We start from the raw sequence: 230,686 nt of genomic DNA, 5'->3' as shown, positions 1-230,686 counted from the left end.
ACGCCCGGCCCTTCCGGGCCGACGGGCGGCGGGGGGACGGGCTCGCCGGGCGGGGCGTACGGGTTGGCGTAGCCGTACGGCGGCTGCGGCGCGGGCGCGCTCCAGGGGCCGCGGCCGTACGGGTCGTGCTCGGTCATCCGCACATGCTAGGTCCTGTCGGCGGCCACGGAAGGGGCCGGTTCCGGCCCGCATACGATGGCCGGGACCCCGATCAGCCGATCAGTGAAGTTCCTGGGGAGGAACCCGTGAGCCAGACCATGCAGACCTTCATCGCCGGACTGCCCAAAGCCGAACTCCATGTGCACCACGTGGGCTCCGCCTCCCCCAGGATCGTCTCGACGCTGGCCGCCCGGCACCCCGACTCCAAGGTGCCGACGGACCCCGAGGCGCTCGCGGACTTCTTCACGTTCACGGACTTCGCGCACTTCATCGACGTGTACCTGTCCGTCGTCGACCTGATCCGTACGCCGGAGGACGTCCGCCTCCTCACGTACGAGGTGGCCCGCGACCTGGCCCGGCAGAACGTCCGGTACGCCGAGCTGACCCTCACCCCGTTCTCGTCGACCCGCCGCGGTATCGACGCCCGCGCGTTCATGGACGCGATCGAGGACGCCCGCAAGGCGGCCGAGTCGGAGTTCGGCACGGTCCTGCGCTGGTGCTTCGACATCCCCGGCGAGGCGGGTCTGGAGGCCGCGGAGGAGACGACCCGGCTCGCCACGGACGACGCGCTGCGCCCGGAGGGGCTGGTGTCGTTCGGGCTCGGCGGACCCGAGATCGGCGTCCCGCGCCCGCAGTTCAAGCCGTACTTCGACCGCGCGATCGCCGCGGGCCTGCGCTCGGTGCCGCACGCGGGTGAGACGACGGGCCCGGAGACGGTGTGGGACGCGCTGACGTACCTGCGCGCCGAGCGCATCGGGCACGGCACGTCGTCGGCCCAGGACCCGAAGCTCCTCGCGCACCTGGCCGAGCACGGCATCCCGCTGGAGGTGTGCCCGACGTCGAACATCGCGACGCGCGCCGTGCGCACCCTGGAGGAGCACCCGCTGAAGCAGTTCGTCGACGCGGGCGTGACGGTCACGATCAACTCGGACGACCCGCCGATGTTCTCCACCGACCTCAACATCGAGTACGGCGTCGCGGCCCGCCTCCTCGGCCTCGACGAGCGGGGTCTCGCCGAGCTGGCGAAGAACGCGGTGCGCGCCTCGTTCCTCGACAAGGCCGGACAGGAGCGGATCGCCGCCGAGATCGACACGTACACGGACACCTGGCTGACCGCCTGACCCGGCCGGGGCGAGCGCGCCCCGCACAATGGTGGCCATGCGCACCGTGACTGCCGTGGCCCACCGAGGCGACCCCTACCGCGTCCGCGAGAACACCCTCCCGTCCCTGCGCTCCGCGCTCGAACGGGGCGCGGACGCGGTGGAGATCGACGTACGACTGACGCGCGACGGCGTGCCCGTGCTGCTGCACGACGCGACGCTGGAGCGGCTGTGGAAGCACGACCGCCCGCTGTCCGCGCTCTCGGCCGACGAGGTGCGCGGCCTGACGGCGGGCGGTGTGCCCACGCTCGTCGACGCGCTGGCCGCGGCCGGGGAGGCCCGGCTCATGGTCGACCTGCCCGGCGCGAGCGCGAAGGCGGTGCGCACGGTCGTCGGAGTGATCCGGGACTGCGGCGCCGAGGAGCGGGTCTACTACTGCGCGGGCGCGGAGACGATGCTCCGGGTCCGCGCCGCCGACCCGGCCGCCGAGATCGCCCTGACCTGGACGACGCTGGCCCCGGCACGACCGGCGCTGCTCGACGCGGTCCGCCCTCGCTGGCTCAACTACCGCTTCCCGCTGGTGAGTCGGGACCTGGCGGCCCGCGTGCACCGCGACGGGTACCTCGTCTCGGCGTGGACGCCGGACACGAAGAGCGCGATGCGCCGGCTGCTCGACGTGGGCGTGGACTCCATCACGACGAACCGCATCGACGCCCTGACGTCACTGCGTGGAGCCTGACGGCCGGTCCCGGGGGCGGCGATCAGGAACGCGCCCCGACGACGCGCCGCGCGACCCCGTGCGCGAGAACCGTCGCCGCCCCCGCCCCGACGACCCCAGTGACGATGTCCCTGCCCCACGCCGGGCGCGGCACCCCGGCGCTCGCGAGCCGGTACCGCGCCCACGGGGTGAACGGCACGACGAGGGTCGGGGAGGTCGCGACGCCGGGGTGCGGCCGCGGCAGGCGACGGCCTGGCCCAGGTGGACGCGCCCGTGCGGCCCGAAGGCGTTCAGCATCGCCTGGCACACCGCGCCCCGCCCGCCGCTCGCCCGGCCGGAGGCCGCTCCCGCACCGACGATGCCCGCCATCACCGCGACGGCGGCCCGCAACTCCCGCTCGTCGATGCCCTTCCTCACCCGCCGTACGCGCTCGGGCAGTTCGGGCCACCGCTCCCGCAACTGCGGTACGTGGTCGCGGATCCAGCGCGGAGCGGTGAGCGGCTCTTCGGTGTCGTGCAGCGCCCAGGCGGCGAAGAGGCCGAGCGTGACGGCCGCCGACAGCTTCTCGTCCCCCGATGAACTCCCCGCGCCCGCACGCCGCTTCACGCCCCCCCCGGTCAGGAAGCGCCGACGCCGTCGAGGATCAGGTCGAGGCCGGCGAGGAACTGCTCGCGGTCGTCGTGCTCGCGCACCTGCCGCCCGATGGCCTCGACGAGCCGCGGCGCCACCGGGCCCCAAGGGTCATGGGCGAGCTGCGCGACGAGTTGCGGGGCGAGCCACGGGTGCTCCTCCATCGCGCCGAACAGCCCGAGCGCGACCCCGTGGACCCGGTCGCGCGGCGATCCGCCGGACTCGGCGGCCAGCACCGGCCCCACGACGGCCTCGGTGGCGGCGCCGAGCAACTCGCCCTTGTTCGCCACGTGCCAGTAGATCGCCCCGGACCCGGTGGCGAGCCGCTCGGTCAGCGCCCGGAACGTCAGCCCGCTCTCCCCGGCCGCGTCCAGCAGCTCGACGGCGGCCCCGACGATCCGCTCCCGGGACAGCGCCTCCGAGCGCGGCCTGGCCGTACGCGACGTCGCCGTACGCGACTTGGCCGTACGGGACGACGGTGTCCGGGACGACGGTGTCCGGGACGACGGTGTCCGGGACGGCGACGCAGGCGACGGCTACGCAGGCGACGGCGACGCGGCGGGCCGCTGGTCACGGGGCTGCGGCTCGGGGGTCTGCGGTGGCATGGCTTCATCGTGACACGACGGGATCACCGTTCCCATCCGAGCGGGGACGCCACTCCCCCCGGTGGACGCCCGCCCTAAAGCCCGGCGATCGCGTTCCACCGCTTCGCGAACTCCGTGCGCTCCGACGACCTGATGTCCCGGGCGATCGCGAGCCGCGAGCGCATCGCGTCGTCGGGGAAGATCAACGGGTCCTCGGCGAGGGCGGCCGTCTCCTTGTCCTTCGCGGAGGCGAGGACGTCCCGGGCGGCCGGGACCGGGCAGACGTAGTTGACCCACGCGGCCAGTTCGGCGGCGATCTCCGGCTGGTAGTAGTGGTCGATCAACAGCTCGGCGTTGGCCTTGTGGTCGGCGAGGTTGGGGATCATGAGGGACTCCGCCCAGAGCTCGGCGCCCTCCTCCGGGACGACGAACTCGATGTCCGGGTCGTCGGCCTGGAGCTGGATGATGTCGCCGCTGTAGGCCTGGCAGGCGAGGACGTCGCCGCTGGAGAGGTCCTTGATGTAGTCGTTGCCGGTGAAGCGGCGGATGTGCTGGGACTTCACGAGCTTCTCGACCTGGTCGCAGACCCGGTGGAAGTCGTCGGCCTTCCACCGCGTGATGTCGACGCCGTTGCCCTGCATGAGGAGCGCGAAGGACTCGTCGAGTCCGGAGAGCAGCGTGACCCGCCCCTTCAGGTCGGCGGCCCACAGATCGGAGACATGGCGTATCTCGCGACCCAGCTTCCGCTTGTTGTACGCGATGCCGGTGATGCCGGACTGCCACGGCACGGTGTACTTGCGGCCCGGGTCGAAGGACGGGGAGCGCAGCAGCGGGTCCAGGTGCGCGGTGACGTTCGGCTGGCGGGCGCGGTCCATCTCCTGCACCCAGCCGAGCCGCACGAAGCGCGAGCACATCCAGTCGGAGATGACGATCAGGTCGCGCCCGGTCCGCTGGTGGTTCATCAGGGACGGGCTGATCTTCCCGAAGAACTCGTCGTTGTCGTTGATCTCCTCGGTGTACTTGACCCGGATCCCGGTCCGCTTCTCGAACGCGTCGAGGGTCGGCCTGCTGGCCGGATCGTCGTCGTCGACGTCGATGTAGAGCGGCCAGTTCGCCCAGGTCAGCCGCTTGTCGCCGGGGGACAGATCCGGGGCCGCGCGGTCGCCGGGCGCGACGTACGCGGCGGGCACCCCGCACCCGGTGGCGAGTGCGCCGACCGCCGCGGCCGTGGCACCACCGCCCAGGGCGCGCAGCAGGGAACGACGGGTGACCTGGGGGGTGGTGATCTTCGCTCGCACCAGCGCAGGATGCCGCCGGGCAGCTCCGCCCGGCAATGGACGCCTCGTCGAGCACGCCGCCCCGCGGGCGACACCCTGTCGATCGGGGTGCGCGGTCAGCCCGTCCAGCTGGCGAGCAGCCCGAGGTTCTCGGCGGTGTCCGTGTCCGGCGCCGGCAGATAGCTGACCAGGACCTGTCCGGCGTCGGGGAGGTGCAGGATCTCGAAGTCGAGTTCGAGCGGGCCGACGACCGGATGCCGGAGTGCGTACCGGCCCGCCTCCTTGCCGCGGACGTCCTGGCGGGCCCACATCTCGCCGAACTCCTCGCTCTTCATGGCGAGCGTGCCGATGAGGGAGGCGAGGGCGGGGTCGTCGGGGTGCCGACCGACTCCGACCCGCAGGAAGGCGACCGTCGACTCGGCCTTCGCCCGCCAGCTGTCGGCGAACAGTGCGCGGTAGTCCGTGTCGAGGAAGACCAGGTGCGCGAACGTCCGCTGTTCCCGCGGGAGTCGGCCGAAGTCGCCGAAGACCGCCGCGGCCTGCCCGTTCCAGGCGACGACCTCGGTGAGCGGGCCGGTCAGATAGGCCGGTCCCGGCTGCGCGTCGATCAGGCGCCGCAGCGCGGGGCGTACCGGCTCGGGGCGCGGAAGCGTGCGGTCGCGGGCCGCGGGCCTGGCGCGGTCGGGCCGGGCGAGATTGCGCAGGTGCTCCTGCTCGGCGGGGTCCAGGCGCAGGGCGCGGCCGACGGAGTCGAGGACGCCGTCCGACACATGCGGGTTGCGGCCCTGCTCCAGGCGTACGTAGTACTCGACGCTGACCCCGGCGAGCTGCGCCAGCTCCTCGCGGCGCAGGCCCGGCACGCGTCGCGGCCCGTACGGGACGAGGCCGACGTCGGCGGGCTTGAGGCGGGCCCGGCGCGAGCGGAGGAACTGGCTGAGTTCGGCGCGGCGTTCCACGGTGGCGTCCATGCCCCGAGTATCGCCCGCGTCGCGCGTCCCTGGGGGGTCAAGTCTTTCCCCCCTCTCGGCTGTGCCTGTCGGGGGGTGGTGCCCAGGGCGCACAGTCGTCCCGTCAGCACGACAACGACCATCGAGAGCAAGGACGTACGACGATGACGACTGTCAACAACAGCGGACTGCCCCGTCGCGAGCTCGGCACCACCGGCATGGAGCTGTCCACGATCGGCCTCGGCAGCTGGGCCTTCGGCGGCGAGGGGTGGCGCTTCTCGTGGGGCGGCCAGGACGACGCCCGCTCGATCGCGGTGGTGCACGCCGCCGTGGAGGCCGGCGTCAACTGGATCGACACGGCCGCCGTGTACGGACTCGGCCACTCGGAGGAGGTCGTCGGCAAGGCGATCGCCCAACTCCCGCAGGAACAGCGGCCGTTCGTGTTCACCAAGGTGGGCCTGGTGTGGGACCCGCGGGACCCGGAGCAGGCGCCGCGCCGCATCATGCGGCCGGACAGCGTCCGCCGCGAGCTGGAGGACTCGCTGCGCCGGCTGGGCGTCGAGGCCATCGACCTCTACCAGGTGCACTGGCCGGACACGGGCGCCGCGCTGAACTGGGACGAGAACGGCGCGGACGCGGCAACTCCCGCCCATGTCACGCCCCTTGAGGAGTACTGGCAGACGATGGCCGACCTGAAGAAGGAGGGCAAGGTCCGCGCCATCGGCCTGTCGAACCACGACCCGGCGCAGCTCGCCGCGGCCGCCGCGGTCGCGCCGGTCGACGCGATCCAGCCGCCGCTGTCGCTGGTCAACCGCGCGGCGGTGCCGGAGATCAACTGGGCGGCGGACCACGGCACGGGCGTGATCGCGTACCAGCCGCTGCACTCCGGTCTGCTGTCCGGCACGTTCACCCGGGAGCGGGCCGCGCAGCTCGACGCCGGTGACTGGCGGCGCACCCACCCGGACTTCACCCGGGACCTGGACCGCAACCTGGAGATCGTGGAGCGGCTGCGCACGGTCGCCGGGCGGCACGGGGTCACGGTCGGCTCCGTCGCCCTGGCGTGGGCGCTCGCGCAGCGCGGGGTGACGGGGGTGATCGCGGGGGCGCGCGGCCCGGAGCAACTGGCCGACTGGGCGCGGGCCGCTCACCTCGAACTGACCGCGGAGGACCTGGCCCACCTGGGGTGAGCCGCGATCAGGCGCGCGCAAGGGCGGCCTCGACGAGGAGGCCGCCCACATCCCCACCCGGCCAGGCCCGCACGCGCCCGCCGTGCGCGGCGGCCAGGGCGACGACGGCCGTACTAGACCTCGATGGCCTTCAAGTACCGCCGCGTCACCCACAGTTGAACACCCCGGGCGACCGGCCCGCCCAGGCGCGCGTACCAGCGCCCCGGCCGCGAGAACGCCCGGATCCGGAAGAACACCGAACCGTCGGCGTCCCGCTCGACGAGGAACGCCTCCTCGCCGCACTCCGGGTGCCCGCGCAGGGTCCCGTACGCGAATCCGATCCGTTCCTCGGAGCGCACCACCCGCACCACGCGGCAGGGGATCCGCAGCCACAGGAACCGCAGTTCCACGTCCGCGCCCTCGCGGACGTCGTCGCCCGGCGTCACGCGCAGTCCGGCGCCGCGCTGGGCACCCCATGAGAGAACCGCCGCGCCCGCCCGCTCGAAGCACTCGTGCCCCGAGCCGAGACGGACGCGACGGTCCAGGTGGGCGTACCCCGCGGGCAGCCGGCCGTCGGCCGGGCCCGTCAGGGTCGCGCCCACCTCCTCGTAGGTGAGACTCACGCGTCCAGCGACGTCATGACGTGCTTGATGCGGGTGTAGTCGTCGAAGCCGTAGCCCGACAGGTCCTTGCCGTAGCCCGACTTCTTGAAGCCGCCGTGCGGCATCTCGGCCACCAACGGGATGTGGGTGTTGATCCACACACAGCCGAAGTCGAGGACCTTGGACATGCGCATCGCGCGCGAGTGGTCCTTGGTCCACACCGACGACGCGAGCGCGTAGTCGACGCCGTTGGCCCACTCGACGGCCTGCGCCTCGTCCGTGAAGGACTGGACGGTGATGACGGGGCCGAAGACCTCGTTCTGGATGATCTCGTCGTCCTGCTTGAGGCCCGAGACGACGGTCGGGGCGTAGAAGTAGCCCTTCTCGCCGACGCGGTGGCCACCGGCCTCGACCTTGGCGTGGGCGGGCAGGCGCTCGATGAACCCGGTGACCTGCTTCAGCTGGTTCGGGTTGTTGAGCGGGCCGTAGAGCACGTCCTCGTCGTCCGGCTGCCCGGTCTTCGTGTCCGCGGCGGCCTTGGCGAGCGCGGCCACGAACTCGTCGTGGATCGACTCCTGGACGAGGACGCGCGTGGCGGCCGTGCAGTCCTGTCCGGCGTTGAAGAAGCCCGCGAGCGAGATGTCCTCGACGGCCTTGGCGATGTCGGTGTCCTCGAAGACGACGACCGGCGCCTTGCCGCCCAGCTCCAGGTGGACCCGCTTGAGGTCCTTCGACGCCGACTCGGCGACGGACATGCCGGCGCGCACGGAGCCGGTGATGGAGGCCATCGCCGGGGTCGGGTGCTCGACCATCATGCGGCCCGTGTCGCGGTCGCCGCACACGACGTTGAAGACGCCCTTGGGCACGATCGAGCCGATGATCTCGGCGATCAGGACCGTGGACGCGGGGGTCGTGTCCGAGGGCTTCAGGACGACCGTGTTGCCCGCGGCGAGGGCCGGGGCGAACTTCCACACGGCCATCATCATCGGGTAGTTCCACGGCGCGACCTGCGCGCAGACGCCGATCGGCTCGCGGCGGATGATGGAGGTCAGGCCCTCCATGTACTCGCCCGCGGAGCGCCCTTCGAGCATCCGGGCCGCACCGGCGAAGAACCGGATCTGGTCGACCATCGGCGGGATCTCTTCGCTCCGCGTCAGGCCGATCGGCTTGCCCGTGTTCTCGACCTCGGCGGCGATGAGCTCCTCGGCCCGCTCCTCGAACGCGTCCGCGATCTTGAGGAGGGCCTTCTGGCGCTCGGCCGGCGTCAGGTCGCGCCAGGCCGGGAACGCGGCCTCGGCGGCGGCCATGGCCGCGTCGATGTCGGCCTGCCCGGACAGCGGCGCGGTCGCGTAGGCCTCGCCCGTGGCGGGGTTGACCACCTCCGTGGTCCGTCCGTCGGCGGCGTCCCGGAACTCACCGGCAACGTAGTTCCGTAGCGTACGCAGCCGTCCCAGCTCACTGGTGCTCACTGCCGGCCCTCCTGTTCGACTGTCCAAAGCTTGAGACACCCACCCTAGTCCGTACACCGACGTTTTCGACACCCCCCACCCCCCACGAACTACGGAATCCGTGAGTATCGAGCCCGTAAACAACGAATTTCATCGATCCAGGGTTGCGGAACAGACGAGTCCTCGTGCACAGTGAGGTCGTGGCCAGTCGCAGCGCAGACCCCAAGGGACCCAGTTCGAGGAACGGCGGGGGCACCCCGTCGCTCGACGCCGTCTCCCTCGCCATCATCGAGCAGCTCCAGGAGGACGGCAGGCGCCCGTACGCCGCCATCGGAAAGGCCGTCGGCCTGTCCGAGGCAGCCGTGCGCCAGCGCGTCCAGAAACTGCTCGACCAGGGCGTCATGCAGATCGTCGCCGTCACGGACCCGCTCACCGTGGGCTTCCGCAGGCAGGCGATGGTCGGCATCAACGTCGAAGGCGACCTGGATCCCGTGGCGGATGCGCTGACGGCCATGCCGGAGTGCGAGTACGTCGTGATGACGGCGGGCTCGTTCGACCTGATGGTGGAGGTCGTCTGCGAGGACGACGACCACCTTCTGGACGTCATCAACAAACGCATCCGGGCCCTTCCCGGAGTGCGCTCCACCGAGAGCTTCGTCTACCTCAAGCTCAAGAAGCAGACCTACATGTGGGGAACCCGATAGCCGTGAGCAAGGACCTCAGCCGAACCGCGTACGACCACCTGTGGATGCACTTCACCCGCATGTCGTCGTACGAGAACGCGCCCGTTCCCACCATCGTGCGTGGCGAGGGCACCTACATCTACGACGACAAGGGCCAGAAGTACCTCGACGGCCTCTCCGGCCTGTTCGTGGTCCAGGCCGGACACGGCCGCCAGGAGCTCGCCGAGGTCGCCGCCAAGCAGGCCGCCGAGCTGGCCTTCTTCCCCGTGTGGTCGTACGCCCACCCCAAGGCCGTGGAGCTGGCCGAGCGCCTGGCCCACTACGCCCCGGGCGACCTCAACAAGGTCTTCTTCACCACCGGTGGCGGCGAGGCCGTCGAGACCGCGTGGAAGCTGGCGAAGCAGTACCACAAGCTCACCGGCAACCACACGAAGTACAAGGTCATCTCCCGCGCGGTCGCCTACCACGGCACCCCGCAGGGCGCCCTGTCCATCACCGGCCTGCCGGCCCTCAAGGCCCCCTTCGAGCCGCTCGTCCCGGGCGCGCACAAGGTGCCGAACACGAACATCTACCGCGCCCCGATCCACGGCGACGACCCGGAGGCCTTCGGCCGCTGGGCCGCCGACCAGATCGAGCAGGAGATCCTCTTCGAGGGCCCCGAGACGGTCGCGGCCGTCTTCCTCGAGCCGGTGCAGAACGCCGGCGGCTGCTTCCCGCCGCCGCCCGGCTACTTCCAGCGCGTGCGCGAGATCTGCGACAAGTACGACGTGCTGCTCGTCTCCGACGAGGTCATCTGCGCCTTCGGCCGCCTCGGCACCATGTTCGCCTGTGACAAGTTCGGCTACATCCCGGACATCATCACCTGCGCCAAGGGCATGACGTCCGGCTACTCCCCGATCGGCGCGGCCATCGTGTCCGACCGCATCGCGGAGCCGTTCTACAAGGGCGACAACACCTTCCTGCACGGCTACACCTTCGGTGGCCACCCGGTGTCGGCCGCCGTCGGTATCGCCAACCTCGACCTGTTCGAGCGCGAGGGCCTCAACCAGCACGTCCTCGACAACGAGGCCAACTTCCTCCAGACGCTCCAGAAGCTGCACGACCTGCCGATCGTCGGTGACGTCCGCGGCAACGGCTTCTTCTACGGCATCGAGCTCGTCAAGGACAAGGCCACCAAGGAGTCCTTCACGGACGAGGAGTCGGAGCGCGTGCTCTACGGCTTCGTCTCCAAGAAGCTCTTCGAGTACGGCCTGTACTGCCGTGCCGACGACCGTGGCGACCCGGTGATCCAGCTCTCCCCGCCGCTGATCTCGGACCAGTCCACGTTCGACGAGATCGAGGGGATCATCCGCCAGGTCCTCACGGAGGCCTGGACCAAGATCTGAGCCCCACCGCGGTGAACGACGGCCCGGTTACGCCCATCCGAGTGAGATGGGCGTAACCGGGCCGCGTCTTTTCTCCGGCCCCCGCCCGCGCGTACCTACCGTGCCCAGTGACCGATCGGCCCCGCCTTCGTTCCCCCGATAGGGGGAAAGGCAACTGATCTGAACCGAGGTGTACGCCATGGTGGCCCCGCCGGACAACGACGTGCTCTGGGCACGCGCCCTGCACTTCTCCCACAGCGGCTCGCCCGCGCTCACCGGCATCTCGCTCGGTGTCCGCGAGGGCGAGATCCTCGCCGTCACGGGCCCGCGCGGCGCCGGCAAGACGACGCTCCTGAAATGCCTGTCGGGTCAACTCCTGCCTCACCAGGGCGAGGTGTGGTTCAACAGCACGCCCGTGCACACCATGGGCCCGATCGTGCGCGAGCGTCTGCGCCGCGACCGGTTCGGCTGGATCGACCCCGAACCCGCCCTCGTCCCCGAACTGAACGTGTGGGAGAACGCGGCCCTTCCGCTGATGCTGCGCGGCACCGGGCGCCGCCCCGCCAAGACCGCCGCCCACGAGTGGCTCGACCGGCTCGACGTCGGCCACCTCGCCCGCAAGCGCCCGCACGCCCTCGTCATGGCCGAGCGGCAGCGCGTCGCCATCGCCCGCGCCCTCGTGCACGCCCCCGACGTGGTGTTCGCCGACGAACCGACCGCGACCCTGCACCGCGCCGACCGCGCGCACGTGCTGCGCACCCTGACCGCCGCGGCCCGCTCGCACGCCATCACCGTGGTGCTGGCCACGCACGACGCCGAGGTCAGCGCGCTCGCGGACCGCTCGGTGTCGCTCCTGGACGGCCGCCGGGTCAATACGGTGCACCTGCCGGCGGGGCTCCCGGATCCGGCCGGCGCTGCCGGATCCGCTGCCTCCCCCGCCTCTTCTGGCTCCTCAGGTTCCGCTCCCTCATCGGGCTCTTCTGGCTCCTCCGGCTCCTCCGATTCCTCGGGTGCCACTGGTCACTCAGGTCAGTCCGGCCTGTCGGGTCACTCGGGCCAGTCGGGTCACTCTGGACAGCCGGGTCACTCTGGCCCCACCGGCCCCACCGGCCCCACCGGAGCCACCGGCACGGAAGGCCGGGCCGCGTGCTCGCTCTCCGTCTAGCCCGCGGCGCCCACCCGCTCGTCCAGGTCCGCAGACTCCTGGTGGCCGCCGCCTCGGCCGGCACCGGATTCCTGCTGCTGTGCACGCTCGGCTACGCGATGGGCCACCCCGAAGCCGCCGCCGACGCCGTGCTCCGGCTCGCCTGGTGCGTCGCGCCGCTCGCCGCCACCGTGTACTTCGCGGTCGCCGTCGCCCGCTCCGACCCGGGGACCAAGCCGCGCGCGGGCCTGTCCGCCGTGGGTCTCGGCCCCGCCCGCCTCACGCTCCTCGCCGCGATCTCCACGGCCATCGCCTGCACGCTCGGCTCGATGCTGGCGCTGCTCTTCTTCCTGCACCTGCGGGGCGATCTGTCGGGGCTCCCGTTCGACGGCGCGGCCCGCGGACTTCTCGCCGCCGACGAACCGCTGCCGCTGGCCGCCGCGCTCACTCTGCTGACCTTCGTGCCGGTCACGGCGTCCGCCGCCAGCGCCCTCACCCTGCGCCCGCGGACCGCCAGGCCGGGCAAGCCCGACGAAGCGCGGGCACCCGCGCAGGAGGGAGAGCCGGCCGCCCCGCCGACCGGACTGCCGTGGGGCGTCGCCCTGCTCGCCGTCGGACTCGCCGTGGAGACCTACGCCTCGCACGCGCCCGGCACCGCGGGACCGCCCATGCCGGGCGGCCTCGGCGGCAGTCCCAGCGGGGTGCTCGCCGGGTGGGCGCTGACCGCGTTCGGCCTGGCGCTCGCCGGACCCGGACTCACGTACCAGTGCGGGCGTGCTCTCCAGGCCATCCGTCCGGGAGCCGTACGACTGCTCGCGGGGCGCGTCCTCCAGGAGGAGGCGCGGCGCATCGGACGCCCGCTCGGCGTGGTCTGCGCCGTGGCGTCGGGGGCGTACGCGGCCAGCGTCCTGTACGAGCGCGGCGGCAAATCGGCGCCCGACCTCGGCCCGCTCTCCACGCTCGGCGCGATCCTCGTGGTCGGCTGTGCCGTCGCCACGCTGATCACCGCCGTCGTGGAGGCCCGCCAGGCCCGCAGGCACACGACGGCCGCGCTGCTGCGACTCGGTGCCCCCGCCTCCATGCTGCGCGGCTCCGCGGCCCTGCGCGCGGGCGCCCTGCTCGCCGTGTTTGGGCCGCTGACCTGGGCCGTAGCAGAACTTTCGGCGATTCCGCTGACCGGCCGATGAGTTTTGCCGCCGCCCCCCGTCTAACTCTGCGTACGGCACGACAGCGACTCATCGCGACCCATCCAAGCTGACGTCAGCAGCAGAAGAAGAAGGCGACGGACTCCATGTACCAGCAGATGATCTTCCCGAACCTGGCCGTGAACGACCTGGCCGCCGCCACCAAGTTCTTCACCGAGCTGGGGTACGAGCGCAACGCCCAGTTCTCGGACGACACCTGCACCTCCGTCGTGATCAGCGAGCAGATCGTGATCATGCTGCTCACGAAGGAGAAGTACGCGGGGTTCACGAAGAAGGCGATCGTCGACTCGACGACGAGCAGCGAGGTGCTGCTGTGTCTGAGCGCCGAGAGCCGCGAGAAGGTCGACGAGCTCGTCGACCGGGCGATCGCCGCCGGTGGCACCGAGACCGGCGAGAAGCAGGACCACGGATTCATGTACGGCCGCGCCTTCGACGACCTGGACGGCCACACCTTCGAGGTCATGTGGATGGACCCGTCGGTCGTCGAGGGCTGAGCGACATCCGTCCGCGGGGCGGTGCTTAGCATGGGGCGGGTGCACCCGAATCCTTCGCAGTCATCCGCCCCGCAGCCGTCCGCCGAGTCCGCCCCGACCGCTCTTCCCGGCGCCGCCGCCGACCGTGAGATCGAGACGCTCGACGAGTTCGACGCCGTCCTCGCCGAGGACGGCACCCTCGCCGGACACCGTGTCCAGGCCGTCGACCTGACGGACCGTACGCACCGGCTGCTCGCCGCCGAGGTCACGGGCGCCATATTCCTCGGCTGTCCCATGGAAGAGGAGGCGGCCGCGCAGGTCAGGGCCCGCGGCGCGCTCGTCTTCCCGCCGGTCCCCGGCCTCCCCTTCGACCCGTACCGGGGGCAGCTGTACACCCCGGACGAGCTCTTCGAGGGCCTGTCCACGCCGGACGGCTACGCGGCGACGCCGGACTCCCGCGCGTACGCCTGGTTCCAGCGGACCAAGGCCGACGGAGACGTGTTCGCGTCGATGCTGCGCGCCGTCCACGACGACTCGATCTCCGACGCGCTCGACGAACTCCTCGCCGGGGCGCGGGTGGTGGGCGTCATGGGCGGTCACGCGATGGCGCGCGGCACGGACGCGTACGCCGGTGCCGCACGGCTCGGCCGGACGCTCGCGCGCTCCGGTTTCACCGTCGCGACGGGCGGCGGTCCGGGCGCGATGGAGGCCGCGAACCTGGGCGCGTACGCGGCACCGCACGACGACACGATGCTGACCGAGGCGCTCCAACTCCTCGCGAAGGCACCGTCGTTCACGCCGTCGATCGGCGACTGGGCGGGCGCCGCCTTCGAGGTGCGCGGCCGGTGGCCGGGCGGTGGCGGCTCGGTCGGCATCCCGACCTGGTTCTACGGGCACGAGCCGCCGAACGCGTTCGCGGCGCACCTCGCCAAGTACTTCGCGAACGCCACCCGCGAGGACGGCCTGCTGGCCCGCTCCAACGCCGGCGTGATCTTCCTGCCGGGCGCCGCGGGCACCGTTCAGGAGATCTTCGACAACGCCACGCCCAACTACTACGAGTCGCGCGGCGAACCGACCCCGATGGTCCTCGTCGACCGCGCGCACTGGACCGAACGGCTGCCCACCTGGCCGCTGTTGAAGGCGCTGGCCCGCGATCGCGCGATGGAGTCGCGGATCGCGCTCGTCGACACGGTGGAGGAGGCGGCGGACGCTCTCGCGCACATCGGGTCAAGCAACAGTCAAGACTGAACCCTTTGCCCCGTCCGCGTATTGACGCTGCGTCACGGGCGCTTGTAAACGTGAGGGGACCGTGAGGGTGCTGAGGCAGGAGCCCGTGTGCTCCCTCACCGCACCCCCCATCATCTGCACTTGATCCCGTGAAGGACAACCGTGTCCGTAACCCCCCGTATATCCGCACGCGCCACCCGTTTCGCCGGTGTGGCGGCCGCCGCGACGGCGCTCACCCTGGGTGTCGCCGGTTCCGCGTCGGCGTGCAACATCAGCGAGTTCACCGCCGCCGCCACCTGCACCGGTGAGCAGGGCGTCATCACCGTCACCGACAAGGACCCCTCGGGCGCCAAGGCGACCGTCGAGGTCTACCTCCAGTCCGGCGGCTCGGAGAAGCTCGTCGGCACGAAGGACGTGGAGGGCACCCGCGAGGGCGTCACTGTCACGTTCCAGGAGAACTGGCAGCCGAAGGCCACGTACCGCGTGCACGTGAAGGCCAACGGCGGCCAGGTCGACGACGACATCAAGCCGAACCTGACGACGCCCGACAAGGGCTGCGCCACGACGACCGCGACCCCGTCGCCGTCGTCCCCGGCGCCGAGCACCTCGGCCCCGTCCGCGAAGCCGACCCCGTCGGCCTCCGCGTCCACGTCCGCGGCCGCCCCGGCCCCGGCGCCCTCCAACTCGGCCTCCCCGGCCGGTGGTTCGGACCTCGCCGAGACGGGTGCGAACTCCAACACCGGTCTCTTCGCCGGCATCGCGGCGGCGCTCGTCGTCGCGGGCGGCGGCGTGGTGTTCGCGCTCCGCAAGCGCGGCGGGACGGCCAAGGGCTAGTCGGCCGGATCACCCGTGAGGGCGGGCCGCACCGTACGGTGCGGCCCGCCCTTTCCAGGACCACGATCTCCGCCGCGTCGAAGGCGACGCCGACCTCGGCGCCCGGCTCCGGCGCGTCCCGCAGCGCGCACGCCGCTTCGAGGCGGGGCGCGTCACGCGGCTGCAACTGGAGCGCCACGTGCGTCCCGCGGAACGTGCGGGCGGCGACCGTGCAGGTCACCTGGGCGTCGGCGGCATCGACGAGCCGTACGCCCGCGGGCCGTACGAGGATCTCGCCCGGCCCCTGCGGCGACCCGGCCGGCACCGGCACCTTGCCCCAGGGCGTGGAGGCGACAGCCCCGGTGACCGTCGCCTCCACGACGTTGTCGAACCCGAGGAACCGGGCCACGAACGCGTCCGCAGGGTGCTGCCAGACCTCAAGAGGGGTGCCGGACTGGGCGATGCGGCCGTCACGCATGACGACGACCCGGTCGGCGAGCGCGAAAGCCTCGCCCTGATCGTGCGTGACGGCGAGGACGGTCGTGCCCAACTCGCCGAAGAGCTCCCGCAGTTCCACGACGAGACGCTCACGCAGCGACCGGTCGAGCTGCCCGAGCGGCTCGTCCAGCATCAGCAGCCGGGGCCGCGGCGCGAGCGCGCGGGCGAGCGCGACGCGCTGCTGCTCCCCGCCGGAGAGCGCGGCGACAGCCCGCCGCTCGGCGCCGGGAAGCCCGACGAGGCTGAGCAACTCCCCTACGCGCACCGCCTGTTCGGCCCGTGAGGCGCCGTGCATGCGCAGCCCGAACGCGACGTTCCCGCCCACGTCCCGCTGCGGGAACAGCTGATGGTCCTGGAACATCAGGCCCACGCCCCGCTTGTGCGCGGGCACCCGCGCCTGGTCGCGGCCGTCGAGGACCACCCGCCCGCCGTCCAGCCCCTGGAGTCCGGCGACGGCCCGCAGCAGGGTGGACTTGCCGCTGCCGCTGGGGCCGAGGACGCACACGATCTCGTGCTCGGCGACCTCCAGGTCCACGGCGTCGAGCACGGCGCGGCCACCGAACCGTACGGTCGCGTCGTCGAGTGCGAGCATGGGCGTCGCCATCAGAACTCCCCGGTCGTGGCCCGCGCGGGCCGAATCCGTTCCAGTACCAGCAGCGACGCCGCGCACACGACCATGAGGACGGTCGAGAGGGCCATCGCCTGCCCGTAGTTGAGGTCACCGGCCCGTCCGAGCAGCCGCGCCACGGCGACCGGAAGGGTCGGGTTGTCGGGCCGCGCGATGAACACGGTCGCCCCGAACTCGCCGAGCGACACGGCGAAGGCGAACCCGGCCGCGACCAGCAGTGCCCGGCGCACCAGCGGCAGATCGACCTCCCGCCAGGCCCGCGGCGGAGACGCCCCGAGCACGGCGGCGGCCTCGCGCAGGCGTCCGTCGACGGCGCGCAGGACGGGCAGCATGGTCCGTACGACGAAGGACACGCCCACCAGCGCCTGCGCGAGCGGCACCAGGATCCACGAGGCCCGCAGATCGAGCGGCGGCTCGTCGAGGGTGATCAGGAACCCGAACCCGACGGTCACCGCGGACACCCCGAGCGGCAGCATCAGCAGCGCGTCGAAACCGCGCACGAGCCGCCCCGCCCGCCGGGTGAGGGCGGCGGCGGCGAGGCCGCCGATCAGCAGCGCGAGGGCGGTGGCGGCGAGCGCGTACTCCAGGGAGTTCCCGACCGCGTCGATCGGCGGTACGAGGAAGGTGCCGCCGTCGGCCGAGGTCAGCGCCCGGTAGTAGGCGAACCCGTACCCGCCCGGGGCGTCGAGCGAGCGCTCCACGAGCACGCCGAGGGGCAGCACGATCAGCAGCGCGACGCTCGCCAGCACCCCGCCGAGCAGGGCCCATTGACCGGCTCCGCGCGGGCGTCGGGCGGTGTGCGCGGCGTCGACCAGCCGCAGCGCGCTCTCCCTGCGCCGCACGGTCCAGGCGTGCACGGCGAGGATCAGGCCCACGGCGAGGAACTGCACGATGGTCAGCACAGCGGCGGTCGACAGATCGAAGATCTGCGCGGTCTGCCGGTAGATCTCGACCTCCAGGGTCGAGAAGCCGGGCCCGCCGAGGATCTGCACGACGCCGAACGACGTGAACGTGAAGAGGAACACCATGAGCGCGGCGGCGGCGACGGCCGGGCCGAGCGCGGGCAGCGTCACCGTCCGCCAGGCGGCGAAGCGGGAAGCGCCGAGCATCCGCGCGGCCTCCTCCTGCCGGGGGTCGAGCTGCGACCACAGCCCGCCCACGGTCCGTACGACGACCGCGTAGTTGAAGAAGACGTGCGCGAGCAGGATCGCCCAGACCGTGGTGTCCAGGCGCACGCCCCACAGTTCGTCGAGCAGGCCGCCGTTCCCGAGCATGGCCAGGAACGCCGTGCCGACCACGACGGTCGGCAGCACGAACGGCACGGTCACGACGGCCCGCAGCACCTGCTTGCCCGGAAAGTCGAACCGGGCGAAGACGTACGCCCCCGGCAGCGCGATCAGCAGCGTGAGCGCGGTCGACGCGAGCGCCTGCCACACCGTGAACCACAGCACGTGCCGGATGTCCGACTGCCCGAGGACGTCCAGGATCCGCCCGAACTCCCAGGCGCCGTCGACGTGCAGCCCGCGCTCGACGATCGCGGCGACGGGGTACGCGAAGAAGACACCGAAGAACGCGACGGGCAGGACCATCAGGCCGAGCCGGGCCGCGCTCCCCGTACGCGCCTTGGTGACTACTTGAGAACGAGCGAGGTCCACGACTTCACCCAGTCGTCACGGTGGTCCGCGATCGTGCGCGGGCTCATGGTCTCGGGGTCGTCGACCTTGACGGCGTACTTGGTGTAGTCGGCGGGCGCGGTGGCGTTCTGCGTCACCGGGTCGACGAACATGTTGAGCGGCATGTCCTCCTGGAACTCCTTGGAGATCAGGAAGTCGAGGAGTGCCTGGCCGCCCTCGGTGTTCTTCGCCCCGTCGAGCAGGCCCGCGAACTCGATCTGCCGGAAGCACGTGCCGGTCGCGACGCCGACGGGCGACGTCTTGGGCTGCGGGTCGGAGTAGATGGCCTCGGCGGGCGGCGAGGAGGCGTACGAGACGACGAGCGGCCGCTCGCCACCCGCCTTCTTGCCGCCGGCGCTGCCGCTGAACTCCTCGTTGTAGGCCTGGTCCCAGCCGTCGACGACCTTCACGCCGTTGGCCTTGAGCTTCTTCCAGTAGCCCTGCCACCCGTCGTCGCCGTACTTCGCGACGCTGCCGAGCAGGAAGCCGAGGCCGGGCGAGGACGTGGACGCGTTCTCGGTGACGAGCAGGTTCTTGTACGCCGGCTCGGCCAGATCGGCGAAGGAGGCGGGCGGCGTCAGGTCGTGCTCGGCGAAGTACTTCTTGTCGTAGTTGACGCAGAGGGAACCGGTGTCGATGGGCGTGACCCGGTTCTTCGCGGCATCGAGCTGGTACTCGCTCTTCACCCGGTCGAGGCCCTTGGCCTTGTACGAGGTGAAGATCCCGTTGTCGAGCGCCCGCGAGAGCAGGGTGTTGTCGACGCCGAAGAAGACGTCGCCCTGCGGGTTGCCCTTGGACAGCACGGCCTTGTTGACGGCCTCGCCGGCGTCGCCGTCCTTGAGCACCTTGACCTGGTACCCGGACCGCTTCTCGAAGTCCTTCAGGACGTTCTTCGAGACCGCCCACGAGTCATGGCTGACGAGGGTGACGGTCCGGGAGTCCGCGGCCGCGTTCCCCGAGTCGTCGGACGACCCGCACGCGGACAGTGCGACGAGTCCGAGACCAGCGGCCACGGCGACGTACGCCTTACGGCTCACGTTCTTGCTCACTTGAATTCCTCCTGGGCATGACCAGGAAGAGACGCGGCCCTGCCCGAAGTCCGCGAACGGTCTTCGGGCAGGGCGCAACAGCTTGAGTGGTGTCCGAACTTCCTACCCAGAATGACCTGGGCAAGGTTCAGAGGGTCTGCGGTCGCTACCGCACTCTCAGCGCTGTGGCGCTCCCCTGTCGGAATATGCAGATGTGATGACGATGGCCAGGCTACCGCTCGGTGGCGGCGAGCTGTCCACAGGCCCCGTCGATCTCCTGCCCACGGGTGTCCCGGACGGTCACCGGCACGCCGTGCGCGGCGATGGCCTCGACGAACGCCTTCTCGTCCTCGGGCCGCGAGGCGGTCCACTTCGACCCGGGGGTCGGGTTCAACGGGATCAGGTTCACGTGCACGGGCTTGCCGCGGAGCAACCGCCCGAGCCGGTCACCGCGCCAGGCCTGGTCGTTGATGTCGCGGATGAGCGCGTACTCGATGGACAGCCGGCGCCCGGACTTGGCGGCGTACTCCCACCCGGCGTCGAGCACCTCCCGCACCTTCCACCGCGTGTTGACCGGTACGAGGGTGTCGCGCAGCTCGTCGTCGGGGGCGTGCAGCGAGATGGCGAGGCGGCACTTGAAGCCCTCGTCGGCGAACCGGTTGATGGCGGGCACCAGCCCGACCGTCGACACGGTGATACCGCGCTGGCTGAGCCCGAGCCCGTCCGGCTCGGGGTCGGTGAGCGCGCGGATGGACTGCACGACCCGCTTGTAGTTGGCGAGCGGCTCGCCCATCCCCATGAACACGATGTTGCTGAGCCGCGCGGGCCCGCCGGGGATCTCGCCGTCCCGCAGGGCGCGCATCCCGTCCACGATCTGGTGCACGATCTCACCGGTCGACAGGTTCCGGTCGAGACCGGCCTGCCCGGTGGCACAGAACGGACAGTTCATCCCGCACCCGGCCTGCGACGAGATGCACATCGTCACCCGGTCCGGGTACCGCATGAGCACCGACTCGACGAGCGTCCCGTCGAACAGACGCCACAGGGTCTTCCGGGTGGTGTCCTGGTCGGTCGACAGATGCCGCACGACGGTCATCAGCTCGGGAAGCAGCGCCTCCCGCAGCTTCTCGCGCGACCCGGCGGGAATGTCGGTCCACTCCGCGGGGTCGTGCGCGTACCGCGCGAAGTAGTGCTGCGACAGCTGCTTGGCGCGAAACGGCTTCTCACCGATCGCGGCAACGGCTTCCTTCCGCTCAGCAGGCGAAAGATCAGCAAGGTGCCGCGGCGGCTTCTTGGCTCCGCGGGGGGCAACGAAAGTAAGTTCTCCGGGCTTAGGCATGGCTGTACCAGTGTCGCAGACGAACGGGCGTGACCTGGGGTCGTCGCGCAGGACCCCTGTCACTGGCGGTCGCCGTTGGTCGCTGTTGAGCGGCCTTGGACGGCCCAGGGACGGCCCAGCTAGCTGCCGCTGCATCGACTCACAGAAACCCCGTCCCAAGGCTGTCTCTGTTTCTGTGCCACCAAAATGATTGCTCCCAACTATCTTGATGCGATGCAAATGTCGAAGTCGGCGGTGCAGAAGCTGGGGAAGCGGCTTGAGGTGCCAGGCCAGGCCTCAGAGGAGGCGCTCACGCTCCTAGAGGACTGGCTCGTCGACTACGACGAGCTGCTGTCTGCTGCTCGTGGCGTAGTGGACGAACTCTGCGACACCCTTGAGTGGCCTCTAGGCGTCACGCACCGGCTCAAGACGACGGACACTCTCGTCCAGAAGTTGCAGCGCGCCAAGGAGAAGGGCGCGAGTACAAATCTGGCGCGCATCCAGGACATCGCCGGCATTCGAGTGTCTGGAGCGGTCACACTCGAAGAACAAGATCAACTTCGAGACTGGATCATCGACCGCTTCGAGAGGCAAGGACACAGCTGCTCAACGAAGGACCGACGCATTGAACCGGTGGTCGGGTATCGAGCCGTCCATGTGATCGTCTCGCTCGACGGCCGTTATGTTGAGGTGCAGTTGCGCACGATGGGGCAGGACCTTTGGGCCAACGTCTTCGAGCGCATCGCCGACATCTTCGGCCGCGGCATCCGTTACGGCGAACCACCGGAGTCTGGCGGACAGGCTGTGGCAGATGTCATCGAATCGATGGAAGCCATCTCAGCTAGACTGTACGAGCTGGAGTGTATGGCGTACGCGGAAGAGGGCTCCAAGAGCGATCGAGACGCTACGATGAACGCCCAGCAACCACTACTCGCCAAGTTGCACGAGGTCCTGGGGTACACGGAAGAGATCAAGGGAAGGCTCTCAACATGACGGCACTGAAGCACTTCCTCCTCGTGTACAACCGCCACACCGGCGAAACGGATGTGCGGCGAGAGTTTGCTTCTTCCGAGGGTCGCGACGCACTTCGGGCGCGCTTCCAGCTTGAGCGAGAGCTTCGCGGCCACGACGACACAGAGATCGTCGTCCTAACGGGCATCTCATTGGCCAGCCTCCGCAAAACGCACTCGCGATACTTCGGTGACGCGACCCGTCGCAGGCTCGCAGCCGCCTGACCTGGCCACTCTTAGCCGGACTCTGAATTTTTCACGGAGCGTAACAGCGCCTGGTTCACGCGATGGCCGGGCGGGCTACGCTCCGTCGCTATGCTGACCTTCGGTCACGGAGCGTAGCCCGCCCGGCCATCGCGTGAAGGCGTCCTGGTGAATTCATTACTAGGGCATTGCCAAGTTTTTACACAATGCGGCGACGCGCGCCCATCCGCCTTAGCCACACTCCTCACCTCAGAGGCTCCCATCCCGTCCGCCGTCGACCCACACGTCTGTGGAGCGGGCGTGGTTCATGGCGTCCAGGTGGAGCGCGCCACTGTACGAACGACCTGGACGCCATGGGCCGCGTCTGCTCGGCTCCGCCTGGGTCGACGGTGGACGGGATGGGAGCCCACCACGCTCGCCACGATGTGCCCGCGGCCGAGAACGGCGCCCCCTCCCACCCGGTGCCGGCCGATCCCCCGCCGGAGGCATCGTCTGTGACCATGGGCCGCGAGCGTGTCGGGTGCTCGACTCATGTCCTCCGGGCCTATCCACTGTGGGCGGGCGTCGGCGCAGCCGGGGCGGAGCGGGCCGAAGGCAGGAGCGGCGCCCCGAGCGGAGCCGGGAAGCCCGCCCGGCGGAGCGGAGCGCAGCCGGGTGCTTGATGAGGTAGAGAAACTTGTAACAGCTCTCCGGCTCCGGGCAGTTGGACTAGTTGCCTGACTGGTCGGTGAGGTTGCGTCCGTCATGGGTTCGGATGTGGGGAGCCGTGTCGTCGGTGAGAGCATCTGCGATGCGGACGCTGTAGGCCTCGCTCATCGCGGCCATGGCTTCGTCCGGGGCAAGCCAGGTCACTGCGGTCGATTCGTCAGAGAGCTGTTCGTGCCCACCGTCCGGACGGCACCGGAAGACCATGGCGACGACCCCGATCGTCATGTTCTTGTACACGCCCGTGAGCCGATCGACGCGCACCTTGATCCCGGTCTCTTCGTAGACCTCGCGGCACACCCCATCCTCGATGGCCTCGTCCCGCTCCAACACCCCACCCGGCGGCTCCCACCGCCCGTTGTCGGCACGACGGATCACCAGCACGCGCCCGTCCTCGCGCACAACAACCCCCGCCACGGATACAGAGTGGAGAGGCGTTGACGGCTTCTGGCGGTCGCTGTTACTCATGTACAGGAGAATAGGAGAGACTGTAGGACTATGGCGAGTGACAGCGTGGCGTCTTCAGCGAAGGCGAAGTACCTACAGATTGCGGACGACCTGGCCGCTCAGATCCAAGCGGGCACGCTTGAACCTGGGTCTCCTGTGCCTAGCGAATCGGACTTGATGGCTCGATACGGAGTCGCGTCCGGCACCGTGCGCAAGGCCGTGGCCGAGCTCCGCGCTACTCAGTTGATCGAGACCCACCACGGGCGCGGTTCCTTCGTGCGCTCGCGCCCGCCAGTGCAGCGGAAGTCTTCCGATCGCTTCCGTAGGGCCCACCGGAAGGCCGGGAAGGCTGCTTATCTCGCCGAGGCGGAGCGGTCGGGCGGAGTGCCGTCGGTGAACGTGTTGTTCGTCGGGCCGGTTGATGCACCGGCGGAAATCGCTGAGCGGCTCGAAGTGCCGGCGGGCTCGAAGGTCCTCGCCCGCAAGCGTCGTTACTTCCGGGATGGCGTTCCTACCGAAGAAGCGACCTCCTACCTGCCGTGGGACGTGGTGAAGGACATCCCCGAGATGTTCGCCGACAACCCCGGAGGCGGCGGCATCTACGCCCGGCTGGAGGAGCACGGCCACCTGCTTGCCGAGTTCGTCGAGACCGTCAGCGCTCGCCTCGCGACGAAGGCCGAGGGCTCCGCCTTGGCTCTGAGCCCGGGAGCACCCGTGATTCACCTTGTCCGGAACGCGATCACGGACGGAGATCGGGTAGTGGAGGTCTGCGACACGATCATGGCCGCTGACCAGTTCGTTTTGGACTATCGCTTCGCCGCGCGGGACTGACAGCCGAACCATATTTCGGCCAACTCCAAGCGCGGCAACCCTGCTTGCTTGACTCATGTACATGAGTTGGGCACTCTTCTACTCATAACTCCTGTACATGAGTGCAGGAGAAAAGCTCGTATAGAGGAGACGCAATGCCGTCCTTCAAGATCGACCTTCAGACCGCTGTTGTGTTCGTGGCGACCGCGCCGGAGCCGAAGCTCATCAACAAGAAGACCGGTGAGCGGGCCATGGACCGGGACAACCCGAGCGTGGCGCTGTCGACGGTGGGCCTGCTGGTCTCGGACGAGGGAGAGGGCAACCTCTACCAGGTGACCGTGCCGGAGACGGGCATCCCCGAGGGCCTCGCGCCGGGCACGCCGGTCCGGGTTACCGGGCTCAAGGCCCGCGACTGGGAGAACACCTTCAACGGCGAGAAGCGGCACGGCATCTCGTTCCGCGCGATCGCGATCACGTCGGGGGTCTGAGCCGTGGCTGACCTGGCCGTGTGGTTCGAGGCGTCGGGCGCCATAGCGGGCGCCGGAGGCGTCACCTACGCCAAGTACAAGGCTCCGCGCCTCTACTGGGCGGCCGTGGGCCTTCCGATGACCTGGGGCCGGTTCGCTTTCTCCTACCGGAACACGATGGATGTGTGCGGGCTGACCGTGCAGCCGTCGGGACTGCGGGCGTTCATGTCCCGCCGGGTCGCCCGCCACGAGGTTCGGCCGGTGGCTCCCAAGATCCGCCGCGTGCGGGGCACGTCGACTGGGCTTCGGGTCACGCTGCGGCTTCCCGCCGGTCTGGAGCCCGCCGACCTGGCCGCCGCCTCCGAGCGACTGCGGCACGCCTGGGGCGTCCACTCGGTCCACGTGATCGCCAAGAAGCCGGGCTATGTCGAACTGCGGATGACCGGGCACGACCTGCTGCACCGGGTACAGATGCCGAAGAAGACGGCCCCGCTCGATCTGGTGGTGCCAGTCGCGCTCCGGGACGACGGTACGGCGTATGTGCGGGACTACCGCGAGATCCCGCACGCGCTGACCCTCGGCGCGAACCAGTCGGGGAAGTCCATGTACCAGCGCAACCTGATCAAGGGCCTCGCTCAACTGCCCGTCGCCCTGGTCGGGATGGACTGCAAGCGCGGGGTCGAGCAGTCCCGCTACGCCCCCCGCCTGTCCGCGCTGGCGACCAACCCCGACGACGCCGCTTCGCTGGTCGACGTGCTGGTGGCGGAGATGGAAGACCGCTTCGACCTGCTGGCCAAGCACGGCGTCTCAGACCTGTGGGAACTGCCCGAGGAACTGCGCCCGGCGCCGGTCGTGGTCCTGGTCGACGAGATCGCGGAACTCTTCCTGACATCCTCCAAGAAGGACGAGGAACGCCGCGAGCGCATCGTCACCGGCCTGATCCGCCTTGCCCAGCTCTCCCGCGCGGTCGGCATCTACCTGGAGATCTGCGGGCAGCGCTTCGGCTCCGAACTCGGCAAGGGTGCCACCATGCTCCGGGCCCAGCTCACCGGCCGCGTGGTGCACCGCGTCAACGACAAGCAGACGGCAGAGATGGGTCTGAACGACGTGGCCCCGGAGTCCGTCCCGGCCGCGTGCACGATCCCCGCCGACCGGCCCGGGCAGGCCGTTGCCGCCGACGCCTCCGGCGGCTGGGGTCGCATCCGAACCCCGTACACCTCGGTCGACGAAACCGTGGCCGCTTGCCGCGAGTTCGCCCACCTGATCCCGGACCTTCCGGCCCTGGCGCCCTTCCGGCCGGCCGTTTCGGTCCCGGCGCCGACGATCCCGCCCATGCCGACGACGGCACCCGCGTTCCCCTGACACTCCCCGCTCTCCGGTCGGCGCGACCGCCTCGCGCCAGGTCCCTACCCCACCCATGCCTGAATCCGCCGAAGCCGGGCGGCCGGAGCACTGCTCCCCGCCCCGCTCGGCCCCACCCCTGCTAGGAGGTGATGACGGTGAACCGCTCGATCCGCCTGGACGCCGTACTCATCCAAGCCGTGATCGCCGGAGCCCTGTCCTTCTCCCACCTGCACGACCTGGCCGACGCCGCCGGACAGTCCGGCTGGAAGGCCTGGGCCTACCCGATCAGCGTCGACCTGCTCCTCGTCGCGGCCTGGCGCCGCCTGCGCACAAGCCGCCGCGACCGCGCCGCCTGGGCCTGGTTCGTGATCGCCCTGTTCGCCTCACTCGGCGCGAACATCGCCACCGCCGGACTCCTCGACCTGGCCAACGTCCCGGCCTGGCTGCGGATCGTCGTCGCCGGATGGCCCGCGCTCGCCTTCCTCGGCGGCACGCTCCTGGTCCACACCCCGACCGAGACCACCCCGGCCCCAGTGCCTGCCGCGCCGGAGCCGACCGAAGAGGTGCCCGCGGTCGACCTGCACCGCACCGACAGCACACCCGAACTCCCCGAACCGGCCGCCCAGGAACTCCCGGCTGCCGAACCGGCCCAGGAGCCCGCGCCCCTCCCGGCGAGCGTTCCGCCGGCACTCCTGGACCACGCCCGCAAGCTCGCCGACCACCACCGCGCGACCACCGGCAGTCCGCTCCCGGTCGCCAACCTGCGAGCCCAGCTCGGGCTTCCCGCGCCGGTCGTCGAATCGATCGCCGCCCACCTCCAACTTGCCTGACCAGAAAGGACGTCCCGATATGACCGCATACCGGCGCTTCCGCAACGTACAGAAGATCGGCCCCGTCCAGGTCGCCACCTTCTTCGACGGGCGCGGCCGCGAGCGCCACGCCGCCGCCTGCACCGCGCCCCGCTGTGACTTCTCCACGGAGTACGACAACCGCTCCGCCGCCGAACTCGCCGCCCGTACCCACCGCTGCACCGCCTAGGAGACCGCCGTGGACGTCCCGCTCTGGCTCGCTCTGATCGTCGTCGGATGGCTCGGGATCAAGCTCACCCGCCCGCCGATCTGGCTTGTGGTCCTGCTCCTGCTCGGCGGCTACCTGATCGCCGACAGCTTCCTCGGCCCCGCCGTCGGCTCCCTCATCAACTGACCTGCCCCGGAAGGGAGTACCGCCCGTGTTCACCCCGAAGATCCCGGTCAACGACCAGCCCACCGGCCAGATCATCCCGCTCGGCACCACGGCCGTGGACGGTCACCAGCACGCCCCGGCCGCCTGCTCCTGCCAGCACCCTGCCCCGGCCGCGACCAACCGGCCCACCGTGCAACTCACCCCCGGCTCGATCGCGCTGCTCGTCGGCGGCGGCACTGCGGCCGTGCTCGTTGTCGGCACCGTGCTGGTCTCCATGCTCCTCGCGGTCGCCATCACCGCCGGGTCGCTCGCGCTCGTCGCGCTCGTCGTCCGCTCGCTCATCAACAGCGAGATCAAGAACCGCTGACCGGCCCCGGAGCGGCCTCTACCGCCAAGTTTCGTCCGCTCCGGAGCCGTGACTCCTGCCCGAACCAACAGATCCGGAAGGAACATCCATCATGGCCCAGCCCACCCCTGCCCGCGCACGCATCTGCGCCGACTGCGACGGCTTCCCCGCCGTCGCGATCACCACCGGCCTCCGCAACCGCGACGGCTCCCGCCAGATCCTCACCGCCACCTGCCGCACCTGCAACGGCCACGGCCACACCACCCGCGCCGCCCTCGCACGCGCGGGCCGGTGACCTGCCGATGACCGACTCCGCCGCCATGGCGGGCCTGGACCCGGCCACCCTCGCCGACGTGCTGAGGGTCGCCGGGTCCCCGGGCTTCGACCGCATCCAAGACCAGATCCGCCGGACCGGCGGCTGCACCGACCCCATCCACCTCCAGGGCGCCACCGTCACCCGCGACCGCACCACCGGCCAGGTCCTCTACAGCTACTCGACCGACACCGAGCCCGGCGGACGGCTCCGGGTCGCCTGCGGCAACCGCCGTGCCTCGCGCTGCCCGTCCTGCGCCTGGACCTACGCGGGCGACACCTACCACCTGATCCGCGCCGGACTCGTCGGCGACCCCGACAAGGGCACCCCACGCACCCTGCGCGAGCACCCCCGCGTCTTCGCCACGCTCACCGCCCCGAGCTTCGGCCCCGTGCACAACCGGCCCGGCACCCGCCCGTGCCGCTGCGGCATCCGGCACCTGGAAGACGCAGCCGAGTTGGGCACGCCCCTCGACCCGGACACCTACGACTACGCGGGCTCGGTGCTCTGGAACAACCACGCCTCCGACCTGTGGCGCTACTTCACGATCTACCTCCGCCGCGAGATCGCCGCCCGCGCCGGACTCACCCAGAAGGCGGCAAAGGAACAGTCCCGGCTCTCCTTCGGCAAGGTCGCCGAGTACCAGAAGCGTGGCGCGATCCACTTTCACGCCGTGATCCGCTTCGACGGCCCGGACGGTCCCGACTCCCCTCCCCCGCACTGGGCCACGCTCTCGCTCCTGACCGACGCGATCCGCGCTGCAGCTGCTCGCGTCCGCGTCGACTTGGACGCCTCCGGCGACCACCCCGCCCGCGTCTTCGGCTGGGGCGACCGGCTCGACGTCCAGCCCATCAAAGCCTTCGGCGACGGCTCCGAAATCACCGAACAGGCCGTCGCCTCCTACGTGGCCAAGTACGCCACTAAAGCCGCCGAGACCACCGGCACCGTCGACCGCCGCATCGGCAACAAGGAGGCCTTGGTCCTCCTCGACGTGCCCGACCACCCACGCCGCCTGATCGAGGCCTGTCTCGACCTGCACGCCTCCTACCCGGACCGCAAGCTCCGCGACTGGGCCCACATGCTCGGCTTCCGCGGCCACTTCTCCACCAAGTCCCGCCGCTTCTCCACCACCCTCGGCGCCCTCCGCCAAGTCCGCGCCGACTACCGCGCCGCCCAGCACCGCGCAGCCCTCGGCTTGCCCGACCCGGACGAGATCCCCGAGGAGACCACGCTCACGCTCGCCCACTGGGCCTACGCCGGACATGGCCACACCCCGGGTGAGTCCTGGCTCGCCTCCAACATCCGGCGTGACCTCCAACTGAACCGCGAGACAGCACGCGAGGCACTTGCAGACCTGGCAGACGAGAAGGAGTGGTGACGATGCAGCACGCCTTGCCCGACCGCTACATGACCCCTGTTGACGTCGCCGAACTCCTGGGCGTCTCGGTCGAGACCGTCTACCAGTGGCGGCGCAAGCGCACGGGTCCGAAGGGATTCCGCGTCGGCCGGCACCTTCGTTTCGACCCCGCCGACGTCCGCGCCTGGGTCGGTTCCCTCATGGAAGGAGCCGCCGCCTGATGGCCGGACACATCCAAGACCGCTGGTTCAAGGTCGAGCCCGGCCCGGACGGCAAGCCCGTCAAGGTCAAGAGCGACCGCTACGGCGTCGGTCTCCGCTATCGCGCCCGCTACATCGGGCCGGACGGATCCGAGAAGTCCAAGAGCTTTCCGGACCGGCAGAAGCGGCTCGCGGAGCAATGGCTGATCGACATTGCTTCGGACATGTCGCGTGGCAACTACGTCGATCCTCGCGCCGCTCGGATCACCTTCAAGAAGTACGCCGAGAAGTGGCTCACGGCGCATACCGCTGACGTGTCGAGCCAGATCGTCACGGAGCAGCGGCTTCGACTGCACGCGTTCCCGGTGATCGGGACACGCCCGCTGGACTCGTTCCGCCCCGAGCACATCCGCCAGCTCACCAGCGCCCTGGAGGCCAACCCGGCAGTGAGCGGCGCCTACGCGCGCAACATCTACGGCGACGTTCGTGCCGTGCTGAGCGCAGCCGTGGACGACGGTCTCCTCTCCCGGAACCCGTGCTCTGCGAAGTCCGTCCGCCCGCCGACTGCTGAGCGACGGCGCGTCGTTCCATGGCTGCCCACGCAGGTGCAGGCCGTTCGCGCAGCGCTCCCCCAGCGCTACCGGACCATGGTGGACACGGGCGCCGGGTGCGGCCTCCGCCAGGGCGAGATCGTCGGGCTTGCTGAAGAAGCGATCGACTTCGAGGGCGGCACCCTTCGCGTGGTCCGTCAGGTGAAGCTCATCCGGGGCAAGGCCGTGTTCGCCCCGCCGAAGTGCGGCAAGGAGCGAGACGTCCCGCTGCCTTCGTACGTCGCTGAGGCGCTGCGCATCCACATGGACACCTTCAAGCCGGTTGAGATCACGCTTCCGTGGCGGAAGCCGGACGGCCCGAAAGTGACGGCCCGTCTCCTGTTCACGAACTCCGCGGGCGGGATCGTGTGGCGCAGCAACTTCAACGTGCAGGACTGGAAGCCCGCTCTCGCGCTCGCTGGCCTCATCCCGCACGCCGGGCCCGACGGCAAGTACGAGTCGGCACGCGAGCACGGCATGCACGCGTTGAGGCACTTCTACGCGTCCGTCCTCCTGGACGCCGGGGAGAGCATCAAGGCCGTAAGCCAGTACCTCGGACACACCGACCCGGCGCTGACGCTGCGGGTGTACGCCCACCTGATGCCGTCGAGCCAGGAGCGGACCAGGAACGCCGTGGACCGGGTGTTCCTGCCACCGCCTCCCGAGCCTGACGGCCCAGAGACGGCCCCATAAGCCAAAACAGGCCCCTGATCCGCGCCAAACGCGCAGGCCGGGGGCCTTTTTGGTGCCGGATCACTGCCAGTTCTCCGGGCTTAGGCATGGCTGTACCAGTGTCGCAGACGAACGGGCATGCCCTGGAGTCGTCCCCGTTGCCCCCTGTCACTGGCGGCCTCAGCGGCGGCGCCAGTGACGCGTCAGTTCGCAGCGGTGTCGTCCCCCCGCCTGCCCAGTGGCCTCGCCTGCGCCCGTCTCAGCCACGCCCGTCTTCTCGCGCGTCTTGGGCAGCAGCTCCGCCTTCTTGTCGGCCGCGAGCTGGCGGTCGAGGTTGCGGTGCGTCGTTCTGTCACTCGGCGCGCGACTGCTTCCTACGCTGCCCGCCGCCCTGGCCCACGGGGGGTGATGTTCTTGCTGTCGGTCACGGGTTTTCCCGGCGGCGATGTGAAGTGATCCACGGACGTGACCGGTCCCCGAGGAAACCTGCCGCCACAATGGTCGGGTGACAGAAGACCCGCCGACGCGAGCGCCCGTCATCCTCGGCATAGACGACCTCCGACCGCTGCCCTGGACCACACGAATCGCGCGCAGCAGCGGGGAAGGAATCAAGCTCCTGCAAGAGCATCGCGACAGCTTCATCGACGAACTCTGGCTCGACCACGACCTCGGCGGCGACGACAGCATCCTGCCCGTGGTGACCCTTATGGAAGAAGCCGCGTTCAACGAGCGGCCCTTCCGGATCGGCACAGTCTTCGTGCACAGCGCCAACCCCATCGGCTCCGAGACCGTAGTCCGGTCGCTCACGCACTGGGGCTACTCGGTTCGGCGGGCGACGGCCCAGGAGGCCCGCCGCTGACCCTCAGCTGAGGATGCCGGCGACCACGGCCACCACGTTCGCCCCGTACTGCTTCCAACGGTGCGTGCCGCGACAGTACCGCCGCACCCGGCGCCGCCCGCCCTGGTCGATGAGTACCTGGCACCACTTGCACGGCAGGTCACCGGTGTACGTGCCGTCCTTCTCGATCCGAGCTCGCTCCCCCATGACAGGGACCCTAAGCGAACGGGCCCCCGCCCAAAGGACGAAGGCCCGTAAAGCTCGGCAAGGCTACGGAGAAGGCCGCCGCGGTTCAGCCGGCCCCGACGAACAACACCAGCAGCAACCACACCACCGGCGCCGTCGGCAGCAGCGAGTCGAGGCGGTCCATGATGCCGCCGTGACCCGGCAGCAGCGTGCCCATGTCCTTGATGCCGAGGTCCCGCTTGATCATGGACTCACCGAGGTCGCCGAGGGTCGCGCTCGCGGCGACGCAGGCGCCGATGATCAGGCCCTGCCACCAGGTCCCGTCATCGATCAGGAACTGCATGCACAGCACGCCCGCCACCATCGCGAACGACACCGCGCCGAACAGTCCCTCGCGGGTCTTTCCGGGGCTGATGCGCGGCGCCAGCTTGTGCTTGCCGAAGCGCCAGCCGATGGCGTACGCCCCGGTGTCGCTGACCACGGTCAGGATCAGGAACGTCAGGACGCGCCAGGCACCGTCGTCCGCCGTGAGCATCAACGCCACGAACGTCGCGAGGAACGGGACGTAGAAGGCCGCGAAGACACCCGCCGTGACGTCCTTGAGGTAACCCTCGGGCGGTTCCGTCATGCGCCACACCAGGACGGCGAGCGCGGTCAGCGCCATCGCCACCCAGGCACCCTCGGCGCCCCGGACGTATCCGGCGACGACCATCGCGGCGCCACCCACGGCCAGCGGCACGAGCGGCGCCTTGATGCCCTTGCGCTCCTCGAGCCGCGAAGTCAGCTCCCACAGACCCACCACGACGGCGACAGCTATCACGCCGATGAACACGGCCTTGACGATGAAGAGCGACGCGATGATCACCGCACCGAGCCCGACACCGACCCCTATGGCCGCCCCCAGGTCCCGGCCCGCGCTCTTCTTCTGCTTCGGAGCCGGCTCCGCCTGAGGCTGCGACGGCGGCTGCGGTGCTGCGGTGGGCATGGGCTCCTGCGGAGTCTGCGGCGCCCGTGCGGGCGTCTCGTCGCGGAACAAGGGGCCGCTCAGCCGAGCGGCCCCCTGGTCGCCATCCTGGTCTGCGTCACCGCCACCGGCGGGCACGTCGGGCATATCGGGCACGATGGGCATGGGCCGAGTCTCCTCAACCGCGTGCCGTTCGTACGCGGGACCCGCCGGGGCGCGCCCCTGGTCGTACGAGGGCCCTTGCCCGTAGGCGGGTCCCTGACCGTACGAAGGCGCCTGACCGTAGGCCGGACCCTGCCCGTAGGCCGGGTCCTGGCCTTGAGCGGGCCCCTGACCGTATGCGGGCCCTTGGTCGGCGGGCCCCCAGTGTCCGGGCCCGGTCGGCGCCCCCCAGGAAGAGTCGTTCACGGATTCCTCGAACCTCGATCTTCCGCGCTCGCTCAGACTTCGAGCAGCTCGGCTTCCTTGTGCTTGAGCAGCTCGTCCACCTGGGCCACGTACTTGGAGGTGGTGTCGTCCAGTTCCTTCTCGCCGCGACGACCCTCGTCCTCGCCGATGTCGCCGTCCTTGATCGCCTTGTCGATGGCTTCCTTGGCCTTGCGACGGACGGAACGGATGGACACCTTGCTGTCCTCCGCCTTGCTCTTGGCGACCTTGATGTAGTCGCGGCGGCGCTCCTCCGTGAGCTCGGGGAACGTCACACGAATGATGTTGCCGTCGTTGCTCGGGTTGACGCCCAGGTCGGAGTCCCGGATCGCCTGCTCGATGTTGCGCAGCGCGCTCTTGTCGAACGGGGTCACCACGGCCATCCGCGGCTCGGGCACCGAGAACGAGGCCAGCTGGTTGATCGGCGTCAGTGCGCCGTAGTAGTCGGCCACGATCTTGTTGAACATCGCCGGGTGCGCACGACCGGTGCGAATCGCGGCGAAGTCCTCCTTGGCGACCACGACGGCCTTCTCCATCTTTTCCTCGGCCTCGAGGAGGGTCTCTTCGATCACCACTTGCTCCTGCTGTCTTGAGTGAGGCCCGGCGTGCACGGGGGCGGCCGGCTGCGTCGCGTGTCTTTCCTGCACGGTGTCCGACCGGCAGGACATTGTCCATCCCTCGCGGGGTGTTACGGACGGGAGGGTCAGGCGCGGGTGCCCTGCTCGCCCACGAGCGTCCCGATCTTCTCACCCTTGACGGCACGCGCGATATTGCCCGTCGTGAGGAGCTCGAAGACGAGAATCGGGAGGTCGTTGTCGCGGCACAGGGTGATCGCGGTCATGTCGGCGACCTTGAGGTCACGGGTGATGACCTCGCCGTAGCTGAGGGCGTCGAACTTCACGGCCTCAGGGTTGGTCTTCGGGTCCGAGTCGTAGACGCCGTCGACACCGTTCTTGCCCATGAGCAGCGCCTCGGCGTCGATCTCCAGGGCGCGCTGCGCGGCGGTCGTGTCGGTGGAGAAGTACGGCATGCCCATACCGGCGCCGAAGATGACGACGCGGCCCTTCTCCAGGTGGCGCACGGCGCGCAGCGGGATGTAGGGCTCGGCGACCTGGCCCATCGTGATGGCGGTCTGCACGCGGCTGTCGATGCCCTCCTTCTCCAGGAAGTCCTGGAGCGCGAGGCAGTTCATCACGGTGCCGAGCATGCCCATGTAGTCGGAGCGGGCCCGGTCCATGCCGCGCTGCTGGAGCTCGGCGCCGCGGAAGAAGTTGCCGCCGCCGATGACGACGGCGATCTGCGCGCCGCCGCGGACGACAGCCGCGATCTCACGGGCGATGGCGTGCACCACGTCGGGGTCGACTCCGAGACCCCCGCCCCCGGCGAAAGCCTCGCCGGAGAGCTTCAGCATGAAGCGCCCCGCGCCTTTGCCGTCGTCGCTGTTGTCGCTCTTGTCGGCCTGGGTGCTGGTCATGGAATCTCCTCGTGGTGCACATACGAAGAAGGCCACTGCCGGTGGGGTGTTTCGCATCCCATGCGCGGCAATGGCCTCCTCGTCACATCTGCGGTCGTCCGGCACATACCCGGACGACTGCTGTCGACCCTAGCGGGGTCTCGCGTCGGGCGCGGTACGGACTCAGATGCCGACCTTGATGCGCGCGAAGCGCTTCAGGGTGACACCGGCCTCCTGGAGGACCTTCTCGACGGACTTCTTGTTGTCGAGGGCGTACGGCTGACCGAGCAGCGTGGCCTCCTTGAAGAAGCCGTTGACGCGACCCTCGACGATCTTCGGGAGGGCGGCCTCGGGCTTGCCCTCGGCGCGCGTGGTCTCCTCGGCGACGCGACGCTCCGACTCGACGACCTCGGCCGGGACGTCCTCGCGGGAGAGGTACTTCGGCGCGAAGGCGGCGATGTGCTGCGCGACACCCTTGGCGAGCGCGGCGTCGGCCTTGTCCAGCTCGACCAGAACACCGATCTGCGGGGGCAGGTCGGGCATGGTGCGGTGCATGTAGGCGGTGACGAAGGCGCCGGAGAACTGCGCGAAGCGGTCCAGGACGATCTTCTCGCCGAGGTTGGCGTTGGCCTCGTCGACGAAGGCCTGGACGGTCTTGCCGGCCTCGATCTCGGAGGCGAGCAGGGCCTGGATGTCCGCGGGGTTCGTCTTGGCGACGTGCGCGGCCAGCTCGTTCGCGACGGCCTGGAACTTCTCGCCCTTGGCGACGAAGTCCGTCTCGCACTTCAGCTCGACGATGACACCGGAGGTGTTGTCGTCGGCGATGAGGGAGACGACGGCACCGTTCTCGGCGGAGCGGCCCTCGCGCTTGGCGACGCCCTTCTGGCCCTTGATGCGCAGAGCCTCGACGGCCTTGTCGACGTTGCCGTCGGCCTCGTCGAGCGCCTTCTTGCAGTCCATCATGCCGGCGCCCGTGAGCTCACGGAGCTTCTTGACGTCAGCGGCGGTGTAGTTCGCCATGATCCTGGTTTTCTCTCTACGAAGTCTGGAGTCTGACTCGAAGTCTGAAGAAGAGGTTCACAGGTGACGGCGGGGACCTGAAATGGCCCCCGCCGTCACCTCATGAAACCCGGTACCCGTGAGGGTCAGGCCTGCTCGGCGTCGGCGGCCGGAGCCTCGGCGGCGGGCGCCTCGGCAGCGGGGGCCTCGGCGTCGGCGGCGGGGGCCTCGGCGGCGGCCGGGGCGGCCTCGGCGGGCTTCTCGTCGGCCTTCTTCTCACCCTCGAGCAGGTCGCGCTCCCACTCGGCGAGCGGCTCGCCGGCGGCCTTCTCGCCCGGCTTCTGGTCGCCGGTGGCGACGCCGGAACGGGCGATGAGGCCCTCGGCGACGGCGTCGGCGATCACGCGGGTGAGCAGGGTGACGGAGCGGATCGCGTCGTCGTTGCCCGGGATCTTGTAGTCGACCTCGTCGGGGTCACAGTTCGTGTCGAGGATCGCGACGACCGGAATGTTGAGCTTCCGGGCCTCGCCGACAGCGATGTGCTCCTTCTTGGTGTCCACGATCCAGACAGCGCTGGGAACCTTGGACATCTCGCGGATACCGCCGAGGGTCTTCTCCAGCTTGGCCTTCTCGCGCGAGAGCACGAGAAGCTCCTTCTTGGTGAGACCGGACGCGGCGACGTCCTCGAAGTCGATCTGCTCGAGCTCCTTGAGGCGCTGCAGACGCTTGTAGACGGTCGAGAAGTTGGTGAGCATGCCGCCCAGCCAGCGCTGGTTCACGTAGGGCATGCCGACGCGGGTCGCCTGCTCGGCGATCGCTTCCTGCGCCTGCTTCTTCGTGCCGACGAACATGACCGTGCCGCCGTGGGCGACGGTCTCCTTGACGAACTCGTAGGCGCGGTCGATGTACGACAGCGACTGGAGCAGGTCGATGATGTAGATGCCGTTGCGCTCCGTGAAGATGAAGCGCTTCATCTTCGGGTTCCAACGACGGGTCTGGTGACCGAAGTGGACGCCGCTCTCCAGCAGCTCCCGCATCGTGACGACGGCCATGGCCGTACTCCTCTGGTGTTCTCGGTTGTTTCCTGACGCCCCGATGCGCGCCTGCCGCGTACGTCGCTTTCGCTGGTACGGGACCGATGGGCGCTGCACCCACTGGACTCGCGTCCTGGTGTCGGGGCGTGCGAAGTCGATCCGGTGGCCCGGATCGCCACATGAAGTGTACGGGACCCTGGAGGTACCGGGTGACGCCGCTGTCCACAACCGCCCGGTAGTCCACGTTTCCCGGCCATGATCCCCCGGATTCCCTCCGGTCCGGAATCCTCCGAGCCATGCGAAAACTACTCTGCGTGACGCTGACCCTGCTCTTCTTCTACGTCACTGCCGTTCATCCCGCGTCCGCCGGCGAAGCCCGGCTCTGGCCGACCGGCGACCGCCCGGCGGTGGTGCGCCCCTGGGCGCCACCGACCACGCCCTACGGCCCCGGCCACCGAGGCGTCGACCTCGCGGCCCCGATCGGCGCCCCGGTCCGCACGGTGGCGGACGGCCGCGTCTCCTTCGCGGGGGAGGTGGCGGGCAGGGGCGTGGTGACGGTGGAGCTGTCCGGCACCGGTGAGCCACCCCTGCGCACGTCCTACGAACCGGTGGCGGCGACGGTGGCCCGGGGAGACGAGGTCGGCGCCGGCGACGTCCTGGGCGTGGTGGAGTTGCCGACGGGCCACTGCCCACCCGCGGCCCCGTCCTGCCTGCACTGGGGCCTGCGCCGCGCGGACACCTACCTGGACCCGCTGTCCTTGCTGGACCCGTCCCTGCTCAGGTCGGGCCCGGCCCGACTGCTCCCGGTCTGGGGGCTGCCCCTGTGAGGACAGCCGACGACATGCGGGGGGGGGCGGGCGAGACCTCAGCCCCGAACGCCCCGCAGCGCCATCCCCACCGCCGCGTCCACGATCACTCCGGGATCCTCCGCGGCCCCCAGCTCGATCCGCCGCACCGCCGCGTCCACCACACCCTGCAACAACATCGCCGCGAGCCGGGGCTGCTCGTGCCCCATGTCCCCCAGCGCCTCCACGATCATCGCGACGAGCCCACCGTGCGCGGCCCGGATCTTCTCCCGCGCCCCGGCGTCCAGCTCGCTGGCCGAGATGGCGACGACGGCCCGGTGCCGGCGGTCCCCCACCAGCGCCAGCTGCTCCCGCACATAGGCCTCGACCTTGCCCTCGGGCGTCGCGGCGCGGGCCATCCCGGCCTCGACCTCCGCGGCCCACACCGGAAAGTCGACCGCGCACAGCTCCTCGACGACGGCCGCCCGGGACTTGAAGTACTCGTACACGGACGACCGCGCGAGCCCCGTCCGCTCCGCCAGCGCGGGGAAGGTCAGCGCCTCCGTCCCGCCCTCGGACAGCAGGGAACGCGCCGCGTCCAGAAGGGCGCCGCGCTGCATCGACCGGTGCTCGGCCACTGAGGCCGCTCGAATCCTTGGCACGTCTCCACTTTACGGACGCGCCGCCCCTGACGGGAGTCGCACCGACAGGCCCGGATGGGCAGGGACGATTCGTCACCACGGGAAACAGCCACGCGTCACCGCCCGAAACTGGCCAGCTTCGCCCGCAGCTGCAAGACCGACTTCGTGTGGATCTGACTGACCCGGCTCTCGGTGACCCCCAGCACGTTCCCGATCTCGGCGAGCGTGAGTCCCTCGTAGTAGTAGAGCGTGACCACGGTCTTCTCGCGGTCCGGCAGGGTGTTGATCGCCCGCGCCAGGAACCGCCGCAGCTCGCGGTCCTCGGCGACCTCCACCGGGTTGTCCGCGGCGTGGTCCTCCAGCGTGTCCATCAGGCTCGGCCGGTCACCGCCCTCACCGCCGACGTGCAGCAACTCCTCCAGCGCCACCACGTTCGCCAGCGACAACTGACTGAAAACAGCGTGCAGTTCCTCCAGCGCCACCCCCATCTCGGCCGCCACCTCGCTCTCCGACGGGGTGCGCCGCAGCTTGGCCTCGAGGGTGGCGTAGGCGCGCTCGACGTTGCGCGCCTTCTGCCGTACGGAACGGGGAATCCAGTCCAGGGCCCGCAGTTCGTCGATCATCGCGCCACGGATCCGGGTGATCGCGTACGTCTCGAACTTGATCTCGCGCTCGATGTCGAACTTCTCGATGGCGTCGATCAGCCCGAAGACCCCGGACGAGACGAAGTCCGCCTGCTCGACGTTGGGCGGCAGCCCCACACTGACCCGCCCCGCGACGTACTTCACCAGTGGCGAGTAGTGCAGGATCAGCTGCTCGCGAAGTCGCTCGTCGCCCGTCGCCTTGTACGACCTCCACAGCTCCTCGACGGAGGAGGGAGCCGGAGGCCGCACGCTGGAGCCGCGGGCGGCGGGGGGTACCGGCGCCCGGTCGGACCCGGAGGTGTGCTGTGGCATGCGCCGCCTTGTGCCGTTCTGCTGCGTACCGAGGGACTGGGAAAGAGGAGTGATCGCTTTACTGGTGAAAATGCCGTGTTGCCCGTCTGGTCATGACTGCTGCCGAGCTGCCTGCCTGATTCCGGATTTGAGGGGACGAACCCGAATCCTGGTGAGCGTAGCGTGACTGGAGTGTCGCAGTGTGCGAAGGGTAGGGGATCGTACGCGCGCAGATACGTTCCGTTGAGCGACTTGCGCGGACGCTTCCGTCTCCGTACGTGACCGGGCCGACGCGCCAACTGCCGGAATTGCCAAGGTCATCGGGGGTCATCCGGACGGCGGAACACCCTGCGTCAGGGAACACCCCCTTCCGGAAAGACCGAACCGAACTCCTGGCGTGTCAACTGCCAGCCATCGCCGTGTCGTTCGACGAACCCCAACGAGCGCAGTTCGTACAACCTCCCGATCGCCTCGTCCTCGGTCGCCCCGGCGCCCCGCGCGAGTTCCCCCACGGTGCGTGTGCCGCGCGCCGGCAGCGCCGCGAGCACCCGCGCAGCGTCCGGCGCCAGAAGGTCACGGGAGAGCACGGGCCCGCGCCGCTCCGGCGCCAGCTCCCCCATCTCCCCGACCAGCTCGACGACTTCCGCCGCGTCGGTCACCAGCACGCCCTCCTTGCGCAGCAGTTCATGCACCCCGGCGGAGACGCTGCTGGTCACCGGCCCCGGAATGCCCATCGCATGCCTGCCGAGCCGCTGCGCCCAGCGAGCCGTGCCCAGCGCCCCGCTCCGGTACGCCGCCTCGACCACGACGGTGCCGCGCGTGAGGGCGGCGATCACCCGGTTCCTGAGGATGAAGCGGCTGGGCGTCGGATGATCACCCGGTGGCAACTCCCCCACCACGAGCCCCTGTTCCGCGACCCTGTCGATCAACTGGGCGTGCCCGCGGGGATAGGCGCGGTCGACCCCGCAGGCGAGGACCGCCACCGTGGCACCGGTCGCCCCGAGCGCCCCTCGGTGGGCTGCCGCGTCGACCCCGTACGCCCCGCCCGAGACGACGACCCAGCCGCGCTCGGCGAGCCCGGCGCCGAGGCTCGCGCCCATGCGCACCCCGTAGTCCGTGCAGGCCCGCGCGCCGACCACCGCGACGGAGCGCAGGGCCCACATGCGCAGGCTGGGCCCGCCCCGCACCCACAGCCCGAGGGGCCGCACGTCCCCCAGGTCGTCCAACTGCCCCGGCCACTCGGCGTCCCCCGGGCACACGAACCGCACCCCGCACCCCTCGGCCCGCGTCAGATCCCGCTCGGGCGGCGGCGCTTCACGGGCCCGCCCGACGAGCCCCGCCCAGCGCTCGGCCCGTACCCCGGGCAGCGGCTCGTCGTCCCCCTCGGCGGCGGCGTCGATCCGTCGCGCCGTCTCCACCGCCCCGAACTCCCGCAGCCACCGCCCGGCCGGCTCCCACCCCGGCTCGACGATCCGCGTCAGCCGTGCCCGCGCGAGACGCACCTGCTCCGGGACTCCGCCCGCCCCGGTCACCCCCCGGCCCCGATCGTCATGGGCGCCCCGCGCGAGATCCCGGTCCGCAGTTGCAGTGCGAGGGCCACGTCCTGGGCGAAGGGCCGCTCGTGCCCGGCGAGGTCCGCCACGGTCCAGGCCACCCGTAGCACCCGGTCGAGCCCGCGGGCCGTCAAGAAGCCGCGCTCCAGATCCAGTTCGGCCTCGTCCAGGGCGCCGGGCGCGGTGGGCCAGCGGGTGCGCAGCGCATGTCCGGGCACCTCGCTGTTGGTCCGCCAGGGCGTGTCCGCGAGCCGCGCGAGCGCCCGCGCCCTGGCTTCGCGCACCCGGTCCGCGACGACCTGGGTGGACTCGCCGCGCGGCCCGTATCCGGCCAGTTCGCTGCGCGTGACGGCGTCCACCTCGACCCGCAGATCGACCCGGTCGAGCAGCGGCCCCGACAACCGCGCCTGGTAGCGGCGCACGGTCGCCGGCGGACAGTCGCACTCCCCGCCGAGTGCCCGGTACTGGCCGCAGGGACAAGGATTGGCGGCCAGCGCCATCAGGAACCGCGCGGGCAGCCGCACCACCCCGGCACTGCGGGCGATCACCACGTGCCCCGATTCGAGCGGCTGCCGCAGAGCGTCGAGCGCCCGCCCGCTGAACTCCGGCGCCTCGTCCAGGAAGAGCACCCCGCGGTGCGACAGCGAGACCGCCCCCGGCCGCGCCACCCCCGGCCCGCCCCCGACGAGGGACTGCATGGTCGCCGAGTGGTGCGGCGCGCAGTACGGCGCGGTGTCGATCATGGACTTGCCCGGGGGCAGCATGCCCGCCACCGAGTGGATCGCCGTGACCTCCAGGGACTCCTCGCGGGTGAGCGGCGGCAGGATGGCCGGCAGCCGCTCGGCGAGCATCGTCTTGCCCGCGCCCGGTGGCCCCGACAGCATCACGTGGTGGCCCCCCGCTGCCGAGACCTCGATCGCGGTGCGGGCCGACATCTGCCCGACGACATCGGCGAGATCGTGCGCCTCGTTCAGCGGCCCGCCCAGTCCGGTGCCCGCGCCGGTGCCCGGCATGCTGAGCCCGGCGAGCGTCGAATCGGGACGGCCCCGCTCCGTCGGCTCCTCCTGCGGCACGGGCTCGTCCGTGAGCACGGCGATGAGCTGGCGCAGGCTGCGCACCCCGAGCACGGAGACCCCCGGCACCAGGGACGCCTCGCCTGCCGTGCACTCGGGGACCACGACCTGCTCGTACCCCGCGTCGGCGGCGGCGAGGACAGCCGGCAGGACGCCCCGCACCGGCCGCACCCGCCCGTCCAGCCCCAGCTCCCCGATCATCACGATGTCGGCGAGGACCCGCGGATCGATCCGCTCGGCCGCACCGAGGACCGCACACGCGACGGCCAGGTCGAATCCCGAGCCGGCCTTGGGCACGGACGCCGGGCTGAGCCCCACCGTGAGCTTCTTCTGCGGCCAGTCCGCTCCGGAGTTGACCACGGCGGCCCTGACCCGGTCCCGGCTCTCGACCAGGCTCTTGTCGGGCAGCCCCACGAGTGTGAACGCGGCGATGCCCGGTTCCAGATCCGCCTGCACCTCGACGACGACGCCCTCGACACCGACCAGGGCCACGGAACACGTACGCGCGAATCCCATCAGGAGACCCCCCGCACATGCTCGACCCGCGGTGCTCCGCGCTCCGGGAGCAGCACGCCCACCAGGTCGATCCGGACGCCGCCCGGTGGCGCTCCCCCGTGTTCCTGCACCCAGCGCTCGGCGAGATCCCTCAGTCGCCGAGCCTTGACCGGGGTGATCGCGGCCATCGGATGCTCGAAGGCCCCGTCGGCCGCGCCCTGTCCCCTGCGCGTCTTGACCTCGCAGACGACGATCGCGTCGCCGTCCCGCGCCACGATGTCGATCTCGCCGCGTCGGCCCGCCCGCCAGTTCCTGGCGAGCACCGTCATACCGGCGTCGGCCAGCCGCCTGGCGGCCAGGTCCTCGCCGTACTTCCCCATCGCGCCCCGTGCGTTCACGTCGGCACCACCTCCGACGCCCACGTTGAGGCACGGGCGACACAGAAGTGGATCTTGGTGAACTACCTACGGGTTGTGGAAAACTCCGTCACCGTCACGGGGCGATCCGGCGGGCATCACGGGGTCAGGACAACGGCTCAGCTGCCGGGAAGCTCAAGATCGCTCTTGTTGAGCTCCTCGATATTCACGTCCTTGAACGTGAGAACGCGTACCTGCTTGACGAAACGAGCGGGCCGGTACATGTCCCAGACCCAGGCATCCGCCATCGACACCTCGAAGAACACCTCCCCCTGGACCGAGTGCACCTGCATCTCATAGTCATTGGTGAGGTAGAAACGACGTTCGGTCTCGATCACATATTTGAACAGCCCGACGACGTCGCGGTACTCCCGGTAGAGCTTCAGCTCCATCTCGGTCTCGTACTTCTCGAGGTCCTCGGCGCTCATGGCATGTTCCCCTTCAGCCGTGCGTCCCCCTATTGTGCGCCAGCCTCTGGAGCCTCTAGACGATTTCCGTGTCGAGAACCAGCGGCCGGCTCGGGGGACCCTCGACGAGCAGCCGGTTCAGCAGCTCGGCGAGTCTGGTCGGATACACCGTCTCATGCGCCTCGGCCAGTTCCCGGTACGTCCACCAACGTGCTCCCGCGACGCTGCGTCGTTCCAGGTCGGTCAGGCCCTTCTCGTTGATCACCGCATGCGCCGCGGTCGACGTCGTACGCGCCAGGAAGTACCACTCGTCCTGATCCCAGCGCCGTCCGTCGAACGGGAACGAGCAGATCCGCCGCCACAGCACAGGCCCCAGCTCCACGTCCGTGATGCCGGTCTCCTCGGCGAGTTCCCGCAGCGCCGCCTGATCACGCGTCTCGTCGCCCTCCAGGCCGCCGCCCGGCGTGAACCACCAGTCGTCCGCGCTGTCGTCGGGCTCGTGCCCGTGCAGCAACAGGACGCGGTTCTCGGGATCGAGCAGGACGACCCGGGCCACCTTGCGCAGTTCGCCGCCGAGCTCAGGCACGCACCGGCTCCGGAGTCCGGGTCCGCGAGCGCCGGGTCCGCTTCGCGATCGGCCCGTACGCCGCCCCACCGAGCACGAGCACCGCGCCCACGACGACAGCGGTCAGCATCAGCTTGAGCGGCCCCGGCTGCGAGATCCCGCCGGGCAGCTCCTCGAACCCGGTGGGCTTGGGCAGCATGCCGTCCATGGGCCAGGCCACGGCGTCCACCCGGGCCTGCACGGCACCGCGCTCCACCGAGCCGTGCACGCCGTCGTCGAGGTGGACGGTGGAGTCCAGGGAGCCGCTGCGCTCGTCACCGAGCAGGAAGAGCCGGCCCTTGGGGACGGTCGTGGACTCGATACCGATGAGCGAGGCGTTCTTGCCGGCCTGAAGATACGGTTCGTCGATCTTCTTGCCGTTGACGGTCAGCTTGCCGTCCGTGCAGCAGGCGATCGTGTCCCCGCCGATGCCGACGACCCGCTTGACCATCGGCAGCTCGCCCCAGGTCGCCTCCTGGAAGACGACGACGTCACCGCGCTTGATCTCGCTGCCGTCGATCCGCTGCGCGAGCACCCGGTCACCCGCGCCGATCGTCGGTGACATGGAGTCGGTCGGCACCGTGTACGGCTGGTACACGAAGGCGCCCCACACGAACCCGCCGAGGAACAGCACACAGCCGAGGGCCACGGCTATGCCCGACAGCGCGCTGCCGACCTTGCCGCGGCCCTCGGCCGTACGACGTGTCGTGCTCATCCCAGTTGCTCCCCCGCGTCGGAGAAATCGATCTTCCGGCCCGGCCTCGACGGATGTCGGGCCACGGAAGATCGGCGATCTGGGACGGCACCCTACCCGGCGGTACCGGTCGCAGAAACCCTGGTGTTCCCGTCGGTAAGGCTCTTGTTGATCTTGCGCCTGCGCCACAGCACCAGCGGTGCGGCACCGGCGAGGCCGAGGGCCCCCGGGGCCACGCTCGCCGCGGCGTTGATACCGGACTGGTCGAAGGTGTCCGGCACCGGCAGCGTCGACCAGTGGGTGGGCGGCCAGGCGACGACGATGGCGCGGCCCACGACGTTGTCGACCGGGACGAAGCCCTCGTTCTTGTCGTTCTGGTGGTAGCGGGAGTCCATCGAGTCCTGGCGGTGATCGCCCATGACCCAAACTTTGCCCTCAGGAACCTTCACCTTGAAGGTTCCGCCCATGTTGTCGGCGGTGCACGGGGTGTTGTCGGCGTAGACGTACGGCTCGTTCAGCGCCTTGCCGTTCACCTTGAGCGGGCCCGTGCCCTTGCACTCGACGGTGTCGCCGCCGACGCCGATCACGCGCTTGATGAGGTCCTTCTCGTCGGCGGACGGCATCAGGCCGACCCAGCTCAGGACCTGCTGCACCGCGTTCGGCTCGGCCGTGGGCTCGCCGTTCAGCCAGCCGTCCGGGTCATGGAAGACGATGACCTCGCCGCGCTCCGGCTCCGAGCCGAACCACGGGGTGAGCTTGTCGACGAGTACGCGGTCGCCGATCTGAAGCGTGTTCTCCATCGAGGCCGACGGGATCGAGAACGCCTGGACCAGGAACGTCTTGATGACCAGGGCCAGGACCAGCGCGATGACGATGAGGAGCGGCAGCTCCTTCCAGAATGAGCGAGGCTTCTTCTCCTTGCCCTTGGACTCGCCGTCACCGGCTTCCGAGGCACTCGCGGGGGACGCGTCCACTCCGTCACCGCCCTCGGGAACCGGGCCCGTCACGGCGGGACTCGCCGCGTCGTCGGATCGCCCGGGCTGCTCTTCGGGCCCATGCCCTGACCGTGCGCCGACCGCCAAGTCCCCCACATCCACTCCTCAGTCCGTGCCGCTGCCTGATCCCTACGCGATGCAGGCCCACCACTCCCATAACGAGCGGGAGTTCCGCAGGGCTCGGGAGGGGGATCAATCCGTCCGAATTCGATGTGTTCGCATTCGACGCGGTGCTGTTCGCGGAGGCCACCCTATGCGACGTACCGGACGCCGCGGTCGATCCGGAGCCTTGCGCGTCGGCCACGGCGGCGAACGTCTCCGGCTCGCCGAGCGTGGTCCAGTGGCCGATCGGCCAGACGATCGCGCGGGCGCGTCCCACGACCGACGCCTCGGAGACGGTTCCGTTGAACCCCTCGGTGAGGTGGTACCGCGAGTCCGCCGAGTTGGCGCGGTGATCGCCCATCACGAAGAGCCGGCCCGGAGGAACCTTCACCGAAAAGTCGAACTTGGAGGGGGCGTTGCCGGGGTGGATGTACGCGGTCTCGTTCAGCGGCGTCCCGTTGACCGTGACACGGCCCTGCTTGTCGCAGCACTTCACGGTGTCGCCACCGACTCCGACGACCCGCTTGATCAGATCGCGCTCGTCGGCGGAGGGCAGCAGCCCGATCCAGGTCAGACCTGCCTTGACCTGCTTGACGCCGACGGGGTCGTCCTTCGTCTGCCCGGTCTCCTGCTCCAGCCACTTGCCGGGGTCCTTGAAGACGACGACATCGCCGCGCTGCACCTCGGCGCCGAACCAGGGGGTGAGTTTGTCGACCACGACCCGGTCGCCGATCTTGATCGTCTGCTCCATGGAGCCCGACGGGATCACGAACGCCTGGAGGAGGAACGTCTTCAGGACGAGGGCTATGAGCAGGGCCACGCCTATGAGGAGAGGTATCTCCTTGATCGCGGAGCGCCTTCTGCGGCGCTTCACCTTGCGTGCGAGCTTGCGGCGCTCGGCGCGGCCGGGCAGGACGGGCCCGCTGGTGGGCCGGCTCCCGGTGGGCAGCCGGGTGTCGCCGCGGTGACCGGACCGCTTCCCCCGGCTACCCATGGCCGCCGCCGGTCGCGGGCACGCGCGCGTAGACGTCTTCGCGTGACAAGGAGTGCCAGTGTCCGGTCGGCCACGCGATCCACAGGGCCTTGCCGATCACATGGTCGACGGGAACGAACCCGCCGCCCGGGGCGCCCAGGTAGTCGCGGGAGTCACGGGAGTCGCTGCGGTGGTCTCCGAGCAGAAAGAGGGTGCCCTGCGGAACCTCGATGTCGAACGGCACCTCTGAAGCCGCGTCTCCCGCGTGCAACAAGGAGCGCTCGTCCACGGACTGCCCGTTCACCTCGATCCTCCCCTTGCTGTCGCAGCAGACCACATGGTCGCCCCCCACACCCACGACGCGCTTGATGTAGTCCGCCTCACCGAAGTACCCGCTGCCGTCGAAAACGACCACGTCCCCGCGCTCCGGTTCGGCACCGAAACGGTACGCCAACTTATTTACGAGAACGCGGTCCCCGACCCTCAATGTGGTCTCCATGGAGCCGCTGGGGATCTGGAACGGCTGCATCACGAAAACGGTGAAGGCCAGGAGGAACGCCATGCACAGGAGCAGGGAGAGCGTGATCCGGCCACCCGGCAGCCAGGCGGCGACCGCCTCGATGCCGCGGGAAAGCAAAGAGGAGCGCGACCGGTCCTCCTCGCCCTCTGAGGTGATCTCGAGGGGCTCGGAGGAGCGGTCGCGCTCCACATGCTGTGCTTCGGTGTCCATCGAGGCCAGATGCTATCCGGCTCTCCTGAGGACTCCGTACGCGAGATGCGCTGACGCCCCCAGGGGGCGTCGGGCGACTCAGTTCTCGCGCTTCTCCTTGATCTTCGCAGCCTTGCCGCGCAGGTCGCGCAGGTAGTACAGCTTGGCGCGACGCACGTCACCCTTGGTGACGAGCTCGATCTTCTCGACGATCGGGGTGTGCACCGGGAAGGTGCGCTCGACGCCCACGGAGAAGGAGACCTTGCGGACCGTGAAGGTCTCGCGGACACCGGCGCCCTGGCGGCGGATGACTACGCCCTTGAACTGCTGCACACGGGAGCGGTTGCCCTCGATGACGCGGACGTGGACGTTGACGGTGTCACCCGGGCGGAAGGCCGGGATGTCGCTGCGCAGCGACGCGGAGTCGACGGAGTCGAGCAGGTGAGACATGATCGTCTGCTTTCTTCGCCCATGCCACAGGTCATAGGCGGGAGGTATGCGATGAGTTTCGGTAGCTGTTCGCGTCGGGCCTTGCGTCTGGGCCATCCCCGTGTGAGCGGGGAGCAAGCTTCGACCGTTCCCCCTGTGGCAGGGGCGCAAGCTGGACGTACAGCAGCGGCTTATTCTTCCACGGCTCCGGGCGTTGGCCCAAATCGGCCGTCGGAGCCGGGGCCCCAGCCCAGGATCGAGAGCATTTCCCGGTCCTTCTTGTCGAAGGCCTTCGGGTCGGTGCGCACGATCAGATCGGGCCGGTTGCGCACGGTTCGGCGCAGTGCCTCGTCCCGCCGCCAGCGCGCGATCTTGCCGTGGTGGCCGCTGAGCAGCACATCCGGGATGTCCCGGCCGCGCCACTCGGGCGGCTTGGTGAAGACGGGGCCTTCGAGGAGGTTGGCCATGGCGCCCGGCGCGAAGGAGTCGTCCTGGTGCGAGGCCGCGTTGCCGAGGACACCCGGCAGCAGGCGCGCCACGGCCTCCGTGACGACGAGCACGGCCGCTTCCCCGCCCGCGAGGACGTAGTCACCGATGGAGACCTCGTAGACCGGCATACGGGTCGCGTACTCGTCGATGACGCGGCGGTCGATGCCTTCGTAGCGCGCCGGCGTGAACACCAGCCAGGGGCGCTCGGAGAGCTCCACGGCGAGTTCCTGGGTGAAGGGGCGCCCGCTGGGCGTGGGGACGACCAGGACGGGCCCGTGCGCCCCGCTCTCGTACCCCTCGGCGAGCACGTCGTCGAGGCACTCGCCCCACGGCTCGGTCTTCATGACCATGCCGGGGCCGCCGCCGTACGGAGTGTCGTCGACCGTGTTGTGCCGGTCGTGCGTCCAGTCCCGCAAGTCGTGCACGTGGACGTCGAGTTGCCCGCGCGCGCGGGCCTTGCCGACCAGCGAGACGTTCAGCGGTTCCAGGTACTCGGGGAAGATCGTGACGACGTCGAGGCGCATTACGAGTCCTCGCGCGGTGAAGCGATCTCGGCGCGGTCGTCGATCAGGCCGGGCGGCGGGTCGATGATCGCCTTCTGCTCCTCGAGGTCGATCTCGGTGACGATCTCCTCGACGAACGGGATCATGACCTCGCTGCCGTCGGGCCGCTCCACGATGAACAGGTCCTGCGAGGGCAGGTGGGAGATCTCCGTGATGCGACCGACCTCGATGCCGTCGACCGTGACGACGTCCAGGTCCATGAGCTGGTGGTCGTAGAACTCGTCCTCGTCCTCCGGCAGCTCCTCCGGATCGACCTCGGCGATGAGGAGGGTGTTGCGCAGCGCCTCCGCGCCGGTCCGGTCGCGTACGCCCTCGAAGCGCAGCAGGAGGCGGCCGGAGTGGACCCGGCCGGACTCGATGGTGAGGGGACCTGTGGCGGCCGGGTCCGTGGCGAGCACGGCGCCGGGACCGAGCCGCAGCTCGGGCTCGTCGGTGCGCACCTCGACGGTGACCTCACCCTTGATGCCGTGGGCGCGGCCGATGCGCCCGACTACCAACTGCACGTCGGAAACTCTCCTGTCATACGACTAGGGCCGGGGACGGCTCGAAAGCCCTCCCCGGCCCGAGCCGGTGTTCAACTTGTCAGCGAACCTGGTCGACGTCGACGAGGTCGACGCGGACTCCGCGGCCGCCGATGGCGCCCACGACAGTACGCAGAGCGCGCGCGGTGCGGCCGTTGCGACCGATCACCTTGCCGAGGTCGTCGGGGTGGACCCGAACCTCGAGAACGCGCCCACGGCGCAGGTTGCGCGAGGCGACCTGCACATCGTCGGGGTTGTCGACAATGCCCTTCACGAGGTGCTCAAGAGCCTCCTCGAGCATGCTCAGGCCTCGGTCGACTCGGACGCAGCCTCAGCGGCCTCGTCCTTCTTCTCAGCCTTCTTCTTCTGGGTGATGGCCTCACCCTTGGGCTCGTCGGCCGTGGCCAGCGCCTCGAACGAGGGGCGGGCCTTCTTCGGCTCGGCGACCTTCAGCGGCTCCGGGGCGGGCAGACCCTTGTGCTTCTGCCAGTCACCGGTGAGCTTCAGGATGGCCATGACCGGCTCGGTCGGCTGCGCGCCGACACCCAGCCAGTACTGCGCGCGCTCCGAGTCGACCTCGATGCGCGACGGGTTCTGCACCGGGTGGTACAGGCCGATCTCCTCGATGGCCCGGCCGTCACGGCGGGTACGGGAGTCGGCGACGACGATGCGGTAGTGAGGCGAACGGATCTTGCCCAGACGCTTCAGCTTGATCTTGACTGCCACGGGAGTGGTGTCTCCTGGTGTTGACGTGGGTGGGCACGGCGAGATTGCCGCGTGGGGTTGCGGTACCCGAGTGCCCGATGGACGCGTCAGCCGGAGGAGAGAGGGGTCCTGTGCGACTGTCGAGTACAGCTAGCCATTGTGCCACACCTCGCCGGGGCGGCCGAACCCGGATGCGGCCGCCCCACCAGGGCCGGGGCCGTCACCCCACGGCGGCGCCGACGACCTCCGGGATACGGAACGGCTTGCCGCAGCCGCCGCACACGATGGGGGCCTGAGCGAGGACCGAGGGCACGACGCGGACATTGCGGCCGCAGTCGCAGACGGCCTTCACGCGGACGCCGCCTCCCGAGGAGCCGTGCCGCGCGGCCGGACCGCGGAAGCTGCGCTTGGTGTCCGCGGCGGTCGCCACCGTGTGCGCCTTCAGCGCCCGCTGAAGGCGCTCGATGGTCTGCCGGTAGCGCTGCTTCGCCTCGGAGTTGAGCGTGACCAGCGAGAAGCCGCTGCTCGGGTGCGGCTCCTCGGGGTGGTCGAGGCCCAGCTCCTCGGCGATGGCCAGGAATCTGCGGTTGTGGTATCGGCCGGCGCGCGAGGTGTCGCGGATTCCGCGCGCTGCGGCGATGCCGTGGACTGCCTCATGGAGGAGTCGCTCGAAGGAGAGCTCGTGTCCGCAGGCGGACGACGACTCCCCGATCAGGGATTCGGGCGCGGCGAGATCCGGCAGTTCGGGGTGGTGCCGCTGAATGTCGGCCCACGCCCCTGCCAGCTCTGCGGCGAGAACAGGTGGTGTCGTGCTCACGTCGTGACAACGAGCCGGGGTGCCTCTGTGTTCCTATTCCGGGGCATCCCAAATAATTTGCACGTACCAGTCAGTTGCCGCTGATGCGTCCTGACGAGGGCGGGTGCGCTGATCTGGGGAGAAGGCTCACAGCTCGCACCAAGGTGGTGCGTAGTCCCACGTACGCCCCGGCGCGTAGACAGGGGTCGCGCGCCGAGGCGTCCGATGCACAAGTGCTGTTTCGGCCTCAGTAGGCGCGTGCCACGACCGCGACGTTACCGGGTGCGTCGTCGGAGTCCGGCACCGACCCGTCGGCGGCGAGCAGGCAACGTACCGAGACGCCGTGCTCGGCGAGTGCGTTCTCGCCCGTCTCGCCCAGGTCGGACCACGGGATGCGCGCCCAGCCGCCCGCCGCGGTCGCCTCGACGGCGTCGTCGACCGTCGTCACGTCGCTCGTGCGGAGTTCGCGCCGCTCCCGCGCCTGCGCGAGGAGCAGCGCCTGGTCCTCCTCGAGGATCTTGGGGAGCACTTCGGTGAGTGCGCCGATCGCCACGGACGTCTTGCCGCCGGGGATGCGGCGGGCGAGCATCGCGGTGTCGTTCTCCAGGTCGCGCGGGCCGACCTCGACGCGTACGGGGACGCCCTTCAGCTCCCAGTCCACGGCGCGGCGCCCGAAGGGGGTGTCGGTGCGGTCGTCGACCCGGACGCGGATTCCGGCCGCCTTCAGAGCGTCACCGATCTCGCGCACCTTGGCGAGGACCGCTTCGTCGCCCTTGATGGCGAGGACGACGACCTGGACGGGCGCGAGCCGGGGCGGCACGCGCAGGCCGTGGTCGTCGCCGTGCATCATCACGAGGGCGCCGATCATGCGGGTGGTCGATCCCCAGGACGTCTGCCAGACCAGCTCCTGCTTGCCGTCCTTCGACAGGTACTGCGTGTGGAAGGCCTTGGCGAAGTTCTGGCCGAGCTCGTGGCTGGTCCCCATCTGGAGGGCCTTGCCGTCGCCCATCATTCCTTCCAGGGTGAGGGTGTTGATGGCTCCCGCGAAGCGCTCCTTGGGCGTCTTGCGCCCCAGGACGACGTCCATGGCGAGCACGTTCTCCATGAAGTCCGCGTAGACGTGCCGGTGGATGCGCGCCGCGAAGTCGCGCGCCTCTTCGTACGTCGCGTGCGCCGTGTGGCCCTCCTGCCACAGGAACTCCGTCGTGCGCAGGAACAGGCGCGGCCGCAGCTCCCAACGGACCACGTTCGCCCACTGGTTGATGAGCAGCGGCAGGTCGCGGTAGCTCTGCACCCACTTGGCGAAGGAGGCGTTGACGATCATCTCCGAGGTGGGACGGACGACCGCCGGCTCCTCCAGCTCCTTGCCGCCGCCGTGCGTCACCACGGCCAGTTCGGGCGCGAAGCCCTCGACGTGGTCGGCCTCCTTGGTGAGGTACGACTGCGGGATCAGGAGCGGGAAGTACGCGTTCTGCGTGCCCGTCTCCTTGATGCGCGCATCCATGTCCTGCTGCATCCGCTCCCACAGCCCGTAGCCGTACGGTCGGATGACCATCGTGCCGCGCACCGGTCCGTTGTCGGCCAGTTCGGCCTTGGAGATCAGGTCCTGGTACCAGCGCGGGAAGTCTTCCGCCTGGGGCGTGAGCACGGGGGTCTTGGCCATGGCGCGCATGCTACGGCGCGGGCTGCGGAGCACGGGAATCCTTTTCGCCCGACTACCCGTATGCCCCTGGCAAGCCCCCCTTAAGAGGTGCACGACAGTGCCTGCACGCATTGTGGGCTCGTGTGCCCAACACCCCCTAGACGTGACGGACGATGCGGAGTTTTCTGGCATACGGGGGGGAGTGCGAGCAGCGCGCGAACACGGCCGGTACGCCACGGCGACAACTCTCGGCATCTCTCGGCGGATTGGGGCACTTCGATGACACCTACGCTCGTGCAGCGGCACCTTCCCCACGCGGCTCCTGTGCCGCGCGTGGACCTGTGCGCACGCGCGCGTGACTGGGCGGAGATCCAGGAGCGGATGCTGGTTCCTGTCTACGAAGCGGTGTACGAACGGCTGGAGGTGGGCCCCGGTACTCGGCTCCTCGGGCTCGGCTGCGGTTCGGGGCTCGCTCTCCTCATGGCGGCGTCGCGCGGCGCGTCCGTGACGGGTGTGGAGGCCGCGGAACCGGAGCGGCTCGCCCTGGCCAGGCAGCGGTTGCTGCCCGAGGCGTGGGAGGGGCGCGGACACGGCGACACGCGCCTGACGGACGGCAGCGAGCACGACATCGACCTCATGGAGTCGGGTGACGCGCCGTACAACCTGATCACCGCCTTCCAGCCGATCGGCTGCACGGCCGGGGACTCTGAAGGGCTCTCCGCCCTTCTGGAGAGCGCGGCCCCGATGGCGCGGCGCGGCGCTCCGGTGGTGCTCGTCGGCTGGGGTCCCCCCGAGCGCTGCACCACGTCGTCGGTGCTCCGGGTGGCCACCAAGCTCGCCGACCCGCTGCGCAGTACGCGGAGTTGGCGGCCTGCGCAGCGTGACGACCTGGAGGAGGTGGCCCAGCGTGCGGGGCTGCGGCCCGACGGGTCCGGCCGTGTGGCGTGCCCCTTCGGGTACGCCGACGCGGAGAGCGCGGTCCGCGGCCTGCTGTCGACCGGGTTGTTCGACGCGGCGGTGGGAGCGACGGACCTCCCTCAGGTGGACAAGGAGGTCACGGAGGCGCTCCAGCCCTACGTACGGGCCGACGGAACCGTGTGGATGCCCAATGTCTTCCGGTACTTGATAGCCCGTACCGCGTGAGCTCCTGTAAGTGACGCGGCGGACGGCTCACTCCTTGGTGAGTCGTGCGACACCGGCGATGCGGTACGCGTCGGCCTCCTCCAGCGTCTCGTTCTCCAGGAGTGCCGTGGCCAGCGCGTCCAGCTTGTGGCGGTTGTCGCGCAGCTTCTGGCACGCCTCCTCGTAGCACTCGTCCACGATGCGCCGCATTTCGCCGTCGATCGTGTCGAGTGTCTCGGGGGCCGCGGAGAGGCCGTAGGCCTGCTGGGCATCGTTCGGGAGGGCGGACAGACGGCCGACCTTCTCGCTCATGCCCCAGCGGGCGACCATGCCGCGGGCCAGGTTCGTCACCTGCTCCAGGTCGTTCTCGGCTCCTGTGGTGATGACTCCGTAGACGACCTGTTCGGCCGCCATGCCTCCCAGTGCGCCGATGATGCGCCCTCGCAGGTACTCCTCCGTGTACGCGTACTTGTCGGCGTCCGGCGTGGACAGGGTCACGCCGAGGGCCCGGCCGCGCGGCACGATGGTGATCTTGCGGACGGGGTCGGCGCCGGGCTGGAGCATGCCCAACAGGGCGTGGCCGCTCTCGTGGTACGCGGTGCGGCGGCGCTCCTCCTCGGGCATCACCAAAGGCCGTTCGGCGCCCAGCTGGACCTTTTCCAGCGCTTCGGAGAGGTCGGCCTGCGTGACCTCCTTCTGCTTGCGCTTGACCGCGAGGAGCGCGGCCTCGTTGGTGAGGTTGGCGAGTTCGGCGCCGGTCATGCCCGGTGTCGTACGGGCGACCTGGGCGAGGTCGACACCGGTCGCCATCGGGATGTCCCGGGTGTGGATCTTGAGGATCGACTCGCGGCCGCCGCGGTCGGGCGGCGAGACGTTGACGATGCGGTCGAAGCGGCCCGGTCGGGTCAGAGCGGGATCGAGGACGTCGGCCCGGTTGGTGGCGGCGATGACGATGACGCCCTCGGAGCCGGTGAAGCCGTCCATCTCGGTGAGGATCTGGTTCAGGGTCTGCTCGCGCTCGTCGTGGCCGCCCATGCCGCTGCCGCCGCCGCGCGCGCGGCCGATCGTGTCGATCTCGTCGATGAAGATGATCGACGGGGCGACCTTGCGCGCCTCGGCGAAGAGCTCACGGACGCGGGAGGCGCCGACGCCGACGATCATCTCGATGAACTCCGAGGCGGACGCCGAGAAGAACGGCACGCCGGCCTCGCCGGCCACCGCGCGCGCGAGCAGCGTCTTGCCGGTTCCGGGCGGTCCCGCGAGCAGCACGCCGCGCGGCATCTTGGCGCCCATGGCGCGGTACGCGTCGGGGTTCTTGAGGAAGTCGACGACGTCGTTGAGTTCGCCCTCGACCTCGTCGATGCCGGCGACGTCCTCGAAGGTGGTGCGCTTCTTGCCCGGTTCCAGCTCGACCGGTTTGGGTGGCTGCTTGCGGCCCAGCATGCCGCCCGCGCCGCCGCCCATGCCCTGGCTCATACGCCGCGCGATGAAGATCCACAGAACGACGAGGAGCAGCATCGGGGCGAGCGAGATGAGGAGGTTGGACAGGAAGCTGCGCTCCTGGACGACCGGCTCGGCCGTCACGGTGACGTCGTGCTTCTCCAGGTTGGCCCACAGGTCGTCGTCGGCGAACGACGGCCGCTGGGTCGTGAACTTCGTGTAGTTCTTCTTGCCGCTGTCACTGCCGTCCGGCGTGGGCTGCTCCTTCTTGAGCTGCCCCTGGATCGCGTCACCCTTGGAGTAGATCTTGGTGACGTTGTCGTTCGCGACCTGCTTGCTGAATTCGGTGTACGAGATCGTCGCCTCGTCGCCCTCGTTGAAGAACGAGAGCACCAGGTTCGCGATCAGGTAGACGATCAGGGCCGTCAGGATGAGGCTGCCCCAGCCGCCGGGCATCTTGCGCTTGGGCGACTGTGGGGGCGGTGGGGGCGGCGCGCCTTCGGATCGCCAGGGCTGATCCGTGCGGTCACGCGGGGGTACGGGGTTCGCCACGCCTGTCTCTCCTCCTGCCGCCTACCGCCTCAGCCGCCGTCTCCAGGGCCTGAGCCTTGGGCCCCATAACCGCACAGATCCACATCTCTTGCCAGTATCCAGAATCCTGGTTACTGTCGTTTTTGTGGACGGTTCCGACGGTCGTTTCCTGACGCGCAACGGCCTGGCGGCCCGCCGGCTCGCGGTCCTTCTGATGGGGCACGAGCCGCAGACGCGGCTGCCCCGCGTGAAGGACTTCGCCCAGGACCTGGGCTGCGGGAACGGAACCGTGCAGGCCGCTCTGCGCCTCCTGGAGGAGTCGGGCGCCATCGAGACCGCCGCCCGGGGCCACCTCGGCACCTTCCTGGTCGCCTCCGACCGCGCCCTGCTCTGGCGCCTCTCCGGGCTGGGCACCTTGCTGGCCGCGATGCCGCTCCCCCACTCACGCCGCTACGAAGGCCTCGCCACCGGCCTGCGCGCCGCCTTCGTAGAGGCCGGTACGCCGTTCGCCCTCACCTTCATGCGTGGTGCGGGCGCGCGGACCACGGCTCTCCTCGAAGGCACGGTCGATCTGGTGGTGCTGTCGCGGTTCGCGGCCGACGACCTGGTCGACCAGCACAGGGGCCGGCTGACCCTCGTCGCCGACCTCGGACCGGCCACCTATGTAGGCGCGCACGGCTTCCTCGTGCGTAAAGGCGTCTCGCTCGACGCTCCTGGGCTGCGCGTCGCCGTCGACCGCGCGTCGCTGGACCAGCGCATGCTGGCGGAGCGCGCCTTCGCGGGCCGCGGCGACATCCAGTGGGTCGACTCGCCGTCCGTACGGCTGCGCGACCTGTTCGCGCAGAAGCGGATCGACGCCACTGTCTGGAACCTGGACGAGACGCGGGGAAGGCTCGACATGGAGGTGGACGTCCTCCCGCTCGGCGACGAGGTCACGCGCGATCCGGCGCTGCGCCACTCACATGCGGCGATCATCGGCCGACCCGGGGGCGCGACCACCCTCGCCGCGGTACGGGAGGCCCTCGACCTCTCCCAGGTCCTCCGGTCGCAGTCCGAGGTGCTGCGAGGCGCGCGCACTCCTTCCTACTGATGCTCACTGGCCTGTCGACCGGCACCCCGGCGAGGGCTCTGCACGGCAGAGTGACTCACCGTCCCGGCGAGCGGGGAGTGGAACCGCCCGTACGACCGGACGGAAAAGGGGCGCCCGCACGCAGCGAGCGCCCCTCCCCCTCCGCGTACGGAAAGGCCATCGGCCCCTGAAGTCAGGCCGGTCGGTGTCAGCCCATGAACTTCTTGAACTCGTCGGGGAGTTCGAAGTCCTTGGCGCCTTCCTGGCCGGGCAGACCGAGCGCGCCGCCCGCCTCGGCGGCGGCCGCACGACGGGCGGCCTCCTCCTGCTCCTGCTGCTTGCGCTTCATCGGGTTGCCGGAGCGCTGCTTGCCCTTGGCCTTCTTCGGCTGCTTCTTCGTCCGGCCGGCGCCGCCGCCCATGCCCGGCATCCCGGGCATCCCCGGCATGCCGCCGCCCTGAGCCATGCGGGACATCATCTTGCGGGCCTCGAAGAACCGCTCGACCAGGTTCTTGACCGCGCTGACCTCGACGCCGGAGCCCTTGGCGATACGGGCACGGCGGGAGCCGTTGATGATCGTGGCGTCGGCGCGCTCGGCCGGGGTCATCGACTTGATGATGGCGGCCGTGCGGTCGACATCGCGCTCGTCGAGGTTGTTGATCTGGTCCTTGATCTGGTTCATGCCCGGGAGCATCCCGAGCAGCTTCGAGATCGACCCCATCTTCCTGACCTGCTCCATCTGAGCCAGGAAGTCGTCGAGCGTGAAGTCCTGGCCCTTCTTGGAGGCCAGCTTGGAGGCCATCTTCTCGGCCTCTTGCTGCGAGAAGGTCTGCTCGGCCTTCTCGATCAGCGTGAGCATGTCGCCCATGCCGAGAATGCGGGACGCCATGCGGTCCGGGTGGAACGCGTCGAAGTCGTCCAGCTTCTCGCCGTTCGAGGCGAACATGATCTGGCGGCCGGTGACGTGCGCGATCGACAGGGCGGCACCACCACGGGCGTCGCCGTCGAGCTTGGAGAGCACCACGCCGTCGAAGCCGACACCGTCACGGAAGGCCTCGGCCGTGTTGACCGCGTCCTGACCGATCATGGCGTCGACGACGAAGAGGACCTCGTCGGGGCTGACGGCGTCGCGGATGTCCGCGGCCTGCTGCATCAGCTCCTGGTCGATACCGAGGCGGCCCGCGGTGTCGACGATGACGACGTCGTAGACCTTGGACTTCGCGTACTCGATGGAGTCCTTGGCGACCTGGACCGGGTCGCCCACGCCGTTGCCAGGCTGCGGGGCGTAGATGCCGACGCCGGCGCGCTCGGCGACGACGGACAGCTGGTTCACGGCGTTCGGGCGCTGGAGGTCACAGGCCACGAGCAGCGGCGAGTGCCCCTGGCCCTTGAGCCAGCTGCCGAGCTTTCCGGCGAGGGTCGTCTTACCGGCACCCTGGAGACCCGCGAGCATGATCACGGTCGGGCCGGTCTTGGCGAAGCGCAGACGGCGGGTCTCGCCACCGAGGATGCCGACGAGCTCCTCGTTGACGATCTTGATGACCTGCTGGGCGGGGTTCAGCGCCTGGGAGACCTCGGCACCGGCCGCGCGCTCCTTGACCTGCTTGATGAACGCCCGGACGACGGGCAGGGCCACGTCGGCTTCAAGGAGCGCGATCCGGATCTCGCGCGCCGTGGCGTCGATGTCCGCCTCGCTGAGGCGCCCCTTGCCGCGGAGGTTCTTGAATGTCGCTGCAAGGCGATCGGAAAGAGTATCGAACACGGCGGTCGCGAATCCTCGGGTCGGGTGGCTTAACGGACAGGTCGCCCTCCAGGGTATCGGGCGCGACGGATTGGGTCAGCGGCCCGGTCCCGCCGACCTGCCCGGAGGTACGTCGGCATGGTCGGGGGCGGTGTTCCGGCACGGCCCCCGACCTGCCCGGAGGTACGTCGGCATGGTCGGGGGCGGTGTTCCGGCACGGCCCCCGACGTCGGACGGCCCGCGCCTCCGTCAGGCTCTGCCGGACTTCGCGCGGCCGTCGCCGGGAGCCGGCTGGAGCGCCTTCTCCAGCGACCGGGCCACCGACGTGGCCTCCGCCGCGGGCAGGGGCGCGCCCTGGGGCCCGGTGACGTAGAACGCGTCGACGGCGTTGGATCCCAGCGTCGAGACGTGCGCCGACCGCACGCGTACGTCGGCGGTCTCCAGGGCCCTGCCGATCCGGTGCAGCAGTCCGGGCGCGTCCTGGGCCCTGACCTCGATGACGGTCGCGAGCCGGGACCCGGCCGACGCGAGCGTCACCCGGGGCGGCGGCGCGACGACACCACGCCGGCGCGGGTAGGCGGCGTCGCGCTCGGCGAGCCGGGCGGCGATGTCGAGGCTCCCGTCGAGGGCGCGTACGAGATCGGCGCGCAGCCGGGCGGCCTGCGGCAGCGATCCGTACTCGGCGGCGACCCGCCAGTTCAGGAGCAGGACGGAGCCGCCCTCCCGGCGCTCGCCACCGCTCCCGGCAGGAGGCTGTTCCTTTCCCTGGCCCCATTCCTCCGGCAGGGTCAGCGACCGCAGTTCCGCGGCGCGGACCGCCAGCCGGTGCATGGCGAGGACCCCGGCGACGGCGGGCAGCACCCCGGCCTGGTCGGGCACGGCGATCAACAGCTCGACGCCCAGCGGCTCCGGCTCGACGGCACCCGAGGCATCGTCCGAAGTCGAAGCCGAAGCCGAGGTCGCGGCAGAACCGGACGTCGACGCCGCGGTCACCACCCCTTCCGTCTGGGCCCGCAGCGCGAGCACGGGCCCACCGGTGCGGAACGCCTCGACGGCGAGCCGCTCCTGCTCGGCGGTGGGTTCGGCGGCGTCCGGGTCGACGGGTTCGTCCCCCGCGAGCACCGCCGCGACCCGCTTGACCAGGTCGGCGACGAGCGAACCCCGCCAGGTCGACCAGGCGGCGGGCCCGGTGGCCAGCGCGTCCGCCTCGGTCAGGGCGTGCAGCAGTTCCAGCGTCCCGGTCGAACCGACGGCGTCCGCGACGGCGCGTACCGTCGCCGGATCCTCCAGATCGCGGCGCGTGGCGGTCTCGATGAGCAGCAGGTGGTGGCGGACGAGCGAGGCGAGGACGGCGACGTCCGAGCGGTCGAAGCCGATCCGCGCCGCGACGTCACGCGCGATGATCTCGCCGGCGACCGAGTGGTCCCCGGGCCAGCCCTTGCCGATGTCGTGCAACAGCGCGGCCACGAGCAGCAGGTCGGGGCGGCCGACGCGCCGGGTGAGCTCCGACGCGCACACCGCCGTCTCGACGAGGTGCCGGTCGACGGTCCAGGTGTGCACGGCGTTGCGCTGCGGCCGGCATCGCACCCGCTCCCAGTCCGGCAGCAACCGCGTGATCAGCCCCTCGGCCTCCAGTGCCTCCCACACCTCGACGGTGGGGCGGCCCGCGCCGAGCAGCGTGACCAGCTGTTCGCGCGCCTCGGCGGGCCACGGCGTGGGCAGCGGCCGCGCTGCGGCGGCCATCCGCCGCACCGCGTGCAGCGACAGCGGGAGTCCCGCCTGGGCGGCAGCGGCGGCGGCGCGCAGCGGGAGCACCGGGTCCCGGTCGGGCTTCGCGGCGCGCGCGAGCACGACCTCGCCGTCCATCTCGACAACGCCCTCGGCCAGCGGCGAGCGCTCCACCGCGGCGGACTTCCCGCCGCCCAGCATGGAGCGCAACCGCGGCCGTACCGCACGGGACTTGAGGACCCGGCCCACCTCGCGCCAGGTCACGTCGCTCGCGTACGACACCGTGCGCGCGGCCTCGTACACCTGACGCAGCAGGGTGTCGGCGTCCAACAGGCCGAGTTCCGCGGCGACCTGGTCCTGCTCCTGGAGGGCGAGGCGGTCGGTGGCGCGGCCGGTCGTCAGGTGGAGGGCGTCCCGGACGTCGAGCAGGCGCCGGCGCGCGTCGTCCAGACCTTCGCGCGGCGCGTCCGCGAGCCAGGACGCGGCGACGGCCCGCAGCGCGGTCGCGTCCCGCAGCCCGCCCCGGGCCTCCTTCAGATCGGGCTCCAGCAGATACTGCAGCTCGCCCTGGCGCTCGGCGCGCTCCTCGCACAGCTCGCGCAGCTCCGGCAGCCGCTTGGGCGCCTGGTTGCGCCAGTCCGCGAGGACGGCGGTGCGCAGTCCGGCCGTGAGGCCCAGGTCGCCGGCGAGATGCCGGGCGTCGAGGAGTCCCAGCTGCACCTTGAGGTCGTCGCCCGCCGTCTTGCGCGCCTCGGCCGGCGTACGGACGGAGTGATCGAGGGCGAGGCCGAGGTCCCAGACCGGGTACCAGATGCGGTCGGCGAGAGCGGCGATCGTGCCCGGCTCCGCCGAGCCGTCGTGCAGCAGGAGCAGGTCGAGGTCGCTGCGCGGGGAGAGTTCACCGCGCCCGTACCCGCCGACCGCCACGAGCGAGACCCCCGGCGCGCCGCTGCCGAACAGTTCGGTGAGCCAGTCGTCGGTCAGCTCCGCGAGGGCCGCACGGCGCGGCGGCCCGGACCGCGCCTCCCCTGGAGGAGGCGCAGCCGGGCCGCCGCGTAGCCGCTGGGTGCAGCGTTGTCGTCGTCCGCTTGGTCGGTCCGTACGTCGTTCACACTCGTCACCCAGCGACTCCCGTTCCGTTCGTCGATTCGGTTACAGCGCGTCCGGACCGCGTTCGCCGGTCCGGACCCGCACGGCCGTCTCGACGGGGACCGCCCAGACCTTGCCGTCACCGATCTTGCCGGTCCGCGCGGCCTTCACGACGACATCGACGAGCTGTTCGGCGTCGTCGTCCTCGACCAGGACCTCGATACGGATCTTGGGCACCAGGTCGACGGTGTACTCGGCCCCACGGTAGACCTCGGTGTGGCCGCGCTGACGGCCGTAGCCGCTGGCCTCGGTCACGGTCAGACCTTGGACTCCGAAGGCCTGGAGGGCTTCCTTGATCTCGTCGAGCCGGTGCGGCTTGACGACCGCGGTGATCAGCTTCATGCGTCTACCTTCTTGGACTGAGCGGGCGTGGCGGGGACGGTCGCGGACACGGAGGACCCGCTGGAGGCCACACCACTGAAGTCGTAACCGGTCTCGGCGTGCTGCGCCTGGTCGATGCCGCCGACCTCGTCGTCCTCCGTCGCGCGGAAGCCGATGGTCTTCTGGATCGCGAAGGCGAGGATCAGGGTCACCACGAAGGTGTAGCCGATCACCGCTCCGGCACCGGTCAGCTGGGAGATGAACTGGTCGAGGCCGCCCGTGCCGTTGATCGCGAGGAAGCCGACCATCAGCGTGCCCAGGATGCCGCCGACGAGGTGGACGCCGACGACGTCGAGGGAGTCGTCGAAGCCGAGCTTGAACTTGAGGCTGACCGCCCAGGAGCAGACCGCACCGGCCACGACACCGATGAGCATGGCGCCGAAGACGTTGACGTTGCCGCCGGAGGGGGTGATCGCGACGAGACCGGCGACGGCGCCGGAGCAGGCACCGAGCGTCGTGAACGCGCCGTGGCGGATGCGCTCGTAGATGAGCCAGCCGAGCATGGCGGCACCGGTGGCGACCTGCGTGTTCAGGGCCATGGTGGCCGTCGTGCCGTCGACTCCCAGCTCCGAGCCGGCGTTGAAGCCGAACCAGCCGAACCACAGGAGGGCGGTGCCGAGCAGGACGAGCGGCATGTTGTGCGGCCGCATCGGGTCCTTCTTGAACCCGACCCGCTTGCCGACGACCAGGACGGCGGCGAGGGCGCCGACACCGGCGTTGATGTGGACCGCGGTACCACCGGCGAAGTCGATCACGGCCGGGTCGAGCTTGGCGAGCCAGCCGCCGCCCCAGACCCAGTGCGCGACGGGGAAGTAGACGACCGTCACCCAGAGCGCGATGAAGACCATCCACGAGCTGAACTTGACGCGGTCGGCGAGGGCGCCGCTCATGAGGGCCGCGGTGATGACCGCGAACAGCATCTGGAAGAGGGAGAAGGCGAGTACGGGGATCTTCTCACCGGCGAAGTTCTCCATCAGGGAGTCGGGGTTCACCCCCTTCATGCCGATCATGTCGAAGTTGCCCATGAAGCCGCCGAGGTCTCCGCTGAAGGCGATCGAGTGGCCGTAGAGCACCCACAGCACCGTCACGATGCCCAGCGAGATGAACGACATCATCAGCATGTTGAGGACGCTCTTGGTCCGCACCATGCCGCCGTAAAAGAGTGCCAGGCCGGGCGTCATCAGCATGACGAGCGCGGCACTGATCAAAACGAATCCGGTATCTGCGCCATTCAAAGCTGGCTCACCTCAGTGGAGTCGGGGACGGCCCGTGCGGATGCCACGAATGACGTGGGCCTCACTGTGCTGAGGAGATTGGCGCAAAACCGTTTCGCGCGGCGCGCAGGCATGTTTCGCGGCAGTGACGAAGGTGCCCGCGGCGTTACGGCGGCGTGAAACGCCGTGTCGTCCGCGCCCCCTGCCCCTGTGGTCGGGCCGTCCAGGGGAAGCCTTGTCGGCGATGTGCGCGTTGCCCCGACGGGCGACCGTCCGCCGGGGGCTCCCGCCGCGGACCGCATACAGCCGCACAAGGCACCGGCCACGACCGCCGTCCGCGGTGACCTGGCATGGGGGAGCCGAGTCGGGCTGTTTCGGGACGGTCGGCCGCGGCCGGCGTTCGGGGTGGAGCCGGGGAACCCAGGAGGACTCCCGGTTCAGACCGCCGCTTCGGCGGTCTCGGGCAGTTGGACAGCGAGCTGGTCGGTCAGCTGGATGACCTCGGCCACGTCCCCGAAGTCCCGGACGGCGGTGTCGACGGTCTTGCGGATACGGGTGTTGACCCGCTCCGAGCGCACCTTCCTGGCGATGTGCAGGGCCTGCTTCGCGAGGACCGTGGACTGCTCCGGCTCCTTCTGGAGGAGGTGCACCGTGGCCATGCCGATCAGGTTTAGCGCATAGGAACGCTGGTGCTCGGAGTCCTTGGAGAACAGCTCGACGGCCCGCTGCATCACCGGCTCGGCCATCGACGCGTAGGTGGGGCTGCGGCCCGCCACATAGGCGAGGTCGCGGAACGAGTGGCTGTTCTCGCCGTGCAGTTCGGCCTCGGAGAAGAAGCGGATCCAGTCGGGATCCGGGTCGTCCCAGTCGTCGGCGTCGGTGAAGGTGTCCTCGGCCATCCGCACGGCCCGCTTGCACTTGCCGGGCTGCCCCATGTTGGCGTACGCGCGGGCCTCCATCGCGTACAGCATCGACTGGGTGCGGGGGCTGGCGCAGTCGCGGCTGCCGTACTGGGCGAGGTGGATGAGCTCGAGGGCGTCCTCGGGGCGGCCGAGGTGGATCATCTGCCGGCTCATGCTCGACAGGACGTACGAGCCGAGCGGCTTGTCGCCGGCTTCCTTCGCGGCGTGCAGGGCGAGGACGAAGTACTTCTGGGCGGTGGGCTGGAGGCCCACGTCGTAGCTCATCCACCCGGCCAGCTCGGCGAGTTCGGCCGCGACCTTGAACAGGCGCCTGGTGGTCTCCTCGGGCTGCGGTTCCTGAAGGAGGTCGGTGACCTCGTGCAGCTGGCCGACGACCGCCTTGCGGCGCAGGCCGCCACCGCACTGCGCGTCCCACTGGCGGAACATGACCGTGGTGGACTCCAGGAGGTCCAGCTCCGGCTTCGACAGCCGGTTCCCGCGGCGCTGCGCGGCGGTCTCCGCCTCGGACCTCGCCGCCGCTGCGGCGCCGGGCGTCGGGACCAGCCAGCGCTGCATCGGCTCGATGAGGGAGGGGCCCGCGGCGAGTGCCAGGGAGCTGCCGAGGAAGCCGCGGCGCGCGAGCATCAGGTCGCTGCGCGAGAACTCGCCGATGAGCGCCACGGTCTGCGGACCGGTCCACGGGAGGTCGACGCCCGACACCGAGGGGGCCTGGTGCGCGGCGCGCAGCCCGAGGTCCTCGACGGCGACGACACAGCCGAACCGCTCGGAGAACAGCTCGCTGAGGATTCTGGGGATCGGCTCGCGCGGGTTCTCCCCGTCGAGCCAGCGCCGCACCCGTGAGGTGTCGGTGGAGATGTGGTTCGCACCCAACTGCCGGGCCCGCCGGTTCACTTGGCGCGCCAGCTCGCCCTTCGACCAGCCGCTGCGCACGAACCACGAGCCGAGCAGTTCGTTCGGGCGCTTCTCAGCGTTCGTCACGCTTCCGCCGCTGCCGCCCACTGGAACGCCCCCATCCCTGAAGCCATCTAAGACGCTCAACGCCAAGTCCTGTCGGCCACTCTTGCCCGCTAAGCCCTACCAGGATGCCGTCAACTACGCGTTCCCGTCCGGTAGTTGTCACTCCTCGAACAGGAAACCGACTTGCCTGCGGCATACCCACGGGTGCACGCACCCTCAGGGTTCGTGCACCGAAAGTAATCCTACGATCACCCCTCCGGCGAGGGAGAACCGGGAAACGCCACCATTCGCCACCCCTTCGAATGAACTCAGGAACGGTCACACACGATTCACTTGACATAGGACAGCCGGAAATGGGCGCAGCGGTGCGCACCGGGGCGCGCGGTCCGGGGCGCACCACCCCGAACAGTGGGTCACGATCCGCTTCCGCCTCGTAACCACCGGCGCGCAGGACCCGTTGGAGGGGGCATGGGCTTCACGATCGGCGGCATCCGCGACATGCGCTCCGGCTCACGTCGCCGCGGCCGCACGTCCGGCCGCGCTTCGGACTGCACCACGGTGGCGGAGTTCACCGGCCTGTGGGGCTGGGACGTGGTCCCCGGCGCGCGCGCCGCGGGTCCGGACTGCTCCTGCGGGAAGGCGGACTGCGCGGCGCCCGGCGCCCACCCGCTCGACCCGGACGCGCTCGTCCCGGCCGGCGCCACGCTCGACGAAGTGACCGAGGCCTGGGGCCGGTTCCCCGGCGCCGCGGTGCTGCTCCCGGTCGGCCGCGCCTTCGACGTCATCGACGTCCCGGAGGCCGCGGGCCGCCGCGCGCTGATCCGGCTGGAGCGCATGGGCCTGCCCCTCGGCCCGGTGATCGCCACCCCCGACGGCCGCGCCCACTTCTTCGTCGCGCCCGGAGCCGCCGTCGAACTCCCCACGCTGCTGTACCGCATGGGCTGGGACGACGCGACGCTCGACCTGCACGCGCTCGGCGCCGGCTCGTACATCACCGCACCGCCGTCGGACCGCGGGGACCTCGGCCCGGCGATCTGGCTGCGCGCCCCGAGCCTGGACACGGCGACACAGCCGCCGCAGGCCCGCCTCCTGCTGGGCACCCTGGCCTACGTGGCCCACAGGTCGCCCTGCGCGTAGCCCGCCCCCGCGGCGGCCCATGAACCACCCGTGAAACGCGGCGCGGGGAGCCGGAGGCCACAGGCCCTCAGCTCCCCGCACGGTTCAGCCCTGCCGGAGAATCGATTACTCCCCACGGCTGCGCACCGATCGGCTACTCCCCGATCAGCGCGTCCACGAAGGCCTCGGCCTCGAACGGCGCCAGGTCGTCGGGGCCCTCGCCGAGTCCGACGAGCTTGACCGGCACGCCCAGCTCCCGCTGCACGGCCACGACGATGCCGCCCTTGGCCGTGCCGTCCAGCTTGGTCAGCACGATGCCGGTGATGTCGACGACCTCGGCGAACACCCGGGCCTGGACCAGGCCGTTCTGTCCGGTCGTCGCGTCGAGCACGAGGAGCACCTCGTCGAGCGGCGCGTGCTTCTCGACGACGCGCTTGACCTTGCCGAGCTCGTCCATCAGGCCGGTCTTGGTGTGCAGCCGGCCGGCGGTGTCGATGAGGACGACGTCGGCGCCCGCCTCGATGCCCTCCTTCACGGCGTCGAAGGCGATGGACGCCGGGTCGCCGCCCTCGGGCCCGCGCACCGTCCGCGCGCCGACCCGGTCGCCCCAGGTCTGGAGCTGGTCGGCGGCGGCGGCACGGAACGTGTCGGCCGCGCCCAGCACGACGTTCTTGCCGTCGGCCACGAGGACGCGGGCCAGCTTGCCGGTGGTGGTGGTCTTGCCGGTGCCGTTGACGCCGACGACCATCACGATGCCCGGGGTGTCCAGGTTCGAGTCCGTCTTCACGGAGCGGTCGAACTCGGGGACCAGCAGCTTGAGAAGCTCCTCGCGCAGCAGGGCGCGCAGCTCGTCCGGCGTGCGGGTGCCGAGCACCTTCACGCGCTCGCGCAGGTTCTCGACCAGCTCCTGGGTGGGCTGCACGCCGACATCCGCGGTGAGCAGCGTGTCCTCGATCTCCTCCCAGGTGTCCTCGTCGAGGTGCTCGCGCGACAGGAGCGTGAGGAGCCCCTTGCCGAGCGCGTTCTGCGACCGGGACAGCCGGGTGCGCAGCCGCACCAGGCGGCCCGCGGTCGGCTCCGGCACCTCGACCTCGGGAGCGGCCGGGACGGGCTCCTCGACGACGACCGGGGCCGAGGCCGACGGTTCGGCGAGGGGGAGATCCACCTCCTCGATGGTGCGCCGCGCTTCGTCGCGCGGGGTCTCGGCCTCGTCGCCGACGTGCGGCTCGGCCGGCGGAGCGGCGGTGATGTCGGGCGCGGAGGGCGGCGGCGCGGGCAGCTGCTTCTTCTTGCGGCTGCCGACCACGAGCCCGCCGAGCGCGCCGATCACGACCACGGCGATGACTACAGCAAGGATGACGATTTCCATAACCCGTCCAGTATCAGTCATGGGGCCCCGGCGAGGCGGTTCTCGTACCTTCCTCCAAAGGACAAACGTCTCCAGAAGGCAGGACTCGGACTAAAGTACGATGGAAGTGGCTCCATCAACGCGCGTAGAGTCCCACGCGATCCTCCGCCCCACCCCACAGAGGCACGGAACCCCACCGCATGAGCAAGACCGCCGAATCCGAAGGCGCCCTGGAGACCCGCGGCCTCGAGCCCGTCCCGGACGCCGAGCGCACCGCCAGGACCCGCGAGCTCTTCCCCACCTGGGTCGCGGCCAACATCAGCGTGCTGCTCCTCACGATGGGCGCGAGCCTCGTCGTGGCCTACGGGCTCAACTTCTGGCAGGCCATCGTCGTCGCCGTCGCGGCGCCCATCGTGTCGTACGGCCTCGTCGGCCTGATCGGCATCGCGGGCAAGCGCGGCGGCGCCCCCGGCATGGCCCTGTCCCGCGCGGTCTTCGGCCAGCGCGGCAACCTCCTGCCCGGCTCGCTGATCTGGGTCGCGCGCTGGGGCTGGGAGACGATCAACGCGGTGACGGGCGCGTACGCCGTGCTCACCGTCCTGGACATCCTGTTCGGCATCAAGCAGAACAACTTCCTGGTGATCGTCACGCTGCTGCTCTTCGTCTGCACCACGTTCGCGATCTCGGGCCTCGGCATCAACGCCGTGCAGAAGTGCAACAAGTACGCGACGTACCTCTTCGGCCTCTTCTCGGTCCTGGTGCTGATCTACCTGATCATCAACACCGACTGGTCCGAGGTCTTCGGCCAGGACGCGGGCTCGACGTCCCTGATGGTCGCGGGCATCGGCATGATCGCCGCGGGTGGCGTCAGCTGGATCCCCTCCTCCCCCGACTTCACGCGCTACCTGCCGCGCACCGCCTCCTCCAAGGCGATCGTCGGGAACTCGATCGGGGGCGCCGGCATCGTCGTCCTCCCGATGGTCCTGATGGGTGCCGTCATGGCGGTGTCGACCCCGGACCTGGCGTCGGCCGCCGACCCGGTCTCCTTCCTGGGCGAGATCCTGCCGATGTGGATCGCGGTGCCGTACCTGCTGATCGCCCTGGTCGGCATGCTGCTGATCAACGCCATGTCGATGTACTCCGCCGGCTTCACCGCGCAGACCCTCGGCTTCAAGGTGCCGCGCCACTGGGCCGTCTCCATCAACGCCGTGATCTCGCTGGTCTTCGGCGCCATCCTGATGCTCGTCGCGACCAGCTTCATGAGCTCGTTCATCGCATTCCTGTCGCTGCTCGCGGTCGCGTTCTCCGCGTGGGTCGGCGTCTTCGGCGCGGACATGCTCAAGCGCAAGCACTACGACGGTGCCGCCCTGCTCGACACCACGCGCACCAGCGCTTACTGGTACAAGGGCGGCTTCTCCCCCGCGGCCTGCATCGCCTGGGCGGTCGGCCTCGGCGCCGGCCTGCTGTTCACGTCGTCCGACTGGTTCACCGGCCCGCTCGCGACGAACAACTTCATCGGCGAGTACGGCCTCGGCTGGGTCGTCACGATCGTCGTCTCGGGACTGCTGTACCTGGCCCTGCCGAAGCCCGTGGACACCACCACGGCCCCGGAGGAGCCCACCAAGGAGACCGCGCCTCTGGCTGCCTGACGCTCCGTCAGCTACCGTCCCCCTGCACACGAGCCGAGCCGCGTGAAGGGGGACTTCTGTATGCCCGTGTCCGTCGTACGGTTCAATCTGGTCGACCCCGTCGGTACCCCGCGATCGCTGAGCGACCGCTACAAGGCGGCCGTGGAGATGGCGACGTACGCCGACGACCGCGGCATCGACACGATCCAGACCGAGGAGCACCACGGCGTCGCCAACAACTGGCTGCCCTCCCCGTTCGCTTTCGCGGGCGCGGTCTTCGGCGCCACCCGCCGGATCGCGGTCACGGTCTCCGCGATCATCGGACCGCTGCACGATCCACTCCGTCTCGCCGAGGACATCGCCGTACTGGACCTGGTGAGCGGCGGGCGCCTGGTGACGGTCGCCGGGATCGGCTACCGGCCGCAGGAGTACGCCCAGTTCGACGTGGAGTGGAAGCGCCGCGGAAAGCTCCAGGACGAACTTCTGGAGACGCTCCTCAAGGCCTGGACCGGTGAGGAGTTCACCTTCCGGGGGCGTCCCGTACGCGTCACCCCACGCCCGTTCACCCAGCCGCATCCGCTGCTGCTGGTCGGCGGCTCCTCGCAGGCGGCCGCGCGCCGGGCGGCCCGGCTCGGACTGCCCTTCTTCCCGAGCGCGCATCTGCCCGAACTGGAGGCGTACTACAAGGAGCGCCTGAAGGAGTACGGCACCGAGGGCTGGACCATGATGCCCGCGAAGACCACCCCGCTCCTGCACCTGTCCGAGGACCCGGACCGCACCTGGGCCGAGCACGGCGCCCACTTCCTGCACGAGGCGCGTACGTACGCCTCCTGGCAGTCGGGCGACATCAAGTCGGCGGTGAAGTCCGGCGCGACGACGGTCGAGGAACTGCGTGCCGAGGGCGTGTACCGGATCGTCACCCCGGACGAGTGCCTGGCCCAGGGACTCGACAACTTCGTCCTGCACCCGCTGTCCGGCGGCATGCCGCTCGACGAAGGGTGGCGCAGCCTCCACCTGTTCTGCGAGAACGTGGTGCCGCGGCTCGCGGTCTGAACCCGGGCGATATCCGGTGGCCGCGGCGCGCCAGCCGGTGGTCCACTGCGGTCATGAGTCTTCTGGTCGACGTCTTCGTCCGCGACCCGGACGGCACGCTGCGCATCCCCGACGCCGACGCCTACGAGTCCGGCGGCTTCGAGTCGTGGCGTACGACGGTGTGGGGCTCGGCCTGTGTGCGCGCCCTGGGTGCCCGGCTGCTCCCGGTGCTCGCCGACGGGGATCTCTACGCCGAGGCCGACCAGGTGCCCGAGCTGCTCGCCGAAGTGGCCCTGCTGCGTGACCATCTGGACGAGATCGCGCACGGCACCCGGCGTCCGCGCGGCGTCGAGGAGCACCGGGACGGCATCGAGGACCGGCTGCGCATCATTGAGGAGAACTGCCACAAGGCGCTGGCCATCGGCGGCGGCGTCCTGATCTGGTGACCCTCACCGAGGGAAAGCACCCTCTGACCGAGGAAGGCAGCCCTCAGCAAGTGAAGTGATCCGCACCAAGGAAGCGATCCGCGCCAGGAGAAGCGCCTTCAGAAGACGCGATCCCCGAAAATGTGACACCCGCGCGCCACCCGGAAATGCGACACCGCCCCCGCCCCGGAAGTGATCCGGGGCGGGGGCGGCGCGTCAACGGGGAGATGGCAGCGGGGTCGTGAATCCATCCCCCCGAACCTGCGGGGAGGACGCGGGCGGTCAGCCCATCTCCTCCAGGGACTTGCCCTTGGTCTCCTTCACGAACTTCATCACGAACGGGATGGAGAGCGCGGCGAAGGCGCCGTAGATGATGTACGAGCCGCTCAGGCTCCACTCCGACATGTTCGGGAAGGTCTTGGTGATGGCGAAGTTGGCCAGCCACTGGGCGGCCGCCGCCACACCGAGCGCCGCGGCGCGGATCCGGCCCGGGAAGATCTCGCCGAGCAGCACCCAGACCACCACGCCCCACGAGAGGGCGAAGAAGAGGACGAAGGCGTTGGCGGCGATGATCGCGGTCAGACCCTGTCCGTAGGGCAGCGAGGCCGTGTCACCGGAGCCGGTCTTGTACGAGAAGGCCCAGGCACAGGTGAACAGGGCGATCGCCATACCGGTGGAGCCGATGATCGCGAGCGGCTTGCGGCCGATGCGGTCGACGAAGATCATCGCGATGACCGTACCGATGATGTTCACGATCGACGTCTCGAACGAGTACAGGAACGAGCTGGACGGGTCCTTGCCGATCGACTGCCACAGCTGGTTCGAGTAGTAGAAGATCACGTTGATGCCGACGAGCTGCTGGAAGACCGAGAGTCCGATACCGATCCAGACGATCGGCAGGAAGCCGAACTTACCGCCGAGCAGATCCTTGAAGGTCGACTTGTGCTCGCTGCGCATGCCGGCCTCGATCTCCGCGACCCGCAGGTTCACGTCGATGCCGTTGCCCTCGACCTCGGTCAGGACCTTCTTGGCCTCCGTCTGACGTCCCGCGGAGATCAGGAAGCGCGGCGACTCGGGGATGGCGAAGGAGAGCAGCCCGTACAGGACCGCCGGGATGACCATGACGCCGAGCATCCACTGCCAGGCCTCGAGACCGCCGAGCTTCCCGCGCTGGTCGCTGTCGGCCATGTTGAGGATGCCCCAGTTGACGAGCTGGGAGACGGCGATGCCGATGACGATGGCGGCCTGCTGGAACGACGCGAGCCGGCCGCGGTACGCGGGCGGGGCCACCTCGGCGATGTAGGCCGGGCCGATCACCGAGGCCATGCCGATGCCGATGCCGCCGATGAAGCGCCAGATCATCAGGTCCCAGACCGCGAACGGCAGGGCGGAACCCACGGCGCTGACCGTGAAGAGGACGGCCGCGATCTGCATCACGCGGATACGGCCGATGCGGTCGGCCATCCGGCCGGCCGTGGCCGCGCCGACCGCACAGCCGAGCAGTGCGATGGCGGTGACCCAGCCGAGCACGTTCGCGCTGAGATCGAACCTGTCCTGGATGGCGACGGTCGCTCCGTTGATCACGGAACTGTCGTAGCCGAAGAGGAAGCCGCCCATCGCGGCAGCCGCCGTGATGAAGATGACGTGCCCGAGATGGTCGGGTACGGCTTCCCGGGCTCCTGATTTGGGTGCCTCAGTGCTGGTCACGTGTACTCCTCGGGCCACCGGCTTCACTGCCGGGGGTGGGGGCGAGCCCTTCAGTAGTGATTCCTAGTGGCGCACAACTTCGCGCCACTCACCACCTGAAGGTAAAAGCAACGTTGCAGAGACTATGCCTTCAAGTTTCGAAGTCAATACTTCAACTGCTGTGAGTTTTTAGGCATAGGTATGGCGCCTTGTGTTCAATACTTGAACACTGATAGAGGGGGCCGACGGGCTACTTGAGCCGCTGGCTGATCACCTTCGACACCCCGTCACCCTGCATGGAGACGCCGTACAGCGCGTCGGCGACCTCCATCGTGCGCTTCTGATGCGTGATCACGATGAGCTGCGAGGCCTCCTGCAACTCCTGCATGATGCGGATCAACCGTTGCAGGTTGGTGTCGTCCAGAGCGGCCTCGACCTCGTCCATCACGTAGAACGGGCTCGGTCGCGCCTTGAAGATGGAGACCAGCAACGCCACGGCGGTCAGCGACCGCTCCCCGCCGGAGAGCAGGCTCAGGCGCTTGACCTTCTTGCCCGGCGGCCGCGCCTCGACGTCCACGCCCGTGGTGAGCATGTTGTCGGGGTCGGTCAGGATCAGCCGTCCCTCGCCGCCCGGGAACAGCCGGCTGAAGACGCCCTCGAACTCACGGGCCGTGTCCCGGTACGCCTCGGTGAAGACCTGCTCGACGCGCTCGTCGACCTCCTTCACGACTTGAAGCAGGTCGGCGCGGGTCTTCTTGAGGTCCTCCAGCTGTTCGCTGAGGAACTTGTGGCGCTCCTCCAGCGCCGCGAACTCCTCCAGGGCCAGCGGGTTGACCTTGCCGAGCTGTTGGTACGCCCGTTCGGCTGACTTGAGCCGCTTCTCCTGCTCCGCGCGGACGAAGGGCCGGGGCATGTTGCGCGGGTGCTCCGGGTCCTCCGGCAGTTCCTCGCCCTCGGCGGGGAGCGAGGGCGGCACGAGCTGGTCCGGACCGTAGTCCGCGACGAGCCCGGCCGGTTCGACACCCAGTTCCTCCAGCGCCTTGGTCTCCAGCTGCTCGATCCGCAGCCGCTTCTCGGCACCGAGTACCTCACCTCGGTGGACCGAATCCGTCAGCTTGTCGAGTTCTGCCTTGAGATCGCGGCCGCGACTCCGCTCGCCGACGAGCTCCTGCTCTCGTACGGACTTGGCTCGTTCGGCGAGGGTCCGCTCGGCGTCCGCGCGGACGATGGACACCTCGACGTGCGCGAGCAGCTGCCGGGCGCCGGACGCGACGGCCTCGGCGACGGCGGCCTCGTACTTCAGACGGGCGCGCTGCCGCTCGGCACGCGCGCGTGCGTCCCGTTCGGCGCGGGCGGCCCGGTCGAGCGAGTCGGCGCGGCCCGCGAGCCCCTTCACCCGCTCCTCGTGCGTACGGACCTGAAGACGCGCCTCCATCTCCGTCTGGCGGGCATTGGCCCCGTCGGCGTTGAGCCGGTCGCGCACGGAGGTGTCCGGTTCCTCGGCGACGGGCTGTTCCTCCGCGACGAGGAGCCGCTCGGCCAGTTCCTCCGCGTCCTGGACGGCCTGCTCCAGGGCGTCCTGCGCCTTGGCCGCGGCGGCGGCGCTGCGCTCGGCCTCGCCCGCGGCGCCGCGCGCCTGCCCGGCGAGCCGCCCCAGCTGCTGTGCGCGGCCGGACCGCTCCCGCTCTATGGCCCGCTGCCGCTGCCCCAACTCCTCGACGAGCGCGGCGCATTCCTTGCGCCGCTCCCCCGCCGCGTGCTGCGCCTCGGCCAACTCCTCGCACTGTGCGGCCAGTTCCTCCAGTTCGGCGGCGGCCTCGTCGACCGATGCCTGCACTTCGAGGAGGCTCGGCGCCCCGGCGGACCCGCCCTGCGCGAAGTGCGCCCCGAGCAGATCTCCTTCGGCGGTCACGGCGGTCAGCTCGGGACGCGCGTAGACCAGATCCTCGGCGTCCTCCAGCGTTCCGACGACCGCGATGCCGCGCAGCAGGCGCCGCACCGCGGGCATCAACTCGGCCGGTCCGCGCACCAGTTCGGCGGCGTACGGCGGGCTGCTCGGCTCGCCGGTCTCCGGCGTACCGTCGGCGTCGCCCGCCAGGAGCAGGGCGGCCCGTCCCGCGTCCTGCTTGCGCAGCAGGCGAATCGCTTCGGCGGCGGAGGCCGGGAGGTCACGGCGACGGCGTCGGCCGCGGCGCCGAACGCCGCCGCCACCGGCACCTCGAACCCCGGTGTCACCGACAGCAGCTCGGCGGCCGGCCCGAGCAGCCCGCTGAGCCGCTCCTTCGCCCCGAGCAGCGCGCCCGTACCGTCCTTGCGCCGCAGCCCGAGCGCGAGCGCCTCGCGCCGGGCGGAGACCGCGGCCCGCTTGCGCTCGGCCGCGGTGGCCCCCTCCCGCGCGGCGCTCAGCGCGGCCTCGGCCTCGGCGAGCGCCGCTTTCGCGTCCTCGTACTGGAGTGCGAGCTCCTCGTCGCCGGCGTCGAGCCCGTCGACCTCGGCCTTGAGCTGCTCGTACTCCTCCTGCGCGGCGGCGGCCCGCTGCTGCGCCCCGTCCCGCGCGGTGGCGAGCCGGTCGATCTCGGCCTGCGCGGACGCGGCCCTGCTGCGCGCGGCGTTGACCTGCCCCTGCAACCGGGCGAGCCCCTCGCGCCGGTCGGCGATGGCCCGCGCGACGTCCTTGAGCCTGCGCTCCTCGGCCGCCAGCTCGCGCTCCAGCTCGGCCCGGTGCGACACCGTCTCCTCAAGGGCGGTCTGCGCCGCTTCGAGGGCGGCCTCCAGCTCGGCCTCCTGCTCCCGCACCCGGGCGGCCTCGCGCTCCAGGTCCTCGGGGTCACGCCCGCGCCGCTCCTCGGCGGGCGCTGACGTCGCGCTCTTGACCCGGGCGTCGGCGAGCGAGATCGTCCCGCGCACCCGCTCGGCGAGCTGCGACAGTTCGTACCAGCTCTGCTGCGCCCGCTGGAGGCGGGGCGTCAACTGCCGCACCTCGTCCTCCAGGTGCCCCTCGCGCAGCAGCGCCTTCTTCAGTTCCTCCTCGGCGCTCTCCTTGCGCCGCTTCAACTCCGCCTCGTCGGCGACCTCCGCGCTGAGCGCCTCTGTCAGACGTACGAGATCGTCGGCGAGCAGCCGCAGCCGCGTGTCGCGCAGGTCGGCCTGGATGACGGCGGCCCGCCGCGCGACCGCGGCCTGTCTGCCCAACGGCTTCAGCTGCCGCCTGAGCTCGTCGGTGAGGTCCTGTACGCGGGCGAGGTTGGCCTGCATCGCGTCCAGCTTCCGCAGCGCCTTCTCCTTGCGCTTGCGGTGCTTGAGGACGCCGGCGGCCTCCTCGATGAACGCGCGGCGGCCCATGGGGTCGGCGTGCAGCACGCCGTCGAGCTGGCCCTGGCCGACGATGACGTGCATCTCGCGGCCGATGCCGGAGTCGGAGAGGAGGTCCTGGATGTCGAGGAGACGGCAGGTGTCACCGTTGATCTGGTACTCGCTGCCGCCGTTGCGGAACATGATCCGCGTGATGGTGACCTCGGCGTACTCGATGGGGAGCGCGCCGTCGGAGTTGTCGATGGTCAGCGACACCTCGGCGCGGCCGAGCGGCGGGCGCCCGGTCGTGCCGGCGAAGATGACGTCCTCCATCTTGCCGCCGCGCAGCGACTTGGCACCCTGCTCGCCCATGACCCAGCTCAGGGCGTCCACGACGTTGGACTTGCCCGAGCCGTTGGGCCCCACGACACAGGTGATGCCCGGCTCGAACCGCAGCGTGGTGGCCGAGGCGAACGATTTGAACCCGCGCAGGGTCAGAGCCTTGAGGTGCACGCCGTCGGACTCTACCGGGCACCCCTGTCTCACTCCATGAACCCACGGTTTCGCCCATGAAGGTGCAGGGCACATCAGACGTTAAGAAAGCGCTTCGGTGCGCGGGGGCGTAGAGACCGGAGCACGTCCGACGAGGTCCTGAGAGTCCTCAGGTCCTGGGGGTTCTGGGAGTCCTGCAAGAAAGAAGGGACGCCGAAGCGTCCCTTGCGTATCTCTTAGTCAAGCGGCTGTTACGTACAGCCCGACCACGTACGACACTGGATGTGGTCAGGTGAGCGCGGGCTCCGCCTGGGGTACGTCGATGCTCTCCAGGAGCGAATCGTGAGAAGCGGCAGCCGCGAGCGCGTCGTTCTCGGCCTGGATCCGGCCGAGCTCGGATTCAAGATCCTGGACGCGCTGCTGGAGCCGTCGCATCTCGGCGAGGAGTCGCGGGTCGCTGCCGCCGACGTAACCGAGAAGCGCCTTTGCCATGATGGATGGTCCTCCACACTGAGTGACCGACCGAAGCGGTGTGGGTCGTGAGGGAATCGCACCCGCGGTGCTTGGCACTTCTTGTATTGCTGCCGTTCTCACATGCCAAACAGCTAAGGTGCGCGGGGATTCCAGAGTCTCACCAAAAAGTTTGACGGTCAACACGATCACGCCCCGTATTGGTGGGCAACCCGGGGGCTTCGCGCCGTAGAACCTCCGGCGCGGCCTGACCTTCGGGGCCCAGGGGGCGTAGTGATCATCCGTACCTCGGGAGCCTGCCACGAGTCCCTCGTCTTGGCAACCACCAGGGCATTTCTGCCCTGAGCAGTTGCCCGCGACACCTGCCGACAGGGCGCACCCGGCGCGGCCAGGGACGACGGCTCAGCGAATGGCGAACCCGTCGTAGCCGCCGCGGGGCGTGTCCCAGATCTCAGTCACACCGTCGACGCGGCCGGGTGTGTCGTCGCCGTGGAGCCAGTCGAGCAGCTGCTGGCACGCGGAGCGCGGACCCTCGGCGACCACCTGGACGCGACCGTCCTCCAAATTGAGAGCAAAGCCACTCAGGCCCCCGATCTCCAGAGCACGTGCACGGGTGAACCACCGAAAACCCACACGTTGGACGCGTCCTCGCACCCAGACGACGAGCCGTACGTCTTCGTTCATGGGTGCACGCTAACCGGCCAATTGCACTCGGAGCACTTCGTCCCCATCCGTCTTGGGGTACCGTCGCGGACCGATGAGCCTCACCCGTATGGGTGAGTCACATTGACGACTGCCAGGACGAGGAAGGCCAGACATGGGACGCCACCGACGCTCCGCCGCCGGCCGCGCCGCCACCGGCCGCGCCGCGGGCACCCCGGAGTCGCACTCCGAGGGCACGTACACCGAAGGATATGGCGAGGCGTACGGCGCCGGTCACGCAGGGTCGTACCCGGGCGACGCATACGGAACGGCTGCGCCCTACAGGCAGCAGGCCACGGCTCAGCACCCGCTGTACGCGTCGTACGACGCGTACTCCCCGTACGACGAGACGGTGACCGGGTTCTACGGCTCCGTGTCCTCCGCCGGCGGGTCCGGCGAGGTGCCGCGCGGGGAGCGTCCGCACCGGCGGCGCAAGAAGCGCGGCGGCGTGCCCGTGCGCACCGGTCTGCTCGGCGTGTCCGCCGCTGTGGCCATGGGTGCGGTCGCGGTGGCCTCGGGCCTCATCCCGGGCGCCGACAACTACAAGCTCGGTGGCGACAACGGCGGCGACAAGGTACAGGCCGCCGACGCCTCCCCCAGCGTCGAGGCGCAGGGCGGCACGGACGGATCGGTCGACGACCGCGCGCCGTCCGCCGCGAGCCGCGACACCGCGCGTGCCACCCCCTCCGCCTCTCCCTCGAAGTCCGCGTCCGCGAAGCCGTCCGCCGAGCCCTCGAAGACGCCCGAGGCGTCCCGGAGCAGCGAGAGCAAGACCGCCACGAAGAGCGCGAGCCCGACGAAGACCACCCCCGCGAAGACGAAGGCCCCCTCGGGCGGCGGCCCCGCGACGACGTCGGAGACCGCGGCCGCGGCCCAGGTCCTCGCCCTCGTCAACCAGGAGCGCGCCAAGGTGGGCTGCTCCCCGGTGACCGCGGACAGCGGTCTCGCCGCGCTGGCGACGGCGTTCAGCGAGGACATGGCCGCGCGGAACTTCTTCGACCACACGGACCCGGACGGCGCGACGCCGTGGGACCGCGCCAAGGCGGCCGGCATCACGGACCTCGGCGGCGAGAACATCGCCCGCGGCCAGGCCAACGCCCAGTCCGTGATGGACGCCTGGATGAACAGCCCCGGCCACAAGGCCAACATCCTCAACTGCGACTACAAGACCCTCGGCGTCGGTGTGCACTTCGGCTCCGGCGGCCCGTGGTGGACGCAGGACTTCGGGTTCTAGCCCGAGGTTGTACGTATGACCCGCAGGGGTTGTACGTATGACGTAGCCGCGCTGTCCGTCATACGTCGACGGACAGCGCGGCTACGTCGTATCCAGCGCGATTACGCGGCGGCGAGGCGGCCCGCGCGGAACACGCGCGCCGTCTCGGCGACCCGGCGGCCCAAGTGCTCGGCCGTGGCGACGTCCGCCTTGTGGACGGTCTCGGGGCCCTGGTCGGTGTTGGTCTGCGCGGCGGCGCCCGCGAAGAAGCCGAGCCGGTTCAGATCGTCCTCGGAGGCGGTGCTGCTGTTCCACCCGGGGTGCAGACCGAGGTTGACCCAGTTCATGCCGTGCTGCGCGGCGAGGATCTGGAAGAACTGAAGCGTGTGCAGCTTGTCGCCGCTCTTGGAGCCGGAGTTGGTGAACCCGGCGGCGAGCTTGTCCTGCCAGTCGAGCCCGAACCAGCGCTTCGACGTGGCCTCCGCGAAGACGTGGAAGGCGCCCGACGCCGTACCCATGTAGGTCGGCGCGCCGAACACGATCGCGTCCGAGGCGTCCAGCCGCGCCCACTCCTCCTCGGTGATCTCGTCGACCTTGATCAGGTGAGCCTCGGCGCCGGCCTGGACGGCCCCCGTGCGGACGGCCTCGGCGAGGACGGCGGTGTGGCCGTAGCCCGAGTGGTAGGCGATGGCGACGACGGGTGCGATGGCGTGCGTGGTCATGGTGAACGTACTCCCGGATCGGTGAGCAGATGAAAGCGACCACCAAAGGAAAGCACTAACTTTTAGAAAGCACAACCCGATGGTTAGCGCTGCGCCGGAGTATGCTCGTGGTATGGAATCAACCGACCTCGCCTATGACGTGTTCTCCAAGGCGTGCCCCTCGCGCGGCACGCTGGAGCACGTGACCGGCCGTTGGGGCGCGCTCACCCTGGGAGCGCTGCACGAGGGCTCGTTCCGCTTCAACGAGCTGCGGCGCCGGGTGGAGGGCGTGAGCGAGAAGATGCTGTCGCAGACGCTGCACGCTCTGGAGCGCGACGGTCTGGTGCACCGCGACGCGCAGCCCACGAACCCGCCGCGCGTGGACTACGAACTGACGCCGCTGGGCCGGGAAGTGGCCGAGCGGCTGCTGACCCTCATCCACTTCGTGGAGGGGCGGATGGACGACGTACTGGTCGCGCGCGGGCGCTACGACGAGACGCGCGGCGGCTTCTGACAGCGCGGGCAGTAGTAGCTGGACCGGTTCATCCAGGCGCGGCGCCGCATCGGCGTCGCGCACCGGCCGCACGGCAGCCCTTCGCGTCCGTACGCGTCGAGGGACCGGTCGAAGTAGCCGGACTGCCCGTTCACATTCACGTAGAGGGAGTCGAAGCTCGTCCCGCCGACGCTCAGCGCGGCGGTCATCACATCCCTGACGTGGCCGAGGAGTTCGGCCGTGCGCGGGCGCGTGAAGGTCGCGGTGGGGCGCTCGTAGTGCACCTTCGCGCGCCACAGCGCCTCGTCGGCGTAGATGTTGCCGACCCCGCTGATGAGTGACTGGTCGAGCAGAGCGCGCTTGATGGTGGTGCGCTTGCGACGCAGCGCGTCGTGGAAGGCCGCGTCGTCGAAGAGCGGGTCCAGGGGGTCGCGCGCGATGTGCGCGATGACGTCGGGCAGATCGTCGGGGGTGTTCTCGTGCAACGAGAGCCCACCGAAGGTGCGTTGGTCGACGAACCGCAGCTCGGTCCCGAGGTCGTCGGCGAACCGGACGCGGATCCGCAGATGCTTCTCGTCCGGCGCCTCGTGCGGCTGCACCAGCAACTGGCCGCTCATGCCGAGGTGCGCGAGCACGGAGGTGTGCGTGGTCTCCAGCGGCAGCCAGAGGTACTTCCCGCGCCGCATCGGCTCGCCGATCCGCTGCCCCTTGAGGCGGTACGCGAAGTCCGCGCCGCCCGCGACATGACGGCGTACGGCGCGAGGGTGCAGGACCTCCGCATCGGCGACGGTGCGGTGCGCCACCCAGCGGGCGAGCCCGCGCCGCACGACCTCTACTTCGGGAAGCTCTGGCACGGGGACCTCCGGACGGGGCGGAACGGGATGCTGCGCAGAACGTACAGCGCAGAACGCCCGCTCCCACCGGGGGTACCGGTGGGAGCGGGCGGCCGAGGAAGCCGAGCGCTACACGCCAGGGGCGGTGTCGGCGGCCGCCCCCTCCGAGGCGGCCGCGGTGGCCGCCTCCTTGGCGCGCTCGTCCGCCGCGGCGCGAATGGCGCGCCAGGCGGACTCAGCGGCCTGCTGCTCCGCTTCCTTCTTGCTGCGGCCGGTGCCGGTGCCGTACGAGACGCCTCCGACGCGGGCGGCAGCAGTGAAGGTCTTCTCGTGATCCGGACCGGTCTCGGAGACCAGGTACTCGGGAACGCCGAGCCCCTCGGTCGCCGTGAGCTCCTGGAGACTGGTCTTCCAGTCCAGGCCGGCACCCAGATTCGAGGACTTCTCGATCAACGGGTCGAAGAGTCGGTGGACGAGTTCGCCCGCCGCTTCCAGACCCTGGTCCAGATAGACAGCGCCGATCACCGCTTCAAGGGTGTCGGCGAGGATGGACGCCTTGTCCCGGCCGCCCGTGCCCTCTTCACCACGGCCGAGCCGGATGAAGGAACCCAGGTCGAGCCCGCGGCTGACCTCCGCCAGTGCACGCGAATTGACCACCGCGGCCCGCAACTTGGCCAGCTGGCCTTCGGGCAGGTCGGGGTGGGTGCGATAGAGCGTGTCGGTGACCACGAGACCGAGCACGGAGTCCCCGAGGAACTCCAGCCGCTCGTTCGTGGGCAGCCCGCCGTTCTCGTACGCGTACGAGCGATGCGTCAGCGCACGCACCAGAAGGGCGGACTCGAGTTGGTACCCGAGCCGCCCTTCCAGAAGCGTGTGGGACGAGGCTGTGGTGTCCGCCTTTTTCTTGGCGTCATCCGCCGATTTATGGCTTGCCACTGTGCCTCTCACCAGCCGCTCAGACCTCGAGGACCTGGCGCTTGTTGTAGGTGCCACAAGCGGGGCACGCGATGTGCTGCAGCTTGGGCTCCTGGCAACGCTCACACGAAACCAAGGTGGGGACCGCAGCCTTCCACTGCGACCGGCGGTGGCGCGTGTTGCTGCGCGACATCTTCCGCTTCGGAACAGCCACGGCTACTTCTCCTGCTTCTCGTCGACGCCCGCTTGTGCTTCGGCGCCGCTCATCTCGTCCTTCTCGCCGTCCTGGATGGTGCCAGCGAGTCCCTGCAATGCCGCCCAACGGATGTCGACGGCGTCATGGTGGTGGCCCGGTTCGTCCGAGAGACGCACTCCACACTCGGAGCAGAGTCCCTCGCAGTCCTCCTGGCACACCGGCTGCATCGGCAGTGCGAGCACCACCGCATCACGCAGCACAGACTCGAGGTCGAACAGGCCGTCCTCGAGAAAGAGCCTGTCCTCGTCTTCCTCGGCGTCGTCGGCCGGCTCCGTGCGGACACGGCCCCGGTCGTCGGCGTCAGGGTACGAGAACATCTCCTGGAAGTCCGCTTCGACCTGTTGGTCGAGCGGCTCCAGACACCTTACGCACTCCCCCTTGGCCGATGCACGGGCGGTGCCTGTGACAAGCACCCCTTCCATGACCGACTCCAGACGGAGGTCGAGCTCCACCGGGGCGCCTTCCGGCACCTCGATGACTCCCCGCAGACCGAGGTCCTTGGGAGCGTCGATCGTGCGGGACAGCCGCTTCATGGCACCAGGACGCCGCCCCAGCTCGTGCGTATCGAACACGAGGGGATTGCGGTGGTCGAGGTGGGTGTTCAGGGCTGGTCCTGCTTTCGATCTTCGAAGCTCATGAGAAGCGCTGCCCCGAATCTTCCGGGCAGCTGGGACCGCACGTGTACGCGCGACCGAAGAGCCAGGATACTGGACCTTTCGCTCTCGGCCCAATCCGGTCCCGAGGGCACCGGAGCACCCCGGTCAGCGCCCCTGCTGTCCCTGCTCGTACTGCCGGACCTGCTCCATGCTGATCATGCTCGTGTCGAAGAGACTGGTCTCGTCGAGCGCGCCGTTCTGCATCTGCTGCTGGTCCTGCTGCTGATAGGCGTACGGATCCTGCTGATACGCCGCGTACGGATCCTGCTGCTGTTGTTGTTGCTGCTGCTGCTGCTGCTGGTAGGCGTACGGGTCCTGCTGGTACGCCGCGTACGGGTCCGGCTGTCCGTACTGCTGTTGCTGGTACGCGTACGGGTCCTGCTGCTCCCCGTACGCGGCGGCGGCTACCGGCTGCTGCGCGGGGATCTGCGGCGCGGTCTGCTCCGGGGCCGGCTGGCTGCCGATCTCGGCGAGGCCGGCCAGGTAGTCGGCGTCGCTGGTGCGCGTCTGGTCGCCGTCCGTGGGCAGCGAACCGAGGTCGTCGCTGGCGATGCGGCCGTGCAGCTTCTGACGGCCCTTGCCGACGGCTTCCAGGGTCTTGGCGAGCACGGCCTCGAAGGCGCCGAGCTTGGCGTCCACGTAGGAGTCGGCGTCCCGGCGCAGCGTCTCGGGATCGTGGCTGCGCTCGGGGGCGTCCTCGTCCTCGTACCCCTGCTCGTCCGTGCCGGGGCCGGTGCCGAGCAGCTTCTCGCGGCCGCGGCCGACGGAGCCGAGGGTCTTGTTGAGGACGACCTCGAAGTTGGCGAGCTTGGAGTCGACGTAGTCGTCGGCCTCCGCGCGGATCTCCTCGGCCTCCTGACGGGCCTCGGCGAGGATCCGGTCGGCCTCGTTCTGCGAGCGGCGGGCGATCTCGGTGTCGGAGATCAGGCTCCCGCGCTCGGCGTGCGCGGTCTCGATGATCCGCTCGGCCTCGGCACGGGCCTGCTCGACCATCTGCTCGCGGCCGCCGATCAGCTCCTGTGCCTGAGCGAGGGAGCCGGGCAGCGCCTGGCGCACCTCGTCGAGCATCGCGAGCAGGTCGGCGCGGTTGACCACGCACGAGGCCGACATGGGCATCGACCGGGCGCCGCCGACCGCGGCGACGATCTCGTCGAGCTTCTTCTGGACGTCCACCGTGTGCTCGCCACTCTCTCGTCTTGTCACAACCGATGCGACAGGGGGTTTGGAGACGGACGGGACGACTGTATGCCCAACTCGCCCATGGGTGTCACTTCTTGGGGAGGCGCTCGGTCAATGCCTCGTGCACCAGCGGCGGGACCAGGTGCGACACGTCGCCGCCCCAGGCGGCGACCTCCTTGACCAGCGAGGAGGACAGGAAGCTGTACGTGGGGTTGGTGGGGACGAAGAGGGTCTCCACGCCGGAGAGGCCGTTGTTCATCTGGGCCATCTGCAACTCGTAGTCGAAGTCGCTGACGGCGCGCAGCCCCTTGACGATCGCGGGGATGTCGCGCTGCTTGCAGAAGTCGACGAGGAGGCCGTGGAAGGACTCGACCTCCACGTTGCCGAACTCGGCGGTGACCTCGCGGATCAGCTCGATCCGCTCGTCCACGGTGAACAGGCCCTGCTTCGACTGGTTGATCATCACCGCGACGTGCACCACGTCGTACAGCTTGGAGGCTCGGGCGATGATGTCGAGGTGGCCGTTGGTGATGGGGTCGAACGACCCGGGACAGACTGCGCGGCGCACGGGAAGTCCCTCGCTCTCCGGTCCGGTCATCGTGCGTCGTCGCACGTGAGGGTGGTGTTCAAGGCGGCGCGACCGTACCAAAACGTGCCCTCGCCGTATCGACGGGACCTCAGTCCCTCGAACCCCTCGGGCCACCGGAATTCGCCGCCTCTTGTGCTGCGTTCAACGGTGACGAGCGCTTCGTCCGTGAGCCAGCCCTGGGTACGGAGTGTGAGCAGAATCTCGCGAAGATCGTCGTCGGAGACCGCGTACGGAGGGTCGAGGAAGACCAGGTCGTAGGGGTCGGCCGGCGGCGCGCCCGCGACGACTTGTTCCGCTTTTCCGGTCCGCGCCTCCGCGCCCGGCAGGCCGATGGCCTTGATGTTCTCGCGGATCGTGCGGGCGGCGCGGGCGTCGGCCTCGACGAGCAGCGCGTGCGCGGCACCGCGCGAGAGGGCTTCCAGGCCGACGGCTCCCGACCCTGCGTAGAGGTCGGCCACGCGGGTCCCGTCGAGGGTGCCGAGGAGCGCCTGCCACGTGGAGAAGAGGCCCTCGCGCGCCCGGTCGGAGGTGGGGCGGGTGCCGTTCCCCGGCGGTACGGCCAGGCGGCGTCCGCCGGCGCGTCCGGCGATCACGCGGGTCATCTCTGCTCTCGGTCCTTGTCTCGGGGCGGTCCGGTGCGATCCGGTCCGGTGTGGCCCAGGCGGTCCGTCCGGCGGGCTCCGGTGCGATCCCGGCCGGTGTGGCCCGAGCGGTCCGGCCCGGTGGGTTCCGGGCGGATCCTCTCCGGTGTGGTCCTGTCCTGTGCGATCAGTGTCTCAGCCCTTGTCGAGGTACTGCTCACGCTCCTCGTCCAGGAGGGCGTCGAGCGCCGTGCGCAGGCCGGGCAGGCGGTCGAGGTCCGGGTCGGCCGCGACGACCCTGGTCGCCTCCTCGCGGGCCTCGGCGATGATCTCCTCGTCCTCGATGACGGCGAGCATCCGCAGGGAGGAGCGCACCCCGGACTGGGCCTGTCCGAGGACATCGCCCTCGCGGCGCTGCTCCAGGTCGATACGGGACAGCTCGAACCCGTCGAGGGTGGAGGCGACGGCGCCGAGCCGGGCCCGCGCGGGGCTGGCCTCGGGCATCTCGGTGACCAGGAGGCACAGTCCGGCGGCGGAGCCACGGCCGACGCGGCCGCGCAGCTGGTGGAGCTGGGAGACACCGAAGCGGTCGGCGTCCATGATCACCATGGCCGTCGCGTTCGGCACGTTCACCCCGACCTCGATGACCGTCGTCGCCACCAGGACATCCGTGTCACCGGCGGCGAAGCGGCGCATCACGGCGTCCTTGTCGTCGGGCTGCATCCTGCCGTGCAGCACCTCGACCTTGAGTCCCTGGAGCGGTCCGCTCGCGAGCTCCTGCGCCACGTCGAGGACGGCGAGCGGCGGCCGCTTCTCGGCCTCGTCCTCGGCGGACTTCTTCTTGGCAGCGGCCTTGCCCTTCTTGGGCTTGTCGTCCTCGTCGTCGCCGATCCGGGGGCAGACCACGTACGCCTGGTGTCCCTTGCCGACCTCCTCCCGGACGCGCTCCCACGCGCGGGCGAGGAAGTGCGGCTTGTCGGCGGCGGGCACGACATGGCTGGCGATCGGTGAGCGTCCGGCCGGGAGCTGGTCGAGGACCGAGGTCTCCAGGTCGCCGAAGACGGTCATGGCTACGGTGCGCGGGATCGGTGTCGCGGTCATGACCAGGAGGTGGGGCGGCTGCTTGCCCTTGGAGCGCAGGGCGTCGCGCTGCTCCACGCCGAACCGGTGCTGCTCGTCGACGACGACCAGGCCAAGATCGTGGAACTGCACCTTGTCCTCGATCAGGGCGTGCGTACCGATGACGACGCCGGCCTCGCCGGTGATCAGGTCGAGCAGCGCCTGCTTGCGGGCGGCGGTGCCCATCGAACCGGTGAGCAGGACGACCTTGGTGGAGTGCTCGGCGCCGCCGAGCATGCCCGCCTGCGCCAGCTCGCCCATCATCTCGGTGATCGAGCGGTGGTGCTGCTGGGCGAGGACCTCGGTGGGGGCGAGCATCGCGGCCTGTCCCCCGGCGTCGACGACGGCGAGCATCGCGCGCAGGGCCACCATCGTCTTGCCGGAACCCACCTCGCCCTGGAGCAGCCGGTGCATCGGATGCTCGGTGGCGAGGTCGTCGAAGATCTCCTTGGAGACCTTCTGCTGGCCGTCCGTCAGCGTGAACGGCAGCTTCGCGTCGAAGGCCGTGAGCAGTCCGTCCGGCTTCGGGACACGGGCGACGGCGGTCAGCTGGGTGTCGGCGAAGCGCCGCCTGGCGAGGGCGACTTGGAGGACGAAGGCCTCGTCCCACTTGAGGCGGGCGCGCGCGTCGGCGATGTCGGCCTTCGTGTGCGGTCGGTGGATCTTGATCAGGGCTTCGGGGAGCGGGACCAGGCCGCGGCCGTCACGCAGGGAGTCGGGCAGCGGGTCGAGGGCTTCCTGGGCACTGGGCAGCACCAGGTCGACGGCCTTGGCGATCTTCCAGGACTCCAGCTTGGCGGTGGCCGGGTAGATCGGCAGCAGGGCACCGGCCCAGGACCCGACGGCCTCGGCCGCGTCCTCGGTGGATTCGGCGGTCAGCAACTGGTAGGCGGGGTGCGCCAGTTGCATCTTCCGGTTGAAGACCGAGACCTTGCCGGCGAACATCGCGCGCGTGCCGGGCAGCAGGTCCTTGTGCGGCTTGTGGATGCCCTTGCCGAAGAAGACGAGCTGGATCTGGCCGCTGCCGTCCGTGATGGTGACTTCGAGGCGCTGGCCGCTGCCTCCGTTGAACCTCAGGACGCGGGCGGTCGCGACCTGGGCGACGACGGTGACGTGCTCGTCCAGCGGCAGCTCCGCGAGGCGCGTGAGCTCACCGCGCTCCGCGTATCTGCGCGGGTAGTGGTGGAGCAGGTCACCGACGGTGTGCAGGCCTAGGTGCTCGGCCATCACCTTGGCGGTGGGTGGGCCGAGCACTTTCTTCAGCGGTTCTTCGAGCACAGGCACGAGATCCATTGCACACCACGCCACTGACAATCTCCGCACGTCCCGCGCACATCCCCGGTGTCCGCGCGGCGAGAATGGCCTTATCCGCTGGTCGGAAGGGGCCTGGCGGTCCTAGGATGACCGGCTCCGACCCTGATCGCGGTCACCTTGCGGGACCGCCCGACCCGCGCCGTCGCCCGTCCCCCCACCGGCGCAGCGACGATGGATTCCCAAACTTCTCAGAATGCGCACGGCGCCCAGGCGCCGCACCCGCCGCACACGTTCCAGGTCGACCTGCGCGGTCTCGTCGACCTGCTCTCCCACCACCTGTACTCCAGCCCCAAGGTCTACCTGCGCGAGCTGCTGCAGAACGCGGTGGACGCCATCACCGCCCGCCGCGCCGAGCAGCCCGACTCCCCCGCCACCGTGCGCCTGTTCGCCGAGGGCGGGGCACTGCGGGTCGAGGACTCCGGCATCGGTCTGACCGAGACGGACGTGCACCAGCTGCTCGCCACGATCGGCCGCAGCTCCAAGCGCGGCGACGGCCTGGAGTCGGCCCGCGCCGACTTCCTGGGCCAGTTCGGCATCGGCCTGCTCGCCTGTTTCGTCGTCGCCGAGCGGATCCGCGTGGTCAGCCGCAGCGCCCGCACGCCGGACGCCCCGCCCGTCGAGTGGACGGCCCGCGACGACGGCTCGTACACGGTCCGTACGCTCCCGGACTCGGCTCGCGTCGAACCCGGTACGACCGTGCACCTGGAGGCACGCGCGGGCGCCGCCGACTGGCTGGCCGAGGAACGGGTGCTGTCCCTGGCCCGCGACTTCGGCGCGCTGCTCCCGTACGACGTGCGCGTCGGCGAGGCCGCGGTGACGGACCTGCCCGCCGCCTGGAACCGCGACTATCCGAGCCCTGCCGCGCGCCGGGTGGCCCTGGCCCGGCACTGCCACGACCTGTTCGGCTTCACGCCGCTGGACTCGATCGACCTGGACGTGCCGGTGGCCGGCATCCGGGGCGTGGCACACGTGCTGCCGCAGGCGGTGAGCCCCGCACAGCGCGCGGGTCATCGGGTGCACCTGAAGGGCATGCTTCTCACGGAGCGGGCCGAGCAGCTCCTGCCCGACTGGGCCTTCTTCGTGCGCTGCGTCATCGACACGGACAGCCTGCGCCCCACCGCGTCGCGCGAGTCCCTGTACGAGGACGAGACCCTGGCCGCCGTACGGGAGGCCCTGGGCGAGCGCATCCGGGAGTGGCTGACGTCGCTCGTGGCCGGTGACCCCGAGCGGCTGGCCGCCTTCTTGTCGGTGCACCACCTGGGGGTCAAGTCCCTTGCGCGGCACGACAAGGAGATGCTGCGCACGATGCTTCCGTGGCTGCCGTTCGAGACGACGGACGGGCAGCTCTCCCTGGAGGAATTCGCTCAGCGCCACCCTGTCGTGCACTTCACGCGGACCGTGGAGGAGTACCGGCAGGTGGCGCCGATCGCCTCCGCGCAGGGGATCGGCGTCGTCAACGGGGGTTATACGTATGACAGCGACCTCGTAGAAGCGCTGCCGTCCGTACGCCCCGGCACTGTGGTCGCCGAGCTGGACGCGGACACCGTGACCGCGCACCTGGACAGCGTCGACCCGGCCGAGGAACTGGCTCTGGCCGCGTTCCTGTCGGCCGCGCGGGCCCGGCTCGACCCGCTGGGCTGCGACGTCGCGCTGCGCGCCTTCCATCCGCTGACGGTGCCCGCGCTGCACCTGGACGACCGTGCCGCCCGGCACGAGCAGGCGCGCGCGGATGCCGAGGCGCAGGCCGACGATCTGTGGGCGGGCATTCTGGGCTCGCTGCGCGGCAGTTCGCCCCGCGCGCGGCTCGTCCTCAACCACCTCAACCCGCTGATCCGCCGGGTGAGTTCGCTCGCCGACCCGGAGCTGATCGGCACGGCCGCCGAGGCGCTGTACGGACAGGCCCTGCTGATGGCCCAGCGCCCGCTGCGCCCAGCCGACTCGGCGCTCCTGAACCGCTCCTTCATCGGCCTCCTGGAATGGGCCACGCACCCCGGCACCGGAAGGGACGACGCCCGATGAACGGGACCGACGGAATCATGGACCTGGACGGCCTGCGGCGCGCGATGGCGGAGAACGCCGCGCAGCCCGAGGGCCCGGCGCGGGGCGCCCGCGCGGAGCTGCTGCTCGCGGAGGCGGAGAAGCTCGGCGAGCCGCTCGCCGTCATCGAGGCGCTCGGCCACCAGCTCCAGATGTACAACTACAGCTCCGAGAAGGCCAAGATGTTCGTCCCCTTCGCGCGGCTGCTGCGCATGTGGGACGAACACCCCGAGGACTTCGACGCGTACGAGACGCACTCGCTGCACTGGGTCTTCAAGTGGATGTCGGGCGGCATGCTGAGCCAGCCGCACATTCCGCTCTCCTCCATGGAGAAGTGGCTCGGCGAGATGGAGCACCGCTACCGAGTGGCCGGCCACTCCGAACGGGCCGTCCGTATGAGCGAGTTCTACGTCGCCGACCACATAGGTGACGAGGAACGCGCATCACGCGCGTACGAGGCGTGGCTCGCGGCCGACCGTGACGACATGGCCGACTGCCACGCCTGCGAGCTGAACGGGCAGGGTGCCCGCCAGTCGGAGCTGCGCAGGGACGAGCGAGCCCTGGAGCTGTGGCGGCCCGTCCTGGAGGGTGAGCACACGTGCGCCCACGAGCCGCACGCCACCCTTGCCGACTCGCTGTTGCCTCTCCTGCGCCTGGGGCGCCCGGAGGAGGCCCGCGCGAACCATCTGCGCGGCTACCGCCTCGTCCGGCGGATGGAGTCGATGCGGGGCGCGTTCGCGGCGCATGTGGAATTCTGCGCCCTGACAGGCAACGAGGCGCGTGCCCTGGAGCTGCTGGCGGAGCGTCCCGCCTACTTCACGGACACCGGCAACCCCCAGGGGCTGATGGACTTCCTCGGTGTGACCGCGCTGGTGATGGACCGGCTGACCGAGCTGGGCCTGGGCGAGCAGAGCGTCCCCGGTCCGGCCGGCCGCTCCTGGACGGCCGGGGAACTCGCCGTGCACGCGCGCGGCGAGGCACTGTCCCTCGCGGCCCGCTTCGACGAGCGCAACGGCACCGACCGGGTGAGTACACGACTGCGGCAGCGGATGGCGCAGCGCCCCTTCTGGAGCGGCTGCCGCTCGGCGTTCGGGTCGTGCGCACGGCCGCGCCCGCGAAGCCGGTCACCACGGCCCCCGCGGAGCAGCCCCGCGACGCCGCGTCTCTGGTCGACCGTGCGCGACGCCTCTCCGAGGAGACCGGCGGGCCCGTGGCGGGCCGGGCCTGGGAGGCGGCCGCGCGGGCCGCCGAGGCGGAGGGCCTGAAGCTCACCGCCCGCGACCGTGCCGAGATCGTCGACTACGAAGCGATGCGCGCCGAGGACGGCGCCGACCTGTTCGTCCGCGCGGCCGAGTTGTACGCGGAGGCCGGCGACGCGGGCGAGGCCAGGGCGGCACGCGCGCGTGCCGCGTACGCGATGGCCGACGCGGGCCGCGTCAAAGAGGCGCTCGCCGCGATCCGTGAACCGTACGAGGAAGTCCTCGCGGTCCTGCCGGACCTCGACGTCACGGCGGCCCGTCCGGCGGCGGCCGTTCTGTCGTGCCGTACGCGGATCCTGCTGCGGGAACACTCCGAGGACACCGGGATCGCGGCGGCCGAGGAGTGCGCACGGCAACTGCTCGCGCTCACCGAGCCGTTCGCGGCGGTGCCGCGGCTGGCCTCGCAGGCGGCTTCCGCCCGTTCGATGCTCGGGGACATCGCGCTGCACCACGGTGACGCGGACGCGGCCAGGGCGCTCTACGAAGAGGCCGCCGCGGCGCACGTGGCGGCGGGGCGGCCCTGGATGGCAGTGGACTGCGAGGCCCGCCTGGCGGACCTCGCCCGCGAGCGGGACGACGCGGCGGACGCCGAGCGTGCTCTGCGGGCCGCGCTGGAGCACGGCGCGGGGGACCTGGATCCGGTGGGCTCCGCGCAGCTGAACCTCCAGCTGGCCGAGGTCCTCGCCGCCACCGGACAGTTCGGGCCCGCGTCCGCGCACGCCCTGGAGGCCGCCCACTGGGCCGACGAGGCGGGCGAGAGCGCGGGGCTCGGCGCCTGGGCGCGCTTCCAGCTCGGTGGCCACCTGCTGCGCGAGGAGCGCACGGCGGAGGCCGCTGAGGTCCTGGAGTCGGCGCTGCTCGACCTGACGGCCGAGCACCACGGCGAGGGCGCCCTCGTCCAGGCCCAGTGGTGGCTCGGCGACTGCGCCCGTGCCCTCGGGGAGCACCTTCAGGCCGCCGAGGCCTGGCTGAAGGCCGCGGAGATCGCCCAGCACTGGCCCGAGCAGCGCGACCACGCGATGCTGGCGAACCTGGCGGCGGACGCGCTCGAACGGGCGGGGCGCACCGAGGACGCCGATCGCGCCTACGCGCGCGCGGGAGAGCTGTGGCGTGCTCTGGGCCACATACATGCGGTGGTGCGGTGCCTTCGCGCGCGTGCCTGGCTCGACTCCGCCTCGGCGGACGACGAGCGTGAGCTCATGTCGGCGGCGATCAGCGCCTGCGAGGAGGCACTCACTTCGGACGACGCCGACCGCGAGCCGCTGCGGTCCGAACTCGGCCATACGCACCGGCAGTTCGCGGAGCTCCTCGCCCGGCACGCGCCCGCCGCGGAGACGGCCGCCCAGCTGAGCCTGGCCGTGACGGCGTTCGGCGAGGCCGGTGACACGGAGGCGCGGGACGAGGCGCGGGCCGCGCTGGCGGCGCTGGCGGAGTAGGCCGCGGGGCGGGCGGCTACTCGACGCCGATCAGCATCAGCGCCGACTGCCGTCCGCCCCGGTACACCACCGTGTCCACGGCCAGGTAGGTCTCGCGGACATGCAGTTCGAGGCCGTCCGCGACCTCATCGGGTACGTCGTCGCCGAGGACCAGGGTGACCAGCTCGCCGCCCGCGGCGAGCATCCGGTCGAGGACGGTGCGGGCGGTCGCCGGGATCTCCCCGCCGATGACCGCCACGTCGCCGTCGATGAGCCCGAGGACGTCTCCGGCCTGGCAGATGCCGGCCATGGTCCACGACTGCCGCTCGGCGACGGTGAGCTCGGCGTAGCGGGTCGCGCCCGCGGCCGACGTCATCGCCACGACGTCCTCGTCGAAGCGCCGGTCGGGTTCGTGCACGGCGAGCGCCGCGATGCCCTGCACCGCGGACCGGGTCGGGATGAGTGCGACCCGTACGCCCTCGGAGCGGGCCTGCTCGGCGGCGGCCGCCGCGGTGTGCCGCAGCTCCGCGTCGTTCGGCAGCAGCACCACCTCGCGCGCGTGAGCGCGCCGGATCGCGTCGACCAGCTCGCCGCTCGCGGGGGTTCGCCGGGCCGGTCGGGCACGGTCGTCGCGCCGGCCTCCGCGTACAGACCGGCGAGCCCCTCGCCCGGCACGACGGCCACGACGGCCCGCTGCGCCCGCTCGCGCGGCGGGGCCGAGGACCGGGCCGTGTGCGCGTCACCGAGGCCGAAGTGCGTGATGCGGATGCGGTACGGCCTGCCTGCCTCGACGCCCGCTTCCACGGCGGCGCCCGCGTCGTCGACATGCACGTGCACGTTCCACAGCCCGTCCCCGCCCACGACGACCAGGGAGTCCCCGAGGGCGTCGAGCCGGGTCCGCAGCCGGGCGACGTGCCGGTCGTCGGCCTCAAGGAGGTAGATGACCTCGAAGGCGGGCCCCGGGGCACCCAGCTCCTCGGCGCATTCAAGAGGCTCGGTTCCCAAAGGCGCGTCCACGCGCGCGTGGACGCTCTCCTCACGGCGGGGCACCGGCGCCGCCTCCCCGGAGACGGCCTCGGTCAGCGCCCGGAGGACGGCGACCAGGCCGCGGCCTCCCGCGTCCACGACCCCCGCGCTACCGAGGACCGCCAACTGCTCCGGCGTCGCCTCCAGCGCCGCACACGCGCCTTCATAGGCGGCGCGGGCGACGGCCCCGCAGTCGCCGTCGACGCCCGCCGCCGCGGCCGCGGCCGCCGTCGCGACGGTGAGGACGGTGCCCTCCACCGGGTGGGCAACAGCCTCACGCGCGGACTCGGCGGCCCGGTGCAGAGCCAGGCGCAGGGCTCCCGAGTCGACCCCGGTCGCGTGATCTCCCTCACGACCCGCGCCGTCGGAGGCGAGGACCTGGGCCATGCCGCGCAGCAGCTGCGCGAGGATCGTCCCCGAGTTTCCGCGGGCGCCGATGAGGGCGCCGTGAGCCATCGCGCGGACGACCTCGGGCAGCGCGGGAACGGCGGGCTCCGGGCCCGCCTGAAGGCCGGCGAAGACCGCTTCCACGGCTTGATGCGCGGACTCGACGGTCAGGTACAGATTGGTGCCGGTGTCCCCGTCGGCCACGGGATAGACGTTGATCGCGTCGATCTCCGCGCGCTCGCGGCCGAGGGCTTCCAGGGCGAGTGAGCACCAGGCGCGCACCGCGACGACGTCGAGCACATGCGGCACCTGCGGCACCTACGCCTCCTTGAGCTGCGGGACTGGCAACGCAGAGTAGACCCCGGCCGACGGCCGCCCGGAAAGAGGGCCTGGCCTGGGACTCGGGGCAGCGGCCCGAGCAGCCATGGTAGTTTCGTTGTACCGAAGCAGCCGTTGTATGCTGCTCCGGTTGCCCGATACCCGTCGGGCCATCCCCTGGCACCGCCACTCAGATCCTCCGATCCTGATCCCGGCATGCCGGGATCAACCGTAAGTGCATCTGAAGTCTTTGGAGTGACCCGTGGCTGCCAACTGCGACGTCTGCGGCAAGGGGCCGGGCTTCGGCAACAACATTTCGCACTCGCACCGCCGTACGTCCCGTCGCTGGAACCCGAACATCCAGCGTGTGCGTGCAGTGGTCGGGCGGACGCCGAAGCGGCTCAACGTCTGCACCTCGTGCATCAAGGCCGGCAAGGTCTCGCGCTGACGTAACGCGTAGCGCGGCCACCTAGCTGGTTGCTTGAAGAAGCCGGTCCCCTCGGGGGCCGGCTTCTTCTTATGCCCGGAGCCTTCTCTGCCTGAGATCCCGAGTCCCGAATCTCGGGCTCTCGGGCTCTCGGGCTCTCGGGCTCTCGGGCTCTCGGGCTCTCGGGCTCTCGGGCTCTCGGGCAAGATCCACCGTCCGGCCACGACTGTCAGTGGCGACTGCCAGACTCTGCGCATGCGGTTCGGCATCCTCGGCCCTCTCGACGTACGGGCGCTCGACGGCAGCCCGCTGGATCCCGGCGGGCCGCGTCCGCGTGCCCTGCTGACCCTGCTGCTCCTGGACGCGGGCCGGACCGTCTCGCCGGAGCGGCTGATCGACGATCTCTACGGCGAGAACCCCCCGGCCGGCGCGGGCAATGCCTTGCAGTCCCAGATCTCGCGGCTGCGCAAGCGACTGAGCCTGGAGATCGAGGCGGGCCCCGCCGGATACCGACTGGTCGTCGATCCGGACGACGTGGACCTGCACCGTTTCGAGCGTCTCGCGCGGGAGGGCCGCCAGTCACTGGCCATCGGAGAGCACGCGCGCGCGGCGGCGGCCCTGCGTGAGGGCCTCGCCCTGTGGCGCGGGGCGGCTCCCCGTGACCTGCCGCGCCTGGAAGAGCTGCGATTGGGCGCCCTACAGGACCGCATCGAGGCCGACCTCGTACTGGGCGGCGACGCGGACCTGGTGGCGGAGGTGCGGGAGCTGATCGCGCGGCACCCGCTGAGCGAGCGCCTCTACGGGCTGCTGATGCGTGCGTTGCAGGCGGCCGGGCGTCCCGCCGAAGCACTGCGGGCTTATGAGGAGGCGCGGCGCGTCCTCGCCGAGGAGCTGGGCGCCGACCCGTCCCCCGAGCTGGCGGCGCTGCATCTGGAGTTGCTTCAGGGGCAGGGGCAGGAACCGGTGCGCCGACGCGGGGTCCCGGCACAGCTGACCCGATTCGTGGGGCGCGCGGGCGAACTGACCCGGATCGACGAACTGCTGGGCGAGGCGCGCCTGGTCACGCTGACCGGTCCGGGCGGCGCGGGCAAGACCCGGCTCGCGATCGAGGCGGCCCGCTCCCGCGCGGACGTCTGCTACGTGGAGCTGGCGCCCCTCGCCGACGGGGCGCAGGTCCCGTACGCGGTGCTCTCCGCCCTCGGCGTACGAGAAGGGCTCCGCGGTCCACAGAGCGCGGACGCCACCGAGCGGCTCATGGCCGCGCTCGAAAGCCGTGACCTCCTGCTGGTGCTGGACAACTGCGAGCATGTGGTCGAGGGTGCCGCCCGGACGGCGGGCCTTCTCCTGGCCACCTGCCCCGGCCTGCGCATCCTGGCGACCAGCAGGGAGGCGTTGGGCATCACCGGTGAGGCGCTGTGTCCGGTGCCACCACTGGAGGCGGGTCCGGCGGCGCGGCTCTTCAGGGACCGGGCCGCGGCGGTACGGCCGGACTTCGACGGGGACGGGCCCGCGCGCATGGCCGCGATCGACGCCATCTGCACGGCGCTCGACGGGCTGCCGCTGGCGATCGAGCTGGCCGCCGCCCGACTACGGACACTCACCGTCGAGGAGCTGGCCGAGCGGCTCGGCGACCGCTTCCGGGTCCTGTCACGCGGGGATCGCACGAAGGCGCCCCGGCACCGTACCCTGCGGGCCGTCGTGGAGTGGAGCTGGGAGCTGCTCGACGTGGAGGAGCGGGACCTGGCCTGCCGCCTGACGGTGTTCACCGCCGGAGGCCTGTCCGGGGGCGCGACGCTGGACGCGGTGGAGGCGATCTGCGGCATCCCCTACCCCGAGGACCTGCTCGCGTCGCTCTCCGAGAAGTCCTTCCTGGAGGCGTCCCAGGGCCGCTATCGGATGCTTCAGACGATCCGCGCCTTCTGCGCCGAGCACCTCGCCGACGACGTACGGGAGGAGCTACGGGACGCTCACGCGGCGTATTTCCTGCGGCTCGCCGAGGAGGCCGAGCCACGGTTGCGCGGGGCCGATCAACTGCCCTGGCTGGAGAGACTGTCGGTGGAGCGGTCCGACATGGACGCCGCTCTGCGTCACCTGGTGGGCAGCGCCCCCGCGGACGGGTTGCGTCTCATGGCTGCCCTGTCGTGGTTCTGGCGGCTGCGCGGCCTGGCCGGTGAGCGTCTGTCGCTCGCCCGCGATCTGGTCGACGCGGTGGGTTCGGAGCCGCCGCCGGGTCTGGAGGAGGAGTACGCGCTCTGCGCGCTCAATGCGGTCGCAGGTGACGGCGACGAGGTCCGTCTCGCTCGCGCGGACCGGGTGCTGGCCGGGATCGACCGCCAGTTGAGACTGCCGTTCACCGTCGTGCTGTGGACGCTCGCCGTCGGTCCCGAGCGTTCCCGCGACGAGCGGGTGCGCGCCCAGGTCGGCGACGATCCGTGGGGCCGGGCACTGCTCGGTATCGGGCTCGGGTTCCAGGAGCAGTTCGCGGGACGACCCGCCGCTGCGGAGGCCCTGTTCGCCCAGGCTCTGCAGGGGTTTCGGGAGACCGGTGACCGGTGGGGCATGGCCAACTCCCTGGACCAGCTGGGCATGTTCGCGGACTGGCGCGGGGAGCGGGCACATGCGCTGAAGCTGATCGACGAAGCGCTCGGCTACGCCCGTGAGCTGGCTGCCCCGGAGGAGACCGCCGACCTGCTGTGCAGACGCGGGGCCGTGCTGCTGCGCAGCGCCGCTTACGAGGAGGCCGACGCCGACTTCGCGCGGGCGGGTGACCTGGCACGGGCCGCGGGCGCACCCGAGAAGGTGGCCGGCGCGTTCTGGGGCCGGGGCGACGCGGCGCGCCTGTCGGGCGATCCGGCCCGGGCCCGGGAGCACTACGAGGCGGCGCTGGAGACCAGCGCGCGCTCCTGGTACAGCGTGGGCCAGACCGTTCACATCTTCCTGGGCCTCGGCCGCACGGCGCTCGCTCAGGGCCGCACGGAAGAGGCGGACGACTGGTTCGCGCAGGCCCGCACCCTGTCGACCGGCGATCTGACCCAGGGGTTGGAACGGGCGGAGGTGGCCGAGGCGCTGGCGTCCCGGGCGGACGTGCCCGAGCGGGCCGCGACACTCCTCGGCGCCGCGTCGGCGCTGCGCGGGACGCTCATCGTGGACGATCCGGACGTCACCCCGCTCGAGCGGCGGATCCGGCGGATGCTCGCCCCCGAGGTGTACAGAAAGGCCTTCGAGCTGGGCGGGAGCCTGCGGGATAGCGCCATCCTCGACCCGTGAGAGCCGGGTCACGGAGGCCCGGTGAGCCTTGGTCAGCGAGTGGTCAGCGAACGGTAAGCGCCCCGGCGCACGCTCACTCCCATGACGAAACAGACGCACACCACCTCGGACAGCCACCCGACCACCGACGGCCGCCCGGCCGCCGACACCCACCCGGCCACCAGCGCCCACCCGACCACCGGCACCCACCCGGCCACCGAGACACTCGCTCACACCGACGCACTCGATCAGCCCTACATGGGCGCTCCCACCGAAGCACTCGATCACCCCTACACGGGCGCTCCCACCGACCCATGCGCTCCCCCAGGCGCACTCGCTCACCTCGACGTTCTGGTCTCCGGCGCGAGCATCGCCGGGCCCGCGATCGCCTTCTGGCTCTCCCGCCAAGGCGCCCGCGTCACGGTCGTCGAGAAGGCACTCGCCCTGCGCGAAGGCGGCTTCGCCGTCGACTTCCGCGGCCCTGTCCACCGCACCGTCCTGACCCGGATGGGCATCTGGGACGAGCTGCACAGGATCCAGACCGACATGGGCCGGCAGAGCATCGTCGACGCGGACGACACCGAGCGCGTGGATCTGCCCGCGCATCTGATGAGCGGCGACGTCGAGGTCTTCCGCGGCGACCTCTCGAAGCTCCTGTACGAGCGCACCAAGGACACAGTCACCTATGTCTTCGGCGACTCCATCGACACGCTCACCGAGACCGCCACCGGTGTCGACGTCACCTTCGACCATGGGGCGCCCCGCACCTTCGACCTGATCGTCGGCGCGGACGGCCTGCACTCCCACACCCGACGTCTGGTCTTCGGGGACGAATCCCGGTACCTCCGCTTCCTCGGCTACTACGTCGCGGGGTTCGACATGCCCAACCATCTGGGCCTCGACCGCACGGCCAGGCTCTACACCGAACCCGGCCGCACAGCGATGATCAACAACTATGACGGCGACCCGGAGCGGGCCGGCGCCTGCGTCGTGTTCCAGTCGCGGGAGCTCACGTACGACCGCAAGGACCTGGCGCAGCAGAAGCGGATCGTCGCCGAGAAGCTGCGTGGCATGGCGTGGCCGCACGTACAGCAGATGCTGGAGGCGCTCGACGCGGCGGACGACCTGTACTTCGACGCCATCGCCCAGATCCATATCGACAGGCTTTCTCAGGGCCGGGTGATCCTGCTGGGCGACGCGGGACACGGAGCCACCATGGGTGGCATAGGCACCGGCACGGCCCTGGTCTCGGCGTACGTCCTCGCGGGCGAGCTGGTGGCGGCGCGCGGCGATCACCGCACGGCGTTCGCCGCTTTCGAGGCCGCCATCACGGAGTACGCGAAGGGCTGCCAGAAAACCTCCGGGAACGCGGGACCGTTCCTGGCGCCGGCCTCCCAGAAGAAGATGCGCAGCCGCGACCGGGCGTACCGGATGCTCAGCTCACGGTTCCTGGCGGGCTTCTTCAAGCGCCTGACGGAGAAGGCGGCGAGCAACCTGGCGCTGAAGGACTACGCCTTGTCCGCCGAGCCGATACCCGCCTCGGTCTCCGAGACAGCCACTGCCACCCACGCCCACCCTGCCGCAACGACCGGCTCTGTGACCGCCGCCGAGGTCGAGGCCGAAGCCAAGGTGGAGGTCAAGGCCGAGGCCGAAGCCGAGGTGAAGGTCAAGGCCGAGGTCAAGGCCGAAGCCGAAGCCGAGGTGAAGGTCAAGGTCGAAGTCGACACCGACGCCGACGCCGACGCCGAGACCGCCTCCGCCACCTCCCCCCGTTCTGCCGCGGACACCCGCTCGGTGCCCGAGGCCGAGGGCTATGCCGGCCCGGCCGCCTGCGAAGCTCAGAGCCGCCAGCCGTGATCGACCGGCCCGATGCCGCCGCCGAGTGCGAACCCTGCGGCGATGGCCCCGGTCACGTACTCCTTGGCCGCGCGCACGGCCTCGGGCACCTCCTGGCCCGTCGCCAGGCCGGCCGCGATCGCGGAGGCGAGGGTGCAGCCCGTGCCGTGCGTGTGGCGGTTGTCATGGCGCGGGGCGCGCAGCCAGTGCTCCTCGGAGCCGTCCGTCAGCAGATCCACCGCGTCCACGGCGCCCGCGCCACGGGCACCGACACCGGCACCGGCACCGCCCCGACCCGATCCCACTCCCCCGGAGCCCAAATGCCCACCTTTGATGACCACCCACTGCGGCCCGTACACGAGCATGGCCGCCGCCGCCCGGCGCATCCCGTCCTCCGACTCGACCTGTACACCGGTGAGTTGCGCCACCTCGTCGAGGTTCGGTGTCGCCACGGTGGCAGTCGGCAGCAGCTTGGTCCGCACGGAGTCCAGCGCCGACGCGGCGAGCAGCGAGTCACCGTGCTTGGACACGCCGACCGGATCGACCACGACGGGGGCAGCCGTACCGGCGAGCAAGTCGGCGACACATTCCACGAGTTCGGGCGACGCGAGCATCCCCGTCTTGACGGCCTGCACCCCGATGTCGTCGACGACGCTGCGGTACTGCGCGCGCACCGCCTCGACCGGAAGCTCCCAAGCACCCTGCACGCCCAGGGAGTTCTGAGCGGTGACGGCCGTGATCACGCTCATACCGTGGGTGCCGAGAGCCAGCATCGTCTTGAGGTCGGCCTGGATCCCGGCGCCGCCGCCGGAGTCGGACCCGGCGACGGTCAGCACCCGAGCCGGAACCCGTCCGGCCGCGGGAGCACCCCCCGCGGCGGATCCGCCCGGAGCACCCGCCCCTGTCACGACTCGATCTCCCCACCGAACCCGCCGAACCCACCGAGTCCGCCCGGACCACCGAGCCCGCCGGACCCCCCGAGCCCGCCACCAAGCCCGCCACCCGGGCCGCCCGAACCGGCCGATCCGCCCGGCCCGCCGGCACCGCCCCCTTCGGCCGACTCGTCGCCGAAGTGGTCCCAGCCGCCCTTGCTCGTCCAGGGCGCGCCGTCCACGGTGACCTGCGGCAGGGCCGACGGGTTGAGTACCTCGCCGATGACCTTCCAGCGGGCGGGCAGCTTCACGTCCGGCGGGAAGGTGGCCACGATCGCGTGGTCCTCTCCCCCGGTCAGGACCCATTGCAGCGGGTCGACGCCGACGGCCTGGCCGATGTCGCTCATCTGCGACGGCACGTCGACCTTCTGGGACTTGATGTCGATGCGGACCTTGCTGGCCTCGGCGATATGGCCCAGGTCGGCGATGAGCCCGTCGCTCACGTCGCACATGGCGGTGGCGCCGAGACCGGCCGCCGCGGGGCCCGCGTGGTACGGCGGTTCGGGCCTGCGGTGCGCCTCGACGAAGGCGCGCGGCGAGCGGAAGCCGCGGGAGAGCACGGCGTACCCGGCCGCGGACCAACCCAGCCAGCCCGTCACGGCGACGACGTCACCGGGCTGGGCGCCGCCGCGGGTCACCGGGTCGTGGTTGCGCAGATCGCCGAGCGCGGTGATCGCGACGGTGATGGTGTCACCGCGGACGACATCGCCGCCCACCACGGCGGCGCCGGCCACCTGGCACTCGTCGCGCAGCCCGTCCATCAGCTCGGAGGGCCAGGACGCGGGCAGTTCGGCGGGTACGACGAGACCGAGCAGCAGCGCGGTCGGGACGGCTCCCATGGCGGCGATGTCGGCCAGGTTCTGGGCGGCGGCCTTGCGGCCGACGTCGTACGCGGTGGACCAGTCGCGCCGGAAGTGCCTGCCCTCCAGCAGGATGTCCGTGCTGGCCACGACCCTGCGGTCCGGTGCGGCGACCACTGCGGCGTCGTCCCCGGGACCGACTCGTACGGCCGGAGTGGTGGTGAGCCGCGAGGTCAGCTCCTTGATGAGCCCGAACTCGCCCAGCTCGCCGACGGTGCCCTTCATGCGCGTGCTGCCCCTTCTGCCCCGGCCTGCTCGCGGTCGCGAGCCGTCTCTGTCATGGGTACGGTTTGTGTCACGGGCTTGCCCCTACGATCCCTTGCGCTCCCGGAGGGCGCATTCACGGTGAGTACGCCACAGCCACCCCGGGTCTCCCCGCGACGAGCGGCGACGCGATACCGTGGCGTCCCTTCTCCCCACATGATCCTCGTGGCCGCCCTGGAGGTTCCGTGGTACAGGCGTACATCCTGATCCAGACCGAAGTAGGCAAGGCGTCGACTGTCGCCGAGCTGATCGGAAAGATTCCGGGAGTCATTCAGGCCGAGGACGTCACCGGCCCCTACGACGTGATCGTGCGTGCGCAAGCCGACACCGTCGATGAACTGGGTCGCATGGTGGTTGCCAAGGTCCAGCAAGTGGATGGCATCACCCGCACCCTGACCTGCCCGGTCGTCCACCTGTAGCCCCCGTCTACCCTGTGCCGGTGAACTCTTTCCGTCACCGGCTCCGTCTTCACTTCGGACTGCCTGCCCTGACCCTGCTGATCGCCGCCGCCTCGGGCTGCGCTTCAACGGACGATGCGCCGGCGGCGACGGTTCCCACCCCGGACGCGAAGGTCACCAAGCTGTGCCGGAATCTGCACGAACTGCTGCCGCAGAAGGTCGACGGACTCGAGCGCAACGATCCCGAACCGCGCTCCGAACTGACCGCGGCGTGGGGAAGCCCGGCGATCATACTGCGCTGCGGTGTGGCGTGGCCTGACGCGGTCTTGAAGAAGGGCACCATGCCCGCGACCGTGAACGAGGTCGAGTGGGTCGTGGAGAAGCTCGACAGCGGCGCGCAGCGCATGACCACCGGCGGGCGTCTCGCGTACGTCGAGGTGACGATCCCCGAGGACCAGGTGGCGCAAGGCGGCGCCGGGCCGCTCGTGGACCTGGCCAAGCCCATCAAGAAGGCGATCCCCGAAGGGATCGCCGACTAGAGGTTCCCGGGGTTCAGCCGGGACGCGCCGTGGCGGCTACCGCAGCCCCGTGGGCCTGCGCAGCGCCGCCTCCAGGAGCCGGTCGACCAGCTCCGGGTAGCTCACACCGCTCTCCTGCCACATGCGCGGATACATGGAGATCGGCGTGAAGCCGGGCAGCGTGTTGATCTCGTTGATCACGAACTCGCCGTCCTCGGTGAGGAAGAAGTCCGCCCGCACGATGCCTTCGCAGGCCACGGCCTCGAACGCCTCGACGGCGAGGCGCTGCACCTCGGCGGTCTCCTCGTCGCTCAGCGGCGCGGGCACGATGCCGGCGGCGGAGTCGATGTACTTGGCCTCGAAGTCGTAGAAGTCATGGGCCTGTACGGGCGGGATCTCGGCCGGGACCGAGGCGCGCGGCCCGTCCTCGAACTCCAGGACACCGCACTCGATCTCGCGACCGACGACGCCCGCCTCGACGATGACCTTCGGGTCGTGGGCGCGGGCGGTCTCGATCGCCTCGTCGAGCCCGTCGAACGAGTCGATCTTCGTGATGCCGAACGACGATCCCGCGCGTGCGGGCTTGATGAACAGCGGCCAGCCGTGCTCGCCCACGAAGTCGGCGATGCGGCGGCGCGCGCCGTCCTGCTCGCGCTCCCACTCGCGCGGCCGGATCACCAGATACGGCCCGACCTTCAGCCCGAAGGAGGTGAAGATCCGCTTCATGTACTCCTTGTCCTGGCCGACGGCCGAGGAGAGCACACCGCAGCCGACGTACGGCGTCCCGGACAGGTCGAGGAGACCCTGGATCGTGCCGTCCTCGCCGTACGGGCCGTGCAGCACGGGGAAGACGACGTCGACGTCGCCGAGGACCTTGGGCACGGAGCCGGGTTCGGTGTAGACGACCTCGCGCGACGACGGGTCGACCGGGAGCACCACGCCGCCCTCGGGCGACTCGGCGAGATCGGCGACGTCGGGCACCTGGCGGTCGGTGATGGACATCCGCTCGGGATCGTCCGCCGTCAGCGCCCAGCGCCCCTCGCGCGTGATGCCGATGGGCAGCACGTCGTACTTGGTGCGGTCGATGGCGCGCAGCACGGCGCCCGCGGTGACCACGGAGACTCCGTGTTCGGAGCTGCGACCGCCGAAGACGACGGCCACACGCGGCTTCTGCCCGCTCGACGAAGCGCCCGAGGTGGCGGGCACAGGGCTCTGGGGGAGGTTCTCGCTGCTCATATCGCGTTGAGCGTACCTGCTGGTAGTACGAGAGTCAGCGCCCGCAGAGACCCGTTGTGCCGCCGTCGCTCAGCGTCGCTCGGGCTTGGCGGAGCGCGACATGAGCTCCTTCACGGCGACCACCGGCGGCTTGCCCTCGTGGACGATGCCGACGACGGTCTCGGTGATCGGCATGTCGACATCGTGGCGCCGCGCGAGGTCGAGCACGGACTCGCAGGACTTGACGCCCTCGGCGGTCTGCTTGGTGACCGCGATGGTCTCCTCGAGCGTCATGCCCTTGCCGAGGTTGGTGCCGAAGGTGTGGTTGCGCGACAGCGGCGAGGAGCACGTCGCCACCAGGTCGCCGAGCCCGGCGAGCCCGGAGAAGGTCAGCGGGTCCGCGCCCATGGCCATGCCGAGGCGGGTCGTCTCCGCGAGCCCGCGCGTGATCAGCGAGCCCTTCGTGTTGTCGCCGAGGCCCATTCCGTCGGCGATGCCGACCGCGAGCCCGATGACGTTCTTGACGGCGCCGCCCAGCTCGCAGCCGACCACGTCCGTGTTCGTGTACGGCCTGAAGTACGGGGTGTGGCAGGCGACTTGGAGGCGCTGGGCCACGGCCTCGTCGCGACAGGCGACCACCGCGGCGGCCGGCTGGCGGGCGGCGATCTCGCGCGCCAGGTTGGGTCCGGTGACGATCGCGATGCGGTCCTCGCCGACCTTCGTGACGTCCTCGATGACCTCGCTCATCCGCATCGCCGAGCCGAGCTCGACGCCCTTCATCAGCGAGACGAGCACGGTGTCGGGGGCGAGCAGCGGCGTCCACGCGGCCAGGTTGCCGCGCAGTGTCTGCGAGGGCACCGCGAGCACGGTGAAGTCGGCGTCGGCCGCGGCCTCGGCCGGGTCGGCCGTCGCGCGCACGCCCTCGGGGAGTTCGACACCGGGCAGGTAATCGGGGTTCGTCCGCGTGGAGTTGACGGTCTCGGCGAGCTCGGCGCGGCGCGCCCACAGGGTCACGTCGCAGCCCGCGTCGGCGAGCACCATGGCGAACGCCGTGCCCCACGAACCGGTTCCGAAGACGGCTGCCTTCACAGGGCGCGTCACTTGCTCTCCTCCGTCATCTCGCCCGAACTCCCGCTCTGCGCCTGCGACTTGCGGCGCTGCGCGAGGCGCGCCTCGCGCGGGTCGTACCGCTTCTGCGGGGCCTTCTCGCCGCGCAGCTCCGCGACGAGCGCGGTGATCTCGGTCATGATGACCTCGGTCACCTCCTTGAGGAGTTCCGGCGTCGTCTCCTTGCCGTAGTAGGCCGACAGATCGACGGGTTCACCGGCGAGCACATGGTGCGTCTTGCGCGGGAAAAAGCGCGGCTTCTTCGCATAGGGCGGCAGCACTTCGGTGGCGCCCCACTGGCCCACGGGAATGACCGGGCACTTCGTCTGCAACGCGACGCGCGCGACACCGGTCTTACCGGTCATGGGCCACAGTTCCGGATCCCGGGTGAGCGTTCCTTCGGGATAGAAGGCCACGCACTCACCGCGCTCCACGGCGTCGATCGCGGCGCGGAAGGCGCTCAGCGCGTTCGTGGACTCGCGATAGACCGGAATCTGGCCGGTGCCCCGCATCGCGGCCCCCACGAAGCCCTTCCTGAAGAGGCCGTGCTTCGCCAGGAAACGCGGGACTCGTCCGCTGTTGTACTGAAAGTGCGCGTAGAGGAAGGGGTCCAGATGGGAATTGTGGTTGACCGCGGTGATAAATCCGCCGTCGGCCGGAATGTGCTCCATTCCGCGCCAGTCCCGCTTGAACAGAACCACCAGCGGCGGTTTGCAGAGGACCGCTGCGAAGCGGTACCAGAAGCCGATTCTGCGGCGGGACACTCGGACACCTTCCTCTAGGACCCAGGGGGCCGCACAAGTGTCGCCCCGGGCCTCCGGTCTGTCGAGAACACCGTACGCCCACCCGTCTCCGGCCACCGCCCCTGCATTGAGCTGCGCACACCTTCCCTTTACGACCGGCCCACCGCGCGCACCGGTCACAATGGGCGGGTGCAGTGGACCTTGGTGATACCGCTGAAACCGCTGGTGCGGGCCAAGAGCAGGCTGGCGCCCACGGCCGGGGACGCCCTGCGCCCCGGTCTGGCCCTGGCGTTCGCGCAGGACACCGTCGCCGCCGCGGGGGCCTGTACAGCGGTGCGGGATGTGGTGGTAGTCACGGACGACGTCCGGGCGGAGCGCGAACTGGCGGCCCTGGGCGCCCGCGTCGTCCCCGACAGCCCGCAGGCGGGTTTGAACGCCGCGCTCGCCCACGGAGCGGCCTGCGCGCGGGCCCTGCGCCCGGCCGCGCCCCTCGCGGCGCTGAACGCCGATCTGCCGGCGCTGCGCCCCCTGGAATTGGCCCGCGTTCTCGCCACGGCCACCGTATTTCCCCGGGCATTTCTGCCCGATGCCGCCGGAATCGGCACAACACTCTTGTCCGCGGCCCCCGGCGCGGAATTGCTGCCCGCATTCGGTACGGCCTCCCGCGCGCGCCATACGGCGTCCGGCGCCGTGGAACTCCCCCTCGACGGCGTGGGCTCGGTACGCCAGGACGTCGACACCGGCGACGACCTGCGCACCGCGCTCGCCCTGGGCGTGGGCCCGTACACGGCGCGGGCCGCCGCGGGGCTGCTGATCCCGGACTGAGTACGCTGCCCGTATGCAGGCCACCACGTACACGTACGACTCAGAAACCCGCTCCGGCAGCGTCCTTCTGGACGACGGCACCCCGGTGCCCTTCGGCACCGCGGCCTTCGACGCAGGCGGCCTGCGGCTGCTGCGCCCCGGTCAGCGGGTGCGCATCGAGGTCGAGGGCGAGGGCGAGGCCCGGCAGATCACGCTCGTGACGCTCCAGACCTTCTGAGGAGCCGGCCGCTCCCCACCGGACCGATCACCCCCGTACACGCCGCGGGCCGGGCTCCCCGAGGGGAGCCCGGCCCGGCGCGTGAGCAGCCTTGTGGCGTACGCCCATGAAGGCAGGTGCCCAAGAAGGGCTCGTGCCTTACTTCTTGCGAGCGGTCGTCTTCTTGGCGGTGGTCTTGCGCGCCGTCGACTTCTTGGCGGGCGCCTTCTTGGCCGTGGCCTTCTTGGCGGGCGCCGTCTTCTTCGCGGTGACCTTCTTGGCGGGGGTCGCCTTCTTGGCCGGGGTCGCCTTCTTCGCGGCGGCCTTCTTGGCGGTGGCGGCCTTCTTGGCGGTGGTCGCCTTCTTGGCCGGAGTCGCCTTCTTCGCCGTGGCGGTAACCTTCTTCGCCGTGGCGGTGGTCTTCTTCGCCGGCGTCGCCTTCTTGGCGGCGGCCTTCTTCGCCGTGGTCTTCTTCGCAGCGGCCTTCTTGACCGTCGCCGAAGCACCGCCGGTCAGGCTGCCCTTGGGCGCCTTCTTGACCGCGACGTCGTTCTTCGGGAGCTTCTTCGAACCCGCGACGAGGTCCTTGAAGCCCTGGCCCGCGCGGAAACGCGGCACCGAGGTCTTCTTGACCCGAACGCGCTCACCCGTCTGCGGGTTGCGGGCGTAACGAGCCGGACGGTCGACCTTCTCGAACGAACCGAAGCCGGTGACCGAAACGCGGTCGCCGTTCACCACGGAACGGACGATGGCGTCCAGTACGGCGTCGACGGCGTCTGCGGCCTGCTGACGGCCGCCGACCTTGTCGGCAATCGCTTCTACGAGCTGCGCCTTGTTCACGTCTTCCCCTTCGGAGACATTGCCGGGGCGAATCTCTTTCGACCCGGCTTTTTCGCACGTTAGGCAGATATATACCGCAAATCAAACGCGAAACGGGCTAATCACCCTTGTGCCGCAACGAACTAGGCGGTCTCAGAGTTCTTCTTCAGTGAGCGAGCCCTCTTCGAAGTCATCGAGGTCCGCCATGAATCGCTCCAGACGCCTTGCCGCACCGGCGAGATCGTGTTTGGCCGCGGCCGTAATGGCCAGCAGCTTCCGGGTCAGCGCCATCCGTACGCCCTCCGGGACTTGCAGTGTGCGCACTCGGGCGTGCGCTTCCTTGAGTTGGTTCGCGACCGCCGTGTACATCTGGAGTTGGCCGTCGTGTTCCATGCACAGATTGTGCCATCTGGGGCGAGTTGTCGCCTCCGCAGGGGGTAACTCCCGCCCCACAAGGGCCTCCTGGGCCCCTGCACGACATGCCCGCTCAGAGCGGCGCCGAGGCACGTGTACCCCAGGAACACCCTTGGCATTCAAGGGAGTTGGCGACACGCGGAGACCACCCGTTCAGGTCAGCGCGGAGGCTCCGGGGCCGCACACAGAAGTACCCCCAACCGGTGCACGATTGGGGGTACGAGGCCTGTGGATGTGGCCTGAATAAGCCTTGCCCGGCGGCGGATCAGAACCGATCCGCCACCAGGGTCAGACCTGGATGGTCTGCGGCTTGAAGGAGGGACGCTTCGCCTCGTAAGCGGCGATGTCCGACTCGTTCTGCAGCGTGATGCTGATGTCGTCGAGCCCGTTCAGCAGCCGCCAGCGGGAGTTCTCGTCGAGTTCGAAGGACGCCGTGACGCCCTCGGCCCGAACTTCCCGCGCCTCCAGGTCGACCGTGATCTCGGCCTGCGGGTCGTTCTCCACCAGCGCCTGGAGCGCGTCCACGACCTTCTGGTCCAGAACGACGGTCAGCAGGCCGTTCTTGAGGGAGTTGCCGCGGAAGATGTCCGCGAAGCGGGAGGAGATGACGGTCTTGAACCCGTAGTTCTGGAGCGCCCAGACGGCGTGCTCACGGGACGAACCGGTGCCGAAGTCGGGCCCGGCGACCAGCACCGTGGCGCCCGCGCGCTCGGGCTTGTTGAGGATGAACTCCGGGTCCTTGCGCCAGGCCTCGAAGAGCCCGTCCTCGAACCCGTCCCGCGTCACCTTCTTGAGCCAGTGAGCAGGGATGATCTGGTCGGTGTCGACGTTGCTGCGGCGCAGCGGGACGGCCCGGCCGGTGTGCGTGGTGAATGCTTCCATGACTGATCAGACTCCAGCGGGCGTACGGGCGTCGGACTCGGCGAGGTCCGCCGGGGAGGCCAGATGGCCCAGCACGGCGGTGGCGGCGGCGACCTGGGGCGACACGAGGTGGGTACGGCCCCCCTTGCCCTGGCGACCCTCGAAGTTGCGGTTCGACGTGGACGCGGAGCGCTCGCCCGGGGCCAGTTGGTCGGGGTTCATACCGAGGCACATGGAGCAGCCCGCGTGCCGCCATTCGGCGCCGGCGTCCTTGAAGACCTGGTCCAGGCCCTCGGAGACGGCCTGGAGGCCCACCCGCGCGGAGCCGGGGACGACCAGCATGCGTACGCCGTCGGCGACTTTGCGGCCCTTGACGATGTCGGCCACGGCGCGCAGGTCCTCGATACGGCCGTTGGTGCACGAACCTACGAAGACGGTGTCGACCTTGACGTCGCGCAGCGCCTGACCGGCCTCCAACCCCATGTATTCCAGGGCCTTTTCGGCGGCGAGCCGCTCCGAAGCGTCTTCGTACGAAGCCGGGTCGGGGACGTTCGCCGAAAGCGGCGCACCCTGGCCGGGGTTGGTGCCCCAGGTGACGAAGGGGGAGAGCTCCTCGGCCTTGATGAAGACCTCGGCGTCGAAAACCGCGTCGTCGTCCGTCTTCAGCGTCCGCCAGTACTCCACCGCGGCGTCCCAGTCGGCGCCTTCGGGGGCGTGGGCGCGGCCCTTGAGGTACGCGAACGTGGTCTCGTCCGGGGCGATCATGCCCGCGCGGGCGCCGGCCTCGATCGACATGTTGCAGATGGTCATGCGGGCTTCCATCGACAGCTTCTCGATGGCCGAGCCGCGGTACTCCAGGATGTAGCCCTGGCCGCCGCCGGTGCCGATCTTCGCGATGATGGCGAGGATCAGGTCCTTGGCGGTGACGCCCTCGGGCAGTTCGCCGTCGACCGTGATGGCCATGGTCTTCGGGCGGGCCAGCGGCAGCGTCTGCGTGGCGAGCACGTGCTCGACCTGCGAGGTACCGATGCCGAACGCCAGGGCGCCGAAGGCACCGTGCGTGGACGTGTGGGAGTCACCGCACACGACGGTGGTGCCCGGCTGGGTCAGGCCCAGCTGCGGCCCCACCACGTGTACGACGCCCTGCTCGACATCGCCCAGCGAGTGCAGGCGCACGCCGAACTCCGCGGCGTTCTTGCGCAGCGTCTCCAGCTGCACGCGCGAGACCGGGTCGGCGATCGGCTTGTCGATGTCGAGGGTCGGGGTGTTGTGATCCTCGGTGGCGATGGTGAGGTCGAGGCGCCGCACCTGGCGGCCGGCCTGACGAAGGCCGTCGAAGGCCTGCGGGCTGGTCACCTCGTGCAGCAGGTGCAGATCGATGAAGAGGAGGTCGGGCTCGCCCTCGGCGCGCCGGACGACGTGGTCGTCCCAGACCTTCTCCGCGAGTGTGCTACCCATCGCTTTCCCTCCGGCCGGCTTGTGTGTGCCGGCCCAACTAGAGATTTCGGGATCGCCGACATCCGTACCCCTCGTACCGGACGTCGACGGCCGGGCCCGTTGTGGTCCACGGGCCGGTGTGACGTCCAGAGTGGCAAGTTCCACGGAAAATTGAACTTGCGTTTCACAGAGTGAGACGGGAGTATCGACGCATGGACAACAGTAGCGGCGTCGGCGTTCTGGACAAGGCAGCCCTTGTCCTGAGCGCCCTGGAGTCCGGACCCGCGACCCTTGCCGGCCTTGTCGCGGCCACCGGATTGGCAAGACCCACGGCCCACCGCCTCGCGGTGGCCCTGGAGCACCACCGCATGGTGGCGCGTGACATGCAGGGCCGTTTCATTCTCGGTCCGCGCCTCTCCGAGCTCTCGGCGGCGGCGGGCGAGGACCGGCTGCTCGCGACCGCGGGCCCGGTGCTCACGCACCTGCGGGACGTCACGGGCGAGAGCGCCCAGCTCTATCGCCGCCAGGGCGACATGCGGATCTGCGTCGCCGCGGCGGAGCGGCTGTCCGGACTGCGGGACACGGTTCCGGTGGGTTCGACCCTCACGATGAAGGCGGGTTCCTCCGCGCAGATCCTGATGGCCTGGGAGGAGCCGGAGCGCCTGCACCGCGGCCTCCAGGGCGCCCGCTTCACGGCGACGGCCCTGTCGGGCGTACGACGCCGCGGCTGGGCCCAGTCGATCGGTGAGCGGGAGCCGGGCGTCGCGTCCGTCTCCGCGCCCGTACGCGGCCCGTCGAACCGCGTGGTGGCCGCCGTCTCGGTCTCCGGTCCCATCGAGCGCCTGACGCGCCACCCGGGCCGTATGCACGCCCAGGCCGTCATCGACGCCGCGGGCCGCCTCTCCGAGGCCCTGCGCCGCACCGGCTGATCCACAACGTCCTTCACACTTCCGCCCGTTCACGGCCGGTCGCTCCAACGCCGCAGCGACCGGCCGTAGTTGTGTCCTGAGCGGTTCGACCGCCACATACGACGAGGCCCTTCCCGCGTACGGGAAGGGCCTCGGATCGTTCGCGTACCCCCGACCGGATTCGAACCGGCGCTACCGCCTTGAGAGGGCGGCGTGCTAGGCCGCTACACAACGGGGGCGCTGACCACTTGCGTGATCGAGCTGGTCTACCAGGACTCGAACCTAGAATGACGGTACCAGAAACCGTAGTGTTGCCAATTACACCATAGACCACTGAAGTTCAAGGCCTCGCGACCTGCGAACTCAGTCGTACCCCCGACCGGATTCGAACCGGCGCTACCGCCTTGAGAGGGCGGCGTGCTAGGCCGCTACACAACGGGGGCCCTAGCGATCCTGCATCAAGGTCGGCGGGAGCTACCCGTAACCGTCCTCGCGGGAAGGATCTGTACCCCCGACCGGATTCGAACCGGCGCTACTGCCTTGAGAGGGCAGCGTGCTAGGCCGCTACACAACGGGGGCTTTGTGGATCTGGAATCCACGGTGCAGATGAGCTCTGCGAGCTGGCCTACCAGGACTCGAACCTAGACTAACGGAACCAGAAACCGTCGTGCTGCCAATTACACCATAGGCCACCGAAACGCAATCCCCGGGGGGACTTTGTTTGGGCTTGCGCTTCCGGGTCTCGGCCTTTCGGCTCGCTTCCCTCGGCGCAGGAAGAACATTACCTGAAGGTCTCCGGCGCTCCAAAACGGGTATCGCGCCCCAGCAGCGGGGCCAGCTGGTCGAGGCCCGTGATGCGGACGAGCTCGGGCCTGCCGCCGATCCCCGCGCGGTCCAGCCAGATGCCCCTGAGCCCGGCCTCCACCGCTCCCCTGGCGTCGATGTCCGGCTGATCACCGACGTACGCGACCTCGTGGGGCTCCAGGGCGAGCTCCTGGCAGACGGCGTGGAAGGCGGCCGCGTCGGGCTTGGCCACGCCGAGCTCCGCGGCGCAGACGACGGCCTCGAAGCGGTCGCGTACGCCGAGGACGCGCAGCTTGCGGTCCTGGTTGTGGAGCGAGGAGTTGGAGAGCACCGCGTGCCGGTATCCGGCGGCGAGCGTGTCCAGGGCCGGCACGGTGTCCGGGAACAGGCTCCAGGCGGCCTCGTAGTGGCCGAGGTAGCGGGTGAACCAGGCGTCGGCCGCGGTGTCCGTCAGCGCCTGCCCCACGAAGGCCCGTACGCGGTCCCTGCGCTGCCCCTCCCAGTCCGTCGCGCCGGACTCGAAGCGCGCCCAGTGCTCCCGCGTCGTCGCCCGCCACAGCGCGAGGGCCTCCTCGACGGTGCCGAAGCGGTCGAGAAGGCCCTCGGTGGTGAGGTGCGCGCGCATCCCGACGGTGTCGGCGGTGGCGTAATCGAAGAGGGTGTCGTCCACATCCCAGACCACGGCTTTGATCGGCATGGGGCGACGGTAACGAACGGAGGCCGGAACCCGTGCGGGTTCCGGCCTCCGGGGTGCGCGGTGGTTACGCGGCGAGCTTCGCCAGGGCCGCGTCGACACGGGCCAGCGTCGTCTCCTTGCCCAGGATCTCCAGGGACTCGAAGAGGGGCAGGCCGATGGTGCGGCCGGTGACGGCCACGCGGACCGGGGCCTGGGCCTTGCCGAGCTTCAGGCCGTGGGCCTCGCCGGCGGCCAGGACGGCCTCCTTGAGGGACTCGGCGGAGCTCCAGTCGGCCGCTTCGAGCTTCTCGCGGGCCGTGGTGAGCAGGGCGTCGGAGCCCTCCTTCATGGCCTTCGTCCAGCTCGGCTCGTCGAAGACGGGCTCGGGCAGGAAGAGGAAGTCCACGTTGTCCGTGATCTCGGAGAGGACCTTGAGGCGGGTCTGGGCGTGCGGCGCGATGGCCGCCCACTTGGCCTCGTCGAAGTCCTCGGGGGCCCACGGCGCGAACGGAGCCTTGAGCCACGGGGCGCAGCGCTCGGCGAAGTCCTTCGGGTCGAGCAGGCGGATGTGGTCGCCGTTGATCGACTCGCACTTCTTGAGGTCGAAGCGGGCCGGGTTCGGCTGGACGTCCTTGACGTCGAAGGCCGCCACCATCTCCTCGATCGAGAAGATGTCGCGGTCCGCCGAGAGGGACCAGCCGAGGAGCGAGAGGTAGTTCAGGAGGCCCTCGGGGAGGAAGCCACGCTCGCGGTAGAGGTTCAGCGACGACTGGGGGTCGCGCTTGCTGAGCTTCTTGTTGCCCTCGCCCATGACGTACGGGAGGTGGCCGAAGAGCGGCGTCTCCTTCGCGATGCCCAGGTCCTTGAGGGCCGCGTAGAGGGCGATCTGGCGGGGGGTGGAGGAGAGCAGGTCCTCGCCGCGCAGGACGTGGGTGATCTCCATCAGCGCGTCGTCGACGGGGTTGACGAGCGTGTACAGCGGGGCGCCGTTCGCACGGACGATGCCGTAGTCCGGGACGTTCTCCGGCTCGTACGTGATGTCGCCGCGGACCAGGTCCGTGAACGTGATCGTCTCGTCGGGCATCCGGAAGCGGACGATGGGCTTGCGGCCCTCCGCCTCGTACGCCTGCTTCTGCTCGTCGGTCAGCTCGCGGCAGTGGCCGTCGTAGCCGGAGGGCTTGCCGGCGGCGCGGGCCGCGTCGCGGCGGGCGTCCAGCTCCTCCGTGGAGCAGTAGCAGTGGTAGGCGCGGCCGGCGGCCAGGAGCTTCTCCGCGACATCCCTGTAGATGTCCATGCGCTCGGACTGGCGGTACGGGGCGTGCGGGCCGCCCACCTCCGGGCCCTCGTCCCAGTCGAAGCCGAGCCAGCGCATCGAGTCGAGGAGCTGGTTGTACGACTCCTCGCTGTCGCGGGCCGCGTCGGTGTCCTCGATGCGGAAGACCAGGGTGCCCTCGTTGTGGCGCGCGAAGGCCCAGTTGAACAGGGCCGTGCGGACCAGGCCCACGTGGGGGTTACCGGTGGGCGAGGGGCAGAAACGGACGCGTACGGGTGCGCTAGCCACGCTTGACAACCTTGTTGGTGAGAGTGCCGATGCCTTCGATGGTGACGGCGACCTCGTCGCCGACACTGAGCGGGCCGACCCCTTCGGGGGTGCCCGTGAGGATGACGTCGCCCGGGAGCAGCGTCATGGCCTCGGAGATGTTCGCGATCAGGTCCGCGATGGGCGTGATCATGTCCGACGTACGGCCGAGCTGACGCTGTGCGCCGTTGACCGTGCACTGGATCGTGAGGTCGGAGGCCGCGGCGACGTCGAGGTCCGTCTCCACCCAGGGGCCGAGCGGGCAGGACGTGTCGAAGCCCTTCGCGCGGGCCCACTGCTTCTCTCGCTTCTGGACGTCGCGGGCGGTCACGTCGTTCGCCGCGGTGTAGCCGAGGATCACGTCGTTGACGCGGTCGCGCGGGACCTCGCGGCACATGCGGCCGATGACCACGGCCAGCTCGGCCTCGTGGTGGAGGTCCTCGGAGAAGGTGGGGTACTGGATCTCGTCACCCGGGCCGATCACGGACGTCGACGGCTTGAAGAAGGCGAAGGGGGCGTCCGGGACCTCGTTGCCCAGTTCCCTGGCGTGCTCCGCGTAGTTGCGGCCGAAGGCGATGACCTTGTTCGGGAGCACCGGGGGCAGCAGCCTGACCTTGCTGAGCGGGACCTTGGTTCCACTCAGTTCGAAGTCGGCGAACGGGATGCCCTTGATGATGTCGAGGACGAGCTCGTCAGGCTTGTCGCCCTCGACCGCGCCGAAGGCGACATTCCCGTCGATGGAGAATCTGGCGATGCGCACGGCTTGGCTGCGCCCCTTTTTTTGTTGCGTTGGGCCCGGGTGGGTGTGACCTCCCCAGGCTAACGCGGCGGGGTGCCCCGGCGCCTTCGGGATCAGGCCGCCGGGACGACCGTCTCGGGGGCGACCATCAGGATGGTGCGCTTCGGGTTCGCCGTGTTCGTGGGGAGCGTGGCCGAGTGCTCGGGGAGGGCCGGCGCGGCCTGGATCTCGTCGGCGTCCGTGAGGTGCGCCAGCGTGGTGCGCCGCGGGTTGGCGAGGTTGAGGGAGATCATCGTCGTCTTCATGACTGTGCTCTGGAACCTTCTCCGTTGTCTGATGGGCCATCCCTGTAAAGCGTCAGGCTAAACATGTGATTCCCGCCGAAAGCCGGGAAGACGCGATCCGCTCCATGTGAGTTTGCTCACGAGTCGGGTCCCAAATCGGGCACTTCGGGCCGCCAACTCCCGTAAGGGAAACGGACATTGCGTACCTGAAGCCACCATTCCGCTCCCGATCATGGCGACTGGGACACCCCCCGGCCGTACCTGAAAGGTTCATGAATGCCCGGTTTCATCTAGATCACTTTCTACGTCTCGTGACCCTTTCCTCACGCCCTGTCACGCCGGGCACACCGCATCTCTCCGCCCTTGTTGGAGATCCGGCTCTGTGCTGGAATTCGCGGGACCGCCGCAGGTTCGAACCGGCGGGGAGGGGGAAGCCAGCGCCGGTCACTTCACGACCACAGGGGGGCGTTCAGGTCGCCCCTCGAACTACGCCGACACCGCTCTTGTTCCGCACACGCGGACGGGGGCGCCTGGTCCAGAGGTTGCGACGCTAGTGCAGGGACGTAAGAACAGGGATGGCAGCGCTTCGGCGGAGCCGGAGCCGCGTGGCGGGACCGGCCCGATAGCCGGCGGTTCCCAGCCCCCGCACGCCCATAACCCGGGGCGCACCGCGTCCGTCGACGCAGGGGAGCGCGACGGGCGCTCCACCGTGTCCGGCGGTTCGACCACGCCGGCGCCGCCCACGGTGAAGACCAAGGGGGCGACCGGGCCGGGCTCGCGCATAGCCCTGCGCAACTGGCGCATCTCGACGCGACTGGTGTCGCTGCTGGCGCTGCCCGTGGTCGCCGCGACCTCGCTGGGCGCGCTGCGTATCGCCGAGTCGCTGAACGACATCGAGCAGCTCGACAACATGAAGCTGCTCACCGAGATGACGAAGCAGGCCACCGAGCTGGCGTCGGCGCTCCAGGAGGAGCGCGACCAGTCGGCGGGTCCGCTGTCCAACGGCGCCAAGGCGAGCGACTTCGGCATCAAGTCGGCCAGGACCAAGACCAACCTGGCTCGGCAGGAGTTCCTCGACGGCACGTACAGCATCGAGGACGACAGCAAGTCGCAGCTGAAGGGTGTGCACGCCCACGTCGTGCAGATCGCTTCGCAGCTCGGCCAGCTCACCAAGATCCGGCACGACGCCTACACCAACGGCACCACGTCGTCGCAGACCGTCGAGGCGTACGGCCGTCTCATCGAGAACCTCCTGTCGCTCTCCACCGACATGGCGCAGGCGACCAGCAGCCCGGAGATGATCGAGCGCACCCGCGCGCTCGCCGCCTTCTCCTCCGCCAAGGAGTACGCCTCCCAGCAGCGCGCCATCATCGCGGCCGCGCTTCCGGCGAACAAGGAGACGTTCGGCAAGCTGTCGGAGACCGACCGGCTGTACGGCCTCGCCGCGGCCGAGGACCAGGACAGCGCTCTCAAGACGTTCGGCAACGTGTACGGCGATGTCGCCGCGCAGGAGCTCCTGAAGCCGCTCGAAGAGAACAACGACAACATCACGCTGGCGGACAACTACGCCGACCGCGTCCTCACCAAGGCCGATGGCATCAAGGGGCAGGACAAGCGCTCCTACAAGGACTGGGTCGACGCCGACAGCTCGCGGATCGTGGGCATGTCGAAGATCGAGCTGACGCTGCTCAACGAGATGGAGCAGCAGGCCCGCGAGCTGCGCAACTCCTCCGAGCGTGACGCCATCTTCAACGGTGCGCTGATCCTGCTGGTGCTCGGCGTCTCGCTGGTCGGCGCGTTCGTCGTGGCCCGGTCCATGATCCGCTCGCTGCGCCGCCTCCAGGACACCGCGACCAAGGTCGCCCAGGACCGGCTGCCCGAGCTCGTCAAGCAGCTCTCCGAGTCGGACCCGCAGGACGTCGACACGTCCGTGGAGTCGGTCGGTGTGCACTCGCGGGACGAGATCGGCCAGGTGGCCGCGGCCTTCGACGACGTGCACCGCGAGGCCGTGCGTCTCGCCGCCGAGCAGGCCCTCCTGCGGGGCAACGTCAACGCGATGTTCACCAACCTCTCGCGCCGCTCGCAGGGTCTCATCCAGCGTCAGCTGTCGCTCATCTCCGAGCTGGAGTCGCGCGAGGCCGACCCCGACCAGCTGTCGTCGCTCTTCAAGCTCGACCACCTCGCGACCCGCATGCGCCGTAACGGTGAGAACCTCCTCGTGCTCGCCGGTGAGGAGCCGGGGCGCCGCTGGACGCGGCCCGTGCCGCTCGTCGACGTGCTGCGTGCCGCCGCGTCCGAGGTGGAGCAGTACGAGCGCATCGAGCTCGCCGCCGTGCCCGCCACGGACGTCGCCGGTCGCGTCGTCAACGACCTCGTGCACCTGCTCGCCGAGCTGCTGGAGAACGCGACGTCGTTCTCGTCGCCGCAGACCAAGGTCAAGGTCACCGGTCACGCGCTGCCCGACGGGCGTGTGCTGATCGAGATCCACGACACCGGTATCGGCCTCTCCCCCGAGGACCTCGCCGCGATCAACGAGCGGCTCGCCTCGCCGCCCACCGTGGACGTCTCGGTCTCGCGCCGCATGGGTCTGTTCGTGGTCGGTCGTCTGTCGCAGCGTCACGGCATCCGCATCCAGCTCCGTCCCTCCGACTCCGGTGGTACGACCGCGCTGGTCATGCTTCCGGTGGACGTCGCCCAGGGCAAGAAGGCTCCCGGCAAGCCCGGTGGGCCCGGCTCCGGCGGTCCCGCCGCCGCGCAGGCCGCCGCCGGTGTCGCCGCGGCACGTCGCGGTTCCGCCCCGGTCGCCGGTGGTGGCGCGGCGGGCCGGCTCGGTGCCGGTCCCGGTGCGTCGCGGCCGCAGGTCGGTGCCGGTACGAACGGGCCGCGTGCGGCGCTGCCCGCCCGTGACGGCGGACCGCAGGGTCAGGGCCCCCAGGGTCAGGGCCAGGGTCCGCGCGACGGTGGTCAGCAGCAGAACGGCCAGCAGCAGAACGGCTTCCCGCCGAGCCGCCCGCAGGCTCCCCAGTCGCAGCGTCCGCAGGCTCCGCAGCAGCCCGCCGGTGCCGGGGCCTCTTCGGCTCCGCGCCGAGCGCGCAGGGCCCCGTGCCGCCGCAGCAGCGCACCCACAACGACCCGTCCGAGCAGCAGCGGCAGAGTGGCGGGCGCCGCCCCGTGCTGCCGCCGCGCGGCGGTCCGCGTGCCGAGCTGCCGGGCGGCAACCCGCAGCCCCGCGTGCCGAGTTGGAGCGACGAGAACGCGCAGCCGCACCTCGACGCCCCGCGGGGGCACGAGGAGCCGGAGTCGGTCGAGTCCACGACGCAGTTCCCGCCGGTGCGGGACGACCGTCAGGGCCCGGGTGCCACCGCCGAGTTCGCCCGCCCCGACTACGACGCGCCGCGTCCCGCGCCCCAACAGGGCCAGGACACCGGGCAGTTCGTCCGCCCCGACGTGTTCGGGGGCGCGCAGGGCGGTGGCGTACAGGGTGGTGGCGTCCAGCACGGTGACACCGGTCAGTACGCGCGGCCCCAGGCTCCGCAGATTCCGCCGGCCCCGCAGGGCCCGTCGTCGACCGGTCAGTACGAGCGGCCGCTCCCGGCCCGCCCGTCCGGCCTCGACCAGGGCATCCCGGCGCAGCCCGCGCAGCAGGACTACCTGCCGCCGGCCTCCGAGCCGGGCGACGGGCGCACGCCGCTGTACGACACGCTCGAGACGAACTGGTTCCACGGGCAGCAGCAGGCGGCGGCCCAGCAGCAGGCTCAGCAGAACGGTCAGCAGCAGGCCCAGCCGCAGCAGCCGTACCCGGCGCAGCCCGCCCAGGGCCAGCAGCCGCAGCAGCACCTGCCGCAGCGCGCCCGCAGCAGCCGGCCGCCCCGCGGCAGCCGGAGCGGCACCGGGCGCAGGCCCCCTCGGCGGCTCCCACGACGCGTCCGGCCACCTCCCCCAACGGCAGCCAGGACCCGACGAACTGGCGTCAGTCGCCGAACGACGAACTGATGCGTCAGGCCGAGCGGGTGCGCAAGCCCGCCGCGGGCGGTGTCACCGTCTCCGGTCTGCCGCGTCGTGTCCCGCGGGCGAACCTCGTGGCAGGCACGGCCCAGGAGCAGCAGAACCAGACCGGTCCTCAGGTCTCGCGCGCACCCGACGAGGTGCGGGGTCGGCTGACCAATCTCCGACGGGGCATCCAGCAGGGTCGGCAGGCCGGCAGCACCGGCCAGACCGGCAGCTACCCCCGCCCCACTCACCAGCAGGAGCGTTAGTTGAGTCAGATGAGCCAGGCGGCACAGAACCTGAACTGGTTGATCACCAACTTCGTGGACAACACGCCGGGGGTCTCCCACACCGTCGTGGTGTCCGCGGACGGTCTGCTGCTCGCGATGTCCGAGGGGTTCCCGCGCGATCGCGCGGACCAGTTGGCGGCCGTGGCGTCGGGGCTCACCTCGCTCACGGCGGGGGCGTCCCGGATCTTCGAGGGCGGCCCGGTGAATCAGACGGTCGTGGAGATGGAGCGCGGCTTCCTCTTCATCATGTCCGTCTCCGACGGCTCGTCCCTCGCGGTGCTCGCGCACCCCGAGTGCGACATCGGCCTCGTCGGCTACGAGATGGCGCTGCTCGTCGACCGGGCGGGCGCCGTGCTCACCCCCGACCTGCGCGCCGAGTTGCAGGGCAGCCTGCTGCACTGACGCGGGTGACGGCCGGTAACCCCGGCCTCCACCGAAAGTCTGATGCATCAGCAGCTTCGGAATCCAGAGAACACACGTAATCCCCTTCCGACCCACTTCCGGCCGTCACAATCCCCCCACCGGCCCACCCTCAGACGGCAGGCCCCCGATCTGCCGTCCCGCCCGGAGGATCCATGACCCCGCCCACCGCTCCTCACGATCCGTACGGCGCAGCCGCACACGCCGACTACGGACATGAGGGCGACCAGCCGCTGGTCCGTCCCTACGCGATGACCGGCGGCCGGACCCGGCCGCGCTACCAGCTCGCCATCGAGGCTCTTGTCAGCACCACCGCCGACCCGGCGGCCCTGGTGACGCTCCTCCCCGAGCACCAGCGCATATGCCACCTGTGCCGTGAGGTGAAGTCGGTCGCCGAGGTGTCCGCGCTCCTCTCGATGCCCTTGGGCGTGGCCCGGATCCTGGTGGCGGACCTGGCGGAAGCGGGACTCGTCGCGATCCACCAGCCCGGTGGCGACGAGAACGCCGGTGGCCAGCCAGACGTGACTCTGCTCGAAAGGGTGCTCAGTGGACTTCGCAAGCTCTGACAGCTCCGTGGCGACCGCCCGGTCGACCACCTCGGCCAAGATCGTGGTGGCCGGCGGCTTCGGCGTCGGCAAGACCACGTTCGTGGGGTCGGTCTCCGAGATCAACCCGCTGCGCACCGAGGCCGTCATGACGTCCGCCTCGGCGGGCATCGACGACCTGACCCACACCGGGGACAAGACGACCACGACGGTCGCCATGGACTTCGGCCGCATCACGCTCGACCAGGACCTGATCCTGTACCTGTTCGGCACCCCCGGACAGGACCGCTTCTGGTTCATGTGGGACGACCTGGTCCGCGGCGCGATCGGCGCCGTCGTCCTCGTCGACACCCGCCGCCTCGCCGACTGCTTCCCCGCGGTCGACTACTTCGAGAACTCCGGCCTGCCCTTCGTCGTCGCCCTCAACGGCTTCGACGGGCACCAGCCGTACAACCCCGAAGAGGTCCGTGAGGCGTTGCAGATCGGCCCGGACACCCCGATCATCACGACGGACGCCCGGCACCGTGCGGATGCAAAGAGTGCGCTGATCACGCTGGTGGAGCACGCGCTCATGGCTCGCTTGAAGTAGACAGAAACAGTCGGATGTCGGCCATCAAGTGGCTGGATCCGTACGGCAGTTGTCGTAGGCCTCTCGGCGGCCCCTGTGGCCTTTGACACGCGGGGCCGCCGTGTTCATAACGTTTCGACAGAGAATTCCGGGGGCACCGACACACGTCGCGCACACCCGGTTCCACTGTGCTCACAAGAGCCCCGCCTTTTGGCGGGGCTCGCTCTTTATGACCGTTTTATCTAGGGCATACATCACTCGGAGGTTCCGCTTCCGACTGTTTGGAAGTGCGCCTGCTGACGTGCTGGAATGCGCTGAACTGCCCAGTAAGAACGGGCCTGCAGACATACAGCGGCACAACGTAGGTGCCGACGCCGGAAGGTTGTTGGTCGAGTGAGGCGAAGCAAGAACAGTCCCGAGCCGGCAGCGGCGCGGGGCAACTTCACCCCGCCGCCGCGGACGGGGATACAGGCGGCGCCTGCCCCCGAGGTCGCGGCCCCGGCACCGTCGGGCGGTCGGATGTCGCCGCGCAACTGGCGTGTGCCGACGAAGCTGAACGCGATCCTCCTCATACCCGTGATCGTGGGTCTGGTCATGGGCGGCTTCCAGGTGAAGAGCTCCATCGACACCTGGCACGAGGCCGAGGACGCCGAGAACACCGCCCGCCTGGTGCGGGCGTCGCTGACGTACGGCAACCGCCTCATCGAAGAGCGCGACATCACCGCCGCCCCGCTCCTCCAGGGCAAGAAGGACGACCCGGCCGTCACCAAGGCCCGTGCGGCCACGGACGCCGCCGCGCAGGACTTCCGCGCCGCGGCGGAGAACATGCCGCACAAGGAAGGCCTCGAACGGCGCATGGCGCAGTTCGACGAGGTCGAGAGCAAGCTCAAGCCGCTGCGGGCCGCCGCGTACACCTCCAAGCTTCCCGGCGTGCAGACCGAAGAGGGCTACGTCGCGATCCAGCACCCGCTGATGGAGTTCGCGAACGAGCTCGGTCTGGGCACCGGCAACATCACCAGCTACGGCCGTACGGTCTACGCGATCTCGCTGACCAAGGCGGCGCTCTCGCTGGAGCGCTCCATCGGTATGCACCTCCTGGTGAAGCCCGGTCCGTCCCCGACCGGTTTCGCCAAGCAGCGCACCGCGCTCGGCAGCTACGCCTACCTGGAGGGCATCGCCGTCGAGGAGTACAAGGGCGGTGGCACCTCCGCGGACCTGAAGAAGCTCGAGGACGCGTCCAAGAAGCTGAAGACGGACGGCGCCAAGCAGGCCGCCGCCGCCAAGCAGAAGGACCCGACCTACATCCCGCCGCCGGCCGACCCCACCGACATGGTGGCCTCGGTCGTGGCGCTGCAGAGCACGCAGCCCAGCGCCCGGCTCGCCCTCGCCAAGGACGGCGTGACGGCCGAGAACTGGTGGGCGGTCAACACCGCGAAGTTCGACGCCTACCGCACGATCGAGTCGGATCTCGCCGACAAGGCCGTGAACGAGGCCTCGCAGATCGCCGCCGACGCCAAGCGTGAGGCGATCATCATCGGCGCCGCCGTCGTGATCGCGCTGCTCGCCGCGTTCCTGCTGGCCGGGCAGATGGCCCGCCAGATGTCCCGCTCCATGCGCCGCCTGCGCTCCGCCGCCTTCGACGTGGCCGAGCAGCGGCTGCCGATGCTGGTCGACCAGCTCTCGCGCACCGACCCGGGCCGCGTGGACACCCGCGTCCAGCCGATCCCGATCACCACGACCGACGAGATCGGCGAGGTCGCCCGCGCCTTCGACCAGGTTCACCGGGAAGCGGTACGGCTCGCCGCCGAGCAGGCCCTCCTGCGGGGCAACATCAACGCGATCTTCACCAACCTGTCGCGCCGCAACCAGTCGCTGATCGAGGGCCAGCTGACCCTCATCACCGACCTGGAGAACAACGAGGCGGACCCGGACCAGCTGGAGAACCTCTTCCGCCTGGACCACCTCGCGACCCGTATGCGCCGCAACGGCGAGAACCTCCTGGTCCTCTCCGGCGAGGAGCCCGGCCGCCGCTGGGACCAGCCGGTCCCGCTGGTCGACGTGCTGCGCGCCGCGACCTCCGAGGTGGAGCAGTACGAGCGCATCGAGCTGTCCGGCGTCCCGGAGGCCGACATCCACGGCCGCGCGGTCACCGACCTCGTGCACGCGCTCGCCGAGCTCCTGGAGAACGCCACGACGTTCTCCTCCCCGCAGACCAAGGTCCGCGTCACCGCGACCCGTCTCCCCGACGGCCGCATCATGATCGAGATCCACGACAAGGGCATCGGCCTCACCGCCGAGGACTTCGCGGACATCAACCACAAGCTGGCCAACCCGCCGAGCGTGGACGCCGCGATCTCCCAGCGCATGGGCCTGTTCGTGGTCGGCCGCCTCGCCGACCGGCACGGCATCCGCGTCCAGCTGCGCCCCTCGGGCGAGCAGGCGGGCACGACGTCGCTGGTCATGCTCCCGGACGCGATCACGCACGGCGGTGGCGGTGGCGAGCACCAGCCCGACCACAGCGAGTTCACCGTCTCGACGATCATCCCCGAGCAGCAGGCGTTCGAGCACGCGCCGCTGCGGACGGCGGCGGAGCTCGGCTTCGACGACAGCCGTTACGACGTCCCGGACGACGCGCGTGAGCTGGACCCGGTGGGCCGCTCCCTGATGCGTGAGGAGCGCCGCGCGGCGCTGGAGGCCCAGGCCCAGGAGCCCGAAGGCCGCCCGCTGTTCCGTGACGAGGTCTCCCCCCAGCAGGCACAGCAGTCCCCCGCGCCCTACCAGGGGCAGTCCGCGTACGACGATGATCAGCGCTCCTACGATCCTCAGCAGCAGGTCGGCTACGACAATCAGCGACAGGACGTCTACGGCGAGCAGCAGCAGACGACGTACGACAACTCCCAGCAGGGCGCGTACAACGAGTACGCCCCGGCGCAGCCGTCGTACGACGAGGGCCCGCAGGGCGGGTACGAGCCGGGATTCCCGTCGCAGGACGGCTATCCGGAAGCTCCCTCGCAGGGCTACAACGCCTTCGAGGAGCCCGCGCGACAGGCCGACTGGCAGGAGCGGGACGCCTACCAGGGCGACTTCGGCGGCTCGTACGCTCCCGAAACGGAATCCGCTCAGGTGTCTGACGCGGCCGAGCAGGAGAGCGTAGGCTTCGGCTCGCGCGGTCCGGCCCTGTCGGCCGGCCCCTCCCCTTCCGTCCCGCACGCGCTGACCGACGCCGGTCTCCCGCGCCGCGGCGGCGCCGGCTCTCCCCGGGGCGGTGAGGCGCAGGCGGCTCCGGCCACCGGCGACTCCACCGACACCACCGACACGTGGCGTTCGGCCAACGACGACCGGTGGGAGCGCGCGGAGGCGCTGAAGCAGCCGAAGGCGGGCGGGGTCACCTCGTCCGGGCTGCCGCGCCGGGTGCCCAAGGCCAACCTGGTCGAGGGCACCGCGGAGTCGACGCCGCAGGGCGGACCGTCGGTCTCCCGGGCCCCCGAGGACGTACGCGGCCGGCTGAGCAATCTGCGCCGCGGTGTGCAGCGGGGCCGTGACGCAGGCAGCAGTGAACAGCAGTGACGAAGACGAACGGCCAGGACAGCGGGTTTCCCGGTGGCCCTGACAGCACCTACATCCAGGAGCGTTAGTGTGAGCCCGATGAGCCAGGCGGCACAGAACCTGAACTGGTTGATCACCAACTTCGTGGACAACACCCCCGGGGTGTCCCACACCGTGGTGGTCTCCGCCGACGGACTCCTTCTGGCGATGTCCGAAGGGTTCCCCCGCGACCGCGCCGACCAGCTTGCGGCCGTCGCGTCGGGTCTGACCTCGTTGACCGCGGGCGCGTCCCGCATCTTCGAGGGCGGTCCTGTGAACCAGACAGTTGTGGAGATGGAGCGAGGATTCCTCTTCATCATGTCCATTTCCGATGGTTCTTCGCTCGCCGTCCTTGCACACCCCGAGGCGGACATTGGTCTCGTTGGGTACGAGATGGCACTTCTTGTCGACCGCGCGGGCACGGTTCTCACGCCCGACCTGCGTGCGGAGCTTCAGGGAAGCCTTCTCAACTAGCAGACAGGCGGTGCGTATTCGCGTCCCGTGCCCGTAAGGTTTCGGGACGCGGCTCCACAGTGATGGTGCCCAGCGCAGTCGGAGGAGGAAGTACGTGTCTGGTTCAGCAACACCCCCGAGCGGTTCGTCGGCCCACTGGCCGCCCTACGGCCCTGCCCAGGGTCAAGGCCAGGCGGGTACGGGTGACGGTTCGCAGAACCGGTACAACTTTCCCTCCACGCCGAGCCACGCGCGCCCGACCCGGCAGCCCGGTCCCTACGACCAGCCGTCGGCGCCGCGTATCCAGCCTGTGCAGCCCCAGCCGCGCCCCGACGCGAATCCCGCGCCTGCTGCGAAGAACAATCCCCTGGTGCGCCCGTACGCCATGACGGGCGGCCGCACCAGGCCCCGCTACCAGCTCGCCATCGAGGCGCTGGTGCACACCACCGCGCAGCCGCACCAGTTGCAGGGCCAACTGCCCGAGCACCAGCGGATCTGCAACCTGTGCCGGGAGATCAAGTCGGTGGCCGAGATCTCGGCCCTCCTGACGATCCCTCTCGGCGTGGCCAGGATCCTCGTCGCCGACTTGGCGGAGGCGGGCCTGGTCGCGATCCATCAGCCCGGCGGCGACGAGAGCGCCGGCGGTCAGCCAGACGTGACTTTGCTCGAAAGGGTGCTCAGTGGACTTCGCAAGCTCTAGCGGAGGGCCGGCAACTCCAAGTCGTTCCACCACGTCCGCGAAGATCGTGGTGGCCGGCGGGTTCGGCGTCGGCAAGACGACCTTCGTGGGCGCCGTGTCGGAGATCAACCCGCTGCGTACCGAGGCCGTCATGACGTCCGCGTCCGCGGGCATCGACGACCTGACCCACACCGGGGACAAGACGACGACCACCGTCGCCATGGACTTCGGCCGCATCACGCTCGACCAGGACCTGATCCTGTACCTGTTCGGCACCCCCGGACAGGACCGCTTCTGGTTCATGTGGGACGACCTGGTCCGCGGCGCGATCGGCGCCGTCGTCCTCGTCGACACCCGCCGCCTCGCCGACTGCTTCCCCGCGGTCGACTACTTCGAGAACTCCGGCCTGCCCTTCGTCGTCGCCCTCAACGGCTTCGACGGCAGCCAGCCCTACGGACCCGACGAGGTCCGTGAGGCGTTGCAGATCGGCCCGGACACCCCGATCATCACGACGGACGCCCGCCACCGCGCGGACGCCAAGTCGACGCTGATCACTTTGGTGGAGCACGCGCTCATGGCGCGGCTGCGGTAGATACTGCTGTCAGCTCCACGACCGCCGGTGGCCCTGGGCCCCGGCGGTCTCTCGTTTCCGGAGTTCCTGGCGGGTCCTGAGGGGGATGCATACGTGAGCGCGGAGTTGGCGGCGTTACGGCTCGGGCAGACGGTCGCGCGGGCGGCGGCGCAACTGTGGCTGGGCGGGCGGCGGCGTACCCAGGAACGGACGCTGTCCATGAGCGAGTTGATGGAACTACGGGTGCCGGGGCTGCGGTTGCGGCGCAGCCTGGAGCGGCAGTTCGAGCAGATCGCTGACGCGGTCGCCGCACGCGTCGAGCCCTTCCTGGAGCGGGAGTTCAGGGGTCTCGACGCCGCCGGGCGGCAGGCGGCGATCGACGGCGTGGCCGACACGTTCGCCAAGGCGGACCTCTCGGACGAGGCGGTCCTCGCGGCGGACGTGAACGCGGCGGAGCTGGTGCGGCGCATCACCCGGTCGGTGCCCGAGCCGGTCGGTCTCAACGAGGTCGAGGGCCGCTTCTACGCGCTGCTGTTCGCCGAGGCCTGCGAGTACTACGTCAGCGTGGTGCGCGGTCTGCCGGTGTTCGAGGAGCGGGTGGGCGCGGAGCTGCTGGCCCGCCTGACCTCGCTGGGCTCGGAGATCTCCCGGGTCCTGGAGCGGCTGCCGGACCGCTCGCTGTTCGCTCCGGACGGTACGGACCAGGACGCGGGGTTCCGCCGCCTGTACATGGAGCTGGTGAGTTCGGCGCTCGACGAGGTGGAGCTGTTCCGCCGGGCGTCGGACCGGACGGTGACTCCGGCCAGGCTCTCGGTGGCGTACGTGAGCCTGCGGACCACGGGGGACGACGGGGCGCGGCGGGGCGGCCGCCGGGCGCGGCCGGTGCCGCGGCCGGGGATGAGCGACTGGGAGGAGTCCGAGGGCCAGCCCTCGGGGATGCGGGTGGAGGCCGCGCTGGGCGGCGCCGCCCGGGTGCTGCTGCGCGGTGAGGCGGGCTCCGGCAAGACGACGCTGCTGCGCTGGCTGGCGGTGACCGCCGCCCGCGGCTCCTTCGAGGGCGAGCTCACCGGCTGGAACGGTCTGGTGCCGGTCCTGGTGAAACTGCGGGAGTACAGCGGGCGGGCGCTGCCTGCGCCGGAGGCCCTGCTGGACGGTGTGGCCCGCACCATCACCGGCGTCATGCCGCGGGGCTGGGTGGAGCGGCAGCTGGTCGACGGCAGGGTGCTGCTCCTGATCGACGGCGTGGACGAACTCCTCGACAGCGAGCGCCGCGGCGTGCGGGACTGGCTGCGCGGGCTGCTGCGCACGTACGGGGACATACGGGTCGTGGTGACGTCGCGGCCCGCGGCGGCCGGGGCGGACTGGCTGCGGCGCGAGGACTTCACGGCGCTGGGCATCGACCGGATGACGCTGCCGGATCTCGCGGCGTTCGTCCGGCAGTGGCATCTGGCGGTGCGGGAGCTCGCGGAGGAGCTGCCGTGCACGGTGGACGATCTCCCGCGCTACGAGCGGTCGCTGCTGGCGAGCCTCAAGGACCGCGCCCCTCTCCAGTCCCTGGCCGGTACGCCGCTGCTGGCGTCGATGCTGTGCGCCCTGCACCTCAACCGCGGCAGCCAACTCCCGCGCGACCGGATGGAGTTGTACCGCAACGCCCTGCACACCCTGGTGCACGAGCGGGACGCGGACCGGCATGTGCCGAGCGCGGTGGACAGCCCGCTGAGCCTCGGCGACAAGATGGTGATCCTGCGCGATCTGGCCTGGCGTCTGTCCGACAACAACCGTACGGAGATCGGGATCGACCAGGCCGTCCGGCATGTGCGGGACCGGCTCGCGGCGATGCGGCATCTCGACCCGGCGGACAGCGAGACGGTCCTCGAACAGCTGCGGGGCCGGTCGGGCATCCTGCGCTCGCCCGCGGAGGGGCGGCTCGACTTCGTGCACCGCACGTTCCAGGAGTACCTGGCCGCCGAGGAGGCGGCTCAGGAGGACCGGATGGGGAATCTGGTCGGGCGGGCGCATCTGGACCTGTGGCGGGAGACCGTGGTGATGGCGGCGGGCCACGCGAATTCGCCGCAGCGGGAGGAACTGCTCGGCGGGATCCTCGACCGGGCCGACGCGGAGCCGCGGAACGCTCGGGCTCTGCGCCTGCTCGCGGCGTCCTGCCAGGAGACGTCACCGACCGTCTCGGACGCGCTGGCCGGGCGCCTGGAGGCCGCGGTGGGGATGCTGCTGCCCGCGCGCCGGCAGTCCGATCCGCCCGCGCTCGCGGCGGTCGGGCCGAGTCTGCTGCGCAGGCTGCCGAGGTCGCTCGGTGAGCTGACCGAGCGGGCGGCGGCACAGACGGTGCGCACGGCGGCCCTGATCGGGGGCCCGGAGGCGTTGCGGCTGGTGTCCGGGTACGCGGACGACTCCCGTGACGACGTGGTGTCCGAACTCATCGACGCCTGGGGGTACTTCGACGCGGCCGCGTACGCGAGCGAGGTGCTGCCCCGGCTGCCGCTGGAGTCCCGCTGGGTCCACCTCACGCACGCCAGCCAGTGGCCGCCCGTCCGGGCCCTGCCGAACCTGAGGCATCTGATGATCTTCTACCCGGTCCGGGAGATCGCCCCGCTGGCCGAGCTCGAACAGCTGGAGAGCCTGTACCTGACGCTCCGGGACGACCAGGAGCTGGCGTCCCTGAAGCGACTGACCGAGCTGCGCGAGGTCACCCTGTACTGGCACGGCACGCGCGACTGGCTGCCCGACCTCTCCGCCCTGGCGTCCCTGCCCCACCTGGAGTCGCTGGCCCTGAACGGAATCGATCCGGCGCTCGACCTCACGCCCCTGACGCAGTTGCGCACCCTGGGCTCGCTGGAGCTGCGCAGCGACCGTATCGACGCCCCGCGCGGCTTCCGCGATCTGTCCGGCCTGAGCGCGCTGGAGGAGCTCCGGCTGTCGGGCTACGAGATCGACGACTGGCTGGCCGGCCTGACCCAGGCGCCGCCGGCCCTCACCGAGCTGGACCTGCGGCTCTGTCTGCTGTCCACCGACGAGCTCCCCGCGGCCCTCGACGGCGTCCACGTCACCCTCTCCTGACGTGCGCACGGCCCCGCCCTCCCGAAGGAGAGCGGGGCCGTGCGGCCGTAGCGGCGGAGCGGTCAGCGCCAGCTGTGCGGGGCGCGGAAGCCGGGCTCGCGCTCCAGGCGGCGCCAGCCGGCGCGGTTCTGGTGGACGCTGTGGGCCACCGGGGCCTCGGGGGCGGCGGCGGCGCGGGCCACGAGGATCGCGGTGATGGCCGCGACTTCCTCGGGGTCGGCGTGGCCCTTCTCGACACGGATGTCAGGCGTGGACATGTGGCAGGTCTCCTACGGAGTGGTTACTGCGGGGGGTTGCCGTGCTTGCGCGACGGCAGGTCGGCGTGCTTGGTGCGCAGCATCGCCAGGGAGCGGATCAGGACCTCGCGGGTCCCGGCGGGGTCGATCACGTCGTCGACCAGGCCGCGCTCGGCCGCGTAGTACGGGTGCATCAGCTCGGACTTGTACTCCTTGACCATGCGCGCCCGCATGGCCTCGGGGTCCTCGGCCTCCGCGATCTGACGGCGGAAGATCACGTTGGCCGCGCCTTCCGCGCCCATGACCGCGATCTCGTTGGTCGGCCAGGCGTACGTGAGGTCGGCGCCGATGGACTGGGAGTCCATGACGATGTACGCACCTCCGTAGGCCTTGCGCAGGATGAGGGAGATCCGCGGCACCGTGGCGTTGCAGTACGCGTACAGCAGCTTCGCGCCGTGCCGGATGATCCCGCCGTGCTCCTGGTCGACGCCGGGCAGGAAGCCCGGGACGTCGAGCAGCGTCACGATGGGGATGTTGAAAGCGTCGCACATCTGGACGAAGCGGGCAGCTTTTTCGGAGGCCTCGATGTCGAGGACACCCGCGAGGGACTGCGGCTGGTTGGCGACGATGCCGACGACCTGGCCGTCCAGGCGGGCCAGGGCGCAGATGATGTTGCGCGCCCAGCGCTCGTGGACCTCGAGGTAGTCGCCGTCGTCGACGAGCTCCTCGATGACCTTGGTCATGTCGTACGGGCGGTTGCCGTCGGCCGGGACCAGGTCCAGGAGGATCTCCGAGCGGCGGTCCGCCGGGTCGTCCGACTCGACGGTCGGCGGGTTCTCCCGGTTGTTCTGCGGGAGCAGCGAGATCAGGTAGCGGACCTCGGCGATGCAGGTCTCTTCGTCGTCGTACGCGAAGTGGCAGACGCCGCTGGTCTCGGCGTGGACGTCGGCGCCGCCCAGGCCGTTCTGGGTGATCTCCTCGCCCGTCACCGCCTTGACCACGTCGGGGCCGGTGATGAACATCTGCGAGGTCTCGCGGACCATGAAGACGAAGTCCGTGAGGGCCGGGCTGTAGGCCGCGCCGCCGGCGCACGGGCCGAGCATCACCGAGATCTGCGGGATGACGCCGGACGCCTTGGTGTTGCGCTGGAAGATGCCGCCGTATCCGGCGAGGGCGGAGACGCCCTCCTGGATGCGGGCGCCCGCGCCGTCGTTCAGCGAGACCAGCGGGGCACCGGCCGCGATGGCCATGTCCATGATCTTGTGGATCTTCGTGGCGTGGGCCTCGCCCAGGGCGCCGCCGAAGATGCGGAAGTCGTGCGCGTAGACGAAGACCGTGCGGCCCTCGACCGTGCCCCAGCCGGTGATGACACCGTCGGTGTACGGCTTCTTGGCCTCCAGGCCGAACCCGACGGCGCGGTGCCGGCGCAGCTGCTCGACCTCGTTGAACGACCCCTCGTCGAGGAGCAGCTCGATGCGCTCGCGCGCCGTCAGCTTGCCCTTCTTGTGCTGGGCCTCGGTCGCCTTGTCGCTGGGTCCGCGCAGTGCCTGCTCGCGGATGGCGTGCAGCTCGGCCACGCGCCCCCGTGCGTCGGTGGGCTCGTCCCCGGGGTTCGAGGCGGTGTCGTCCAAAACGGTCATGTAGTGACCTTACGAAGGCGACCAAGGAAAACGGGCCGTCGACTCCGTACAGTCTCCGGCCCGTTTTCCTGGTAGGCCCGAACAGAACCCCGGCGGCGTACAGCCGAAGTTACTGCTCAGGCCCCCTGCGGCTTGTAGGGGTCACACAAAGAGGGTGGGTGAGAGCCCGGTCACACCCCGCAGTGGAAGCGGGCGCTGCCCCAGTCCGCGTGGTCGTTGCCGTTGCCGTCACCGCCGTCCCCGACGATCAGGTCGACGTACTTGGCGCCCGTGACATCGGCCGTCAGGGACCACGCCGGGTCGGCCGCCCTGAGGACCGGGGAGGCCACCTTCTCGGTGCCGTCGGCCGCCACCGAGAATCGCACACTTCCGCGGGTGGCCTGGACGTCGTCGACGCCGACCTGTGCCGTGAAGGAGGTGCACTGTCCGCCGAGGTAGTAGCGGATGGTGGCCGGCGCGTGGGTGCCGAGGCCCTTCTCGTACCTCACTCCCCCGATGGTGAGGGGGGTGCCGTCGCCCTGGCCCTGTTCGCCGTTGGAGAGGTCCTTCTCGACCGGGCCCCAGCCGTTGTCCGCCGATGTCCAGTCCAGGTCGCCGGCGTACGTGTCCGTGGTGGGCGGCGGCGGCAGGGTGCGGACGGCGGCGGACGCGGCGAGCGTGCGCGCGGTGCCCGCGACCGTGTACGTCGCCTGTGCGCTCAGCTCGTAGGGCCGGTAGGCGGCGTCGGCGGGCGGGGTGACCTGCCAGGTGGTGGTGGCCTTCGCGCCGGGGGCCACGGGGTCGAGGGTGACGGGCCCGGCGGGCTGGGCCTTCCAGCCGTCGGGCAGGGCGAGGGTGACGGCGGCGTCGTCGACGGCGGCGCTCTCGTAGTTGGTGAAGGTGGCCTCGACCTTGTTGGGCTGTCCGGGCTCCAGGGTCTCCCCCGCCGCGAGGGCGAGCGTGCCGCAGGCGGCCTGTTCCTTCGCCGGGCCGAGGTCGGTCACGGTGAAGTCGTCGAGCACGAAGTCCGCGCCGTCCGGGGCGCCCGGCAGCTTGCGCAGGCCGGTCCAGGTGTCGCCGCAGCCCGCGGTGACGGTGGTGGTGAACCGCCCGGTGGTGCGCTGCTGTCCGACGGGGACGGCCGCGGTCTCGACGGCGTCGTCCCCGCGGTCGTAGCCGCTGACCCACTGGTAGGCGCCGGCGTGGCTGGACTGGTAGGCGAAGTCGACCTGGTACGCGTGTCCGTCCTTCATCGGGACGGTCGCCGGTGAGGTGCGGTAGACGACGCCGTCGTTCTCCTCGTGCGACTTGAGGGACTCACCGCCGCCGATGACGTCGTCGACGAGCTTGCCGTTCCAACCGGCCTGCGTGTACGGGGAGTTGCGCTGCGCGATGTGGGTGCGCGGGTCGGTGACGCCGCCCGCGTCGCCCTTGTCGAACGGGCCCCAGCCCTGGTCGACGTCCTCGAAGTCCTCGTGGACGACCGTGCCCGGCTCGGCCGTGGGGGCGTTGCGCACCACGCGCACGTCGTCGACGCGGACCTTCGCGCCGCCGTCGTCCCGCGCCGCCGCGACGCGCAGGGTCGCCGCACCACTGCCGGGGGCGGTGAAGTTCACCTTCACGCGCTGCATGTGCGTGCCGTGCCAGTCGCTGGCGGCCATGGTGTTGGCCAGCGTGGAGCGGTCGATCCCGGCGGACGCGTCGCCGCCGGCGCTCAGGGTCGTGCGACGGGTCTTGCCCGGCTCGATCTCGATCCAGGCGGAGGCGGTGTAGCGCTTGCCGGGTTCAAGCCCCTTGACCTGCTGGGCGACCGCGGCCGCGCCGGTTCCGGTGAGCGCGGCGCTGTTGCGGCCGTTGCCGTCCGTGTCGCGGGCGACCTTGCCGCTCCTGTCCCATCCCGTCAGCCGGGCGTCGTTGAAGCCGGGGTCCTTCAGGCCGGTGCCCTCGCCCCAGGCGGGGTCGGTGGCCGAGGGCGTGCCGTCGGCCGGGTAGAGGACGTACGGCTGTCCGGCCTCGGCCTTGAGCGTGAGCTTTCCGGCGGCGTCGGTGCGCAGGGTGCCGGTCTTCACCCGGCCGTTGTCGGTGAGCCTGTAGAGCGTGTACGCACCGGAGGGCGCCGCCCAACTCGTCGTGCCGCCCTGCTTGTTGTAGTGGTACAGCTTCTTGCCGCCGTCCCACGGCAGCAGGTAGGTGTCGCCGTCCAGGACCTTGCGGCCGTGGTCGTAGAAGGTGCGGTGCCCGTTCTCGACGGTGCCGCGCAGGCCGCCGGTGAAGGTGATGTCGTTGCCGTTCCAGCGGGTGATCTTCTGGTGCTGGAGGTACTTCGCCGGGAGGTCGCGCTGCCAGATGTTGGCGTAGAAGTCGTTCCAGTCGTTCTCGCCGGTCCAGCCCTCGAAGTCGACCAGGGCGCTCTGGCCGAGGACGGGGTCGGCGTTCCAGACGTCCTTCTCGCTGTTGCGGATGAACCGGATGATCTTCGAGTTGAGGCCCTTGTTCGTGGCGCCGCCGTAGTCGAGGTCGTTGGCCCAGTGCGACCACAGGGACTGCCGCTCGAACTTGTCGGCCCACTCGGTGGCGAGGTTCCAGCCCTGCTTGTTGATGGCGTCGGCGGTCTTCTCCGCGATCCAGCCGTGCGTGTAGTACACGTCGACGTAGACGGTGGTGAGGTTCGCGTCGGTCTCGTCGCGCAGCTGCCGGAAGCGTGCGGCCAGGTCGCCGCTGTTGATGTCGCGGCGCTGATCGATGTAGTAGCTCTGGTCGAGCCAGTTCCAGCCGGGCGCCTTGGGGTCGACGAGGTCGTCGCTGAAGTGCTTCGCCACCGGGTACGCCTCGGTGGCGTTGACGTGGACACCGAATTCGGCGCCGTACTTCTTGCCCGCCCTGAGCAGCGTGTTGAGGTCCTTGAGACCGCCCGCGCGCTGGTTGATGTTGCCGCCGTAGTCCGGGTGCGCGGAGTCGTGGCCCTCGGACGCGTACCCCTTGAGCAGGGCGAACTGGCCGAGGTCGTCGGTGGCGAGCCCGATCCGCTTCACGTCGTCGAGGGTGCGCAGGAACGGGTGCTGGGCCTGGCTGGCGAAGTTGAACGGGATGTGGGTGACGACCCGGTCGGCGGTCTTGTCGCCGCCCTTGGCCCGGATGCCGATGGAGCGGAAGGCGACGGCGCCGTCCTGCCAGTCGACGGTGCCGTCCGCGTTGGCGTCGGGGGTGACGACGACCTTGGCCCACGGAAGGTCCTTGCCGGTGGCGGGGGCCGGCGATCCGGCGCCGCGGTACGTCCACTGCCCGGACCACACGCCGACCCGGGTCCCGCCGTCGGCGTCCTTGCGGGCCTGGTGCCAGAAGCGGGCGTCGTCACCGCCGGTGGCGCCGCTCGGCTTGTCGTACGTGGAGTTGGACTCGACCGCCGCGGCGAGCCGGTCCGTGTTGACGATCGCGTACGAGGCGCCGGTCGCCGTCTGCTCGGCCGGTGTCCCGGCGGTGACCTTGCCGAACACGTCCGCGGTGCGGGTCGAGTCCGGGTCGAGCTTGGTGAAGGCGGTCGCGGCACCGCCGTCCGCGCTGCCCACGGAGACCAGGTCGTGCCCGGGGATGTCGAGGGTGCCGACCCGGAAGGCGGCCGTGTCGCGGACCGCCGTGACCTTGAAGGTCGTCGTCCGGCCGACGACGGTGAGGGTCGCGTCGATCTCCACGTCGGGGAGGTCGGGGAAGGTCAGGGTGTACGCGGCCCGCGCGCCGTCGATCTCGGGGGCGGACGCGAGGCGGACGGGGTACGCCTTGCCGTTGAGCGTGACCTCGGTGACGGCGTGCGTACTGGCGAGGATGCGGGCGCCGTCGGCCCGTTCCTCGTACGACAGGACTCGGGGGAAGTCGTCGGCGACGGTGACCTTCAGCTGCGCCGAGGTGAGGACGAGGCCGGGGGCCTCGTCGCTCCCCTCGGCGGCCACGGGCGTCGCGAGCGCGAGCACGGTGACGGCCGCGAGGGCCAGGGCGGCATGCGGAGCACGGGATCTTGGGGGCATGCGCCCTGGGTATCGGCGGGGGCCGGGGCGGGTCAACGGACCGGGCGCTCAGCGGCGTTGGCAGTCCAACAACCGGTCTCCGTAAGTCCAAGCCCCCGCCGTCGCGGGCGGCCCTCAGCAGCCGCCGCAGTTGTAGTAGAGGACGTCCCAGTGGTTGCCCTCGTCGGCGTAGATGTTTCCGGAACCCGACTTGTACTGCGGGGCGCCGTCGCCGCGCAGCCCTATGTAGCTGAAGTTGTTCTTGATGTAGCTGGTGACGCAGGTGCTCTTGGCGTAGTCGAGCTTGTAGCCGTTCCAGTGCGAGTACGTGCCGCTCGCGTGGCCGGTCTCGGTGCCGCCCGTGATGTTCAGGGCGCAGCCGCTCGCGCTCTTGAGGGTCTGGGCGCCCTGGGCGGTGGCGAGGTTGAGCTGCTCGAACGACGTACAGGTGGGGTTGTTGCGGTCGGAGCAGCCGCCGGAGGACGACCAGGTGATGCCGGAGGCTCTGAACATCGAGGTCGCCGTCGCGTGGCTGATCTTGGTGACGGCGAACGCGTCGGTCGCGGCGGTGAGGACGCCGAAGCCGGGCGCGACAAGGGCGCCCGTGGTGAGCGCGAGCGCGGTGAGTGCGGAACGGATGCGCATGGGGGTTCCTTCCTGCTGATGACCGTGCTGACTCGGTGCTGACTGTGAGACGGCTGTGATGCAGGTGGCGCAGAGAGATAGTGACGTGTTCTACGCGCGTCCGGAAGAGCGCCTTCGGTATTGACCCGGTGTAATCAGAAAGACACGTAGCGATTGATGTTGAAAGTTGAACATCATCGCGCTACAGTCAGAGCCAGTTGGTAGTTCAACGTTCAACATCACCAGGGAGTACGTCATGGGAATCTTCGGCCGCAAGAACGACGAGACCACCGCCCCCGCCGCACAGGGCGCCCCGGACCTGTCCGCCCTGACCGGCGACTACACGGTGGACCCGGCCCACACGTCGCTCGGGTTCGTCGCCCGGCACGCGATGGTGACGAACGTGAAGGGCGGCTTCAGCGACTTCACCGGCACGCTGCACCTGGACGGTTCGGAGCCGAGCAAGTCGACCGCGTCGTTCGACGTGCAGATGGCGAGCATCGACACGGGCAACCCGGACCGCGACGGCCACCTCAAGAGCGCCGACTTCTTCAAGATCGACGAGTTCCCGACGATGACGTTCCGCTCGACGTCCGCCGAGTCCCTCGGTGGCGACGACTACCGCATCACCGGCGACCTCTCGCTCCTCGGCACGACCAAGCCGCTCACGATCGACCTGGAGTTCAACGGCGTGGCGAAGGACCCGTTCGGCAACGAGCGCGTCGGCTTCGAGGGCAAGACCGAGATCCTGCGCTCCGAGTGGGGCCTCACCTGGAACGCGGCCCTGGAGACCGGCGGCGTCCTCGTCTCCGACAAGATCAAGCTGATCTTCGACATCTCGGCGATCAAGAACGCCTGACGTCGGCGGCGACAGCACGAACAGCGGGGAACGGCAGATGAGTTGGGGCGGCCACGAAGTGCGTGGCCGCCGACTCGTCGTGGTCATTCGGTCCGCAGCGCCGTCGCCGTCCTGATCCGCGCCGCCCACCCCGCGGGCAGCAGCGCCCCGAGGACGGCGATGAGGACACCGCCGAGCACCAGCAGGGCCAGCTCCGGCGCGCGGTACACGGCGAGGACGAAGTCCGGCATGGCGACGCCCGCGCCCTCGCCCATGGCCGGCACGATCCAGTGGTGCAGGGCCCGGCCGAGCGCCACCCCGGCGACGCCACCCACGATCCCGGTGAGCACGACCGACGTGACGACCATGACGGCGGTCTGCCGCGGCGTCATGCCGAGGGCCTTGTGGACGCCGAGCTCCTGGACGCGCTCGCGGGTGTCGAGGACGACGCCGTTGAGCACGCCGAGCGCGGCGACAGCGACGATCATCAGGGTGAGCATCGCGCCGAGCGCGTTGAGCGAGTCGACGATGTCGCTGCCGCCCGAGTCGTCCGCCGGGCCCACGTGGGCTTCGAGCTTCTCGTTCGCGGACCCGGCCTTCTCCAGCGCCGCGGTGAGCGCGGTGGCGTAACTCTTCGCCCGGGTGCCGGAGTCGAGCTGGACCTGGTAGGAGTGCGGGGCCAGGTTCGGCGCCGCCGTCCTGAGGGTCGCGAGGTCGGTGTAGAGCAGCGTCCCGAAGTTGGACGTGTCGAAGACCTCGCCGACGATCCGTACGGTGAACGGCTTGCCGTTCTCGACGGCGGCGGTGAACGTGACGGTGTCCCCGACCTTCGCCCCGAGCTGTGTGAGGAGCCCCGTGGGGACGACGGCCTCGCCCGCCTTCGTGAACCAACGCCCCGACATCATGCGGTAGTCGGCCCATCCCGCGTCGCCCGTGAAGGCGGTGACGTCGATGTCGTCGCTGACGCCGAGCGCGGTCGCCCGGGTCTCGGCCGTGCCGTAGTACGCGCGGGTCCCGGACTGCGCCGCGATGGTCCGGGCGACGGCGGACGCGTGGGCGATCCCGTCCTCTCCCGGCCCGCCCGGCGGCGGGCCTCCGCCCCGCGGTGCTCCCCCGGTCTGCGGCGCTCCCCCGGTCTGCGTGGGTACGGAGACGACGCTGACGTCGGAGTTGTCGTGCTCCCGGGCGTCGAGGATCGCGTTCAGGGACGAGCCGAGGCCGAGCGTGAAGGTGACGGCGACCGCCCCGAACCCGACGGCCGCGGCCATGGCCAGGGCGCGCCCCGGGCGGCCGAACGGCCGGGCGAGCCCCAGGCACACGGGGCGCGGCAGCGGCAGCCGCGCGGCGAGCCCGGCCGCCCACCGCCCGCGCCCCGCACGCGCCGCCCGGCCCACGGCGATCGCGTCGACGGCCCGCAGCCGTCCGGCCCGCCAGGCGCTCAGCCAGGCGGTGAGGGCGACCACGCCGAGGACGGCGGCGACGACGGCCGCGTCCACCCAGGGCGCCACGGTCAGCGGGGTCGAGCTGTAGGCGTTCTCCGCCTCCTCCAGGAGCGGTACGGCGGCCAGGTGGCCGGCGCCGACACCGAGCGCGGCGCCGACGGCGGCCGGGACGAGGGCCTGGGCGAGGTAGGCGCGGACGACCTGGTGCGGGGTGAAGCCGACGGCCTTCAGGACGCCGATGCGGCGCAGGCCGGCGCCGACCGTGCCCGCGACCACGTTGCCCACGATCAGCACCGACATGACGAGGCCGAGGCCGCCGAACGCCAGCAGGAACGGGATGTACACCGCCGTCTCCCGCTCGCTCGCGGCCTTGAGCGTGAGCCAGGACTGGGTGCCGGTCACGGAATCGCCCGGGACGCCGGCGGTCAACTCCTTCCGTACAGCGGCGACTTGGGCCTTGGTCGCGGCGGATGCGGAGGTCAGGCGGTAGAGCATCTCGTAGCCGCTCGGGCCGTTCTTCGGGGTGAGCGCGCCGATCTGCGCGGGGAGCACCCAGGCGTCGCCGGTGCGGCTGACGGAGCGGGCGAGGCCCACGACGGTGAGCGTCGGCTTCCCGGGCAGCGCCTCGAAGGTCAGCTTGCCGCCGACGTCGAGGGGCAGGCCCGCGTCGGCGGACAGGGCGATCTGCCCGGCGCGGGTGGGCCAGTGGCCCTCGGTGAGGGTGAGCCGGTCGACGGCGCCGCCGGAGTGCGCGCGGCCGACGACGGTGAGCGGTCGGGGCACGCTGCCCCGCGGGCCGTTCGGCACGGTGAAGACCGGGCTGGCCGTCACCGTGCGGAAGGGGCCCGCGGTGGCGGTGACCTCGTCGGCCGACCTGCCTGTGATCCGAGCCGCGTCGACCTTGCTCGCGTCGTACGACACCGTCAGGTGCGCGCCGTGCTGCTTGCCGAAGGCGGTGGTGAAGGGCGCGCGGGACGAGACGAGGAGCGTGCCCGCGAGCACGGACGCGGCGACGGCCATCAGCGTGGTCAGGCAGATCACCACGGCGGGGACGCGGCGCCGGGCGACTCCCGCGCGCACGACCTTGCCGAGGGCGCTCATCGGACGGCCCCCGCCGCGGTGGCGGTGGTGGTGTCGGACGCGACGCGGCCGTCGACGAGGTGGAGGGTGCGGCGGGTGCACGCGCGGGCCAGGGCCACGTCGTGGGTGACGACGACGAGGGTCTGCCCGTCGGCGTTCAGCTCGCGCAGCAGCGCCTGGACGTCCTCGCCCGCCGCCGTGTCCAGGGCGCCGGTCGGTTCGTCGGCGAGGAGCAGGGCGGGCCGGTTCATCAGGGCGCGGGCGACGGCGACGCGCTGGCGTTCGCCGCCGGACAGGCGGGTGGGGTGGGCGCGGGCGTGCCGGTCGATGCCGAGGGACTCCATCAGCTGGGCGGCGCGTCGGTGGGCCTCGCCCCGTGCGGTGCCCGCGAGTCGGGCGGGCAGCGCGATGTTGTCGGCGACGCTCAGGTCGTCGAGGAGGTGGAAGAACTGGAACACCATGCCGACCTTCGCCCTGCGGTAGCGGGCGGCGCCGGCCTCGCCGAGCCGGTCGACGCGGACGCCGTCCACGGTGACGGTCCCGGTGTCGGGCCGGTCGAGCCCGGCGATCAGGTTCAGGAGGGTCGACTTGCCGCTGCCGGACGGGCCGAGCACGGCGACGGACTCTCCGGGACGGACGGTCAGGGAGACGTCGTTCAGGGCGGGTGGTCCGTCGTCGTAGGTACGGCTCACGTCCTGGAGCCGGATGACCGGAGCGTGCGCGGGGCTGTTCATGGAGGGCCTCCTCGGCCTCGGCGGCGTGTGCCTCGGGAACCGTAGGGAGCGGCCGGTCCCGGGCGCGTCGCCCGGCCGGGCCATTGGCCGTACCCAGCTGGGAGGAGGGCGGCGCGGTCATCCCAGCGGTGTAGTCGACAGGTGGAGACGGCGGCGGGCGATCCCGGCCCCCGGGTGGATTACGCGGCGGTGGGCGGCCGGTGAGAATGAGGCGAGCGGGGGCGAGGAAGGGTGGGCGGGGTGATCGGGGTGTTCCGGTGGTGGCCGGGGGCGGTGGCGGGGGCGCGCGCGGCGTTCGCGGTGCCCGGGGCGCGCCGTGAGGTGGTCCGTGACGGCCTGTTCGCCCTCGCGATGGCCCTGACCTGTGTGGTGTTCGCGCTCAAGCACGCCGGTGACGAGGGGGGTGACGTGTCGGGCCCGCCGCCCTGGGACCCCTCCAGCGTGCTCGCCGTCGAGAAGCCGCCGGCCGAAGCCGACGGCCCGGTCGTGATCTGGCTGGGGCTCGCCCTCGTCGCGTATCTCGCGCTCGCGCTGCGCCGCCGCTTCCCGCTCGCCGTGCTGTGGACGGCCATCGCGGCGACCGCTCTCGTCCCGGCCGACTCGCCGCGGCTGACCTTCTACGCGCTCGCGATCACCGTCTACACCGCCACCGCGCACAGCCCGCACCGGCGGGCGACCCTGCTGAGCCTGCCGGTGGCGATGATCCTGGTGAGTTTCGCGTGGAAGACGGACGAGGGGAACATCATCCCCGACCGGTTCGCCCCGCTGCTCGTCCTGCTGCCCATCGCGCTGATAGCCAACGGCCTGCGGACGTGGAAGCAGCGCAGCACGGACGGCGCGTCGCGGCTGGCCGCCCTGGAGCGGGAGCAGGCCGAGGCGCTGCGGGCGGCCGTCGCCGACGAGCGGGCCCGGATCGCCCGCGAGCTGCACGACGTCGTCACGCACAACGTGAGCGTGATGGTGATCCAGGCGGGAGCCGCCCGTACGATCCTCGCGCGCAACCCGGAGGGCGCCACGCGGGCGCTGCTGGCCGTGGAGGCGGGCGGCCGCGCGGCCATGGCCGAACTCCGGCACGTGATGGGCCTGTTGACCGCCGACAGTACGGCGCAGGGGGACGGGAGCGACGACGACCTGGCTCCGCAGCCCGGCCTCGACCACATACCGCCGCTGATCGACCGGCTGCGGCAGGCGGGCCTGCCGGTGGAGCTGACGACGACCGGCGCCGCCGACCTCGGCGCCGTCCCGCCGGGCATCGCGCTCACCGCCTACCGCGTCGTCCAGGAGGCGCTGACGAACACGGTCAAGCACGCGCGGGGCGCCCGCGCCTCGGTCATCGTGGAGCACTCCCCCGACGCGCTGCGCGTCGAGGTCACCGACACCGGCGGCACCCCGGGTCCGGGCGCCGCGACGGGGAACGGCCGGGGTCTGATCGGTCTGCGCGAGCGCCTCGCGCTGTACGACGGCACCCTGCACACGGGCGCCCGGCTCACCGGCGGCTACCGCGTCGAGGCCCGCGTCCCGCTCACCCCCGCCCTTCCCCTGCCCTCCCCGACGGAGACTCCCTGATGTCCGACGCCGCTCCCCTGCGGGTTGTGCTCGCCGACGACCAGACGCTCGTACGCACCGGGTTCCGGCTGATCCTCGACGCCGACGGCATCGACGTGGTCGCCGAGGCGGTGACCGGGACGGAGGCGGTCGCGGCCGTCCGCCGCACCCGTCCCGACGTGGTCCTGATGGACATCCGGATGCCGGAGATGGACGGTCTGGAGGCGACGCGCCGCATCCTGTCCGCCGCGGTGGCGGACGCGCCGCGCGTGCTGATCCTGACGACGTTCGACCTCGACCGGTACGTGTACGCGGCGCTGGCCGCCGGGGCCAGTGGGTTCCTCCTCAAGGACGTCACGCCGGAGCACCTCACCGCGTCCGTGCGCATGGTCCGTACCGGGGACGCGCTGCTCGCGCCCGCGATCACCAGACGTCTGGTCGAGCGCTTCGCCCACCGCGACGGCGACGGGGCGGGGGCGGACGCCTCCGCGCTCCACCGCGACCTCGCCGCGCTCACCCCGCGCGAGCTGGAGGTGCTCACCCTCCTCGCCCGCGGCCTGAGCAACGCGGAACTGGCGGCCCGGCTGCACCTGTCCGAGGCCACCGTGAAGACGCATGTGGCCCGGATCCTCGCCAAGCTCTCGCTGCGCGACCGGGTGCAGGCGGTCATCGCCGCGTACGAGACGGGTCTGGTCGGCGGCGACCGGCCGCGACAGTGATCAGTACTCGCGGACCGAGTCGGACGGGTCACGCAGGGGCGCCGGAAGGCGGGCCGGGGAGCCGTCGCCAGGGCCGGGATCCGGGCCCGTGGCGGAAGGCGGAAGAGCGCACCGGCCGAACTCGCACCACACCGTCTTCCCGGGTTCCCGCCGCCCCACTCCCCACTTGTCGGCGAGCGCCTCGACGAGGAACAACCCGCGCCCGTACTCCGCGTCGGCGTCCGGTTCGGGGAGCCGGACCTCGCCGCCCCCGGTGTCGTCCACCTCGACGCGCACGGTCCCGTCGGCGCACAGTTCGAGGCCCAGCCGGAAGCCGTTCCCGGGCGGGGACCCGTGCGTCAGCGCGTTCGTCGTGATCTCGCTGACGCAGAGAAGGACGTCGTCGAGACGTTCGAGCGCCTGCCAGTCACGAAGGGCCCACGCCGTGAACGCACGCGCCGCCGGAATCGATGTGCGTTCCCCGCGGTAGAACGCCTCGCGTTTGAGGGGGAGTTGCTCCATAGAGTGACTTTCGGACGGACGCGGGGCGCGGATGCAGCACGGGGGTCATACATCTGCATTTGTCCGCGCCGCCGCCCGGAAGACCTGGTGGGCAGGGTCCTGGACGATACGGGAATGTCAACTCCGCGCCTGCGAAGTGTGGAAGGCTGCGGCCCCAGGCGCTGTGCCCCGACGACAGCGCGTGCCTGTCGGACGGACTGCCAGGAGCCTCATGAAGACCGTGGCACGATCGCACGATCGCACGACCGCCGCGCTCGGGCGGTGGGGCTCCGGCACCGGCGGCGACCGGGGCGCTTCCCCGAAGTCCCGTGGCTGAGCGGCGCGTCGACGGGGCGGCGGTCGGCCGGGAGATCCTGGACGAGAGCGCCGGGTCCGAGCCTTACGTCCTGCGGGACGCGCGCGTCACCGGGACGCTGCGGCTCGACGGGGCCGAGCTGCGGCGGGCCGTGCGGTTCGAGGCGTGCCGGTTCGACGAGGCGGTGAGCCTCGAAGGGGCGAACACGCTCGGGTTCGCGCTCGTCGCCTGCACGCTCCCGGGGCTTCGGGCGTCGACCACGCGCTTCGGCGGGCGGGTCGACCTGCGGCGGTCGGTCATAGGTGAGCGTGACGGGGCCGACGGCGCCGTCGATCTCGTGCACGCCGACATCGCGGGCGGCCTGCGGCTCGACGGCGCGCGGCTCGTCGCCCCGGGGCGGGTGGCGCTGGAGGCCGGCGGGCTCGCCACGCGGGGCGCCGTGTTCTGCGAGGACGGCTTCGTCGCGGAGGGCGAAGTCGGTTTCCCCGGAGCCGAGTTGCCCGGCGGGCTGTGGATGCGCGGGGCCCGGATCAGGGTGGGAGCCGCCGACGCGTACGCGTTCAACGGGGACGGCCTGAAGGCGTCGAACGTACGGCTGCAAGGACTGCGGGCCGACGGCCGGATACGGCTGCGCGGCGCCCAGGTGGAGGACCTCGTCTCCTTCGAGTCCGCCGAACTGGGCGGCTCAGGCTCGTCGTTGATGGCGATCGGCATGCGCACCGAGTCGCTCGATCTGCGCTTCGCGCGGCGCCCCGCCGGAGGCATCAATCTGCGCAACGCCCACGCGACCCGCATCCAGGACCACCCGTCGACCTGGCCGACGGGCCCGCTGGGCCTGGACGGGCTGACGTACGACTGGCTCGGCGAGACGGCCGACGGGCGCCGCGAGGACGTCACGAACCGCCTCGCCTGGCTGCGCCGCCAGCCCGTGTACGCGCCGCAGCCGTACGAGCAACTCGCCTCCTACTACCGCCGGTTCGGGCACGAGGACGAGGCGCGCCGCGTCCTGCTCGTACGGGAACGGACGCGGCGCGCGACGCTGGGTCCGGCGGGGAAGGCGTGGGGCTGGCTGCTCGACGCGACCGTCGGGTACGGGTACCGGCCGTGGATCGCCGGGATCTGGCTGGCGGTGCTCACGCTCCTCGGCTCGCTCGTCTTCGACGCGCACTCCCCCGTGCCGAACAAGAAGGGCGAGGGGCCGCCCTTCAACCCCGTGGCGTACACCCTCGACCTGATGGTGCCGATCGGCGGCCTCGGCCAGCGCGACGTCTGGCACTGGGCCGAGGCCGGCGTACAGGGCCTCGCGTACGGGCTGATCGCGGTCGGCTGGATCCTGACGACGACGGTGGTGGCCGGGGTGACGCGGGCGCTCAGCCGCGCGTGAGCGTGAGCAGCGGCTCCTCGAACACGGGCGCCGGGGCGTCGGGGTCCTCGGCGACGGCCGCCTCCAGACGGCGGAAGCCGGACTCCAGTTCGTCAGGGGTGAGCTGCGCGAAGAAGGAGAGCGTGCGCAGCCGCAGCCGTTCGAGCATCGCGCCGCGCGTCCCGGACGACGGCTCGGTGACCGTGCCGTACGCGGCGACACGCCAGCCGGCCGCCGTGAACAGCTCGATGACCTCGTGCAGCGGCTGGAAGATCGCCGCGTCCGCCTCGTATCCGCGCGGGAAGTGCTCCAGCCACCACGGGCGGGGGTGGTGGTCGCGGAAGTTCGTGCGCAGGAGCAGCCGCCCGCCGGGCCTGATCACCCGCGCCAACTCCCGTACCGCGCGCGGCCGGTCCTCGACGTGGTGCCAGGACCAGCCCATCAGCGCGTAGTCGGCACTGGCCGACGGCAGGGGTATCTCCTCGGCGCTGCCCGGCAGGTACCGCACGTCGGAGTGGCGGGACCGCTCCTGCGCGACCTCCCGCATACGGACCGACGGTTCGACGCCGATGACCGGCCCGAAGGTGTCCGCGAGGGCGGGCGTGAACCTGCCGGTCCCCGAGCCGACGTCGAGGCCCGCCAGCGGGCGGCGCTCGGGCAGCACGGCCTCGAACGCGGCGAGCCACACGTCGAGTTGCCGCTCGGTGAGCGCCCGGCCGCGCGCGTACTCCTGGTGCTGCTGCGTGTCGTAGTCGATCGCTCTCATCGGCTCGCCGGACCTCCGCGCCCTCAAGTGCCGCCCAGATATATCGAGTTGATACATCGGGACGGTAGACGGCGTCCCACCGGCCTCACAAGAGGGCCTGGGTGACGGCGAGTTCGTGGCGCATCATCCCGCCTCCCGCACAGAGTGACATGCGCCACAAGTCGGCCGTCCGGTGTCACACACGCGGTGCCCGGAACCGTCTCGTGGGCGAGCGCTCACGGGAGGCATCTGACATGTCCGACAGCACCGCAGCAGGAGAGGGCGCGACGAGCGCCGCACGTCGGAGTCCGGAGACGGGGACGGGGACGGGCGAGCGGATCGCGGACTGGGCCGACGGCCGCCTCGGCATCTACGGCCTGGGCCGCAGGTATCTGCGCAAGGTCTTCCCCGACCACTGGTCGTTCCTGCTGGGCGAGATCTGCCTGTACACCTTCCTCATCCTGATCCTGACCGGCGTCTATCTGACGCTGTTCTTCCATCCCTCGATGAACGAGGTGACGTACGACGGGAGTTACGTGCCACTGAGCGGCATCCGGATGTCGGAGGCGTACGCGTCGACGCTCGACATCAGCTTCGACGTGCGCGGCGGACTCCTCATCCGGCAGATCCACCACTGGGCCGCCCTGATCTTCGTGGCGGCGATGTTCGTGCACATGATGCGGCACTTCTTCACGGGCTCGTTCCGCAAGCCCCGTGAGGTGAACTGGGTGTTCGGCTGGCTGCTGCTGTTCCTCGCCCTGTTCGAGGGGCTGCTGGGGTACTCGCTGCCGGACGATCTGCTGTCGGGGGCGGGGATGCGCCTCATCGAGGGCATGACGCTGTCCATCCCGATCGTCGGGACGTACCTGTCGTTCTTCCTCTTCGGCGGCGAGTTCCCGGGCACCGACATCGTGGGCCGCTTCTACTCGATCCACATCCTGCTGCTGCCCGGCATCATGCTGGCGCTCGTCGTCACCCACCTGATCCTGGTCTTCCACCACAAGCACACCCAGTTCCCAGGTCCGGGAAAGACCGAGCGGAACGTGGTGGGCGAGCCCTTCTTCCCCAACTACGTGGCCAAGGCGGGCGGCTTCTTCTTCCTCGTGTTCGGTGTCGTGACGCTGATCGCGGCGGTCGCTTCCATCAACCCGGTCTGGGTGTACGGCCCCTACCGCCCCGACCAGGTCTCCACGGGAGCGCAGCCCGACTGGTACCTCGGGTTCGCGGAGGGACTCGTCCGTGTCATGCCGGGCTGGGAGATCGCGGCGTGGGGCCACACCCTGAACCTGGGCATCCTCGTCCCGCTCGTCGCGTTCCCGCTGTGGCTGGTCCTGATCGGGGTGTATCCGTTCGTGGAGGCGTGGATCACGGGCGACCGGCGCGAGCACCATCTGCTCGACCGCCCGCGGAACCGCCCGGTGCGCACCGGACTCGGGGTGGCCTGGCTGACCGGCTTCCTCGTGGCGATGGCGGCCGGCGGCAACGACCTGTGGGCCACGCACTTCCATCTCTCCGTGAACGCGATCACCTGGTTCGCCCGGGTGGCACTGCTCGCGGGCCCGGTCCTCGCGTTCGTCGTCACGAAGCGGATCTGTCTCGGATTGCAGCGCCGCGACCGGGACAAGGTGCTGCACGGCCGCGAGACGGGCATCGTCAAACGCCTCCCGCACGGCGAGTACGTGGAACTCCACGAGCCGCTGCCGGAAGGGGAGCTGTACCGCCTGACCCAGCACGAGCAGCACACCGCGCTGGAGACACCACCGACCACGGACGAGCACGGAGTACGCCGCCGGACGCCTGCCGTGCGACGGCTACGGGTCGCGCTGTCGCGATGGATGTTCGGCGAGGGCGCCCAGATCCCCAAGGCGCGACCGCCGGCGCTGGAACGGGAGAAGGACCACACACCCCTTCAGCCGTGAGACGTCATCAGTCGTTGTCGACGATCGTCGTGCGCGCCCATGTCGAGTCGTCGTCGACCCGGATGATTTTGGAACAGCTCGCATTGGTCCGGGCGAAGAGATAAATGTGTCCGGTGTGCATCGTCGTGAAGTTGAGGTATCCGCCCGGTTCAAGAGTCTGTTCGTTCCGCCGGAGTCCGTCCGTGCCCAAGTAGTAGACGTGCAGCCGGACGCTGGATTCGTTCCTGACACGCCACTCGATCACCGATCCCCCGAGTTTCGAGGCGATCCTCCCCTCGCTGTCGCAGTCGAAATAGGAGGTGCCGTTGCTCCGGTAGAGGAGGGGAATTCTGCTGGGCGTGGGGGTGGGGTCCTCGGTCGGTTCGTCCGTCGTGGGGTCCTCGACGGGCTCTTCCGTGGGCTCCTGCGTGGTGGGGTCCTCGGTCGGTTCCTCGGTGGTGGGCGCCTCCGTGGCTGTCGGTGCCGACGACGAGTGGGTCGGGACGAGGCCGCCGGACGTCATTCCGGAACCGTCCGCAGAGTTGGCCGTGCCGAGTTTTATGGCGATCAGCGCGATGACGACGCTGAGAACCGCGCACACACTTCCGACAATGGTCCACACGCCGATCGCACGGTGAAAAAATCCCAGCCCACCCGGCCCGTTGTTCCCGTCCGCACCACCGCTCACCACTGCCTCCCCCCGTGGCTGTGGGGGAAATTAAAGCAGTCCGCGAATTTCTGCGGCTAGGGGCCGAACGGCCAATACCGGCAATCTGATCGCAGCCTGTTCGGCACCGGGACGCTCCCCGTCAGAACCCGCCGCCGAAGTCTCCCCCGCCGCCTCCGAAGTCGCCGCCCCCGCCGTCGCCGAAGCCGCCGCCGAAGTCCGACGAGTCGAAGTCCGCGCCCGAGTAGTCGCCGCCGTCGTAGCCCGCGCTGGAGTCGAAGTCGCCGTAGCCGGCGCCGTAGTCCGCCGCGTACGCGGGGCTCGCCATCATCGAGCCGAGCATGGTGCCGACGAGGAGACCGGGGAGCATGCCGCCGCCGAAGTAGCCGCCGGCCCACGGGCCGTACATCGGGCCCGCGTCGTAGTACGGGCGCCGCAGCCCCGATCCGGCGTCGACCGTGCGCACCATGGGCTCCTGCCCGTCGCGCAGCCGCGTCGCGTCCGCCAGGCAGACGGGGACCTCGCGGGGCGCACCGCCGGGCGGCGTCCACGCGGCGTCCTGGACGGAGGGGCCGTGGCGCGGGTCGAAGAAGCACGGGGCCCGGCGCTCCGGCAGCGGCCTGCCCTCGCGGCGCGCGGCCAGGAGCGCGAGCGAGAAGCGGCCGTCCTCCAGCGCCTGCGTGACCCCGCGCACCTCTTCGGGACGCCGGGCCGCGGCCATGAACTGCTTCGCCTTCTCGTACGCGTCGAGGGCCCGCTCGTAGTCCGCGCGCATCGCGTCGTCCGCGCCCGCCTCGGCCGGGTGGAAGTCGAGCCGGTCGAGTTCCTCGCCGAACGCGGTGATGTCCTCGTCGACGACGACCCTGAGCTTGTCCAGGGCCTCGCGCTGCTGCTGCTCGCGGACCTTCCGGTTCCGCCTGACCAGGGCGTACGCGCCCGCGCCGCCGGCCACGACGACCGCGCCGACGCCGATCAGCGCGCCGACCGGCACACCGCCGTCGTCGCCGTCCGCGCCCCAGGCCGAGGGCGCGGAGCCCCTGGCCGTGCCGATCGCCGTGTCGACGTAGTCGTCGAGCTGCTGCCGCAGCGGCTCGTCCTGGACGCTCGACGCCAGGTTCCGGACGGCGTCCCGCGACATGACCCGGCTGTCCGCCTTCACGTCGAACGCCTCGCCCAGCCGGACCCCGTACACGCCGACGATCCCCGTCTTCGTACGGAGGTCGCTGAACAGCCTCTCCTCGGGAAAGTCCGCGGGCAGCACCGCCACCATCACGGGCTTGTCCGCGTCCTTGATCTTCTTGGTGAGCGCGTCGGTGTCCGCCGAGGTCAACCGCCCCGCCGCCGCGGGATCGACGTACACCGGGCTCTTCTTCAGAGCGTCCGCGACGGTGGAGACATCCGTGGCGGCGGCAGCGGGCGGCGCCACGGCGAGCGTCGCGCCGAGGACCAGGAACGGTGCGGCGAGGGCCGCCAGGAAGGGCCTCATACCTCGACGCTATCCCACCCTGCGCCGAATGGCGGATCGAGTCCGGGCCCGGACCGCCCCTCGCCGACCGAGGCGGCCGCTACTCGACCGGCTCGACGCCCGCGCGCAGCAGACCGAAGGTGTAGGCGTCCTCCAGCGCCCCCCAGGAGGCCGCGATCACGTTCTCCGCGACGCCCACCGTCGACCACTCGCCGGACCCGTCGGACGTCGAGATCAGCACGCGGGTCGTGGAGGACGTGCCGTGCTTGCCCTCCAGGATGCGGACCTTGTAGTCGACGAGCTCCAGCTTGGCGAGCTGCGGGTAGATGCGCTCCAGGCCGACGCGCAGGGCGCGGTCGAGGGCGTTGACCGGGCCGTTGCCCTCGGCCGTGGCGACGATGCGCTCGCCCTTGGCCCAGAGCTTGACCGTGGCCTCGTTGGCGTGGGTGCCGTCGGGGCGGTCCTCGACGATGGCCCGCCAGGACTCGACGCGGAAGTACTTGCGCTCCCGGCCCTCGGCCTCGGCGCGGAGCAGGAGTTCGAAGGACGCGTCGGCGGCCTCGTACGTGTAGCCCTGAAGCTCGCGTTCCTTGACGCGGTCCACGACCCGGCCGATCAGCTCGCGGTCGCCGCCGAGGTCGACGCCGAGCTCCTTGCCCTTGAGCTCGATGGAGGCGCGGCCCGCCATGTCGGAGACGAGCATCCGGATGCGGTTGCCGACCTGCTCGGGGTCGATGTGCTGGTACAGGTCGGGGTCGACCTTGATCGCGGAGGCGTGCAGGCCCGCCTTGTGCGCGAAGGCCGAGACACCGACGTAGGGCTGGTGCGTGGAGGGGGTGAGGTTCACGACCTCGGCGATCGCGTGCGAGACGCGGGTCATCTCGCGGAGCTTGCCCTCGGGCAGGACCTTCTTGCCGTACTTGAGTTCCAGGGCGCCGACGACCTGGAAGAGGTTGGCGTTGCCGACGCGCTCGCCGTAGCCGTTGGCGGTGCACTGCACGTGCGTGGCGCCCGCGTCGACGGCGGCGAGGGTGTTGGCGGTGGCGCAGCCGGTATCGTCCTGGGCGTGCATGCCGAGCCGGGCGCCGGTGTCGTCGAGGACGGTGTGCACGATCGCCTGGATCTGAGCGGGCAGCATGCCGCCGTTGGTGTCGCAGAGCACGACCACGGAGGCGCCGGCCTCGTGCGCGGACCGTACGACGGCCTTCGCGTACTCGGGGTTGGCGCGGTAGCCGTCGAAGAAGTGCTCGCAGTCGACGAAGACCCGGCGGCCCTGGGCGACCAGGTGGGAGACGGTGTCGCGGACCATCTCCAGGTTCTCGTCGAGGGTGGTGCGCAGGGCGAGCTCGACATGCCGGTCGTGGGACTTGGCGACCAGCGTGATGACCGGGGCGCCGGAGTCGAGAAGGGCCTTGACCTGCGGGTCCTCGCTCGCCTTGGCGTTCGCGCGGCGGGTGGAGCCGAAGGCCACGAGCTGCGCGTGCTGGAAGTCGATCTCCTGGCGCGCGCGGGCGAAGAACTCCGTGTCGCGGGGGTTGGCGCCGGGCCAGCCGCCCTCGATGAAGCCCACGCCGAAGTCGTCCAGATGCCGTGCGATGGTCAGCTTGTCCGCGACGGTGAGGTTGATGCCCTCGCGCTGCGCGCCGTCGCGCAGCGTCGTGTCGAAGACGTGGAAGGAATCGTCGAGGTCGCCGGAAGGGGTCTCGCTACGTTCGCTCGGGCTGCTGCTCATGCTGATCTGGCTCCTGTATGGGATCTCGGTCTACCGGAATGACCGGCTCCACCGCCCTTCATGATCCCTCGCGCTCTCCGTCCGGCTGCGGGTGGGCCAGAAACAGAAAAACCTCTCGCGGGTGCGAGAGGTCTGCGCGCGGGTCGAGGACGACGGTGTCCACCTGTACCGGGTCGTACGGGGTGGTCACTGCGGACCGGCGCGCCTGCTGCCAATAATCATGGCGAACGAGAGCACGCCCGCAGTCTGCCACAGCCCGCACAGCGCCCGGACGGCGGTCTCACCATGCGGTCAGGCGCTCTGTCGGATCGTTCAACAATCGCCTACGTTGAAGAGGTGACGCACGACGTGATCGACCTCAACGCGGATCTCGGCGAAGGTTTCGGCCGCTGGACCCTCACCGACGACGAGGCCCTGCTGTCCGTGGTGACCAGCGCCAACGTCGCCTGCGGTTTCCACGCGGGCGACCCCTCCGTGATGCGGTGGGTGTGCGACCTCGCCGCCGAGCGCGGGGTGCGGATCGGGGCGCAGGTCTCGTACCGGGACCTCGCCGGGTTCGGGCGCCGCGCCATGGACGTGCCGGCGGACGAGCTGGCGGCCGAAGTGGCGTACCAGATCGGCGCGTTGCGGGTCTTCGCGCAGGCGGCCGGGGCCGAGGTGGCGTACGTGAAGCCGCACGGCGCGCTCTACAACCGGACCGTGGCCGACGCGGAACAGGCGTGGGCCGTCGTCGCGGGCGTACGCCTCGCGGGCGGGGCGCTTCCGGTGCTCGGCCTGCCGGGCTCGCGGCTCCTCGCCGCCGCCGAGGAGGCGGGTCTCACCCCGGTGCGGGAAGCCTTCGCCGACCGCGCCTACACGCCGGAGGGGACGCTGGTTCCGCGCCGGGAGGCCGGGGCCGTGGTCGAGGACGCGGACACGGTGGTGCGCCGCTCCGTCGGCTTCGCGGTGGGGGCGGGGTCGAGGCGTCCGACGGTACGTACGTCGAGGTCGCCGCCCGCTCGCTGTGCGTGCACGGCGACACCCCGGGCGCGGCCAGGACCGCGGCGCGGGTGCGCGCGGCGCTGGAGGACGCCGGGGTCAAGGTGGGTGCGTTCGCGTGAGCACGGCTCCGGTGGTGCGGGTCGCCGGGCGCCACGCGCTCCTGGTGGAGCTGCCGGACGCCGAGCGCGCCGGAGCCTTCCACGCGGGGCTGCTGCGCAGCCGGGCGGCGGGCACGCTGCCGCCGGTCGCCGAGATCGTGCCCGGCGCGCGCACCGTGCTCCTCGACGGGGTGCCGGACCCGGACGCGCTGGCCCGCGAGCTCGCCTCCTGGGACGTTCCTCCGGCGGCCGCGGGCGACGGCGACGTGGTGACGATCCCGGTGGTGTACGACGGCCCCGACCTGGCCGACGTCGCCGCGCTGTGGGGCGTGTCCGAGGCCGAGGTGGGGGCGCGCCACGCCGCGTACACCTACCGGGTCGCCTTCTGCGGCTTCGCTCCGGGCTTCGGCTATCTCACCGGACTGCCCGAGTCGCTGCACGTGCCGCGCCGGGCCACGCCGCGCACCAGGGTCCCGGCGGGCGCGGTGGCCGTGGCGGGCCCGTACTCGGCGGTGTACCCGAGGGCGACGCCGGGCGGCTGGCAGATCATCGGAACCATGCCGGACCCGCTGCCGCTGTGGGACCCCGACCGGGAGCGGGCGGCCCTGCTGTCGCCGGGGACCCGGGTGGAGTTCGCCCCGACGGCACCGCCGGGCGGCGGCGACGGGGAGACCCCGTGACCACCACACTCACCGTGACCCGTCCCGGCGCCCTCACCACCGTCCAGGACGAGGGACGAACGGGCCACGCGCATCTGGGAGTTCCGCGCTCGGGCGCCCTCGACGCGCCCGCGATGCGGATGGCGAACCGGCTGACCGGCAACCCGCAGGGCACCGCCGTACTGGAGACCACGCTCACCGGAGTGGCCCTGCGCCCCGACGGGCAGGTCACCGTCGCCGTGGGCGGCGCACCCTGCCCGGTCACGATCGACGGGCGTCCCGCGCCCTGGGGCACGCCGGTCCGCGTCCCGGGCGGGGCGGTGCTCGACGTGGGCCCGGCCACCCACGGACTGCGGTCCTACGTCGCGGTCGCGGGCGGCATCAGCGTCGCCCCGGTGCTCGGCAGCCGCTCCACGGACCTCCTGTCGGGCCTGGGGCCCGCGCCGCTCGCCGCGGGGATCTGCTCGGCGTCGGCGCGCTGTCCGCTCCCCGCCCGCGCTTCCGGCGGCCCCGCCCTGGCCGGCCCCGCCCGCCGAGCTGATCCTGCCGACCTGCCCGGGGCCCCGCGCCGACTGGTTCACGGCGGCGGCCCTGCGGACGTTCCGTACGGCCACGTACACGGTGTCGGCGCAGAGCAACCGCATCGGCCTGCGCACCGAAGGGCCGCCCCTGGAGCGGGAGTTGCCGGGCGAGCTGCCCAGTGAGGGCATGGTGCTCGGGGCGGTGCAGGTGCCGCCCGACGGCCGCCCGGTGGTCTTCCTGCACGACCACCCGACGACCGGCGGCTACCCGGTGATCGCCGTCGTCCCCGAACCGGCCCTCGCCGCGGCGGCGCAGGCGGTCCCGGGCACCCCTCTGCGCTTCGTGCTGTCCTAGGGCCGCAGTCGCCGCACGAAGGTGTCGCGCAGCCCGTTGGTGTCGTCGGCGACCAACTGCGCGGACGTCGAGCCGAGGCCGACCGTGCGGCCGTGGGCGTCGAGGGACGCGGCGTACACGCCGACGTCGGTGAGCGGGCCGCCGTCCACACCGCCGCTGACCAGGGTGGTCGCGCCGGTGCGCAGGTTCCGTACGTACACGTTCACGGCGGGGCCGACCTTCATCTCGTAGGCGAGGTGGCGGCCGTCCGCGCTCAGCACGCCGTTGGAGGCGGCCGCTTCGCCCTCGCCGTCGTGGATGACGCGGCGCGTGGTGCCGGTGCGCAGATCGCGTACGTAGATGTCGGTGGCGGTGGGGCTCTCGCTGCCCGGCAGCAGGTCCGTCGCCCAGGATCCGAACGAGACGGTGCGCCCGTCGTTCGAGACGTGCGGGCTCGATCCGCCCGTCGCCGAGGGCGATCCGTCCGGGGTGACGTTGACCTGTTCCTCGGCGCCGGTGCGCAGGTCCCTGACGTAGACGAAACCGTCGCCGGAGCGCACGCCGTTCTGGCTGTACGCGAGGTAGCGGCCGTTGCCGCTGAGGTCGAAGCCGTATCCGGCCAGGGTGGGGTGGGCGCGGTTGCTGACGCGCTTCGTGGTGCCGGTCTCGCGGTCGTGGAGGTAGACGGCCGGATCGATGGAGCCCTCGCCCTCCATCTGGTACGGCCGGGCGTTGAAGGCGACGTAGCGCCCGTCGTCCGAGATGTCGGCGGTCCAGTTCGCGTACGCGGACACGCCGTCCGGGGCGCCGCTCACCAGCTCGGTGGTGCCGGTGCGGCGGTCGTGGACGTAGACGTCGTACGCCCACAGGGGCCCGCGGGGGTCCTGGGGCACGAGGTTCGTGGCGGTGGAGCGGAAGACGACGTAGCGGCCGTCGGCGCTGATGCCCGCGGCCTCCGACTGGCCGTTGGCCGGGGTGCCGTCGGAGGCGACGCTGACCCGCTCCAGGGCGCCGCGCTTCAGGTCGCGCACGAAGACGTCGTTGGTGTCGAAGGTGTCGCCGGGCACCAGGTTCGCGGCGTACGAGCTGAAGACGGCGTAGCGGCCGGTGCTGCTGAGCAGCGGCCCGCCCGAGTCGGCGTCGCCCTGCTCCCCCGCGGCCGAGACGGAGATCCGCTCGGTGCGGGGCGCGGGCGGCGCGGCGAGGGCAGGGCCGACGGCGAGCGCGACGGCGGTGGCGGTGGCGGCCAGGACTGAGGCCAGGGTGATACGACGCATGCGGTGATTCCCCCGTGGTGTCGGTGCGGTCCGTGCCGTGCCGCGGCACGCGGGCCCCGGTCCGACACCAGGGGCCCACGGAAATCCAACCGCACCGCCCGTAACAGGGGCAATCCGTCGGACGACGTACAACCCGGACGCGGCCTCAGGAGTCGTCGGCCGCGAGCCCGTCGTCGAGGAACTCCCCCACGTGAGACAGGACTTGGGCCCGGTCGGCGCCCTGGAGCCCGATCGCGACGTGGATGGAGAAGCCGTCGAGCAGCGCCCGCAGCCGCGCCGCGAAGCGGTCCGGGTCGACGGCCCTGAACGCGCCGCGCGAGATGCCCTCGGCGAGCAGTGCCACGAGGTCGCGGTGCCAGGCGCTCTCGATGGCGGCCTGCCGGGCGCGGGCGGACGTCTCGACGGCGGCGCTCTTCGACCGGTTCCACACTTCGAGCCAGAGCGTCCAGTGCGGATCGCGGGGCCCGTCGGGCACGTACAGGTCGACGTACGCGTCGAGCCGCTCGCGCACCCCGCCCCCGGCGTCCAGCACCTCCCGCCGCCGCGCGCCCAGTTGCTCCTCGCTCCACTCCAGCGTGCGCAGCAGCAGTTCGTCCTTGGACTTGAAGTGGTACGCCAGGTGCCCGCTGCTCATCCCCACGTCCCGCCCGAGCGCGGCCATGGTGAGCCGTTCGAGTCCGTTCTCGGCGATCATCGCCATGGCGGCGGCGAGCACGTCCTCGCGGGGCGGTGCCGGGGTGCGCCGGCGCGCGGCCCCGGTCATCCGGCCGGCTGCTGCTGGGTGATGCAGTGGATGCCGCCGCCCGCCGCGAAGATCGTGCGGGCGTCGACGAGGGTGACCGTGCGGGACGGGAAGAGGCGGCGGAAGATCGCGGCCGCCTCCTCGTCGCGCGGGTCGTCGAAGCCGCACAGGACGACGCCGTCGTTGCAGAGGTAGTGGTTGATGTACGAGTAGTCGACCCAACCCTCGTCGTCCGCGAGCACGCTCGGCGCGGGGACCTCGACGATCTCCAGGGGGCGGCCCTGCGCGTCGGTCTGTCCGGTGAGGACGCCGATGATCTCGCGGCCGACCTCGAAGTCCGGATGGGCCGGGTCCTGCTGGGAGTGCACGAGGACCACGCCGGGCGCCGCGAACGCCGCGACGATGTCGACGTGCCCGCGGGTGCCGAACTCGCCGTAGTCCGCGGTGAGTCCGCGCGGCAGCCAGATGGCCTTCGACGTGCCGATGCGGGCGTGGATCTCCGTCTCGACGTCCGCCTTCGTCCAGCCCTGGTTGCGGTCGGGGTCGAGCTGGACGGTCTCCGTGAGCAGGACCGTGCCCTCGCCGTCGACGTGGATGCCGCCGCCCTCGTTGACGAGCGGCGAGGAGTGCACGGGCACGCCGGCGAGGTCGGCGACATGGCGGGCGATCTTGGAGTCGTGCTCCCAGCGGGCCCAGTCCTGGGCGCCCCAGCCGTTGAACGTCCAGTCCACGGCGGCCGTCTCCCCGGTCTCCGTGTGCCGCACGAACGTGGGGCCGATGTCACGCATCCACGCGTCGTCGAGATCGCGCTCGACCAACTCGATCCCGGAGTCGAGGAGTGCGCGCGCCGAGTCGAGCTGTCCGGTGCCGACGACCATCGTCAGCGGCTCGTGGCGGCGTACGGCGCGGGCCACCGACGCCCACGCGGCGCGCGCGTCGGCCAGTTCCCGGTCGTCGGCGAAGGTCGGGTTGGGGCCCGGCCACGCCATCCAGGTGCGTGCGTGCGGGGCCCACTCGGGCGGCATGGAGTACGTCATCGCAAAGACCTCACAGGAAGTACAGGCGGTTGAGGGGGACGGAGTCGGCCGGTGCGGAGCGCAGCGGCTCGCCGTCGAGGGTGACCAGGCCGCTGCGCTGGTCCACGTCGACCGCTCCCGTACGGGAGTTGAGGCGCAGGTCGGCGGGGCCGATGCCGCGGGTGCCGCGGACGGCGACCCGGCGGCGCCGCGTGGGCATGGTGTCGTGGCCGTCGTCCACGGCGGCCCGCGCGACGAAGGCGACGGACAGTTCGGCGGCGGTCGCCCCGTGCGCCCCGAACTGCGGCCCGAGGACCAGGGGTTCGCAGGTGTCCGTCGCCGCGTTCGGGTCGCCGACGACGCCGTACGCGGGGAAGCCGGACTTCAGCACCAGCTGCGGCTTCGCGCCGAAGAACTCCGGGCGCCAGAGCACGATGTCGGCCATCTTGCCGACCTCGATGGACCCGATCTCGTGCGCGAGGCCGTGCGCGATGGCGGGGTTGATGGTCAGCTTCGCGATGTAGCGCAGGACGCGGTCGTTGTCGTGGCCGACGCCCGGGTCGCCCAGCTCGGCCTTCATCTTCCCGGCCATGGCGAAGGTGCGGCGGACCGTCTCGCCCGCGCGCCCCATGCCCTGCGCGTCCGACGAGGTGATGCCGATGGCGCCCAGGTCGTGCAGCACGTCCTCGGCGCCCATGGTCGAGGCGCGGATCCGGTCGCGGGCCATGGCGGCGTCGCCGGGCAGGTCCGTCTTCAGGTCGTGGACGGAGACGATCATGCCGTAGTGCTCGGCGACGGCGTCCCGGCCGAAGGGCAGGGTGGGGTTGGTGGACGACCCGATGACGTTCGGGACGCCCGCCATCTTCAGCACGTTCGGTACGTGACCGCCGCCGCAGCCCTCGATGTGGAAGGCGTGGATGGTCCGCCCTTCGAGGACCTTCAGGGTGTCCTCCACCGACAGGCATTCGTTCAACCCGTCGCTGTGCAGGGCCACTTGGACATCGTGCTCCTCGGCGACGCGCAGTGCCGTGTCCAGGGCGCGGGTGTGCGCGCCCATGTCCTCGTGCACCTTGAACCCGCAGGCGCCGCCCTCGGCGAGGGCCTCCTCCAGCGGGGCCCCGTCGGACGACGAACCGCGGCCCAGGAAGCCGATGTTGACCGGCCAGGCGTCGAAGGCGGAGAAGGCGTGCTTCAGCGCCCACGGCGAGTTGACCCCGACCCCCCACACCGGGCCGAACTCCTGCCCGATGATCGTCGTCACGCCGGAGGCGAGCGAGGCCTCCATGATGCGCGGCGAGAGCAGGTGGACGTGGGTGTCGACGGCTCCGGCGGTGGCGATGAGCCCCTCGCCGGACACGATGGACGTGCCGGTCCCGACGACGACGTCGACCCCGTCGAGCGTGTCCGGATTCCCGGCCCGACCGATGGCGTGGATGCGGCCTTCGCGGATGCCGATGGACACCTTGCGGATGCCGAGCTCGGCGTCGATCACCACGACGTTGCTGATCACGACGTCGCAGGTCTCGCGGACGGCCGCGGCCTTCAGGTGCAGCCCGTCGCGCGCGGTCTTGCCGAACCCGGCGAGGAACTCGTCCCCGTACGCCTGCGAGTCCGACTCGACCTTGATCGTGAGCCCGGAGTCGCCGAGCCGGATCCGGTCGCCGGCGCGCGGGCCGTGCGTCCCCGCGTACTCGTACGGGGTGAGGCGGCGGGCCTCGGCGGGGTGTCCTCCGGGGCGGCTCATCGGCCGGCCTCCTTCTCGTCGGCTCCGAGGTATCCGCAGGCGGCGGCGCGGCGCAGCGCCTCCTCGCGGGCGCCCGGGGCGTCCAGCGGCCCGTCGACGAGCCCGGCGAAGCCGATCGCGACGCGGGCCCCGCCGATCGGCACCAGCCCGACCTCCGCGGACTCGCCGGGGCCGAACCGCACGGACGACCCGGCGGGCACCGCGAGCCGCATGCCGTACGCCGCCGCGCGGTCGAAGTCGAGGCGCGGATTGGCCTCGAAGAAGTGGAAGTGCGAGGTGACGGAGACCGGCACACCCGCCGTGTTGGTGACGGTGAGCGTCGCCCGCGGCGCGGGGTCGGCGTGCTCGGGGCCGGGCAGGAGTGCTCCCGGCGCCGCGTCGCCCGTCCCCGTGCCGATCGGGTCACTCACGACGGCGAGCCGTGACCCGTCGTCGAAGACGGCCTCGACGTGCACCTCGGTGACGATGTCGGCGACGCCCGGCAGCACGTCGTCGGGGCCGAGCACGGACCGCGCCGCCTCGACGGCCTCGGCGAGCCGCCGTCCGTCTCGGGCCGCCTCGCAGACGGTGTCCGCGATCAGGGCGGTCGCCTCCGGCACATTGAGCCGCAGCCCGCGGGCCCTGCGGGTCCGGGCGAGCTCGGCCGCGCCGAACAGCAGCAGCCGGTCGCGCTCGGTGGGGGTCAGTCGCACGCCGTCGCACCTCCTCGTGGTTAGAACGCCACTCTAAACCGATCGCCCGCTGATCCCAAGCATTGATCGTGAGCTTGAGGACTTGAGGAACAGCACATTGAGCAGCGCTCTAATGCAGGGCGCGAAATAAGGGCCGCACCCCGCGTACGGAGTGCGGCCCTTCCGCAGGCGTCAGCCCAGTCGGTGCATCCAGCCGTGCGTGTCCTCGGACGTGCCGCGCTGGATGTCGAGGAGCGCCTCGCGCAGCTTCATCGTGACCTCGCCGGCCTCGCCGCCGGACTGCTGCCACTCGGCGCTCGCGCGCTTGACCGTGCCGACCGGCGTGATGACCGCGGCGGTGCCGCAGGCGAAGACCTCGGTCAGCTCGCCGGAGGCGGTGTCGGCCTGCCACTGCTCGATGGAGACGCGGGCCTCCTCCGACTTGTAGCCGAGGTCGCGGGCGACCTGGAGGAGCGAGTCACGGGTGACGCCCGCGAGCAGCGAACCGGTCAGGATCGGGGTGACGATCTTGTCCCCGTACACGAAGTACAGGTTCATGCCGCCGAGCTCCTCGACCCACTTGTGCTCGACGGCGTCCAGGTAGGCGACCTGGTCGCAGCCCTTGGCCGCGGCCTCGGCCTGGGCGAGCAGCGAGGCCGCGTAGTTGCCGCCGGTCTTGGCGTCGCCGACGCCGCCGGGGACGGCGCGCACGCGGTCCTCGGAGAGCCAGATGGAGACGGGCTTCACGCCACCGGAGAAGTACGCGCCGGCGGGCGAGGCGATCACGACGAAGAGGTACTCGTTGGCGGGCTTCACACCCAGACCGACCTCGGTCGCGATCATGAACGGGCGCAGGTACAGCGACTGCTCGCCACCGTGCGCGGGGACCCAGTCCTTGTCCTGCTGGACCAGGAGGTCACAGGCCTCGATGAACGTCTCGACCGGCAGCTCGGGCATACCGAGGCGCCAGGCCGAGTGCTGGAAGCGCTTGGCGTTCATGTCGGGGCGGAACGTGGCCACCGTGCCGTCGGGCTGCCGGTAGGCCTTGAGGCCCTCGAAGATCTCCTGTGCGTAGTGCAGGACGTTCGTCGCCGGGTCGAGGGAGAGCGGGCCGTAGGGCACGAGCTGCCCGTCGTGCCAGCCGCGTCCTTCGGTCCACTTGACGGTGACCATGTGGTCGGTGAAGTGGCGGCCGAATCCGGGGTTGGCCAGGATCGCCTCGCGCTCCGCGGCGGACAGCGGGGTCGAGGAGGGCTTGAGCTCGATCGTGGGCGTCGTCATGGTTGCGTGTCCTTCACCGTTGGTTGTGACGGACCGCGTTCACGCCTGCACTCCTTGTACTAGGACGTCCGAGCTTCCACGTACATCGCGGCCCCGCGTTCGATTATCGCGCGCGGAGAGGGGTGCTCGAAACAGCCCCGATGAGGGCGAGGTGCAATGCGGCCCGGGTTGATGGTGGCACCCCGGGGCCGCAGAGGAGAAGCCGCCGGGTTGCTGTTGCGACCCGGCGGCTTCTCTTACGTGCGTGCGCGCCGGGTCAGCCGGCTACTACTCGGGCGACGAGCGCGTCGCCGATCTCGTCGGTCGAGCGCACGGAGTCGCCGCGCTCGCCGAGGTCGGCGGAGACGGCGGTCTCGATGCGCGCGGCCTCGGACTCGTAGCCGAGGTGACGCAGGAGGAGGGCGACGGAGAGGACCGTGGCGGTCGGGTCCGCCTTGCCCTGGCCCGCGATGTCCGGCGCCGAGCCGTGGACGGGCTCGAACATCGAGGGGAACTCACGGCTCGGGTTGATGTTCCCGGAGGCCGCGACGCCGATGCCGCCGGAGACGGCCGCGGCGAGGTCGGTGATGATGTCGCCGAAGAGGTTGTCGGTGACGATCACGTCGAAGCGGGCCGGGTCGGTGACGAGGTAGATCGTCGCGGCGTCGACGTGGATGTAGTCGGTGGTGACCTCGGGGAACTCCGCGGCGACCTGGTGGAAGATGTTGGTCCAGAGGTGGCCCGCGAAGGTCAGCACGTTGTTCTTGTGGACCAGCGTGAGCTTCTTGCGGGGGCGGGCCTGGGCGCGGGCGAACGCGTCACGGACCACACGCTCCACACCGAACGCGGTGTTGACGGAGACCTCGGTGGCGACCTCGTGCGGCGTGCCCTTGCGGATCGTGCCGCCGTTGCCGGTGTACGGACCCTCGGTGCCCTCGCGGACGACGACGAAGTCGATCTCCGGCTGGCCGGCCAGCGGGGTCGAGACACCCGGAAGGAGCTTCGACGGACGCAGGTTGACGTGGTGGTCGAAGGCGAAGCGGAGCTTCAGCAGGAAGCCGCGCTCCAGGACGCCGGACGGGACCGACGGGTCGCCGATGGCGCCGAGCAGGATCGCGTCGTGCTTCTTGAGGGAGTCGAGGTCGGCGTCGGTGAGCGTCTCACCGGTCGCGTGGTACCGCTTGGCGCCGAAGTCGTAGTCCTCGGTCTCCAGCTTCACATCCTGCGGAAGGACGGCGGAGAGGACCTTGAGTCCCTGGGCCACGACCTCCTGGCCGATGCCGTCACCAGGGATCACTGCGAGATTGAGGATGCGAGAGCTTGCCGACATGCACAGCACCGTACTCCGTGTCCCATGGGATGACACACGATGTCCACGATACGGACAGCAGGTCCGGGCGGGCTCCCGCACGGTCGCCTGCTGTTCACCCGTGGGTATGGCGGGAGTTGGGATCCACTGGGAACTTCTCCCTCATGACTGTGCCTTTCGGTGGGACACCCCCCGAGTCCCCCGTCCCCGACGTCGGCATACCCGAGCGGCTCGCGCGGCGGATGAGCATGCCCGAGCAGTACGAGTACCTGCGGACGCGGTTCAGCAGGCGGCGCGCCCTGGTGTCGGCGGGCGCGGTGGCCGGCGGGCTGCTCACCGGCTGCTCGGGCGGCTCCTCGCCCGGCGCGCGGACCTCGCCGTCCCCCGCCTCCTCGGCGTCGGCGGTGCGGGGCTCCGCCGTCCCGCCCTTCGGCCGCCATCTCGCCTTCGGCGCCGAGCCGATGACCCAGATGCGGATCTCCTGGCAGGTGCCGGTCGCGGTGCGCGCGCCGTACGTCCGGATCGGCCTGCGCCCCGACGATCTGGGCCGGAGGATCCCGGCGGAGGTGCGCGCCCTGCACACGCCGGGCGTCAGCGGTGTGCGCCTCGCGCTCGACCAGTTCTACGTCCACGCGGCGCTGGACCGGCTGACCCCGGACACGACGTACTACTACGGCGTCGGCCACGACGGCTTCGACCCGGCCTCGGCCGCGCACCGCTCGACGATCTCCCGCTTCCGCACGGCCCCGACCACCCCGAAGGCGTTCACGTTCACGGCCTTCGGCGACCAGGGCGTGGGCGACGCGGCGGCGGCGAACGACCGTCTGATGCTGGACCAGGATCCCGCGTTCCACCTGCACGCGGGCGATCTCTGCTACGCGGACGGCACCGGCCACGGCAAGAGGACGGACGGCTACGACCCCGCCACCTGGGACCTGTTCCTCAAGCAGAACGAACAGGTCGCGCGGGTGGTGCCGTGGATGGTGACGACCGGCAACCACGACATGGAGGCCTGGTACTCGCCGGACGGCTACGGCGGCCAACTGGCCCGCTGGTCACTGCCGGACAGCGGCTTCGACCCGCGGTCGACGCCGGGCGCGTACTCCTTCACGTACGGCAATGTCGGCGTGGTGGCGCTGGACGCGAACGACGTGTCGTACGAGATCAGGGCGAACCTGGGGCACAGCGACGGGCGGCAGACGGCGTGGCTCGACCAGACGCTCGGCGCGCTGCGGGCGGCCGCGCACATCGACTTCGTCGTCGTGTTCTTCCACCACTGCGCGTACTCGACCTCGGCGCACGCCTCCGACGGCGGGGTGCGCAAGGCGTGGGTACCGCTGTTCGACCGGCACCGGGTGGACCTGGTGATCAACGGCCACAACCACGTCTACGAGCGCACCGACGCGATACGCGGCGCAGCGGTGGGCCGGGCCGTACCGATCGGCGGCACGGTGGATCCGGCGCGCGACGGCATCGTGTACGTCACCGCCGGCGGCGGCGGCCGTGACCTGTACGGCTTCCAGCCCGGCGCCAAGGAGAGCTACGAGGGGCACGAGCGCCGGCACCGGGCCGTCGACAGCATGGTCTGGGCGACGGCGTCGGGGCAGACGAAGAACGAGACCGCCGACTGGTCACGGGTGCGCTATCGCGGGTTCTCGCTGCTCAAGGTCGAGGCGGAGTCCGGGGCGCACCCGCGCCTCACGGTGTCGGCGCTGGCCCGCGGGGGCGAGCGCGTCGACCACTTCGAGGTGAAGCGGGGTTCGTGAGAAGGGCCCGGTGCCGAGAGGAACCGGTGACGAGAGGACCCGTCGAGGAGAGGGCCCCTCGGCGAGAAGGACTCGGTGGTGGGACGGACTCGGTGGTGGGACGGGCTCAGTGGCCGGTCTCTCCGCCGTTGTCCCTGCGGTCCAGCGCGCGCTGGAGGGCCGCGGCGGCGATCTTGGCGGTCTGCCGGTCGGCTTCGCTCGACGGGGAGACGTGACGGACTCGGCGGCGGACGGGCGTCGCAGTGGCCATGATGATCGACTCCTTGAGATCACATGAGGACGCGCGCGAGTGCGCGCACCTGTGGGGATTTCGAGGCGCCGGAAGGGGCGGGGAGCGGGAGCCGCAGGGGTTGCCTGCGCGGTGCTCTGCTCACGGCCGCCATTCGCCGGATCGGGCGAGACGTTCGGCTTCTACAAAGCTAGGGCAGGTGCGTGCTTCTGTCTCCACAATTACTCGGACTTCCTACTATCTGAGACGGGGCTCACGTCATCAGCCCCGCGACAGACCCCTGAGCTCACGGATCAGCGCGCGCACGGGCGCCGTCGCGGCCAGCTCGGCGGTGGTGACGTACCCGACGGATCGGACCGGTCGCTCCGCACCGAGATCGGTGATCTCGACGGTGGACGGTGCTCCGCGCAGGGCCAGTTCCGGCATGATCGCCATGCCGAGCCCCGCGCTCACCATCGACAGCACGGTGCCGTCGTCCTCGGCGCGGACCGTGGCGCGCGGGATCCAGTCCTGGGCGGCCCACCAGTCACGGGTGTACGACCCGCAGTTCTCCGTCCAGTCGACGAGCGGCAGTGTGCGCGGCGCCGGGTGGCCGACGGGATGCACCAGCGCGTACGACTCCTTGACGAGTACGTCACTGACGAGACCGGCCGGCGGCGCGCTGCCGCCGCCGAGGGTCGCGATCGCCAGGTCCGCCCGCCCGGCCGCGACCTCGCCCGCCGTACCCGCGCCGATGTCCCGTACGACGCGGACCTCGGGCTCGATGCCGGGATGCCGGGCCGCGAGTGCCTCCAGGGCGGGCGGCAGCAGGTGCAGGGCGGCACTGCGGAACGCCGCGATACGCAACGGACCCTGCGCGGTGCCGGGTTCGGAACGCGCCTCGGCCGCCATGAGGGCGAGCAGGCGCAGCACGCGGCGGGCGTGGCCGACGACCTTGGCGCCCGCCTCGGTGGGCCGGGCGCCCGAGCGGCCCCGCTCGAAGAGGACGGCGCCGAGCTTTCCTCGCTGCCGCGCACGGAGTGCGAGACCGCGGACTGGGTGACGCCGAGCACCGCGGCGGCCGCGCCGAAGCCGCCCTCGTCGGCGACGGCGCACAGGATGCGCAGTTCGTGCGGCGCGAGGTCGGGCGCCTGCGTCCTGTCCTGGGTCACGTACGTCTCACCTGCTTCTATGAGGACCGCTCATGGGTGCGGCCGCTGCATGAGCGCAACCCACTGCCCGACGCGCGCATTCCTTCCTACGGTCACCGGCATGAGCAACGACCTCGCCGTCACCGTGCAGCAGACCGCCCGTCCGAACGGGCCCGCCGGCGCCGACCACTTCCGCTTCGTCGAGTCCCCCGTCCCCGCGCCGGCGCCCGGCACCGCCCTCGTCGAGAACCTCCACTGGTCCGTCGACCCGTACCACCGGGAAATGATGGACGAGTCGCCGTACGGCTCGTTCGCCCTGAACGCCCCGCTGGAGGGCCGCACGCTCGGCCGGGTGACCGCGTCGCGCACGCCGGAGCTGACCGAGGGCGAGATCGTCTTCCACCGCCACGGCTGGCGCACGCACTCCGTGGTCCGCCCGGACGAGGCCCGACGCCTCCCCTCCTTCGACAAGGTGCCGCTCTCCGCACACCTGAGCGTCCTCGGCGGTACGGGTCTGACGGCGTACGTGGGCCTGACCCGGATCGCCGAACTCCGGCCCGGACAGGACCTGTTCGTATCGGCGGCGGGCGGCGGGGTCGGCACCGCGACGGGCCGGTTCGCCCGGCTGCTCGGCGCGGGACGGATCGTGGGAAGCGCGGGGTCGCGGGCGAAGGCCGCGTATCTGACGGAGCGGGTCGGCTACGACGAGGTGTTCGACTACCGCGCGGGACGCGTCCACGACCTCCTGGCGAAGGCCGCGCCGACCGGCATCGACGTCTTCGTCGACAACGTCGGCGGGGAGCAGCTCGGCGCGGCGATCGGGGCGCTGCGCAGGCGCGGCCGCGTGGTGCGGATCGGCACGGTCGGCCAGTACGACACCGGGGCCGAGGCGCCCCCGGTCGTCTTCAACCACGCGGACGTCGTCGAGAAGAGCCTGCGCGTCGAGGGCTTCCTCGTGTCCGACTACCGGGACGTGCAGGAGGAGTTGTACGCGTTCGCGGTGCCGCACCTGCAGAGCGGCCGGCTCGGCCTCGACGAGACGGTGGTGGACGGGTTCGAGCGGATCGTGGAGGCGTTCCTGGGGATGCTGCGCGGGGCGAACGTGGGGAAGGTGGTGGTCCGCGCGGCCGCCTGATCGCGTCACAGCGCGATCGCCTGATCGCGTCACAGCGCGATCGCCTGATCGCCTGATCGCCTGATCGCCTAGAGGAGATCACCGTCGCGCCAGTCGAACAGGAGGGGGTGGTCCTGGTCGAGGAGGACGCGGACGGTCGCGGCGGGGAACAGGAACGGCGGTGCCTCGTCCGGCAGGTCGACCGTCCCGGCCGGCCCGTACGCGGCGAACGGTCCGTCCCACGCCGCCCAGCCGCGCCCCTCGTACAGGCGGCGCCCCGCGCTCGACGCGGAGAGCGCGCCGAAGTCGTACGCGGCGGCGATCACCCGTTCCAGGGCGCCGGTCACCTGCCCGCCGAGCCCGGTGCGGCGCGCGTCGGCGCGGACGGCGACGGCCTCCACGTAGCCGACGCGCAGCGTGCGGCCGCGGTGGACCACGTGGCGCTGGACGACGGAGCCGTGGGCGAGCAGCGCGCCGGTGCCGTCGTGGACGAGAGCGTGCACGCCGCCGAGGGAGTGCGCCCAGTCCTCGTCGGAGAAGTCGCCGTCGAAGGCGTCGTCCAACAGAGCGCGGACGGCGGCGAGTTCGGCGGGCGCGAGGTCGGCGGTGTGGGCGGTGCGGGCGGTGCGCGGCGTGGTCACCGGCACACGGTACTCACGCCCGAATTGAGTACGCGCCCCGATTCGCACGCGGCGTCACGGGAGCAGAGTCGGTCTCATGAACGGCCTCTACTCCTTGAAGCCCTGGTACGCGGACCGGCTCGCCGGTGTCCGTGCCGGGTGCGCGGCGCGTGGCGTCTCGCCCGACACCCTGACCTGGGCGGGTGTGGCGTGCGGCGCGGCGGCGGGCGCGGCGCTCGCGTTCCTGCCCGCGCCGTTCGCCGCGCTGCCGGTGGCGGTGCTGCTCGCGGCGCGGCTCGGCTTCGCCAACCTGGACGGGGCGCTGGCCCGTGACACGGGTCGCACCACCCGGCGCGGCGCCGTCCTCAACGAACTCGGCGACCGAGCGGCCGACTTGGCGATGCTGGCCGGTTTCCTGACCGTGGCCCCGCTGTGGCTGGTGGCCACGGCGGCGCTCGCGGCGACGCTGCCCTCCTGGCTCGCGCTCGCGGGCGCGGCGGCGGGCGCCCCGCGCCGCAACGGCGGCCCCTCGGCAAGACCGAACGCTGCCTGCTGGTCGTGATCGCCGCCGCGTCGGGCTGGTACGCACCGGTCCTCGCGGTCGTCGCGGCGGGCTCCATCGTGACGGCCGGGGTCCGACTCCGCTGGATCTGGCGGGAGTTGGGCACCGAGGCCGCCGCGGGGAGCCGGCGATGAGCGCGCTGTTCGTCGCAGGTGAGGCGGTGGCGCGGGCGGTGCCCGTCGTGGGCGGGGTGCTCGGCGCCGGTGGCGTGGCCGTGGCGGCGCTGCCCGCGCGGGTGCGGATGCGGGCCGAGCTGCGCAGGCGGTGGCGGAGCTGGGCGCTGGCCGCGCCGCTGTTCCTCGGCGCGTTCCTCCTCGGGCGGGCGGGGACGTTCGCGCTCGCTGCGGGGCTCGGGGTCGTCGCGGTGGGCGAGTACGCGCGGATGGCGGGCCTCGGCCGAGGCGAACGGATCGTGTTGGGCGCGGCCGCCGTCGCGGTGCCGGGTCTCGCGTGGGCGGTGCCCGGCGTGGACGCGGTACGGGCGGCGGGGGCCCTGCTGGGGGCGGCGGTGATCGTGGCCGTCGTCTCCGGGGACGCCAGCGGCGGCTTCACCCGGGCCTGCCGCACCCTGTTCGGCCTCGTCTGGATCCCGGTGGCCCTGGCCGGTCTCGTCGCCCTCGACGCGGACACGGCGCTGGCCGTCGGAGTGGCGGTGGCGTTCGGGGATGTCGGGGCGTGGTGCGCGGGCACGGCACTCGGCCGTCGCGGGCCGCTCTCGTACCCCCTGTCGCCGCTGTCCCCGAACAAGACGTGGGCGGGCGTCGCGGGCGCCGCCTGCGCGACGGCCGCCGCGCTCGCGGTGGTCGGGGCCTTCGCCATCACCCTCTGGGCCGCCGTGCTGGCCGGAGCGGTGCTCGGGGACCTGGTCGAGTCGATGGTGAAACGGGAGGCGGGCGTGAAGGACGCGGGCACCTGGCTCCCGGGCTTCGGCGGCCTCCTCGACCGCGTCGACTCCCTCCTGGTGGCGCTGCTGCTGGTGATGGCGACGGGGGTGGGGCTGTGAGCACGCGTACGTCGGTGACGGCATCGGAGGTGAAGCGATGAGCACGCACACGCCACGCCCGCCCGGACCGGGACAGGGGCCGGGCGGCGATCACGGGGAGCACGGGGGCCGGGGGGACCGTGACATCCGGGGCGTCCGGGGTGAGTGGGGTGAGTGGGGTGAGTGGAGCGACCGTGTCGACCGGAGTGACCGTGTCGACGGGGGCGACCCGGGTGACCGTGTCGACCCGAGTGACCGGGGAGACCACCGACGCGCCCTCCACGCCGACATGGTCCCGGACGCCGACCCCGGAGCCGAACCCGGCGCCGGGCCCGGGGGCGAACCCTGCCTCGACCCTCGCCTCGAACCTGACGCCGAGCCCGGGGGCGGCCCCTGCCTGGACCCTGGCGCCGAGCCCGGGGACGATCCCCGCCTCGAACGCGACGCTGAGCCCGGGGACGACCCCCACCTCGAACCCGACGCCGAACCCGGGGACGACCCCCGCCTCGAACCCGGCACCGAACCCGGGGACGACCCCCACCCCGAACCCGACACCAAACCCGACACCGGGCCTGGCACCAAGCCGGGGAGCGAACTCCGCGCCGGTCCCGGGCTGGAACCCAATCTCGAACCCGGTGTCGAACCGCGCGGCGAACCCGGCATCGGTCCTCGCGTCGAACCCCTCTCCGGCCCCGGCCGAGACCCCGGCGCGGATCCCGGCCTCGACCTCGATCTCGCGTCCGACCTCGATCTCGCGTCCGATCTGGATCTCGTGTCCGGCCTCGGCTTCGGCCCCGACCCCGGTACCGACACCGACACCGACACCGATCTGGACCTCGATCTCGATCTCGACCCCGATCTCGACCTCGACTCAGCCCCCAACCCCAACCCCAACCCCGACTCCAACTCCAACCCCAACTCCAACCCCAGCCCTGGCCCCGGACCCGATCTCGATCTCGATCTCGACCTGGACCTCGACCCCGATCTCCACCTCACCCCCTCCGCCCTCTCCCCCGGCCCCGACCTGGACCTGGATCTCGCCCTCGACCTGGACCTCGTTCTAGGCCTCGACCTGGACCCCGACCACCGAGACGGTGCCTCATGACCACGCCCGCCGCACCCACACCGGCGCCCACGCCCACCGGCACCCACCCGCCCCGCAACTCCACCCCCGCCCGGCTGCGGCGCGCACTGTGGCGTACGGCTCTCACGCTCACCGGTGGCGTCGAGACGCGGGGCCGGCTGCCGCGGGGCGGCTGCGTGGTCGTCGCGAACCACTCCTCGCACGCCGACACCGCCGCCCTGCTCGCCGCGCTCGACGCCCGGCACGGCCCGGCGATCGGCGCGGCCGCCGACTACTGGTTCGCGTCCCCGTACCGGGCGCGGATCTGCCGCCGGCTGGCCGCCGGGTTCCCGGTGCGCCGCTCGGGCGGCGGGACGGACGACCTCCTCGCGCACGTCCCGGCACTGCGCGCGGGCGGCGCGGTCGTGCTGTTCCCGGAGGGGACGCGGGGCGCGACGGCGCGCTCGGCACGTTCCACCGGGGCGCCCTGGTGCTCGCCGAGGCCGCGGGCGTGCCCGTCGTGCCGGTCGGCATCGCGGGCACAGACCGGCTGCTGCCCAAGCACGGCAGGCTGCGTCCGTCGCTGGTCCGCGTCCGGATCGGCGACCCGCTGCCGGCGTCCACGACCCCGGACGAGGCACGCGCCGCGGTGGCCGCCCTCCATGACCGTACGGTCGCCGAACCGCTCGCGGACTCGCGCGTCCGCAAGCGGGTCGCGCGTGTCGTCGGGTCGCGGGCCGGGCTGCCGCTGGCCTTCGTCTGGGCGGGCGCGGAGGCGCTCAGCTGGCCGCTGATGCCCGAGCTGCTGCTCGCGATCGCCTGCGTGGCGATGCCGCGCCGCGCCCTCGGCCTCTCCGTCGCCGCGCTCGCGGGCAGCCTGGCGGGCGGCCTGCTCGCCCTCCAACTGGCCTCCACCGGAGTCCAGTTGCCCGCTCCGCTGACCACGGACCGGATGCGCGCCGAGGTGCGTCACGAACTGGTCGCCGAGGGCGCGGCCGCCGTCCGCCACCAGCCGTGGAACGGCATCCCCTTCAAGGTCTACGCGCATGAGGCCGGCCGCGCCGACGTGCCCGCCGGCGACTTCCTGGCCGCCGCGGCCCGCGCGCGCGGCACCCGCACCCTCGCGGTCGGGCTCGCGTTCGGCGCGTTCGGGTTCCTCGCGCACCGGATGCGGCGCCGCTACGGCACGTATCTGATACTCCTCGGCGCCGGGTTCACGGTGGGGCTCACGCTGATCGTGGCGGGCTGGTCCTAGCCAACCCAAGGCGCCCCACCAGCCCCTCCCGACTCCCCCTGCAACAGTGGCAGTTGACGCCGGTCGCGGACTCCGCACGATGGACCCAGAACCGACCGGCCGGCGAGGGAGACCCATCATGAGCTCCACCATGCGCGTCATCAGCCAGCGCCGCCTCGGCGGCCCCGAAGTGCTCGAAGTGGCGACCGTGGAGCGGCCCGAACCGCACGAGGGCGAGGCGCTCGTGCGGGTGCACGCCGCGGGGGTCAACCCCGTCGACTGGCAGGCGCGTTCGGGTGACGCGCCGCTTTTCGGCGACCCGCCGTTCACGCTCGGCTGGGACATCTCCGGGGTCGTCGAGGCGGCCGGGCAGGACGTCACGACGTTCCGGCCGGGCGACGAGGTGTTCGGAATGATCCGCGGCGGCGGCTACGCCGAGTACGCCGTGGTGCGCACCGAGCACCTGGCGCCGAAGCCGTCGTCCGTGGACCATGTGCACGCGGCGGCGACTCCGGCGGCCGCGCTCACCTCCTGGCAGGCGCTGGTCGACACGGCCCAGATCGGCCCGGGGCGACGGGTGTTGGTGCACGCGGCGGCGGGCGGAGTCGGCCACATCGCCGTACAGATCGCGAAGGCCGAGGGCGCGTACGTCATCGGCACGGCGGGCGCCGACAAGCACGACTTCCTGCGCGACCTGGGCGTCGACGAGCCGGTCGACTACACGGCGACCGACTTCGCCCGGACGGTACGGGACGTCGACGTAGCCTTCGACCTGATCGGCGGTGACTACGGCCCGCGCACCCTGGCCACGCTGCGCCCCGGCGGCCTGCTGGTCTCGGCGGCCCTCGCGGACCTGGGCATCACCCAGGAGGACGCGGAGGCCCGGGACGTACGGTTCGCGTCGGTGGCGGTGCAGCCGTCGGGCGCCACGCTGCGCAAGGTCGCGGCGCTGATGGCGGCGGGCCGGATCCGCCCGCACGTCTCGGCACGGCTGCCGTTGGAAGAGGTGGCCAAGGCGCACGAGATGAGCGCGACGGGCCACACACAGGGAAAGATAGTCCTCACCCTCACCTAACCCTCATCACCTCATTGACCGGTTAGCTGCCCGCGTGCTCTACTTCCCCCACCGAGGCGCAACCATTCAAACGCACTTGAGGGGTTAGTCATCATGGCGACAGTCACCGTCCGCGGTCACGAGATCCACTATGTGGAGGCCGGGTCCGCCGACGCTCCCGTCCTGCTGCTCCTGCACGGCTTCCCGACCAGTTCGCGCATGTTCCGCGACCTGATCCCCCGCCTCGCCGCGCGCCACCGGGTCATCGCCCCGGACCACCTCGGCTTCGGCCGCTCGGCGGCGCCGGACGCGGAGTCCTTCCCGTACACCTTCGCCGAACTGGCCGCTCTCACGGCCGAGTTCACGACCGCGCTGGGCCTCGACCGGTTCGCGCTCTACGTCCAGGACTACGGCGCCCCCATCGGCCTGCGCCTCGCCCTCGCGCACCCCGAGCGCGTCACCGCGATCATCACGCAGAACGGCAACGCCTACGAGGAGGGGCTCGGTGCCGAGGCGTGGGCGCCGGTCCTCGCCTACATCGCCGACCCGAGCGAGAAGACCGCCGAGCCGGTCCGCGCGATCCGCTCGCTCGACGGCATCAAGTGGCAGTACGAGACCGGGGTCCCGGCGGCCTACCGCGACCGCCTCGACCCGTCGGCCTGGGAGCGGGACGCGGCGGACATGGCGCGCGAGGGGCAGGACGCGATCCAGCTCGCGCTCATGGCCGACTACGGCACCAACATCGACCTGTACCCGGCGTTCCACGACTACTTCCGCAGGTCACAGGTGCCGCTGCTGGCGGTGTGGGGTGCGCACGACCAGGTGTTCGTACGGGAGGGGGCGACGGCGTTCCTGCGGGACCTGCCGGAGGCGGAGGTGCACCTGCTGCCGACGGGCCACTTCGCGCTGGAGACGCACGCGGAGCAGGCGGCGGCACTGATCGACGACTTCCTGCGGCGGCGCGTGCCCGCGCGACCGTGAGAAGACCCGAGCCCCGGGACCTAGCAGGTGGTGTGCAGCGGCTCGGGCGCGCGGTGCAGGGCGAGGGCGACCGCCTCGTCCAGGCCGAGGCTCGCGCCCCGCTCGAACGCCTCCTCGTACGCCTGGTCGCCGAGGCCCTCGCGGGCGAGCGCGACGGCCGTGTCGTGCGGCGCGTTGAAGTACACGGATCCGAACAGGGGCAGACCCACCCGGCCCCAGATGCCGCGTGCCGCGCCCTGGAGCACGGCCGCCTGCTCGCAGTCACCGCCGGACGCCCAGAGCAGGGCGATGACCTCGACGGGCAGGACGACCCCGACGAGGTCACGGAACTCGTAGTTGATGACCAGGCAGTCCTCGGCGAGCTTCGCCGCCTCCTCGCCCTCGCCGCCCGCCCAGGCGGCGAAGGCGAGGACGTAGAGGGCATAGGCCTTGGCCCAGCGCTCGCCGTGCGTCTCGCACGCGGCGCGCGCCTCCTGGCAGAGGGTGACCGCCGAGGCGAGGTCGCCCTGGAAGGCGAGCGCCATGGCGAGTTCGATGCGGGCCATCATGACGTTGCTGTTGTGTTCGCCGAGCTCGGCGTAGCTGGTCAGGGAGGCCCTGAAGTACCGCTCCGCCGTGGCGTGTTCGTCCCGCATCAGGGCGGCGCAGCCGAGCCGGTGGGTGGAGTACGCGTAGGCCCGGTCGTCGTCGCTGCGCAGGGCTCCGGCCCGGCACTCGGTCAGCATGGCGGCGGCGGCGCGCGCGTCGCCCTGGAGGATGGCGATGTATCCGTCGACCCAGAGCGCCTTGAGCCGGTCCCGATGGAGTCCGGGGACCACGGCGAGCGCCCGGTCGAGCCAGTAGCGGCCGTCGCCGAGGAGTCCGCAGCCGACCCAGTAGAACCAGAGCGTCCCGGCCAGCCGGGCGCCGGCCCGCTCCTGCCCCGGCGTCGACAGGGCGAAGTCGAGCGCGGCGAGCAGCTGGGCGTGCGCGCGCCGGGTCGCGTGGAAGACGGCGGTCTGCCCCGGCCCGAACCAGGCCGCTTCGCCGCGCGCCGCGAACTCCTGGCACCAGGCGAGGTGGCGGGTGCGCGCGAACCGCTCCTCGCCCAGCCGCCGCAGCCACTCGGCGCCGTAGGCGCGAACGGTGTCGAGCTGCCTGAACCGCTCGCCGCCGAGCGGCACTTCGGCGTCCGGTCCGCCCCGCGCGCCCATGCGGCCCGCGGACTCCGCGCTGCCGTCGTCCTCCCGTACGAGCAGGGACTTCTCGACGAGTCCGGTGAGCAGGCGGCCGATGTCGGCCCGGTCGAGGGCGTCGTCGGCGCACACCTCCTCGGCGGCCTCGCGCGAGAAGGCCCCGGCGAAGACGGAGAGGCGGGCCCACAGCAACCGCTCGGCGGGCGCGCAGAGTTCGTGGCTCCAGCCGATGGTCGTCCGCAGGGTGCTGTGCCTGCTGGTGTGCTCGGGCTCGTCGGCGGCGAGCTGGAAGCGGTCGTCGAGGCGGGCGAGGAGTTCCTCGGGCTGTTCGCCGCGCAGCCGCCCCGCGGCGAGTTCGATCGCGAGCGGAATGCCGTCGAGGCGGGCGCAGATCCGCTCGACCGTGGGCCGGGTGCGCGCGGTGAGTTCGAAGCCGGGGTGGGCCGCGTGGCCGCGCTGCGCGAAGAGCTGCACCGCGTCGGCCGGCACGGACATCGGCGCGACGACGAAGAGCTCCTCGCCGCGGACGCCGAGCGGCTGCCTGCTGGTGGCGAGGATGTGCAAGCGGGGTGCGGCGCGCAGCAGTTGGGCGGTGAGCCGCGCGCACGCCTCGACGAGATGCTCGCAGGTGTCGAGGACGAGCAGCAGGTGCTTGTCGGCGAGGTGCCCCGCGAGGACCTCGTGCTGCGGCCGGGTCGTGTGGTCGGTGGCGCGCAGGGCGGTGGTGACCGCGTGCACGAGCATGTCGTCGCCCTGGAGCCCGGCCAGTTCGACGAGCCAGGCGCCGTCGGCGAATCCGTCGGCGAGGTGGGCGGCGGCGCGCAGGGCGGTGCGGGTCTTGCCGATGCCGCCGAGCCCGGTGACGGTCACCAGCCGGGAGCGGGCGCACAGGTGGCGCAGCGCCGCGACCTCGCGACGGCGTCCGATGAAGGGGGTGTTCTCCGCAGGCAGCTGGTGGGCCACGGTGCCTCGTCTCCGACAGTTCACATCACAGCGGTGTACTTCACGGCGGTGTACTTCACGGCGGTGCGCTTCACGGCGGGAGCCCGGGTTCTACGCCGAAAGGGTGACGAGAGGGGATGAGAGAGGGATGGCGGCCATCATATCGGCCGTACGTCTTCGACCGGCTGAATGTCTTCGGTCCGGATCAATTGCGGACTTTGCGACCGGAGTTGTTCGCCCTGCGCCCGAATATCTCCGTAGTCGATCAGAAGAAGAGCGACATCGTCATTGATTCGCCCTTTCGCATGCCGGCCCAGATCGGCGGAGACGGCGTCGAGGAATACCCCGGGGTCCGGGTCGTACAGGGCGACCGCACGGTCGGCGAGCGGATAGAAGGTGCCGACGGTGTCGCGCGCCTCGGTCACCCCGTCGGTGTAGAGCAGCAGCCGGTCCCCCAAGGCCAGCGGCACCGTGCTCGACCGGCACCACTCGTCCTGCAATCCGAACAGGCCGAGCGGCGGCGACGGCGGCAGGGCGTCGACGTAGGTGGCGCGGCGACCGCGGATCAGCAGGGGCGGCGGGTGGCCGCAGCAGACCAGCTCAGCCCGTCCCTCGTCGGCGGACAGGCCGAGCAGCAGCGCGGTGACGAAGTCCTCGCTGCCCTTGCGACGGGCCAGGGCCGCGTCCATGCGCTGCGCCACCATGGGCAACCGGGGCTCGCACCGGGCCAGTTCACGGAAGGCGCCGAGCGCGTCGAGCGCGGTGCCGACCGCGGGCATGCCGCTGCCCATGACGTCGCCGATCAGCACCCGGACCCCGAAGGGCGTGCTGATGACGTCGTAGATGTCTCCGCCGACCCGCGCCTCGGGCTGTGCCGCCCGGTAGCGCACCTCGGTGCGCAGTCCGTCGACGCGGCTGGGCAACGGCCGCAGCATCCCGTCCTGCAAGGTGCGGGCCACCGCCCGCGCCGACGCGAGAGCTCTCGCCTGGAAACGCAGCCGCGCGACGAACGCGGCGATCACCGTCACCAGCAACACACCGCAGAGAACAGCCGTGCCGCCCTCGTGCGACGGGAAATACAACGAGTTTTCCACGAGAATCATCATCGCTGCGCCAGCTCTGTCGACCGGGGGGCCCTCCGGATTTTAGGGCACGAGCCTCTTTCAGGTGCGGGCTTCCGGCATACGCAGAGAACACGGAAAACCCAGAGAACACAAGGACACAAGAACGCGAGAACAGGAGAACGCAAGCACGGGAGAACGGGAGAACGGGAGATTCACGGAATGCGAGCGCGGATCTCTCTCACATTCCCATGCCGCCGTCGACCGGGAGTCCCGCGCCGGTGATGAAGCGAGCGGCGTCGGAGGCGAGGAAGACCACGGCGTCGGCCATGTCGGACACCTCGCCGAGCCGTCCGAGCGGGGTGAGCCCGATGACGTCGCCGACCGCGGCCTCCGCGCTCGGCCACAGGCCCAGCGTCTCCATGTCCTGCGCGAGGCGAGTACCCATCTGGGTGGGGACCAGGCCCGGGTAGAGGCAGTTGACGCGCACCCCGTAGCCCAGCTTGCCGGACTCCAGGGCGGCGACCCGGGTGAGCCGGTCGACCGCGGACTTCGTCGCGGCATAGCCCGCGATGCCGGGGAAGGGGATCGTGGCGGCCACCGACGAGATGTTGACGATCGCGCCGCCCCGGCCGGCCGGTCCGCCGGGGCGCATCGCGCGGAAGGCGTGTTTGAGACCGAGGGCGACGCCGAGCACGTTGACGTCGAGCATCCTGCGGACGTCCGCAGGGTCGAGGTCGACGACGAGGCCGGAGATCTCCACCCCGGCGTTGTTGACGACGATGTCCAGGCCGCCGAGTTCGTCGACGGCGTGCCCGACGGCCGCCTCCCAGCTCGCGTCGTCGGTCACGTCGAGCGGTACGAACCCGGCCGTGCCACCCGTCTTCTGCAACGCCTCGGCGCTCGCCCGGCCCGCGTCCTCCTGGATGTCACCGATGACGACGGCGGCCCCCGCCCGTACGAGGGCTTCGGCCGCCCCCGCCCCGAGCCCTTGCGCGCCACCGGTCACCAGTGCCTTGCGCCCCGTCAGGTCGTACACGTTCATGGAGGTCTCCCCCTGCCGCGCCACCGCTTCACCACCGGGTCTCCGGTGGCGTGCGTCGGACAGTAGGGCTTTCCCGCGCCGCTCTCCCTACTTTGTACGACAACTCCCCCGAACAGGGCAGGAGTCGAGGAACCATGCCGCTCCCCCGCCGCACCGTGCTAGGGGCCCGGCGGACGCAAAAAAACACCGCCCCCGGCCGGGGTGGGGCCCTGGCCGGGGGCGGGATTCAGGGGGGCGTCAGCCCATGTGCGGGTACGTGTAGTCGGTCGGCGGAACCAGCGTCTCCTTGATGGCGCGGGTCAGCGTCCAGCGCATCAGGTTCTGCGGGGCACCGGCCTTGTCGTTCGTACCGGAGGCGCGACCGCCACCGAAGGGCTGCTGCCCGACGACGGCACCGGTCGACTTGTCGTTGATGTAGAAGTTGCCCGCGGCGTACCGCAGCTTCTCCATCGTGTGGGCGGCCGCGGCGCGGTCGTTCGCGATGACCGAGCCGGTCAGCGCGTAGTCCGACACGGACTCCATCTGCTCCAGCATGGCGTCGTACTGGTCGTCCTCGTAGACGTGCACGGCGAGGATCGGGCCGAAGTACTCGGTCGTGAAGACCTCGTTGGCCGGGTCGGTGCACTCGATGACGGTCGGGCGCACGAAGTAGCCGGTGGAGTCGTCGTACGTGCCGCCCGCGACGATCGTGCAGGCGTCGTCCGACTTCGCGCGGTCGATCGCGGCCTTGTTCTTGGCGAAGGACCGCTCGTCGATGACGGCGCCGATGAAGTTCGACAGGTCGGTGACGTCACCCATGGTGATGCCGTCGACCTCGGCCGCGAACTCCTCCTTGAACCCGTCGTTCCAGATGGAGGCCGGGATGTAGGCGCGCGAGGAGGCCGAGCACTTCTGGCCCTGGTACTCGAAGGAGCCGCGGGTCAGCGCGGTCTTCAGAGCGGCGCGGTCGGCGCTCGGGTGGGCGACGACGAAGTCCTTGCCGCCGGTCTCGCCGACGAGACGCGGGTAGGTGCGGTACTTCTCGATGTTGTTGCCGACCGTCTTCCACAGGTGCTGGAAGGTCTTGGTCGAACCGGTGAAGTGGATACCGGCGAGGTCGCGGTGGTTCAGGGCCACCTCGGAGACGGCGAGGCCGTCACCGGTCACCAGGTTGATGACGCCCTTCGGCAGACCCGCCTCCTCCAGGAGCTGGAGCAGCAGGACGGCGGCGTGCGTCTGCGTCGGCGACGGCTTCCACACGACGACGTTGCCCATGAGCGCGGGCGCGGTCGGCAGGTTGCCGGCGATGGCCGTGAAGTTGAACGGCGTGATCGCGTAGACGAAGCCCTCGAGCGGGCGGTGGTCCATGCGGTTCCACACGCCGGTGGAGTTCGCCGGCGGCTGCTCGGCGAGCAGGTTGCGGGCGTAGTGGACGTTGAAGCGCCAGAAGTCGACGAGCTCGCACGGGGTGTCGATCTCGGCCTGCTGGGCGGTCTTCGACTGGCCGAGCATGGTGGAGGCGGCCAGCGTCTCGCGCCACGTGGTGGAGAGCAGCTCGGCGGCGCGCAGGATGATCGCGGCGCGGTCGTCGAAGGACATCGCGCGCCAGGCCGGGGCGGCGGCCAGGGCGGCGTCGACCGCGTCCTTGGCGTCCTGCTCGGTGGCGTTGGCGTACGTACCGATGACGGCCTTGTGGTTGTGCGGCTGCACGACGTCGAAGCGCTCGCCGCCACCCATCCGACGCACGCCGCCGATGGTGCAGGGCAGCTCGATCGGGTTCTCGGCCAGCTCCTTGAGCTTGGCCTCCAGGCGGGCGCGCTCCGGGGAACCGGGGGCGTAGCCGTGCACCGGCTCGTTGACCGGGGCGGGGACCTGGGTCACGGCGTCCAGCGTCATGGGTCCGTATCTCCTTCGGGGGGTCGGGGAGTTGCGGTTCGGCAAGGGGGTGGGCTCAGCCCTTGGTGAGGATCGAGCGGGCGAAGAAGAGCAGGTTGGCCGGCTTCTCCGCGAGGCGGCGCATGAAGTATCCGTACCAGTCGGTGCCGTACGCGGTGTAGACACGCATCCGGTGACCCTCGGCGGCGAGCCGCACGTGCTCGTCGCTGCGGATCCCGTACAGCATCTGGAACTCGTACTCGTCCAGCTTGCGCCCGGCCTTGCGGGCGAGCTCCTGCGCGATGGAGATCAGGCGGGGGTCGTGGGACCCGATCATCGGGTACCCGTCGCCCTCCATGAGGATGCGCGTGATGCGCACGTACGCCTTGTCGATCTCGGCCTTGTCCTGGTACGCGACCTCGGCGGGCTCCTTGTAGGCGCCCTTCACGATCCGGACGCGGCTGCCGGCGGCGGCCAGACGGCGGGCGTCGTCCTCGGTGCGGAAGAGGTAGGACTGGATGACGCAGCCGGTCTGCGGGAAGTCCTTCCGCAGCTCCTCGTGGATGGCGAACATCGAGTCGAGGGTGGTGTGGTCCTCGGCGTCGAGCGTGACGGTCGTGCCGATCTCGGCGGCGGCCTCGACGACGGGCCGGACGTTGGCGAGGGCGAGCTCGTGGCCGCCCTCCAGCGCCTGTCCGAACATCGACAGCTTCACGGACATCTCGGCCTTGGCACCGAGGCCGAGGTCCTTGAGACGGCCGATCAGCTCCAGGTAGGCGTCGCGGGCGGCGTGCGACTGCTCGACGGTGGTGATGTCCTCGCCGACGACGTCGAGGGTGACTTCGAGCCCCTTGTCCGTGGCGTCCCGCACGATCGGGATCACCTGGTCGACCGTCTCACCGGCGATGAACCGGTCGACGACCTGCTTGGTGCCCGGCGCCGCCGACACGAAAGCGCGCATCTTGTCGCTGCGCGACGCGGCGAGGATCAGGGGAGCCAGCACGGGGCACCTCCAAAGGAGCAGGAGTGGTGAACGTTCATATAGGGCCACAATCCGTGCTTTACGGGAACAGCACGGAGAACCACCGTGAAATCTAAGGATCCCTCCGATCCTGTGCCATCGACAGCTGTCACGCATCTGTGGCCGCCACCTCAGACATCTGTATGAAGTGACGCGTGAGGTGCGCGAGAATGGCGGGGTGAAGGGCGACTACCAGGAACTGGTCGACGAGATCTCGGCGCTGCTCGGCGCGCCCGCGACGCTGGAGAACCGGGACTTCCGGCTCATCGCGTTCGGCGCGCAGCTCAGCGACACGGACGCCGACTCCGATTTCGACGCGTCGACGCTGGACCCGGTCCGCACCCGCTCGATCCTCACGCGCGGTTCCACCCCGGCGGTCCGTGCCTGGTTCGAGGGGTTCGGCATCGCCCGCGCGACCGAGCCGGTCCGCATCCCCGCGACCCCGGAGGCGGGCGTCTACCGGGGCCGCATCTGCCTGCCGGTCCGGCACCGGGGCATCGTCCTCGGTTACGTATGGCTGCTGGACGACGATCCGGGCCCGACGCAGGAGCAGCTCGACGCGGCGATGGAGGTGGCGGGCCGGATCGGGGCGCAGCTCGCCGACGAGGCGCAGGCCGGCGCGGATCTGACCCGGGAGTTCCACTCGGTGCTCACGGCGGAGCGCGGCTGGCAGCGGGACATGGCGGTGGCGGCGCTGCGCACGGCGCTCGGCGCGCGGGCGGACGGTCTGCACGCGGTGGTCTGCGTCGCGCCCTGGCCGTCGCCGGGCTCCCGGATCCGGCCGGGAGGAGGGCCTCCCCGGCGGACCCGGACGACACCCCTTCCGTACGGACCATCGCGGCGGCGGACGCGCTCTGCCTGGTGCCGTGGGGTGCGACGGGCCAGGCCCTGGCGCTCCTCGTACGACTGCGCTCGGCGGAGGTGCTGACGCCCGCGCTGACGGCGGCGGCGAAGCTGCGCGCGCGGGCCGGGGCCGCCGGGGTGGCCGCGGGCATCGGAGCCCCACGCGCGGACCTGGCGGAACTCACGGCGGCCTGGCACGAGGCGACGGCCTCGGCCCGCGCGGCGCTGGCCGACCCACGCCTGGGCCCCGACACGCAGTGGTCGGCGATCGGCCCGTACCGCCTCCTGACGGCGCTGCCGCCGGAGGCCGCCCACGATCCGGCGGTGACACCGTTGCTGGCCCCGGCCCATCACCAACTGGCGCGGACCGCCGAGGTGTTCCTCGACTGCGCGGGCCAGGCGGGCCGCGCGGCGGCGGCCCTCGGCATCCACCGCCAGACGCTCTACTACCGCCTGTCGCGGGTGGAGCAGCTCACGGGCCTCGACCTGGACGAGGGCGAGGACCGGCTGCTCCTCCACATGGCCCTGAAGGCGACGCGACTCCAGGCGCCTTAGGGCCTGTCTCCCTTCGCGAAGGTCACCATCAACTCCCTCACACCTTCGGTGAGTTCATCCGCGCTCGGCGTGAAGTCAGCGTCGAAGGTGTGCTGTGAGATGAGCCCGAGCACCAGCACCGAGAAGAACTTGCCGAGGGTGTCCACGCTCGGGTCGTCGGCGGGCGGCTCCTCGCCCATGATCAGACCGATGAACCCGCGCCCGGCCTCCCGCTGAGCCGCCGACATGTGCTCGCGCAGGGCCGGCAGCTTGTCGCCCATGGCCACCAGCTCCACGCTCAGGTGCCAGATGGAGCCGGGTTGGCCGAGCGTGCCGATGATCCCCGCCATCACGGCGCGGAACCGCTCGGCCGAGCCGGGCGCGCCCGGCAGCTCGCCGACCTCGCCCCACCCGTCGGACGCCTCCTCGGCGAGTGACACGTAGGCCTGCGCGAGCAGCGCGTCCTTCGAGCCGTAGTGGTAGCCGATGGAGGCCAGGTTGGTCCCCGACTCCTTGACGATGTCGCGCGCGGTGGTGCGCACGAACCCCTTCTCCAGCAGGCAGCGCTTGGCGCCTTCGAGCAGATCCTCACGATGTCCCATGCCCCCACCCTACCCACCATCCAGACAGATGTCTTACACACTCGTCCTATACAAGCGTGTAAAACATCCGTACAGTCCCTGTCATGACGAACTCGCCGTGCACCACCCAGCAACCCCAGGACCCCACCAACTCCCGTGCGGGGCGCAAGGAATGGACCGCGATGGCGGTCCTGATGCTCCCGCTCCTGCTCGTCTCCATGGATGTCTCGGTCCTCTACTTCGCGGTCCCGTCGATCAGCGCGGATCTGGAGCCGACCGGCACCCAGCAGCTGTGGATCTTCGACATCTACGGGTTCGTGCTCGCCGGCCTGCTGATGACGATGGGCTCGCTCGGCGACCGCATCGGCCGCCGCAAGCTGCTCATGGCGGGCGCGGTCGCGTTCGGCGCGGCCTCGGTCTGCGCGGCGTACGCGAACAGCGCGGAGATGCTCATCGCGGCCCGCGCGGTCCTGGGCGTCGGCGGCGCGACACTCATGCCGTCCACGATGGCGCTGATCCGCAACATGTTCCACGACGCCGAACAGCGCGCGAAGGCCATCGCGATCTGGACCGGCGTGATGACCGGCGGCGTAGCGTTCGGCTCCGTGCTGAGCGGCATCCTCGTCGAGCACTTCTGGTGGGGCTCGGTGTTCCTGGTGAACCTGCCCGCGATGGCCCTGCTCCTGATCCTGGCCCCGGTCCTGCTGCCCGAGTTCAAGGATCCGGCCCCCGGCCGCTTCGACGTCCTGAGCGTCCCGCTCTCGATGGCCGCGGTGCTCCCGCTCGTCTACGGCATCAAGGAGATCCCGTCCGAGGGCTTCGCTCCGGAGTACGTGATCTCGCTCGTCGCCGGCCTCGTCTTCACGGCACTGTTCGTCCGCCGCCAGCGCACGATCGCGTCGCCGATGATCTCCCCGGACCTGTTCAGGCACCGCGGCTTCGGCCCGGCGGTGGTCCTCAACCTCATCTCGGCGTTCGCGATGATGGGTTCGGCGTACTTCACGACGCAGTACCTTCAGGCGGTCCTCGGCAAGAGCGCGCTGGAGGCGGCGTTGTGGGCCCTGCTGCCCACGGTCCTCATCGGCTTCGCGGCACCGATCGCCACGGTCCTGGTCCAGCGCGGTGTGCACCGGAGCACCGTCGTCGCGGTCGGCTTCCTGACCATCGCGGCCGGCTACGGACTGCTGATCCTCACCGACACCGACTCGCTCTGGATCGCCTTGGCGGGGGCGGGAGTTCTGGCCTCGGGCGCGGTCATCGTCGGCTCCCAGCTGACCGACCTGGCGCTCGGCGCGGCCCCCGCGGAGAAGGCGGGCGCGGCCTCGTCGCTCCTGGAGACGGGCCAGGAGTTCGGCGGCGCGCTCGGCATGGCGGTCCTCGGCTCGATCGGCACGGCGGTCTACCGCCACGACCTCGCCTCGGCCCCCGACCAGGCGCGCGAGACGCTGGGCGGCGCTCTGGCGGTGGCGCACACGCTGCCGGGCCGCGCGGGTGCGGAACTCCTGTCGACGGCACGGGAGGCGTTCACGTCGGGCATGCACGCGGCGGGAGTGGCCGGAGTGATCGTCCTGACGGGAGCGGCGATCCTGGCCCGCCGAGGCCTACGAGCCGCCTGAACAGCCCTTGTCGGAACCTTGTCGGCGACATATCGGCGAAGACAGCAACCCTGAAGGAACACCACAGCCCACCCCAAGGAGCAACCTCATGCCCCCCACCCCCAACCCACCCTCCGAGCCCACCCCCAACCCACCCTCCGAGCCCACGCCCCACCCCCCAACGGTCTTGGTGACCGGGGGCAATGCCGGCATCGGCTACTTCGTATCGGAACAGTTGGCGGCGGCAGGGGCCACCGTGGTCCTGGGCAGCAGGAACCAGGCGAAGGCGGAGGCGGCGCTGACGTCCCTGCGCACCCGAATCCCCGGGGCGCGGGTGCAGCACATCCCCCTGAACCTGGCGAACCACCCCTCCCTCAGGAGAACGACAGAAGACCTACAAGCACGCGGCATCGCTCACCTGGACGCGGTGGTGCACAACGCGGGTGTGGCCCTGGACGACCCACCGCGCCAAGAGACGGAGGACGGCAACGAGCTGATGTTCGGCACGAACCACCTGGGCCACGTGGCGCTGACCCAGTGCCTGGCACCGCTCCTGCGCGCGGCACCGGCGGCCCGCGTCGTGACGGTGGGCAGCTTCGCGGCACGCTCCGAACGCCTCGACCTGAACGACCTCCAGTCGACCCGGGCCTACGCGCCCAAGCGCACCTACGGCCGCTCGAAGCTGGCACAGATGATGTTCGGCTTCGCGCTCGACCTGCGCCTTCGCGCCATCGGCAGCACCGTACAGAGCCTGGTGGCACACCCGGGCGGCGCGCTGGACGCGCTCACCCCGTCCCGCCCCTCGATCCACACGACCACCCCCGGCGCACGGCTGCGTGCCCTGCCCGCCGCGCTCCTGGTCCAGGGCAAGGAGGCCGGAGCGCGGCCGATCGTCCGAGCGGTCCTCGACCCGGAGGCGGAGGGCGGACAGCTCTGGGGCCCGCGGGTGTTCGGCCTGCGCGGAGCGCCCCGGCGCGAGCCCGTCCCCCCGCACATGGCCGACCAGGAAGTGGCCGCGCGCCTCTGGGCGGCGAGCTGCGAACTGACGGGCACGGACCCGTTCCTGGGCTTCCGCTGACGGCCAGGTGCACCCGCCCACGACGCGAGGGGACGTGTCGGGGTACCCCCGCAGGACTCCGCAGGAACACAGCGCGGGGGGCCCGACATCGGTCGTCCGGAAACAACACGACCCATCCGGCCGAGGAGGTACCCCGACACGTCCCCGACACCCCCACCAGGCGGCACACACAAAAGGACCCGGGCAACCAGAAAGGTCACCCGGGCCCCACCCCCGCACGCCAGAACGGGGATCAAGAGAAATCAGTCGGCGAGATTCACCGAACGCGCCGACGTGGCACCGATCTCCGCGGCCAGCTCGTTCAGCACGCCCTGCGGCACGGTGTCGTCGACGGTGAGCACGGCCAGCGCCTCGCCGCCCACGTCCGCACGAGCGACCTGCATCCCGGCGATGTTGATCCCGGACTCGCCGAGGACACGACCGACGGTGCCGACGACACCCGGACGGTCCTCGTACCGCAGCACGACCATGTGGTCGGCGAGCGCGAGGTCCACGTCGTACTCTCCGACGGCGACGATCTTCTGGAGGTGCTTCGGACCGGCGAGCGTGCCGGAGACCGAGACTTCCTGACCGTCACCGAGGGTGCCGCGCACGGTGACGACGTTGCGGTGGTCGGGCGACTCGCTCGACGTCGTCAGCCGCACCTCGACGCCGCGCTCCTGAGCGAACAGCGGAGCGTTCACGTACGAGACCGTCTCGTCGACGACGTCCTCGAACACGCCCTTCAGGGCGGACAGTTCGAGCACCTTCACGTCGTGCTGGGTGATCTCGCCGTACACCTCGACATCGAGTCGCACGGCGACCTCACCGGCGAGCGCGGTGAAGATCCGGCCCAGCCGCTCGGCGAGCGGCAGCCCCGGCTTGACGTCCTCGGCGATGACGCCGCCCTGGACGTTCACCGCGTCCGGCACGAGCTCACCGGCGAGGGCGAGCCGCACGGACCGGGCGACGGCGATGCCGGCCTTCTCCTGCGCCTCGTCCGTCGACGCACCGAGGTGCGGCGTGCAGACGACCTGGTCGAACTGGAAGAGCGGGGAGTCCGTGCAGGGCTCCTTCGCGTACACGTCGAGGCCGGCGCCGGCGACGCGGCCTTCCTTGAGCGCCGAGTACAGGGCTTCCTCGTCGACGATGCCACCACGGGCGGCGTTCACGATGCGCACGGTCGGCTTGACCTTGTGCAGCGCTTCGTCGCCGATGAGACCGAGGGTCTCGGGGGTCTTCGGGAGGTGGACGGTGATGAAGTCGGAGACCTCGAGCAGCTCGTCCAGCGAGAGGACCTTCACGCCCATCTGCGCGGCGCGCGCGGGCTGCACGTACGGGTCGTAGGCGACGACCTTCATGCCGAAGGCGGACATGCGCTGCGCGACGAGGGCGCCGATGCGGCCCAGGCCCACGACGCCCAGCGTCTTCTCGGCGAGCTCGACGCCCGTGTACTTGGAGCGCTTCCACTCGCCGCCCTTGAGGGCCTGGCTGCCCTGCGGGATGTTGCGGGCGGTGGCGAGGAGCAGACCGCAGGCGAGCTCGGCGGCGGTGACGATGTTCGAGGTCGGCGCGTTGACGACCATGACGCCGGCCTTGGTGGCGCTGGACACGTCGACGTTGTCGAGGCCGACGCCGGCTCGTGCGACGACCTTCAGCTTCTTCGCGGCGGCGATCGCCTCGGCGTCGACCTTGGTGGCCGAGCGGATCAGGATCGCGTCGACGTCGGCGATGGCGGGCAGCAGCTCCGCGCGGTCCGCGCCGTTGCACTGGCGGATCTCGAAGTCCGGGCCCAGGGCGTCGACGGTCGCCGGCGACAGCTCTTCGGCGATGAGTACGACGGGTTTGCCGTTGGCAGCAGTGCTCACGTGAGTCCTCACAAGTCCCAATGCGGACGGCCGTCCCGACGGCCGCATGCGGTGGAGGTGGGTAGCCGCGTGAAAGACGCACGACGCTGTGGGCCCGACGCGAATGTGTTCAGCAGTGTAGTGGCGCACGGGAGGCACTCTTACGCCTCCCCGGAAGGATCACCCGTCCGTGGCTGGACGGGATGGACAACGGGCCGCGGCGAATGCCGCGGCCCGTTGTCGTGAGGCTTACGCCTCCTCGTTGTCCACCCAGCTCATGAGCTTGCGCAGCTCCTTGCCGGTGGTCTCCAGGAGGTGGTTCTCGTCCTGGGTCTTGTACTCGTTGTACTTCTTCAGACCCGAGTGGTACTCGTCCATCCAGTTACGGGCGAAGGTGCCGTCCTGGATCTCGGCGAGGACCTTCTTCATCTCGGCCTTGGTGGCGTCGGTGATGATCCGCGGACCGGTGACGTAGTCGCCCCACTCGGCGGTCTCGGAGATCGACCAGCGCATCTTCTCCAGGCCGCCCTCGTACATGAGGTCCACGATGAGCTTCAGCTCGTGCAGGCACTCGAAGTACGCGATCTCCGGCTGGTAGCCGGCCTCGGTCAGCGTCTCGAAACCGGCCTTCACCAGGGCGGCGGTGCCACCACAGAGAACGGCCTGCTCGCCGAAGAGGTCGGTCTCGGTCTCCTCGGTGAAGGTCGTCTTGATGACGCCGGCGCGGGTGCCGCCGATGCCCTTGGCGTACGAGAGGGCCAGCTCGAAGGCCTTGCCCGTGGCGTCCTGCTCGACGGCCGCGATGCACGGAACGCCGCGGCCCTCCTCGTACTGGCGGCGCACGAGGTGACCCGGACCCTTGGGGGCGACCATGCAGACGTCCACGCCGGCCGGGGGCTTGATGAAGTCGTAGCGGATGTTGAGGCCGTGACCGAAGAACAGCGCGTCGCCGTCCTTCAGGTTGTCCTTGATGGACTCCTCGTAGACCTGGGCCTGGATCGGGTCCGGCACCAGGATCATGATGACGTCGGCCTCGGCCGCGGCCTCCGACGGCGTCACCACGCGCAGGCCCTGCTCCTCGGCCTTCGCCTTGGACTTGGAGCCCTCGTGCAGACCGACGCGCACGTCGACGCCGGAGTCGCGCAGGGACAGCGCGTGCGCGTGACCCTGGGAGCCGTATCCGATCACCGCGACCTTGCGGTTCTGGATGATGGACAGGTCAGCGTCGTCGTCGTAGAACAGCTCGGCCACTGGGGTTCTCCTATGTGTGCTGGTGTTGCGTCCCACCGTACGGCGGGGTGCGGAAGGAAAGTTTTCAGGTCTCGCTATGCGAGAGGGGCGCGAAGGGGCTTACGCGCTGCGATCGAGGGCGCGCAGGCTCCGGTCGGTGATGGAGCGGGAGCCGCGGCCGATCGCGATCGTCCCGGACTGGACGAGCTCCTTGATGCCGAAGGGTTCCAGCATCTTGAGCATCGCCTCGAGCTTGTCGCTCGATCCGGTGGCCTCGATGGTGACGGCCTCGGGTGAGACGTCGACGGTCTTGGCGCGGAACAGCTGGACGATCTCGACGATCTGCGAGCGCGTCTCGTTGTCGGCGCGGACCTTGGCGAGGACGAGCTCGCGCTGGACGGCGGCGCCCTGCTCGAGCTCGACGATCTTCAGGACGTTGACCAGCTTGTTGAGCTGCTTGGTGACCTGTTCGAGCGGGAGGTCCTCGACGTTCACGACGATGGTGATGCGTGAGATGTCGGGGTGCTCGGTGATGCCGACGGCGAGCGAGTCGATGTTGAAGCCGCGGCGCGAGAACAGGGCGGTGATCCGGGCGAGGACACCGGGCTTGTTCTCGACGAGGACGGAGAGCGTGTGCTTGGTGGACATGGTGCGTGTTCCCTCTTCCTGACGGCTCTCAGTCGTCTTCGTTGTCGCCGAAGTCGGGGCGGACGCCGCGCGCTGCCATGACCTCGTCGTTCGAGGTGCCGGCGGCGACCATCGGCCACACCATGGCGTCCTCGTGGACGATGAAGTCGACCACGACCGGGCGGTCGTTGATCGAGTTCGCCTCCTCGATGCACTTGTCGAGGTCCTCGGGGCGCTCACAGCGGATGGCGTAGCAGCCCATGGCCTCGGACAGCTTCACGAAGTCCGGGACCCGCGTGCCCTTGTTGGGCGGGGTCTCGCCGTCGGGGCCCGCGTGCAGGACGGTGTTCGAGTAGCGCTGGTTGTAGAACAGCGTCTGCCACTGGCGGACCATCCCGAGGGCGCCGTTGTTGATGATGGCGACCTTGATCGGGATGTTGTTCAGGGCGCAGGTGGTGAGCTCCTGATTGGTCATCTGGAAGCAGCCGTCGCCGTCGATCGCCCAGACGGTACGGTCCGCGGCCCCGGCCTTGGCGCCCATGGCGGCGGGCACCGAGTAGCCCATGGTGCCGGCGCCGCCGGAGTTGAGCCACGTGGCCGGCTTCTCGTACTGGATGTAGTGCGCGGCCCACATCTGGTGCTGGCCGACGCCCGCGGCGAAGATCGTGTCCTCGGGGGCGAGTTGGCCGATGCGCTCGATGACCTGCTGCGGCGACAGGGACCCGTCCTCGGGGTGGTCGTAGCCGAGCGGATAGGTGTCGCGCCAGCGGTTGAGGTCCTTCCACCAGGCGCTGTAGTCGCCCTGGTGGCCGTCGCTGTGCTCCTTCTGGACGGCCTGGATCAGGTCGGCGATGACCTCGCGGGCGTCACCGACGATCGGCACGTCGGCGGCGCGGTTCTTGCCGATCTCCGCCGGGTCGATGTCGGCGTGCACGATCTTGGCGAACGGCGCGAAGCTGTCCAGGTTGCCGGTGACGCGGTCGTCGAAGCGGGCGCCGAGCGCGACGATCAGGTCGGCCTTCTGCAGCGCGGTGACGGCGGTGACCGCACCGTGCATGCCGGGCATTCCCACGTGCAGCGGGTGGCTGTCGGGGAACGAGCCGAGCGCCATCAGGGTGGTGGTGACGGGCGCTCCGGTGAGCTCGGCCAGGACCTTCAACTCCGCGGTGGCGCGCGCCTTCATGACGCCGCCGCCCACGTACAGGACGGGCCGCTTCGCGTTCGTGATCAGCTTCGCGGCCTCGCGGATCTGCTTGGCGTGCGGCTTGGTCACGGGGCGGTAGCCGGGCAGGTCCTGCTGCGGGGGCCAGGAGAACGTCGTCTGCGACTGGAGGATGTCCTTCGGAATGTCCACCAGGACCGGGCCGGGGCGGCCGGTCGAGGCGATGTGGAAGGCCTCGGCGATCGCCTTCGGGATGTCCTCGGCCTTGGTGACCAGGAAGCTGTGCTTGGTGATCGGCATGGTGATGCCGACGATGTCCGCCTCCTGGAAGGCGTCCGTGCCGATCGACTTGGAGACGACCTGTCCGGTGATCGCGACGAGCGGCACCGAGTCCATCATCGCGTCGGCGATCGGCGTCACCAGGTTGGTGGCACCCGGGCCGCTGGTCGCCATGCAGACGCCGACCTTGCCGGTGGCCTGTGCGTAACCGGTGGCCGCGTGCCCCGCGCCCTGCTCGTGACGGACCAGCACATGACGCACCCGGCTGGAGTCCATCATCGGGTCGTACGCGGGAAGGATCGTGCCGCCGGGGATGCCGAATACGGTGTCGACCCCGACCTCCTCAAGCGAGCGAATGAGGGACTTCGCACCCGTGACGCGCTCGACGGGGGCGGACTGCTGTCCTCCGGAACGGGGCCGCGGCTGCGGATGGTGGGCCCCGGTGGCCTGCTCGGTCATCGGCATTCTCTTCTCGATGCTGAGGGTTTTTGCGAGGGTTGTGCAGGGTTCTTACTAGGTGTGCTGCGGGTCGCGTCCTGTACCGGTGCAACAAAAAACCCCTCGTGCCGTGAGGCAAGCGAGGGGAGCGCGCCGGGTGCGGTCGCCGGGGATTCCGATGGTGAAATCGGTCGTCCCAGCTTCAGCCGACGCGCTTTCCAAGTACGAGAATTCGGGTGCGCATGGCATTGACCCTCCCCCCGGCACGCGGTGCGTGTCAAGTGGGTGGGACGGGAGTCTCATTATGTGAGCGCAGGGCGGGCGCGCCCGCGAACACCGGCTCGGCGGGACCCATGGGCACCGGGTACTCCCCGGAGGCCAGGGCGCGGCGCAGCCGGTACTCGTCGAGCGGCCCGGAGAACGCCATGCCCTGTCCGTGCGTGCACCCCATCGCGCGCAGCGCGACCACCTGCTCGGGCAGGTCCACGCCGTCGGCCACGGAGGTGAGCCCGAGGTCTCCGGCGATCCTGAGCAGCCCGCTGGTGATCTTGTGCAGCCGCGCGGACTCGACGACGCCCTCGACGAGCGACCGGTCCAGTTTCAGTACGTCGACGGGGAGGCGGCGCAGCGCGGTGATGGCCGCATAGCCACTCCCGAATCCGTCCAGGGCGATGCGGACACCGAGTCGGCGCAGCGCCGTCAGACGCCGCTCCAGTTCGTCGAGCGGGACCCGGGGGTCGCTGTCGGCCAGCTCGATGATGAGCGCGCCGGACGGCAGCCCGTGCCGCGTCAGGAGGGCCTCGATGGAGCCCAGCGGCATCGCGCGGTCGAGGAGCCTGCGGGCGCTGATCCGTACGGCGACCGGTGTCGCGTGTCCGCTGTGTCCGCGCTCGGCGGCCTGCTCGACGGCCTCCTCCAGCATCCAGCGCCCGAGCTCGGCGGTGCGGTCGCTGTCGTCGGCCACGCGCAGGAACTCGGCGGGCGTGAAGAGGATGCCCTGCGCCGAGCGCCAGCGGGCCTGCGCGGCGACCGCCGTGATCCGGCCGTCGTCGAGCGAGACGACCGGCTGGTGCAGGAGCGCGAACTCCCCGTCGTGCAGCGCGGAGCGCAGCCGCGTCGCCAGCTCCGCCTTCCGTACGACGTCGGCCTGCATCTGCGGCGCGTACAGCTCCACGCGGCCCTTGCCGGCGGCCTTGGCGCGGTACATCGCCAGGTCCGCGTTGCGCAGCAGCTCGCCCGCGCCGACATCGGGCTCGGCGAAGGCGACGCCGATGGAGGCGGCGACGCGCACGTCGTCGTGTCCGTCGATGGAGTAGGGCTGGGAGAGCGTGACTCTCAGCCGGTCGGCCAGTTCGTAGATGTGCTGCTCGCGGGCGGTGTGGTCCCGACCGCCGTCTCCGACGATGAGTGCCGCGAACTCGTCTCCGCCCAGACGGGCCGCGGTGTCTGAGGACCGTACGGAATCGGCCAGCCTTCTTGCCGCCTGCACGAGCAGTTCGTCGCCCGCCTGGTGGCCGATCGTGTCGTTGACCTGCTTGAAGCCGTCGAGGTCGATGAAGAGCACGGCGGTGCCCCGGTCGGTGGCCCGTCGTCCGGTCAGGGCCTGTCCGACCCGCTTGGTGAACAGTGCCCGGTTGGGCAGGTCGGTGAGCGGGTCGTGCTCGGCGTTGTGCTGCAACTGGGCCTGGAGGCGTACCCGTTCGGTGACGTCTCTGCTGTTGAGGATCAGGCCGCCGTGGTGGCGGTTGATCGTGGACTCCACGTTCAGCCAGGCTCCGGTGCCGGACCGGAAGCGACATTCGATACGGGTGGTGGGTTCCTCGATCTGGCTCGCGGCGAGGAACCTGCGTACCTCGTGCACCACCCGCCCGAGGTCCTCGGGGTGGATGATCGAGGCGAGCTCGGATCCGACGAGCTCCTCCGCGTCGCGTCCGTAGACCCCGGCGGCGGCCGGGCTGACGTATCTCAGGATGCCGTTCGGCGCGGCGATCATGATGACGTCGCTGGAGCCCTGGACCAGGGACCGGAAGTGGTTCTCCTTCTGCGCCAGCTCCTGGGTGAGCGTGATGTTGTCGAGGAGCATGATGCCCTGGCGCACCACGAGGGCCAGGACGACGGTGCAGGCGGTGAAGAGCACGACCCGGTCGACGCTGTGTCCGTTCAGGACGTTGTAGAGGATGCCCAGGGTGCAGACCGCCGCCGCCAGATAGGGCGTGAGCGCGGCGAGCGAGCCGGAGATCGGGCGGGTGTGGCTGACCTGGTAGCGGCCGACGGGCAGCGGGCCCTGGTCGTACGGGCGTACGCCGCGCCGGGCACCCACCCAGGGCGCGTAGGCGAGCAGCAGCGATCCGGCGAACCAGCCCGCGTCGAGGATCTCGCCGGAGCGGTAACTGGCGTGCAGCAGCGGCGAGGTGAACAGGGCGTCGCACATCACGGTGAGGGCGAGCGCGCCGATCGCCGTGTTCACCGCGGTGCGGCTGCCGGGCGAGCGCCGGAAGTGCAGCGCGAGGACCATGCTCACCAGGGCGATGTCGAGCAGGGGGTAGGCGAGCGAGAGCGCGGTGCGCGTGACGCTCTGTCCCTCGAACTCGGCGGTGTGCGCGAGGGCGAGGCTCCAGGAGAGGGTGATCAGGGACCCGGCGATGAGCCACGCGTCGAGCGCGAGGCAGATCCAGCCGGCCTTCGTCACCGGCCGCTTGGCGAGCACGAGGAGCCCGATGATCGCGGGTGGCGCGAAGCAGAGGAAGAACAGGTCGGCGAAGCTCGGGCTCGGGACGGGGGCGCGCAGGACGACCTCGTACCAGCCCCACACTCCGTTACCGAGCGCCGCCATGAGGGAGGAGAGCGCGAAGAGGAGCCAGGCGGGTCGAAAACGGCTGCGGCTGCTGCGCGCGTACAGGAAGTTGGAGGCGGCGGCGGTCAGGGCGGCGACGCTCAGGCCGAAATCACCCATGAACAGGGCGAGTTCTTCGCTCCCCCAGCCGAGGGCGGACCCTGTCGCGTATCCACCGCACAGCAGGGCGAGCACCACCTGCGGTCCCACGCCGCCGCGCTCGGGGGCGCGGGCGGGGACGGCGCCGCTGTGGCGCATCACTCGCAGCGCACCGCCCGGGGCGGTCGGCGTCGGTTGGGTGGTCACCGGGCCGCCTCGGTCCGTCGGGCAGCCCCCGTGTCCTGCTTGCCCCGCCCGGTGTGCGGATGCCTCCTGCGGCCGGCGCGGGCGCCGCTGTGGTGCGCATGACTTCTGTGGCAGCCGGGCCTTCGCCTGTGCATCGGTGCGTGGGCCGCTGTACAAGACAGCCGTCGGCGGCCCCGCCGCGTCGGATCGTTCGCCCATAGGCCGTGCATCGCCCGTCGCCCCCCTCGCAGTCCGTCACTCATCCCCGCGCCGCGTACTGAATGAGCGGCGCTGCCCCAGTCGGGACGATACACCAGTCTCGTCACTCAGGGACATAGTTCCTCTACTCTCCGTGACGACCAGCGGCTATGTAGGCACGCGGTGCAGTCGGACGGGAGCGGAGCGTGCGCGTCCAACGGCGAGCGGCCGCACGGGAGTTGACCGTGGGGCCGAAGTGACGTCGGTCAGCTGGTGGTGAGCACGACGTTGTCGAGCGGCTGTCCGGCCGCGAACCGGGTGAGCTGGGCGGCCAGCAGACGCTTGGCCCGCGGCAGGAAGGCGGATGTGGGGCCGCCGACGTGCGGGCTGATGAGTACCCCTGGAGCCTGCCACAACGGATGCTCCTGGGGCAGCGGTTCGGGATCGGTGACATCGAGAGCGGCGGTGAGGCGGCCGCTGTCGAGCTCGGCGAGGAGCGCCTTGGTGTCGACGACGGGGCCGCGGCCGACGTTCACGAGCAGCGCCCCGTCCTTCATGCGGGCGAGGAAGTCGGCGTCCGCGAGGTGGCGGGTGCCCTCCGTGAGCGGGGTGACGAGGACGACGACATCGGCCTCGGGCAGCAGCCCCGGCAGGTCGGTGAGCGGGTGCACCGGGCCGCGCTCCGTCGTGCGTGCGGAGCGTGCGACGCGCACCACCCGCGCGACCTCGAAGGGCGTGAGCCGGTCCTCGACGGCCGAGCCGATGGCGCCGTAGCCGACGATGAGGACGGTCTTGTCGGCGAGCGCGGGCCGGAATCCGGAGCGCCATTCGCCGCGGTCCTGGCCGCGGACGAAGTCGGGGATGCCGCGCAGGGAGGCGAGGATCAGGGTGAGCGCGAGCTCGGCGGTGCTGGCGTCGTGGACGCCGCGCGCGTTGCACAACTGGACACCGGGAGCCAGGTACTTGAGCCCGGCCTGTACGTGGTCGACGCCCGCGGAGAGCGTCTGCACCGCGCGGACGGACGTCATCCGCTCCAGCGGGCGCACGCCGACGCCCGGCGGCTTCATGTAGGGGACGACGTAGTACGCGCAGTCGGCCGGGTCGGCGGGAAAGTCCGGCTCACCGTTCCAGAAGCGGTAGTCGAGCCCGTCGGGCAGGCCAGGGATCTCGTCGGCTCGGAAGGGCAGCCATACATCACCAGTCATGGTCAGGAGGCTATGTCAGACCCGTCGGGGCGCAGAGGTTAGGTTGTAGGCCCCAGACAAGTGGGGCCAGGGAGGGTCACGGGCAGGTGGAGCGCAAGGCGATCGGCGCGGCGGCGCTCGAGGTGGGGGCCGTCGGGCTCGGATGCATGCCGATGAGCTGGGCGTACACCGGATCGAGACAGCGCGGGGAAGAGTCCGTGCGGACCGTGCACGCCGCGTTGGACCGGGGCTGTTCGCTCCTGGACACCGCGGACATGTACGGGCCCTTCACCAATGAGCTGCTGCTCGGCCGGGTCCTGAAGGAGCGGCGGGCGGACGCGTTCGTGTCGACGAAGGTGGGGCTGCTCGTCGGTGAGCAGCACATCGTCGCCAACGGCCGCCCGGGATACGTGAAGCGGGCCTGTGACGCGTCGCTGCGGCGGCTCCAGACGGACGTCATCGACCTGTACCAGCTGCACCGCGCCGACCCCGAGGTGCCCGTCGAGGAGACGTGGGGGGCGATGGCGGAGCTGGTGAGCGCGGGCAAGGTGCGCTCGCTGGGGCTGTGCGCGGTGGGCGCGCGGACCGGGCGGCGCGGGGAGCGGTCCGCGTTGCATGCCGGAACGATCCGCCAACTGGAGCGCGTCCAGCAGGTCTTCCCGGTGAGTTCGGTGATGGCCGAGCTGTCCGTGTGGTCGCCCGAGCCGCTGGCCGCGCTGCTGCCGTGGTGCGAGGCGCGCGGCGTCGGGTTCCTGGCGGCGATGCCGCTGGGCAACGGGTTCCTGTCCGGGACGCTGACGCCGGGCGAGGGCTTCGAGCCGGACGACGTGCGCGCCCGGCACCCCGTTTCACCGCCGAGATGATGGCGGCGAACCAGCCGGTCGTGGTGGGCCTGCGCCGGGTCGCGGCCCGGCACGGGCAGGACGTGACCCCGGCGCAGGTGGCTCTCGCCTGGGTCCTCGCGCGCGGGCGCGGCGTCGTGCCGGTGCCCGGCGCCAAGCACGAGCGGTGGGCGCGGGAGAACGCGGGGGCGGCCGAACTGCGGCTCACCGAGCAGGACTTGGCGGAGATCGCGGCACTGCCACCGGCCCAGGGGTCCTGGGACTGACGGCGTGCGTGAGGCAGAGTAGAGGCCCGCGTCGAAGGGATCCTGATCGTGCGAAGTCCCGCTGTACGGCCGTCGTTGGCCGTCGTGGCCTGTGCCGCGCTCCTGTTCACGGCCGGCTGCTCCTCGGAGGACGGAGGGGACCCGCCGAAGCGCGCGACGTCCGCGCCGAGTTCGGGCGGCTCGGGCGGTTCGGGGTCCGCCTCGCCCCGGGCGGGCGACGTGCCGCCGGCCAAGGGGTCGGTGAGCGTGGTGCGCACGGTCACCGAGGACCTCAAGTCGCCGTGGGGCCTGGCCCCGCTGCCCGAGAAGGACCTGCTCGTCTCCTCGCGCGACGAGGGGACGATCATCCGGGTCGACACGGAGACCGGCAAGAAGACCGAGCTGGGTGCGGTGCCCGGGGTCGCCCCGGGCGGCGAGGGCGGACTGCTCGGCCTCGCGCTCTCCCCCGCGTACGCCTCGGACCACATGGTCTACGCGTACTTCACGACGGCGTCGGACAACCGCGTCGCGCGGATGCAGTACGACGAGAAGAAGCCGTCCGGTGAGCAACTGGGCGCACCCGACACGGTGTTCAAGGGCATTCCGAAGGGGACGAACCACAACGGCGGGCGGATCGCGTTCGGCCCCGACGGGCTGCTGTACGTGGGGACGGGCGAGACGTACCGGACGGAGCTGGCGCAGGACAAGAAGTCCACGGGCGGCAAGATCCTGCGGCTGACGCCGGAGGGCGAGCCCGCCCCGGGCAATCCGTTCGGCGACTCCCCCGTGTACTCGTACGGCCACCGCAATGTTCAGGGTCTCGCCTGGGACGAGGACAAGCGGCTGTGGGCCTCGGAGTTCGGGCAGGACACCTGGGACGAGCTGAACCACATCGTGGCGGGCGACAACTACGGGTGGCCCGACGCCGAGGGGAAGAGCGGTGACTCCGGGTACCACGACCCGATCGCCCAGTGGCACACCCAGGACGCCTCCCCCAGCGGCATCGCGTACGCGAAGGGCTCGATCTGGATGGCGGGGCTGAGGGGCGAGCGGCTGTGGCGGATCCCGCTGGACGGGGCGAAGGCGGCGCACGACCCGCAGGACTTCCTGAACGGGAAGTACGGGCGGCTGCGCACCGTCGTCGCGGCGGGCGGCGACAAGCTGTGGCTCGTCACGAGCGAGACGGACACCCGCGGTACGCCGGGCAGCGGTGACGACCGGATCCTGGAGCTGAAGGTCAGCTGACCTCGTCGCTGTCGTCGTCCTCGGCCGGGGTGGCCTCGGGTGCGCGCACCACGACCTTGCCCGACGTGAGGTCTATCGGGCCGCGGCCCGGGTCGCCGTCGTTCAGGTCGACCCGGGTCAGTTCCAGGCGCTTGCGCTCGTCGTTGGTGTGCTTGCGGCCGGGCGCGAACAGGTCCTCGAACATGTTGAACACTGCGCCTCCAGAGGGGTGGCCGGGCCGAGCCCTTCCGTTCAGCGTACGGGAGGGGTGGCGGCGGTCGGGAAGAGGTGCAGGCGGTGGGCCAGGGCCGCCGCCTCACCGCGGCCCGCCACCCCCAGCTTGGCCAGGATGTTCGAGACGTGGACGCTCGCGGTCTTCGGCGAGATGAACAGCCGCTCCGCGATCTGGCGGTTGCTGCGGCCCTCCGTGACCAGGCGCAGCACGTCGCGCTCGCGGCTGGTGAGGCCGAACTCCTCGGCGGGATCGGCCGGGGCGCTGCGGCGCGGCACGTCCCGGGTCAGGCTGAGCCGGGCGCGCTGGGCGAGCAGGGCGACGGACTCGGCGAGCGGGCGGGCGCCGAGGTGGTCGGCGACGGCGGCGGACAGGCGGAGCAGTTCGGTGGCGCGGTCGCGGTCGTCCTCCCCGGCCTCGACGAGGAGGGACTCGGCGAGCCGCAGCCGGACCCGGGCCAGGTCGTAGGGGCGGCCGAGGGTCTCGAACGCGGTGACGGTGGCGGACCAGTCGTCCGCGGTGTCGCGGTCCTCCGCGCGAAGCAGCTCGCAGCGCACCCACTGTTCGTACCCGAGCCAGACCGGGACCGGGGTGGCCTGGTGCTTGGCGGCGTCCCTGATCCGCTCGACGGCCTCGGAGCGGCCCGCGTCACCGGCGGGCAGACCGCGGGCGTCGGCCTCGGCCATGGCGGCGGTGCGCAGGAGCGGCCATATGTAGCGGTGCTCGGCGGGCGGCAGGCCCTCGTCGACGAGCCGGGCCAGCTCGGCGCGGGCGTCGAGGACGCGGCCCTGGGCGGCGGCGAGCCCGAGGGAGAGGTGCACGACGGGCAGGGTGTGCTGCGGCTGCGGGTCGTGCGTGCCGTACTGCTCGTGGGCGGCGGCCAGGTGTGCGGCCGCCTCCTGCACGGCGCCGCGGCCGAGGGCGACGGTGGCGAGGTGCGCGCAGGCTCCGGCCATCGGCTTGTCGCTCTGCGCGGAGCGGCGGGTCCACTCGGCGGCCTTGACGGCCTCGTCCCAGCGGCCGAGGGAGATCAGCGACTCCGCCTTGTTCGCGCGGACCCAGCCCTTGGTGTCGGTGAGGCCGTAGCGGCGGCACAGCTCGATGCCCTCGTCGGCGACGCGGACGGCTTCCTCGGAGCGGCCGACGCTCTCCAGTGTGGAGGGCAGGTTCACGTTCACGTTGTTGATACGGGCGATGAGGCCGAGCGCCATGGAGCGGTCGCGGGCGGCGTACATCTCGGCGAGGCCGCGCTCCACATCGCCGGAGTCGACGAGGAGGCCGCCGAGGATCAGGCGGGCGTGCAGCTCGGTCTCGACGGCGCCGACCATCTGCGCGTACTCGACGGCGCGCTCGGCGGCGGCGAGGGTCTCGGCGCCGGGGCTGTGCAGCATGCCCCACGCGGCGGCGTGGGTGAGGACCTCGGCGTGCACCTCGGACGGCGGCAGGCCGCGGACCAGCTCCTGGGCGGTGGCGATCTCGTCCCAGCCGTTGCCCCTGCGCAGGTGGGAGACGATGCGGGAGCGCTGGATCCAGAACCAGGCGGCGCGCAGCGGGTCGCCCTCGCCGTTCGCCGCGAGGTCGTCCAGGATGCGCAGGGCGCGCCGGCCGATCTTCATGGCGCGCTCTCGCTCGCCGCACAGCCGGCCCGCGGTGGCGGCCTCGGCCATGAGGTCGAGGTAGCCGAGCGCCGTCTCGGCCGGGTCGCAGTCGCAGGACGGGTAGGCGTCGGAGTAGTCGCCGAGCCGCAGGGTGTCGCGGATGTCCTGGGGCGCCGCGTCCCACAGCTCCATCGCCCGCTCCAGGAGCCGCAGTTGCTCGGAGTAGGCGTGCCTGCGGCGGGCCTCGACGGAGGCGTCGAGGACGGCGGGCAGCGCCTTGGCCGGGTCGTGCGCCTGGTACCAGTAGGTGGCCAGGCGCATCACGCGGGCGTCGGCGGGGACGAGGGTCGGGTCGGCTTCGAGGGCTTCGGCGTAGCGGCGGTTGAGGCGGGAGCGCTCGCCGGGCAGCAGGTCGTCGCTGACGGCCTCGCGGACCAGGGAGTGGCGGAAGCGGTAGCCGTCGCCCTCGGGGGACGCGAGCAGGATGTTGGCGCCGACGGCGGCGCGCAGGGCCTCGATGAGCTCGTCCTCGCCGAGCCGGGCGACGGCGGCGAGCAGCGGGTACTCGACGGTGGAGCCGCCCTCGGCGCAGATCCGGGCGACGCGCTGGGCGGACTCGGGCAGCGATTCGACGCGGACGAGGAGGACGTCGCGCAGCGAGTCGGTGAGGCCTGTGGCGCAGCCCTCGGCGGCCGAGACGGCGAGTTCCTCCACGAAGAAGGCGTTGCCGTCCGAGCGGCGGTAGATGTCGTCGACGATGGCGCGGTCGGGTTCGGCGGCCATGATGCCGGCGACCTGGCGGCGCACCTCGTCGCGGCTGAGGCGGCCGAGTTCGATGCGGGTGACGGTGCGCAGCCGGTCGAGTTCGGCGAGGAGGGGGCGCAGCGGGTGGCGGCGGTGCACGTCGTCGGCGCGGTAGGTGGCGACGACGGCGAGACGGCCGCTGCGCAGGGTGCGGAAGAGGTAGGACAGCAGGTGGCGGGTCGAGGCGTCGGCCCAGTGCAGGTCCTCCAGGACGACCACGACGGTGTGCTCGGCGGCGACCCGCTCCAGGAGCCGGGCGGTGAGCTCGAAGAGGCGCGCGGTGGCGCTCTCGTCGCCCCGCCCCTCGAAGCCGGGTGCGGCGCGGGTGCCCAGCTCGGGCAGGACCCGCGCCAGCTCGTCCTCGCGGCCGGCCGCCGCCGCGTCGACGTCGTCCGGCAGCTTGCGGCGCAGCGAGCGCAGCGCGGTGGAGAAGGGGCGAAGGGCAGCCCGTCGGCCCCGATCTCCACACAGCCGCCGGTGACGACGACGGCGCCGCGCTCGCACGCCGCGGCGGCGAACTCCTCGACGAGCCGGGTCTTGCCGACCCCGGCCTCGCCGCCGAGGAGCAGCGCTTGGGGCTCGCCGGCGGCGGCGCGCCCGAGCGCGGTGTCGAGTACGCCCAGTTCGTCGGCGCGGCCGACGAACACCGGGCTGACGGACCTGGTCTCCACGCCGTTGAGCATCGCACACGGGTCCGACAGCGCGGCGGGTATTTCGAAGCCCGCCCTGGTCGGGGTGCTCATGCCGTGCGCGGTGCGCGGTGGCGGCGCGGGCCGTCGGTACTCACCCGCCCCTCCGCCGCGTCGCGCGCTGAACGGCGCTCGGCACGGCGGGACCGGAGGGCGGCGCGGACCAGGCGGTACTGGTCGGCCTCGGCGATGAGTTCGGCGGAGCGGATCTGGTGGATCTCGTAGGCATGCATGGTGTCGGTCTCCCTGGTGGCTTCTGTCGCGGTGTTCGCGGTGTGTTCTCCGCGATGCCTCAACTTTCGTTTCCCAGGGGGGTGCGCCACATCGGGCGAGTGCCGCATGTTGCGGGGCGGGGCCGCCTTACCTCGGGTCGGGGGTGCCTCAGACACGCCTAAGGCACCCCGTTCGGGGTGCCTTAGAGAGGTGGTGCGGGGGGCCTCAGCTGGTCTTGGGCAGCCCGAGGAGCAGGTCGGAGTACTTGGCGACGGCGAGCAGCAGGCCGAGCACGCCGAGTGTGACGCCTGCCCACGCGGTCGACTTGATCCAGACCGGCTGGGCCTTGCCGGGGACGCCGAACGCGGGCTTGACCAGGACGAACGCGCCGACGAGCAGGGCGACGAGGGAGAAGGCCCCGCCGACGAGGGCGGCGGCGTGCCACGCGTCGCCGTAGACCTCGGAGACCTGCGTGGCGACGCCGGCGCTCTGGGAGGTGTTGAGCTGGCCGATGAGGGACTCACGGGCGGAGGCGATGGTGCCGAGCCAGCCGCCGCTGAGCGCCACGATGCCGAGGGCCACGGAGACGATGGCTCCCGCGCCCAGGCCGACGCCGGCCGGGCGGGCGGCGTCGTCCTTCTCGGCGAGCGCCTCCAGCTCGGACTCGATCTCGTCGTCGGAGAGGTCCGCGACGTCCTTCTCGCTGTCCTTCTCGACGCCCTTGTCGGCGTCGGTCTCGGTGAGGTCGGCCTTCGCGGGCTCGGTGGCCTCGGTGGCCTCTTCGGAGACCTTGGCCTCGGTGGCCTCCGTGGTCTCGGCGGTCTCGTCAGTCTTCGTAGTCATGCTGCGCACCGTACGGACGCTGTCTGAGAGGTCCCTTAACGTTTCTTGTGCGCGTCGCGTGCGCTGCGCCACTCCGGAGCGAGCACCGACCAGACCTCCAGGTCATGGCGTTCTCCGCGCCACTGATGCGCCTCGCGACGGATGCCGTCCCGGGTGAATCCGAGCCGCTCGGCGACCTTGAGGCTCGGCACGTTTCCGGACGCGGCCACCCATTCCACCCGGTGGATACCGCGGTCCTCCACGGCCCAGTCGATGAGGTGCCGCATCGCGCGGGTGATCAGACCGCGCCCGGACGCGGCGGGCTCCAGCCAGCAGCCGACCTCGCAGTTGCCGCTCGCCGCGTCGAACTCCAGGGTGAGCACGCCCCCGACGAGCGTGCCGTCGCTCCAGATGCCGTGGTGCGAGGCCTTGTCGGCGGCGCGCAGGTCGGCGTAGCGCTGGAGCGTGGCCCGCGCGGAGTCCACGTCGGTGACCTGGGAGCCGAAGGGGATGAAGCGCCCGATGAACTCCCGCCCCCGGTCGAGGTGCGCCAGGAACTCCTCGGCGTGCCAGGGCTCCAGGGGGCGCAGTTCGGCACCGGTGTCATCCAGCGGGATGGCGTACATCGGGCTCCTTCGTGAAGGGTTCGGGCAGCGATTCGCGCTGTCCCGGGATCCTCGCATCCGCCGCCGCGCGGCACTCGGGCGGCTCGATGCTGAGGCGGGGCAGGCGCCGGTCGAGCCACCCGGGCAGCCACCAGTTGGCGCCGCCGAGCAGGTGCATCAGGGCGGGGACCAGGAGCGTACGGAGCACGAAGGCGTCGAGGGCGACGGCGGCCGCGAGGGCGATGCCGAACATCGCGATCACCCGGTCCCCGCTGAGCACGAAGGCCAGGAAGACCGAAATCATGATCACGGCCGCGGAGTTGATCACGCGGCTGGTCTCGGCGAGCCCGACCCGCACGGCCCGCCGGTTGTCGCCGGTCTCCAGCCACTCCTCGTACATCCGGCTCACCAGGAACACCTGGTAGTCCATGGAGAGTCCGAAGAGGACCGAGACCATGATCACGGGCAGGAACGGTTCGATGGGTCCCGCGGCGCCGAGGCCGAGCAGTTCGCTGCCCCAGCCCCACTGGAAGATCGCGACGACGACGCCGAAGGCGGCGGCGACGGCCGCGACGTTCATCGCGGCGGCCTTCAGCGGGATGCCGATCGAGCGGAACGCGAGCAGCAGGAGCAGGCAACCGAGCCCGATCACGACGCCCACGAACAGGGGCAGTTTGCCGACGATGACCTCGGCGAAGTCGTCGTAGCTCGCGGTGACGCCGCCGACCTGCGCGTCGAGGCCCGTCCCGGGGACGACGTCCGTGCGCAGCCGGTCGACGAGTTCGCTGGTCCGCTCGGACTGCGGCGCGGACGTCGGGACGACGGTCATGTAGGCGGCGCTGTCGTCGGCGTTGTACGTGATCGGGGAGACGGCGGCGACGCCTTCGGTGGTGCGCAGTTCGCCCGCGAGGTCGGTGAGCGCGAGCTTGTCCCGGGCGCCGTCGACGTCGGTGACGAGGGTGAGCGGCCCGTTCACGCCGGGGCCGAAGCCGTCGGCGAGCAGGTCGTACGCCTGCCGGGTCGTCGTCGAGCGCGGGTTGTTGCCCTGGTCGGACGTGCCGAGGTGGAGGAAGAGAGTGGGCAGCGCGAGGACCGTGATCACGGCGAGGGCGAGGCCGCCGAGCAGCTTCGGGTGGCGCTCGACGAAGGCGGCCCAGCGGGCGGCGAGGCCGGTCGGCAGCTCGGGTTCGGGCCCGTGCTCGGCGAGGCGGCGCCGCTCGCGCCGGGACAGCGCCCGCATCCCGATGCGGGACAGCAGCGCGGGCAGCAGGGTCACGGACGCGGCGACGGTGAGCAGCACGGTCACGGAGGCGGCGATGGCGACTCCGTTGAGGAAGCTGAGCCTGAGGATCAGCATGCCGAGCAGCGCGATGCACACGGTGGCGCCCGCGAAGACGACGGCCCGCCCGGTGGTGGCCACGGCCCGCTCGGCGGCGACGGCGACCGGCAGGCCGCGCTTGAGGCCCTTGCGGTGCCGGGTCACGATGAACAGGGCGTAGTCGATGCCGACCCCGAGCCCGACGAGCATGCCGAGCATCGGCGCGAAGTCGGCGACGGTCATCAGGTGGCCGAGGAGCACGATGCCCGCGTACGCGGTGCCGACGCTGACGAGGGCGGTGGCGATGGGCAGCGCGGCGGCGGCGAGGGACCCGAAGGCGAGGAAGAGCACGACGGCCGCGACGACGACGCCGATGACCTCGGACAGGTGGGCCGAGGTCGACTCGGTGAGCGCGACGGCGCTGCCGCCGAGCTCGACCTGGAGCCCGTCGGGCCCGTGCTCCGCGGCGTCGCGCGCGGTGTCGACGACGGCCTGCGCCTGACCGCGCGGGATGTCGTCGGCCTGCTCGTCGAAGGTGACGGTGGCGTACGCGGTCCGCCCGTCGGCGCTGATCTGTCCGGCGCCCGCGTTCTCGTACGGCGAGACGACCGAGGAGACGCCGGGCAGCTTCGCCACCTGGCCGAGCGCGTTGCTCATCGCCGTCTCGACGTCGGCGGCGCGCACCGTGGAGGTGTCGGTGTGCCAGACGACGGTGTCGCTGTCGCCGCCGAGACCGGCGAAGTTCTGGCTCAGGAGCTGGGTGGCGCGGCCGGATTCGGTGCCGGACGCCTCGTAGTCGTTCGAGTACGCGGATCCGGCGACCGCCGCGGCCGCGCTGGTGCCACCCAGCGCGAGGAGCCACAACAGAACGACGACGAGCCGATGCCTGACACACCAACGCGCGAGTGCGGCCACGGACGTGCTCCCTGGGTGTTTCGTGGATCTTTATCGGGAACAGTCGGTGATCGCCTGAACAAGCCATGAACCGCCGTGAACAGCCCGCAAAGAACACATGAGCAATGGCCTGACACTCTTGCAGTCAGACGTGATCCTTTGTCGCTTTCGTGGCCTTACTCACAGGAGCGGTCAGGCGGTGGCGGTCATGAGCCGGCGGTCATCCGGAGACGCTGGGCCGTCCGTTCTCGATGTGCCCCATGAGCCGCCGCCGGAAGGCGTCGCCGCAGGTCACCTCGGTGTCGTACCAGCCGTGCTCCTGGTGCGTCCCGTGCACGACGGTGACGGTCCGCCCCGGCCGGACGGTCACGGTCCGCTTGCCTACGGTGAACGTCCGCGTCGCGTCGCCGACGTTGCGCAGCCGGATCCGCAGCACGCGCGCGCGGGCGTCCACGGTCGTCGTGACGTCGGCCCCGACGTCCGTACGCCCCTGGAACTCGCGCCGGAAGCCGCCGGGCCCGGTCACCACGAAGTCGTACGCGCCGTCGCGCACCGGCACGGTCACGGCCGTCTCCCGTACGACGTCGAAGTGTTGCGGGATCGCGTACTCGCCGGCGTACGGGTAGAGCGCGAAGTGGGCGCTGGAGCGGCCGGTGTTCGCGAGGGTCAGGGTCAGCGCCCCGTCGTGCACGCGGACGGAGGCGTCCGGCTGGTACGGGAGCGCGCGGGCGGGCCGGGTGCCGGGCTCCTGCGCGGGCATCGACTGCTTCAGGGGCGGCTGCGGGGCCCAGCGGCCGCTGAAGGCCGGGATCGGGCCCGGCTGTTCGACGGACGGCTGCCGTGCGGTGTGCGTGAAGTCGAAGGCGCCGGTGAGGTCGCCGGTGACCTGGCGGCGCCAGGCTCCGATGTTGGGTTCGCGCACCCCGGTCCACACCTCCAGGAACCGCACGACGGAGGTGTGGTCGAAGACCTCGGAGCACACGTATCCGCCGACCGTCCAGGGCGAGACGACGAGCATCGGCACGCGCGCGCCGAGACCGGTGGGCAGGCCCTGCCACCGCTCCTCGGTCACCTCGGGGCCGGGCACCGGCGGCGGCACGTGGTCGAAGAAGCCGTCGTTCTCGTCGTAGTTGATGAAGACGGCCGTCTTCTTCCACACCTCCGGGTGCGAGGCGAGCGCGTCGAGCACCTTGTAGACGATCGTCGCGCTGTGGATCGGCGACGAGACGGAGGGGTGCTCGGAGTCGACGGCGGACGGCACGAGGTAGGAGACGCGCGGCAGCTTCCCGGTCGCCACGTCCCGCGCGAAGGTCTCGGCGAGCTTCCCCGTGGGCACGCGTCGCAGGGCCCGCTCGAACAGCGACCGCTCGCTCGCGGTCAGCGTCGCGACGCCCTGGTCCAGGGTGGCGAGCAGCGTCGCGCGCTCGGCGTCGTCCTCGGCGTCGCGGACCTTCGCGTAGAAGGCCTCCATGTACGTCAGCCCGGTCCCGGCGAGCACCTTCCTGGCGATGGCCTTGAAGGTGGTGAAGAACTCGATCTGGTTGTCGGTGAAGTTCTCCCACTCGGTGTACGTCTGCCAGCTGACGCCCGCCTTCTCCAGGCGCTCGGCGTACGTGCCCCAGTCGTAGCCGGGGTGGGTGCCCTCGTCGTACGCGTCGTTGCCGACCGCCCGTTTGCCGTTGGCCTCGTAGCCCGTCTTCCCGCTCCACAGGTGGTTGCGGTTGGGGCTGGTGGAGCTGTGGATGGAGGAGTGGTAGGCGTCGCAGACGGTGAAGGTGTCGGCGAGCTCGTAGTGCAGGGGGATGTCCTCGCGCGTGTAGAACGCCATCGTGGCCGCGGTCTTCGCGGTGATCCACCCGTCGTGCCATCCGTTGTGCCAGGCCTTGGCGCCGCCGGACCAGGAGTGGTCGAGGGCGCCGATGTACTGGAGGTCCTTCTTCTGCGTCTCGGCGGCCTCGCGCACGGGGAACGGCAGGACGGTGCGCAGGGCGCCCGGCTGCTCGAAGACGCTGGTCCCGCCGGGCAGCCGGATCGCGTTGCGGTCGCCGAAGCCGCGGACGCCGCGCAGGGCGCCGAAGTAGTGGTCGAACGACCGGTTCTCCTGCATCAGGATGACGACGTGCTCGATGGCGTCGAGCCCGCCCTTCGGCGGCGCGCCCTCGCTGACCTGGGCGGCCACGGCCTGCTGGAGCGACGGCGGCAGGAAGGAGAGGGTCGCCGCGGCGCCGAGCGCGCCGCCTCCGACGGCCATCAGGCGTCTACGGGACATCTCCGGGTCCATCGAGGGCACAGGGGACACAGCTGCCTCCGCACGTAATGGTCTGCATCAGACCCATTGAGTGATTCGGCGGGGACGGTAGCGAGGCCAGATGACCCTGGGAAGTACGAGAACCAGCCGAAACGTAAACGTCCAAGGGTTCGGGACAAAGGTCCAACCACCGGGGTCCGCGCGACGGGTGGCTACGGCCGGCCGAGGACTAGGAGTCCGGCCCAGAGCGCCACGGTGGAGGCGAGCAGCGTGGCGGGCACGGTGAGCAGCCCGAGCCGGGTGAACTCCCCCAGCTCCGGCTCGGTGCCGTGGGCGTGCACGATGCGCCGCCACAGCAGGGTCGCCAGCGATCCCACGTACGTGAGGTTGGGCCCGAGATTGACGCCGATCAGGGCGGCGAGGACCGGCCCGGGTCCGGCCGGGGCGACCACCGGCAGCAGGGCGAGGACCGCGGGCAGGTTGTTGATGAGGTTGGCGAGCAGCGCGGCGACCCCGGCGACGGCGAGCAGGGCCGGCAGGGACGATCCGTCCGGCAGGACGTGGCCGAGGGCGTCGCCGAGTCCGTTGTCGACGACCGCCTTCACGACGACGCCGAGCGCGAGGACGAAGACGCAGAACGGCAGATTGGCCGCGCCGACCAGCTCGCGCGGGGTGCTGTGGCGCCGGGCCAGCGCCCTGGCCCCGAGCACGAGCGCGCCCGCGAGCGCCGCCCACAGCGGCTCGATCCCGGCGAACGACGTGACGACGAACCCGGCGAGGGTGAGGGCGAGGACGACGAGGGTGAACACCGGTACCCCGGTGGGTTCCACGTCGTCGGGCTCGTGCGCGGGCGCGGCGAGGTCGTCGGCGAAGTACCGCCGGAACACCGCGTACTCGACGCCGATCGCGGCCAGCCAGGGCAGGGCCATCAGCCCGGCGAACCGGCTGAAGGTGAGCCCGCTCGCGGCGAAGGCCAGCAGGTTCGTCAGGTTGGAGACGGGGAGCAGGAGGGACGCCGAGTTGGCGAGGTGGGCGCTCGCGTAGACGTGCGGGCGGGGGCTCGCGCCGATCCGGGCGGCGGTGGCGAAGACGACCGGGGTGAGCAGGACGACGGTGGCGTCCAGGCTCAGGACGGCGGTGATGACGGCGGCGACGGCGAACACCCCGCCGAGCATCCGCCGCGGACTGCCGTGGCAGGCCCGCGCGACGGCGTCACCGGCCGCCTTGAACAGTCCTTCGTCGGCGCAGAGTTGCGCGAGGAGCAGGATCGCGGCGAGGAACCCGACGACGGGGAGCAGCTCCTGCGTCTCGGCCCAGGCGTGGGCGGGCGAGACGGCGCCGACGGCCATGGCGGCACCGGCCGCGGGTACGGCGGCGACCGCCTCCGGCCAGTTGCGGGGGCGTACCACCGCGAAGGCGAGCGTGACGGCGAGCAGGGCGAGGGAGGTGAGCAGCACTCAGGCCTCTCCGGCGTTCTGGGGGCGGGGTCCGGGGCGGGGCCCCGCGACGTGGACACGAAGAGGCGGCGGCACATCGGCTCCCCGATGCGCCGCCGCCCGATTCGCTCAGCCGTCGGAGACGCCCAGCTTCTCCAGGATCAGTTCCTTGACGCGGGCCGCGTCGGCCTGACCCCGGGTCGCCTTCATGACGGCGCCCACCAGGGCGCCGGCGGCGGCGACCTTGCCGCCGCGGATCTTGTCGGCGACGCCCGGGTTGCCGGCGATGGCCTCGTCCACGGCGGTGGTGAGCGCGCCCTCGTCGGAGACGACCTTCAGGCCGCGCTTCTCGACGACCTCGTCGGGCGTGCCCTCGCCCTTGAGCACGCCGTCGATGACCTGACGGGCCAGCTTGTCGTTGAGGTCGCCCGCGGCGACGAGCTCCGAGACGCGCGCCACGTGCTCGGGCGTGATCGGCAGCGCGCCGACCTCGACCCCCTGCTCGTTGGCGTTGCGCGCCAGCTCACCCATCCACCACTTGCGGGCGGACGTGGAGTCGGCCCCGGCGTTGATCGTCGCGACGATCGGGCCGATGGCGCCGGCGTTGCGGATCGACTGCATGTCGTGGGCGGTGATGCCCCACTCCTCGATCAGCCGGTTGCGCTGCGCGAGCGGCAGCTCCGGGAGACCGGCGCGCAGTTCCTCGACCCACTCGCGGGAGGGGGCCACCGGCACCAGGTCCGGCTCGGGGAAGTAGCGGTAGTCCTCGGCGTTGTCCTTGATGCGGCCCGAGGTGGTGGAGCCGTCCTCCTCGTGGAAGTGACGGGTCTCCTGCACGATCGTTCCGCCCGAGGACAGCACGGCGGCGTGCCGCTGGATCTCGAAGCGGGCGGCGCGCTCGACGGAGCGCAGCGAGTTGACGTTCTTCGTCTCGCTGCGCGTGCCGAACTCCTTGGTCCCGTGGGGACGCAGGGACAGGTTCACGTCGCAGCGCATCTGGCCCTTGTCCATCCGGGCCTCGGACACGTCGAGCGACTTGATGACCTCGCGCAGCTCGGCGACGTACGCCTTGGCGACCTCGGGGGCCCGCTCGCCCGCGCCCTCGATGGGCTTGGTGACGATCTCGATGAGCGGGATGCCGGCGCGGTTGTAGTCGAGCAGCGAGTGCGAGGCGCCGTGGATGCGGCCGGTGGCACCGCCGACGTGCGTCGACTTGCCGGTGTCCTCCTCCATGTGGGCGCGCTCGATCTCCACGCGGAAGACCTCGCCGTCCTCCAGCTGTACGTCGAGGTAGCCGTTGAAGGCGATGGGCTCGTCGTACTGGGAGGTCTGGAAGTTCTTCGGCATGTCCGGATAGAAGTAGTTCTTCCGGGCGAAGCGGCACCACTCGGCGATCTCGCAGTGCAGCGCGAGGCCGATCTTGATGGCCGACTCGACGCCGATCTCGTTCACGACCGGCAGCGCGCCGGGCAGGCCGAGACAGGTCGGGCAGGTCTGGCTGTTGGCGTCCTGCTTCAGCTCGGTGGAGCAGCCGCAGAACATCTTCGTCTTGGTGCCGAGCTCGACATGGACCTCAAGGCCCATGACGGGGTCGTACGACGCGAGAGCGTCCTCGTACGACAGCAGCTCGGGTGTGGTCGTGGCAGTCACGATTTCTGGTACTTCCCTCTCAGCCCAGCAGGACGTCGTCGTCGCCGAGCCGCTTCAGTTCGCGCAGCAGCAGGGCGATGCCGGTGGCGATGGCGGCGGCGGAGACGACGGCGTCGACGAGACGCAGGGTGTCGTTCTCGGTCCGCGCCTTCTTCGCCTGCTTCATGACGCTGAGCGCGCCGAAAGCGGTCGTCCCGATCGACAGGTAGGTGCCGGACTTGGACTTCTTGAAGCCCTTGGCCTTGTTCAGTGCACTCACAGCGACGGTGCCTCCTCGAGCAGCGGGTGCCCCCACTTTTCCACGAAGGCGGCCTCGACGGCGGCGCCGACCTTGTACAGACGGTCGTCCTTCATGGCGGGAGCGATGATCTGCAGGCCGACGGGCAGGCCGTCCTCCGGCGCGAGGCCGCAGGGCAGCGACATGGCGGAGTTGCCGGCCAGGTTGGTCGGAATGGTGCACAGGTCCGCGAGGTACATCGCCATCGGGTCGTCGGCGCGCTCGCCGATCGGGAAGGCGGTGGTCGGCGTCGTCGGCGACACGATGACGTCGACCTGCTCGAACGCGGCCTCGAACTCGCGCGTGATGAGCGTGCGGACCTTCTGGGCGCTGCCGTAGTACGCGTCGTAGTAGCCGGAGCTCAGCGCGTACGTGCCCAGGATGATGCGGCGCTTGACCTCGTCGCCGAAGCCGGCCTCGCGGGTCAGCGCGGTGACGTCCTCGGCGGACTTCGTGCCGTCGTCACCGACGCGCAGGCCGTAGCGCATGGCGTCGAACCGGGCGAGGTTCGAGGAGCACTCGGACGGCGCGATCAGGTAGTACGCCGACAGGGCGAGGTCGAACGTCGGGCAGTCCAGCTCGACGATCTCGGCGCCCAGCGACTTCAGGAGCTCGACGGACTCGTCGAAGCGCTGCACGACACCGGCCTGGTAGCCCTCGCCGCGGAACTGCTTGACGACACCGACGCGCATGCCCCGCACCGAGCCGTTGCGCGCGGCCTCGACGACCGGCGGGACCGGGGCGTCGATGGACGTGGAGTCGAGCGGGTCGTGCCCGGCGATGGCCTCGTGCAGCAGCGCCGCGTCGAGGACCGTACGGGCACAGGGGCCGCCCTGGTCCAGGGAGCTGGAGAAGGCGACCATGCCGTAGCGCGAGACGCCGCCGTACGTGGGCTTGACGCCGACGGTGCCGGTGACGGCGGCGGGCTGGCGGATGGAACCGCCGGTGTCCGTGCCGATGGCGAGCGGGGCCTGGTACGCGGCGAGGGCCGCGCTGGAGCCGCCGCCCGAGCCGCCGGGGATGCGGGTGAGGTCCCACGGGTTGCCCGTCGGGCCGTACGCGCTGTTCTCCGTCGACGACCCCATGGCGAACTCGTCCATGTTGGTCTTGCCGAGGATGACGACGTCGGCGGCCTTGAGCCGCTTCGTGACCGTCGCGTCGTACGGCGGGATCCAGCCTTCGAGGATCTTGGAGCCGACCGTGGTCGGCACGCCCTCGGTGGTGAAGATGTCCTTCAGCGCGAGCGGGACGCCGGCCAGCGGGCCGAGCTTCTCGCCCCGGGCGCGCTTCTCGTCGACGGCGCGGGCCTGCGCGAGCGCACCCTCGCGGTCGACGTGCAGGAAGGCGTGCACCTTCTCGTCGACGGCCTCGATCCGGGCCAGGTGGGCCTCGGTGACCTCGACGGCCGTGAGCTCGCCGGAAGCGATCTTCTCGGCGATCTCGGCGGCGGTGAGCTTGATGATGGTGACGTGGGTGTCCGTCATGGTGATTAGTCCTCCCCCAGGATCTGCGGCACCTTGAAACGCTGCTGCTCCTGGGCCGGGGCGCCGGAGAGCGCCTGCTCGGGGGTGAGCGACGGACGGACCTCGTCCGCGCGCATGACGTTCGTCAGCGGCAGCGGGTGGGAGGTCGGCGGTACGTCTTGGTCGGCGACCTCACTGACGCGGGCGACCGCGCCGATGATGTCGTCGAGCTGGCCGGCGAAGTGATCCAGTTCTTCGGCCTTGAGCTCCAGACGCGCCAGCCGTGCGAGGTGGGCGACCTCCTCGCGCGTGATGCCAGGCATGCAGCGATCCTCTGGGGTGAGAGTGTGTGGTTTGGGGCCAATCCTATGGGGCCGGGACCCGTGCCCGGTAAACGGTTTGTTCCGGCCCTCTTCCCGGAGCTGCGTGATCGACGCGCTCCGGCGTCAGCCGACCGCCCCGGGCTCGTCCGCCGGGGCCGCCGGAAGGGCCGCGGGCTCCCGCTGCCAGCCGCGCGGCCCGCGGGCCCGCAGCCACGCGGTCGTCTCGTCCGGCGGCATCGCCGCGGCGACGAGCCAGCCCTGCACCGCGTCGCACCCCAGGTCGCGCAGGCGCTCCCACGTCTCGTCGTCCTCGACGCCCTCGGCGACGACGAGCAGGCCCAGTGAGTGGGCGAGGTCGACGGTGCAGCGGACGATCTCCGCGTCCTCGTTGTCCACGGCGAGCCGGGCCACGAACGACCGGTCGATCTTCAGCTCGCTGACCGGCAGGCGCCGCAGGTGCACGAGCGAGGAGTACCCGGTGCCGAAGTCGTCGAGCGACATCTTCACGCCGTGCCCGGTCAGTCCGGCCAGGGTGTCGGCGGCCCGCTGCGGGTCCTCCAGGAGGACGTGTTCCGTTATCTCCAGCTGGAGGGATCCGGCGGGGACGCCGTGCCGGGCGAGACGCGCCGCGACCGTTCCGGCGAAGCCGGGGGTGTGCACGTCACGCGGGGAGACATTGACCGCGACCGGGACGAACAGCCCCTGGGCCCGCCAGCGCGCGACCTGCGCGAGCGCCGTGTCCAGGACGTACTCGGTCAGGTGCGGCATGAGTCCGGACGACTCAGCGATGGCGATGAACTCGTCAGGCGGAACCTTCCCTCGCTCGGGGTGCACCCACCGCACGAGCGCCTCCAGGCCCGCCACGTGCCCGTCGAAGCGGACCTTCGGCTGGTAGTGCAGCTCCACGTCGCCGGCGTCGAGCGCGCGGCGCAGGTCGCCCAGCAGACCGAGCCGGTCGGGGGTGTTCGAGTCGCGCTTCGACTCGTACACCTCGACGCCCGTACGGTCCCGCTTCGCCTGGTACATCGCGACGTCGGCCCGACGCAGCAGGCCCTCCGCGTCCAGGGCGTGGTCGGGGAAGACGGCGAGTCCCGCGCTCGCCTCCAGGACCAGTGTCAGACCGTCGAGGTCGAGCGGTGAGCCGAGCGCGGCGACCAGGTTGCGGGCCACACGGGTCGCGGACGTCGTGGAGTCGGCGACCGGGAGGAGCACGGCGAACTCGTCGCCGCCGAGCCGGGCCGCCTCGGCCCCGCGCGGCAGGGCCGCTCTCAGCCGGTCCGCGATCTGCAGCAGGAGCCGGTCGCCGGCAAGGTGCCCGAGCGTGTCGTTGACCGAACGGAAGCGGTCGAGGTCGATCAGCAGGAGCGCGCTGCGCGCCCCGATCCGCTCGGCGTCGTCGAGCGCGCTCCAGGTCCGCTCCAGCAGCCACTGCCGGTTGGGCAGTCCGGTGAGCGGGTCGCGCAGCTGCTCCTCGGCGCGGGCCCGCGCGATCCACAGCGTCGAGTCGAGCGCGATCAGCGGGATCGAGAACAGCGGCAGGAGCACCGGCAGGGCGATGGCGACGACGCAGACGAGCGGCGCGATGCCGAGCAGCGCGATCCCGACGAGGCCCTGCCGGACGAGCGCCGTACGGGCGACCGTGGGCAGTCCGGCGGGACGCGGCGCGTGCACGTACCAGAGCAGGGAGCGTGTGACGAGCAGGTAGGCGGCGGCCACGAGGGCGACCTCGGGCGCGGTGTAGAGGTCCCAGGTCTCCGGTTTCCACGGCGTCTCGACGGAGGGCAGGCGGCCGAACGCGGCGAGCACCAGGGCGCCCGCGCCGATGCCGAGGATGTCGATCGCGCCGTGCAGCACGCCCTGGCGCCAGCGGTGCCTGCGGGCGATGCCGACGAGCACGACGACGGTGAGGCTGACCATCCCGGCGGGCACCCAGCCGTACAGGAGCAGGACGGCGAGGGTGAGGGCGGCGCCGGATCCGGTGCCGCCCCACCAGCGGTCGCGGCCGAGGGCGACGAGATGGCCGACGATGATGCCGGTCAGGACGGCGAGCGACCAGCCGACGGTGCCGGACGGGAAGAGTGCGTGGGGGCCGCTGAACGCGCGGTAGAACCCGGCGCCGAGGACCACCGCGGCGAGCGCGACGACGGCGCCGGGCAGCAGCGGCAGCGCCGCGGCCCGTGCGGTCTCGGCCTGCGGGATCTGGTGGTTGCGGGCGGGTACGGCGACGCCGACGCGGCCGCTCGTGCTGAACGGGGCCGACGTGGGGGCGGCTCCCGTCGGCGGGTCGGGGTCGAACTTCCGTGCGCCGCCGGGCCGGTGGGGCGCTGCGCGCCGTCGGGGCCGACCGGGCCGGGCGACGTCCCCCGTGCCCGGTCCACGCCGAGTCGGGCGACTCCGCGTCCGCCTCCACGCAACCAATTGCGCCAGTTCACCACACCACCGCGCTCGTTCTCCCCGTGACCGCTGTCGCTGTTGTCGCCCTCGTCGACGCGACGAGCCGTACCGCGCCGCGCCCGTCGGCGCGGGTGCAGGCGTGAGTCCGGGGCGGCGCTCTCGGTCGGTTCCATTCCCGTCCCTCTCACAGCCGGCGGTGCCCACGTCCGCTGCCCGCTCCCCCGGCTCCCGATGAGCTTCTGGTGAGCAGGAGATGCCCCATCCGCAGCAAGACACGGCAGGCGCACACCTCAACAGTAGGCCGCAGAAGGCTTCCACGGGCACCAGACGGACGCGCCCGGCGATGGTTGCCCGAATGCGGCCCGGCCACCCTTATGCATCTGATATGCGCCGAACGGGTGGCCTTCAACCGCTACTCCTCGGTCGGCTCTTCGGCGGGAAGTGCCACTTCGGCGGCCGCTTCCGGCCCTTGTTCCAGCAGGACGGCGAACCCGTCCTCGTCCAGAACCGGAACCTTCACCTGCATGGCCTTGTCGTACTTCGATCCCGGGTTGTCCCCGACGACCACGAAGGACGTCTTCTTGGAAACGGAACCGGTCACCTTGGCGCCTCTGGTCTGGAGGGCCTCTTTCGCACCGTCCCTGGTGAAGTTCTGGAGCGTTCCGGTGACGACGACGGTGAGACCTTCGAGCGGGCGCGGCCCCTCATCCTCGCCCGCGCCCTCCTCCTCCATGCGCACACCGGCCGCGCGCCACTTGCGCAGGATCTCCCGGTGCCAGTCCTCGGCGAACCACTGCTTCACCGACGCGGCGATGATCCCGCCGACGCCGTCGGTCGCGGCGAGTTCCTCCTCGGTGGCCTGGTCGATGCGGTCGATGGAGCGGAACTCGCGGGCCAGCGCCTCGGCCGCGACCGGGCCGACGTGCCGGATCGACAGGCCGTTGATGACGCGGGCGAGCGGGCGGGTCTTGGCGGCGTCGATGTGCTCCAGCATCGCCACCGCGTTCTTCTTCGGCTCGCCCTTCTGGTTGGCGAAGACCGTGACGACCTTGTCCTCGCCGGTCTTCGGGTCGCGCTTGGGCAGCCCGCTGTCCGGGTCGAGGACGTACGCCTTGATGGGCAGGAGCTGCTCGATGGTGAGATCGAAGAGGTCGCCCTCGTCGGTGAGCGGCGGCTCGGCCGGCTCCAGGGGGGCGGTCAGCGCGGCGGCGGCCACGGCCCCGAAGTTCTCGATGTCGAGGCACTGCCGGCCGCCGAGGTAGAACAGCCGCTCCCGCAACTGGGCCGGACACGTGCGGGCGTTGGGACACCGCAGGTCGATGTCGCCCTCTTTCATGGCCCGCAGCGCGGTGCCGCACTCGGGGCACTCGGCGGGCATCACGAACGCGTACTCGCTGCCGTCGCGCAGGTCGGCGACCGGGCCGAGGATCTCGGGGATGACGTCACCGGCCTTGCGGATGACGACGGTGTCCCCGATGAGGACGCCCTTCTTCTTGACGACCTCCTGGTTGTGCAGGGTGGCGAACTCGACCTCGGAGCCGGCGACGGTGACCGGCTCCACCTGCGCGTACGGGGTGACGCGGCCGGTGCGGCCCACGCCCACCCGGATGTTGACCAGCTTGGTGTTGACCTCTTCGGGCGGGAACTTCCAGGCGATGGCCCAGCGCGGGGCGCGTGCCGTGGAACCGAGGCGGCCCTGGAGCGGGATCTCGTCGAGCTTGACGACGGCACCGTCGATCTCGTGCTCCACGGAGTGGCGGTTCTCCCCGAAGTACGCGATGAACTCCCGTACGCCCTTGAGGTCGTCGACCACCCTGTTGTGCTTCGCGGTGGGCAGGCCCCATTCACGCAGCAGCTCGTAGGCCTGCGACAAGCGGTCGATGTCGAAGCCCTCACGGGCGCCGATGCCGTGGACGACCATGTGCAGGGGGCGGGTCGCGGTGACGCGCGGGTCCTTCTGGCGGAGCGAACCCGCCGCCGCGTTGCGGGGGTTGGCGAAGGGCTTGTCGCCGGCCTCCACCAGTCGGGCGTTCAGCTCCTCGAACTTGTCCATGGGGAAGAAGACCTCGCCGCGGATCTCGACGAGGGCGGGGACGCGGTCGCCCTTGAGGCGGTCGGGGATCTCGGTGATCGTGCGGACGTTCGGCGTGATGTCCTCGCCGACGCGGCCGTCGCCGCGGGTCGCCGCGCGCGTGAGCCGCCCGTTCTCGTACGTCAGGTTGACCGCGAGGCCGTCGACCTTCAGCTCGCACAGGAAGTGGTAGCCGGGGGCGCCGACGTCCTTGGCGACGCGGTCGGCCCAGGCCGCCAACTCCGCGTCGTCGAAGGCGTTGTCCAGCGAGAGCATGCGCTCGCGGTGCTCGACGGACGTGAACTCCGTCTCGTAGTTCCCCGCGACCTTCTGCGTCGGCGAGTCCGGTGTGCGCAGCTCCGGGTACTGCTCCTCCAGCGCCTCCAGGGAGCGCAGCAGCTTGTCGAACTCGGCGTCCGAGACGACCGGCGCGTCCTTCACGTAGTAGCGGAAGCGGTGCTCCTCGATCTGCTCGGCGATCCGGGCGTGCTCGTCCCGCGCTTCGGCGGGCACGGGGTCCTTCGCCCCTGCCGTGTTTCCCGCGCTTGCGGCAGCCACCGTCTCGTCCTCCCGTTAGCCTCAGTCAGCCTTCGTGCCCGGTCACTCAGGGTTGTCCGCGAGTGATCTTGCCGCCCGGGCGCAGTGGGCAAGTGCCGCGCGGGCGTACGCCGGTGAGGCACCCGCGAGGCCGCACGACGGCGTGACCACGACCGACTCCGCGAGAGAGCCCGGATTCAGCCCCAGCCTGCGCCACAGCGTCCTGACACCCATGACGCTACCGGCAGGGTCCGACAATGGACTGTCCACGCCCGGTACGACACCGGCGAAGAGCTTCGTACCGGCTTCGACGGCCTCCCCGATCGTGTCGTCGTCACGCTCGGTGAGCAGTGAGAAGTCGAACGAGATCGCGTCGGCGCCGGAGCGGCGCAGCAGGGCGAACGGCACGTCGGGCGCGCAGGAGTGGACGACGACGGGTCCGCCGGTGTGCACCGCGAGCACGTCGCGCAGCCCGCTCTCGACGACCTGGCGGTCGACGGCGCGGTGGGTGCGGTAGGTGCTGGCCGTCTTGACCTGACCCCGCAGGACGGAGATCAGGGACGGCTCGTCGAGCTGGAGCACGACCTGCGCGCCGGGCACCCGGCGCCGCACGTCGGCGAGGTGCTCGCGCAGCCCTTCCGCGAGCGATCCGGCGAGGTCCCGGCACGCGCCCGGGTCCGAGAGCGCGGCCTCGCCGTTCCTCAGCTCCAGCGCGGCGGCGAGCGTCCACGGCCCGACGACCTGCACCTTCAGCGGGCCCTCGTAGCCCTGCGTGAACTCCTCGAGCGCGTCGAGGTCCTCGCCGAGCCACGACCTGGCGCGCTTGGTGTCCCGGCCGGGCCGGTCGCCGACGCGCCAGCCGCTGGGCTCCACGCGCGCGTACACGTCGACGAGCAGCCCGGCGGTGCGCCCGATCATGTCGGCGCCGGGTCCGCGCGCGGGCAGTTCGGCGAGGAACGGCGTCCCCTGTTCGGCGTTCTCGAAGGAACCGGTGACGGTCTTGGCGGCCTCCCGGGCGTCACCACCGGGCATGGAACCGACGCCGGTGGCCGGTCCCCATTTGAAGTCGCTCTTTTCGCTCACTCAGGAAGGGTACGTAACGCGCCGCGGCGACCGGTCATCAGTAGGGGGCGCCCACCCGCTCCAGGAACCTGCGCAGGCCGTCCGGGTCGGTGAGGTCGAGGTTGTTGCGGAACCGGGCGCGCTCCCAGGCGACGGTCTCCGGCCCGTGCAGGCTGCCGCGCGCGATGAACTCGCCGCCCGCGTCGAGCAGGACGAGGGTCATGCCGCCGAGGCAGCGGCAGATGTCGTCCGCGAAGACGCCGCCGGTCGTGAGGGCGCGCAGCTCGGCGAGCGCGTCGGCGTCGTACACCTCGCCGCACACGGGGCGCTCGGTGAGCGGCACGTCCGTGTCGCCACCGGCCAGCAGCACAGCGGCCTCCGCGCGCCCCCAGACGTCGTCGAGCCACGCGCGGATCGCGGTCCCGCCCGTGGCCGGCACGTCAGCGGCCCGGACGGACCGTCAGGTCGTTGACCTCGGCGTCGTGCGGGAGGTCGAGGGCCATGAGGATCGTCGTGGCGACGGACTCCGGGTCGATCCAGCGGGACGCGTCGTACTCCTTGCCCTCCTGCTGGTGGACCTTGGCCTGCATGGGGCTCGCGGTGCGGCCGGGGTACACGGAGGTGACCCGTACGCCGTTGCCGTGCTCCTCGTGGCGCAGCGAGTCCGCGAGGGCCTTCAGGCCGTGCTTGGAGGCGGCGTACGCGGACCAGTCGGCGTGGGCGTTGAGACCGGCGCCGGAGTTCACGAAGAGGACGTGGCCCTGGGTGACGCGGAGCTGGGGCAGGAGGTGGCGGGTCAGCTCGGCCGGGGCGATGAGGTTGACGTTGAGCTGGTGGCGCCACGCCTTCGGGGTGAGTTCGCCGACCGGGCCGAGGTCGACGACGCCGGCGATGTGCAGCAGCGAGTCGACCCGGTCGGGCAGCGACTGGTGCGAGAACGCCCAGGACAGCTTGTCCGGGTCGGCGAGGTCGCCGACGAGGGTGCGCGCGCCGGGGAACTCGGCGGCGAGTTCCTTGGCGCGGCCCGCGTCGCGCGCGTGGAGGAAGAGTTCGTCGCCGCGCGCGTGGAGGCGGCGGGCGACGGCGGCGCCGATGCCGGAACCGGCGCCGGTGATCACATGGGTAGCCATGCCCGCCATGCTCGCACTACTCGATGCCGGCCGACTCCTCCAGGTAGGCGAGCGCACCGACCGGCTCCTCGGCGAAGAAGACGAGGTCAGTGAGGGGAAGGGGCAGGAACCCCTCGTCCTCCATCCTGCGGAACTGCTCCTTCAGGCCGTCGTAGAAGCCGGCGGAGTTCAGCAGCACGATCGGCTTGTCGGTCTTGCCGTGCTTCTTCAGTTCGAGGATCTCGGTGGCCTCGTCGAGCGTCCCCGTACCGCCGACCATGATCACCACGGCGTCGGCCTTCTCCAGGAGCAGCGCCTTGCGCTCGGCGAGGTCCTTGGCGATGACCATCTCGTCCGGCTCGACGACCGCCCGCGCCTTGGCGGCGAGGAAGTCCACGGACACCCCTACGAGCCGCCCGCCCGCCTCGTGCACGCCGTCGGCGACCACCTTCATGAGCCCGCTCTCGGACCCGCCCCACACCAGGGTGTGCCCGCCCTTGCCGAGCAGCTCGGCGAATTCACGGGCCGGGCGGGTGTAGCGGTCGTCGAGGTCGGCGGCGGAGAGGAAGACGCAGATGTTCATGGCCTCTACCGTACGACTCCCCGTTCCGGGGCTCCGAGGGGGAAGAACCCGGCCCCGGCGAGCGCTGAACCTCGTATGGCTGATGGACACACGATCACGATCGAGCAGGGTACGCAGCGCGTGCGCGTCGTCCGGGACGGGCAGGTGCTCGCCGAGAGCGGCCGCCCTCTGTTGCTGCGCGAGACCGGTTGTCCGGTGCGCTACTACATCCCCCCGCAGGACGTCCGCACCGACCTCCTCACTCCCTCGGACACCACGACGTACTGCCCCTTCAAGGGAACGGCCGCCTACTGGTCGCTCCCCGACGCGAAGGACCTCGTCTGGGCCTACCCGCGCCCCAAGGACGAAGTGGCCGCCATCAAGGACCACTTGTGCTTCTACGAGGTCGAGGTGGTGGGATGAGCACGGGACGGGCCACCACGTAGCGGCCCGCGCAGGACGACGAGGAGCTGGGTGGGCGTGACGCACGGATACGGGCAACAGGGCGGACCGGCAGGTGGTTTCGGGGCCCCGCCCCCCGCGTTCCAGCCCGCCCCGCCGCCTCCCCCGCCGGTCGTGCCCGGCCCCGAGTTCGTGGCCGCCGACGAGTACAACGGCCTCGTCGTCGACTCCGAGGGCGCCCATTTCGAACAGGGCCCCCACGCCATCGACCTCCCGTGGTCCCGGCTGCGCACGGTGCACTTCCAGCCGCTGCCGTCGGGGTTGTCCGTGACGGCGGTGACCCACGACGGCCCGGTCTTCGCCTGCCAGGTCCGGGCGCGCCGCAGGTCACAGGTGGCCACGTGGAGCGCGGAACTCGGGGCGGTGTTGCAGCACTACCTCCAGGGCCGGTGACTCACCGGGCGGCCCGTTTCAGGACGAGTACGGTGCGTGGCCGGCCGCCCGGCCCGGGGAGCCGGAGGAGGGAACTGCCGACCCGGTGGTGGCCGAGGGAGCGGCGGACCCGGTCCAGATGGGGACTGCGCCGCCCCGCGGAGTCGTGCAGCGGGTAGACGCGGACCTCGCCGCCCGGTGCGGTGACACGGACCAGTTCGAGCAGTCCGGCGAGCTGTTCGGCCGGGCCGAAGACCTCGGGGTAGGCGAAGAGCAGATAGCTGCTGAGCGTCAGCCCGAAGGTCCCGCCGCGGAACGGGAGTCGCGGCAGGGCGGCCGCAACGTAGTCCTCCGGGTGGTCGGTCACGTCGGCCGCGAAGAGTTCCCGCGCCCGGTCCCAGCTGCGCAGATAGGCCTCCGGGCGCCCGCTCAGCGCGGCCGTGGAGATCTCCGGGGCGGCGCGCGCGTGGGCTGCCATCGCGTCCCGTCCGGCCCGCGCCCGCGCCTCCATCCGCGCCATCCGGGCGTACTCCGGGTCCACCGCGACGGCCCGGCCGCCCAGGTGCCGCACTTCGGCGACCAGGGCGGCGGCCCCGCCGGGACAGTCGAGCAGCGGACCGGCCGCGAGCGCGGCGCACAGCGCGCGCCGGGTCAGCCCGAACAGTCCGCAGTACTCGTCGAGCGGCCGGGAGGTGACCAGGATCCCGGCCGCGGGGTCGGCGCTCACCATGCGTCGATCCGATCACCGGGGTGATCGCTCCGCATCTCGGGCGGCGCGGGCCGTCAACCGGGCGGTCGCGCTCTCCTACCGCTCCCAGGTGACATGTATGACCCGCGCCCGCGCCTGACCGGCGCCTCCTCATATGCCAAGAAGTTCTTCACGCCATAGGAGGCAACGTTTTTCCGGCGCGGCGCACGCTCGGCGCCGGTCCGCCGCGCCCGCCCGGATGATCTTGAGCAGCCCGCTACTCTCCCGGACTCCCCGCCCCCACACCGAGGAGAACGCGTGCGCCCCAAGCTGGACTTGAGCGACGACCCCGTTCAGCAGCGCCTGTTACGCAAGGCGCTGGAGGTCTTCCAGGAGGGCGGACGCGGGTCTGTCCTCCAGGAGATGGCGCGGGAAGTCCTGACAGGCCGAGTCGGCCTCCGCGAGGCGACCCGGATCCCCGCGTACGCGGAGGCGGTCATCGACCAGGGGCGGGAGTTCCGCGAACGGTGGGAGTCGATGCCGGACGCGGAGCGGGATGCGCTGGCGCGGGAGGGGGAGCGGCAGGTTGGGGAGGAGCGGGCGCGCCTGGCCGCGGAGCGCGCGGAGCGGGGGCGGTCGTGACGCTGGCCGTGAAGACGGAGGATCTGGTCGGGTTCGCGCGACTGGTTCGCAGGGCGAGCGAGGACTGCGGGAGCGCGCGGGCGTATCTCGACCGCAGCACGAGGATCGACTGGGCCGCGGCCGGATATGTGTGGGACACCGTCATCGGTGATCACACGCAGCGAGTCCGCGATGCCCTCGACGTCTTGAGTCGTTTCGACACGATCCTCAGTGCCTCGACGACCGAGTTGCGTAAGACCGCCACCTGGTACGAGTCGGTCGATCTGGAGCAGGCGCGCAAGCTCGACGCGACCTACCCCACCGGAAAGTCGTCCGCGGCAATCCCTCGAGCTCGCCGTGACAGCGGGACGTCCTTCGGGGACGTGCGCGATGCAGGTCAACGCCTCAAGCAGCCTGGGGGCGCGGACGGCTGGCTCCAAGGGCATCTGGCGGAGCTGAAATTCGCTCCGGTCAACAAGACAGTGGGCAGCCTGCTCGATTTCGGCAGTGTGTCCGCACTTGCCAATGAGGGCCTCAAGCTGGTCTTCGGCTGGGATGTCCTGGGCGAGATCTGCAATTGGTTCGTGGGTGATTGGCAGAGCTATGCCGACTGTGCCGACGCATGGGACTGCCTCGGAAACGCATGCGCGGACATGGCCGAGAATCTACGGCACGGAAATGGCGTGCTGAGCATCACCTGGCGGGGCAATGCCGCCGACGCGGCGTGGAAATACTTCAACGATGCGGCCGACAAACTCGACGTGGCACGCGAAGCCTTCCACGACCTTCGAGAGCGCTACAAGAATGTTGCCGTGATCGTCTACACCACTGCCGAAAGCGCGAAAAGCGGTGCGGCTGAACTGTGCGACCTGGGGGTGCAGTTCGCCATCTCGGCCGCTGCGTCCGCAGGAATGGCAGCTTCTGGCGTCGGCTTCGCGGGGTCCTTCGTCGGCGTGGCCTTCGCCGCCGAACGCGCGGCCACCATGATCAAGAGATACCGGGACCTCACCAAGCAGTACGACTACCTCATGGCGACCCTGAACGGCATCTTCGTCGGCGCTGGAGCCATGAGCGCCCTCGTCGGTGACGTCAGGAAATTCCCCGTAGTGGGCAAGAGCTACGACAACGCTCTCGCCTGACCCCCGCAGTTCGTTCCAGCATGAGAGAGCACGTGAACCTCGAACAGCGATCGACCCCGGACATCATGAGCAACAGCGACCAGCGAATGCTCACCTTCCTGGTGGGCTTCTTCACTACCATCTGCACATTCGCGACGGTGACCCACGTGCTGCAAGGGTCGATCAAAGCGCCCTTGATCGGCGTCGATCTGGTATTGCTCTACGGCTTCTATTTGGCCGTCCAGGGTTGGCGGCGAAGGGAGACACAGCTTTCCTGCGCCGCACTATTGGTACTGCCCGGACTCTTTCTGGCCGCCTACCTGTCGAGACACATGTAGGTGGTCAGACCCCCGCCGCAACCCGCCCCGTCGTCGCGATGGTCGCCGACCCCACCACCCGTGTCCCGTCGTACAGGACGATCGCCTGGCCCGGGGCGACGCCGCGGACCGGCTCTGTGAAGGAGACCTGGAGTTCGTCGTCGACGAGTTCCGCCGTCACCTCGGTCTCGCCGCCGTGGGCGCGCAGCTGCGCCGTGTACGTGCCGGGGCCGGACGGGGCCGCTCCGCACCAGCGGGGCTTGATCGCCGTCAGGGTCGTGACGTCGAGGGAGGCCGCCGGGCCCACCGTCACCGTGTTGTTCACCGGGGAGATGTCCAGGACGTAGCGCGGCTTGCCGTCGGGGGCCGGGGTGCCGATGCGCAGGCCCTTGCGCTGGCCGATGGTGTAGCCGAAGGCGCCCTCGTGGGTGCCGAGCTTGGCGCCGAACTCGTCGACGATGTCGCCCTCCGACTTGCCCAGGCGCGACGCCAGGAAGCCCTGCGTGTCGCCGTCGGCGATGAAGCAGATGTCGTGGGAGTCGGGCTTCTTGGCGACCGCGAGGCCGCGCCGCTCCGCCTCCGCGCGGATCTCGTCCTTCGTCGTCTCCGTGTCGCCCAGCGGGAACATCGCGTGGGCGAGCTGGCGGTCGTCCAGGACGCCGAGGACGTAGCTCTGGTCCTTGGCCATGTCGGTCGCGCGGTGCAGCTCACGGTCGCCGTCGGCGTTCACGACGACCTGCGCGTAGTGGCCGGTGCAGACCGCGTCGAAGCCGAGGGCCAGCGCCTTGTCGAGCAGAGCCGCGAACTTGATCTTCTCGTTGCAGCGCAGGCACGGGTTCGGCGTGCGTCCGGCCTCGTACTCGGCGATGAAGTCCTCGACCACGTCCTCGCGGAAGCGGTCGGCCAGGTCCCAGACGTAGAAGGGGATGCCGATGACGTCCGCCGCGCGGCGCGCGTCGCGGGAGTCCTCGATGGTGCAACAGCCCCGGGCGCCCGTACGGAAGGACTGCGGGTTCGCGGACAGGGCCAGGTGGACGCCTGTCACGTCGTGGCCCGCTTCCGCGGCGCGGGCCGCCGCCACGGCGGAGTCCACGCCACCGGACATGGCGGCGAGGACGCGGAGGGGGCGGGCCTGCTCGGGGGCGACGGGGCTCTGGGGAGTCTGCGAAGTCATAGCTCTAACAGGGTACGGCGCCGCGGGAACCCGTTCGCGCGGATATCCGTTGTGGATCTCGTACGGGGAGTGCGGGCGTACGGCATGACGGGGGGGGGCGTCACGTGGGGAAGCAGGGAGCCGGCACGGGCCGGGACGGCGGTCGCGGGGTCAGCCGGCGCACCCTGATCATCGGGGGTGCGGCGTCGGCCGTGGGCGTCGGGCTGCTCGCGCGCAGCGATCTCGCGCACATGTGGTGGCAGGTGCCGGGCGTCGACAAGCCGCGCACGGCCGGTGCGGTGGACTTCAAGGGCGCGCAGTGGGTGGCGGCGGCCGCGGCGAACTGGCGGCGGGCGGACCGGCCCGCCGACTACCCGATCGACCGGGTCGTCGTGCACGTCACACAGGGGAGCTACAACAGCACGTTGCGGGTGTTCAAGGACCCGTGGCACGGGGCGGCGGCGCATTACGTGGTCCGCAAGGACGGGCACATCGCGCAGATGATCCGCGAGCTGGACGTCGCGTTCCACGCGGGGAACAAGGACTACAACCAGCGCAGTGTCGGGATCGAGCACGAGGGCTTCGTGGACCGGCCCGAGGACTTCACGGCCGCCATGTACGAGGCGTCGGCCCGGCTGACCGCCGCGATATGCAGACGGTACGGGTTCCCGCCGGACCGCAAGCATGTGATCGGGCACGTCGAGGTGCCGGGGACGGACCACACCGATCCGGGGCCGCACTGGGACTGGGACCGGTACATGCGGCTGGTGCGGGCCGCCCATGAGCGGGGCGGCGCCGCCACGGCGTGAGCCGCGGCAGGCGCCGCGGTCAGCTCAGGCCCGCCGACCTCGCGCGTTCCACCGCGGGTCCGATCGCCGCCGCCACGGCTTCCACGTCCGCCTTCGTCGACGTGTGGCCGAGGGAGAAGCGGAGCGTGCCGCGGGCCAGGTCGGGGGATGTGCCGGTGGCGAGGAGGACGTGGCTGGGCTGGGCGATGCCCGCTGTGCAGGCCGAGCCCGTGGAGCATGCGATGCCCTGGGCGTCGAGGAGCAGGAGGAGCGAGTCGCCCTCGCAGCCGGGGAAGGTGAAGTGGGCGTTGGCGGGGAGGCGGCCGCCGGGGGCCGGGTCGCCGCCGAGGATCGCCTCGGGGACGGCCGCGCGGACCGCGTCGACCAGTTCGTCGCGGAGTGCGCCGATCTCCTGGGCGAACCACGGGCGCTGTTCGGTCGCGATCCGGCCCGCCGCGGCGAAGGCCGCGATCGCGGGGACGTCGAGCGTGCCGGAGCGCACATGGCGCTCCTGGCCGCCGCCGTGCAGGACGGGGACGGGGGTGTACTCGCGGCCGAGGAGGAGCGCGCCGATGCCGTACGGGCCGCCGACCTTGTGGCCCGACACCGTCATCGCGGCGAGTCCCGAGGCGGCGAAGTCGACCGGGATCTGACCGTAGGCCTGGACCGCGTCCGCGTGCAGCGGGATGTCGAACTCCGCTGTCACGTCGGCGAGTTCACGCACCGGCTGGATCGTGCCGATCTCGTTGTTGGCCCACATGACGGTGGCGAGGGCGACGTCGTCGGGGTTGCGCTCGATCGCCGCCCGGAGGGTCTCGGCGTGGACGCGGCCGTGCGCGTCGACCGGCAGGTACTCCACGGTGGCGCCCTCGTGCTCGGCGAGCCAGTGCACGGCGTCGAGGACGGCGTGGTGCTCGACGGGGCTGGAGAGGACGCGGGTGCGGGCCGGGTCGGCGGCGCGGCGGGCCCAGTACAGGCCCTTCACGGCGAGGTTGTCGGCCTCGGTGCCGCCGGAGGTGAACACGACTTCGCTGGGGCGGGCGCCGAGCGAGGCGGCGAGGGACTCGCGGGACTCCTCGACGGTGCGCCGGGCGCGGCGTCCCGCGGCGTGCAGGGACGAGGCGTTGCCGGTGACGGCGAGCTGGGCGGTCATCACCTCGACGGCCTCCGGGAGCATCGGAGTGGTCGCGGCGTGGTCGAGGTAGGCCATGGTGGGCTCGATTCTACGAGCCCGCGGATGCGGCTCGACCGCCGCGTGGGGTCCCGTCCCACACGGTGGACGCGCGAGGGCGGCGCGCGGAGGCTCGACGGCGGCGCGCGGGCGGCGCGGAGTCAGCCCGCGATGCTCCAGGAGACCGTGCCGTCGGCGGCGATGAGGGCGCCGAGCACGAGGAGGTCGGCGACGCCGAGGCCGAGTCCGAGCAGGGCGCGGCCGCGCCGCGCGGTGCCGCGCCACAAGGAGAGGCTCGCGAGGGCGATGGCGACGGGGCCGAGGAAGACGTTCAGGACGAGCAGGCCGATCAGACCGAGGACGAAGGAGGCGACGGCCATGCCGTCGGTGTCCCTGCGGCCGGTGGGGCGGGCCTCGGGCTGCGTCCGGGTCTGCGGTTCCGCGGTGAGCTGCATGGTGGTACCCCCTGGTCGGAAGAGCGTCAGTGCTGAAGAGCGTCAGCCTGGTGACGGTGGCGGTGGCGGCGCGCGTGGCGCTCGCGGACCGCGAAGACGGTCAGCCAGACGCCGATGACGGCGGCCGCGACGAGTGTGAACGACAGTGGCGCGTGGGCCACGGCGCCGAGAGCGAAGCCCAGGAGCAGGAGGGCCGCTACGAGGAACAGCATGGAGAACCTCTCAGGGTCGATGGGTTACAACTGTTCACTGACTGACGAGTCTAGCGTGTGCACGACTTCCCCATTACGGAGAACAGTTGTTAACTGGATGACATGAGTCACACTCTCGGCATCCGGCAGGCGCAGAAGCAGAAGACCCGGCAGGCACTCCTGGACGCCGCGCTGGAACTGCTGGAGGAGCAGAGCCTCAGCAGCCTGGGGCTGCGGGAGGTCACGCGCGCCGTGGGCGTGGCCCCGACCGCCTTCTACCGGCACTTCGACAGCACGGCCGACCTGGGCGTCGCCCTGGTCGAGGAGGCGCTCGGCAGCCTGCACGCGGTGATCCGGGACGCCCTGACGGCGACCTGGGACAGCGGCGAACGCATCGCGCGGACCGTCGAGTTGATCGCCCGTCACGTGCGCACGCACTCCGCGCACGTGCGGTTCATCGCGCGGGAGCGGCACGGCGGTGTGCAGCGGGTGCGGGAGGCGATCGGCGCGCAGCTGGAGCAGTTCGCCGAGGAGGTGCGGGACGCGCTGCGACAGGATCCGGAGTCGGCCGGCTGGACCGAGGAGGACCTGCTGATGCTGGCCGGTCTCTACGTCGAGCACATGGTCATGACGGCCTCGGTCCTGCTGACCACCGCCCCCGAGGACCTGGCCCGCGCGTCCGACCTCGCGGAGCGGCAGATGCGGCTCGTGTCGCTGGGGCGAAAGCACTGGCTCGACCTGTCATGAGCTACTAGCCTTTCGGTCATGACAGCAGCCGCATGGACCCTCGACCGCAGCTACTCCAGCTCGTCCGGCGAGATCCGGTGGGCCGCGCTCGGCCCGGAGGACGCGCCGCCCGTGGTCCTCGTCCACGGCACGCCGTTCTCGTCGTACGTCTGGCGTGGCCCGGCGCGGGCGCTGGCCGCCGGACACCGCGTGTTCGTCTGGGACTTGCCGGGATACGGGCAGTCCGCGATGCACCCGGGGCAGGACCTCTCGCTCGACGCGCAGGCCCGTGTCTTCGCCGAACTGCTCGGTCACTGGGGGCTCGACCGGCCGGCCGTCGTCGCCCATGACGTCGGCGGGGCCGTCGCACTGCGGGCGCACCTGCTGCACGGCGCCGCCTACGCGCGGCTCGCCCTGGTCGACCCGGTGGCGATCGCGCCATGGGGCTCCCCCACGTACCGGCTCTTCGTCGAACAGGGCGATGTCTTCCGGCAGTTGCCGCCCGATCTGCACGAGGCGCTGATGCACCGGTACATCAGCTCCGGCAGCAGCCAGGGCCTGCACCCCGACACGCACGCGCGGCTCGTCGCGCCGTGGCTGACCGAGTCCGGCCGGGACTCCTTCTACCGCCAGATCGAGCAGAACGCCCCGGGTGCCGGCACGGACGACATCCAAGGCCGTTACGGGGAACTCGACCTGCCCGTCCTGATCTGCTGGGGCGCCGACGACACCTGGATCCCGGCCGCCAGGGGACACGAGCTGGCCGAGCTGATCCCCGGCGCCGAGCTGCGGATCATCGAGGGCGCGGGGCACCTCGTCCAGGAGGACGCTCCGGCCGAACTCACCTACGCGCTCGGGGAGTTCCTCCGTACAGAGCGGTGAGCGAGGCGGCGCAGCGGGCCAGTTCCTCGCGCGCCTGCGGGGGTTCGAGCACCTCCACGGAGTCGCCGAACTGGAGGAGCTGGCGCGCCGCGCCCACGGCCGGATAGCCGAGCCCGACCGTGATCCACTCGCCGGTCCCGTCGTCGTCGGGGCGGGCGAGCAAGGAGCCTCCGCACAGACGCAGGAACAGGTCGAAGCGGCTGCGGCGGACCCGCGCCGTGACCGTCACGCCGCCCGGCCGTACCTCCACCTGACGCTTCAGCACGGCCCATACGTCGGCGAGTTCAACCCCTTCGCGACGCTTGACCGGCGCGTCGGTGAGGGTCGCGGCGTGGATCCGGTCGGCGCGGAAGAGGCGGGGCACCGCGCGCCGGTCGGCGACCAGGTACCAGACGCCGGCCTTGGAGACGAGTCCGTACGGGTCGACGGTGTAGGTGCGCGGGGCGTCGGCGCCGCTGTGCCGGTAGCGGATACGCAGCCGCCGGTCGGCGAAGACGGCGTCCTGGAGGGCGCTGACGTCGACCTCGGCGGGCGGCGGCCCCATCCAGCGCGACGACTCGACCAGGATGCGGCGGCTCGTCAACTCGGCGGCGGGGCGGTGGGGTTCGGGCAGCGCGGCCATGACCTTGCGCAGCGCCGATCTCATGGCGGCGTCGAGGCCGAGGGCGGCGTGGGCGCCCTGCGCGGCGAGGATGAACAGGGCGCGGGACTCGTCGGCGGTCAGTCCGGTGACATCGGTGCGGTAGCCCGGCAGCAGGGCGATGCCGCCGTGCCGCCCGCGCTCGGCGTAGACCGGCACCCCGGCCGTGGACAGCGCCTCGACGTCCCGGTAGATGGTCCGCACGGAGACCTCCAGACGGTCCGCGAGCTCATGGGCGGGGACGCGGCCGCGGGTCTGGAGGAGGAGCAGGATCGAGAGCAGGCGATCGGACTTCACCGGGCCAGCGTGCCGCAGACGGGCCGCTAACGCCGACGCATGCGGCCGACTCTGCGGCTGGTGATGCCGATGTACGCGGCCCGTCATGCGACAAGTAACGCCGACGCACGCGGCCGGTCATGCGGCAGGCAATGCTGACGGAAGGTGTCAGGAAATCGCGGCACAGTGCGGGGCGTGGCACAGCCACCGAGACCCCAGGGAGCCCCCGTGACCACGACCGACACCGACACCCACACCCACACCGACACCGACACCGACACCGACACCGACACCGACAGCAAGATCTCGACCCGGACCGGAGAGCGCGGTCCCGACCCACGCCCCCTCTTCGACCGGGCCACCGCCCAGGCGACCCGGCTCGTCGCCGCGGCACGGCCGGCCCGCTTCACCGACCCCACGCCCTGTAGGGAGTTCGACGTTCGGCGGCTGATCTCGCACCTCGTCGGGGTCACGCGGCGGATCGCGGTCGTCGGGGAGGGCGGCGACGGGCTCGCCGTGGCCCCGTTCGCCGACACGGTCGCCGACGAGGCGCTCGCGGTCGCGTACGAGGACGCCCGCGCGGCCGCGCTCAGGGCCTGGCGGGACGACGCCCGCCTGGACGCCGAGGTCGCCGTCCCCTGGGGCAACGTGCCGGGGCGGGCGGCGCTCGCCGGGTACGTGATGGAGACGGTCACCCACACCTGGGACCTGTGGGAGGCGCTCGGCCGTCCCGGCACCCTGGACCCGGAGCTCGCCGGCTTCGCGCTCGGCGTGGCCCGCACGGTGCTCCCGGCCGAGCGGCGCGGCCCCGACGTACCGTTCGGCGCGACCGTCGCCGCGCCCGAGCGGGCGGACACCTACGGGGAGTTGGCGGCCTGGCTGGGCCGCAGCCCCCTCGGCGAGAAGAACTAGCCGAGCCGGACGCGGGCCAGCTGGCGGGACTGGGCGACGAGACGGTCCTGGGTGTCCCAGACCTCGGCGTCCTCCTCCAGGAAGCCGCCGGCCAGGTTCCGCGTCGTGATGGCCACGCGGAGCGGGCCGGGCGCGGGGCGGCAGCGCACGTGGACGGTCAGCTCGACCGTCGGCACCCAGCCCTTGAGGCCCATCTCGAACGCCGTGGGCGGCAGCGCGTCCACGGCGAGCAGCAGCGACAACGGGTCCGCGTCCCGGCCGTCGGCGAGGCCGAACCAGGCCCGCATCTCGCCCTTGCCGGACGGGGCGCCGAGCGCCCAGCCGAGCGTCGAGGGGTCGAGCTTGAGCGCGAGCCGGTCGGTGATCGCGCTGCTGCCGGGCACCGGGGGCGCCCCCTCGGGCGCGTCGCCCGCGCCGAAGCACTGGTCGATCGGCGGGATGGCCGGGGCCTGCGCGCTGGTGCGCACGTCGTCGGGGAGCGCGTCCAGGTCCCCGTACGAGGCGAGGACGCGGATCCGCTCGACCTCGGTGCCGTCCTCGGCGTACTGGAACAGCGAGGCCTGGCCGGTGGAGAGGGTGCGGCCGGAGCGGACCACGTCCGTGCGGATCACGGCGGGGCCCGGCGCGGACGCCGTCAGGTAGTGCGCGGAGACCGTGAACGGGTCGGAGTGCGGAAGGGCGTCGGCGAGGGCGCGGCCGAGCACGGCGAGGAGGTAGCCGCCGTTGACGGCGTTGATGATCGTCCAGCCGGCGGAGAGGTCGATGTCGTAGACCCCGGGCTCGCCCGCGCGCCGGGTGACGGCGGTGTCGCGGTCGAACTCGCTGTCGCCGATGGTCGCCGTCTTCGTCACCGTCGTCGCCGCACGGTCCTGCGTGGATACTGCGTCTGCCATACCGGAAACGTACAACAGCTAACTACTAAGCGGTAGCTTTTGTAGGCAACGCAACGGCTACGGCGTCTCCTCCGTCACCTCGACCGCCGTCGACCTGCGGTTCCAGGCGCGCGGGGCGCGCCAGTGGTAGCGCATCGCGAGGAGCCGCAGGACGAAGGCGACGACGACCGCGATGCCGCTGGTGACGCCGGTCAGGGCGTCGAAGCGGATGCACAGGACGACGATCGCGGCGCCGACCATGGCCGGGACGGCGTAGAGGTCGCGGTCCCAGCGGACGAGCGACGGCACCTCGTTGGCGATGATGTCGCGCGCCACACCGCCGCCGACGGCCGTGGCGAGGCCGAGGGCCGCCGATGCGGTGAGGCCGAGGCCGTAGTCGTACGCCTTCGTCGTGCCGGTGACGCAGAACAGGCCGAGGCCCGCCGCGTCGAAGATGTTCACGGCCGTCTGGGTGCGCTCGACCTCGGGGTGCAGGAAGAAGACGAGGGCGGCGGCGAACAGCGGGGTGATGAAGTAGCCGAGGTCGGTGAACGCGGCGGGCGGCACCGCGCCGATGACCAGGTCGCGGAACAGCCCTCCGCCCAGCGCGGTGGCCTCGGCGAGCGCGGCGATGCCGAAGACGTCCCAGTTCTTGCGGACCGCCATCAGGGCACCGGAGATCGCGAAGACGAAGATCCCGATGAGGTCGAGCCAATGCTGGACGGAGGGGGTGAAGAGTTCCTCAAGCACCCGACATTCTTACCTGCCGGGCAGGCGGCTACAGACTCGGCTTGCCCGTGGTGAACAGCCAGGTGTCGAAGAGATCGTCGAGCTGCTGCCCGGAGACCCGCTCGGCGAGGGCGATGAAGTCGTCCGTGTTCGCGTTGCCGTAGCGGTTCAGGCGCGTCCAGTCCGGCAGCAGTTTGAAGAACGCCTTGTCGCCGATGCGCTCGCGCAGCATCTGGAGCGTCATCGCGCCGCGCTGGTAGACGGCGGAGACGAACATCGTGTCGCGCTGCGGGTCACCGATCTTCGTCTGCCAGAACGTGGACGTGGCGGGGCGGGAGTCGTAGCCCGCCTGGAACGAGTCGTGGGCGGAGCGGACGCCCTTGTGCTCGGACCACAGCCACTGCGCGTAGGTGGCGAAGCCCTCGTTGAGCCAGATGTTCTTCCACTGCTCGACGGAGACGGAGTCGCCGAACCACTGGTGGGCCAGCTCGTGCACGATCGTCGACTCGGAGCGGACGGCGGAGTAGATGGGCTTGGACTGGGTCTCCAGGGAGAACCCGGCCTGCGGCATGTCGTCGACGATCGCGCCCGTCTCCTCGAAGGGGTACGGGCCGAAGACCTGCGACCAGTAGTCGGTGGCCTCGGCGGTCACCGCGTACACGTCGACGCTGTTGCTGCCCGCGAGGACCGGGTCGATGGCCACGTAGATGGGCGTGCCGCCCGGGGTCGTGCCGGTCTTCACGTCGAACGTACCGATGGTCGCGGTCGCGAGATAGGTCGCCATGGGCTTCGTCTCGCGCCAGTGGTGGACGGTCGAGGCGCCGTCCTTGGTGTCGTACGTGCCGACGAGCCGGCCGTTCGAGACACCGGTCAGGCCCTTGGGCGCCTTGATCCTGATGTCGTACGTGGCCTTGTCGGCGGGGTGGTCGCTGGACGGGAACCAGGTGGAGGCGGCGTTCGGTTCGCACGCGACGAAGACGCCGTCGGGGGTCTTCATCCAGCCGTAGTCGGAGCCGAAGACGATGGGGCCGCTGAGCGCTTCGGGGACGCCGCCGTAGGTGACGGCGACGGTGAAGGTGTTGCCCTTGCGCAGCGCGGTGCGGGGCGTGACGACGATCTCGTCGCCGGTGCGCGTGAACCCGGCGCGTCTGCCGTTCACCTCGATCTTCGTGACCGTCAGCTTCTGGAGGTCGAGGTCGAAGGAGGAGAGGTTCTGGGTGGCACGCGCGGTGAGGGTCGTGCGGCCGTCGAGGCGGTCCGTGTCGGGGTCGTACGCCACGTCGAGGGCGTAGTGGCGGG

At 71.0% G+C, this 230,686-nt stretch carries 199 protein-coding genes, 5 tRNA genes and 17 pseudogenes (2 of these 221 running past the window's edge); 85 read left to right on the top strand and 136 right to left on the bottom strand.

The features are described from left to right. On the bottom strand, positions 1-137 hold the beginning of the coding sequence (locus V2W30_RS28935; RefSeq protein ID WP_338701064.1) for a DUF4190 domain-containing protein. Its footprint begins 373 nt before the window's first position; only the first 137 of its 510 coding nucleotides appear in the window; its start codon is at positions 135-137; its stop codon lies off the left edge, out of view. A 6-nt stretch (positions 138-143) separates the two neighbouring features. Here V2W30_RS28935 and V2W30_RS28930 point away from each other — a divergent pair, with 6 nt between their 5' ends. Continuing rightward, on the top strand, positions 144-1,280 hold the full coding sequence (locus V2W30_RS28930; protein WP_338701062.1) for an adenosine deaminase: 1,137 nt from the start codon (positions 144-146) through the stop codon (positions 1,278-1,280). A gap of 37 nt (positions 1,281-1,317) precedes the next feature. Continuing rightward, positions 1,318-1,998 (top strand): glycerophosphodiester phosphodiesterase, encoded by a 681-nt coding sequence (locus V2W30_RS28925; protein WP_338701061.1) that lies wholly within the window; start codon positions 1,318-1,320, stop codon positions 1,996-1,998. Here V2W30_RS28925 and V2W30_RS28920 read toward each other — a convergent pair. Beyond that, entirely contained in the window at positions 1,981-2,583 is a 603-nt protein-coding gene (locus tag V2W30_RS28920) for an HXXEE domain-containing protein (RefSeq protein WP_338701059.1), read from the bottom strand. The genes V2W30_RS28925 and V2W30_RS28920 overlap by 18 nt on opposite strands. A gap of 11 nt (positions 2,584-2,594) precedes the next feature. Further along, positions 2,595-2,957, bottom strand: coding sequence for a TetR/AcrR family transcriptional regulator (locus V2W30_RS28915; protein WP_425244708.1), 363 nt, complete (start codon positions 2,955-2,957; stop codon positions 2,595-2,597). On the opposite strand from V2W30_RS28915, the gene V2W30_RS28910 reads away from it, so the two are divergent. Continuing rightward, positions 2,923-3,225 carry a hypothetical protein gene (locus V2W30_RS28910; protein ID WP_338701058.1) on the top strand — a complete coding sequence of 101 codons (303 nt, stop codon included), beginning with the start codon at positions 2,923-2,925 and terminating at the stop codon, positions 3,223-3,225. The two genes, V2W30_RS28915 and V2W30_RS28910, sit on opposite strands and share 35 nt — an antisense overlap. Before the next feature lie 61 nt (positions 3,226-3,286). Here the strand turns inward: V2W30_RS28910 and V2W30_RS28905 are convergent, their stop codons facing one another. Both V2W30_RS28905 and V2W30_RS28900 read right to left on the bottom strand, forming a co-directional pair. After that, positions 3,287-4,492: a spermidine/putrescine ABC transporter substrate-binding protein gene (locus tag V2W30_RS28905; protein ID WP_338703803.1), complete on the bottom strand. Its 1,206-nt coding sequence runs from the start codon at positions 4,490-4,492 to the stop codon at positions 3,287-3,289. A gap of 92 nt (positions 4,493-4,584) precedes the next feature. Next, the gene (locus V2W30_RS28900; RefSeq protein ID WP_338701057.1) at positions 4,585-5,436 is read right to left on the bottom strand and encodes a helix-turn-helix transcriptional regulator; all 852 of its coding nucleotides are present in this window, start codon (positions 5,434-5,436) and stop codon (positions 4,585-4,587) included. Positions 5,437-5,579: 143 nt separating this feature from the next. Here V2W30_RS28900 and V2W30_RS28895 point away from each other — a divergent pair, with 143 nt between their 5' ends. Next, positions 5,580-6,602, top strand: coding sequence for an aldo/keto reductase (locus V2W30_RS28895; RefSeq protein WP_338701056.1), 1,023 nt, complete (start codon positions 5,580-5,582; stop codon positions 6,600-6,602). 113 nt (positions 6,603-6,715) lie between these two features. Here V2W30_RS28895 and V2W30_RS28890 read toward each other — a convergent pair whose 3' ends face one another. Beyond that, positions 6,716-7,204: a DUF1990 domain-containing protein gene (locus V2W30_RS28890; RefSeq protein WP_338701055.1), complete on the bottom strand. Its 489-nt coding sequence runs from the start codon at positions 7,202-7,204 to the stop codon at positions 6,716-6,718. After that, positions 7,201-8,652: a gamma-aminobutyraldehyde dehydrogenase gene (locus V2W30_RS28885; protein ID WP_338701053.1), complete on the bottom strand. Its 1,452-nt coding sequence runs from the start codon at positions 8,650-8,652 to the stop codon at positions 7,201-7,203. The genes V2W30_RS28890 and V2W30_RS28885 overlap by 4 nt, the downstream gene beginning before the upstream one ends. Before the next feature lie 164 nt (positions 8,653-8,816). On the opposite strand from V2W30_RS28885, the gene V2W30_RS28880 reads away from it, so the two are divergent. The 7 genes and pseudogenes from V2W30_RS28880 (at position 8,817) to V2W30_RS28850 (ending at position 15,561) form a co-directional block, all read left to right on the top strand. Further along, the gene (locus V2W30_RS28880; protein ID WP_338701051.1) at positions 8,817-9,335 is read left to right on the top strand and encodes an Lrp/AsnC family transcriptional regulator; all 519 of its coding nucleotides are present in this window, start codon (positions 8,817-8,819) and stop codon (positions 9,333-9,335) included. Continuing rightward, on the top strand, positions 9,320-10,699 hold the full coding sequence (locus V2W30_RS28875; RefSeq protein WP_338701049.1) for an aspartate aminotransferase family protein: 1,380 nt from the start codon (positions 9,320-9,322) through the stop codon (positions 10,697-10,699). The genes V2W30_RS28880 and V2W30_RS28875 overlap by 16 nt, the downstream gene beginning before the upstream one ends. 178 nt (positions 10,700-10,877) lie before the next feature. Continuing rightward, positions 10,878-11,567 (top strand): annotated as a pseudogene (locus V2W30_RS28870) (ABC transporter ATP-binding protein); the annotation flags it as partial. Between the two features lie 257 nt (positions 11,568-11,824). Continuing rightward, entirely contained in the window at positions 11,825-13,009 is a 1,185-nt protein-coding gene (locus V2W30_RS28865; RefSeq protein WP_338701046.1) for a hypothetical protein, read from the top strand. A gap of 104 nt (positions 13,010-13,113) precedes the next feature. Next, entirely contained in the window at positions 13,114-13,521 is a 408-nt protein-coding gene (locus V2W30_RS28860) for a VOC family protein (protein ID WP_338701045.1), read from the top strand. 129 nt (positions 13,522-13,650) lie between these two features. Next, positions 13,651-14,748, top strand: coding sequence for an LOG family protein (locus V2W30_RS28855; RefSeq protein WP_338703802.1), 1,098 nt, complete (start codon positions 13,651-13,653; stop codon positions 14,746-14,748). A gap of 189 nt (positions 14,749-14,937) precedes the next feature. Next, positions 14,938-15,561: an LAETG motif-containing sortase-dependent surface protein gene (locus tag V2W30_RS28850; protein WP_338701044.1), complete on the top strand. Its 624-nt coding sequence runs from the start codon at positions 14,938-14,940 to the stop codon at positions 15,559-15,561. Positions 15,562-15,616: 55 nt separating this feature from the next. On the opposite strand, the pseudogene V2W30_RS28845 reads toward V2W30_RS28850, so the two are convergent. The 4 genes and pseudogenes from V2W30_RS28845 to rlmN all read right to left on the bottom strand — a co-directional run. Next, positions 15,617-16,642 (bottom strand): annotated as a pseudogene (locus V2W30_RS28845) (ABC transporter ATP-binding protein); the annotation flags it as partial. Next, positions 16,642-18,321 carry an iron ABC transporter permease gene (locus V2W30_RS28840; RefSeq protein ID WP_338701043.1) on the bottom strand — a complete coding sequence of 560 codons (1,680 nt, stop codon included), beginning with the start codon at positions 18,319-18,321 and terminating at the stop codon, positions 16,642-16,644. The gene V2W30_RS28840 and the pseudogene V2W30_RS28845, both read right to left, overlap by 1 nt. Further along, positions 18,297-19,376 (bottom strand): thiamine ABC transporter substrate-binding protein, encoded by a 1,080-nt coding sequence (locus V2W30_RS28835; protein WP_338703801.1) that lies wholly within the window; start codon positions 19,374-19,376, stop codon positions 18,297-18,299. Before V2W30_RS28835 ends, V2W30_RS28840 begins: the two co-directional genes overlap by 25 nt. Before the next feature lie 223 nt (positions 19,377-19,599). Further along, positions 19,600-20,706 (bottom strand): 23S rRNA (adenine(2503)-C(2))-methyltransferase RlmN, encoded by a 1,107-nt coding sequence (gene rlmN / locus V2W30_RS28830; RefSeq protein WP_338701042.1) that lies wholly within the window; start codon positions 20,704-20,706, stop codon positions 19,600-19,602. 219 nt (positions 20,707-20,925) lie between these two features. Here rlmN and V2W30_RS28825 point away from each other — a divergent pair, with 219 nt between their 5' ends. Then, a complete protein-coding gene (locus tag V2W30_RS28825; protein ID WP_338701041.1) occupies positions 20,926-21,678 on the top strand; it encodes a RelA/SpoT domain-containing protein in 753 nt (250 codons plus the stop codon). After that, the gene (locus V2W30_RS28820) at positions 21,675-21,920 is read left to right on the top strand and encodes a hypothetical protein (protein WP_338701040.1); all 246 of its coding nucleotides are present in this window, start codon (positions 21,675-21,677) and stop codon (positions 21,918-21,920) included. Before V2W30_RS28825 ends, V2W30_RS28820 begins: the two co-directional genes overlap by 4 nt. 687 nt (positions 21,921-22,607) lie before the next feature. On the opposite strand, the gene V2W30_RS28815 is transcribed toward V2W30_RS28820, so the two are convergent. Further along, positions 22,608-23,084 (bottom strand): NUDIX hydrolase, encoded by a 477-nt coding sequence (locus V2W30_RS28815; protein WP_338703799.1) that lies wholly within the window; start codon positions 23,082-23,084, stop codon positions 22,608-22,610. An 18-nt stretch (positions 23,085-23,102) separates the two neighbouring features. Between V2W30_RS28815 and V2W30_RS28810 the strand changes: the two genes are divergently transcribed. From V2W30_RS28810 to V2W30_RS28750, 12 genes are all read left to right on the top strand, one after another. Further along, entirely contained in the window at positions 23,103-23,882 is a 780-nt protein-coding gene (locus tag V2W30_RS28810) for a GntR family transcriptional regulator (protein WP_338701039.1), read from the top strand. A 134-nt stretch (positions 23,883-24,016) separates the two neighbouring features. Then, positions 24,017-24,349, top strand: a complete 333-nt coding sequence (locus V2W30_RS28805; RefSeq protein ID WP_338701037.1) for a hypothetical protein — start codon at positions 24,017-24,019, stop codon at positions 24,347-24,349. Between the two features lie 3 nt (positions 24,350-24,352). After that, on the top strand, positions 24,353-25,690 hold the full coding sequence (locus V2W30_RS28800; RefSeq protein ID WP_338701035.1) for an FtsK/SpoIIIE domain-containing protein: 1,338 nt from the start codon (positions 24,353-24,355) through the stop codon (positions 25,688-25,690). A 137-nt stretch (positions 25,691-25,827) separates the two neighbouring features. Then, complete coding sequence (locus V2W30_RS28795) at positions 25,828-26,502, top strand: DUF2637 domain-containing protein (RefSeq protein WP_338701033.1); 675 nt, start codon at positions 25,828-25,830, stop codon at positions 26,500-26,502. Between the two features lie 19 nt (positions 26,503-26,521). Continuing rightward, positions 26,522-26,710 (top strand): mobile element transfer protein, encoded by a 189-nt coding sequence (locus V2W30_RS28790; protein WP_338701031.1) that lies wholly within the window; start codon positions 26,522-26,524, stop codon positions 26,708-26,710. Positions 26,711-26,719: 9 nt separating this feature from the next. Beyond that, complete coding sequence (locus V2W30_RS28785; protein WP_338701029.1) at positions 26,720-26,875, top strand: hypothetical protein; 156 nt, start codon at positions 26,720-26,722, stop codon at positions 26,873-26,875. Positions 26,876-26,900: 25 nt separating this feature from the next. After that, entirely contained in the window at positions 26,901-27,221 is a 321-nt protein-coding gene (locus V2W30_RS28780; protein ID WP_338701027.1) for a SpdD-like protein, read from the top strand. Between the two features lie 91 nt (positions 27,222-27,312). Continuing rightward, positions 27,313-27,495, top strand: coding sequence for a hypothetical protein (locus V2W30_RS28775; protein ID WP_338701025.1), 183 nt, complete (start codon positions 27,313-27,315; stop codon positions 27,493-27,495). Between the two features lie 7 nt (positions 27,496-27,502). Next, positions 27,503-28,891 carry a replication initiator protein RepSA gene (gene repSA / locus V2W30_RS28770; protein ID WP_338701023.1) on the top strand — a complete coding sequence of 463 codons (1,389 nt, stop codon included), beginning with the start codon at positions 27,503-27,505 and terminating at the stop codon, positions 28,889-28,891. 2 nt (positions 28,892-28,893) lie between these two features. After that, positions 28,894-29,091 (top strand): helix-turn-helix transcriptional regulator, encoded by a 198-nt coding sequence (locus V2W30_RS28765; RefSeq protein ID WP_338701022.1) that lies wholly within the window; start codon positions 28,894-28,896, stop codon positions 29,089-29,091. Further along, positions 29,091-30,353, top strand: a complete 1,263-nt coding sequence (locus V2W30_RS28760) for a site-specific integrase (RefSeq protein ID WP_338701021.1) — start codon at positions 29,091-29,093, stop codon at positions 30,351-30,353. The genes V2W30_RS28765 and V2W30_RS28760 overlap by 1 nt, the downstream gene beginning before the upstream one ends. Before the next feature lie 484 nt (positions 30,354-30,837). Then, positions 30,838-31,191: a cyclic-phosphate processing receiver domain-containing protein gene (locus V2W30_RS28750; RefSeq protein WP_338701020.1), complete on the top strand. Its 354-nt coding sequence runs from the start codon at positions 30,838-30,840 to the stop codon at positions 31,189-31,191. A 3-nt stretch (positions 31,192-31,194) separates the two neighbouring features. Here the strand turns inward: V2W30_RS28750 and V2W30_RS28745 are convergent, their stop codons facing one another. From V2W30_RS28745 to rpsB, 6 genes are all read right to left on the bottom strand, one after another. Beyond that, entirely contained in the window at positions 31,195-31,377 is a 183-nt protein-coding gene (locus V2W30_RS28745; protein WP_338701019.1) for a hypothetical protein, read from the bottom strand. An 85-nt stretch (positions 31,378-31,462) separates the two neighbouring features. Then, a complete protein-coding gene (locus tag V2W30_RS28740) occupies positions 31,463-32,728 on the bottom strand; it encodes a phosphatidate cytidylyltransferase (RefSeq protein ID WP_338701018.1) in 1,266 nt (421 codons plus the stop codon). 32 nt (positions 32,729-32,760) lie between these two features. Beyond that, positions 32,761-33,318, bottom strand: a complete 558-nt coding sequence (frr, locus tag V2W30_RS28735) for a ribosome recycling factor (protein WP_164303158.1) — start codon at positions 33,316-33,318, stop codon at positions 32,761-32,763. A gap of 131 nt (positions 33,319-33,449) precedes the next feature. Next, positions 33,450-34,220 (bottom strand): UMP kinase, encoded by a 771-nt coding sequence (pyrH, locus tag V2W30_RS28730; protein WP_338701015.1) that lies wholly within the window; start codon positions 34,218-34,220, stop codon positions 33,450-33,452. Positions 34,221-34,382: 162 nt separating this feature from the next. After that, the gene (tsf, locus tag V2W30_RS28725) at positions 34,383-35,219 is read right to left on the bottom strand and encodes a translation elongation factor Ts (RefSeq protein WP_338701014.1); all 837 of its coding nucleotides are present in this window, start codon (positions 35,217-35,219) and stop codon (positions 34,383-34,385) included. A 125-nt stretch (positions 35,220-35,344) separates the two neighbouring features. Continuing rightward, positions 35,345-36,250, bottom strand: a complete 906-nt coding sequence (gene rpsB, locus V2W30_RS28720) for a 30S ribosomal protein S2 (RefSeq protein ID WP_338701012.1) — start codon at positions 36,248-36,250, stop codon at positions 35,345-35,347. Positions 36,251-36,528: 278 nt separating this feature from the next. Here rpsB and V2W30_RS28715 point away from each other — a divergent pair, with 278 nt between their 5' ends. Beyond that, positions 36,529-37,059: a M23 family metallopeptidase gene (locus V2W30_RS28715; protein WP_338701010.1), complete on the top strand. Its 531-nt coding sequence runs from the start codon at positions 36,529-36,531 to the stop codon at positions 37,057-37,059. 38 nt (positions 37,060-37,097) lie between these two features. Here V2W30_RS28715 and V2W30_RS28710 read toward each other — a convergent pair whose 3' ends face one another. The 18 genes from V2W30_RS28710 to proS all read right to left on the bottom strand — a co-directional run bounded on the left by V2W30_RS28710 (position 37,098) and on the right by proS (position 51,780). Beyond that, a complete protein-coding gene (locus V2W30_RS28710) occupies positions 37,098-37,655 on the bottom strand; it encodes a helix-turn-helix domain-containing protein (protein WP_338703798.1) in 558 nt (185 codons plus the stop codon). Between the two features lie 119 nt (positions 37,656-37,774). Continuing rightward, positions 37,775-38,614, bottom strand: a complete 840-nt coding sequence (whiG, locus tag V2W30_RS28705) for an RNA polymerase sigma factor WhiG (RefSeq protein WP_338701008.1) — start codon at positions 38,612-38,614, stop codon at positions 37,775-37,777. Between the two features lie 332 nt (positions 38,615-38,946). Next, the gene (gene dprA, locus V2W30_RS28700; RefSeq protein ID WP_338701006.1) at positions 38,947-40,125 is read right to left on the bottom strand and encodes a DNA-processing protein DprA; all 1,179 of its coding nucleotides are present in this window, start codon (positions 40,123-40,125) and stop codon (positions 38,947-38,949) included. After that, complete coding sequence (locus V2W30_RS28695; RefSeq protein ID WP_338701004.1) at positions 40,122-41,735, bottom strand: YifB family Mg chelatase-like AAA ATPase; 1,614 nt, start codon at positions 41,733-41,735, stop codon at positions 40,122-40,124. The genes dprA and V2W30_RS28695 overlap by 4 nt, the downstream gene beginning before the upstream one ends. Beyond that, positions 41,735-42,112 (bottom strand): YraN family protein, encoded by a 378-nt coding sequence (locus V2W30_RS28690; protein WP_425244609.1) that lies wholly within the window; start codon positions 42,110-42,112, stop codon positions 41,735-41,737. The genes V2W30_RS28695 and V2W30_RS28690 overlap by 1 nt, the downstream gene beginning before the upstream one ends. 137 nt (positions 42,113-42,249) lie before the next feature. Beyond that, positions 42,250-42,558: a DUF2469 domain-containing protein gene (locus V2W30_RS28685; protein ID WP_005311352.1), complete on the bottom strand. Its 309-nt coding sequence runs from the start codon at positions 42,556-42,558 to the stop codon at positions 42,250-42,252. 55 nt (positions 42,559-42,613) lie between these two features. Next, a complete protein-coding gene (locus tag V2W30_RS28680) occupies positions 42,614-43,123 on the bottom strand; it encodes an NUDIX hydrolase (protein ID WP_338701002.1) in 510 nt (169 codons plus the stop codon). Continuing rightward, positions 43,116-43,856 (bottom strand): signal peptidase I, encoded by a 741-nt coding sequence (gene lepB, locus V2W30_RS28675; RefSeq protein WP_338701001.1) that lies wholly within the window; start codon positions 43,854-43,856, stop codon positions 43,116-43,118. The genes V2W30_RS28680 and lepB (V2W30_RS28675) overlap by 8 nt, the downstream gene beginning before the upstream one ends. Positions 43,857-43,948: 92 nt before the next feature. Continuing rightward, positions 43,949-44,926, bottom strand: coding sequence for a signal peptidase I (gene lepB / locus V2W30_RS28670; RefSeq protein WP_338701000.1), 978 nt, complete (start codon positions 44,924-44,926; stop codon positions 43,949-43,951). Then, positions 44,814-45,926 carry a signal peptidase I gene (lepB, locus tag V2W30_RS28665; protein ID WP_338700998.1) on the bottom strand — a complete coding sequence of 371 codons (1,113 nt, stop codon included), beginning with the start codon at positions 45,924-45,926 and terminating at the stop codon, positions 44,814-44,816. Before lepB (V2W30_RS28665) ends, lepB (V2W30_RS28670) begins: the two co-directional genes overlap by 113 nt. Beyond that, positions 45,919-46,635, bottom strand: coding sequence for a signal peptidase I (gene lepB, locus V2W30_RS28660; RefSeq protein WP_338700996.1), 717 nt, complete (start codon positions 46,633-46,635; stop codon positions 45,919-45,921). Before lepB (V2W30_RS28660) ends, lepB (V2W30_RS28665) begins: the two co-directional genes overlap by 8 nt. Before the next feature lie 78 nt (positions 46,636-46,713). Further along, on the bottom strand, positions 46,714-47,064 hold the full coding sequence (gene rplS, locus V2W30_RS28655; protein ID WP_016638799.1) for a 50S ribosomal protein L19: 351 nt from the start codon (positions 47,062-47,064) through the stop codon (positions 46,714-46,716). A gap of 170 nt (positions 47,065-47,234) precedes the next feature. Further along, positions 47,235-48,056, bottom strand: coding sequence for a tRNA (guanosine(37)-N1)-methyltransferase TrmD (gene trmD / locus V2W30_RS28650; RefSeq protein WP_338700989.1), 822 nt, complete (start codon positions 48,054-48,056; stop codon positions 47,235-47,237). Further along, positions 48,056-48,598: a ribosome maturation factor RimM gene (gene rimM / locus V2W30_RS28645; RefSeq protein ID WP_338700987.1), complete on the bottom strand. Its 543-nt coding sequence runs from the start codon at positions 48,596-48,598 to the stop codon at positions 48,056-48,058. Before rimM ends, trmD begins: the two co-directional genes overlap by 1 nt. A 79-nt stretch (positions 48,599-48,677) precedes the next feature. Further along, positions 48,678-48,917 (bottom strand): RNA-binding protein, encoded by a 240-nt coding sequence (locus V2W30_RS28640; RefSeq protein ID WP_014176063.1) that lies wholly within the window; start codon positions 48,915-48,917, stop codon positions 48,678-48,680. Positions 48,918-48,919: 2 nt separating this feature from the next. Next, complete coding sequence (rpsP, locus tag V2W30_RS28635) at positions 48,920-49,342, bottom strand: 30S ribosomal protein S16 (protein WP_164303140.1); 423 nt, start codon at positions 49,340-49,342, stop codon at positions 48,920-48,922. A 199-nt stretch (positions 49,343-49,541) separates the two neighbouring features. Then, positions 49,542-50,138, bottom strand: coding sequence for a hypothetical protein (locus V2W30_RS28630; RefSeq protein ID WP_338700983.1), 597 nt, complete (start codon positions 50,136-50,138; stop codon positions 49,542-49,544). A 226-nt stretch (positions 50,139-50,364) separates the two neighbouring features. Then, on the bottom strand, positions 50,365-51,780 hold the full coding sequence (gene proS, locus V2W30_RS28625) for a proline--tRNA ligase (RefSeq protein WP_338700981.1): 1,416 nt from the start codon (positions 51,778-51,780) through the stop codon (positions 50,365-50,367). A 258-nt stretch (positions 51,781-52,038) separates the two neighbouring features. Between proS and V2W30_RS28620 the strand changes: the two genes are divergently transcribed. Continuing rightward, positions 52,039-52,902: an SAM-dependent methyltransferase gene (locus V2W30_RS28620; protein WP_338700979.1), complete on the top strand. Its 864-nt coding sequence runs from the start codon at positions 52,039-52,041 to the stop codon at positions 52,900-52,902. A 27-nt stretch (positions 52,903-52,929) separates the two neighbouring features. Here the strand turns inward: V2W30_RS28620 and ftsH are convergent, their stop codons facing one another. After that, positions 52,930-54,873 carry an ATP-dependent zinc metalloprotease FtsH gene (gene ftsH / locus V2W30_RS28615; protein ID WP_338700977.1) on the bottom strand — a complete coding sequence of 648 codons (1,944 nt, stop codon included), beginning with the start codon at positions 54,871-54,873 and terminating at the stop codon, positions 52,930-52,932. 124 nt (positions 54,874-54,997) lie between these two features. Between ftsH and yhfZ the strand changes: the two genes are divergently transcribed. Beyond that, positions 54,998-55,942: a GntR family transcriptional regulator YhfZ gene (yhfZ, locus tag V2W30_RS28610; RefSeq protein ID WP_338700975.1), complete on the top strand. Its 945-nt coding sequence runs from the start codon at positions 54,998-55,000 to the stop codon at positions 55,940-55,942. 187 nt (positions 55,943-56,129) lie between these two features. On the opposite strand, the gene ffh is transcribed toward yhfZ, so the two are convergent. From ffh to V2W30_RS28585, 5 genes are all read right to left on the bottom strand, one after another. Next, positions 56,130-57,683: a signal recognition particle protein gene (ffh, locus tag V2W30_RS28605; RefSeq protein WP_338700973.1), complete on the bottom strand. Its 1,554-nt coding sequence runs from the start codon at positions 57,681-57,683 to the stop codon at positions 56,130-56,132. Between the two features lie 228 nt (positions 57,684-57,911). Continuing rightward, the gene (locus tag V2W30_RS28600) at positions 57,912-60,515 is read right to left on the bottom strand and encodes a [protein-PII] uridylyltransferase (RefSeq protein WP_425244707.1); all 2,604 of its coding nucleotides are present in this window, start codon (positions 60,513-60,515) and stop codon (positions 57,912-57,914) included. A gap of 27 nt (positions 60,516-60,542) precedes the next feature. Then, a complete protein-coding gene (locus V2W30_RS28595) occupies positions 60,543-60,881 on the bottom strand; it encodes a P-II family nitrogen regulator (RefSeq protein ID WP_127829950.1) in 339 nt (112 codons plus the stop codon). Further along, a complete protein-coding gene (locus V2W30_RS28590; RefSeq protein WP_338700968.1) occupies positions 60,878-62,155 on the bottom strand; it encodes an ammonium transporter in 1,278 nt (425 codons plus the stop codon). The genes V2W30_RS28595 and V2W30_RS28590 overlap by 4 nt, the downstream gene beginning before the upstream one ends. A gap of 416 nt (positions 62,156-62,571) precedes the next feature. Next, positions 62,572-64,056 carry a hypothetical protein gene (locus V2W30_RS28585; protein WP_338700966.1) on the bottom strand — a complete coding sequence of 495 codons (1,485 nt, stop codon included), beginning with the start codon at positions 64,054-64,056 and terminating at the stop codon, positions 62,572-62,574. Between the two features lie 426 nt (positions 64,057-64,482). Here V2W30_RS28585 and V2W30_RS28580 point away from each other — a divergent pair, with 426 nt between their 5' ends. Continuing rightward, positions 64,483-65,151 carry a bifunctional DNA primase/polymerase gene (locus V2W30_RS28580; RefSeq protein WP_338700965.1) on the top strand — a complete coding sequence of 223 codons (669 nt, stop codon included), beginning with the start codon at positions 64,483-64,485 and terminating at the stop codon, positions 65,149-65,151. A gap of 133 nt (positions 65,152-65,284) precedes the next feature. On the opposite strand, the gene ftsY is transcribed toward V2W30_RS28580, so the two are convergent. Beyond that, entirely contained in the window at positions 65,285-66,499 is a 1,215-nt protein-coding gene (ftsY, locus tag V2W30_RS28575) for a signal recognition particle-docking protein FtsY (protein WP_338700963.1), read from the bottom strand. A 179-nt stretch (positions 66,500-66,678) separates the two neighbouring features. Between ftsY and V2W30_RS28570 the strand changes: the two genes are divergently transcribed. Genes V2W30_RS28570 through V2W30_RS28560 form a run of 3 tightly spaced genes read left to right on the top strand, consistent with a single transcriptional unit; the run spans position 66,679 to position 69,584 of the window. After that, a complete protein-coding gene (locus V2W30_RS28570; protein WP_338700962.1) occupies positions 66,679-68,127 on the top strand; it encodes a cytosine permease in 1,449 nt (482 codons plus the stop codon). A 60-nt stretch (positions 68,128-68,187) separates the two neighbouring features. Continuing rightward, positions 68,188-69,159 carry an LLM class flavin-dependent oxidoreductase gene (locus tag V2W30_RS28565; RefSeq protein WP_338700961.1) on the top strand — a complete coding sequence of 324 codons (972 nt, stop codon included), beginning with the start codon at positions 68,188-68,190 and terminating at the stop codon, positions 69,157-69,159. A 53-nt stretch (positions 69,160-69,212) separates the two neighbouring features. After that, positions 69,213-69,584, top strand: coding sequence for a hypothetical protein (locus V2W30_RS28560; protein ID WP_338700960.1), 372 nt, complete (start codon positions 69,213-69,215; stop codon positions 69,582-69,584). A 261-nt stretch (positions 69,585-69,845) separates the two neighbouring features. Here V2W30_RS28560 and V2W30_RS28555 read toward each other — a convergent pair whose 3' ends face one another. The 4 genes and pseudogenes from V2W30_RS28555 to V2W30_RS28540 form a co-directional block, all read right to left on the bottom strand. Beyond that, a complete protein-coding gene (locus V2W30_RS28555; RefSeq protein WP_338700959.1) occupies positions 69,846-71,270 on the bottom strand; it encodes a sugar porter family MFS transporter in 1,425 nt (474 codons plus the stop codon). Between the two features lie 229 nt (positions 71,271-71,499). Then, positions 71,500-75,053, bottom strand: a pseudogene (gene smc / locus V2W30_RS28550) (chromosome segregation protein SMC). Positions 75,054-75,320: 267 nt separating this feature from the next. Then, the gene (locus V2W30_RS28545; protein WP_018531075.1) at positions 75,321-75,524 is read right to left on the bottom strand and encodes a hypothetical protein; all 204 of its coding nucleotides are present in this window, start codon (positions 75,522-75,524) and stop codon (positions 75,321-75,323) included. A gap of 381 nt (positions 75,525-75,905) precedes the next feature. Next, complete coding sequence (locus tag V2W30_RS28540) at positions 75,906-76,187, bottom strand: acylphosphatase (RefSeq protein WP_338700955.1); 282 nt, start codon at positions 76,185-76,187, stop codon at positions 75,906-75,908. Positions 76,188-76,320: 133 nt separating this feature from the next. Here V2W30_RS28540 and V2W30_RS28535 point away from each other — a divergent pair, with 133 nt between their 5' ends. Beyond that, on the top strand, positions 76,321-77,439 hold the full coding sequence (locus V2W30_RS28535; RefSeq protein ID WP_338700954.1) for a CAP domain-containing protein: 1,119 nt from the start codon (positions 76,321-76,323) through the stop codon (positions 77,437-77,439). A 101-nt stretch (positions 77,440-77,540) separates the two neighbouring features. Here the strand turns inward: V2W30_RS28535 and V2W30_RS28530 are convergent, their stop codons facing one another. Further along, positions 77,541-78,140, bottom strand: a complete 600-nt coding sequence (locus tag V2W30_RS28530) for a flavodoxin family protein (protein WP_338700953.1) — start codon at positions 78,138-78,140, stop codon at positions 77,541-77,543. 112 nt (positions 78,141-78,252) lie between these two features. Here V2W30_RS28530 and V2W30_RS28525 point away from each other — a divergent pair, with 112 nt between their 5' ends. After that, entirely contained in the window at positions 78,253-78,633 is a 381-nt protein-coding gene (locus V2W30_RS28525; protein ID WP_338700952.1) for a helix-turn-helix domain-containing protein, read from the top strand. Here V2W30_RS28525 and mutM read toward each other — a convergent pair. The 8 genes from mutM to recG form a co-directional block, all read right to left on the bottom strand. Further along, positions 78,606-79,466: a bifunctional DNA-formamidopyrimidine glycosylase/DNA-(apurinic or apyrimidinic site) lyase gene (gene mutM / locus V2W30_RS28520; protein WP_338700951.1), complete on the bottom strand. Its 861-nt coding sequence runs from the start codon at positions 79,464-79,466 to the stop codon at positions 78,606-78,608. The two genes, V2W30_RS28525 and mutM, sit on opposite strands and share 28 nt — an antisense overlap. Before the next feature lie 108 nt (positions 79,467-79,574). Continuing rightward, complete coding sequence (gene rnc / locus V2W30_RS28515; RefSeq protein WP_338700950.1) at positions 79,575-80,393, bottom strand: ribonuclease III; 819 nt, start codon at positions 80,391-80,393, stop codon at positions 79,575-79,577. Positions 80,394-80,400: 7 nt separating this feature from the next. Continuing rightward, positions 80,401-80,574: a 50S ribosomal protein L32 gene (gene rpmF, locus V2W30_RS28510; RefSeq protein ID WP_030361955.1), complete on the bottom strand. Its 174-nt coding sequence runs from the start codon at positions 80,572-80,574 to the stop codon at positions 80,401-80,403. Positions 80,575-80,576: 2 nt separating this feature from the next. Further along, entirely contained in the window at positions 80,577-81,221 is a 645-nt protein-coding gene (locus V2W30_RS28505; protein ID WP_338703796.1) for a DUF177 domain-containing protein, read from the bottom strand. Positions 81,222-81,377: 156 nt separating this feature from the next. Next, on the bottom strand, positions 81,378-82,445 hold the full coding sequence (locus tag V2W30_RS28500; protein WP_338700948.1) for an ATP synthase F0 subunit B: 1,068 nt from the start codon (positions 82,443-82,445) through the stop codon (positions 81,378-81,380). Between the two features lie 94 nt (positions 82,446-82,539). Then, positions 82,540-83,019, bottom strand: a complete 480-nt coding sequence (gene coaD / locus V2W30_RS28495) for a pantetheine-phosphate adenylyltransferase (protein ID WP_199791046.1) — start codon at positions 83,017-83,019, stop codon at positions 82,540-82,542. Positions 83,020-83,045: 26 nt separating this feature from the next. Beyond that, positions 83,046-83,642, bottom strand: a complete 597-nt coding sequence (gene rsmD / locus V2W30_RS28490; protein WP_338700945.1) for a 16S rRNA (guanine(966)-N(2))-methyltransferase RsmD — start codon at positions 83,640-83,642, stop codon at positions 83,046-83,048. Positions 83,643-83,816: 174 nt separating this feature from the next. Next, the gene (gene recG, locus V2W30_RS28485; protein WP_338700944.1) at positions 83,817-86,033 is read right to left on the bottom strand and encodes an ATP-dependent DNA helicase RecG; all 2,217 of its coding nucleotides are present in this window, start codon (positions 86,031-86,033) and stop codon (positions 83,817-83,819) included. A gap of 192 nt (positions 86,034-86,225) precedes the next feature. Between recG and V2W30_RS28480 the strand changes: the two genes are divergently transcribed. Continuing rightward, the gene (locus tag V2W30_RS28480) at positions 86,226-88,073 is read left to right on the top strand and encodes an HSP90 family protein (RefSeq protein WP_338700943.1); all 1,848 of its coding nucleotides are present in this window, start codon (positions 86,226-86,228) and stop codon (positions 88,071-88,073) included. Beyond that, positions 88,070-90,774, top strand: a pseudogene (locus tag V2W30_RS28475) (tetratricopeptide repeat protein); the annotation flags it as partial. The gene V2W30_RS28480 and the pseudogene V2W30_RS28475, both read left to right, overlap by 4 nt. Positions 90,775-90,802: 28 nt before the next feature. Here the strand turns inward: V2W30_RS28475 and V2W30_RS28470 are convergent. Next, positions 90,803-92,496: pseudogene (locus V2W30_RS28470) on the bottom strand (DAK2 domain-containing protein). Positions 92,497-92,758: 262 nt separating this feature from the next. Between V2W30_RS28470 and rpmB the strand changes: the two are divergent. The 3 genes and pseudogenes from rpmB to V2W30_RS28455 all read left to right on the top strand — a co-directional run. Next, a complete protein-coding gene (gene rpmB / locus V2W30_RS28465; RefSeq protein ID WP_003957616.1) occupies positions 92,759-92,944 on the top strand; it encodes a 50S ribosomal protein L28 in 186 nt (61 codons plus the stop codon). A gap of 234 nt (positions 92,945-93,178) precedes the next feature. Then, complete coding sequence (locus V2W30_RS28460) at positions 93,179-96,190, top strand: BTAD domain-containing putative transcriptional regulator (RefSeq protein WP_338700942.1); 3,012 nt, start codon at positions 93,179-93,181, stop codon at positions 96,188-96,190. 81 nt (positions 96,191-96,271) lie between these two features. After that, positions 96,272-97,699 (top strand): annotated as a pseudogene (locus V2W30_RS28455) (FAD-dependent monooxygenase); the annotation flags it as partial. A 308-nt stretch (positions 97,700-98,007) separates the two neighbouring features. On the opposite strand, the gene thiD reads toward V2W30_RS28455, so the two are convergent. Together thiD and V2W30_RS28445 are read right to left on the bottom strand one after the other, a co-directional pair. Beyond that, positions 98,008-98,841, bottom strand: coding sequence for a bifunctional hydroxymethylpyrimidine kinase/phosphomethylpyrimidine kinase (thiD, locus tag V2W30_RS28450; RefSeq protein ID WP_338700940.1), 834 nt, complete (start codon positions 98,839-98,841; stop codon positions 98,008-98,010). 227 nt (positions 98,842-99,068) lie between these two features. After that, positions 99,069-100,022, bottom strand: a pseudogene (locus V2W30_RS28445) (thiamine-phosphate kinase); the annotation flags it as partial. Positions 100,023-100,246: 224 nt separating this feature from the next. Between V2W30_RS28445 and V2W30_RS28440 the strand changes: the two are divergent. Both V2W30_RS28440 and V2W30_RS28435 read left to right on the top strand, forming a co-directional pair. Next, positions 100,247-100,480 carry an Lrp/AsnC family transcriptional regulator gene (locus tag V2W30_RS28440; RefSeq protein ID WP_016642988.1) on the top strand — a complete coding sequence of 78 codons (234 nt, stop codon included), beginning with the start codon at positions 100,247-100,249 and terminating at the stop codon, positions 100,478-100,480. Positions 100,481-100,500: 20 nt separating this feature from the next. Beyond that, positions 100,501-100,998 carry a DUF3515 domain-containing protein gene (locus V2W30_RS28435; RefSeq protein WP_338700939.1) on the top strand — a complete coding sequence of 166 codons (498 nt, stop codon included), beginning with the start codon at positions 100,501-100,503 and terminating at the stop codon, positions 100,996-100,998. Between the two features lie 36 nt (positions 100,999-101,034). On the opposite strand, the gene V2W30_RS28430 is transcribed toward V2W30_RS28435, so the two are convergent. From V2W30_RS28430 to V2W30_RS28420, 3 genes are all read right to left on the bottom strand, one after another. Then, complete coding sequence (locus tag V2W30_RS28430) at positions 101,035-102,213, bottom strand: D-alanine--D-alanine ligase family protein (protein WP_338700937.1); 1,179 nt, start codon at positions 102,211-102,213, stop codon at positions 101,035-101,037. 69 nt (positions 102,214-102,282) lie between these two features. Further along, entirely contained in the window at positions 102,283-103,293 is a 1,011-nt protein-coding gene (locus V2W30_RS28425) for an NAD(P)H-dependent glycerol-3-phosphate dehydrogenase (protein ID WP_338700936.1), read from the bottom strand. After that, complete coding sequence (locus V2W30_RS28420) at positions 103,290-104,063, bottom strand: lysophospholipid acyltransferase family protein (protein WP_338700935.1); 774 nt, start codon at positions 104,061-104,063, stop codon at positions 103,290-103,292. Before V2W30_RS28420 ends, V2W30_RS28425 begins: the two co-directional genes overlap by 4 nt. 168 nt (positions 104,064-104,231) lie before the next feature. Here V2W30_RS28420 and cofC point away from each other — a divergent pair, with 168 nt between their 5' ends. Both cofC and V2W30_RS28410 read left to right on the top strand, forming a co-directional pair. Further along, a complete protein-coding gene (gene cofC / locus V2W30_RS28415) occupies positions 104,232-104,867 on the top strand; it encodes a 2-phospho-L-lactate guanylyltransferase (RefSeq protein WP_338700933.1) in 636 nt (211 codons plus the stop codon). A gap of 13 nt (positions 104,868-104,880) precedes the next feature. Beyond that, positions 104,881-105,084 carry a hypothetical protein gene (locus V2W30_RS28410; RefSeq protein WP_338700931.1) on the top strand — a complete coding sequence of 68 codons (204 nt, stop codon included), beginning with the start codon at positions 104,881-104,883 and terminating at the stop codon, positions 105,082-105,084. Between the two features lie 138 nt (positions 105,085-105,222). Here the strand turns inward: V2W30_RS28410 and V2W30_RS28405 are convergent, their stop codons facing one another. The 4 genes from V2W30_RS28405 to leuC form a co-directional block, all read right to left on the bottom strand. Continuing rightward, the gene (locus tag V2W30_RS28405) at positions 105,223-105,903 is read right to left on the bottom strand and encodes an HU family DNA-binding protein (RefSeq protein WP_338700929.1); all 681 of its coding nucleotides are present in this window, start codon (positions 105,901-105,903) and stop codon (positions 105,223-105,225) included. Between the two features lie 132 nt (positions 105,904-106,035). After that, positions 106,036-106,275 (bottom strand): hypothetical protein, encoded by a 240-nt coding sequence (locus tag V2W30_RS28400; protein ID WP_338700928.1) that lies wholly within the window; start codon positions 106,273-106,275, stop codon positions 106,036-106,038. 309 nt (positions 106,276-106,584) lie between these two features. Next, entirely contained in the window at positions 106,585-107,178 is a 594-nt protein-coding gene (gene leuD / locus V2W30_RS28395; RefSeq protein ID WP_338700927.1) for a 3-isopropylmalate dehydratase small subunit, read from the bottom strand. Positions 107,179-107,184: 6 nt separating this feature from the next. Continuing rightward, positions 107,185-108,615: a 3-isopropylmalate dehydratase large subunit gene (gene leuC, locus V2W30_RS28390; protein ID WP_338700925.1), complete on the bottom strand. Its 1,431-nt coding sequence runs from the start codon at positions 108,613-108,615 to the stop codon at positions 107,185-107,187. A gap of 191 nt (positions 108,616-108,806) precedes the next feature. On the opposite strand from leuC, the gene ndgR reads away from it, so the two are divergent. Then, positions 108,807-109,523: an IclR family transcriptional regulator NdgR gene (ndgR, locus tag V2W30_RS28385; RefSeq protein ID WP_338700923.1), complete on the top strand. Its 717-nt coding sequence runs from the start codon at positions 108,807-108,809 to the stop codon at positions 109,521-109,523. A gap of 145 nt (positions 109,524-109,668) precedes the next feature. Here ndgR and V2W30_RS28380 read toward each other — a convergent pair. The 9 genes from V2W30_RS28380 to V2W30_RS28340 all read right to left on the bottom strand — a co-directional run bounded on the left by V2W30_RS28380 (position 109,669) and on the right by V2W30_RS28340 (position 113,605). Then, positions 109,669-109,741, bottom strand: a tRNA-Glu gene (locus V2W30_RS28380). Between the two features lie 22 nt (positions 109,742-109,763). Beyond that, positions 109,764-109,835: transfer RNA gene (locus V2W30_RS28375), tRNA-Gln, on the bottom strand. 37 nt (positions 109,836-109,872) lie between these two features. Beyond that, a tRNA-Glu gene (locus V2W30_RS28370) sits at positions 109,873-109,945 on the bottom strand. Between the two features lie 63 nt (positions 109,946-110,008). Then, positions 110,009-110,081 (bottom strand) — tRNA-Glu (locus tag V2W30_RS28365). A gap of 41 nt (positions 110,082-110,122) precedes the next feature. Continuing rightward, positions 110,123-110,194: transfer RNA gene (locus V2W30_RS28360), tRNA-Gln, on the bottom strand. A gap of 89 nt (positions 110,195-110,283) precedes the next feature. Further along, positions 110,284-111,003: an HAD family hydrolase gene (locus V2W30_RS28355; protein ID WP_338700922.1), complete on the bottom strand. Its 720-nt coding sequence runs from the start codon at positions 111,001-111,003 to the stop codon at positions 110,284-110,286. Between the two features lie 64 nt (positions 111,004-111,067). Then, positions 111,068-112,552, bottom strand: coding sequence for a glutamate--tRNA ligase (gltX, locus tag V2W30_RS28350; protein WP_338700921.1), 1,485 nt, complete (start codon positions 112,550-112,552; stop codon positions 111,068-111,070). After that, positions 112,536-113,321 (bottom strand): fumarylacetoacetate hydrolase family protein, encoded by a 786-nt coding sequence (locus V2W30_RS28345; RefSeq protein WP_338700919.1) that lies wholly within the window; start codon positions 113,319-113,321, stop codon positions 112,536-112,538. The genes gltX and V2W30_RS28345 overlap by 17 nt, the downstream gene beginning before the upstream one ends. A gap of 92 nt (positions 113,322-113,413) precedes the next feature. Continuing rightward, the gene (locus V2W30_RS28340) at positions 113,414-113,605 is read right to left on the bottom strand and encodes a hypothetical protein (protein ID WP_338700917.1); all 192 of its coding nucleotides are present in this window, start codon (positions 113,603-113,605) and stop codon (positions 113,414-113,416) included. A gap of 532 nt (positions 113,606-114,137) precedes the next feature. On the opposite strand from V2W30_RS28340, the pseudogene V2W30_RS41670 reads away from it, so the two are divergent. From V2W30_RS41670 to V2W30_RS28285, 9 genes and pseudogenes are all read left to right on the top strand, one after another. Beyond that, positions 114,138-117,840: pseudogene (locus tag V2W30_RS41670) on the top strand (nitrate- and nitrite sensing domain-containing protein). Positions 117,841-117,849: 9 nt separating this feature from the next. Continuing rightward, positions 117,850-118,263 carry a roadblock/LC7 domain-containing protein gene (locus V2W30_RS28320; RefSeq protein ID WP_003951074.1) on the top strand — a complete coding sequence of 138 codons (414 nt, stop codon included), beginning with the start codon at positions 117,850-117,852 and terminating at the stop codon, positions 118,261-118,263. A 173-nt stretch (positions 118,264-118,436) separates the two neighbouring features. Then, positions 118,437-118,847 carry a DUF742 domain-containing protein gene (locus tag V2W30_RS28315; RefSeq protein ID WP_338700912.1) on the top strand — a complete coding sequence of 137 codons (411 nt, stop codon included), beginning with the start codon at positions 118,437-118,439 and terminating at the stop codon, positions 118,845-118,847. Beyond that, entirely contained in the window at positions 118,828-119,415 is a 588-nt protein-coding gene (locus V2W30_RS28310; protein WP_338700910.1) for a GTP-binding protein, read from the top strand. Before V2W30_RS28315 ends, V2W30_RS28310 begins: the two co-directional genes overlap by 20 nt. Positions 119,416-119,787: 372 nt before the next feature. After that, positions 119,788-123,029 (top strand): annotated as a pseudogene (locus tag V2W30_RS28305) (nitrate- and nitrite sensing domain-containing protein). A gap of 10 nt (positions 123,030-123,039) precedes the next feature. Continuing rightward, positions 123,040-123,453, top strand: coding sequence for a roadblock/LC7 domain-containing protein (locus tag V2W30_RS28300; RefSeq protein WP_266714481.1), 414 nt, complete (start codon positions 123,040-123,042; stop codon positions 123,451-123,453). Positions 123,454-123,547: 94 nt separating this feature from the next. Next, positions 123,548-124,132, top strand: coding sequence for a DUF742 domain-containing protein (locus V2W30_RS28295; RefSeq protein ID WP_338700907.1), 585 nt, complete (start codon positions 123,548-123,550; stop codon positions 124,130-124,132). After that, positions 124,113-124,703 carry a GTP-binding protein gene (locus tag V2W30_RS28290; protein ID WP_338700906.1) on the top strand — a complete coding sequence of 197 codons (591 nt, stop codon included), beginning with the start codon at positions 124,113-124,115 and terminating at the stop codon, positions 124,701-124,703. The genes V2W30_RS28295 and V2W30_RS28290 overlap by 20 nt, the downstream gene beginning before the upstream one ends. 93 nt (positions 124,704-124,796) lie before the next feature. After that, positions 124,797-127,757, top strand: a complete 2,961-nt coding sequence (locus V2W30_RS28285; protein ID WP_338700905.1) for an NACHT domain-containing protein — start codon at positions 124,797-124,799, stop codon at positions 127,755-127,757. A 62-nt stretch (positions 127,758-127,819) separates the two neighbouring features. On the opposite strand, the gene V2W30_RS28280 is transcribed toward V2W30_RS28285, so the two are convergent. The 4 genes from V2W30_RS28280 to V2W30_RS28265 all read right to left on the bottom strand — a co-directional run bounded on the left by V2W30_RS28280 (position 127,820) and on the right by V2W30_RS28265 (position 134,255). Further along, positions 127,820-128,014, bottom strand: a complete 195-nt coding sequence (locus V2W30_RS28280; protein ID WP_338700904.1) for an acyl-CoA carboxylase subunit epsilon — start codon at positions 128,012-128,014, stop codon at positions 127,820-127,822. A 23-nt stretch (positions 128,015-128,037) separates the two neighbouring features. Beyond that, positions 128,038-129,633 carry an acyl-CoA carboxylase subunit beta gene (locus tag V2W30_RS28275; RefSeq protein WP_338700903.1) on the bottom strand — a complete coding sequence of 532 codons (1,596 nt, stop codon included), beginning with the start codon at positions 129,631-129,633 and terminating at the stop codon, positions 128,038-128,040. Positions 129,634-129,803: 170 nt separating this feature from the next. Further along, a complete protein-coding gene (locus V2W30_RS28270; protein ID WP_338700902.1) occupies positions 129,804-133,631 on the bottom strand; it encodes an endo-alpha-N-acetylgalactosaminidase family protein in 3,828 nt (1,275 codons plus the stop codon). Between the two features lie 114 nt (positions 133,632-133,745). Further along, the gene (locus tag V2W30_RS28265; RefSeq protein WP_338700901.1) at positions 133,746-134,255 is read right to left on the bottom strand and encodes a hypothetical protein; all 510 of its coding nucleotides are present in this window, start codon (positions 134,253-134,255) and stop codon (positions 133,746-133,748) included. A 235-nt stretch (positions 134,256-134,490) separates the two neighbouring features. On the opposite strand from V2W30_RS28265, the gene V2W30_RS28260 reads away from it, so the two are divergent. Further along, the gene (locus V2W30_RS28260) at positions 134,491-135,093 is read left to right on the top strand and encodes a YceI family protein (RefSeq protein WP_338700900.1); all 603 of its coding nucleotides are present in this window, start codon (positions 134,491-134,493) and stop codon (positions 135,091-135,093) included. Between the two features lie 83 nt (positions 135,094-135,176). Here V2W30_RS28260 and V2W30_RS28255 read toward each other — a convergent pair whose 3' ends face one another. Continuing rightward, the gene (locus V2W30_RS28255; RefSeq protein WP_338700899.1) at positions 135,177-137,615 is read right to left on the bottom strand and encodes an ABC transporter permease; all 2,439 of its coding nucleotides are present in this window, start codon (positions 137,613-137,615) and stop codon (positions 135,177-135,179) included. After that, a complete protein-coding gene (locus V2W30_RS28250; protein ID WP_338700898.1) occupies positions 137,612-138,328 on the bottom strand; it encodes an ABC transporter ATP-binding protein in 717 nt (238 codons plus the stop codon). The genes V2W30_RS28255 and V2W30_RS28250 overlap by 4 nt, the downstream gene beginning before the upstream one ends. 240 nt (positions 138,329-138,568) lie before the next feature. Between V2W30_RS28250 and V2W30_RS28245 the strand changes: the two genes are divergently transcribed. Next, a complete protein-coding gene (locus tag V2W30_RS28245; RefSeq protein WP_338700897.1) occupies positions 138,569-139,894 on the top strand; it encodes a sensor histidine kinase in 1,326 nt (441 codons plus the stop codon). Continuing rightward, positions 139,894-140,592: a response regulator transcription factor gene (locus V2W30_RS28240; protein ID WP_338700896.1), complete on the top strand. Its 699-nt coding sequence runs from the start codon at positions 139,894-139,896 to the stop codon at positions 140,590-140,592. Before V2W30_RS28245 ends, V2W30_RS28240 begins: the two co-directional genes overlap by 1 nt. Here V2W30_RS28240 and V2W30_RS28235 read toward each other — a convergent pair whose 3' ends face one another. Next, a complete protein-coding gene (locus tag V2W30_RS28235) occupies positions 140,593-141,093 on the bottom strand; it encodes an ATP-binding protein (protein WP_338700895.1) in 501 nt (166 codons plus the stop codon). 308 nt (positions 141,094-141,401) lie between these two features. Here V2W30_RS28235 and V2W30_RS28230 point away from each other — a divergent pair, with 308 nt between their 5' ends. Beyond that, on the top strand, positions 141,402-142,772 hold the full coding sequence (locus tag V2W30_RS28230; RefSeq protein WP_338700894.1) for an oxidoreductase: 1,371 nt from the start codon (positions 141,402-141,404) through the stop codon (positions 142,770-142,772). Here the strand turns inward: V2W30_RS28230 and V2W30_RS28225 are convergent. After that, positions 142,759-143,517 (bottom strand): class I SAM-dependent methyltransferase, encoded by a 759-nt coding sequence (locus V2W30_RS28225; protein WP_338700893.1) that lies wholly within the window; start codon positions 143,515-143,517, stop codon positions 142,759-142,761. The genes V2W30_RS28230 and V2W30_RS28225 overlap by 14 nt on opposite strands. A gap of 233 nt (positions 143,518-143,750) precedes the next feature. Between V2W30_RS28225 and V2W30_RS28220 the strand changes: the two genes are divergently transcribed. Then, positions 143,751-145,415, top strand: coding sequence for a cytochrome bc complex cytochrome b subunit (locus tag V2W30_RS28220; protein ID WP_338700892.1), 1,665 nt, complete (start codon positions 143,751-143,753; stop codon positions 145,413-145,415). Positions 145,416-145,422: 7 nt separating this feature from the next. Here V2W30_RS28220 and V2W30_RS28215 read toward each other — a convergent pair whose 3' ends face one another. From V2W30_RS28215 to cimA, 3 genes are all read right to left on the bottom strand, one after another. Further along, positions 145,423-146,082, bottom strand: coding sequence for a PT domain-containing protein (locus tag V2W30_RS28215; RefSeq protein ID WP_338700890.1), 660 nt, complete (start codon positions 146,080-146,082; stop codon positions 145,423-145,425). Positions 146,083-146,203: 121 nt separating this feature from the next. Continuing rightward, positions 146,204-147,547, bottom strand: coding sequence for a hypothetical protein (locus tag V2W30_RS28210; protein WP_338700888.1), 1,344 nt, complete (start codon positions 147,545-147,547; stop codon positions 146,204-146,206). A 79-nt stretch (positions 147,548-147,626) separates the two neighbouring features. Further along, the gene (gene cimA / locus V2W30_RS28205; RefSeq protein ID WP_338700886.1) at positions 147,627-149,258 is read right to left on the bottom strand and encodes a citramalate synthase; all 1,632 of its coding nucleotides are present in this window, start codon (positions 149,256-149,258) and stop codon (positions 147,627-147,629) included. 348 nt (positions 149,259-149,606) lie between these two features. Here cimA and V2W30_RS28200 point away from each other — a divergent pair. The 3 genes and pseudogenes from V2W30_RS28200 to V2W30_RS28190 all read left to right on the top strand — a co-directional run bounded on the left by V2W30_RS28200 (position 149,607) and on the right by V2W30_RS28190 (position 151,872). Next, positions 149,607-150,358, top strand: a pseudogene (locus V2W30_RS28200) (LamB/YcsF family protein). Next, positions 150,355-151,017: an allophanate hydrolase subunit 1 gene (locus V2W30_RS28195; RefSeq protein WP_338700884.1), complete on the top strand. Its 663-nt coding sequence runs from the start codon at positions 150,355-150,357 to the stop codon at positions 151,015-151,017. Before V2W30_RS28200 ends, V2W30_RS28195 begins: the two are co-directional and overlap by 4 nt. Continuing rightward, a pseudogene (locus tag V2W30_RS28190) lies at positions 151,014-151,872 on the top strand (biotin-dependent carboxyltransferase family protein). The gene V2W30_RS28195 and the pseudogene V2W30_RS28190 overlap by 4 nt, the downstream one beginning before the upstream one ends. Here the strand turns inward: V2W30_RS28190 and V2W30_RS28185 are convergent. The 7 genes from V2W30_RS28185 to V2W30_RS28155 all read right to left on the bottom strand — a co-directional run bounded on the left by V2W30_RS28185 (position 151,869) and on the right by V2W30_RS28155 (position 159,891). Beyond that, positions 151,869-153,128 (bottom strand): hypothetical protein, encoded by a 1,260-nt coding sequence (locus V2W30_RS28185; protein WP_338700882.1) that lies wholly within the window; start codon positions 153,126-153,128, stop codon positions 151,869-151,871. The pseudogene V2W30_RS28190 and the gene V2W30_RS28185 sit on opposite strands and share 4 nt — an antisense overlap. A gap of 145 nt (positions 153,129-153,273) precedes the next feature. Further along, entirely contained in the window at positions 153,274-153,891 is a 618-nt protein-coding gene (locus V2W30_RS28180; RefSeq protein ID WP_338700881.1) for a TetR/AcrR family transcriptional regulator, read from the bottom strand. After that, positions 153,888-154,907, bottom strand: a complete 1,020-nt coding sequence (locus tag V2W30_RS28175) for an agmatine deiminase family protein (protein WP_338700879.1) — start codon at positions 154,905-154,907, stop codon at positions 153,888-153,890. Before V2W30_RS28175 ends, V2W30_RS28180 begins: the two co-directional genes overlap by 4 nt. Positions 154,908-154,917: 10 nt before the next feature. Next, positions 154,918-156,630, bottom strand: a complete 1,713-nt coding sequence (locus V2W30_RS28170; protein WP_338700878.1) for an urease subunit alpha — start codon at positions 156,628-156,630, stop codon at positions 154,918-154,920. Further along, positions 156,627-157,322 (bottom strand): urease subunit gamma, encoded by a 696-nt coding sequence (ureA, locus tag V2W30_RS28165; protein WP_338700876.1) that lies wholly within the window; start codon positions 157,320-157,322, stop codon positions 156,627-156,629. Before ureA ends, V2W30_RS28170 begins: the two co-directional genes overlap by 4 nt. A 171-nt stretch (positions 157,323-157,493) precedes the next feature. Next, entirely contained in the window at positions 157,494-158,582 is a 1,089-nt protein-coding gene (locus tag V2W30_RS28160) for a branched-chain amino acid aminotransferase (RefSeq protein WP_338700874.1), read from the bottom strand. A gap of 256 nt (positions 158,583-158,838) precedes the next feature. Next, a complete protein-coding gene (locus V2W30_RS28155) occupies positions 158,839-159,891 on the bottom strand; it encodes a 3-isopropylmalate dehydrogenase (protein WP_338700872.1) in 1,053 nt (350 codons plus the stop codon). Between the two features lie 143 nt (positions 159,892-160,034). On the opposite strand from V2W30_RS28155, the gene V2W30_RS28150 reads away from it, so the two are divergent. Further along, complete coding sequence (locus V2W30_RS28150; protein WP_338700871.1) at positions 160,035-161,636, top strand: metallophosphoesterase family protein; 1,602 nt, start codon at positions 160,035-160,037, stop codon at positions 161,634-161,636. 106 nt (positions 161,637-161,742) lie between these two features. Here V2W30_RS28150 and V2W30_RS28145 read toward each other — a convergent pair whose 3' ends face one another. Then, positions 161,743-161,886, bottom strand: a complete 144-nt coding sequence (locus V2W30_RS28145) for a hypothetical protein (protein ID WP_255972887.1) — start codon at positions 161,884-161,886, stop codon at positions 161,743-161,745. A 240-nt stretch (positions 161,887-162,126) separates the two neighbouring features. After that, positions 162,127-163,016 (bottom strand): annotated as a pseudogene (locus tag V2W30_RS28140) (LysR family transcriptional regulator). 100 nt (positions 163,017-163,116) lie between these two features. Here V2W30_RS28140 and V2W30_RS28135 point away from each other — a divergent pair. Further along, complete coding sequence (locus V2W30_RS28135; RefSeq protein ID WP_338700865.1) at positions 163,117-164,130, top strand: NADP-dependent oxidoreductase; 1,014 nt, start codon at positions 163,117-163,119, stop codon at positions 164,128-164,130. Positions 164,131-164,198: 68 nt separating this feature from the next. On the opposite strand, the gene V2W30_RS28130 is transcribed toward V2W30_RS28135, so the two are convergent. Further along, entirely contained in the window at positions 164,199-164,750 is a 552-nt protein-coding gene (locus V2W30_RS28130; RefSeq protein ID WP_338700864.1) for a GNAT family N-acetyltransferase, read from the bottom strand. Positions 164,751-164,826: 76 nt separating this feature from the next. On the opposite strand from V2W30_RS28130, the gene V2W30_RS28125 reads away from it, so the two are divergent. From V2W30_RS28125 to V2W30_RS28090, 8 genes and pseudogenes are all read left to right on the top strand, one after another. Further along, positions 164,827-165,291, top strand: a complete 465-nt coding sequence (locus V2W30_RS28125) for a CDP-alcohol phosphatidyltransferase family protein (RefSeq protein ID WP_338700863.1) — start codon at positions 164,827-164,829, stop codon at positions 165,289-165,291. Beyond that, complete coding sequence (locus tag V2W30_RS28120) at positions 165,288-165,425, top strand: hypothetical protein (protein WP_338700861.1); 138 nt, start codon at positions 165,288-165,290, stop codon at positions 165,423-165,425. The genes V2W30_RS28125 and V2W30_RS28120 overlap by 4 nt, the downstream gene beginning before the upstream one ends. Then, the gene (locus tag V2W30_RS28115) at positions 165,422-166,294 is read left to right on the top strand and encodes a phosphatidate cytidylyltransferase (RefSeq protein WP_338700860.1); all 873 of its coding nucleotides are present in this window, start codon (positions 165,422-165,424) and stop codon (positions 166,292-166,294) included. Before V2W30_RS28120 ends, V2W30_RS28115 begins: the two co-directional genes overlap by 4 nt. Before the next feature lie 268 nt (positions 166,295-166,562). Beyond that, positions 166,563-167,378 carry a hypothetical protein gene (locus V2W30_RS28110; protein ID WP_338700858.1) on the top strand — a complete coding sequence of 272 codons (816 nt, stop codon included), beginning with the start codon at positions 166,563-166,565 and terminating at the stop codon, positions 167,376-167,378. Further along, positions 167,375-167,734: pseudogene (locus V2W30_RS28105) on the top strand (1-acyl-sn-glycerol-3-phosphate acyltransferase); the annotation flags it as partial. The gene V2W30_RS28110 and the pseudogene V2W30_RS28105, both read left to right, overlap by 4 nt. Before the next feature lie 92 nt (positions 167,735-167,826). Next, complete coding sequence (locus tag V2W30_RS28100) at positions 167,827-168,591, top strand: 1-acyl-sn-glycerol-3-phosphate acyltransferase (RefSeq protein WP_338703955.1); 765 nt, start codon at positions 167,827-167,829, stop codon at positions 168,589-168,591. A 118-nt stretch (positions 168,592-168,709) separates the two neighbouring features. After that, complete coding sequence (locus V2W30_RS28095; RefSeq protein ID WP_338700856.1) at positions 168,710-169,645, top strand: NADP-dependent oxidoreductase; 936 nt, start codon at positions 168,710-168,712, stop codon at positions 169,643-169,645. Positions 169,646-169,738: 93 nt separating this feature from the next. Continuing rightward, positions 169,739-170,605, top strand: a complete 867-nt coding sequence (locus V2W30_RS28090) for an alpha/beta fold hydrolase (RefSeq protein WP_338700855.1) — start codon at positions 169,739-169,741, stop codon at positions 170,603-170,605. Between the two features lie 20 nt (positions 170,606-170,625). Here V2W30_RS28090 and V2W30_RS28085 read toward each other — a convergent pair whose 3' ends face one another. The 5 genes from V2W30_RS28085 to V2W30_RS28065 all read right to left on the bottom strand — a co-directional run bounded on the left by V2W30_RS28085 (position 170,626) and on the right by V2W30_RS28065 (position 177,685). Next, entirely contained in the window at positions 170,626-172,743 is a 2,118-nt protein-coding gene (locus V2W30_RS28085) for a regulator (RefSeq protein WP_338700853.1), read from the bottom strand. Between the two features lie 137 nt (positions 172,744-172,880). Next, the gene (locus V2W30_RS28080; protein ID WP_338700852.1) at positions 172,881-173,828 is read right to left on the bottom strand and encodes a PP2C family protein-serine/threonine phosphatase; all 948 of its coding nucleotides are present in this window, start codon (positions 173,826-173,828) and stop codon (positions 172,881-172,883) included. 196 nt (positions 173,829-174,024) lie between these two features. Then, positions 174,025-174,828 carry a glucose 1-dehydrogenase gene (locus V2W30_RS28075; protein WP_338700850.1) on the bottom strand — a complete coding sequence of 268 codons (804 nt, stop codon included), beginning with the start codon at positions 174,826-174,828 and terminating at the stop codon, positions 174,025-174,027. Between the two features lie 237 nt (positions 174,829-175,065). Beyond that, positions 175,066-176,697, bottom strand: coding sequence for an L-glutamate gamma-semialdehyde dehydrogenase (gene pruA, locus V2W30_RS28070; protein WP_338703787.1), 1,632 nt, complete (start codon positions 176,695-176,697; stop codon positions 175,066-175,068). 61 nt (positions 176,698-176,758) lie between these two features. Then, complete coding sequence (locus tag V2W30_RS28065) at positions 176,759-177,685, bottom strand: proline dehydrogenase family protein (protein ID WP_338700848.1); 927 nt, start codon at positions 177,683-177,685, stop codon at positions 176,759-176,761. A 178-nt stretch (positions 177,686-177,863) separates the two neighbouring features. On the opposite strand from V2W30_RS28065, the pseudogene V2W30_RS28060 reads away from it, so the two are divergent. Beyond that, positions 177,864-179,101, top strand: a pseudogene (locus V2W30_RS28060) (PucR family transcriptional regulator). Here the strand turns inward: V2W30_RS28060 and V2W30_RS28055 are convergent. Next, positions 179,098-179,682: a TetR/AcrR family transcriptional regulator gene (locus tag V2W30_RS28055; RefSeq protein ID WP_338700847.1), complete on the bottom strand. Its 585-nt coding sequence runs from the start codon at positions 179,680-179,682 to the stop codon at positions 179,098-179,100. The pseudogene V2W30_RS28060 and the gene V2W30_RS28055 overlap by 4 nt on opposite strands. An 83-nt stretch (positions 179,683-179,765) precedes the next feature. On the opposite strand from V2W30_RS28055, the gene V2W30_RS28050 reads away from it, so the two are divergent. After that, positions 179,766-181,277, top strand: coding sequence for an MFS transporter (locus V2W30_RS28050; protein WP_338700846.1), 1,512 nt, complete (start codon positions 179,766-179,768; stop codon positions 181,275-181,277). Between the two features lie 88 nt (positions 181,278-181,365). Beyond that, positions 181,366-182,334: an SDR family NAD(P)-dependent oxidoreductase gene (locus V2W30_RS28045; RefSeq protein ID WP_338700844.1), complete on the top strand. Its 969-nt coding sequence runs from the start codon at positions 181,366-181,368 to the stop codon at positions 182,332-182,334. A 242-nt stretch (positions 182,335-182,576) separates the two neighbouring features. On the opposite strand, the gene serA is transcribed toward V2W30_RS28045, so the two are convergent. The 6 genes from serA to V2W30_RS28015 form a co-directional block, all read right to left on the bottom strand. After that, complete coding sequence (gene serA, locus V2W30_RS28040; protein WP_338700842.1) at positions 182,577-184,181, bottom strand: phosphoglycerate dehydrogenase; 1,605 nt, start codon at positions 184,179-184,181, stop codon at positions 182,577-182,579. A 228-nt stretch (positions 184,182-184,409) separates the two neighbouring features. Beyond that, positions 184,410-185,411: a ketol-acid reductoisomerase gene (gene ilvC, locus V2W30_RS28035; protein WP_338700840.1), complete on the bottom strand. Its 1,002-nt coding sequence runs from the start codon at positions 185,409-185,411 to the stop codon at positions 184,410-184,412. Between the two features lie 99 nt (positions 185,412-185,510). Then, positions 185,511-186,038, bottom strand: coding sequence for an acetolactate synthase small subunit (ilvN, locus tag V2W30_RS28030; RefSeq protein ID WP_338700838.1), 528 nt, complete (start codon positions 186,036-186,038; stop codon positions 185,511-185,513). Positions 186,039-186,066: 28 nt separating this feature from the next. Next, positions 186,067-187,917 carry an acetolactate synthase large subunit gene (locus V2W30_RS28025; RefSeq protein WP_338700836.1) on the bottom strand — a complete coding sequence of 617 codons (1,851 nt, stop codon included), beginning with the start codon at positions 187,915-187,917 and terminating at the stop codon, positions 186,067-186,069. A gap of 256 nt (positions 187,918-188,173) precedes the next feature. After that, positions 188,174-190,987, bottom strand: coding sequence for a putative bifunctional diguanylate cyclase/phosphodiesterase (locus tag V2W30_RS28020; protein ID WP_338703786.1), 2,814 nt, complete (start codon positions 190,985-190,987; stop codon positions 188,174-188,176). A gap of 491 nt (positions 190,988-191,478) precedes the next feature. Next, on the bottom strand, positions 191,479-192,417 hold the full coding sequence (locus tag V2W30_RS28015; RefSeq protein WP_338700834.1) for a 2-hydroxyacid dehydrogenase: 939 nt from the start codon (positions 192,415-192,417) through the stop codon (positions 191,479-191,481). Between the two features lie 86 nt (positions 192,418-192,503). On the opposite strand from V2W30_RS28015, the pseudogene V2W30_RS28010 reads away from it, so the two are divergent. Beyond that, a pseudogene (locus V2W30_RS28010) lies at positions 192,504-193,504 on the top strand (aldo/keto reductase). Positions 193,505-193,546: 42 nt separating this feature from the next. Beyond that, positions 193,547-194,728 carry a PQQ-dependent sugar dehydrogenase gene (locus tag V2W30_RS28005; protein WP_425244706.1) on the top strand — a complete coding sequence of 394 codons (1,182 nt, stop codon included), beginning with the start codon at positions 193,547-193,549 and terminating at the stop codon, positions 194,726-194,728. Here V2W30_RS28005 and V2W30_RS28000 read toward each other — a convergent pair. The 19 genes and pseudogenes from V2W30_RS28000 to V2W30_RS27915 form a co-directional block, all read right to left on the bottom strand. After that, entirely contained in the window at positions 194,721-194,912 is a 192-nt protein-coding gene (locus tag V2W30_RS28000; protein WP_425244608.1) for a DUF6191 domain-containing protein, read from the bottom strand. The two genes, V2W30_RS28005 and V2W30_RS28000, sit on opposite strands and share 8 nt — an antisense overlap. A gap of 47 nt (positions 194,913-194,959) precedes the next feature. Then, on the bottom strand, positions 194,960-195,625 hold the full coding sequence (locus V2W30_RS41665; RefSeq protein ID WP_425244705.1) for a helix-turn-helix domain-containing protein: 666 nt from the start codon (positions 195,623-195,625) through the stop codon (positions 194,960-194,962). Positions 195,626-197,521: 1,896 nt separating this feature from the next. Next, positions 197,522-198,024 (bottom strand): annotated as a pseudogene (locus V2W30_RS41660) (ATP-binding protein); the annotation flags it as partial. A gap of 56 nt (positions 198,025-198,080) precedes the next feature. Beyond that, positions 198,081-198,263 (bottom strand): hypothetical protein, encoded by a 183-nt coding sequence (locus tag V2W30_RS27990; RefSeq protein WP_338700831.1) that lies wholly within the window; start codon positions 198,261-198,263, stop codon positions 198,081-198,083. A 205-nt stretch (positions 198,264-198,468) separates the two neighbouring features. Next, the gene (locus tag V2W30_RS27985; protein ID WP_338700829.1) at positions 198,469-199,086 is read right to left on the bottom strand and encodes a hypothetical protein; all 618 of its coding nucleotides are present in this window, start codon (positions 199,084-199,086) and stop codon (positions 198,469-198,471) included. Positions 199,087-199,121: 35 nt separating this feature from the next. Further along, on the bottom strand, positions 199,122-199,691 hold the full coding sequence (locus tag V2W30_RS27980; protein WP_338700827.1) for a GNAT family protein: 570 nt from the start codon (positions 199,689-199,691) through the stop codon (positions 199,122-199,124). Beyond that, the gene (locus V2W30_RS27975) at positions 199,669-201,903 is read right to left on the bottom strand and encodes an MMPL family transporter (RefSeq protein WP_338700825.1); all 2,235 of its coding nucleotides are present in this window, start codon (positions 201,901-201,903) and stop codon (positions 199,669-199,671) included. Before V2W30_RS27975 ends, V2W30_RS27980 begins: the two co-directional genes overlap by 23 nt. 199 nt (positions 201,904-202,102) lie before the next feature. After that, positions 202,103-204,163 (bottom strand): phosphocholine-specific phospholipase C, encoded by a 2,061-nt coding sequence (locus V2W30_RS27970; protein WP_338703785.1) that lies wholly within the window; start codon positions 204,161-204,163, stop codon positions 202,103-202,105. A 179-nt stretch (positions 204,164-204,342) separates the two neighbouring features. Beyond that, positions 204,343-205,587 carry an SLC13 family permease gene (locus V2W30_RS27965; RefSeq protein WP_338700823.1) on the bottom strand — a complete coding sequence of 415 codons (1,245 nt, stop codon included), beginning with the start codon at positions 205,585-205,587 and terminating at the stop codon, positions 204,343-204,345. A gap of 108 nt (positions 205,588-205,695) precedes the next feature. Next, positions 205,696-207,216, bottom strand: a complete 1,521-nt coding sequence (gene gatB / locus V2W30_RS27960; RefSeq protein WP_338700821.1) for an Asp-tRNA(Asn)/Glu-tRNA(Gln) amidotransferase subunit GatB — start codon at positions 207,214-207,216, stop codon at positions 205,696-205,698. Between the two features lie 19 nt (positions 207,217-207,235). Beyond that, a complete protein-coding gene (locus V2W30_RS27955; RefSeq protein ID WP_338700819.1) occupies positions 207,236-207,475 on the bottom strand; it encodes a hypothetical protein in 240 nt (79 codons plus the stop codon). Next, positions 207,472-208,977 (bottom strand): Asp-tRNA(Asn)/Glu-tRNA(Gln) amidotransferase subunit GatA, encoded by a 1,506-nt coding sequence (gatA, locus tag V2W30_RS27950; RefSeq protein ID WP_338700817.1) that lies wholly within the window; start codon positions 208,975-208,977, stop codon positions 207,472-207,474. The genes V2W30_RS27955 and gatA overlap by 4 nt, the downstream gene beginning before the upstream one ends. 5 nt (positions 208,978-208,982) lie before the next feature. Further along, positions 208,983-209,279, bottom strand: a complete 297-nt coding sequence (gene gatC, locus V2W30_RS27945; protein ID WP_010984178.1) for an Asp-tRNA(Asn)/Glu-tRNA(Gln) amidotransferase subunit GatC — start codon at positions 209,277-209,279, stop codon at positions 208,983-208,985. 123 nt (positions 209,280-209,402) lie between these two features. After that, positions 209,403-211,442: pseudogene (locus V2W30_RS27940) on the bottom strand (putative bifunctional diguanylate cyclase/phosphodiesterase); the annotation flags it as partial. A gap of 643 nt (positions 211,443-212,085) precedes the next feature. After that, entirely contained in the window at positions 212,086-214,302 is a 2,217-nt protein-coding gene (gene ligA, locus V2W30_RS27935) for an NAD-dependent DNA ligase LigA (RefSeq protein WP_338700814.1), read from the bottom strand. Positions 214,303-214,344: 42 nt separating this feature from the next. Further along, positions 214,345-215,364: a methionine synthase gene (locus tag V2W30_RS27930; protein ID WP_338700812.1), complete on the bottom strand. Its 1,020-nt coding sequence runs from the start codon at positions 215,362-215,364 to the stop codon at positions 214,345-214,347. 37 nt (positions 215,365-215,401) lie between these two features. Beyond that, a complete protein-coding gene (locus V2W30_RS27925; RefSeq protein WP_338700810.1) occupies positions 215,402-215,782 on the bottom strand; it encodes a hypothetical protein in 381 nt (126 codons plus the stop codon). 1 nt (position 215,783) lies between these two features. Continuing rightward, entirely contained in the window at positions 215,784-216,482 is a 699-nt protein-coding gene (locus tag V2W30_RS27920) for an SDR family oxidoreductase (RefSeq protein WP_338700809.1), read from the bottom strand. Positions 216,483-216,489: 7 nt separating this feature from the next. Then, positions 216,490-217,035: a TIGR00730 family Rossman fold protein gene (locus tag V2W30_RS27915; protein ID WP_338700807.1), complete on the bottom strand. Its 546-nt coding sequence runs from the start codon at positions 217,033-217,035 to the stop codon at positions 216,490-216,492. Between the two features lie 75 nt (positions 217,036-217,110). On the opposite strand from V2W30_RS27915, the gene V2W30_RS27910 reads away from it, so the two are divergent. Together V2W30_RS27910 and V2W30_RS27905 are read left to right on the top strand one after the other, a co-directional pair. Further along, a complete protein-coding gene (locus V2W30_RS27910; protein WP_338700805.1) occupies positions 217,111-217,437 on the top strand; it encodes a DUF427 domain-containing protein in 327 nt (108 codons plus the stop codon). Between the two features lie 57 nt (positions 217,438-217,494). Continuing rightward, positions 217,495-217,869 (top strand): hypothetical protein, encoded by a 375-nt coding sequence (locus V2W30_RS27905; RefSeq protein WP_338700803.1) that lies wholly within the window; start codon positions 217,495-217,497, stop codon positions 217,867-217,869. A gap of 1 nt (position 217,870) precedes the next feature. Here V2W30_RS27905 and V2W30_RS27900 read toward each other — a convergent pair whose 3' ends face one another. After that, positions 217,871-218,578 (bottom strand): class I SAM-dependent methyltransferase, encoded by a 708-nt coding sequence (locus V2W30_RS27900; protein WP_338700802.1) that lies wholly within the window; start codon positions 218,576-218,578, stop codon positions 217,871-217,873. Positions 218,579-218,854: 276 nt separating this feature from the next. Between V2W30_RS27900 and V2W30_RS27895 the strand changes: the two genes are divergently transcribed. The 3 genes from V2W30_RS27895 to V2W30_RS27885 are packed head-to-tail and all read left to right on the top strand — an operon-like array spanning position 218,855 to position 220,613. Further along, positions 218,855-219,178 (top strand): hypothetical protein, encoded by a 324-nt coding sequence (locus tag V2W30_RS27895; RefSeq protein ID WP_338700801.1) that lies wholly within the window; start codon positions 218,855-218,857, stop codon positions 219,176-219,178. After that, positions 219,175-220,296 carry a hypothetical protein gene (locus tag V2W30_RS27890; RefSeq protein WP_338700800.1) on the top strand — a complete coding sequence of 374 codons (1,122 nt, stop codon included), beginning with the start codon at positions 219,175-219,177 and terminating at the stop codon, positions 220,294-220,296. The genes V2W30_RS27895 and V2W30_RS27890 overlap by 4 nt, the downstream gene beginning before the upstream one ends. Before the next feature lie 32 nt (positions 220,297-220,328). Then, positions 220,329-220,613, top strand: a complete 285-nt coding sequence (locus V2W30_RS27885) for a hypothetical protein (protein WP_338700798.1) — start codon at positions 220,329-220,331, stop codon at positions 220,611-220,613. Positions 220,614-220,617: 4 nt separating this feature from the next. On the opposite strand, the gene mnmA is transcribed toward V2W30_RS27885, so the two are convergent. After that, the gene (mnmA, locus tag V2W30_RS27880) at positions 220,618-221,766 is read right to left on the bottom strand and encodes a tRNA 2-thiouridine(34) synthase MnmA (protein ID WP_338700796.1); all 1,149 of its coding nucleotides are present in this window, start codon (positions 221,764-221,766) and stop codon (positions 220,618-220,620) included. A gap of 104 nt (positions 221,767-221,870) precedes the next feature. On the opposite strand from mnmA, the gene V2W30_RS27875 reads away from it, so the two are divergent. Further along, positions 221,871-222,554, top strand: a complete 684-nt coding sequence (locus tag V2W30_RS27875; RefSeq protein WP_338700794.1) for a peptidoglycan recognition family protein — start codon at positions 221,871-221,873, stop codon at positions 222,552-222,554. 19 nt (positions 222,555-222,573) lie between these two features. Here the strand turns inward: V2W30_RS27875 and V2W30_RS27870 are convergent, their stop codons facing one another. The 3 genes from V2W30_RS27870 to V2W30_RS27860 form a co-directional block, all read right to left on the bottom strand. After that, a complete protein-coding gene (locus V2W30_RS27870) occupies positions 222,574-223,743 on the bottom strand; it encodes a cysteine desulfurase family protein (protein WP_338700792.1) in 1,170 nt (389 codons plus the stop codon). A 122-nt stretch (positions 223,744-223,865) separates the two neighbouring features. Next, a complete protein-coding gene (locus V2W30_RS27865; RefSeq protein ID WP_338700790.1) occupies positions 223,866-224,159 on the bottom strand; it encodes a hypothetical protein in 294 nt (97 codons plus the stop codon). Positions 224,160-224,185: 26 nt separating this feature from the next. Then, positions 224,186-224,371 carry a hypothetical protein gene (locus tag V2W30_RS27860; protein WP_338700788.1) on the bottom strand — a complete coding sequence of 62 codons (186 nt, stop codon included), beginning with the start codon at positions 224,369-224,371 and terminating at the stop codon, positions 224,186-224,188. A 102-nt stretch (positions 224,372-224,473) separates the two neighbouring features. Here V2W30_RS27860 and V2W30_RS27855 point away from each other — a divergent pair, with 102 nt between their 5' ends. Together V2W30_RS27855 and V2W30_RS27850 are read left to right on the top strand one after the other, a co-directional pair. Further along, entirely contained in the window at positions 224,474-225,097 is a 624-nt protein-coding gene (locus tag V2W30_RS27855; RefSeq protein ID WP_338700786.1) for a TetR family transcriptional regulator, read from the top strand. Positions 225,098-225,115: 18 nt separating this feature from the next. Beyond that, the gene (locus V2W30_RS27850) at positions 225,116-225,958 is read left to right on the top strand and encodes an alpha/beta fold hydrolase (protein WP_338700784.1); all 843 of its coding nucleotides are present in this window, start codon (positions 225,116-225,118) and stop codon (positions 225,956-225,958) included. Here the strand turns inward: V2W30_RS27850 and V2W30_RS27845 are convergent. After that, positions 225,918-226,895 carry a YafY family protein gene (locus V2W30_RS27845; RefSeq protein ID WP_338700782.1) on the bottom strand — a complete coding sequence of 326 codons (978 nt, stop codon included), beginning with the start codon at positions 226,893-226,895 and terminating at the stop codon, positions 225,918-225,920. The two genes, V2W30_RS27850 and V2W30_RS27845, sit on opposite strands and share 41 nt — an antisense overlap. Positions 226,896-227,177: 282 nt before the next feature. On the opposite strand from V2W30_RS27845, the gene V2W30_RS27840 reads away from it, so the two are divergent. Then, on the top strand, positions 227,178-227,786 hold the full coding sequence (locus V2W30_RS27840) for a TIGR03086 family metal-binding protein (RefSeq protein WP_338703784.1): 609 nt from the start codon (positions 227,178-227,180) through the stop codon (positions 227,784-227,786). Here V2W30_RS27840 and V2W30_RS27835 read toward each other — a convergent pair. The 3 genes in view from V2W30_RS27835 to V2W30_RS27825 are tightly spaced (at most 57 nt apart) and all read right to left on the bottom strand, a layout consistent with a single transcriptional unit that may run on beyond the window. Continuing rightward, entirely contained in the window at positions 227,783-228,679 is an 897-nt protein-coding gene (locus V2W30_RS27835) for a thioesterase family protein (protein WP_338700780.1), read from the bottom strand. The genes V2W30_RS27840 and V2W30_RS27835 overlap by 4 nt on opposite strands. 57 nt (positions 228,680-228,736) lie before the next feature. Beyond that, entirely contained in the window at positions 228,737-229,408 is a 672-nt protein-coding gene (locus tag V2W30_RS27830) for a trimeric intracellular cation channel family protein (protein ID WP_338700778.1), read from the bottom strand. A gap of 28 nt (positions 229,409-229,436) precedes the next feature. Then, positions 229,437-230,686 carry the 3' portion of a M1 family metallopeptidase gene (locus V2W30_RS27825; RefSeq protein WP_338700777.1) on the bottom strand. Its footprint extends 148 nt past the window's final position, so only the last 1,250 of its 1,398 coding nucleotides appear in the window; its start codon lies off the right edge, out of view — the gene reads right to left on this strand; the stop codon is at positions 229,437-229,439.

Source organism: Streptomyces sp. Q6 (assembly GCF_036967205.1).
In the GTDB taxonomy this organism is placed as follows: Bacteria; Actinomycetota; Actinomycetes; order Streptomycetales; family Streptomycetaceae; genus Streptomyces; species Streptomyces citrinus.
Note: the sequence above shows the minus strand (reverse complement) of the source record. Positions and strands in the feature narration are given on the sequence as shown.

Excerpts from the sequence above, each read along its gene's own strand:
- V2W30_RS28930 (WP_338701062.1), top strand. The coding sequence starts at position 144 with ATGCTAGGTCCTGTCGGCGGCCACGGAAGGGGCCGGTTCCGGCCCGCA.
- V2W30_RS28925 (WP_338701061.1), top strand. The coding sequence starts at position 1,318 with ATGCGCACCGTGACTGCCGTGGCCCACCGAGGCGACCCCTACCGCGTC.
- V2W30_RS28900 (WP_338701057.1), bottom strand. The coding sequence starts at position 5,436 with ATGGACGCCACCGTGGAACGCCGCGCCGAACTCAGCCAGTTCCTCCGC.
- V2W30_RS28895 (WP_338701056.1), top strand. The coding sequence starts at position 5,580 with ATGACGACTGTCAACAACAGCGGACTGCCCCGTCGCGAGCTCGGCACC.
- V2W30_RS28860 (WP_338701045.1), top strand. The coding sequence starts at position 13,114 with ATGTACCAGCAGATGATCTTCCCGAACCTGGCCGTGAACGACCTGGCC.
- rlmN (WP_338701042.1), bottom strand. The coding sequence starts at position 20,706 with ATGCCTAAGCCCGGAGAACTTACTTTCGTTGCCCCCCGCGGAGCCAAG.
- V2W30_RS28825 (WP_338701041.1), top strand. The coding sequence starts at position 20,926 with ATGTCGAAGTCGGCGGTGCAGAAGCTGGGGAAGCGGCTTGAGGTGCCA.
- V2W30_RS28820 (WP_338701040.1), top strand. The coding sequence starts at position 21,675 with ATGACGGCACTGAAGCACTTCCTCCTCGTGTACAACCGCCACACCGGC.
- V2W30_RS28810 (WP_338701039.1), top strand. The coding sequence starts at position 23,103 with ATGGCGAGTGACAGCGTGGCGTCTTCAGCGAAGGCGAAGTACCTACAG.
- V2W30_RS28805 (WP_338701037.1), top strand. The coding sequence starts at position 24,017 with ATGCCGTCCTTCAAGATCGACCTTCAGACCGCTGTTGTGTTCGTGGCG.
- V2W30_RS28790 (WP_338701031.1), top strand. The coding sequence starts at position 26,522 with ATGACCGCATACCGGCGCTTCCGCAACGTACAGAAGATCGGCCCCGTC.
- V2W30_RS28775 (WP_338701025.1), top strand. The coding sequence starts at position 27,313 with ATGGCCCAGCCCACCCCTGCCCGCGCACGCATCTGCGCCGACTGCGAC.
- repSA (WP_338701023.1), top strand. The coding sequence starts at position 27,503 with ATGACCGACTCCGCCGCCATGGCGGGCCTGGACCCGGCCACCCTCGCC.
- V2W30_RS28765 (WP_338701022.1), top strand. The coding sequence starts at position 28,894 with ATGCAGCACGCCTTGCCCGACCGCTACATGACCCCTGTTGACGTCGCC.
- V2W30_RS28760 (WP_338701021.1), top strand. The coding sequence starts at position 29,091 with ATGGCCGGACACATCCAAGACCGCTGGTTCAAGGTCGAGCCCGGCCCG.
- V2W30_RS28745 (WP_338701019.1), bottom strand. The coding sequence starts at position 31,377 with ATGGGGGAGCGAGCTCGGATCGAGAAGGACGGCACGTACACCGGTGAC.
- pyrH (WP_338701015.1), bottom strand. The coding sequence starts at position 34,220 with ATGACCAGCACCCAGGCCGACAAGAGCGACAACAGCGACGACGGCAAA.
- tsf (WP_338701014.1), bottom strand. The coding sequence starts at position 35,219 with ATGGCGAACTACACCGCCGCTGACGTCAAGAAGCTCCGTGAGCTCACG.
- rpsB (WP_338701012.1), bottom strand. The coding sequence starts at position 36,250 with ATGGCCGTCGTCACGATGCGGGAGCTGCTGGAGAGCGGCGTCCACTTC.
- V2W30_RS28715 (WP_338701010.1), top strand. The coding sequence starts at position 36,529 with ATGCGAAAACTACTCTGCGTGACGCTGACCCTGCTCTTCTTCTACGTC.
- whiG (WP_338701008.1), bottom strand. The coding sequence starts at position 38,614 with ATGCCACAGCACACCTCCGGGTCCGACCGGGCGCCGGTACCCCCCGCC.
- V2W30_RS28695 (WP_338701004.1), bottom strand. The coding sequence starts at position 41,735 with ATGGGATTCGCGCGTACGTGTTCCGTGGCCCTGGTCGGTGTCGAGGGC.
- V2W30_RS28685 (WP_005311352.1), bottom strand. The coding sequence starts at position 42,558 with ATGAGCGCCGAGGACCTCGAGAAGTACGAGACCGAGATGGAGCTGAAG.
- lepB (WP_338701001.1), bottom strand. The coding sequence starts at position 43,856 with ATGAGCACGACACGTCGTACGGCCGAGGGCCGCGGCAAGGTCGGCAGC.
- lepB (WP_338700998.1), bottom strand. The coding sequence starts at position 45,926 with ATGGGTAGCCGGGGGAAGCGGTCCGGTCACCGCGGCGACACCCGGCTG.
- lepB (WP_338700996.1), bottom strand. The coding sequence starts at position 46,635 with ATGGACACCGAAGCACAGCATGTGGAGCGCGACCGCTCCTCCGAGCCC.
- rplS (WP_016638799.1), bottom strand. The coding sequence starts at position 47,064 with ATGTCTCACCTGCTCGACTCCGTCGACTCCGCGTCGCTGCGCAGCGAC.
- trmD (WP_338700989.1), bottom strand. The coding sequence starts at position 48,056 with ATGCGCCTCGACGTCGTCACGATCTTCCCCGAGTACCTGGAACCGCTG.
- V2W30_RS28640 (WP_014176063.1), bottom strand. The coding sequence starts at position 48,917 with ATGCTCGAGGAGGCTCTTGAGCACCTCGTGAAGGGCATTGTCGACAAC.
- proS (WP_338700981.1), bottom strand. The coding sequence starts at position 51,780 with ATGGCCAAGACCCCCGTGCTCACGCCCCAGGCGGAAGACTTCCCGCGC.
- V2W30_RS28620 (WP_338700979.1), top strand. The coding sequence starts at position 52,039 with ATGACACCTACGCTCGTGCAGCGGCACCTTCCCCACGCGGCTCCTGTG.
- V2W30_RS28595 (WP_127829950.1), bottom strand. The coding sequence starts at position 60,881 with ATGAAGCTGATCACCGCGGTCGTCAAGCCGCACCGGCTCGACGAGATC.
- V2W30_RS28580 (WP_338700965.1), top strand. The coding sequence starts at position 64,483 with ATGGGCTTCACGATCGGCGGCATCCGCGACATGCGCTCCGGCTCACGT.
- ftsY (WP_338700963.1), bottom strand. The coding sequence starts at position 66,499 with ATGGAAATCGTCATCCTTGCTGTAGTCATCGCCGTGGTCGTGATCGGC.
- V2W30_RS28570 (WP_338700962.1), top strand. The coding sequence starts at position 66,679 with ATGAGCAAGACCGCCGAATCCGAAGGCGCCCTGGAGACCCGCGGCCTC.
- V2W30_RS28565 (WP_338700961.1), top strand. The coding sequence starts at position 68,188 with ATGCCCGTGTCCGTCGTACGGTTCAATCTGGTCGACCCCGTCGGTACC.
- V2W30_RS28560 (WP_338700960.1), top strand. The coding sequence starts at position 69,213 with ATGAGTCTTCTGGTCGACGTCTTCGTCCGCGACCCGGACGGCACGCTG.
- V2W30_RS28545 (WP_018531075.1), bottom strand. The coding sequence starts at position 75,524 with ATGGCAAAGGCGCTTCTCGGTTACGTCGGCGGCAGCGACCCGCGACTC.
- V2W30_RS28540 (WP_338700955.1), bottom strand. The coding sequence starts at position 76,187 with ATGAACGAAGACGTACGGCTCGTCGTCTGGGTGCGAGGACGCGTCCAA.
- V2W30_RS28535 (WP_338700954.1), top strand. The coding sequence starts at position 76,321 with ATGGGACGCCACCGACGCTCCGCCGCCGGCCGCGCCGCCACCGGCCGC.
- V2W30_RS28530 (WP_338700953.1), bottom strand. The coding sequence starts at position 78,140 with ATGACCACGCACGCCATCGCACCCGTCGTCGCCATCGCCTACCACTCG.
- V2W30_RS28525 (WP_338700952.1), top strand. The coding sequence starts at position 78,253 with ATGGAATCAACCGACCTCGCCTATGACGTGTTCTCCAAGGCGTGCCCC.
- rsmD (WP_338700945.1), bottom strand. The coding sequence starts at position 83,642 with ATGACCCGCGTGATCGCCGGACGCGCCGGCGGACGCCGCCTGGCCGTA.
- recG (WP_338700944.1), bottom strand. The coding sequence starts at position 86,033 with ATGGATCTCGTGCCTGTGCTCGAAGAACCGCTGAAGAAAGTGCTCGGC.
- V2W30_RS28480 (WP_338700943.1), top strand. The coding sequence starts at position 86,226 with ATGGATTCCCAAACTTCTCAGAATGCGCACGGCGCCCAGGCGCCGCAC.
- V2W30_RS28460 (WP_338700942.1), top strand. The coding sequence starts at position 93,179 with ATGCGGTTCGGCATCCTCGGCCCTCTCGACGTACGGGCGCTCGACGGC.
- V2W30_RS28430 (WP_338700937.1), bottom strand. The coding sequence starts at position 102,213 with ATGAGCAGCGAGAACCTCCCCCAGAGCCCTGTGCCCGCCACCTCGGGC.
- V2W30_RS28410 (WP_338700931.1), top strand. The coding sequence starts at position 104,881 with ATGCAGGCCACCACGTACACGTACGACTCAGAAACCCGCTCCGGCAGC.
- V2W30_RS28400 (WP_338700928.1), bottom strand. The coding sequence starts at position 106,275 with ATGGAACACGACGGCCAACTCCAGATGTACACGGCGGTCGCGAACCAA.
- leuD (WP_338700927.1), bottom strand. The coding sequence starts at position 107,178 with ATGGAAGCATTCACCACGCACACCGGCCGGGCCGTCCCGCTGCGCCGC.
- leuC (WP_338700925.1), bottom strand. The coding sequence starts at position 108,615 with ATGGGTAGCACACTCGCGGAGAAGGTCTGGGACGACCACGTCGTCCGG.
- ndgR (WP_338700923.1), top strand. The coding sequence starts at position 108,807 with ATGGACAACAGTAGCGGCGTCGGCGTTCTGGACAAGGCAGCCCTTGTC.
- V2W30_RS28355 (WP_338700922.1), bottom strand. The coding sequence starts at position 111,003 with ATGCCGATCAAAGCCGTGGTCTGGGATGTGGACGACACCCTCTTCGAT.
- V2W30_RS28340 (WP_338700917.1), bottom strand. The coding sequence starts at position 113,605 with ATGAAGACGACGATGATCTCCCTCAACCTCGCCAACCCGCGGCGCACC.
- V2W30_RS28320 (WP_003951074.1), top strand. The coding sequence starts at position 117,850 with ATGAGCCAGGCGGCACAGAACCTGAACTGGTTGATCACCAACTTCGTG.
- V2W30_RS28315 (WP_338700912.1), top strand. The coding sequence starts at position 118,437 with ATGACCCCGCCCACCGCTCCTCACGATCCGTACGGCGCAGCCGCACAC.
- V2W30_RS28300 (WP_266714481.1), top strand. The coding sequence starts at position 123,040 with ATGAGCCAGGCGGCACAGAACCTGAACTGGTTGATCACCAACTTCGTG.
- V2W30_RS28280 (WP_338700904.1), bottom strand. The coding sequence starts at position 128,014 with ATGTCCACGCCTGACATCCGTGTCGAGAAGGGCCACGCCGACCCCGAG.
- V2W30_RS28275 (WP_338700903.1), bottom strand. The coding sequence starts at position 129,633 with ATGACCGTTTTGGACGACACCGCCTCGAACCCCGGGGACGAGCCCACC.
- V2W30_RS28270 (WP_338700902.1), bottom strand. The coding sequence starts at position 133,631 with ATGCCCCCAAGATCCCGTGCTCCGCATGCCGCCCTGGCCCTCGCGGCC.
- V2W30_RS28265 (WP_338700901.1), bottom strand. The coding sequence starts at position 134,255 with ATGCGCATCCGTTCCGCACTCACCGCGCTCGCGCTCACCACGGGCGCC.
- V2W30_RS28260 (WP_338700900.1), top strand. The coding sequence starts at position 134,491 with ATGGGAATCTTCGGCCGCAAGAACGACGAGACCACCGCCCCCGCCGCA.
- V2W30_RS28255 (WP_338700899.1), bottom strand. The coding sequence starts at position 137,615 with ATGAGCGCCCTCGGCAAGGTCGTGCGCGCGGGAGTCGCCCGGCGCCGC.
- V2W30_RS28250 (WP_338700898.1), bottom strand. The coding sequence starts at position 138,328 with ATGAACAGCCCCGCGCACGCTCCGGTCATCCGGCTCCAGGACGTGAGC.
- V2W30_RS28240 (WP_338700896.1), top strand. The coding sequence starts at position 139,894 with ATGTCCGACGCCGCTCCCCTGCGGGTTGTGCTCGCCGACGACCAGACG.
- V2W30_RS28235 (WP_338700895.1), bottom strand. The coding sequence starts at position 141,093 with ATGGAGCAACTCCCCCTCAAACGCGAGGCGTTCTACCGCGGGGAACGC.
- V2W30_RS28225 (WP_338700893.1), bottom strand. The coding sequence starts at position 143,517 with ATGAGAGCGATCGACTACGACACGCAGCAGCACCAGGAGTACGCGCGC.
- V2W30_RS28220 (WP_338700892.1), top strand. The coding sequence starts at position 143,751 with ATGTCCGACAGCACCGCAGCAGGAGAGGGCGCGACGAGCGCCGCACGT.
- V2W30_RS28210 (WP_338700888.1), bottom strand. The coding sequence starts at position 147,547 with ATGAGGCCCTTCCTGGCGGCCCTCGCCGCACCGTTCCTGGTCCTCGGC.
- cimA (WP_338700886.1), bottom strand. The coding sequence starts at position 149,258 with ATGAGCAGCAGCCCGAGCGAACGTAGCGAGACCCCTTCCGGCGACCTC.
- V2W30_RS28185 (WP_338700882.1), bottom strand. The coding sequence starts at position 153,128 with ATGCGTCGTATCACCCTGGCCTCAGTCCTGGCCGCCACCGCCACCGCC.
- V2W30_RS28180 (WP_338700881.1), bottom strand. The coding sequence starts at position 153,891 with ATGACCGGGGCCGCGCGCCGGCGCACCCCGGCACCGCCCCGCGAGGAC.
- V2W30_RS28175 (WP_338700879.1), bottom strand. The coding sequence starts at position 154,907 with ATGACGTACTCCATGCCGCCCGAGTGGGCCCCGCACGCACGCACCTGG.
- V2W30_RS28170 (WP_338700878.1), bottom strand. The coding sequence starts at position 156,630 with ATGAGCCGCCCCGGAGGACACCCCGCCGAGGCCCGCCGCCTCACCCCG.
- V2W30_RS28160 (WP_338700874.1), bottom strand. The coding sequence starts at position 158,582 with ATGACGACGCCCACGATCGAGCTCAAGCCCTCCTCGACCCCGCTGTCC.
- V2W30_RS28155 (WP_338700872.1), bottom strand. The coding sequence starts at position 159,891 with ATGTCGGCAAGCTCTCGCATCCTCAATCTCGCAGTGATCCCTGGTGAC.
- V2W30_RS28150 (WP_338700871.1), top strand. The coding sequence starts at position 160,035 with ATGACTGTGCCTTTCGGTGGGACACCCCCCGAGTCCCCCGTCCCCGAC.
- V2W30_RS28145 (WP_255972887.1), bottom strand. The coding sequence starts at position 161,886 with ATGGCCACTGCGACGCCCGTCCGCCGCCGAGTCCGTCACGTCTCCCCG.
- V2W30_RS28135 (WP_338700865.1), top strand. The coding sequence starts at position 163,117 with ATGAGCAACGACCTCGCCGTCACCGTGCAGCAGACCGCCCGTCCGAAC.
- V2W30_RS28125 (WP_338700863.1), top strand. The coding sequence starts at position 164,827 with ATGAACGGCCTCTACTCCTTGAAGCCCTGGTACGCGGACCGGCTCGCC.
- V2W30_RS28115 (WP_338700860.1), top strand. The coding sequence starts at position 165,422 with ATGAGCGCGCTGTTCGTCGCAGGTGAGGCGGTGGCGCGGGCGGTGCCC.
- V2W30_RS28110 (WP_338700858.1), top strand. The coding sequence starts at position 166,563 with ATGGTCCCGGACGCCGACCCCGGAGCCGAACCCGGCGCCGGGCCCGGG.
- V2W30_RS28095 (WP_338700856.1), top strand. The coding sequence starts at position 168,710 with ATGAGCTCCACCATGCGCGTCATCAGCCAGCGCCGCCTCGGCGGCCCC.
- V2W30_RS28090 (WP_338700855.1), top strand. The coding sequence starts at position 169,739 with ATGGCGACAGTCACCGTCCGCGGTCACGAGATCCACTATGTGGAGGCC.
- V2W30_RS28080 (WP_338700852.1), bottom strand. The coding sequence starts at position 173,828 with ATGATGATTCTCGTGGAAAACTCGTTGTATTTCCCGTCGCACGAGGGC.
- V2W30_RS28075 (WP_338700850.1), bottom strand. The coding sequence starts at position 174,828 with ATGAACGTGTACGACCTGACGGGGCGCAAGGCACTGGTGACCGGTGGC.
- V2W30_RS28055 (WP_338700847.1), bottom strand. The coding sequence starts at position 179,682 with ATGGGACATCGTGAGGATCTGCTCGAAGGCGCCAAGCGCTGCCTGCTG.
- V2W30_RS28050 (WP_338700846.1), top strand. The coding sequence starts at position 179,766 with ATGACGAACTCGCCGTGCACCACCCAGCAACCCCAGGACCCCACCAAC.
- V2W30_RS28045 (WP_338700844.1), top strand. The coding sequence starts at position 181,366 with ATGCCCCCCACCCCCAACCCACCCTCCGAGCCCACCCCCAACCCACCC.
- ilvN (WP_338700838.1), bottom strand. The coding sequence starts at position 186,038 with ATGTCCACCAAGCACACGCTCTCCGTCCTCGTCGAGAACAAGCCCGGT.
- V2W30_RS28025 (WP_338700836.1), bottom strand. The coding sequence starts at position 187,917 with ATGACCGAGCAGGCCACCGGGGCCCACCATCCGCAGCCGCGGCCCCGT.
- V2W30_RS28020 (WP_338703786.1), bottom strand. The coding sequence starts at position 190,987 with ATGCGCCACAGCGGCGCCGTCCCCGCCCGCGCCCCCGAGCGCGGCGGC.
- V2W30_RS28015 (WP_338700834.1), bottom strand. The coding sequence starts at position 192,417 with ATGACTGGTGATGTATGGCTGCCCTTCCGAGCCGACGAGATCCCTGGC.
- V2W30_RS28000 (WP_425244608.1), bottom strand. The coding sequence starts at position 194,912 with ATGTTCGAGGACCTGTTCGCGCCCGGCCGCAAGCACACCAACGACGAG.
- V2W30_RS41665 (WP_425244705.1), bottom strand. The coding sequence starts at position 195,625 with ATGGCCGAGGCCGACGCCCGCGGTCTGCCCGCCGGTGACGCGGGCCGC.
- V2W30_RS27990 (WP_338700831.1), bottom strand. The coding sequence starts at position 198,263 with ATGCATGCCTACGAGATCCACCAGATCCGCTCCGCCGAACTCATCGCC.
- V2W30_RS27985 (WP_338700829.1), bottom strand. The coding sequence starts at position 199,086 with ATGACTACGAAGACTGACGAGACCGCCGAGACCACGGAGGCCACCGAG.
- V2W30_RS27980 (WP_338700827.1), bottom strand. The coding sequence starts at position 199,691 with ATGTACGCCATCCCGCTGGATGACACCGGTGCCGAACTGCGCCCCCTG.
- V2W30_RS27970 (WP_338703785.1), bottom strand. The coding sequence starts at position 204,163 with ATGGACCCGGAGATGTCCCGTAGACGCCTGATGGCCGTCGGAGGCGGC.
- gatA (WP_338700817.1), bottom strand. The coding sequence starts at position 208,977 with ATGACGGACACCCACGTCACCATCATCAAGCTCACCGCCGCCGAGATC.
- gatC (WP_010984178.1), bottom strand. The coding sequence starts at position 209,279 with ATGCCTGGCATCACGCGCGAGGAGGTCGCCCACCTCGCACGGCTGGCG.
- V2W30_RS27920 (WP_338700809.1), bottom strand. The coding sequence starts at position 216,482 with ATGGCGGGCATGGCTACCCATGTGATCACCGGCGCCGGTTCCGGCATC.
- V2W30_RS27915 (WP_338700807.1), bottom strand. The coding sequence starts at position 217,035 with ATGAACATCTGCGTCTTCCTCTCCGCCGCCGACCTCGACGACCGCTAC.
- V2W30_RS27910 (WP_338700805.1), top strand. The coding sequence starts at position 217,111 with ATGGCTGATGGACACACGATCACGATCGAGCAGGGTACGCAGCGCGTG.
- V2W30_RS27900 (WP_338700802.1), bottom strand. The coding sequence starts at position 218,578 with ATGGTGAGCGCCGACCCCGCGGCCGGGATCCTGGTCACCTCCCGGCCG.
- mnmA (WP_338700796.1), bottom strand. The coding sequence starts at position 221,766 with ATGACTTCGCAGACTCCCCAGAGCCCCGTCGCCCCCGAGCAGGCCCGC.
- V2W30_RS27870 (WP_338700792.1), bottom strand. The coding sequence starts at position 223,743 with ATGGCCTACCTCGACCACGCCGCGACCACTCCGATGCTCCCGGAGGCC.
- V2W30_RS27865 (WP_338700790.1), bottom strand. The coding sequence starts at position 224,159 with ATGCAGCTCACCGCGGAACCGCAGACCCGGACGCAGCCCGAGGCCCGC.
- V2W30_RS27860 (WP_338700788.1), bottom strand. The coding sequence starts at position 224,371 with ATGCTGTTCCTCGTAGCGGCCCTCCTGCTCCTGGGCTTCGCTCTCGGC.
- V2W30_RS27855 (WP_338700786.1), top strand. The coding sequence starts at position 224,474 with ATGAGTCACACTCTCGGCATCCGGCAGGCGCAGAAGCAGAAGACCCGG.
- V2W30_RS27850 (WP_338700784.1), top strand. The coding sequence starts at position 225,116 with ATGACAGCAGCCGCATGGACCCTCGACCGCAGCTACTCCAGCTCGTCC.
- V2W30_RS27835 (WP_338700780.1), bottom strand. The coding sequence starts at position 228,679 with ATGGCAGACGCAGTATCCACGCAGGACCGTGCGGCGACGACGGTGACG.